The organism is Pantoea nemavictus, from assembly GCF_037479095.1.
Taxonomy (GTDB): domain Bacteria; phylum Pseudomonadota; class Gammaproteobacteria; order Enterobacterales; family Enterobacteriaceae; genus Pantoea; species Pantoea nemavictus.
The window spans coordinates 4,028,258-4,258,943 of the sequence record NZ_JBBGZW010000001.1; the positions used below are offsets into that span (position 1 = coordinate 4,028,258).

Annotated in this window: 208 protein-coding genes and 1 pseudogene (2 of these 209 cut by a window edge); 115 read left to right on the forward strand and 94 right to left on the reverse strand. The window is 56.1% G+C overall.

The window, feature by feature from the left end; translation table 11 throughout:
- Together oqxB and WH298_RS18620 are read right to left on the reverse strand one after the other, a co-directional pair.
- On the reverse strand, positions 1 to 2,923 hold the 5' portion of the coding sequence (oqxB, locus tag WH298_RS18615) for a multidrug efflux RND transporter permease subunit OqxB (protein ID WP_049851782.1). It extends 230 nt beyond the left edge of the window; only the first 2,923 of its 3,153 coding nucleotides appear in the window; the start codon lies at positions 2,921 to 2,923; the stop codon falls past the left edge of the window.
- A gap of 18 nt (positions 2,924 to 2,941) precedes the next feature.
- Positions 2,942 to 4,096, reverse strand: coding sequence for an efflux RND transporter periplasmic adaptor subunit (locus WH298_RS18620; RefSeq protein ID WP_180823529.1), 1,155 nt, complete (start codon positions 4,094 to 4,096; stop codon positions 2,942 to 2,944).
- Between the two features lie 293 nt (positions 4,097 to 4,389).
- Here WH298_RS18620 and WH298_RS18625 point away from each other — a divergent pair, with 293 nt between their 5' ends.
- From WH298_RS18625 to WH298_RS18635, 3 genes are all read left to right on the forward strand, one after another.
- Positions 4,390 to 4,737 carry a helix-turn-helix domain-containing protein gene (locus WH298_RS18625; protein ID WP_007891342.1) on the forward strand — a complete coding sequence of 116 codons (348 nt, stop codon included), beginning with the start codon at positions 4,390 to 4,392 and terminating at the stop codon, positions 4,735 to 4,737.
- A 101-nt stretch (positions 4,738 to 4,838) separates the two neighbouring features.
- Positions 4,839 to 5,273, forward strand: coding sequence for a ribonuclease domain-containing protein (locus WH298_RS18630; protein ID WP_007891340.1), 435 nt, complete (start codon positions 4,839 to 4,841; stop codon positions 5,271 to 5,273).
- 2 nt (positions 5,274 to 5,275) lie between these two features.
- Complete coding sequence (locus WH298_RS18635) at positions 5,276 to 5,548, forward strand: barstar family protein (protein WP_180823530.1); 273 nt, start codon at positions 5,276 to 5,278, stop codon at positions 5,546 to 5,548.
- Between the two features lies 1 nt (position 5,549).
- Here WH298_RS18635 and WH298_RS18640 read toward each other — a convergent pair whose 3' ends face one another.
- The 4 genes from WH298_RS18640 to WH298_RS18655 all read right to left on the reverse strand — a co-directional run bounded on the left by WH298_RS18640 (position 5,550) and on the right by WH298_RS18655 (position 13,575).
- Positions 5,550 to 7,922 (reverse strand): virulence factor SrfC family protein, encoded by a 2,373-nt coding sequence (locus WH298_RS18640; RefSeq protein WP_180823531.1) that lies wholly within the window; start codon positions 7,920 to 7,922, stop codon positions 5,550 to 5,552.
- Positions 7,919 to 10,891 (reverse strand): virulence factor SrfB, encoded by a 2,973-nt coding sequence (locus tag WH298_RS18645; RefSeq protein WP_180823532.1) that lies wholly within the window; start codon positions 10,889 to 10,891, stop codon positions 7,919 to 7,921. Before WH298_RS18645 ends, WH298_RS18640 begins: the two co-directional genes overlap by 4 nt.
- Positions 10,892 to 10,893: 2 nt before the next feature.
- The gene (locus WH298_RS18650) at positions 10,894 to 12,243 is read right to left on the reverse strand and encodes an SrfA family protein (protein WP_180823533.1); all 1,350 of its coding nucleotides are present in this window, start codon (positions 12,241 to 12,243) and stop codon (positions 10,894 to 10,896) included.
- A gap of 153 nt (positions 12,244 to 12,396) precedes the next feature.
- Positions 12,397 to 13,575 carry a benzoate/H(+) symporter BenE family transporter gene (locus WH298_RS18655; protein WP_180823534.1) on the reverse strand — a complete coding sequence of 393 codons (1,179 nt, stop codon included), beginning with the start codon at positions 13,573 to 13,575 and terminating at the stop codon, positions 12,397 to 12,399.
- 98 nt (positions 13,576 to 13,673) lie between these two features.
- Here WH298_RS18655 and WH298_RS18660 point away from each other — a divergent pair, with 98 nt between their 5' ends.
- The 3 genes from WH298_RS18660 to WH298_RS18670 all read left to right on the forward strand — a co-directional run bounded on the left by WH298_RS18660 (position 13,674) and on the right by WH298_RS18670 (position 15,306).
- Entirely contained in the window at positions 13,674 to 14,219 is a 546-nt protein-coding gene (locus WH298_RS18660; protein WP_180823535.1) for a helix-turn-helix domain-containing protein, read from the forward strand.
- An 89-nt stretch (positions 14,220 to 14,308) separates the two neighbouring features.
- Positions 14,309 to 14,734, forward strand: coding sequence for a MarR family winged helix-turn-helix transcriptional regulator (locus WH298_RS18665; protein WP_180823536.1), 426 nt, complete (start codon positions 14,309 to 14,311; stop codon positions 14,732 to 14,734).
- 17 nt (positions 14,735 to 14,751) lie between these two features.
- Positions 14,752 to 15,306 carry an isochorismatase family protein gene (locus tag WH298_RS18670; RefSeq protein WP_007891795.1) on the forward strand — a complete coding sequence of 185 codons (555 nt, stop codon included), beginning with the start codon at positions 14,752 to 14,754 and terminating at the stop codon, positions 15,304 to 15,306.
- A 53-nt stretch (positions 15,307 to 15,359) separates the two neighbouring features.
- Here the strand turns inward: WH298_RS18670 and pqqU are convergent, their stop codons facing one another.
- Positions 15,360 to 17,471 (reverse strand): TonB-dependent receptor PqqU, encoded by a 2,112-nt coding sequence (pqqU, locus tag WH298_RS18675; RefSeq protein WP_180823537.1) that lies wholly within the window; start codon positions 17,469 to 17,471, stop codon positions 15,360 to 15,362.
- Positions 17,472 to 17,665: 194 nt separating this feature from the next.
- Here pqqU and WH298_RS18680 point away from each other — a divergent pair, with 194 nt between their 5' ends.
- Together WH298_RS18680 and WH298_RS18685 are read left to right on the forward strand one after the other, a co-directional pair.
- Entirely contained in the window at positions 17,666 to 18,553 is an 888-nt protein-coding gene (locus WH298_RS18680) for an NAD(P)-dependent oxidoreductase (protein ID WP_255438362.1), read from the forward strand.
- Between the two features lies 1 nt (position 18,554).
- Complete coding sequence (locus WH298_RS18685) at positions 18,555 to 19,337, forward strand: AraC family transcriptional regulator (RefSeq protein ID WP_007891798.1); 783 nt, start codon at positions 18,555 to 18,557, stop codon at positions 19,335 to 19,337.
- Here WH298_RS18685 and leuA read toward each other — a convergent pair.
- The gene (leuA, locus tag WH298_RS18690; RefSeq protein ID WP_180823539.1) at positions 19,288 to 20,973 is read right to left on the reverse strand and encodes a 2-isopropylmalate synthase; all 1,686 of its coding nucleotides are present in this window, start codon (positions 20,971 to 20,973) and stop codon (positions 19,288 to 19,290) included. The two genes, WH298_RS18685 and leuA, sit on opposite strands and share 50 nt — an antisense overlap.
- A gap of 190 nt (positions 20,974 to 21,163) precedes the next feature.
- Between leuA and WH298_RS18695 the strand changes: the two genes are divergently transcribed.
- The 9 genes from WH298_RS18695 (at position 21,164) to WH298_RS18735 (ending at position 29,607) form a co-directional block, all read left to right on the forward strand.
- Complete coding sequence (locus tag WH298_RS18695; protein WP_180823540.1) at positions 21,164 to 22,096, forward strand: ABC transporter substrate-binding protein; 933 nt, start codon at positions 21,164 to 21,166, stop codon at positions 22,094 to 22,096.
- A gap of 78 nt (positions 22,097 to 22,174) precedes the next feature.
- Positions 22,175 to 23,197 (forward strand): dipeptidase, encoded by a 1,023-nt coding sequence (locus WH298_RS18700; protein ID WP_036621913.1) that lies wholly within the window; start codon positions 22,175 to 22,177, stop codon positions 23,195 to 23,197.
- Positions 23,198 to 23,347: 150 nt separating this feature from the next.
- On the forward strand, positions 23,348 to 23,419 hold the full coding sequence (pqqA, locus tag WH298_RS18705; RefSeq protein WP_002905689.1) for a pyrroloquinoline quinone precursor peptide PqqA: 72 nt from the start codon (positions 23,348 to 23,350) through the stop codon (positions 23,417 to 23,419).
- 55 nt (positions 23,420 to 23,474) lie between these two features.
- Complete coding sequence (gene pqqB, locus WH298_RS18710; protein WP_007891804.1) at positions 23,475 to 24,401, forward strand: pyrroloquinoline quinone biosynthesis protein PqqB; 927 nt, start codon at positions 23,475 to 23,477, stop codon at positions 24,399 to 24,401.
- Positions 24,398 to 25,153: a pyrroloquinoline-quinone synthase PqqC gene (gene pqqC / locus WH298_RS18715; protein ID WP_180823541.1), complete on the forward strand. Its 756-nt coding sequence runs from the start codon at positions 24,398 to 24,400 to the stop codon at positions 25,151 to 25,153. The genes pqqB and pqqC overlap by 4 nt, the downstream gene beginning before the upstream one ends.
- Before the next feature lie 4 nt (positions 25,154 to 25,157).
- Positions 25,158 to 25,436, forward strand: a complete 279-nt coding sequence (gene pqqD / locus WH298_RS18720) for a pyrroloquinoline quinone biosynthesis peptide chaperone PqqD (protein ID WP_180823542.1) — start codon at positions 25,158 to 25,160, stop codon at positions 25,434 to 25,436.
- The gene (gene pqqE, locus WH298_RS18725; RefSeq protein WP_180823543.1) at positions 25,423 to 26,562 is read left to right on the forward strand and encodes a pyrroloquinoline quinone biosynthesis protein PqqE; all 1,140 of its coding nucleotides are present in this window, start codon (positions 25,423 to 25,425) and stop codon (positions 26,560 to 26,562) included. Before pqqD ends, pqqE begins: the two co-directional genes overlap by 14 nt.
- Entirely contained in the window at positions 26,562 to 28,886 is a 2,325-nt protein-coding gene (gene pqqF / locus WH298_RS18730) for a pyrroloquinoline quinone biosynthesis protein PqqF (RefSeq protein ID WP_180823544.1), read from the forward strand. The genes pqqE and pqqF overlap by 1 nt, the downstream gene beginning before the upstream one ends.
- A gap of 136 nt (positions 28,887 to 29,022) precedes the next feature.
- On the forward strand, positions 29,023 to 29,607 hold the full coding sequence (locus tag WH298_RS18735; RefSeq protein ID WP_180823545.1) for a YceI family protein: 585 nt from the start codon (positions 29,023 to 29,025) through the stop codon (positions 29,605 to 29,607).
- An 863-nt stretch (positions 29,608 to 30,470) separates the two neighbouring features.
- On the opposite strand, the gene dld is transcribed toward WH298_RS18735, so the two are convergent.
- Entirely contained in the window at positions 30,471 to 32,165 is a 1,695-nt protein-coding gene (gene dld / locus WH298_RS18740; protein WP_180823546.1) for a D-lactate dehydrogenase, read from the reverse strand.
- Between the two features lie 435 nt (positions 32,166 to 32,600).
- On the opposite strand from dld, the gene WH298_RS18745 reads away from it, so the two are divergent.
- From WH298_RS18745 to WH298_RS18775, 7 genes are all read left to right on the forward strand, one after another.
- Positions 32,601 to 33,581 carry a 6-phosphofructokinase gene (locus WH298_RS18745; RefSeq protein ID WP_180823745.1) on the forward strand — a complete coding sequence of 327 codons (981 nt, stop codon included), beginning with the start codon at positions 32,601 to 32,603 and terminating at the stop codon, positions 33,579 to 33,581.
- A gap of 10 nt (positions 33,582 to 33,591) precedes the next feature.
- On the forward strand, positions 33,592 to 33,906 hold the full coding sequence (locus WH298_RS18750; protein ID WP_008110086.1) for a PTS sugar transporter subunit IIB: 315 nt from the start codon (positions 33,592 to 33,594) through the stop codon (positions 33,904 to 33,906).
- The gene (locus tag WH298_RS18755; protein ID WP_008110085.1) at positions 33,899 to 35,272 is read left to right on the forward strand and encodes a PTS sugar transporter subunit IIC; all 1,374 of its coding nucleotides are present in this window, start codon (positions 33,899 to 33,901) and stop codon (positions 35,270 to 35,272) included. The genes WH298_RS18750 and WH298_RS18755 overlap by 8 nt, the downstream gene beginning before the upstream one ends.
- Positions 35,259 to 36,101: a class II fructose-bisphosphate aldolase gene (locus WH298_RS18760; RefSeq protein WP_009128201.1), complete on the forward strand. Its 843-nt coding sequence runs from the start codon at positions 35,259 to 35,261 to the stop codon at positions 36,099 to 36,101. The genes WH298_RS18755 and WH298_RS18760 overlap by 14 nt, the downstream gene beginning before the upstream one ends.
- Before the next feature lie 62 nt (positions 36,102 to 36,163).
- Complete coding sequence (locus tag WH298_RS18765) at positions 36,164 to 36,433, forward strand: hypothetical protein (RefSeq protein WP_009128204.1); 270 nt, start codon at positions 36,164 to 36,166, stop codon at positions 36,431 to 36,433.
- Between the two features lie 8 nt (positions 36,434 to 36,441).
- Entirely contained in the window at positions 36,442 to 36,879 is a 438-nt protein-coding gene (locus tag WH298_RS18770; protein WP_009128206.1) for a PTS sugar transporter subunit IIA, read from the forward strand.
- Positions 36,876 to 37,460, forward strand: a complete 585-nt coding sequence (locus tag WH298_RS18775; RefSeq protein WP_180823547.1) for a P-loop nucleotide/nucleoside kinase family protein — start codon at positions 36,876 to 36,878, stop codon at positions 37,458 to 37,460. The genes WH298_RS18770 and WH298_RS18775 overlap by 4 nt, the downstream gene beginning before the upstream one ends.
- Here the strand turns inward: WH298_RS18775 and WH298_RS18780 are convergent.
- On the reverse strand, positions 37,409 to 38,338 hold the full coding sequence (locus tag WH298_RS18780; RefSeq protein ID WP_180823548.1) for a LysR family transcriptional regulator: 930 nt from the start codon (positions 38,336 to 38,338) through the stop codon (positions 37,409 to 37,411). The two genes, WH298_RS18775 and WH298_RS18780, sit on opposite strands and share 52 nt — an antisense overlap.
- A 181-nt stretch (positions 38,339 to 38,519) precedes the next feature.
- Here WH298_RS18780 and WH298_RS18785 point away from each other — a divergent pair, with 181 nt between their 5' ends.
- From WH298_RS18785 to WH298_RS18810, 6 genes are all read left to right on the forward strand, one after another.
- Positions 38,520 to 39,689: an MFS transporter gene (locus tag WH298_RS18785; protein ID WP_180823549.1), complete on the forward strand. Its 1,170-nt coding sequence runs from the start codon at positions 38,520 to 38,522 to the stop codon at positions 39,687 to 39,689.
- Between the two features lie 79 nt (positions 39,690 to 39,768).
- Positions 39,769 to 40,563 carry an SDR family NAD(P)-dependent oxidoreductase gene (locus tag WH298_RS18790; protein WP_180823550.1) on the forward strand — a complete coding sequence of 265 codons (795 nt, stop codon included), beginning with the start codon at positions 39,769 to 39,771 and terminating at the stop codon, positions 40,561 to 40,563.
- 275 nt (positions 40,564 to 40,838) lie between these two features.
- Positions 40,839 to 41,195, forward strand: a complete 357-nt coding sequence (locus tag WH298_RS18795) for a hypothetical protein (RefSeq protein WP_049851762.1) — start codon at positions 40,839 to 40,841, stop codon at positions 41,193 to 41,195.
- A 49-nt stretch (positions 41,196 to 41,244) separates the two neighbouring features.
- Positions 41,245 to 43,245, forward strand: a complete 2,001-nt coding sequence (locus WH298_RS18800) for a protein-disulfide reductase DsbD family protein (RefSeq protein ID WP_180823551.1) — start codon at positions 41,245 to 41,247, stop codon at positions 43,243 to 43,245.
- Positions 43,245 to 43,967 carry a DsbA family protein gene (locus WH298_RS18805; RefSeq protein ID WP_180823552.1) on the forward strand — a complete coding sequence of 241 codons (723 nt, stop codon included), beginning with the start codon at positions 43,245 to 43,247 and terminating at the stop codon, positions 43,965 to 43,967. The genes WH298_RS18800 and WH298_RS18805 overlap by 1 nt, the downstream gene beginning before the upstream one ends.
- Positions 43,964 to 44,461, forward strand: a complete 498-nt coding sequence (locus WH298_RS18810; RefSeq protein ID WP_180823553.1) for a protein disulfide oxidoreductase — start codon at positions 43,964 to 43,966, stop codon at positions 44,459 to 44,461. The genes WH298_RS18805 and WH298_RS18810 overlap by 4 nt, the downstream gene beginning before the upstream one ends.
- A gap of 16 nt (positions 44,462 to 44,477) precedes the next feature.
- Here the strand turns inward: WH298_RS18810 and WH298_RS18815 are convergent, their stop codons facing one another.
- Positions 44,478 to 44,807, reverse strand: coding sequence for a cupin domain-containing protein (locus WH298_RS18815; protein WP_049851759.1), 330 nt, complete (start codon positions 44,805 to 44,807; stop codon positions 44,478 to 44,480).
- A gap of 128 nt (positions 44,808 to 44,935) precedes the next feature.
- On the opposite strand from WH298_RS18815, the gene WH298_RS18820 reads away from it, so the two are divergent.
- On the forward strand, positions 44,936 to 45,574 hold the full coding sequence (locus tag WH298_RS18820; RefSeq protein ID WP_180823554.1) for an RpiB/LacA/LacB family sugar-phosphate isomerase: 639 nt from the start codon (positions 44,936 to 44,938) through the stop codon (positions 45,572 to 45,574).
- Between the two features lie 331 nt (positions 45,575 to 45,905).
- On the opposite strand, the gene WH298_RS18825 is transcribed toward WH298_RS18820, so the two are convergent.
- Genes WH298_RS18825 through WH298_RS18850 form a run of 6 tightly spaced genes read right to left on the reverse strand, consistent with a single transcriptional unit; the run spans position 45,906 to position 52,306 of the window.
- Positions 45,906 to 46,661, reverse strand: coding sequence for an ABC transporter ATP-binding protein (locus WH298_RS18825; RefSeq protein ID WP_161804877.1), 756 nt, complete (start codon positions 46,659 to 46,661; stop codon positions 45,906 to 45,908).
- Positions 46,662 to 46,679: 18 nt separating this feature from the next.
- A complete protein-coding gene (locus WH298_RS18830; protein WP_049851755.1) occupies positions 46,680 to 47,546 on the reverse strand; it encodes an ABC transporter ATP-binding protein in 867 nt (288 codons plus the stop codon).
- Positions 47,518 to 48,423: an ABC transporter permease gene (locus WH298_RS18835; RefSeq protein ID WP_180823555.1), complete on the reverse strand. Its 906-nt coding sequence runs from the start codon at positions 48,421 to 48,423 to the stop codon at positions 47,518 to 47,520. Before WH298_RS18835 ends, WH298_RS18830 begins: the two co-directional genes overlap by 29 nt.
- Positions 48,420 to 49,445 carry an ABC transporter permease gene (locus WH298_RS18840; protein WP_009128232.1) on the reverse strand — a complete coding sequence of 342 codons (1,026 nt, stop codon included), beginning with the start codon at positions 49,443 to 49,445 and terminating at the stop codon, positions 48,420 to 48,422. The genes WH298_RS18835 and WH298_RS18840 overlap by 4 nt, the downstream gene beginning before the upstream one ends.
- Positions 49,442 to 51,073, reverse strand: coding sequence for an ABC transporter substrate-binding protein (locus tag WH298_RS18845; RefSeq protein ID WP_180823556.1), 1,632 nt, complete (start codon positions 51,071 to 51,073; stop codon positions 49,442 to 49,444). Before WH298_RS18845 ends, WH298_RS18840 begins: the two co-directional genes overlap by 4 nt.
- A gap of 60 nt (positions 51,074 to 51,133) precedes the next feature.
- Positions 51,134 to 52,306, reverse strand: coding sequence for a mandelate racemase family protein (locus tag WH298_RS18850; RefSeq protein ID WP_191322126.1), 1,173 nt, complete (start codon positions 52,304 to 52,306; stop codon positions 51,134 to 51,136).
- Between the two features lie 306 nt (positions 52,307 to 52,612).
- On the opposite strand from WH298_RS18850, the gene WH298_RS18855 reads away from it, so the two are divergent.
- The 4 genes from WH298_RS18855 (at position 52,613) to WH298_RS18870 (ending at position 57,547) form a co-directional block, all read left to right on the forward strand.
- Positions 52,613 to 53,728, forward strand: coding sequence for an ABC transporter substrate-binding protein (locus WH298_RS18855; protein WP_180823558.1), 1,116 nt, complete (start codon positions 52,613 to 52,615; stop codon positions 53,726 to 53,728).
- 131 nt (positions 53,729 to 53,859) lie between these two features.
- Positions 53,860 to 54,282, forward strand: a complete 423-nt coding sequence (locus tag WH298_RS18860; protein ID WP_049851752.1) for a DUF2231 domain-containing protein — start codon at positions 53,860 to 53,862, stop codon at positions 54,280 to 54,282.
- The gene (locus WH298_RS18865; RefSeq protein ID WP_009128247.1) at positions 54,279 to 55,571 is read left to right on the forward strand and encodes a PQQ-dependent sugar dehydrogenase; all 1,293 of its coding nucleotides are present in this window, start codon (positions 54,279 to 54,281) and stop codon (positions 55,569 to 55,571) included. Before WH298_RS18860 ends, WH298_RS18865 begins: the two co-directional genes overlap by 4 nt.
- A 593-nt stretch (positions 55,572 to 56,164) precedes the next feature.
- Complete coding sequence (locus tag WH298_RS18870) at positions 56,165 to 57,547, forward strand: M24 family metallopeptidase (protein ID WP_180823559.1); 1,383 nt, start codon at positions 56,165 to 56,167, stop codon at positions 57,545 to 57,547.
- 19 nt (positions 57,548 to 57,566) lie between these two features.
- On the opposite strand, the gene WH298_RS18875 is transcribed toward WH298_RS18870, so the two are convergent.
- The 4 genes from WH298_RS18875 to uxuA form a co-directional block, all read right to left on the reverse strand.
- Positions 57,567 to 58,460: a LysR family transcriptional regulator gene (locus WH298_RS18875; protein ID WP_180823560.1), complete on the reverse strand. Its 894-nt coding sequence runs from the start codon at positions 58,458 to 58,460 to the stop codon at positions 57,567 to 57,569.
- A gap of 26 nt (positions 58,461 to 58,486) precedes the next feature.
- Positions 58,487 to 59,263, reverse strand: a complete 777-nt coding sequence (gene uxuR / locus WH298_RS18880) for a Uxu operon transcriptional regulator (protein ID WP_180823561.1) — start codon at positions 59,261 to 59,263, stop codon at positions 58,487 to 58,489.
- A gap of 121 nt (positions 59,264 to 59,384) precedes the next feature.
- Positions 59,385 to 60,800 (reverse strand): glucuronate isomerase, encoded by a 1,416-nt coding sequence (gene uxaC, locus WH298_RS18885; protein WP_180823562.1) that lies wholly within the window; start codon positions 60,798 to 60,800, stop codon positions 59,385 to 59,387.
- Complete coding sequence (gene uxuA, locus WH298_RS18890; RefSeq protein WP_180823563.1) at positions 60,800 to 62,002, reverse strand: mannonate dehydratase; 1,203 nt, start codon at positions 62,000 to 62,002, stop codon at positions 60,800 to 60,802. The genes uxaC and uxuA overlap by 1 nt, the downstream gene beginning before the upstream one ends.
- A 229-nt stretch (positions 62,003 to 62,231) precedes the next feature.
- Here uxuA and WH298_RS18895 point away from each other — a divergent pair, with 229 nt between their 5' ends.
- Entirely contained in the window at positions 62,232 to 63,533 is a 1,302-nt protein-coding gene (locus WH298_RS18895) for an MFS transporter (RefSeq protein ID WP_180823564.1), read from the forward strand.
- A 14-nt stretch (positions 63,534 to 63,547) separates the two neighbouring features.
- The gene (locus WH298_RS18900; RefSeq protein ID WP_180823565.1) at positions 63,548 to 65,941 is read left to right on the forward strand and encodes a glycoside hydrolase family 31 protein; all 2,394 of its coding nucleotides are present in this window, start codon (positions 63,548 to 63,550) and stop codon (positions 65,939 to 65,941) included.
- Between the two features lie 144 nt (positions 65,942 to 66,085).
- On the opposite strand, the gene WH298_RS18905 is transcribed toward WH298_RS18900, so the two are convergent.
- Both WH298_RS18905 and WH298_RS18910 read right to left on the reverse strand, forming a co-directional pair.
- On the reverse strand, positions 66,086 to 66,631 hold the full coding sequence (locus WH298_RS18905; RefSeq protein ID WP_082204280.1) for an NUDIX hydrolase: 546 nt from the start codon (positions 66,629 to 66,631) through the stop codon (positions 66,086 to 66,088).
- A 65-nt stretch (positions 66,632 to 66,696) separates the two neighbouring features.
- Positions 66,697 to 67,581, reverse strand: coding sequence for a LysR family transcriptional regulator (locus WH298_RS18910; RefSeq protein WP_180823566.1), 885 nt, complete (start codon positions 67,579 to 67,581; stop codon positions 66,697 to 66,699).
- A 102-nt stretch (positions 67,582 to 67,683) separates the two neighbouring features.
- Between WH298_RS18910 and WH298_RS18915 the strand changes: the two genes are divergently transcribed.
- Entirely contained in the window at positions 67,684 to 68,778 is a 1,095-nt protein-coding gene (locus WH298_RS18915) for an oxidoreductase (RefSeq protein WP_180823567.1), read from the forward strand.
- A 126-nt stretch (positions 68,779 to 68,904) separates the two neighbouring features.
- Entirely contained in the window at positions 68,905 to 70,851 is a 1,947-nt protein-coding gene (locus tag WH298_RS18920; protein WP_180823568.1) for a TonB-dependent receptor domain-containing protein, read from the forward strand.
- On the opposite strand, the gene WH298_RS18925 is transcribed toward WH298_RS18920, so the two are convergent.
- The 3 genes from WH298_RS18925 to WH298_RS18935 form a co-directional block, all read right to left on the reverse strand.
- The gene (locus tag WH298_RS18925; RefSeq protein WP_202883438.1) at positions 70,841 to 72,205 is read right to left on the reverse strand and encodes an ATP-binding protein; all 1,365 of its coding nucleotides are present in this window, start codon (positions 72,203 to 72,205) and stop codon (positions 70,841 to 70,843) included. The two genes, WH298_RS18920 and WH298_RS18925, sit on opposite strands and share 11 nt — an antisense overlap.
- Positions 72,202 to 72,942, reverse strand: coding sequence for a response regulator transcription factor (locus WH298_RS18930; RefSeq protein ID WP_180823569.1), 741 nt, complete (start codon positions 72,940 to 72,942; stop codon positions 72,202 to 72,204). Before WH298_RS18930 ends, WH298_RS18925 begins: the two co-directional genes overlap by 4 nt.
- 121 nt (positions 72,943 to 73,063) lie before the next feature.
- The gene (locus tag WH298_RS18935) at positions 73,064 to 73,969 is read right to left on the reverse strand and encodes a ParB/Srx family N-terminal domain-containing protein (protein WP_180823570.1); all 906 of its coding nucleotides are present in this window, start codon (positions 73,967 to 73,969) and stop codon (positions 73,064 to 73,066) included.
- A 133-nt stretch (positions 73,970 to 74,102) separates the two neighbouring features.
- Between WH298_RS18935 and WH298_RS18940 the strand changes: the two genes are divergently transcribed.
- Complete coding sequence (locus WH298_RS18940) at positions 74,103 to 74,735, forward strand: DapH/DapD/GlmU-related protein (protein WP_180823571.1); 633 nt, start codon at positions 74,103 to 74,105, stop codon at positions 74,733 to 74,735.
- 84 nt (positions 74,736 to 74,819) lie between these two features.
- On the opposite strand, the gene WH298_RS18945 is transcribed toward WH298_RS18940, so the two are convergent.
- The 3 genes from WH298_RS18945 to WH298_RS18955 form a co-directional block, all read right to left on the reverse strand.
- Positions 74,820 to 75,788, reverse strand: a complete 969-nt coding sequence (locus WH298_RS18945) for a GT-D fold domain-containing glycosyltransferase (protein ID WP_180823747.1) — start codon at positions 75,786 to 75,788, stop codon at positions 74,820 to 74,822.
- Positions 75,789 to 76,043: 255 nt separating this feature from the next.
- Complete coding sequence (locus WH298_RS18950) at positions 76,044 to 77,366, reverse strand: NtaA/DmoA family FMN-dependent monooxygenase (protein WP_180823572.1); 1,323 nt, start codon at positions 77,364 to 77,366, stop codon at positions 76,044 to 76,046.
- Positions 77,363 to 78,292, reverse strand: a complete 930-nt coding sequence (locus WH298_RS18955) for an aliphatic sulfonate ABC transporter substrate-binding protein (RefSeq protein ID WP_180823573.1) — start codon at positions 78,290 to 78,292, stop codon at positions 77,363 to 77,365. The genes WH298_RS18950 and WH298_RS18955 overlap by 4 nt, the downstream gene beginning before the upstream one ends.
- Before the next feature lie 368 nt (positions 78,293 to 78,660).
- Here WH298_RS18955 and WH298_RS18960 point away from each other — a divergent pair, with 368 nt between their 5' ends.
- Positions 78,661 to 81,021, forward strand: coding sequence for a membrane-bound PQQ-dependent dehydrogenase, glucose/quinate/shikimate family (locus tag WH298_RS18960; RefSeq protein ID WP_007888279.1), 2,361 nt, complete (start codon positions 78,661 to 78,663; stop codon positions 81,019 to 81,021).
- A 40-nt stretch (positions 81,022 to 81,061) separates the two neighbouring features.
- Here WH298_RS18960 and WH298_RS18965 read toward each other — a convergent pair whose 3' ends face one another.
- Positions 81,062 to 81,613, reverse strand: a complete 552-nt coding sequence (locus tag WH298_RS18965) for a P-loop NTPase family protein (protein WP_007888281.1) — start codon at positions 81,611 to 81,613, stop codon at positions 81,062 to 81,064.
- Positions 81,614 to 81,717: 104 nt separating this feature from the next.
- On the opposite strand from WH298_RS18965, the gene WH298_RS18970 reads away from it, so the two are divergent.
- Complete coding sequence (locus tag WH298_RS18970; RefSeq protein WP_180823574.1) at positions 81,718 to 82,359, forward strand: glutamate racemase; 642 nt, start codon at positions 81,718 to 81,720, stop codon at positions 82,357 to 82,359.
- A 44-nt stretch (positions 82,360 to 82,403) separates the two neighbouring features.
- On the opposite strand, the gene WH298_RS18975 is transcribed toward WH298_RS18970, so the two are convergent.
- The gene (locus tag WH298_RS18975; RefSeq protein ID WP_180823575.1) at positions 82,404 to 82,793 is read right to left on the reverse strand and encodes a VOC family protein; all 390 of its coding nucleotides are present in this window, start codon (positions 82,791 to 82,793) and stop codon (positions 82,404 to 82,406) included.
- Positions 82,790 to 83,953: an MFS transporter gene (locus WH298_RS18980; RefSeq protein WP_180823576.1), complete on the reverse strand. Its 1,164-nt coding sequence runs from the start codon at positions 83,951 to 83,953 to the stop codon at positions 82,790 to 82,792. Before WH298_RS18980 ends, WH298_RS18975 begins: the two co-directional genes overlap by 4 nt.
- Positions 83,954 to 84,094: 141 nt before the next feature.
- Here WH298_RS18980 and WH298_RS18985 point away from each other — a divergent pair, with 141 nt between their 5' ends.
- The 3 genes from WH298_RS18985 to WH298_RS18995 all read left to right on the forward strand — a co-directional run bounded on the left by WH298_RS18985 (position 84,095) and on the right by WH298_RS18995 (position 86,525).
- Entirely contained in the window at positions 84,095 to 84,865 is a 771-nt protein-coding gene (locus WH298_RS18985; protein ID WP_180823577.1) for a DeoR/GlpR family DNA-binding transcription regulator, read from the forward strand.
- A 171-nt stretch (positions 84,866 to 85,036) separates the two neighbouring features.
- A complete protein-coding gene (locus WH298_RS18990) occupies positions 85,037 to 85,741 on the forward strand; it encodes a pirin family protein (RefSeq protein ID WP_180823578.1) in 705 nt (234 codons plus the stop codon).
- Between the two features lie 67 nt (positions 85,742 to 85,808).
- Positions 85,809 to 86,525, forward strand: coding sequence for a GntR family transcriptional regulator (locus tag WH298_RS18995; RefSeq protein ID WP_180823579.1), 717 nt, complete (start codon positions 85,809 to 85,811; stop codon positions 86,523 to 86,525).
- Between the two features lies 1 nt (position 86,526).
- Here the strand turns inward: WH298_RS18995 and WH298_RS19000 are convergent, their stop codons facing one another.
- A complete protein-coding gene (locus WH298_RS19000; protein WP_180823580.1) occupies positions 86,527 to 87,726 on the reverse strand; it encodes an enolase C-terminal domain-like protein in 1,200 nt (399 codons plus the stop codon).
- A gap of 304 nt (positions 87,727 to 88,030) precedes the next feature.
- Here WH298_RS19000 and WH298_RS19005 point away from each other — a divergent pair, with 304 nt between their 5' ends.
- Complete coding sequence (locus tag WH298_RS19005) at positions 88,031 to 89,422, forward strand: PTS transporter subunit EIIC (RefSeq protein ID WP_007888306.1); 1,392 nt, start codon at positions 88,031 to 88,033, stop codon at positions 89,420 to 89,422.
- Positions 89,423 to 89,459: 37 nt separating this feature from the next.
- On the opposite strand, the gene WH298_RS19010 is transcribed toward WH298_RS19005, so the two are convergent.
- Positions 89,460 to 90,476, reverse strand: coding sequence for a lipoate--protein ligase (locus WH298_RS19010; protein WP_180823581.1), 1,017 nt, complete (start codon positions 90,474 to 90,476; stop codon positions 89,460 to 89,462).
- Positions 90,477 to 90,678: 202 nt separating this feature from the next.
- Between WH298_RS19010 and WH298_RS19015 the strand changes: the two genes are divergently transcribed.
- Both WH298_RS19015 and WH298_RS19020 read left to right on the forward strand, forming a co-directional pair.
- The gene (locus WH298_RS19015) at positions 90,679 to 91,359 is read left to right on the forward strand and encodes a type 1 glutamine amidotransferase domain-containing protein (RefSeq protein ID WP_007888309.1); all 681 of its coding nucleotides are present in this window, start codon (positions 90,679 to 90,681) and stop codon (positions 91,357 to 91,359) included.
- 190 nt (positions 91,360 to 91,549) lie between these two features.
- Positions 91,550 to 92,155: a TetR/AcrR family transcriptional regulator gene (locus WH298_RS19020; RefSeq protein WP_007888312.1), complete on the forward strand. Its 606-nt coding sequence runs from the start codon at positions 91,550 to 91,552 to the stop codon at positions 92,153 to 92,155.
- Between the two features lie 36 nt (positions 92,156 to 92,191).
- Here the strand turns inward: WH298_RS19020 and tkt are convergent, their stop codons facing one another.
- Positions 92,192 to 94,183: a transketolase gene (gene tkt / locus WH298_RS19025; protein ID WP_180823582.1), complete on the reverse strand. Its 1,992-nt coding sequence runs from the start codon at positions 94,181 to 94,183 to the stop codon at positions 92,192 to 92,194.
- A 29-nt stretch (positions 94,184 to 94,212) separates the two neighbouring features.
- Positions 94,213 to 94,671, reverse strand: a complete 459-nt coding sequence (locus tag WH298_RS19030; protein ID WP_008104031.1) for an RpiB/LacA/LacB family sugar-phosphate isomerase — start codon at positions 94,669 to 94,671, stop codon at positions 94,213 to 94,215.
- A gap of 447 nt (positions 94,672 to 95,118) precedes the next feature.
- Between WH298_RS19030 and WH298_RS19035 the strand changes: the two genes are divergently transcribed.
- From WH298_RS19035 to WH298_RS19065, 7 genes are all read left to right on the forward strand, one after another.
- Complete coding sequence (locus WH298_RS19035) at positions 95,119 to 96,453, forward strand: MFS transporter (protein ID WP_049853529.1); 1,335 nt, start codon at positions 95,119 to 95,121, stop codon at positions 96,451 to 96,453.
- Position 96,454: 1 nt separating this feature from the next.
- On the forward strand, positions 96,455 to 98,200 hold the full coding sequence (locus tag WH298_RS19040; RefSeq protein ID WP_180823583.1) for a dihydroxyacetone kinase family protein: 1,746 nt from the start codon (positions 96,455 to 96,457) through the stop codon (positions 98,198 to 98,200).
- A gap of 3 nt (positions 98,201 to 98,203) precedes the next feature.
- Complete coding sequence (locus tag WH298_RS19045) at positions 98,204 to 98,977, forward strand: triose-phosphate isomerase family protein (RefSeq protein ID WP_007888323.1); 774 nt, start codon at positions 98,204 to 98,206, stop codon at positions 98,975 to 98,977.
- The gene (locus WH298_RS19050) at positions 98,977 to 99,786 is read left to right on the forward strand and encodes a sugar phosphate isomerase/epimerase family protein (RefSeq protein ID WP_180823584.1); all 810 of its coding nucleotides are present in this window, start codon (positions 98,977 to 98,979) and stop codon (positions 99,784 to 99,786) included. The genes WH298_RS19045 and WH298_RS19050 overlap by 1 nt, the downstream gene beginning before the upstream one ends.
- Before the next feature lie 4 nt (positions 99,787 to 99,790).
- Positions 99,791 to 100,648 (forward strand): phosphogluconate dehydrogenase C-terminal domain-containing protein, encoded by an 858-nt coding sequence (locus WH298_RS19055; RefSeq protein WP_180823585.1) that lies wholly within the window; start codon positions 99,791 to 99,793, stop codon positions 100,646 to 100,648.
- Between the two features lie 205 nt (positions 100,649 to 100,853).
- Entirely contained in the window at positions 100,854 to 101,819 is a 966-nt protein-coding gene (locus WH298_RS19060; protein WP_007888326.1) for a sugar-binding transcriptional regulator, read from the forward strand.
- A gap of 161 nt (positions 101,820 to 101,980) precedes the next feature.
- Positions 101,981 to 103,588: a dipeptide ABC transporter ATP-binding protein gene (locus tag WH298_RS19065; protein ID WP_180823586.1), complete on the forward strand. Its 1,608-nt coding sequence runs from the start codon at positions 101,981 to 101,983 to the stop codon at positions 103,586 to 103,588.
- Here the strand turns inward: WH298_RS19065 and WH298_RS19070 are convergent.
- Genes WH298_RS19070 through WH298_RS19100 form a run of 7 tightly spaced genes read right to left on the reverse strand, consistent with a single transcriptional unit; the run spans position 103,574 to position 111,027 of the window.
- Positions 103,574 to 104,392 carry a rhodanese-like domain-containing protein gene (locus tag WH298_RS19070; RefSeq protein ID WP_180823587.1) on the reverse strand — a complete coding sequence of 273 codons (819 nt, stop codon included), beginning with the start codon at positions 104,390 to 104,392 and terminating at the stop codon, positions 103,574 to 103,576. The genes WH298_RS19065 and WH298_RS19070 overlap by 15 nt on opposite strands.
- Positions 104,382 to 105,365 carry an ornithine cyclodeaminase gene (locus WH298_RS19075; protein ID WP_180823588.1) on the reverse strand — a complete coding sequence of 328 codons (984 nt, stop codon included), beginning with the start codon at positions 105,363 to 105,365 and terminating at the stop codon, positions 104,382 to 104,384. Before WH298_RS19075 ends, WH298_RS19070 begins: the two co-directional genes overlap by 11 nt.
- A complete protein-coding gene (locus tag WH298_RS19080; RefSeq protein ID WP_180823589.1) occupies positions 105,365 to 106,363 on the reverse strand; it encodes a 1-aminocyclopropane-1-carboxylate deaminase/D-cysteine desulfhydrase in 999 nt (332 codons plus the stop codon). The genes WH298_RS19075 and WH298_RS19080 overlap by 1 nt, the downstream gene beginning before the upstream one ends.
- Before the next feature lie 3 nt (positions 106,364 to 106,366).
- Positions 106,367 to 107,767, reverse strand: coding sequence for a M20 family metallopeptidase (locus WH298_RS19085; protein WP_180823590.1), 1,401 nt, complete (start codon positions 107,765 to 107,767; stop codon positions 106,367 to 106,369).
- Positions 107,764 to 108,678 carry an ABC transporter permease gene (locus WH298_RS19090; RefSeq protein WP_180823591.1) on the reverse strand — a complete coding sequence of 305 codons (915 nt, stop codon included), beginning with the start codon at positions 108,676 to 108,678 and terminating at the stop codon, positions 107,764 to 107,766. The genes WH298_RS19085 and WH298_RS19090 overlap by 4 nt, the downstream gene beginning before the upstream one ends.
- A gap of 1 nt (position 108,679) precedes the next feature.
- On the reverse strand, positions 108,680 to 109,540 hold the full coding sequence (locus tag WH298_RS19095; protein WP_007888334.1) for an ABC transporter permease: 861 nt from the start codon (positions 109,538 to 109,540) through the stop codon (positions 108,680 to 108,682).
- Positions 109,537 to 111,027, reverse strand: a complete 1,491-nt coding sequence (locus tag WH298_RS19100; RefSeq protein ID WP_180823592.1) for an ABC transporter substrate-binding protein — start codon at positions 111,025 to 111,027, stop codon at positions 109,537 to 109,539. The genes WH298_RS19095 and WH298_RS19100 overlap by 4 nt, the downstream gene beginning before the upstream one ends.
- A gap of 168 nt (positions 111,028 to 111,195) precedes the next feature.
- On the opposite strand from WH298_RS19100, the gene WH298_RS19105 reads away from it, so the two are divergent.
- From WH298_RS19105 to WH298_RS19130, 6 genes are all read left to right on the forward strand, one after another.
- Complete coding sequence (locus WH298_RS19105) at positions 111,196 to 111,858, forward strand: GntR family transcriptional regulator (RefSeq protein ID WP_007888336.1); 663 nt, start codon at positions 111,196 to 111,198, stop codon at positions 111,856 to 111,858.
- A 165-nt stretch (positions 111,859 to 112,023) separates the two neighbouring features.
- Positions 112,024 to 113,124, forward strand: a complete 1,101-nt coding sequence (locus tag WH298_RS19110; RefSeq protein WP_180823593.1) for an ABC transporter ATP-binding protein — start codon at positions 112,024 to 112,026, stop codon at positions 113,122 to 113,124.
- A gap of 27 nt (positions 113,125 to 113,151) precedes the next feature.
- Entirely contained in the window at positions 113,152 to 114,429 is a 1,278-nt protein-coding gene (locus tag WH298_RS19115) for an ABC transporter substrate-binding protein (RefSeq protein WP_180823594.1), read from the forward strand.
- A gap of 2 nt (positions 114,430 to 114,431) precedes the next feature.
- Entirely contained in the window at positions 114,432 to 115,343 is a 912-nt protein-coding gene (locus tag WH298_RS19120) for a carbohydrate ABC transporter permease (RefSeq protein WP_180823595.1), read from the forward strand.
- Positions 115,340 to 116,158, forward strand: a complete 819-nt coding sequence (locus WH298_RS19125) for a carbohydrate ABC transporter permease (protein ID WP_180823596.1) — start codon at positions 115,340 to 115,342, stop codon at positions 116,156 to 116,158. Before WH298_RS19120 ends, WH298_RS19125 begins: the two co-directional genes overlap by 4 nt.
- 12 nt (positions 116,159 to 116,170) lie before the next feature.
- Positions 116,171 to 117,079: a metallophosphoesterase gene (locus WH298_RS19130; RefSeq protein ID WP_180823597.1), complete on the forward strand. Its 909-nt coding sequence runs from the start codon at positions 116,171 to 116,173 to the stop codon at positions 117,077 to 117,079.
- Positions 117,080 to 117,157: 78 nt separating this feature from the next.
- Here the strand turns inward: WH298_RS19130 and WH298_RS19135 are convergent, their stop codons facing one another.
- Positions 117,158 to 117,883 carry an HPP family protein gene (locus tag WH298_RS19135; RefSeq protein ID WP_049853514.1) on the reverse strand — a complete coding sequence of 242 codons (726 nt, stop codon included), beginning with the start codon at positions 117,881 to 117,883 and terminating at the stop codon, positions 117,158 to 117,160.
- Positions 117,884 to 118,062: 179 nt separating this feature from the next.
- Between WH298_RS19135 and rluF the strand changes: the two genes are divergently transcribed.
- Positions 118,063 to 118,944, forward strand: coding sequence for a 23S rRNA pseudouridine(2604) synthase RluF (gene rluF / locus WH298_RS19140; RefSeq protein WP_007888343.1), 882 nt, complete (start codon positions 118,063 to 118,065; stop codon positions 118,942 to 118,944).
- A gap of 38 nt (positions 118,945 to 118,982) precedes the next feature.
- On the opposite strand, the gene WH298_RS19145 is transcribed toward rluF, so the two are convergent.
- The 5 genes from WH298_RS19145 to WH298_RS19165 all read right to left on the reverse strand — a co-directional run bounded on the left by WH298_RS19145 (position 118,983) and on the right by WH298_RS19165 (position 126,161).
- Entirely contained in the window at positions 118,983 to 119,723 is a 741-nt protein-coding gene (locus WH298_RS19145; RefSeq protein ID WP_007888344.1) for a nitroreductase family protein, read from the reverse strand.
- A gap of 141 nt (positions 119,724 to 119,864) precedes the next feature.
- A complete protein-coding gene (locus WH298_RS19150) occupies positions 119,865 to 120,629 on the reverse strand; it encodes a hypothetical protein (RefSeq protein WP_049853511.1) in 765 nt (254 codons plus the stop codon).
- 175 nt (positions 120,630 to 120,804) lie between these two features.
- Positions 120,805 to 122,391, reverse strand: a complete 1,587-nt coding sequence (locus WH298_RS19155; protein WP_180823598.1) for an ABC transporter substrate-binding protein — start codon at positions 122,389 to 122,391, stop codon at positions 120,805 to 120,807.
- A 4-nt stretch (positions 122,392 to 122,395) separates the two neighbouring features.
- Complete coding sequence (locus WH298_RS19160; protein WP_180823599.1) at positions 122,396 to 124,069, reverse strand: hydantoinase B/oxoprolinase family protein; 1,674 nt, start codon at positions 124,067 to 124,069, stop codon at positions 122,396 to 122,398.
- Positions 124,059 to 126,161: a hydantoinase/oxoprolinase family protein gene (locus tag WH298_RS19165; RefSeq protein ID WP_180823600.1), complete on the reverse strand. Its 2,103-nt coding sequence runs from the start codon at positions 126,159 to 126,161 to the stop codon at positions 124,059 to 124,061. Before WH298_RS19165 ends, WH298_RS19160 begins: the two co-directional genes overlap by 11 nt.
- Positions 126,162 to 126,388: 227 nt before the next feature.
- On the opposite strand from WH298_RS19165, the gene WH298_RS19170 reads away from it, so the two are divergent.
- From WH298_RS19170 to WH298_RS19205, 8 genes are all read left to right on the forward strand, one after another.
- Entirely contained in the window at positions 126,389 to 127,378 is a 990-nt protein-coding gene (locus tag WH298_RS19170; RefSeq protein WP_180823601.1) for an ABC transporter permease, read from the forward strand.
- Positions 127,379 to 128,251 (forward strand): ABC transporter permease, encoded by an 873-nt coding sequence (locus WH298_RS19175; RefSeq protein WP_180823602.1) that lies wholly within the window; start codon positions 127,379 to 127,381, stop codon positions 128,249 to 128,251.
- Positions 128,251 to 129,966 (forward strand): ABC transporter ATP-binding protein, encoded by a 1,716-nt coding sequence (locus WH298_RS19180; RefSeq protein WP_180823748.1) that lies wholly within the window; start codon positions 128,251 to 128,253, stop codon positions 129,964 to 129,966. Before WH298_RS19175 ends, WH298_RS19180 begins: the two co-directional genes overlap by 1 nt.
- Positions 129,967 to 130,124: 158 nt before the next feature.
- Entirely contained in the window at positions 130,125 to 131,102 is a 978-nt protein-coding gene (locus WH298_RS19185) for a sugar ABC transporter substrate-binding protein (RefSeq protein WP_049853505.1), read from the forward strand.
- The gene (locus WH298_RS19190) at positions 131,092 to 132,615 is read left to right on the forward strand and encodes a sugar ABC transporter ATP-binding protein (RefSeq protein ID WP_180823603.1); all 1,524 of its coding nucleotides are present in this window, start codon (positions 131,092 to 131,094) and stop codon (positions 132,613 to 132,615) included. The genes WH298_RS19185 and WH298_RS19190 overlap by 11 nt, the downstream gene beginning before the upstream one ends.
- Positions 132,612 to 133,625, forward strand: coding sequence for an ABC transporter permease (locus WH298_RS19195; RefSeq protein ID WP_180823604.1), 1,014 nt, complete (start codon positions 132,612 to 132,614; stop codon positions 133,623 to 133,625). Before WH298_RS19190 ends, WH298_RS19195 begins: the two co-directional genes overlap by 4 nt.
- Positions 133,618 to 134,604 (forward strand): ABC transporter permease, encoded by a 987-nt coding sequence (locus tag WH298_RS19200; protein ID WP_339541590.1) that lies wholly within the window; start codon positions 133,618 to 133,620, stop codon positions 134,602 to 134,604. The genes WH298_RS19195 and WH298_RS19200 overlap by 8 nt, the downstream gene beginning before the upstream one ends.
- Before the next feature lie 12 nt (positions 134,605 to 134,616).
- Positions 134,617 to 135,984 (forward strand): LLM class flavin-dependent oxidoreductase, encoded by a 1,368-nt coding sequence (locus WH298_RS19205; protein WP_180823605.1) that lies wholly within the window; start codon positions 134,617 to 134,619, stop codon positions 135,982 to 135,984.
- Between the two features lie 235 nt (positions 135,985 to 136,219).
- On the opposite strand, the gene WH298_RS19210 is transcribed toward WH298_RS19205, so the two are convergent.
- On the reverse strand, positions 136,220 to 137,248 hold the full coding sequence (locus tag WH298_RS19210) for an NADP-dependent oxidoreductase (protein WP_049853501.1): 1,029 nt from the start codon (positions 137,246 to 137,248) through the stop codon (positions 136,220 to 136,222).
- 263 nt (positions 137,249 to 137,511) lie between these two features.
- Between WH298_RS19210 and WH298_RS19215 the strand changes: the two genes are divergently transcribed.
- From WH298_RS19215 to WH298_RS19225, 3 genes are read left to right on the forward strand one after another with little or no spacing between them, the layout of a single operon-like run.
- A complete protein-coding gene (locus WH298_RS19215) occupies positions 137,512 to 138,864 on the forward strand; it encodes an MFS transporter (protein ID WP_180823606.1) in 1,353 nt (450 codons plus the stop codon).
- A complete protein-coding gene (locus WH298_RS19220; protein ID WP_180823607.1) occupies positions 138,842 to 140,185 on the forward strand; it encodes an enolase C-terminal domain-like protein in 1,344 nt (447 codons plus the stop codon). Before WH298_RS19215 ends, WH298_RS19220 begins: the two co-directional genes overlap by 23 nt.
- 9 nt (positions 140,186 to 140,194) lie before the next feature.
- Positions 140,195 to 141,313: a lactonase family protein gene (locus WH298_RS19225; protein ID WP_180823608.1), complete on the forward strand. Its 1,119-nt coding sequence runs from the start codon at positions 140,195 to 140,197 to the stop codon at positions 141,311 to 141,313.
- A gap of 56 nt (positions 141,314 to 141,369) precedes the next feature.
- On the opposite strand, the gene WH298_RS19230 is transcribed toward WH298_RS19225, so the two are convergent.
- From WH298_RS19230 to WH298_RS19240, 3 genes are all read right to left on the reverse strand, one after another.
- Positions 141,370 to 141,774, reverse strand: a complete 405-nt coding sequence (locus WH298_RS19230) for a cupin domain-containing protein (protein ID WP_049853497.1) — start codon at positions 141,772 to 141,774, stop codon at positions 141,370 to 141,372.
- A 118-nt stretch (positions 141,775 to 141,892) separates the two neighbouring features.
- The gene (locus WH298_RS19235) at positions 141,893 to 143,323 is read right to left on the reverse strand and encodes a purine-cytosine permease family protein (RefSeq protein ID WP_180823609.1); all 1,431 of its coding nucleotides are present in this window, start codon (positions 143,321 to 143,323) and stop codon (positions 141,893 to 141,895) included.
- 289 nt (positions 143,324 to 143,612) lie between these two features.
- Complete coding sequence (locus WH298_RS19240; protein ID WP_180823610.1) at positions 143,613 to 143,894, reverse strand: VF530 family protein; 282 nt, start codon at positions 143,892 to 143,894, stop codon at positions 143,613 to 143,615.
- Between the two features lie 136 nt (positions 143,895 to 144,030).
- On the opposite strand from WH298_RS19240, the gene WH298_RS19245 reads away from it, so the two are divergent.
- On the forward strand, positions 144,031 to 144,339 hold the full coding sequence (locus WH298_RS19245; RefSeq protein WP_007888365.1) for a hypothetical protein: 309 nt from the start codon (positions 144,031 to 144,033) through the stop codon (positions 144,337 to 144,339).
- A gap of 18 nt (positions 144,340 to 144,357) precedes the next feature.
- Here WH298_RS19245 and WH298_RS19250 read toward each other — a convergent pair whose 3' ends face one another.
- Positions 144,358 to 145,017, reverse strand: coding sequence for a DUF1345 domain-containing protein (locus WH298_RS19250; RefSeq protein ID WP_180823611.1), 660 nt, complete (start codon positions 145,015 to 145,017; stop codon positions 144,358 to 144,360).
- Between the two features lie 244 nt (positions 145,018 to 145,261).
- On the opposite strand from WH298_RS19250, the gene WH298_RS19255 reads away from it, so the two are divergent.
- From WH298_RS19255 to WH298_RS19265, 3 genes are all read left to right on the forward strand, one after another.
- Entirely contained in the window at positions 145,262 to 146,032 is a 771-nt protein-coding gene (locus tag WH298_RS19255; protein WP_180823612.1) for a type IV toxin-antitoxin system AbiEi family antitoxin, read from the forward strand.
- The gene (locus WH298_RS19260) at positions 146,029 to 146,928 is read left to right on the forward strand and encodes a nucleotidyl transferase AbiEii/AbiGii toxin family protein (protein ID WP_180823613.1); all 900 of its coding nucleotides are present in this window, start codon (positions 146,029 to 146,031) and stop codon (positions 146,926 to 146,928) included. The genes WH298_RS19255 and WH298_RS19260 overlap by 4 nt, the downstream gene beginning before the upstream one ends.
- Positions 146,929 to 147,098: 170 nt before the next feature.
- Complete coding sequence (locus WH298_RS19265; protein WP_049853491.1) at positions 147,099 to 147,380, forward strand: hypothetical protein; 282 nt, start codon at positions 147,099 to 147,101, stop codon at positions 147,378 to 147,380.
- Positions 147,381 to 147,505: 125 nt separating this feature from the next.
- Here WH298_RS19265 and WH298_RS19270 read toward each other — a convergent pair whose 3' ends face one another.
- The 10 genes and pseudogenes from WH298_RS19270 to WH298_RS19315 all read right to left on the reverse strand — a co-directional run bounded on the left by WH298_RS19270 (position 147,506) and on the right by WH298_RS19315 (position 156,050).
- Entirely contained in the window at positions 147,506 to 147,706 is a 201-nt protein-coding gene (locus WH298_RS19270; protein WP_180823614.1) for a hypothetical protein, read from the reverse strand.
- A gap of 88 nt (positions 147,707 to 147,794) precedes the next feature.
- On the reverse strand, positions 147,795 to 148,277 hold the full coding sequence (locus WH298_RS19275) for a MarR family winged helix-turn-helix transcriptional regulator (protein ID WP_049853489.1): 483 nt from the start codon (positions 148,275 to 148,277) through the stop codon (positions 147,795 to 147,797).
- Between the two features lie 344 nt (positions 148,278 to 148,621).
- Positions 148,622 to 148,909, reverse strand: a pseudogene (locus WH298_RS19280) (helix-turn-helix domain-containing protein); the annotation flags it as partial.
- Positions 148,910 to 149,426: 517 nt separating this feature from the next.
- A complete protein-coding gene (locus WH298_RS19285) occupies positions 149,427 to 149,636 on the reverse strand; it encodes a glycine zipper 2TM domain-containing protein (protein WP_007888377.1) in 210 nt (69 codons plus the stop codon).
- 201 nt (positions 149,637 to 149,837) lie between these two features.
- Positions 149,838 to 150,569: a YoaK family protein gene (locus WH298_RS19290; RefSeq protein WP_036620629.1), complete on the reverse strand. Its 732-nt coding sequence runs from the start codon at positions 150,567 to 150,569 to the stop codon at positions 149,838 to 149,840.
- A 174-nt stretch (positions 150,570 to 150,743) separates the two neighbouring features.
- Complete coding sequence (locus WH298_RS19295; protein ID WP_007888381.1) at positions 150,744 to 151,604, reverse strand: DeoR/GlpR family DNA-binding transcription regulator; 861 nt, start codon at positions 151,602 to 151,604, stop codon at positions 150,744 to 150,746.
- Between the two features lie 159 nt (positions 151,605 to 151,763).
- Positions 151,764 to 152,711, reverse strand: a complete 948-nt coding sequence (locus tag WH298_RS19300) for a D-ribose ABC transporter substrate-binding protein (protein WP_007888383.1) — start codon at positions 152,709 to 152,711, stop codon at positions 151,764 to 151,766.
- 72 nt (positions 152,712 to 152,783) lie between these two features.
- Positions 152,784 to 153,839, reverse strand: coding sequence for an ABC transporter permease (locus tag WH298_RS19305; RefSeq protein WP_180823615.1), 1,056 nt, complete (start codon positions 153,837 to 153,839; stop codon positions 152,784 to 152,786).
- Positions 153,840 to 153,861: 22 nt separating this feature from the next.
- Positions 153,862 to 155,400 carry a sugar ABC transporter ATP-binding protein gene (locus WH298_RS19310; protein WP_180823616.1) on the reverse strand — a complete coding sequence of 513 codons (1,539 nt, stop codon included), beginning with the start codon at positions 155,398 to 155,400 and terminating at the stop codon, positions 153,862 to 153,864.
- Positions 155,397 to 156,050, reverse strand: coding sequence for a DUF2291 domain-containing protein (locus tag WH298_RS19315; RefSeq protein ID WP_180823617.1), 654 nt, complete (start codon positions 156,048 to 156,050; stop codon positions 155,397 to 155,399). Before WH298_RS19315 ends, WH298_RS19310 begins: the two co-directional genes overlap by 4 nt.
- A gap of 424 nt (positions 156,051 to 156,474) precedes the next feature.
- Between WH298_RS19315 and WH298_RS19320 the strand changes: the two genes are divergently transcribed.
- The 6 genes from WH298_RS19320 to WH298_RS19345 all read left to right on the forward strand — a co-directional run bounded on the left by WH298_RS19320 (position 156,475) and on the right by WH298_RS19345 (position 163,391).
- The gene (locus WH298_RS19320; RefSeq protein WP_180823618.1) at positions 156,475 to 158,022 is read left to right on the forward strand and encodes an FGGY family carbohydrate kinase; all 1,548 of its coding nucleotides are present in this window, start codon (positions 156,475 to 156,477) and stop codon (positions 158,020 to 158,022) included.
- 10 nt (positions 158,023 to 158,032) lie between these two features.
- Positions 158,033 to 159,559: a glycerol-3-phosphate dehydrogenase gene (locus WH298_RS19325; RefSeq protein WP_180823619.1), complete on the forward strand. Its 1,527-nt coding sequence runs from the start codon at positions 158,033 to 158,035 to the stop codon at positions 159,557 to 159,559.
- Positions 159,560 to 159,569: 10 nt separating this feature from the next.
- Positions 159,570 to 160,508 (forward strand): sugar phosphate isomerase/epimerase family protein, encoded by a 939-nt coding sequence (locus WH298_RS19330; RefSeq protein ID WP_180823620.1) that lies wholly within the window; start codon positions 159,570 to 159,572, stop codon positions 160,506 to 160,508.
- A 174-nt stretch (positions 160,509 to 160,682) separates the two neighbouring features.
- Positions 160,683 to 161,636 (forward strand): sugar-binding transcriptional regulator, encoded by a 954-nt coding sequence (locus tag WH298_RS19335; protein ID WP_180823621.1) that lies wholly within the window; start codon positions 160,683 to 160,685, stop codon positions 161,634 to 161,636.
- A gap of 170 nt (positions 161,637 to 161,806) precedes the next feature.
- The gene (locus WH298_RS19340) at positions 161,807 to 162,154 is read left to right on the forward strand and encodes a helix-turn-helix domain-containing protein (protein WP_180823622.1); all 348 of its coding nucleotides are present in this window, start codon (positions 161,807 to 161,809) and stop codon (positions 162,152 to 162,154) included.
- Entirely contained in the window at positions 162,144 to 163,391 is a 1,248-nt protein-coding gene (locus WH298_RS19345; RefSeq protein ID WP_180823623.1) for a type II toxin-antitoxin system HipA family toxin, read from the forward strand. The genes WH298_RS19340 and WH298_RS19345 overlap by 11 nt, the downstream gene beginning before the upstream one ends.
- Positions 163,392 to 163,415: 24 nt before the next feature.
- Here the strand turns inward: WH298_RS19345 and WH298_RS19350 are convergent, their stop codons facing one another.
- Both WH298_RS19350 and WH298_RS19355 read right to left on the reverse strand, forming a co-directional pair.
- Positions 163,416 to 164,156: a DeoR/GlpR family DNA-binding transcription regulator gene (locus WH298_RS19350; protein ID WP_180823624.1), complete on the reverse strand. Its 741-nt coding sequence runs from the start codon at positions 164,154 to 164,156 to the stop codon at positions 163,416 to 163,418.
- Between the two features lie 42 nt (positions 164,157 to 164,198).
- A complete protein-coding gene (locus WH298_RS19355) occupies positions 164,199 to 165,461 on the reverse strand; it encodes a DUF1479 domain-containing protein (RefSeq protein ID WP_180823625.1) in 1,263 nt (420 codons plus the stop codon).
- A 367-nt stretch (positions 165,462 to 165,828) separates the two neighbouring features.
- Between WH298_RS19355 and WH298_RS19360 the strand changes: the two genes are divergently transcribed.
- From WH298_RS19360 to WH298_RS19405, 10 genes are all read left to right on the forward strand, one after another.
- Positions 165,829 to 166,857: a substrate-binding domain-containing protein gene (locus tag WH298_RS19360; RefSeq protein ID WP_180823626.1), complete on the forward strand. Its 1,029-nt coding sequence runs from the start codon at positions 165,829 to 165,831 to the stop codon at positions 166,855 to 166,857.
- Between the two features lie 11 nt (positions 166,858 to 166,868).
- Complete coding sequence (locus WH298_RS19365) at positions 166,869 to 168,377, forward strand: sugar ABC transporter ATP-binding protein (protein ID WP_180823627.1); 1,509 nt, start codon at positions 166,869 to 166,871, stop codon at positions 168,375 to 168,377.
- A complete protein-coding gene (locus WH298_RS19370) occupies positions 168,374 to 169,369 on the forward strand; it encodes an ABC transporter permease (RefSeq protein WP_007888410.1) in 996 nt (331 codons plus the stop codon). The genes WH298_RS19365 and WH298_RS19370 overlap by 4 nt, the downstream gene beginning before the upstream one ends.
- A gap of 13 nt (positions 169,370 to 169,382) precedes the next feature.
- The gene (locus tag WH298_RS19375) at positions 169,383 to 170,372 is read left to right on the forward strand and encodes a sugar-binding transcriptional regulator (protein WP_007888411.1); all 990 of its coding nucleotides are present in this window, start codon (positions 169,383 to 169,385) and stop codon (positions 170,370 to 170,372) included.
- Positions 170,365 to 172,119: a glycerol-3-phosphate dehydrogenase/oxidase gene (locus WH298_RS19380; RefSeq protein ID WP_180823628.1), complete on the forward strand. Its 1,755-nt coding sequence runs from the start codon at positions 170,365 to 170,367 to the stop codon at positions 172,117 to 172,119. Before WH298_RS19375 ends, WH298_RS19380 begins: the two co-directional genes overlap by 8 nt.
- Entirely contained in the window at positions 172,103 to 172,942 is an 840-nt protein-coding gene (locus WH298_RS19385; protein WP_049852260.1) for a class I fructose-bisphosphate aldolase, read from the forward strand. The genes WH298_RS19380 and WH298_RS19385 overlap by 17 nt, the downstream gene beginning before the upstream one ends.
- Positions 172,943 to 173,002: 60 nt before the next feature.
- Positions 173,003 to 174,487, forward strand: coding sequence for an FGGY-family carbohydrate kinase (locus WH298_RS19390; protein ID WP_180823629.1), 1,485 nt, complete (start codon positions 173,003 to 173,005; stop codon positions 174,485 to 174,487).
- Between the two features lie 65 nt (positions 174,488 to 174,552).
- Entirely contained in the window at positions 174,553 to 174,882 is a 330-nt protein-coding gene (locus WH298_RS19395; RefSeq protein WP_049852258.1) for a DHCW motif cupin fold protein, read from the forward strand.
- 103 nt (positions 174,883 to 174,985) lie between these two features.
- On the forward strand, positions 174,986 to 175,468 hold the full coding sequence (gene parS, locus WH298_RS19400; RefSeq protein ID WP_180823630.1) for a type II RES/Xre toxin-antitoxin system antitoxin: 483 nt from the start codon (positions 174,986 to 174,988) through the stop codon (positions 175,466 to 175,468).
- The gene (locus WH298_RS19405; protein ID WP_180823631.1) at positions 175,468 to 175,968 is read left to right on the forward strand and encodes an RES family NAD+ phosphorylase; all 501 of its coding nucleotides are present in this window, start codon (positions 175,468 to 175,470) and stop codon (positions 175,966 to 175,968) included. The genes parS and WH298_RS19405 overlap by 1 nt, the downstream gene beginning before the upstream one ends.
- Before the next feature lie 435 nt (positions 175,969 to 176,403).
- Here the strand turns inward: WH298_RS19405 and WH298_RS19410 are convergent, their stop codons facing one another.
- The gene (locus WH298_RS19410) at positions 176,404 to 176,643 is read right to left on the reverse strand and encodes a hypothetical protein (RefSeq protein WP_049852256.1); all 240 of its coding nucleotides are present in this window, start codon (positions 176,641 to 176,643) and stop codon (positions 176,404 to 176,406) included.
- Between the two features lie 250 nt (positions 176,644 to 176,893).
- Here WH298_RS19410 and hpxO point away from each other — a divergent pair, with 250 nt between their 5' ends.
- A complete protein-coding gene (gene hpxO, locus WH298_RS19415) occupies positions 176,894 to 178,051 on the forward strand; it encodes an FAD-dependent urate hydroxylase HpxO (protein ID WP_180823632.1) in 1,158 nt (385 codons plus the stop codon).
- A 37-nt stretch (positions 178,052 to 178,088) separates the two neighbouring features.
- Here hpxO and dcp read toward each other — a convergent pair whose 3' ends face one another.
- The 5 genes from dcp to guaD all read right to left on the reverse strand — a co-directional run bounded on the left by dcp (position 178,089) and on the right by guaD (position 186,105).
- Entirely contained in the window at positions 178,089 to 180,140 is a 2,052-nt protein-coding gene (gene dcp, locus WH298_RS19420; protein WP_180823633.1) for a peptidyl-dipeptidase Dcp, read from the reverse strand.
- 72 nt (positions 180,141 to 180,212) lie between these two features.
- Entirely contained in the window at positions 180,213 to 180,995 is a 783-nt protein-coding gene (gene xdhC / locus WH298_RS19425) for a xanthine dehydrogenase accessory protein XdhC (protein WP_007887870.1), read from the reverse strand.
- Positions 180,982 to 183,348, reverse strand: coding sequence for a xanthine dehydrogenase molybdopterin binding subunit (gene xdhB / locus WH298_RS19430; protein WP_180823634.1), 2,367 nt, complete (start codon positions 183,346 to 183,348; stop codon positions 180,982 to 180,984). The genes xdhC and xdhB overlap by 14 nt, the downstream gene beginning before the upstream one ends.
- The gene (xdhA, locus tag WH298_RS19435) at positions 183,338 to 184,780 is read right to left on the reverse strand and encodes a xanthine dehydrogenase small subunit (RefSeq protein ID WP_180823635.1); all 1,443 of its coding nucleotides are present in this window, start codon (positions 184,778 to 184,780) and stop codon (positions 183,338 to 183,340) included. Before xdhA ends, xdhB begins: the two co-directional genes overlap by 11 nt.
- A complete protein-coding gene (guaD, locus tag WH298_RS19440; protein WP_180823636.1) occupies positions 184,777 to 186,105 on the reverse strand; it encodes a guanine deaminase in 1,329 nt (442 codons plus the stop codon). Before guaD ends, xdhA begins: the two co-directional genes overlap by 4 nt.
- A 380-nt stretch (positions 186,106 to 186,485) precedes the next feature.
- Between guaD and ydfG the strand changes: the two genes are divergently transcribed.
- Entirely contained in the window at positions 186,486 to 187,232 is a 747-nt protein-coding gene (gene ydfG, locus WH298_RS19445) for a bifunctional NADP-dependent 3-hydroxy acid dehydrogenase/3-hydroxypropionate dehydrogenase YdfG (RefSeq protein WP_049852249.1), read from the forward strand.
- A 126-nt stretch (positions 187,233 to 187,358) separates the two neighbouring features.
- On the opposite strand, the gene WH298_RS19450 is transcribed toward ydfG, so the two are convergent.
- A complete protein-coding gene (locus WH298_RS19450) occupies positions 187,359 to 187,688 on the reverse strand; it encodes a YnfA family protein (protein WP_007887879.1) in 330 nt (109 codons plus the stop codon).
- A 130-nt stretch (positions 187,689 to 187,818) separates the two neighbouring features.
- On the opposite strand from WH298_RS19450, the gene WH298_RS19455 reads away from it, so the two are divergent.
- Complete coding sequence (locus WH298_RS19455; protein WP_007887880.1) at positions 187,819 to 188,154, forward strand: DUF1283 family protein; 336 nt, start codon at positions 187,819 to 187,821, stop codon at positions 188,152 to 188,154.
- Positions 188,155 to 188,206: 52 nt separating this feature from the next.
- Positions 188,207 to 188,503: a DUF1161 domain-containing protein gene (locus tag WH298_RS19460; protein ID WP_007887881.1), complete on the forward strand. Its 297-nt coding sequence runs from the start codon at positions 188,207 to 188,209 to the stop codon at positions 188,501 to 188,503.
- 30 nt (positions 188,504 to 188,533) lie between these two features.
- On the opposite strand, the gene WH298_RS19465 is transcribed toward WH298_RS19460, so the two are convergent.
- Positions 188,534 to 189,994, reverse strand: a complete 1,461-nt coding sequence (locus WH298_RS19465; RefSeq protein ID WP_007887882.1) for an MDR family MFS transporter — start codon at positions 189,992 to 189,994, stop codon at positions 188,534 to 188,536.
- 384 nt (positions 189,995 to 190,378) lie between these two features.
- Between WH298_RS19465 and WH298_RS19470 the strand changes: the two genes are divergently transcribed.
- From WH298_RS19470 to osmV, 4 genes are read left to right on the forward strand one after another with little or no spacing between them, the layout of a single operon-like run.
- Positions 190,379 to 191,095: an ABC transporter permease gene (locus WH298_RS19470; RefSeq protein WP_007887883.1), complete on the forward strand. Its 717-nt coding sequence runs from the start codon at positions 190,379 to 190,381 to the stop codon at positions 191,093 to 191,095.
- A gap of 16 nt (positions 191,096 to 191,111) precedes the next feature.
- A complete protein-coding gene (locus WH298_RS19475) occupies positions 191,112 to 192,038 on the forward strand; it encodes a glycine betaine ABC transporter substrate-binding protein (RefSeq protein WP_007887884.1) in 927 nt (308 codons plus the stop codon).
- A gap of 9 nt (positions 192,039 to 192,047) precedes the next feature.
- A complete protein-coding gene (osmW, locus tag WH298_RS19480; protein ID WP_007887885.1) occupies positions 192,048 to 192,695 on the forward strand; it encodes an osmoprotectant ABC transporter permease OsmW in 648 nt (215 codons plus the stop codon).
- A complete protein-coding gene (osmV, locus tag WH298_RS19485; protein WP_180823637.1) occupies positions 192,695 to 193,831 on the forward strand; it encodes an osmoprotectant ABC transporter ATP-binding protein OsmV in 1,137 nt (378 codons plus the stop codon). The genes osmW and osmV overlap by 1 nt, the downstream gene beginning before the upstream one ends.
- A gap of 144 nt (positions 193,832 to 193,975) precedes the next feature.
- Here osmV and WH298_RS19490 read toward each other — a convergent pair whose 3' ends face one another.
- From WH298_RS19490 to WH298_RS19505, 4 genes are all read right to left on the reverse strand, one after another.
- Complete coding sequence (locus WH298_RS19490) at positions 193,976 to 195,349, reverse strand: nucleobase:cation symporter-2 family protein (protein WP_180823638.1); 1,374 nt, start codon at positions 195,347 to 195,349, stop codon at positions 193,976 to 193,978.
- 180 nt (positions 195,350 to 195,529) lie between these two features.
- Complete coding sequence (bioD, locus tag WH298_RS19495; RefSeq protein ID WP_180823639.1) at positions 195,530 to 196,231, reverse strand: dethiobiotin synthase; 702 nt, start codon at positions 196,229 to 196,231, stop codon at positions 195,530 to 195,532.
- A gap of 105 nt (positions 196,232 to 196,336) precedes the next feature.
- Positions 196,337 to 197,554, reverse strand: a complete 1,218-nt coding sequence (mlc, locus tag WH298_RS19500) for a sugar metabolism global transcriptional regulator Mlc (protein ID WP_180823640.1) — start codon at positions 197,552 to 197,554, stop codon at positions 196,337 to 196,339.
- A gap of 134 nt (positions 197,555 to 197,688) precedes the next feature.
- Positions 197,689 to 198,585, reverse strand: a complete 897-nt coding sequence (locus tag WH298_RS19505) for a LysR family transcriptional regulator (protein ID WP_007887896.1) — start codon at positions 198,583 to 198,585, stop codon at positions 197,689 to 197,691.
- 94 nt (positions 198,586 to 198,679) lie between these two features.
- Between WH298_RS19505 and WH298_RS19510 the strand changes: the two genes are divergently transcribed.
- The 3 genes from WH298_RS19510 (at position 198,680) to WH298_RS19520 (ending at position 201,904) form a co-directional block, all read left to right on the forward strand.
- A complete protein-coding gene (locus tag WH298_RS19510) occupies positions 198,680 to 199,936 on the forward strand; it encodes an MFS transporter (protein WP_180823641.1) in 1,257 nt (418 codons plus the stop codon).
- A 169-nt stretch (positions 199,937 to 200,105) separates the two neighbouring features.
- Complete coding sequence (locus tag WH298_RS19515; protein ID WP_007887902.1) at positions 200,106 to 200,363, forward strand: hypothetical protein; 258 nt, start codon at positions 200,106 to 200,108, stop codon at positions 200,361 to 200,363.
- A 356-nt stretch (positions 200,364 to 200,719) separates the two neighbouring features.
- Positions 200,720 to 201,904 (forward strand): sugar transporter, encoded by a 1,185-nt coding sequence (locus tag WH298_RS19520; RefSeq protein ID WP_049852243.1) that lies wholly within the window; start codon positions 200,720 to 200,722, stop codon positions 201,902 to 201,904.
- Positions 201,905 to 201,989: 85 nt separating this feature from the next.
- On the opposite strand, the gene bhsA is transcribed toward WH298_RS19520, so the two are convergent.
- Complete coding sequence (bhsA, locus tag WH298_RS19525; RefSeq protein ID WP_007887905.1) at positions 201,990 to 202,247, reverse strand: multiple stress resistance protein BhsA; 258 nt, start codon at positions 202,245 to 202,247, stop codon at positions 201,990 to 201,992.
- 294 nt (positions 202,248 to 202,541) lie between these two features.
- Between bhsA and WH298_RS19530 the strand changes: the two genes are divergently transcribed.
- Complete coding sequence (locus WH298_RS19530; RefSeq protein ID WP_007887906.1) at positions 202,542 to 203,192, forward strand: TetR/AcrR family transcriptional regulator; 651 nt, start codon at positions 202,542 to 202,544, stop codon at positions 203,190 to 203,192.
- Positions 203,193 to 203,267: 75 nt separating this feature from the next.
- Here WH298_RS19530 and rhaM read toward each other — a convergent pair whose 3' ends face one another.
- From rhaM to rhaB, 4 genes are read right to left on the reverse strand one after another with little or no spacing between them, the layout of a single operon-like run.
- The gene (gene rhaM, locus WH298_RS19535) at positions 203,268 to 203,582 is read right to left on the reverse strand and encodes an L-rhamnose mutarotase (RefSeq protein WP_180823642.1); all 315 of its coding nucleotides are present in this window, start codon (positions 203,580 to 203,582) and stop codon (positions 203,268 to 203,270) included.
- Entirely contained in the window at positions 203,572 to 204,414 is an 843-nt protein-coding gene (rhaD, locus tag WH298_RS19540; RefSeq protein WP_180823643.1) for a rhamnulose-1-phosphate aldolase, read from the reverse strand. The genes rhaM and rhaD overlap by 11 nt, the downstream gene beginning before the upstream one ends.
- A gap of 10 nt (positions 204,415 to 204,424) precedes the next feature.
- On the reverse strand, positions 204,425 to 205,681 hold the full coding sequence (locus tag WH298_RS19545) for an L-rhamnose isomerase (RefSeq protein WP_007887917.1): 1,257 nt from the start codon (positions 205,679 to 205,681) through the stop codon (positions 204,425 to 204,427).
- Positions 205,674 to 207,146, reverse strand: coding sequence for a rhamnulokinase (rhaB, locus tag WH298_RS19550; RefSeq protein ID WP_180823644.1), 1,473 nt, complete (start codon positions 207,144 to 207,146; stop codon positions 205,674 to 205,676). The genes WH298_RS19545 and rhaB overlap by 8 nt, the downstream gene beginning before the upstream one ends.
- Positions 207,147 to 207,436: 290 nt before the next feature.
- Here rhaB and rhaS point away from each other — a divergent pair, with 290 nt between their 5' ends.
- Together rhaS and rhaR are read left to right on the forward strand one after the other, a co-directional pair.
- Complete coding sequence (rhaS, locus tag WH298_RS19555; protein ID WP_007887937.1) at positions 207,437 to 208,258, forward strand: HTH-type transcriptional activator RhaS; 822 nt, start codon at positions 207,437 to 207,439, stop codon at positions 208,256 to 208,258.
- Between the two features lie 15 nt (positions 208,259 to 208,273).
- A complete protein-coding gene (gene rhaR, locus WH298_RS19560) occupies positions 208,274 to 209,140 on the forward strand; it encodes an HTH-type transcriptional activator RhaR (RefSeq protein WP_180823645.1) in 867 nt (288 codons plus the stop codon).
- 27 nt (positions 209,141 to 209,167) lie between these two features.
- Here the strand turns inward: rhaR and rhaT are convergent, their stop codons facing one another.
- A complete protein-coding gene (gene rhaT / locus WH298_RS19565) occupies positions 209,168 to 210,202 on the reverse strand; it encodes an L-rhamnose/proton symporter RhaT (protein ID WP_049852239.1) in 1,035 nt (344 codons plus the stop codon).
- Positions 210,203 to 210,568: 366 nt separating this feature from the next.
- On the opposite strand from rhaT, the gene WH298_RS19570 reads away from it, so the two are divergent.
- From WH298_RS19570 to aldA, 3 genes are all read left to right on the forward strand, one after another.
- The gene (locus WH298_RS19570) at positions 210,569 to 210,892 is read left to right on the forward strand and encodes a hypothetical protein (protein ID WP_180823646.1); all 324 of its coding nucleotides are present in this window, start codon (positions 210,569 to 210,571) and stop codon (positions 210,890 to 210,892) included.
- A gap of 14 nt (positions 210,893 to 210,906) precedes the next feature.
- On the forward strand, positions 210,907 to 211,005 hold the full coding sequence (locus tag WH298_RS19575; protein WP_007887946.1) for a YoaK family small membrane protein: 99 nt from the start codon (positions 210,907 to 210,909) through the stop codon (positions 211,003 to 211,005).
- 201 nt (positions 211,006 to 211,206) lie between these two features.
- Positions 211,207 to 212,643 carry an aldehyde dehydrogenase gene (gene aldA / locus WH298_RS19580; RefSeq protein WP_007887949.1) on the forward strand — a complete coding sequence of 479 codons (1,437 nt, stop codon included), beginning with the start codon at positions 211,207 to 211,209 and terminating at the stop codon, positions 212,641 to 212,643.
- Positions 212,644 to 212,681: 38 nt separating this feature from the next.
- Here the strand turns inward: aldA and WH298_RS19585 are convergent, their stop codons facing one another.
- Together WH298_RS19585 and WH298_RS19590 are read right to left on the reverse strand one after the other, a co-directional pair.
- Positions 212,682 to 213,956 (reverse strand): MFS transporter, encoded by a 1,275-nt coding sequence (locus tag WH298_RS19585; RefSeq protein WP_180823647.1) that lies wholly within the window; start codon positions 213,954 to 213,956, stop codon positions 212,682 to 212,684.
- On the reverse strand, positions 213,953 to 215,374 hold the full coding sequence (locus tag WH298_RS19590) for a M20 family metallopeptidase (protein WP_049852236.1): 1,422 nt from the start codon (positions 215,372 to 215,374) through the stop codon (positions 213,953 to 213,955). The genes WH298_RS19585 and WH298_RS19590 overlap by 4 nt, the downstream gene beginning before the upstream one ends.
- 148 nt (positions 215,375 to 215,522) lie before the next feature.
- Between WH298_RS19590 and WH298_RS19595 the strand changes: the two genes are divergently transcribed.
- Entirely contained in the window at positions 215,523 to 216,449 is a 927-nt protein-coding gene (locus tag WH298_RS19595) for a LysR family transcriptional regulator (protein ID WP_180823648.1), read from the forward strand.
- A 1-nt stretch (position 216,450) separates the two neighbouring features.
- Here WH298_RS19595 and WH298_RS19600 read toward each other — a convergent pair whose 3' ends face one another.
- Positions 216,451 to 218,046 (reverse strand): ABC transporter substrate-binding protein, encoded by a 1,596-nt coding sequence (locus WH298_RS19600; RefSeq protein ID WP_180823649.1) that lies wholly within the window; start codon positions 218,044 to 218,046, stop codon positions 216,451 to 216,453.
- 126 nt (positions 218,047 to 218,172) lie between these two features.
- On the opposite strand from WH298_RS19600, the gene pepT reads away from it, so the two are divergent.
- On the forward strand, positions 218,173 to 219,399 hold the full coding sequence (gene pepT, locus WH298_RS19605; protein WP_049852234.1) for a peptidase T: 1,227 nt from the start codon (positions 218,173 to 218,175) through the stop codon (positions 219,397 to 219,399).
- A 73-nt stretch (positions 219,400 to 219,472) separates the two neighbouring features.
- On the opposite strand, the gene WH298_RS19610 is transcribed toward pepT, so the two are convergent.
- On the reverse strand, positions 219,473 to 220,252 hold the full coding sequence (locus WH298_RS19610; protein ID WP_180823650.1) for a transporter substrate-binding domain-containing protein: 780 nt from the start codon (positions 220,250 to 220,252) through the stop codon (positions 219,473 to 219,475).
- A 16-nt stretch (positions 220,253 to 220,268) separates the two neighbouring features.
- Positions 220,269 to 221,435, reverse strand: a complete 1,167-nt coding sequence (locus WH298_RS19615) for a methionine aminotransferase (RefSeq protein WP_007887956.1) — start codon at positions 221,433 to 221,435, stop codon at positions 220,269 to 220,271.
- Between the two features lie 126 nt (positions 221,436 to 221,561).
- On the opposite strand from WH298_RS19615, the gene WH298_RS19620 reads away from it, so the two are divergent.
- Positions 221,562 to 222,404: a LysR substrate-binding domain-containing protein gene (locus WH298_RS19620; RefSeq protein ID WP_049852232.1), complete on the forward strand. Its 843-nt coding sequence runs from the start codon at positions 221,562 to 221,564 to the stop codon at positions 222,402 to 222,404.
- Here WH298_RS19620 and WH298_RS19625 read toward each other — a convergent pair.
- Both WH298_RS19625 and WH298_RS19630 read right to left on the reverse strand, forming a co-directional pair.
- A complete protein-coding gene (locus tag WH298_RS19625; RefSeq protein ID WP_180823651.1) occupies positions 222,401 to 224,074 on the reverse strand; it encodes a methyl-accepting chemotaxis protein in 1,674 nt (557 codons plus the stop codon). The two genes, WH298_RS19620 and WH298_RS19625, sit on opposite strands and share 4 nt — an antisense overlap.
- Positions 224,075 to 224,287: 213 nt before the next feature.
- Positions 224,288 to 225,805, reverse strand: coding sequence for a carboxylesterase/lipase family protein (locus tag WH298_RS19630; RefSeq protein ID WP_180823652.1), 1,518 nt, complete (start codon positions 225,803 to 225,805; stop codon positions 224,288 to 224,290).
- A gap of 192 nt (positions 225,806 to 225,997) precedes the next feature.
- On the opposite strand from WH298_RS19630, the gene WH298_RS19635 reads away from it, so the two are divergent.
- Positions 225,998 to 226,432: a DoxX family protein gene (locus WH298_RS19635; protein ID WP_007887968.1), complete on the forward strand. Its 435-nt coding sequence runs from the start codon at positions 225,998 to 226,000 to the stop codon at positions 226,430 to 226,432.
- Positions 226,433 to 226,501: 69 nt separating this feature from the next.
- On the opposite strand, the gene hglS is transcribed toward WH298_RS19635, so the two are convergent.
- Together hglS and WH298_RS19645 are read right to left on the reverse strand one after the other, a co-directional pair.
- Complete coding sequence (hglS, locus tag WH298_RS19640; protein ID WP_180823653.1) at positions 226,502 to 227,839, reverse strand: 2-oxoadipate dioxygenase/decarboxylase HglS; 1,338 nt, start codon at positions 227,837 to 227,839, stop codon at positions 226,502 to 226,504.
- A gap of 88 nt (positions 227,840 to 227,927) precedes the next feature.
- The gene (locus WH298_RS19645) at positions 227,928 to 229,262 is read right to left on the reverse strand and encodes an MFS transporter (RefSeq protein ID WP_007887973.1); all 1,335 of its coding nucleotides are present in this window, start codon (positions 229,260 to 229,262) and stop codon (positions 227,928 to 227,930) included.
- A gap of 321 nt (positions 229,263 to 229,583) precedes the next feature.
- On the opposite strand from WH298_RS19645, the gene WH298_RS19650 reads away from it, so the two are divergent.
- Positions 229,584 to 230,504 carry a LysR substrate-binding domain-containing protein gene (locus WH298_RS19650; RefSeq protein ID WP_007887974.1) on the forward strand — a complete coding sequence of 307 codons (921 nt, stop codon included), beginning with the start codon at positions 229,584 to 229,586 and terminating at the stop codon, positions 230,502 to 230,504.
- Here WH298_RS19650 and smrA read toward each other — a convergent pair.
- Positions 230,501 to 230,686, reverse strand: the final stretch of a protein-coding gene (gene smrA, locus WH298_RS19655; RefSeq protein WP_180823654.1) for a DNA endonuclease SmrA. 381 nt of this gene lie beyond the right edge of the window; only the last 186 of its 567 coding nucleotides appear in the window; the start codon falls outside the window, past its right edge; it ends in the stop codon at positions 230,501 to 230,503. The genes WH298_RS19650 and smrA overlap by 4 nt on opposite strands.

The following is a 230,686-nucleotide window of genomic DNA, read 5'->3' on the forward strand; positions in this document are numbered from 1 at the left end:
GACGACAGGCTTCCAGCGCCGCATCGACAATGCTCTTGCCCTGCATCTCCAGCTCGCGCGCAAACTCAACGATCAGAATCGCGTTCTTACACGCCAGCCCCATCAACACCACCAATCCAACCTGCACAAACACGTTGTTATCGCCGCCGGTTAGCCACACGCCAACCAGGGCAGACAGCATGGTCACCGGTACAATCAGGATCACCGCCAGCGGCAGCGTCCAGCTCTCATACAAGGCCGCCAGCACCAGGAACGCCAGCAGAACGGCTACCGGGAACACAATCAGCGCAGTGTTGCCTTGCGTGGATTGCTGATAGCTCAGATCGGTCCATTCAATGTTCATGCCATTCGGCAGCACCTGAGTGGACATCGCTTCCAGCTTTTGCATTGCCTGCGCTGAAGAGAGCACACGCGGATCGGCATCACCAATCAGATCCGCCGCCGGATAGCCGTTGTAGCGAATCACCGGATCCGGGCCGTACGTGGTGGTGATATTGACCATGCTGCCAATCGGCACCATTTCGCCGCGATCGTTGCGGGTGCGCAAATTGCCGATATCCTGCACGCTATCGCGGAAATCACCGTCTGCCTGCGCCATCACGCGCCAGGTGCGACCAAACTTATTGAAATCGTTAACGTACGACGATCCCAGATAGGTTTGCAGCGTGCTAAACAGCTCGGTCAACGACACGCCTTGCGCTTTGGCCTTGTCGCGGTCGACCTGCACATCCAGCTGTGGCACGTTGGCCTGGTAGGATGAGATCGGGAACATCATGCCCGGCGTCTGCAGCACTGCACCGGTCAGGGTATTGATGGCGTTCTGCAGCGCACCGTAACCCAAACCTGCACGATCCTGCACATACAGCGAATAACCAGAGCCTTGTCCCAGACCCAAAATCGGCGGTGGCATAATCGAGAAGCCAAAGCCTTGCTGGATTTTGGATATCTTGGCGTTGATCTCAGCATTAATTTCCGCCGCGCTGCGCGTCCGTTCGCTGAACGGCTTCAGGCCAAAGAACACCGTGCCGGTATTTGGCGTGTTGGTGAACTGCAACGCATTAAGCCCCGGGAACGCGACCGAATAGGCCACGCCTTCGGTGTTCATCCCGATTTCACTCATCTTGCGAATCACTTCATCGGTGCGCGCCAGCGATGACCCTTCTGGCATTTTCACGCCGCCGATCAGATACAGCTTATCCTGGGTCGGAATAAAGCCGCCTGGCACGGTATGGAACATAAAGCCCGCGCCCGCCAGCAGCAGCACATAGACACCGAACACCGCGCCACGTCGACGCAGCGTTTTCCCTACCAGCGATTCGTAGCCATCCGAGCTGCGCTGGAAGAAGCGGTTGAACGGGCGGAACAGCCAGCCGAGCAGGCGATCGATAATGCGCGTCGGCATATCTTTCGCCGCGTTGTGCGGTTTCAGCAGCAGCGCCGCCAGCGCCGGAGAGAGCGTCAGCGAGTTGATAGCCGAGATCACCGTGGAGATGGCAATCGTCACGGCAAACTGCTTATAGAACTGTCCGGTCACGCCCGATAGGAAGGCCATCGGTACGAACACCGCACACAGCACCAGCGCGATAGCGATAATCGGGCCTGATACTTCGCGCATCGCCTGATGCGCCGCCGCGGTGGGTGACAAACCCTGTTCGATATTACGCTCAACGTTCTCCACCACCACGATGGCGTCATCCACCACGATACCGATCGCCAATACCAGGCCAAACAAACTCAAGGTATTGAGCGAAAAGCCCAGCAGGTAGAGGATGCTGAAGGTACCGACCACCGAAACCGGCACCGCCAGCAGCGGAATGATTGAGGCGCGCCAGGTTTGCAGGAACAGAATCACCACCAGCACCACCAGTACAATCGCTTCAAACAGCGTTTGCACCACGGCACGAATCGAATCACGCACAAACACGGTCGGATCGTAAGGCGCGGCCCACTGCACATCGTCCGGGAAGCGGGTGGCCAGCTCGGCCATTTTATCGCGCACCGCATTGGAGAGATCGATAGCGTTGGCACCTGGCGCCTGGAAGATACCGATACCCACCGCATCTTTGTTGTTCAGCTGCGAACGTAACGCATAGCTGCCGGAACCCATCTCGATACGCGCCACGTCACGCAAGCGCACCAGCGTGCCGTCGTCGGCGGTTTTCAGGATGATATTGCCAAACTGCTCTTCGCTTTCCAGCCGGCCCTGCGTGTTAATCGACAGCAGGAAGTCACTCTGTTTCTTCAGCGGTTCTGCACCAAGCTGCCCGGCAGAAACCTGCACGTTCTGCTCCTGCATGGCGCTAACCACATCGGAAGCGGTCAAGCCACGCGCCGCCACCTTATTGGGGTCGAGCCAGACGCGCATTGCGTACTCACCGGCACCGAAGATCTGAATCTGTCCGACGCCCGGCAGGCGTGCCAGCTCATCTTTCACTTTCAGCGTGGCGTAGTTACGCAAATAGAGTGAATCGTACTTGCCGTGCGGCGAGAACATATGCACTACCAGCGTCAGCGTCGGCGACATCTTCTGCGTGGTGAGGCCCAGTTGTCGCACCTCTTCCGGCAGACGCGCTTCGGCCTGCGCCACGCGGTTCTGCACCTGCACCTGCGCCTGATCCGGATCGGTGCCTGGACGGAAGGTCACGGTTGTCACCAGGACGCCATCGGAACCGGCCACCGACTTCATGTACATCATGTTTTCCACCCCGTTGATGGCTTCTTCCAGCGGCGTCGCCACGGAATCAGCAATCACTTTGGGGTTAGCGCCTGGGTACTCGGCGCGCACCTGCACGCTGGGTGGCACCACGTTGGGATATTCACTGATCGGCAGCAGCGGAATGGCGATCAGTCCGGTGGTAAAGATCAAAATCGACAGCACCGCGGCGAATATCGGTCGGTCGATAAAAAAGCGGGAGAAATCCATAAAAGGCAGTCTCGAAGGTTATTGAGCGGAGCGCATCGCCACCGGTTGGGCGGTCACCGGCATGCCAGGCATAAAGACTTTCTGTAAGCCATTGACGATCACTTTGTCGCCGGGCTTCAGACCCTGCTGCACAATGCGCAGGCCATCGGCTAACTCACCGGCCTGAATATCGCGGCGTTGGGCTTTGCCCTGGGCATCGACCACGTAAACGTACTTGCGATCCTGATCGGTCAGCACCGCTTTATCGTCAATTAACAGCGCGGTGAAATCGGCGCTGCCCGGCAGGCGCACGCGCGCAAACAAGCCCGGCGTGAACTGGCGCTGCTGGTTATCCAGTGAGGCGCGCATGCGGATGGTACCGGTGCTGGCGGTCAGCTGGTTATCGAGAAAATCGACGGTGCCGCGATGCGGGAAACCCTCTTCGCCGGTCAGCGCCACTTCCACCGGCAGCGATCCGCGATTTTCGCCTTTACGCGCCATTGCCTGATAGTGCAGATAGGTGGCTTCATCCACGTCGAAGTAGACGTACATGCGATCCTGCGACACTAAGGTGGTCAGCACGCTGGCGCTGTCGCCGGCGGTCACCAGGTTGCCGGTGGTGATCATCGCGCGGCTGGCGCGACCTTCAATCGGCGCGGTCACGCGGGTGAAATCAAGGTTCAACTGCGCCATATCCACCGCCGCCTGCGCTGACAGCACGCTGGCCTGCGCCTGATTGGCCGCCGAGCGACGCTGTTCCCACTCTTCACGTGACACGACATTGGTGCCGATCAGCTTATCGGTACGCGCCGATTCACTGCGCGCTAGCGTGGCCTGGCTACGTGCGTTGGCGAGCTCCGCCTGCGCCTGCTCAAGCGTGGCGCGATAGGTGCGGTCATCGATGGTGAACAGCACCTGGCCTTTTTTCACCTCATCGCCTTCGCGATAATTCACCTGATCGATATAGCCGGAGACGCGTGGGCGCAGCTGCACGCTCTGCACCGCTTCGAAGCGGCCGTTGAAGCTATCCCATTGGCTGACTTTCTGCTCAACCACCTGCGCGACACTCACTTCGGGCGGCGGCGGCGGGGCGTTTTGCGCCACACCGCGATCGCAACCGGCCAGCAGGCTTCCCAGCAACATCACTCCTGACAGGCTTACTGCCCGACGAACCCCATATGTTTGCAGATGCATTGTTGTTATTCCGCTTAGGTGAAAAAGAAAGGAGACGTACGAAAAATCTGCAACTTTGAAGATTGCATTAAAACGCGATGAGTGTAGGCTTGTGCAAACTGCAACTGCAAGAATATCTGATACACTTTATGTGCGGTTTTGATCATTGCGTTGCAAAGCGATCAAAGCCCCTACGCGCTGTGCGGCATTTAATGCAATAATAAAACTTGCATTAACTGGCATCATCAGTCACCCTTAAAGTGTAATTGCAACTGATACTGATACTGTTCGCAGAGGCGACGGGAGAGAATGGGATGATGAGCGACGCATTTATTCACGATCTGATCGACTGGATTGATAACAACATTGAAGCACGTCTGGATCTGGACACCGTAGCGGGGCGCGCCGGTTATTCGAAGTGGCACCTGCAGCGTATGTTCAAAGAGCACACTGGCTATCCGCTGGGTGAATACATTCGTAACAAAAAATTGAAAAAATCGGCTGATCGACTGACCACCAGCAATGAACCGATTCTCAATGTGGCGATCTCACTCGGTTTCGACTCGCAGCAGTCGTTTAACCGCAGCTTCAAACGTCAATATGGCGTAGCGCCGGGAGCATGGCGTCGTCACGCCGCGCCAACCGCCAGCGCGATGCAGTAACACCCCGCCAGGGCCAGCCTTGCTGGCCCGCGTTACTCTCCGTTATAAATTCTGCGTTTTAAATCTGCTACTATCGTCGTCCTGTCTTTCAGGATGTCACCATGTCAAAAAAACTCTGGATTGCCTTAATTCTGATCCTCGCCGCGCTGTGGCTTGGGTTAAAACCGCATTTGTCCGACAAATGGGCCAACAGCCACCCCGATATTTCGCAGCTCACCGATGCCAACACCGTGGCGCGCTGGGTGCAGCAGCACCAGCGATTGCCCGATCTGTATCTCACCAAAAATGAGGCGCGTCGCCAGGGCTGGAACCCGAGCAAAGGCAATTTGTGTGAGGTGTTACCGGGTCGCGCGATTGGCGGCGATCGCTTCAGCAACCGTGAAAGAAGGCTGCCGATGCAGGCGGGCAGGCAGTGGTATGAAGCCGATGTGAATTACGATTGCGGTCACCGCGATGCCGATCGTCTGCTTTACTCATCCGATGGCCTGATTTTCCTCACTACCGATCACTATCGCAGCTTCAAACAGGTGCCTTAACCATGTTGACGCTCCATTTTGACTTTCAAAGCTTGCCGGATCGCCAGGCGTTTTACTGCGCGCTGGTGCAGCAAAGCGCCTGCCCGATGGATTTCGGCAACAACCTTGATGCGCTGTGGGATTGGCTGACCGGCGGCATGGCGCTGCCGGCGACCCTCTATTTAACGCATGCCGATCACGCCAGCCACAGCGCCGAATTCGCGCCGTTGCTGGCGCTACTGGAAGAGGCGCAGCAGCAGTTAGCGGGCGAGCTGCACCTGATACGTGAGGCGTAGATTACGCATGCAGCGGCAGCAGCAAAATTGCCAGCATCTGTCGCGCATTCGCCGGCAGATCGCCGCCGCCGGTATAACCGTTGTTCTCGACAATCACCGAATTTAACCCCACCAGCCAGTCATAGATGTAGTAAGCCGTATGATTAGCAGGGGCGGCTGACAGCCGCGTTAAACGCTGTCCCGGCGAGAAGCTGACGCTCGGTGCCGGCGGACGGGCGAAAATTGTCTGACCGCGATTGACGCGACTCTCCGGACGCTCACTCTCTGGACGCTGCAAAAAGCCCAGCCAGGCGACAAAATCACCCAGCACCGTCATGGCGCGTGAAACCTGACGATCGGTACGCGCTTCGTGCGCGCTGGCCTGCGCATCGGGTTCATTGAGCGCCGTTTGCAGCTTGCTGAGCATTTTCAGACGGAAGCTGGCGGTGATCAGCTCCTCTATCAGCATCTCCAGCGTGGGTTTATCGACGTTGAGCAGCGCCAGCAGGCTGCGGCTCTCCGGCAGCTGACGCAAATGCTCCAGCCACAAAGCAAATACCTGCTGTGGGAACTGCTGATCGCGCTGGCCACCCGCACTGCGCGGCTCAGCGGCGGCGACCGGTTCATCTTTGAACAGATCAAACTCGAAGCCGATACCAAAATAGCTCTGCTCGGCGGCAGCAGTTTTGCTGCTGTGCTGGCTAACGTTGCTGCTGCTCTGGCTCAGCCAAAGCTGACGCACCGCTTCGCGTGACGGCTGCAAACGCTCCAGCAGTTCGCCGTGTAAACCGGTGCGATGTTGCAAACATTTCAGCAGCGTATCGGCGATCGTCTGCTTGCGTGCCGCCTGTTCCGGCGTAGCGCTGGATTCGGTCCACGGCTGTAAACGCTCCACCAGCTTCTGCTGCAGGGCGCTAAGCTGCTGAGCCAGGCGATCGCGGCGCGCCTCCGGCTGCATCTCATCCTGCAGCCAGCTGCCCATGCGATCGACACCGGCACGATCCAGCGCCAGCATCGAGCCCCAGCTCTGTCCCGGCTGACCAATCTGCCGTTGTACCGCTTCATCCGCGTTAATCTGCTGCTGCTGATAGCGCGCGTCATGCGGCGTGATCGCCCAAATCAGACGCGGTTTTTCGCCGCTGGCCGCGACGGTTTGATGCATGTGCCACTCGCGCAGCGCGCTGGCGGCGACATCGGTGTCCTGACGCTGGCTGGCTGCGGTACAAATCAGCATAAGATCGATGCCCTGACGCGCGGCGTACAGGCCTGGCAGCAGCGCGCGTTTCTGTTCCAGCAGGGCGGCGCGCAGCGGATCGCGCTGGCGCAGCTGCGCCAGCTCTTCCTGCTGGGCGCGGTCGGCTGGCGTGCCCGGCGCGGGCAGCTCCAGCATATCGGCGTCATCGTACAACGCCTGGCGCGGCGTGGAGCTGAGCGGCAGAGTGATTTCCAGCGTCAGCAGCGCGAGTAAACCTAACGGCACCTGCTGCGCTTTACCCACGCGATTGGCGACCATCGGGCACACTTCGATCATCTCTTGCCCATCGGCATCATGACTGATCAGTTTTTCTGCCGGTAGCGTGGCGTCATCGACCAGCAGGCTGAGCGGCGCTAACACGCGCGGCGCGTGACGCAGTTGATGACGCAAATGCATCAGGCTGCGCAGGCTTTCATTCAGGGCGTTTTGGCCTGGCCACAGCAACGCAAACAGCTGCACGCGGTCGTCAACGTTGAGCCACGGCGCCAGCGCCACGGCCTGCGGCCAGAAGTGACGATCGAGTATTTCGGCGTGACGATGGTGGCGACGGCTCCACGCCCACAGCGTGATCAGCGCGTCGCTATCCAGGCCAGGCTGCGCCTCATCCTGACGATGGCGCTGCAAACGCTGCAGCGCGGCGTCGATGTGCGCGCTATCGGGCTGATCTTCCGTTTTGGCGCTGGCCAGCATCAAACGAATCAGCTCCACTTCGCTCAGCAGCGTCATCTCCAGCGGCCAGGCGTTGGATTGCGTTTCACGCTGGTGGCTGAAGCGGGTGGCAATGGCGAAATCGAGATTGCCCGGATTGATGTGCTGGAAATAGTTCAGGACTTTATCGCCGAGGCGCGCAATCAGCTGACCCTGCGCATCGCCAACCATTTCACTCAGCAGCCAGGCTTTGCCCGCCTGCGATTGGCCAAACAGCGCCAGCGTGACCGGGCGCGCCAGTTGACGCGCCAGCGCATGGCTTTCCACACGTGCGCGGCGCAGTTGCAGCGTCAGCGTCTCGGCTTCCATCGCCAGTCGTGGCGCATGCGCCTGATGGGTTTCCACCCAATTCAGCGCACCGTCCAGCGTTTCCTGCATCAGGCTGAGACGTTTGGCGGGCGTAACCGGCGTAGCTTTTTTGGCAGTTCTCATCGTTTACAGACGCTCCCGCTGTCGATCCAATATTGCGCATTTGCGTTACCGGTGGCCGAAAGCGTATTCAGTTTCAGACTCAGCTGTTCCAGCGGCACGCGCGTGCCGTCATCCATCCGCGCATCGCTTAGCACTAAGCGTTCCGGCCCCAAATTATCTGGCCCAGGCTGCACCGCCAGCTTAATGCGCAGCACGCTTTCCCCGGCCACCTGACGCGCCAGCGTCGGGTCGACAATGCTCAGGCTGTAGAGCGGCGAGGCCGGCCAGCGATCGTTCTCCAGCTGGCGGAAGCCGAGGCAGACGTTGCCGCGGATGCGGAAGCTGCTCTTGCGATCCAGCGCAAAACTGCTGCTGTCGAGATCGATTTCGCTGTAGCACAGGTTGTCGTCGCTCAGCGCAGTGGTTTCATCCAGCACGCCGAGATAGCGGATGGTGGAGTAAGGTTCGAAATCACCGGCGCGGAACCAGAAGCTGCTTAGGCGCAGATCGAGCGCCAGCAGGCATAACATTGCACCGACGGCGGCGGTCGATTTCGGGTTATCAATGCGGCCCTGTTTATTAAACGGATACCAATCGCTGGTGTGGTAGCCCTCCAGCGACAAAATACGGCTGCCCGGCAGCGGTTGCAGATGGCGCACCAGCGCCTGAATGCCCGGGAAGCGTGACGGACGACCGGTCAGCAGCAACACATCGCACTGATACAGCGACACCACTTCGCACATTGCGCGCAGCGCCGGAATGATCGCCATACGGTGCTGCAGGAACTCGCCGTGCAGCTGCGTCATGCTTACCACCAGCGGCACCTCCAGCAGATCGAAACGGCTGTCGCCGCCGAGGGTGCGCTGAATTTCTCCGTTCACAAACGCCAGCACGCTGCTGGCCGGTTTTTGCGGCACCAGCTCGCCGAACAACGCATTGATTTCGCTGTGGCTGTCGAGCGGATCCCAGTTCTCGTACTGCTCCAGCACCGCCTGCGCCAGCGGGATAAACAGCTGCAGCGTCACCTGCTGACGCAGCGTGGCCTGACCGTCCATGCGGCTGTCATGGCCGAACAGCTTGTTCATCAGCGGCTCTGCCAGCGTCAAACCGGCTTTCTGCAAACTGTGCTGCAGCGCGGGCAGAATCCACAGCTGAATCACATCCAGCAGGATGTCGTCGCCCGCCACTTTAAAACCTTCACGGAACAGTAAGCGCGGAGTGATTTTGACGTTGTTGCCCTGGCCGTCATCAAGACGATATTGGGTAATGGCGAGATCGGTGGTGCCGCCGCCGATATCAATCGACGCGATACGCAGGCTCTTGCCCGGGACTTCATCGGCTTCACGCGGGCGATCCGGACGCGCCATGCTGCTGAAGAAATCCTCCGCGCGACCGGCAAAGTTGACCTGGGTTTCGTTGAACAGCCAAACCATTTGACCGCAGGTGGCTTCGTCCCACTCCATCTGTACATCCGGCACCGGGCGCAGGCTTTTTGCCTGGCTGGCGGCCGAGAAATCCTCCTCTGCCGGATGCCAGCCTTCGGCCTTCCATACCAGCGCGATGGCTTCCTGCATGCGGCGGCGGAAAATTTCCCGCTCCGGCTTCGGCATGGCGGACGGCAGCGTCAAAATCACGTGACGCAGCTGGCGCGGCGCCTGGCTTTGCGGCATGCGCTGACGCTGCGCCACGCTGTTCATCTGCATCATCGCCTGCGCCAACAACTCGCACAGCATAAAGGTCATCAATGAACTGCGGCTGTAGCTGGCCGAGAATACCGGCAGACGTTCGTCTTCCGCCAGCGCGTGCAGCGGCTGGCCTTCATCATTGATCAACAGGGTAAACGGCAGCGCGGTGGCCTGCGGCTCATCGCTGCTGCCGTTAGCGTTGAAGCGCCAACCGGGCTGATAGCGCGCTTCATCCCATAGATAGCGGCGCGGGCTGGATAAGCCGGTGCTGCCTTCGGTACCGGCACGCAGCAGCGCCAGGCGGCTGGCTTCACGTCCGACGCGCGTCAGTGACGGCCACATAAAGGCGTTTTCACGGCCGCTCTCCAGTGAGAAGTTGGCCTTGCCGAAACGGGTTTCAGCAAACTCCAGGCGGCTGTCGAACAGTTCGTTGTAAACCTGATGCGGTTCGGAGAGATCGCGCAGCTGCAGCTCATAGGTCTGGCGCAGACCGCTGCTCTCTTCGGCATGATCTTCCACCAGAATGCCGCAGGTGTGCGAGTTGCCCACATCAAGAATGATGTCGACGTTAACCGCCGGGGTTTGGTGGGACGCCGCCTGAATGGTGATTTCGGCCAGATCGAGCTGTTCGCCCAGTAGCTCCAGCAGATTGAGATAGTGCGCCTGATATTCGAATTCGCGCAGCGCCTGATTCAGCTCCTGCTCGCGGCGTGACTCCAGCGCATGCACCTGCTGACTAAAGGTCTCACGCAGCCAGCCATCAACCCAGGTATGATCGAGAAATTCACCCAGTTCATAGTTGTGCCAGGCGAGGGCGAAACTAACGCCGTTCTGCGCATCGGCCTTGCTTAAACCGTGCTGCTCGCCGCCATCCTGTTCGGAAACAATGCGGGTATCGAAGGCGAGGGTGATGCGATGGGTGTTGCCGGCCGCATCGGGTTGGTTCAGCGCGGCCAGATGCAGACGCGCCCAGTTGTCTGGGCCGCCAATAAAACGGCGTCCGCTGGTGCAGCGCAGCACCGGCAGCGGCAGCCACTGCTGGGCCAGCAGTTTCAGTGAGTCGGCTAGCGCAATATCCGACTCCGGACGCACCACTTCTGCCGCGCCGCCATCTTCCGGATAAAGCAGGAACTTACCGCTGTTGCCATCGACATTCAGGCGCAGCAGCGGGCCATTAGCCGTCTGACGCACGAACTGACGGCGCGCCTGTAACGCAGGCAAACGCAAACCGAAATCAAGAAACTGTACACCGCTATCTTCAATCAGCGTGATTTTCTGTTTGTCATCGATGAGGGGAGCCAACATGTTTACTTACTCTCACGCTTAATCGTCAACGGGAACACCTGATCTGCGCCATATTGCGCAGTACAGCTGGCAATGCCATCACCGGCTTTACACACCAATTCCGGCATGCGGTAACGCGATTTATCGCTGCAGCTGGCAGTATAGCGGCTGCGTACTTCCATGATGCCGGAGGTGGTCATCGCGGCGGTGACATCGGCTTTGCAGCGGATGTTATCGCCCTGGGTAATGGTGGCGGTGCCTTTGCCATTGCGGATCTGATAGCGCAGGCTCGGCGGCTTGCCGGTTGGCAGATTGGTCTGACGCAAGGTGACGCGCCAGGTGCCATTGATAAACTTCACGGAGCCGACGCGCGCATCTTCGGTGGTCATCACCAGATCGTCGGCTTTTGCCGGTTCGGTATGTTCTGCTACCACTTCAGGCGCTGCGGCAGGGGCCACGACCGGCGCAGCGGCGATCACGCTGGCCGCGGTTTGCGGCAGCGTGGCGGCGAGTTTTTCGGCTTTCACTATCACCGCAGGCGTCTTCATGACCGGCACCGGAGCATCAGCAACGCTGGCCGCTGCCGGTTTGGCTGGCTCAGGCGCGCTGTGCAGCCAGAAGGCGACACCCGCGGCGACCAGCGCCGCAACGGGTAACAGCAGCATCAGCGGACGCACGGCAAAGGCGCGACGTGGTGGCGCGACAGGTTCGGGTGCGGGTTCAGGTGCTGGCTCAGGAATGACTTCAGCCGCAGGTGGTTCGATTTCAGGTTCAGGCGCGATCACCGGTTCGGCAGCGGCAGGCGGTACGTCGATCAGCGGCGCAATCACCGGTGCCACTACCAGCGGTGCGGCAGGCGGTTCCGGCAACAGCGGCGGCAACGCTTCTTCCAGCGTCTCGCGCAGGCAGGCCAGCGCGTCATCACGCGAACGCGCCTGCGGATCGACAAAGCCCCAGAAGGTGATCACCGGTTTGCCATCCACCAGATAAACGTACTGCTGGTCCGGGAACTGCAGGGTTTTGCTCAGCAACGCACCAAACAGCCGCATGGCAGGATTATCCGCATCGCGCGCGCGCAGGCTCAGCGCCTGTAAATCCTGCTGGTTCAAGGTCAGCAGCTCCAGCGCCTGACGGCGTTCGTGGTCGCTGGCGCCGAGCCAGGATTTCACTTTGCCATTAAACGGGGCGTACCAGTCGAGGCGATCACCGCGCTCATTGGCCTGCGGAATCGCCAGGCAGTTGGCCAGCGTAGTTTGGCGGCGCAGACGCAAGGTTTCGCGGATTTGCAAGGCGGAACTCCAGACCGGCTGGCCGTTTTCACCCAGTGCCAGTACCGTGTCCAGATTGCCGCTGCGCAGAAAAGTTTTTGCCACTCGTTGGGCCCTTATCGGTGGTTGTCTGAGGCAGAACAGTGTGTGTTGATGGCGATGGTAGTGATCTTAAGCCAAATGTCGGCAAATCAAACGGCTGATAAAGGGGGAAAAACAGGGCGTTTTTCCCGGCTGCGGGGCTAAGTTGCTGAAATTTTAAGCGCGGCTGCGTGGGGACAGAATCAAAAACGTTAGCATGCCGCCGAGCAAGCCCCAAAACGCGGAGCCAATGCCCAGCAGCGAAATGCCGCTGGCGGTGATCAGAAACGCCACGATGGCGCTATCGCGCTGCGCCGGTTCTGCCAGCGCGCGTTGCAAACTGCCCGCAAGCGTGCCAAGCAGCGCCAGGCCGGCCAGCGTAGCGATAAATACCGGCGGCAGCGCGCTCAGCAGCACGGCAATCAATCCGCCGGTAAAGCCGGTCAGGAGATAGAATACGCCCGCCAGCGCAGAGGCCATCCAGCGTCGCGCCGGATTGGCATCAACCTCCTCACCCATACAGATGGCGGCGGTAATCGCGGCAATGCACACCGAAAAGCCGCCAAACGGCGACAGTATCAGGGCAAGAAATCCGGTCCAGCCGGTCAGCGCGGAAATCGGTGGTTGATAGCCATGCGCCTGAAGAGTCGCGATACCGGGCGCGTTTTGTGAAGCCATCGTCACCAGAAAATAGGGTAAACCGACGCCAATCAACGCGGCCAGATTGAATTGCGGCATGATAAATTCTGGCCGACTGATGGCCAGCGCATGTGGCGGTAAATGAAGGGTTTGCTGGTAGAACGCTACCAGCACGCCTGCGATGAGCGCCAGAATGATGGCGTAGCGCGGCAGCCAGCGGCGGCTAATCAGCCATACCAGACACATGCTGCCGCACAGGGCGAAATGGCTTTGCAAACCGCTAAAGGTGCCGATACCAAACCGCAGCAGAATGCCGGCCAGCATCGCCGCCGCCAGCGACTGGGGAATGTGATTCATCAGCCTGGCAAACAGACCGGTGACGCCGCACAACACAATCAACAGGTTGGTGGCGACAAACACGCCGACCACTTCATTGAGCGTCAATCCCTGCACGCTGGTGGCGAGCAACGCGGCGCCGGGCGTGGACCATGCTGCAAGGATGGGCATACGCGTCCACAGCGAAAGACCCAATGATGCCAGCCCCATACCGATGCCCAGCATGGAAAGCCAGCCGCCAATCTGCTCCGGCGATGCGCCCGCCGCTTGTGCCGCCTGAAAGATCAGTGCCGCTGAGCTGCTGTAGCCGATCAGCACGGCGACAAAGCCCGATATCAGCATGGGAAAAGAGAAAGCGCTGCGCGTGCTGGCGGTCATCATCTGGTCACATCCCGTTGTGCGTTATAGCGCACATTGTTGCATGGGACGCTATAGCGCACAAGTGCTACACTGCTGCGCGCGAGCTTTCGGGAGAACACATGGAAAATCTGCATCAACATTTGAGCCTGGCGCTGAAGCAATTGCGGCAGGCCAACGGCTGGAGTTTGACGCTGGCGGCGGAGCGCACTGGCGTGAGCAAAGCGATGCTTGGCCAGATCGAGCGCGGCGAATCGAGCCCAACAGTGGCGACGCTGTGGAAAATCGCTACCGGCTTTAACGTGCCATTTTCCTTCTTTGTGCAGGGCAGCGATCACCCGCCGGGCAGCGTGGCGACTTTCAGCCAGCCGAACGCGCAGATGCAGGTCAAACCGCTGCTGCCATACGATGCCAGGCTGCGGTTTGATCTGCTGGAGGTGACGTTGGCGGGCGGCGCGCAGAGCGACTCATCCGCACATGAAAACGGGGTGATTGAGCAAGTGGTGGTGCTGGACGGCGAATTACTGTTAGGCGTGGAAGGGACCTGGCGGCGCTTGCTGCAGGGCGAGGCCAGCCAGTTCGCCGCCGATACACCGCACAGTTACCGCAATCCCCTTAGCACGCCGCTGCGCTTTCATAGCTTGATTCATTATCTGCAGCGGGATTAGCGGCCAATTACAAATTGATACGAAGGTAAACTACACAGTTTGCCTTCGTATTTATATACTCGCGGCTCATCAGTAAGGGAGACGGTGCCATGAGCGACCTCAACAGCGCGGCGGCGCTACTGCGCAGTATCAATGGCAAACTGGCGCGTCGCTTGCGCGAATCAGCGCCACCGGGCGATCTCACCTGGTCGCAGGTCTCGGTGCTGGGTTATCTGGTGCGGGATGGCGCGATGACGGTTACTGAACTCGCGGCGCGGGAAGCGGTGCGCACCCAATCGATGGGCGCCACGATTGCCAGCTTACAGGCGTTGGGCATGGTAAAGGGCGAGGCCGATCCGCTGGATGGCCGTAAAACCCGCTATCATCCCACTGATGCCTGCCTGCACCTGATTGCCGCTAACCGCGCGCAGCGTGATGACTGGCTCGTCAACAGCATCGCCACGCAATTGAGTTTGCAGGAACAGCAAACGCTGCTGGCGGCTATTCCCTTACTGCAACGACTTGCCGACCAATAATCCTGAGAGGACACAACATGGCTTTAACTACCCTTGACGACAACACCGCGCTGATTGTGATTGACCTGCAGAACGGCATTGTCGCGCTGCCTGTGGCACCGTTAGAGGCTAACGAGGTGATTGAGCGCTCAGCGCGTTTGGCCGATGCCTTCCGTGGTCAAAAGCGCCCGGTGGTGCTGGTTAATGTGGCTGGTGGCGCACCGGGCCGCAATGAGCAACCTAAGCACGGCGGCGATCTGCCTGCCGATTGGGCGACGTTAGTGCCGGATCTGGCGCAGCAGCGTGGCGACATCGCCATCACTAAGAAAACCTGGGGCGCATTCCACAATACTGACCTGCATGAACAACTGCAGCAGCGCGGCATCACTCAGGTGGTCATCTGTGGCATCGCCACCAGCATTGGCGTGGAATCAACGGCGCGTCAGGCGTATGAATTGGGCTACAACGTGACGCTGGCCACCGATGCCATGACCTGTCTGAATGCCGAAACGCACAAAAACAGCGTTGAACGCATCTTCCCGCGCCTGGGTGAAACCGGCACAACGGAAGACGTGCTGGCGTTGTTGAAGTAAAAAAAAGCCCTGCGCAGATTGCTGAGCAGGGCTTGTTAGAAGCTTAGTTTAAACTACTGAAACGCATAACTCACCGTCAGACCCACGCTGTAGTTGCGGCCCGGCGCCGGTTCGTAATAACGACCGTTGCTTTCGTTGACGATCACCGAGCCGATGTAGTTACGGTCAAACAGGTTATCGACGCGGCCAAACAGGTCCAGCGTCCAGTTCTGCACCAGCCACTTATAACCGCTGTTGACGCCAACCACGGTGTAAGAGGGCGCTTTCACATCGTTCTCATCATCCGCGGCGATATCGCTCAGGTAACGCACATCGGTTCCGGCATACCAGCCCTGATCGGGCGCGTAGGCCAGACCGGCATAAGCCATGTTGCGGGCAATGCCGGGAATACGGTTGCCGTCGCAGCTTTCGGTGCCGCAGGCGTTAGAGCGATAGCGGGCATCCAGCAAGGTCCATGCGGCTTTGAAACGCCAGCTTTCACCAAACTGCTGATCGAGACCCAGCTCTAAACCGCGACGACGCGTTTCACCGGCGTTTTTGTAACTGGAGCGGCCTTCAAAGCTGCTGTCGGAAACGATCTCGTTTTTGGTATCTGTCTGGAACACGGCAGCAGTCAGGAGTCCATTGCCGATACGTTTTTTGCTGCCCAGTTCCACCGTCTCGCTAGTGGCGGGTTGCAGATTCAGGTTAAGACCGGCCTGATCGGCTGAGCGATATGACAACTCATTCAGCGTTGGCGTTTCGAAACCGCGACCGGCAGAAACGTAGGCGTTCCAGCTGTTATCAATGGCGTAGTTTAGTGCCGCCGCCGGCAGCCAGCGATGATAGCGACGGTTGCCGCTATCATCTGGATCGCTGGCGGTCACGTAGTAGTCGTTGGAGTCGAAATTCACCGTGCTAAAACGCACGCCGGCATCCAGCGACAGTTTGTCGGTTAGCTGCCACGCGGTTTGCAGATAGGGATCGAGATTCCACATCAGATTGCGTTCGTTACGACGCATATCGCCCTGCACGCCCAACTCGTTGGCGGTAAAGTTTTGATAACCCTTACGCTTCTCGGTCATGGTTTCATAGTCGAGGCCACCGGTGAAAGTTACCGGAATGGTGAACAGTGCGTCGCGGTGCGTCCAGCGCGTATCAATGCCCTGATAATGACGCGACAGCGAAATCACGCCGCCAGGATAACCGGGATTTAATTGGGTGGCTCTCGGAATCGATTGATACTGGGTGGTTTCACGTTCACCGGCGTACATCATCACGCTCAGATCGTCGTTTTCACTCATCTGGCGCTGATAGTGCAGGCCTGCCTGCGTCTGGTCGACGGTTTTACGCGCATCGTATAGCGTGACGTTGTTGGCCACCTGGCGCGGATTATCTTTCCACTGTGCGGCGGTCAACCCGCCCGGATCCTGTGCTTCAACGTGCACGCTATTAAACAGCAGCGTCAGGGTGCTGACATCATCAATGCGCACGCCGAGTTTGGCATTACCCAGATTCTTCTGCGCCGAGCTGTGATCGCGATAGCCGTGCGTAGTAAAGCGTGAAGCGGAAACCGTGTAGTTGACGTCACCGGCCTGAGTGCCGTCGCCGGTTGCGCCGCTGGCTTTCACGCTGTTGCGCCAACTGCCGTAACTGCCGTACCAGCTGCTGGCTTCCAGCGTGGTTGGCTGCTGGCCGGTTTCGGTTTCAACGTTAATCACGCCGCCGGATGAGTTGCCATACAACGCCGAGAACGGGCCGCGCAGCACGTCGATATGGTCAATCGATCCGATATCAATATTAGAGGTTTGTCCCTGGCCATCAGGCATGGTCGCTGGGATCCCGTCGACATACAGGCGGATGCCGCGCAGGCCGAACGTGGAGCGCGAACCAAAGCCGCGCACCGAAATCTGCAAATCCTGCGCATAGTTCTGCCTATTTTGAATCTGCAAACCGGGCACGCTGGCGAGATTTTCTGACAAATTCACGCGCGGTGCCGCGTGACGCATATCGTCGCCGGAGACCACGCTGACCGCCGCTGGCGTATCCAGTTCGGAAAGGCCGGACGCGGACGGCGCGGCACTCACCACCATGGTATTGCTGGCAGCGCCTGCCGCCAGCGCCGAGACCGGTAACATCGCAGGCAGCATCAACAGCGAAGCCTGGCGCAGTAAAGCTATTTTCATTATGAAAGACCGTAAAAAGGGCGTGGAATGTACCGATTGGAACATTAATGGCGCGTATGTTAATCGTTTTTTCATTTGTTTGAAAAGCGTTAATAGTATGACGGATTATTACTGTTTGCGGTGTTGAAAATGTTTTTTCATCGCATCTCTCGCCTGGCTGCGTGGGGAAAATTCTGTCAGTCTGGCGGTTTTGTCTGAAGGCACAAAAGAGAGGGAATATGAGTCAACAACCTGTGGTAGCGGTACTGGGATTGGGTGCAATGGGCCATGCGTTTGCCGCCAACCTGCTGAAAAAAGGCTTCAAGGTACGCGGCTGGAACCGCACGCGTGCCAAAGGCGAAGATCTGCTGAGTGCAGGCATCCACCTGAGCGACAGCGCGGCGCAAGCGGTTGAGGGCGCGGACGTAGTGATCGCTATGTTGGCGGATGGCGCCACCACGCGTCAGGCGCTGAACGACGCCAGCAGCGCGCTCAAGCAGGGCGCAACCCTTTGCCAGATGGGCACCATCGGTGTGGAAGCCACCGATCAACTGATCGCCGAATTCAAACGCGCGCGTCCGGATGTGGTGTTTATCGACGCGCCGGTTTCCGGTACTAAAGCGCCGGCAGAAAATGCACAAATCCTGGTGATGGCGAGCGGCGACCAAAGTAAAGCCCAGGCCGCCGAGCAGGTGTTTGCCGCGATTGGTAAAGGCACGCAGTGGCTGGGTGCAGCGGGTGCCAGTTCGCGCATGAAGCTGGTGGTGAATAGCTGGTTGATTGGTTTGATGCAGAGCCTGGCGGAAAGTACCCGTTTGGCGGAAGCGTTCGGTTTCAGCACCGACGATCTGTGGAAAGTGCTGGATGGCGGTCCACTGGCTGCACCCTATGCCAAAATGAAGCTCGGCATGATTGCCAGCGGCGATTTCACCCCACAGATGCATCTGGTGTGGGCGCTGAAAGACGCCAAACTGGCGCTGGACGCGGCGGGCGACAGCAAACTGCCCGCGCTGGAAAACATTGTGGATGTCTGGCAGCAAGCGGTGGACGCCGGTTACGGTGAGCAGGATCTGGCGGCGGTTTATCAGTATCTGAAACGCTAACATGAGCGCGCGGCTCAACTTCGATTTTGCCCATCGTCCGCTGGTGCCGTATGCGCACGATTACGCGCATGGTGATGCCGAGCCGTGGCATTACCACGATTGCGCACAGCTGATCCACACGCTGAGTGGCGTGGTGAAAGTCGAAACCCAGCAGGGCAGCTGGATTGTGCCGCCCAGCCGCGGCGTCTGGCTGCCTGCCGGAACGCGCCACGCGTTACATATCGTTGGTGCGGTGGCGGCGCGCACGCTGTTTGTTGATCCGCTGGCGCGCGCCGATCTGCCCGCCAGTTGTCAGGTGGTGCAGATTTCGCCGCTGCTGCGCGAGTTGATCGTCAGCGCGCTGGCGTTGCCAGAGCAGTACGGCTCCGGCAGCCGCGCCGAGCGCATTTATGAGCTGATACTGGATGAAATCCGCGTGATGGATGTGCTGCCGTTTGGCCTGCCGCTGCCGGAAAGCGAGCGGCTGCTGAGTTTATGTCAGCACATTCAGCACGCGCCGGGTGAAAACTGGACGCTGGCCCGTGCCGCCGCTGAGCTTTGCGTGGCCGAGCGCACGCTGGCGCGCCATTTCAGTCGCGAAACCGGTTTGCAGTTTAGCGACTGGGTACGACGCGCGCGGCTCAGCGTGGCGCTCACTCGTTTAGCGCAGGGCGAAAGCGTGTTAACGGTGGCGCTCGATCTCGGTTACGACAGCCCGAGCGCTTTCAGCGCCATGTTCCGCCGCGTGCTCGGCGTTACGCCAGCGAACTACTTTCCTGCGGCAGAAAAGCGTGCGCTGCGTTAAGCAGAGCCTGCAGTGAGGCGCGCGCCACATCGTTATCAATTCCCACACCCCACGCACGTTCACCGCGGGCATTAACGCAGCTGATGTAGGTCACCGAGCGGCTGTCGCTACGTTTTCCCAGCGTATGTTCATGATAATCCTCGATGGTGATGGCTAAATCGTAGCGCTGACGCAGCGCTGCAACCGCGGCAGACAGTAATCCGTTGCCTCTGGCCTCCAGCGTCACCTGCTGCACTCCTTGTTGTAATCGCGCTTTGAAACGCGTTTCGCCTTTGTCATCGCTGTGGCTTTCCGCTTCCAGCAAACGCCGCGCCGGCTGAGTTAAGCCGTAATGCTGACAGAACAACTGCCACAGCGCGTGGTGCGTCATCTCCTGACCATGTTGATCGGTTTGCTGCTGCACGAGGCGGCTGAAATCCTGCTGCAAACCGCGCGGCAGCTGCAGGCCGTGATTTTGCTCTAGCAGCCACGCTGCACCGCCTTTGCCGGATTGGCTATTGACGCGGATCACCGCTTCATAGCTGCAGCCAATATCCATTGGGTCGAGCGACAGATACGGCATTTGCCAAATCGCTTCTTCACGTTCGGCACGCTCGGCAAAGCCTTTGCGAATCGCATCCTGATGTGAACCGGAGAACGCGGTAAACACCAACTCGCCGGCGTAAGGATGGCGGGGATGCACCGGCAGCTGATTGCAGCGCGTCACGACTTCCAGCACCTGCTGGATATCGCTGAAATCGAGCTGTGGCGCCACGCCCTGGGTGTAGAGATTGAGCGCCAGCGTGATGAGATCCACGTTGCCGGTGCGTTCACCGTTACCAAACAAACAGCCTTCCACGCGATCGGCGCCCGCCAGCATCGCCAGCTCGGCACAGGCGATGCCGGTACCGCGATCGTTATGCGGATGCACGCTGATCGCCACGTGCGATCGCTGACTGAAGTGGCGACAGAAATACTCAATCTGATCGGCATACACGTTTGGCGTGTTCACCTCAACGGTAGCCGGCAGGTTGATGATCATCGGTCGCGTCGGGCCCGGCTGCCAAATCGCCGCCACCGCTTCGCAAATTTCCAGCGCAAACTCGGGCTCGGTAAAGCAGAAGGTTTCCGGAGAATATTCGAAGGTCCACGCGGTATCGGTTTGTTCTGCGCAGCGGGTGCGAATCTGGCGCGCACCCGCGCAAGCCAGCTCAATAATTTCAGCTTTGCTCTGGCGGAATACGCGCTCGCGGAACAGCGGCGCGGTGGCGTTGTACATATGGATGATCGCCTTCGGCGCGCCACGCAGCGCCTCAAAGGTACGATCGATCAGATTGCTGCGCGCCTGGGTGAGCACCTGGATCGCCACGTCATCAGGAATGTGGTGTTGCTCGATTAACAGGCGCACAAAATCAAAGTCGGTTTGCGAGGCCGCCGGAAACGCCACCTCAATCTCTTTAAAGCCGCAGCGCAGCAGCAGTTGCCAGAACTCCAGCTTGCGCGCGCTGTCCATCGGCGTGGCCAACGCTTGATTACCGTCGCGCAGGTCGGTGGAGAGCCAGCGCGGCGCCTGTGTCAGCTGACGCGATGGCCACTGGCGGTCGGGTAAATCAATCACCGGAAACGCACGGTATTTTGTCGCGGGTTGAGTGAGCATAACCATCTCCTTGTTGTGTTGGGTGTAGTCTCGCCTGGCAGCGCGTGCTTCGGCTCGCCCATTGCTGACAACCACGCGCGCATAACTGACAACCTAATATGCGCCAGGCGGCATTTCACATGCGAAATCGGCATCGGTCATTTGACGCGCGCGGGTTAGGCTGGGGTTTTGCACGACGAGATAAAACACAATGAAAAGAGCAGCTTTGGCACTATTGATCGTGGCAGCCAGCGGGGCGGCAACGGCTGAAACCGTAACGCTGCGTATTGCCGATCAAAAGGGAAATATGCACGCCGAAATGGAAGCGGCACAGCAGTTAAATCACCTCAATTACAAAATCGAGTGGGCCGAGTTCCCGGCTGCGGCGCCGCTGGCAGAAGCGCTGAATGCCGGTGCGGTAGATGCCGGTATTATCGGCGATGCGCCGCTGCTGTTCTCGCTGGCGGCCGGTTCGCAGGTGAAAGCGGTCGCGGTGAGCAAATCGGTGCCTGAAGGATTGGCGGTGCTGGTCAGCCCGGATTCAGCGATCAAAACGGTTGCCGAACTCAAGGGCAAAAACATCGCCACCGGACGCGGATCGATTGGTCACTTTGAAGCGCTGAAAGCGCTGGAGCAGGCGGGTATCAGCGATAAAGACGTCAAATGGCGCTTCTTAACGCCGGCGGATGCGCGCATCGCGCTGGCCAACGGCTCGGTGGATGCCTGGGCAACCTGGGATCCTTACACTGCGCTGGCGGAAGTGACCAACACCGGCCGAGTGCTGGTGAATGGCGTAGGGCTGTCCAGCGGCAACAGTTTCCTCGCCGCCACCGATGCGGCGCTGCAAGACGATGGCAAACGTGCCGCGCTGCAGGATTACGTTAACCGTTTAGCCGCGGCCGATCGTTGGGCCAACAGCCATGTGGATGAGTACTCCACCACGCTGGCGAAGATCATCGGCTTCCCGCAAGAGGCCGCAGCGAAATCGTTCTCCCGCCGGAAATCACATTGGCAGAGCATTGATGACGCCACCATCGCCCAGCAGCAGGAGACCGCCGATTTCTACCAAAAATACGGTTCAATCCAGCAGCATCTTGATGTGAAACCGACGTTTTATCATGGCTTACAGGTTGCGCAGAACTAACCCTTTGTGCGCCGAAATTTGGCGAAACAGTAGCGCGCGCGTAGCATGGCGGCATGTTGTTTCGTCAAAGATCTCCCCATGCTAAAAACCTTCGACGGTCATAATGACCTACTGCTCAATCTGTGGCTGCATCATCGCGATGATCCCGCACAGGCCTTTTTCCATGGTATTGAAAAGGGCCATCTCGATTTTCCTCGTATGCAGCAGGGCGGTTTTGCCGGTGGTCTGTTCGCCCTGTTTGTGCCGCCGCCGCGCTATGTACAAGAGGTCGCCCCGCAGCGCGCGCAGGAAAATCTGCAACCGCTGGAGATTCTCTGGCAGCAGCTCGATATTCTTAAAGCGCTGGCGGCGCAATCCGCCGGGCGCGCGCGTTTGTGCCTCAGCGCCGCGGATATTGCCGCTTGCCGCGCCGAGGGTGTGCTGGCGCTGGTGGCGCATATCGAAGGGGCGGACGGATTTGATGCCGACGGCGCAGCGCTCGACGCTTTTTATCAGGCCGGCGTGCGCAGCATCGGCCCGTTCTGGAATCTGCCTAATCGCTTTGGCGAGGGCGTCAGCGGTGCGTTTCCCCATTCGCCGGACACCGGGCCAGGCTTAACCGCCGCCGGCGAGCAGCTGATTGCCGCAGCCAATCGCCATCGTATGCTGATTGATCTGTCGCACATGAACGAGAAAGCTTTTTGGGACACCGCGCGTCTGTCAACCGCGCCGCTGGTGGCGACGCACTCCAACGCCCACGCGCTGTGCGCACAGCCGCGCAATCTCACCGACGATCAATTGCGTGCCATTCGCGACAGCGGCGGCGTGGTGGGTGTGAATTTTGGTAACGCGTTTTTACGCAGCGATGGCAAACGCGATAACGACACGCCATTGATCGAAATTGTTAAACATGTTGAGCACTTGATCGCGATAATGGGCAGCGATCATGTGGCGCTGGGTTCCGATTTTGATGGCATCAGCGTGCCCGAAGCATTGAAAGATGTGTCCGGATTGCCGCGCCTGTATGCGTTGTTGCGCTCACTGGGCTACGATCAAACGGCACTCGAGCAGCTCGCCTGGGGCAACTGGCAGCGCGTGTTGCACCAGATTTGGCGGGATTAGCACAATTCCCTTACCTAATCAGGGTTGATCTGCTCGCTACATTGGCGCAACATCTGCGCGCGTCATGATTGCAATGTGATCTACGTCACAGCTGCAATTATCTCCAGCAGAGAGTTCTCTGCATTTTGACTGAAGAAGAGGAAGAAAATTATGTGGAAAAAACCTGCGTTTATTGACCTGCGTCTGGGCCTGGAAGTGACTCTGTACATCTCCAACCGCTAAGACTTCTGCCCGCCGTTCGTGCGGGCATTTTGTTTTCTCTCTCTGGTCAACATTCATGTTTATTAAAGTCCTCGGTTCAGCGGCTGGCGGCGGCTTCCCGCAGTGGAACTGTAACTGCGCCAACTGCAGCGGCCTGCGTAACGGCACTATTCAGGCGCAGGCGCGCACGCAATCCTCCATCATTGTCAGCGACAACGGTGAAGATTGGGTGCTGTGTAATGCCTCGCCGGACATCAGCCAGCAAATTGCCCACACCCCAGAATTGATAAAAAAGGGCGTGCTGCGCGGCACCGCCATTGGCAGCATTATTCTCACCGACAGCCAAATCGATCACACTACCGGCTTGCTCAGCCTGCGTGAAGGTTGCCCGCATCAGGTATGGTGCACGCCAGAAGTGCATGCCGATCTCACCAGCGGCTTCCCGATTTTCACCATGTTGCAGCACTGGAACGGCGGTTTGCAGCATCATGCGTTAACGCCGCTGGAGCCGTTCCGCGTTGATGTGTGCCACAGCCTGCAATTCACCGCCATTCCAATCCTCAGCAACGCGCCGCCCTATTCGCCGTATCGCGATCGTCCGCTGCCGGGACACAACGTGGCGCTGTTTATTGAAAACACCGCCAACGGCCAAACGCTGCTGTACGCCCCGGGACTCGGTGAGCCCGATGCGGTGATCATGCCGTGGCTGCAAAAAGCCGATTGCCTGCTGATTGACGGTACGGTGTGGCAGGACGATGAGCTGCTGACCACCGGCGTCGGCAAAAATACCGGCAAGGCGATGGGGCATTTAGCGCTGGCCGAAGAACAAGGTTTGATGGCGTTGCTGGCTTCGCTGCCGGCCAAACGCAAAATTTTGATTCACATTAACAACACCAATCCGATCCTTAACGAGCAGTCGCCGCAGCGTGAATTTTTGACGCAGCAGGGCATTGAAGTGAGTTGGGATGGCATGGCGATTCATCTGCAGGAGTTTGCATCGTGATCATTACCGAAGCACTCGCGCCCGCCGCCTTTGAGCAGGCGCTGCGCGACAAAGGCGCGTTCTACCACATTCATCATCCGTACCACATTGCAATGCACAATGGTGCCGCGACGCGCGAGCAGATTCAGGGCTGGGTGGCGAACCGCTTCTATTATCAGACCAATATTCCGCTGAAAGACGCGGCGATCATGGCCAACTGCCCGGATGCGGCGACGCGTCGTAAGTGGGTGCAGCGCATTCTCGATCACGACGGCAGCAACGGCCATGAAGGCGGTATTGAAGCCTGGCTGCAGCTGGGGGAAGCGGTGGGTTTGGAGCGCGACGTGTTGCTGTCAGAGAAGCTGGTGCTGCCGGGCGTGCGCTTTGCAGTGGATGCCTACGTTAACTTTGCCCGTCGGGCCAACTGGCAGGAAGCGGCGTGCAGCTCGCTGACCGAGCTGTTCGCGCCGCAGATTCACCAGTCGCGCCTCGATAGCTGGCCGCAGCACTATCCATGGATCAAAGAGGAAGGTTATTTCTACTTCCGCAGCCGCCTGAGCCAGGCGAATCGCGATGTGGAACACGGCCTGGCGCTGGCGCTTGAGGTGTTCACCACCGCCGAGCAGCAGAATCGCATGCTGGAGATTCTGCAGTTTAAGCTCGATATTCTCTGGACCATGCTAGATGCCATGACCATGGCGTATGCACTGCAGCGTCCGCCTTATCATACGGTCACCGATCAGGTGTCCTGGCACAGTACAAGATTGGTATAAACATATGAAAGATAATGTTATTCCTGCTTTCCGTCGCGGTTACCGCATGCAGTGGGAAGCGGCGCAGGAGAGCCACGTCGTGCTCTATCCGGAAGGCATGGCCAAGCTAAACGAAACCGCCACGGCGATCCTCGAACTGGTGGATGGCAAACAGGATGTGGCCGCGATCACCGCTACGCTGGATGCGCGTTTCCCGGAAGCGGGCGGCGTGGGCGATGACGTTAAAGAGTTCCTGCAATCTGCCGTCGAACAAAAATGGATACTCTGTCGTGAACCCGAGTAAAGCCGTTACGCCGCCGCTGTGGCTGCTGGCAGAACTGACCTATCGCTGCCCGCTGCAGTGCCCGTATTGCTCCAATCCGCTGGATTTCTCCCAGCAGGAGAAAGAGCTGACCACCGAACAGTGGATTGAGGTGTTCCGCCAGGCGCGCGCCATGGGCAGCGTGCAGCTCGGTTTTTCCGGCGGCGAACCGCTAACGCGTAAAGATTTGCCTGAGCTGATCCGCGCCGCGCGCGATCTCGGTTTCTACACCAACCTGATCACGTCGGGCATCGGCCTGACGGCGAAAAAACTCGACGCCTTTGCTGATGCCGGGCTCGATCACATCCAGATCAGCTTCCAGGCCAGCGATGAAACGTTAAACGCTGCACTGGCGGGTTCGAAAAAGGCTTTCCAGCAGAAACTGGAGATGGCGAAAGCGGTGAAAGCACACGGCTATCCGATGGTGCTGAACTTTGTGCTGCATCGCCACAATATCGACCAGATCGACAAAATCATCGATCTCTGTATCGAGCTGGAGGCCGATGATGTCGAACTGGCAACCTGTCAGTTCTATGGTTGGGCGCAGCTTAACCGTGAAGGATTACTGCCGACGCGCGAACAGATCGCCAACGCCGAAGCAGTGGTGGCCGATTATCGTCAGCGCATGAGCGCCAGCGGCAATCTGACCAATCTGCTGTTCGTCACGCCGGATTACTATGAAGAGCGGCCAAAACCCTGCATGGGCGGTTGGGGATCGATCTTCCTTAGCGTCACGCCCGACGGCACCGCGTTGCCGTGCCACAGTGCGCGTCAGCTGCCGGTCGAGTTCCCGTCGGTGCTGGAACGCACGCTGGATGACATCTGGTACAACTCGTTTGGCTTTAACCGCTATCGTGGTTTTGACTGGATGCCGGAACCGTGCCGCTCCTGCGATGAGAAAGAGAAGGACTTTGGCGGCTGTCGCTGCCAGGCGTTTATGCTGACCGGCGATGCGGACAATACCGATCCGGTGTGCAGCAAGTCGCCGCATCACGGTAAAATCCTCGAAGCGCGGCGTCAGGCTAATTGCAGTGATATCAAAATCCAGCAGCTGCAGTTCCGCAATCGTAGCAACTCCGAACTGATCTTTAAGCAGCGCGTCACCTGATGAACGCGCGCCAGATCACGCTCGCCAACGGCCTGCGCTGTTATCTGCACCATCAACCCGGCGCACGCGATGCGGCGGCGTTAATGCGCGTGCAGGCGGGCAGCCTGGATGAGCCGGATCGTTGGCCAGGCCTGGCGCATTTGCTTGAGCATCTGCTGTTTTGCGGCAGTGAAAACTTCAGCGACGACAACCGCCTGATGCCGTGGGTGCAGCAGCAGGGTGGCCAGGTGAATGCCACCACGCAGCTGAGCCGCAGCGCCTTTTTCTGCCAGCTGCCGGCAGTAGCATTATCAGCCGGCGTGCAGCGGCTGTGCGATATGCTCGCGGCACCGCTGCTCACCTCGCAGGCTATCCAGCAGGAAGTTGCGGTGATTGATGCTGAGTATCAGCTGCTGCAAAGCCATGCTGAAACGCTGAGTGAAGCGGCGCTGCTTGATGCGCTGCAAGGCCGTTTTCAACGCTTTCGCGTGGGCAGTCGCGCGGCATTTGGTGACAACGTCACTGATTTGCGTGCGGCGTTACAGGCATTTCATCAGCATTGGTATCACGCTGATAACATGCAGCTTTGGCTGCAAGGTCCGCAATCGCTCGATGAACTGGCGCAGCTGGCGTCGCTGTTTGGTAGCGGATTATTAACGGGTGGTGCAACCCCAGCGGCAATCGAACCTCTACTGCTGCCAGGCGATGGTTTGCTGCAGCTGGCGGGGGAAGAGAGCTTCTGGCTGACGCTGCTGATTGACGGCGATGAGCTCACTATTCGTGACAATGTCACCTTGCTGAATACTTTTTGGCAAGATGAAGCACCCGGCAGCTTAATGGCGCTACTGCGCCGTGAAGGGCTATGTCAGTCCTTTAACGCCCAGTGGTTGTGGCAGGATACGCAACACGCGTTGCTGGCGCTGCGTTTTAGCGCTGTGCAGCTTGCTCCTGCGCAGGCGCAACGTATTGAACACTACTTCTGGCAGCATCTCACCGCGTTAAGAGGGGCGCATGCGCGGCAGCATCAGCACTACGCGCAGCTCGCCCAGCAGGATTTCGCCGCCGCGTCCGCGCTGGAGCAGCTACGTGGCAGGGCGCTCGGCTTCGCGCCTGGCTTAACCGTTCCCGCTAATTTGACGGACTTTGCCTCTGCGTTGCCTCATTGCCCACGCAGGCGTTTGCTCACACAGCAACAGCTGAAGGGTATACCGCAGCAGAAACAGGGATTTACGCTGCCACTGGCTGAATGGTTGCCCCAACCGTGGGTCGCCATCGAACCTGCGACGTTTCACTTTTATCCGGCGTCAGCACAGCTAAGCTTGCCTCGCTTACCGCCAGTGGCGCAGCCGCTGCCGGTGATTGCGCCCGTGCAATCGGTTGAGACGCTGCTGCTGCGCCCAGCCTTTTATCAGCTGTTGCGCGATGAGGAAGCGCAGGCGCGGCAACGCTTATTGCGTCCGGTGCTGGCTGAGTTGCGTCACGCCGGTGGCAACGGCAGCTGGCAGCAAAAACAGGGTAGCTGGCAGCTGGTGCTTAATTTGCCTGCTTGCGCCGATCGCGCTTTGTTAAGCGTGCATCAGGCATTACAGGCGCTTAACGCACCGGCGCAGGATCAACTCGTCACGACAACGCACTCTATCGTTATTCGTCAGCTGCTGGCCGCTTTGCCTGGCAAACTGATCCCGCCGCAGGCAACACCACCATGGTTGGTCGCGTGGTGCGGCATAGAAGGTGCGTTAAGCCAGCGCGTGGCTCATCTGCTCAGCGATTTCTCCCCCGAACTGGCGCGCTATGCGCCACCTGCCATGCTGCATCGCGGCGTGATGCCGGTTGCCTGTGACGGGAGCGATCAGGCGCTGTTACTGTTTATGCCGCTGCCGCACGCAGATAACGCCAGCCTCGCGGCGTTACGCACGCTGGCGCTGATGCTGGAAACGCGTTTCTTCCAGCAGCTGCGGGTGGAGAAGCAAATTGGCTATGTGGTGTCGGCGCGCTATCAGCGAGTTGCGGATGTCGATGGTTTACTGTTGGCGCTGCAGTCGCCGAATATCCCGTGGCGCACGCTGCTTGGCCACTGCAAACGCTTTATGCGAGACATGCTCGCTGAAATCGCCGCTATTCCTGCAGCCAATCTCGCGGCCTGGCAGGCCAACTTAGCGATGCAGTGCCTAAACCAGGACAACAGCGAGCGTGCGCAAGAAGCGCTGCGCCAGCAGTTTGGCTTACCCATTCTTAACCGCGCCGCCATCCAGTCGCTGACGCTACAGCAGCTACAGCAACTTCACTATCGCCTGCTGCGTGAAAGGCATCGCTGGTTGATTTTGTTCGCAAATAAAATGGAATGAAACCTTCGCAGTCTGTAATTGTTTCCATTTGATATTTTTGAATATATTTGACAGTCACCAGCAAATCTCTTCACTGGTTAGTTAGCGGGTAAAGGGCGACACTCACTGCATTATCCCGATCTAAAAGGAACTGCGAGTGAAAAACGTTACCCGTCTTGCGCTGCCACTGTTGGCGGCGGCTACGCTTTATGCCCCCTTGTCACAGGCTGCAGCGATGCACTATGCCCTCGATTCGGCGCACACCTCGGTCATCGTGACCTGGACGCACTTTGGTTTCTCTCACCCGACGGCCGATATCCCGAATAGCAAAGGGTCAATCGTATTTGATAAGGATCAGCCGCAGCAGTCGCGCGTTGATGTCACGCTGCCGATTACGCAAATTGATACCCACGTACCTGCATTGACCAAAGAGTTTCTCGGTGCTGAGTATTTCGATACCGCAAAATATCCTTCAGCGGTATTCCACAGCACCAAAGTGGAAGCCAAGGGTGATAACAAATTCGACGTGGAAGGTAACCTGACGTTGAAAGGGATTACCAAGCCGGTCACCTTGCATGCCACGCTGAATCAGCAGGGTATGCATCCGATGGTGAAAAAAGAGGCGATTGGTTTTGATGCCACTGGCGTGATTAAGCGTTCGGATTTCAAGCTGGATAAGTATGTGCCAGCGGTAGGCGATGACGTGACGTTGACCATCTCAACCGAAGCATACGCGAAATAATCGCATCGATGTTTGCTGAGTCAAAATCGCGATGAATCCGCCAGGACGCGCATTCATGGTGACCAGGTGCGCTTGAATGCGCACCCTACGAAATCCCGCTAAATAACCGTAGGGTCGCCATCAATGGCGTAATGCACGTCGGTTAAGCAGCGTACTGGCTCTGCGGGGGTTCCGCCCGCTATGCATATGGCAGTTTCAGAATGTGTGAAGCCGGCGGCCGGGCTAAGGTCCGAAGGCGCGGACCTTAGCAATCCGCGCCTGCGCCGTCCTCGCTGTTCCCTCGCTTATCACTCCGGCCTGACGGACCGCGCGGATTCGCCATCCCTGGCTCATGCCGCGCTTTCGCCGACGTCCTGTCGGCTCATCCTGGCCGTCCCTCTGCGCTCGGCGCTGCGGATAGCGCTCAACACCGTTGCCTGTCATTACCGCATCTGATTTGAAATTTTGCTGGCTGAAGATTTTGGGTTACCGGGTCGCCATGAATGGCAACCCTACAGGCGTTCCAGCGATGATGATTTAGGAATAGGCATTGCTGCTGCAGCGCGGGTATTGAGGCGACATCCCAGCCCGCTGAGCGAGTGAGGGATTCCAGGGCGAGCCGCAGGGATGCGGCGAGAGGCGGCGCTGAGCAGGAGCGAATCGCCGCCGGTCCGTCAGGAATCGTGAGGGAGCGAAGGCACCGCGTAGCGGCGGGATGGGCTGGCGCAGGGCCGGGGAGTGAAGAGGGCGTGGCCCAGACGCCCTCTTCTCGGTCGCCGCACGGCGTAGATGAAACTGCCTCAGCCGATGGCGAACGAAAGTCGCTCAGCGCTTAACTGATCGGCATTACGCCATTTATGGCGACCTGGCTGCCGATGCTACATTTATCGCCAAAACTTCTTCTTACTGGTTTTGCCAATCCCCGGATTGCAGCTGTTGGTAGGATCGAGCTGCTTCCAGTGCTCCACGTGCTCACATGAAGCCTCATACAGATGTCCGACATTGTGCTCGGCGGGGTATTTAGCCCCGCGCTGCTCCAGATACCGCTTCACCTCTTCCTTAAACACTTTGGCGTCGTAGCCCGGTTTCAGCACGTAATCCTGGTGATTCACAAAACAGAAGAAGTGCCCACAGCATGAATCGACCTGCACCTGCATCGCCAGGTGATCCGGTAGCGTCAGGCGCCACGCATCATCATTTCGCCGTAGCGCCACGTCGAAGGCCACCAGCCGCTCGTTGGGGTTGTAACCCAGCGCATCGCAGTAGGAGATGGTGCAGCCGCCCACGCCAAAACGCACCAGAAACGCATCCGCCGCTTCACGTGCATCGCAGTGGAAAAAGCCGCCCGCGTGCTCTGCAAAGAATGACTGCAACAGCGCTTGCAGTTCAGCGGTTTGCTGCGACTCGACTTTAATCATCAAATGGTGTTGATACTCGCTGCGGTAAGCCATGATGCGCGGCGCGATAAAGCCCGGCGTCAGTTGGTTAAAGCATTGCAGCATCCGATCAACAAAATTGCGTGGCAGGAACTTCAGGTGACTGACGCGCACATCCCATTTGGCTTTCTTTGCCATCATCTGTGGAATTGCCTGCGGACCGAGTTTGCGGATTGCCAGATACATATGCTTGGCGTAGCGCACCGTCAAATCAAAGGCGTTGCGATGGATATATTCCGCCTGCAGAGGTAACTCGCTCATGCGGGTTAACAGATAACGCCGCAGTTCAACCAGCACGCTTTCATCATCGGTGCCGATGTAAAAGGTATCGCTGCCGGCACTGGCTTCGAAGGTGGGCAAGCGCACGGCAAACACCACCACTTTTCCTGCACTGCCGGCGCTGTCGTGCAGGTAGCGCAGGTCACCGTTAAAGCGTGCCGGAGAGTCTGCCGCGACGTCACGCAGGCGATCGGCGTAATCATCAGCCCAGATTTTCCCCTGCCAGTCGGGCTGCTCGCCGGTTTGATAGCGCTGCTGCATCAGCGCGTCCAGCATTGCCTCCGGCGTCTCGCCCAATGCAATACCCAGGTGATTGACCAGCTCTAATCGGCCATCGTCATGAATACGCGCGAACAGCGACTTCTCGGTAAAGGCCGGGCCGCGGCGAATCAGCGAACCGCCGGAATTATTACAGATGCCGCCCACCACTGACGCGCCGATGCAGGACGAGCCAATCACCGAATGCGGCTCGCGGCCCAGTGGCTGCAAGGTGTGCTCCAGTTCGGTGAGGGTGGTACCGGGAAACGCAATCACCTGACGCGCCTGATCGATCACCTGCACACCTTGAAGCTGGCGGGTGCTGATGATCACCACATCGCGATCGTAATCGTTGCCGTCGGGCGTGGAGCCACCGGTGACGCCGGTATTCGAGGCCTGCATCAGTACGATGACGTCGTGCGCCACACACACCTGCAACGTTTGCCACAGCTGTAATAAGCTTTGCGGTAACACCACCGCCAGCGCTTCGCCACGTCCGACGCGGAACCCTTTTATATACCAGGCTTTATCATCAGCATGGGTTAATAACTGCTTGTCACCCACCACGTCAGCCAACTCACGCAACATTTCCTTCTGCATGCTCATCTTCTCTCTTATTTATTCTTTATCCGCCACGGTATTGGACAAGCGCAGCCGCATTGAGTCAATCATTGACTGGCACTGGCAGGGAAATAACGCACGCAATCATTATCCCTTTATCTTTTACGGAATAAATGTCAGTGAACGATAAAAATGCGCGGGAAATCACAAAATAGATCGAAAGAAAACGAGCGTTAGCGGCGTTAATTATACCGGTAAGTTTAGCTGGCTGATTTAAATATAACAGTATGATTTTGGTAGATATTGTTATCAAAAGCCTGAAATGTGGATGTGATTTAAATCACAAAATTAAGCCATCAACAAGCGCTGTCAACGATCTCAACAGGGAAATTCATGGCAAAAGTGTGACATCCGTTGCAAATAACAAGTCGGTTAATCGGAAGAATGAATATCAGACGCACAGCATGAAGGGTGATGACAATGAGAATTGGCATGGTGATCAGCGGTGGCGATGTCACCGGGATTAATAACTTTGTGTACCAAATATCGCGCTTAACGCAGGCGGAAATGGTGTTATTCAATGGCGGAATACCGGGTCTGCTGGAAAATAATCACCAGGAAATATCCCAGCGCGATTTAGTGGATTATGCCATTGCCGCTATTCCGGTAATGCAGTCGGGACGCACCAGCAAAAAATTAATTCGGCCCGAATATGAGAGCATTGCTAAACATCTTAAGTCGCTGCGTATTGATGTGTTAATTATGGCCGGCGGCGATGGTTCATTGCAATTCCTGCATACGCTAAGCGAATTTGGTGTCAACTGTTTCGGCGTTGGCATGACCATCGATAATGACGTATTTGGCAGTGATTACAGTATTGGATTCTCCACCGCCTGCGAGCAGATATTAAAAGAGGTGGCGAAATTACGCAATACCGGGCGTGCGTTAACCGGTCGCGTTTTTATGGTGGAGTTGCTCGGCGGCTATTGCGGCGAATTAACCCTGCAGTCGGCGATCAAGTCTAATGCGGATTTCGCGCTGATCCCCGAATGCCAGATTGCGCCGCAGGAGCTGGCTGAGCGTATCACGCAGCGGCTGGCCGCGCAGAACAGCGTGATTATTTTGTGCTCGGAAGGCTATACCCGTGAATATTCACCGGGCTTCCAGGGTGCTATCGACACCTTAATTAAACAAATTGAACCGTTAATCGGTGTCCGTATTCGTAAAACCATTATCGGTTACGGCCTGCGTAATGGCGACCCTACCTGTGAAGAGATTTACCAGGGCACCATTATGGCCAGTGAAGTCGCGCGTTGTATTCAGTCGGGAATGCGCAATAAAGCGGTGATTATTAATGGCAGTAATCGACCGATTCCGATTGATTTAATAAGCATGAAAAAACGCCTGGTCGATACTGAAGGGCATCATTATAAACTCGCTAAACAACTGCAAATTCTGTGAGGAAATAGCCATGCTGAAAATATTATGTGTCTGTGGATGTGGTCTGGGTTCTAGCTTTGCGATTGAGATGAGCGCCAAGTCGGTATTAAAGAAACTCGAAATCGATGCTGATATCGATCACACCACTATTTCTGAAGCCAACGCCTTTAAATCCGATATGATTTTAACCCAGAAAGCCTTCGCTGATGTATTAAATGCCGATGCCAGCCCGGAACAAATTAAGCGGGTGATTATTCTCAATAAGCTCACTGATAAAGCCGAAATTGAAGAAAAAATCGTGGCGTTTATGAAAGAACGTAACTTAAAGGTTGCTAATCATGAATAGTGTGATCGACTTCCTGGTAAAAGATCTATTAGGGCAGGCATCAATATTGATCGCCTTTATTGCCCTGATTGGTCTGCTACTGCAAAAAAAATCGGCGGGAAAGGTGGTGGAAGGCACCTTTAAAACCCTGCTCGGTTTCTTAATTATGATGGCCGGTATCAACATTATTGTTGGTACGCTGACCTTCCTCAACACCATTTTTACCCACGGTTTTGGCATGCAGGGTTATATCACCGACGTTGCCGCCATCGCCGGGTTAGCTAACCGCGAGCTGGGTTCAGAAGTGGCGCTGACGCTGTTGGTGATCTTTATCGTCAATATCATCATTGCGCGTCTGACACCGTTCAAATACATCTTCCTGACCGGTCAGGCGCTGCTGTGGATGGCGACAATCGGTGCGGTGATTGGCTATAAAGCGGGGCTGACAGGTTTACCTCTGATCCTTACCGGCGGCATCTTCGGCGGCATTATGGCGGTGGTGATGCCCGCGCTGGCACAACCGGTGGTGCGCCGCATTACTGACTCCGATGACGTGGCGCTCGGCCACTTCTGCACCATCGGCTACCTGCTGACGGCGGCGGTAGCGAAGGTGGTGGGCAAAGGCTCGCGTTCTACTGAAGATCTCAAACTGCCCGACAACTTTAAATTCCTGCAGGACACCTATCTGTCGATGGCGGTGGTGATGGTACCGATGTACCTGATTCCCGCTGTGGCAGCCGGTCCGGAATTTATCGGCCAGTACAGCAACGGCATGAACTATTTGATGTATGCCTTTATGCAGTCAATTCAGTTCGTGTGCGGCGTGTTCGTGCTGTACAGCGGCGTGCGCCTACTGCTGAACGAATTGGTGCCAGCCTTCCGCGGTATTGCCATGCGTTTGGTGCCTGATGCTAAACCGGCGCTCGACTGCCCGGTGATGTTCCCCTATGCCCCGAACGCGGTGATTGTCGGCTTCCTCGCCACCACCCTGGGTTCGGTAGTCGGCATGCTGGTGTTCCCGATGTTTGGTCTGGCGATGATTCTGCCTGGCCTGCTGACCAACTTCTTTGCCGGTGGCACCGCAGGCGTATTTGGTAATGCGCTCGGCGGACGTCGCGGTGCGATGATCGGTGGTTTCGTTCACGGTCTGTTCATCACCTTCCTGCCGGCGATTCTGGTGCCGATGCTGGAAAGCTACGGTTTTACCGGCGTCACCTTCAGTGATTCGGATGTGATCAGTACCGGTCTGGTGCTCGGCCACGCATTCCAGAATAACTGGCTATTCGTCGCGCTGTTTATTGCCTTTATTACCCTTATCGCCTGGTTTGTTAACGGAAAATCCACCAAGTCTAAATCCCATGAGGAAAAGCTCCATGAAACTTTATAACTTTACCGATCTGTTACAGGTGGCTAAAGAACGTGATTTTAAAGCGCTGGGTTCCTTTAATTTGCACTGCCTGGAGATGTTGCCGGCCTTTTTTAGCGCGGCAGAAAAAACCAATAGTCCATTAATGATTCAGATATCTACCGGCACCGCGAAATATCTGGGACATAAATTATTGGTGGATGCCATTCGTTCATTATCCGAGAGCCGCAATGTCCCAACCTGCTTGCATCTCGATCACTGTTCCGATTTAGCCGCGATTCAAACCGCCCTGGATGCCGGCTTCAGTTCGATTATGTACGACGGCTCACATTTACCGATTGAAGAGAACATTGCCAATACGCGTCGGGTTATTGATATGGCACGTCCGCTGGATGTCTCAGTGGAAGCGGAGCTTGGCGCCATTGGCGGCTCTGAAGATGGCAAAGTGGTGGCGATGAGCGAAACGGCTTTCACCACGGTAGACGATGCCAAACGCTTCGTGGAGGAGACCGGCGTCGACATGTTAGCCATCTCCATCGGCACGGTACACGGCTTGTACACCGGCAAAGCGCACATTCAGCATCAGCGCCTGGCGGATATCACTGACGCCACACATACGCCGCTGGTGTTGCACGGTGGCACCGGCGTCAGCGATGAAGATATGCGTCTTGCGGTGCGCAGCGGCATCGAGAAAGTGAATGTCGGCACTGAGATGAATGTGCAGTGGGTAGCCAACTGTAAGCAGACGTTTGAAAAGGGCAAGGTCAACGATAGCGTGCGCAATTTCCTCGTGCCAGCTAACGACGCGGTGACCAATGTTCTGGTAGAAAAGATTCAGCTGTTCCGCTAATTCCGACTCACTCATGACGTAATAACCTGAGGTGCCCGGCGCCATTCGGGGCAGGAGACGCTATGTTTGGATTCTTGAAAAAGGGCTCGGATAATAAGAGCCAGGATTCACAGGAAATAGATCTTCAGGCTGAAACCATCAGCGGTAAAATAAGCCAGCTAGAGCAACAGCTGGCAAATAATCCGCAGGCGACAGATACGCAAAAACAATTAATGCTAGAGTATAATCGTGCATTAAATATCTTTGCTAAAAGCCGTCGTTTTCGTCAGGAAATTGATCCGCTGTTTGTCAAAATTGATGAACTGCGCAACACCATTCGCAAATCAATTTAGGAGGCAGTATGAGTATTAAACAGCTGCTGCAGGAGGCAAGTGCGATTCAGGTGGGGATCAGCGCCAGGGATTGGCGCGAGGTGATTGCGCTGGCTGCGCTTCCACTGGTCAACGGCGGTTACATCAAAGCCAGCTATCCGGAAGCGGTGATCGCCAATACGCTGGAACATGGCGCGTACTACGTGTTTGAAGAGGGCATTGCCATCCCTCACGCCCGGCCAGAAACCGGCGTGCTGAAAGATTGTTTTAGCATGATTGTGCTGGATGAGCCGATTTCGTTCGACGGCAGCGACAAAGCCGACATCGTGATTATGTTCGGCGCGCGTGATAGCAATGCCCACATTGAAGAGGGCATTCGCGCAATTGTCACGCTGCTGGAAGATGAAGAGACGCTGGTGCGACTGCGCAACGCCAGCAGTGCCGCGGAGGTGATAGACATCCTATGACAACCGACACTGAAGAGAAGGTGGTGGTGCTGGTGAATGGCATTCCGGCGTCGGGCAAAAGCACCCTGACGCGCGCGCTGGCCGAGCAGTTCGGCTTGCCGGTGCTGACGCTGGATAGCCTGAAAGAGCCGTTTATGGCCAGCTTTGCGCCGGTGGATCGCCAGCGCAATCGACAACTGGGCTGTGCTGCTTACCAGGCGATCTGGCAAGTGGTGGCGCAAGCCCCGGCGCGCTGCACCTATGTGATCGATGCCTGGTTTGGCTTTCAGCCGCGCGAAGTATTGCAGCAGGGATTGCAGCACGCCGGCGTGACGCGGGTGCTGGAGCTGTGGCTGGCGATTTCGCCCGATGATGCGGTGGCACGCTATCAGTCGCGATTGACGGATCGTATGCCCGGTCATCCCGGCGCCGATTATTTGCCGGAGCTGCGCAAGCTGGCCGAAAGCGCGCAGCCGATGGCGCTGGGTCCGGTGTTGCAACTGGATGCGCGCAATCCAGACCAGGCGGCCGCCTTTGCCTGGTTGCAGCGTCAGCTGCGACGGCCAATCGCTGCCCGGCCGGCGTTATCCGCTTCTGGCTGAAAAACGCGTGCGCTGAGGAAGTCGATCAGCGCGCGCACTTTCGGCGACGGATGTTTACTGGCGGGCCACAACAGGTGAAACACGTTGCGATGGCAGGCGAAGTCACCTAATACCTCGCGTAGCGTACCTTGTGCCAGTGCTTCGCGAATCGAGAAATCCGGTAGCATGGCGATTTCTAATCCACGCAGCGCAAAGCAGACGCGAGTCTCAATGTTGTTACAGATCATGGTGGTGGGCAGCGTCAGCTCCTGTTCCTCCTCGTAGCCGCGCAGCACCCAGCGCTCCAGCTTACCGGTGGTGTTAAAGCGATAGTGCAGACAAGCGTGCTGCGTCAACGCTTCGGGTGTTTTAGGTTCACCATAACGGGCCAGATAGTCTGGCGAGGCCACCGCGATGGAGTAGGCATAACCCAGCTTGCGCGCCGAGAGGCGTGAATCCGTCGGCGGTTCAGCGCGCATCACCACGTCATATCCTTCGGCAATCACATCGACAACGCGATCGCTGAAGTCGAGATCGAGCTGAATGTCCGGATAGGCCTGCATAAAGTCGCCTAACACCGGCAAGATCAGCGAACCCACAATCGGCAGGCTCAGTTTCAAACGCCCGGCGGGACGGCCTGCTGCCTGCGACAGCTCGCTTTCGGCAGCTTCAATTTCGGCCAGAATACGGCGGCAGCGCTGCAGAAACAGCGCGCCTTCGGCGGTCAGCGTTATGCTGCGCGTGCTGCGGTGAAATAGCCGCACGCCAAGTTTATCCTCCAGCCGGGCAATGCTTTTGCCCACCGCCGAGGCGGAAAGACCTAAATGCCGCCCTGCAGCCACAAAGCTGCGGGTTTCCGCCACCTGCACGAACACCACCATACTGTTCAGACTGTCCATGTTGCCTCGCGATTGCGGACACAAATGTCCGTTAAGTCGAGAAATATACCCCGCTTTTTCCGCAATAAAGAAGTGACTACTGTGAAGCTATTCATTATTGAGGAGAGAAAAGCATGCAGGATTTACTTCAGGCGGTGATGCCGCAGGCGCTGGATGAGCTGCCGCGAATGCGGGAGGCATTATGAGCGAACGTTTACCTTTGATTCCGCTGCTGGCATTAAGTCTGGCTGCGTTTGTCACCATCGTTACCGAGGCGCTTCCCGCCGGATTGCTGACGCCGATGGCGCAGGAGTTATCCATTTCAGTGGCGGCAGCCGGGCAGAGCGTTACGGTGTATGCGGTGGGCTCCTTCCTGGCGGCGATCCCGTTGATGACGCTATTGCAAGGCGTGCGGCGCCGTCGTTTGTTGCTATTCACCCTGGCCGGTTTTACCGCAGCAAATCTGATCACCGCCATGGCTAATGACTACCTTTTACTGCTGATCGCGCGCGGTGTCGCGGGTGCTGCTGCTGGCGTCTTGTGGGCGTTGCTGGCCGGTTATGCCGCGTCGATGGCGCCAGTGGAAAAAAAAGGCAAAGCGATTGCGATAGCGATGGCAGGCACGCCGCTGGCGCTATCGATTGGCGTGCCGCTCGGGACCTTTGTGGGTAACGCCATCGGCTGGCGCCTGAGTTTTATGGCGTTAAGTGGGCTGTCACTGCTGCTGATGCTGGTGCTGCGTCTCACTGCCCCAGAACAGCCCGGGCAAGCGGCACGGCAGCGTTTGTCTCTGGCCACCGTTGCGCGCTTGCCCGGCGTGCGTAGCGTGCTGGCGCTGGTGCTGTGTTTCGTGCTGGCGCATAACATTCTCTACACCTATATCTCACCGTTCCTGCAGCCGGCTGGGTTAATGGCGCGTACCGACGCGATCCTGCTGCTGTTTGGCAGCGGCTCGCTGGTCAGTATCGTCATCACCGGCATAGTAGTGGACCGATATCTCCAGCCGCTAACGCTTAGTTGCATCGGCCTTTTCATCGCTGCAGCGCTTCTGCTGCAACTGAATGTGTCCAGTGCGCTGCTGGTATGGCTGGCGGTGGGATTATGGGGATTAGCCTTTGGTGGTGCGGCAACGCTGTTTCAAACCGCGATGGTGCAGCGGGCGAGTTCCGCGACTGATGTCGCACAATCGATGTTGGTGACAGTATGGAATCTGGCGATTGCGGGTGGCGGCATGCTGGGCGGCATGTTATTGCAGAATTTCGGTATCGTCAGTTTCACGCCGGTGTTGCTGCTGTTGTTGATTATGGCTTTTGCAGTGGCATGGCGGACGGGACAACGTGCCGTTCGGGCCGCCGTTAATCCCTCGTCGTGATAATAACCGCATGATTTGTCAATGCATATTTGGCGGCATCAACCAGGCTTTTGTGATAACGATCGCATAGGAGAGTTCCATGAACATCGATTTACACGGAAAAACAGCACTGGTCACCGCGTCAACCGGCGGCATTGGTTTTGCTATTGCGCAGGGCTTAGCCGCCAGTGGGGCGGAAGTGGTGTTGAATGGGCGCAGCGAAGCCTCGGTCAGTCGCGCGCGTGAAAAGCTAAACGGTTTGGTGGCGGGGGCAAAAATCCACACCTTCATCGCCGACCTTGGCAGTGCGCAGGGCGTCAAACAGCTGCTCAACGGCTTGCCGCCCATCGATATTCTGGTCAATAACGCCGGGATTTACGGCCCGCAGGACTTTTATGAAGTGGACGATGAAACCTGGGAAGCCTATTGGCAAACCAACGTAATGTCTGGCGTGCGCCTGTCGCGGGCACTGTTGCCGGAGATGGTGAAACGTGGCTGGGGGCGAGTGGTATTTATCTCCTCGGAGTCGGCGCTGAACATTCCTGCCGAAATGCTGCACTACGGCGTCAGTAAAACCGCGCAACTGTCGCTGGCGCGCGGACTGGCGAAGGTGGTGGCGGGCAGTGGTGTGACGGTCAACAGCGTGCTGCCGGGCCCTACGCTTTCCGATGGCTTTGCCGCGATGATGGAAGATGAAGTGAAACGCACCGGCAAGCCGCTGGAAGAGTTAGCGAAAGCGTTTGTGATGGCCCAGCGGCCAAGCTCCATCATTCTGCGTGCCGCTACGGTGGAAGAGGTGGCGAATATGGTGGTGTATGTCTGTTCGAAACAGGCATCAGCCACGTCGGGCGCCGCGCTGCGCGTTGATGGCGGCGTCGTGGATGATATTGTTTAGCCGCATGCTGCGAATGACCTTGTCGCCATGCATGTGAGCTCTGAAGCAGCATATGGCTGCGTCTCCTTCCCCCGCTTGCGGGGGAAGGCCGGGATGGGGGACAGCAAGCACCTTTAACTACAGCGAGCAAACTGTTACCCATCAGCCCGGTTGGTACCCTTATGCCACCGGCTCAAAACACGCTCCGCACAACAAAGACAAAAGTTTACACTGCAAAGCTTGGTGTTTCTGCTGTCGATGCTTAAAATGCCCGCACTTTTCTCTGAGGCTGCGGCATGACGATATCGCTATCACGCGCAAAATGGATTCTGGCACTGGTTTGTCTGGTGCTGGCGTTTTGTCTCGTCCAGCGCAGCTTCAATTTGCCTTCTGCGCCGCTGGCGCAAGTCAGCGCGTCCACGCAGGTAAACGGTAATGACGATGCCAGCGGCAGCGAAAAGCCCTGTGCCCTGAGCGCGAAATCGTTGAGTGCCGCCGCGCCGATCCTGGATACCGCACTGCCTTTCCTGCTGTTGCTGCTGGCGTTGATTGCCACCTTTACGCAACGCTCTACCTCCTTCGGCTATCGCCGGACACCGCTGTTTCCGCCACTGCGACGGCGGCATCTGACCCTCTGCGTTTTCCGGGAATAACACTTACGCGTTGCATCGCGTAAACCCTGTTATTTACTGGAGAATCACCATGTCTATATTTATCAGGAGCCTGCTGCTCCTGCTGGCGAGCTGTGCGATCACCGCGCAGGCGGCAGATACTGGCTGGCTGCGCAATGCGCAAAACAGTCACGCGGAAGTGCGTCTACGTAGCGCCAGCCACAATAATGATCAGCAACTGCTGCTGGATATCCGCTTGCAACCTGGCTGGAAAACCTACTGGCGCACGCCGGGTGAAGGCGGCGTAGCACCGGAAATTCGTTGGCAAACGCCAGAGGTTAATGCGCAATGGTTTTGGCCAGCGCCCGCGCGTTTTGACGTCAGCGGTTTGACCACGCAAGGCTACAAAGGCGATATCACGCTGCCTATCACACTGGCAAAACTGTCGAGCCAGCGGCTGGCAGGTACGCTGACGCTCTCGACCTGTAGCGACGTCTGCATTCTTACCGACTTCCCGTTCAGCCTCGACCTGACGCAGCCCGCTGACGCCGATTTTCCGCGCGATTTCGCCGAGGCGATGGGAAAAATTCCGGCGGCAAGCGGCTTAACCGATCAACTCGCCGCCAGCTTCATCAACGGTGAGCTGCAAATTCGTGCCGAGCGTCAGGGTGGCTGGCAAAAGCCGGAGCTGTTCTTCGACTATCCGCCCGGCAGCATGCTGGCGGCACCGCACATCAGTGTTAATGGCGACACGCTCAGCGCGCGCGTGGCGGTAACCGATGAGTGGGGTGAAGCGGCACCGGATCTGCGCGGCAAAACGCTGTCGCTGGTGGTGGCCGATGCGGGCATCGCGCAGCAAAGTTCGTTAACCATCGGCGCGGAAACGCTGGTGTCGGGCGAGGCAGCGCAGACCATCTGGTCCGTGCTGCTGCTGGCGCTGCTGGGCGGTTTAATCCTCAATCTGATGCCCTGCGTGTTGCCGGTGCTGGCGATCAAGCTCAGCAGTTTGGTGCAGCAGCAGGGGCAAACCCAGCGTCAAACGCGCAAGCAGTTCCTTGCTTCCAGCGCCGGCATTATCTTCTCCTTCCTGCTGCTGGCGCTGCTGATGACGGGGCTGCGACTTAGCGGGCAGGCGCTGGGCTGGGGCATCCAGTTCCAGAGTAGCGGTTTCCTGCTGGTGATGGTGCTGGTGATGTTCCTGTTCAGCGCCAGCCTGTTTGATCTGCTGCACTTCCGCTTGCCGTCGGGCCTGAATACTAAACTGGCGACCCAGGGCGGTGAGGGTCTGCTCGGGCACTTCGGACAGGGCGCGTTTGCCACCTTGCTGGCCACGCCGTGCAGCGCACCGTTCCTTGGTACCGCCGTGGCCTTCGCGCTGACGGCGCCGCTGCCGCAGCTGTGGCTGCTGTTTGTCGCGCTGGGTGTGGGCATGAGCCTGCCGTGGCTGCTGGTTGCGGCGTTGCCGGGTATGGCGCGTTGCTTGCCGCGTCCCGGCCGCTGGATGGTGCATCTACGCACTGTGCTCGGTTTGTTGATGCTGCTTGCCACCTTCTGGCTGGTGACGCTGCTGGTACCGCATTGGGGCAGCACGGTTGCGCTAGTGCTGGCGGTGGCGCTGCTGCTGGTGCTGTGTGGCTGGCTGATTAAACGCCGTGCGCTGCAACAGGCGGGCCTGGTGTTTATCACGCTGACGCTGGCCGGTGCGTTATTGCTTATGACGCGCATCGAGCCGGATGAGGATGCGCTGCACTGGCAGCCGCTGACCGAAGCCGCCATCCATCAGGCGCTCGAGCAGGACAAACGGGTGTTTGTTGATGTCACCGCAGACTGGTGCATTACCTGCAAAGTGAATAAATCCCGCGTGCTTAACCAGCCGGATGTGCGTGCTGCGCTGAAGGCTGATGATGTGGTGCTGCTGCGCGGCGACTGGACGCAACCCGATCCCGCTATCGGTGAGTTCCTGCGTCGCCGCGATCGTGTAGCGATTCCTTTTAACCAAATTTATGGCCCGGCACTGCCGCAAGGCCAGATTTTGTCACCGCTGCTGAGTCGTGAAGCGGTGATCTCCACTCTCTCTGAGGCGAAAAAATAATGAAGAAATCCCTGTTACTGCCATTGATGTTCCTTGCCATGCCTGCATTTGCGGCTGCGCCATTTACTCCCGAGCAGGAAGCGCGCATTAAGGAGCTGATTCGTGAAACATTAGTGCAGAACCCAGCGATTCTGGCGGAAGCGGCTGATGCATTCGATAAAGAAGCGGCACAGCAGCAGCAAAATGTGGTCGCGCAGATGGTGAAGAAAAACCACGATGTGCTGTTCAACGATGCCGGTTCACCGCGCATCGGTGCTGAGAAGCCCGCGCTGACGCTGGTTTACTTCACCGATTACAACTGCGTGTTCTGTAAAAAGTTTGAAGCAGACATAGAAAAGCTGATGAAAGCCTATCCACAGGTGGCGGTGGTGATTAAGCCGCTGCCGTATCGCGCGGAAACCTCGCTGACCTCGGCACGTCTGGCGCTTACCGTCTGGGAGCAGCAGCCCAAGAACTTCCTCAAGCTGCATGAGCGTTTAATGGCGAAGAAGGGCAATCACGATGAAGCCAGTATTGACGCGGCGCTAGAGAAAACTGGCATTACGCTGAAACAGCCAAGCAAAGCCAGCCTCGATACCATCAACAGTAATCTGACGCTGGCGCAGCAGTTGGGGGTGCAGGGCACGCCAGCCACGCTGGTGGGCGACCAGATGATCAGCGGTGCGGTGCCGTATGAACAGCTGGAAGCCGCAGTGAAAGGCGCGCTGCAGGCGAAGCAATGAGTCGCGTGAAGCGCGGGTTACGTGAGGCGCTTTTTCTGGTGCTGATTGTCGCTGCGGCGCTGTGGGGCATGGATTGGCTGCGCGCTCCGCAGCTGCCCGCTGATTTGGCGCAACAGCCGCTAACCGCGCTGCAGGGCGAGGTTAATCTTGCCGAACTCAGTCAACATCAGCCGCTGCTGGTCTACGTGTGGGCCACGTGGTGCGGCGTATGCAAGCTCACCACACCCACCGTGGCATCATTAAGCCAGCAAGGCGTAAAAGTGGTGAGCGTGGCGCTGCGTTCCGGCAATGATGCGCGGGTTGCGACCTGGCTGGAGAAGAAAGGGCTGCAAGGTGTGGCGATCAATGATGAAAGCGGGGCGATCGGCCAGCGCTGGGATATCAACGCTACGCCGACCTTTATCGTACTGCACCAGGGTAAAGTCATCAGCACCAGCAGCGGCTGGACCAGCGGGTGGGGCCTCAAGCTGCGCTTGTGGTGGGCCGCCCGCTGATTTAACTGGCGGCGCGTTACGGTGCCGCCAGAAAATCCTCGCGCTGGGGCGTAAAGGTATCCAGCAGCACGCCGGCCTCCAGACAGACGCAGCCGTGGACAATATTGGGCGCTTTATACAGCGTATCCCCCGCGCCGACCTCCTGTGTCTTACCATCAATGGTAAAGGCAAAACGTCCCGACAACACGTAGGTAAGCTGCTCATGCGGATGATGATGCAGCGGACCAACGGCATCCTGCGCAAAGGTCACTTCCACCGCCATCATACTGCCGCCGTGCGCCAGCACCCTGCGGGTGACGCCGTTGCCGAGATCCTCTAACTGCGTGGTGTTTTTATAGATAAACATGTTTTCTCCTTACCGGTTGCATGGTGAATGTGTGACATAACTCACAGTCAAAAAGGCATTTAAAGGCTGCATTTTACCGTTCTTTGATTAAAATGAAACGGTGTTTCAATTTAATCTGAGGATGGATCATGAAAATCGCTTTGATGATGGAAAACAGCCAGGCTGCGAAGAACGCAACGGTGTTGAAAGAGCTTCAGTCCGTGGCGCAACCGCTCGGACATCAGGTGTTTAACGTCGGTATGAGCGACGAGCAAGATCATCATCTGACCTACATTCACCTCGGCATCATGGCCAACGTGCTGCTGAACAGCCAAGCCGTGGATTTCGTGGTGGCCGGCTGCGGCACCGGACAGGGCGCCTTGATGTCGCTTAACCTGCATCCGGGCGTGGTGTGCGGTTACTGCATCGATCCCGCCGATGCCTACCTGTTTGCGCAAATCAATAACGGCAATGCGCTGTCGCTGCCGTTCGCCAAAGGCTTCGGCTGGGGCGCGGAATTGAACCTGCGCTTTATCTTCGAAAAAGCCTTCACCGGCGAGAAAGGGCACGGCTATCCGCCAGAGCGTAAAGAGCCGCAGGTGCGCAATGCCGGACTGCTTAATCAGGTGAAAGCGGCATTGCTGAAAGAGAACTACCTCGATTCACTGCGCGCCATCGACCCTGAACTGGTGAAAACCGCGTTGAGCGGCCCACGTCTGCAGCATGCACTGTTTGAGCATGGTCAGAGTGAGGAAATTGCACGCTTTGTGCGTGAACTGACGCAGTAATCGAGACGCGTTTAACTAAGCCAGGGAAACCTGGCTTGGTTTTTTTACTCTTTATTAAATAGTAATACCCAACGGAATATCTCTATTTGTGGCTAATATGTGACTTGTTGGCTTGAAGTGACACGCTACTTAGACACCGATAGTGTCGGAGAAAATGTCGGAGAAAATGTCGGAGAAAATGTCGGAGAAAGTGTCGGAGAAAACACCGGTTAAACTTTCCGCAACCGCCGGGAAAATATTGTCTGCTCTGCATAAATCACCTGAGATGACGATTCCCCTGTTGTTCGTAGGGTGCGCATTGATGCGCACCTGGTCACCATCAATGGCGAACCTACGCCAAAACCCCATTATCCTGCCGGCTCGCATCGACCAGCATCTGCGTATAGGCCACTTGCGCGCGGTTGTTTACCAGCGCATCGACATCCAGTGTCTCCAGCACTTTGCCATGCTGCATGACCGCCACGCGATGGCACAGATGCGCCACCACGCCGAGATCGTGCGTGACCATCAAATAGGTCAGCTTCTCCTGCTGCTGCAAGTCGCTGAGCAGGTTGAGGATCTCCGCCTGCACCGATACATCCAGCGCCGACGTCGGTTCATCCAGCAGCAATACGCGCGGCTCAAGGATCAGCGCACGAGCAATGGCGACGCGCTGTCGCTGACCGCCGGAGAGCTGATGCGGATAGCGCGTTTGCCACGCGCGATTGAGGCCCACTTTTTCCAGCATCGCGATCACCCGTTGCTGGCGCTGTCCGATACCGTGAATCTGCAGCGGCTCCTCAAGAATATCGCCGATAGTGTGGCGCGGATGGAGCGATCCGTAAGGATCCTGAAACACCATCTGCACGCTGCGGCAACGCTCGCGGGCGATACGATGCTCCAGCGCGACGCCGTCAATCGCCAGCTCGCCCTGCCAGTGGGTAAACAGCCCGGCCAGGCATTTCAGCACCGTGGTTTTGCCCGATCCCGACTCGCCGACCAGGCCAAAAATCTCGCCCTGGCGAATCGATAAATTGACGTCAAACAGTACCTGATTACAGCGCTCCTCCTCGCCAAAACTGAGGTTGAGATTACTGACGCGGATCATCTCGTTCATCGTTGCTCCTTAAGGTTGCAGCCAGCTGGCCTGACGTTGCAGCACCGGCAGCCGTGCGCGACGCTGATCCATATCCGGCAGCGCGGCCAGTAAGCCTTGCGTATAGGGATGCTGTGCGCGATCGAGCTCGCTGGCGGCCAGCGATTCCACCACGCGCCCGGCATACATCACCAGCACGCGATCGCAGAAGCGCCGCACCAGATTGATGTCGTGGCTGATAAAGATCAGCCCCAGCCCGCGCTGTTTCACCAAATCATCCAGCAGCGCCAGCACCTGCAGGCGCACTGAAACGTCCAGCGCCGAGGTGGGTTCATCGGCAATCAGCAATTCGGGATCGGTAATCAGCATCATGGCGATCATCACGCGCTGGCCCTGACCGCCAGAAATTTCGTGCGGATAACACTGATAAATACGCCCGGGATCGCGCACCTGCACCACCTCAAGCATCTCCATCGCTCGCTGACGCGCCACTTCGCGCTGTCCAGGATGATGGCTGCGCCAGGCTTCGGCTATCTGCTCACCAACCCGCACCACCGGATTTAGCGAGTATTTCGGATCCTGCATAATCATTGAAATGCGTTTACCGCGAATGGCGCGCATCTGCGCGGGCGTGGCGCGCAGCAGATCAATCTCGCCAAACTGCATACGCTGTGCGGTGACTTGTGCGCTGCGCGGATGCAGTTGCAGTAGCGCACGACCTACGGTGGATTTGCCGGAGCCGGATTCGCCGACAATCGCCAGTTTCTCTTTGCCTAACTGGAAGGAGATGCCGCGCACCGCGGGTGTGACGAGGCGACCATTGACGAAATTTACCTGTAAATCCTGTACGTCGAGCAACGGTGCAGCGCTATTCGCTGCGGGGATCGAGGATGTCACGTAAGCCATCTCCTAAGAAGTTGAACGCTAAGCTGTTGATCAGAATTGCCAGACCCGGCACTGTCACCACCCACCAACACTCGAGCATATAGGTACGACCGCTGGCGATCATCGCGCCCCATTCAGGATCCGGCGGCTGCGCGCCCAATCCGAGAAAACCCAGTCCGGCGGCAGTGAGAATGATGCCGGCCATATTCATGGTGATGCGGATGATCACCGACGGCAGGCACAGCGGCACGATGTGTTTCCACAAAATGCGCAGTGAAGAGGCACCCTGTAAGCGCACCGCCGAAACAAAATCGGCCTGGCGCAGCGACAGCGCTTCAGCACGCGCCAGACGGGCAATCGGCGGCCAGGCGGTGAGCGTGATGGCAATCACCACATGCTCCAGTCCCGGACCGAGCGCGGCGACAAACGCCAGCGCCAGCACCAGACTCGGGAAGGAGATGAAGATGTCGGTGACGCGCATCAACACGCTATCAACTTTGCCGCCGAAATAACCGGCGGTGACGCCGAGCAGCAGGCCCAGCGGGCCAACGGTGACTGACACCAGCAGCACGATATACAGCGTGATGCGCGCGCCCCAGACGAGGCGACTGAAGATATCGCGACCAAACTCATCGGTACCAAACCAGTGCTGCGCATTCGGCGGCGTCAGCGCATTGTTGAGGTCCTGAATCAGCGGGTGATAGGGCGCAATCCACGGTGCAAACAGCGCCACCACCAGCAGCAGCATGATAATCCCGCCGCCAATCGCGGTTAACGGGTTGCGCGCCATTTGCCAGAGAAAATGGCCAATGCGCGCGCCGGTGCGGCGACAGCGCGCCAGCCGTTCGCGCGTCTGGCTGGCTAACGGCGTATCGAGAGAAATCGTCATACTTTGGTCCTCGGATCGAACACCTGATAAAGCAGGTCAGAGAGCAGGTTAAGCAGCACGAAAATCAGGCCGACTACCAATACGCAGCCCATCACCGCATTCATATCGCCGAGCATCAGGCTGCCGGTGAGATAAGAACCAAAACCGGGCCACGAGAAGACGGTTTCAATTAGCACCGCGCCTTCCAGCAGCGAGCCGTAGGCCAGCGCCACCACCGTCAGCAGCTGCACCAGAATATTGCGGAATGCGTGCTGCCAAATCACTTGCCACTCGCTAAGGCCTTTTACCCGCGCCGTCAGAATGAACTCCTGCGACAGCTGCGCCAGCATGAAGCTGCGCGTCATGCGGCTGATGTAAGCCAGCGAGTGAAAGCCGAGCAGGGAAGCGGGTAGAATCAGGTGGTTAAGCGCATTACTGAACACCGTGAAGTTGCCTACCAGCAACGCATCAATCAGCAGGAAACCGGTGCGGCGCGGCACAATGCCATCAAGGCTGAAGTCAACGCGACCCGCGCCACCCACCCAGCCGAGATGGGCATAAAACAGCAGCAGGCCGACCATGCCGACCCAGAAGATGGGGGTGGAATAGCCCGCCAGACTGATGATGCGCACCAGATAATCAATCAGGCTGTTGCGACGGGCGGCGGCCCACACGCCGAGCGGAACGCCGAGCCCGGTGCCAATCACAATCGCCAGCGTCGCCAGTTCCACCGTGGCCGGGAAGACGCGCAGGATATCGTGAATGACCGGTTGTCCGGTGAGCAGCGCCAGCCCGAGATTGCCGTGCAGCAAGCCCTGCAGATAGATGCCGAACTGCACCCACAGCGGTTTATCAAAGCCCAGCTGATGATAAACCTGCTGGTAGGTATTGTGGTCAGCATCCGGCCCGACAATCGCCAGCACCGGGTCGAGCGGCATCACGCGACCAATAAAGAAGGTCAGCAGCAGCAGGCCAAACAGGGTGATCGCCACCTGCAACGTGCGGCTGCGCAGACGACGCCAGTGACTTTTGCTTAGCTTCATTGCGTACCTCCTGCCAGGCTATCTGGCGTTTTCCACACGTCGCGCAGGAAAGTGGTAGCCGACGGGTGCGGCACGTAATCCTGCACCCGATTGTTCACCACCACCGAATCGGTCATTTGCGAAATCGGCATCAGCGCCGGAATCAGCTGGTCGTAACGTTGCTGGATGGCAAAGTAATCCTGCTGCTGCTGTTTGGCATCGCGCTCCAGCAGCGCTTTGTCGATCATGCTGTTCAGCTGCGCATCATAAAAGCCAGTGCGCCAGCCCTGAAAATTGGTGAGACGCGCGCTGTCGGCATTGTTGGGGTTGTAAACCAGCGCGCGCAGGCTGGAGTGCGGATGGGGCTCTACGCCGCTGCCGCCGCGTCCCACCAGCAAATTGAACTGGCGATCGCGCATCGCACCATAAATCTGGTTGCCGGTGCCGGTAATAATTTTGGCGCGAATGCCGCCCTGCATCAGCGTGGATTGAATGGCGATGGCGACATTGAGGAACGGCTGATCGGCCAGCACGCGCACTGTGGTATCAAAACCGTTGGGATAACCCGCAGCCGCCAGCAGCGCTTTGGCACGCGGCACATCGAGCTTGTAACCCGGATCGGGCAGCGTCGCCGGCATGCCGGATTGAATCGGACGCTGGTGCAGCGTGCCGTAACCGGCCATTAGCGTTTTGTTGATGCCCTGATAATCCACCAGATAGCGTAACGCTTCGCGCACCTGCGGATTGGCGAAGTGATCGTCCTTCATGCTCATCGCCAGGTAATAAATCGTGCCTTTTTGCACGGCATCAACGGAGAGGTCGGGATCGTGACGCAACGCCTTCACATCGGGAATCGCCATGTTGCTGGCGATATCAAGGTCGCCTTTCTCCATCATCAGGCGCAGAGTTTGCGACTCCTGCAGATGACGGAACACTACGCGCTGCAGCTTGGGCGCACCGCGCCAGTAGTGGGGATCGCGGCTGATGCGCAGCACATCTTTGGCTTGCCATACGTCCAGACGAAACGGTCCTGACCCTGCTTCATGGGTGGTGAGCCAGCGATTGCCCCAATCGTTATTTACCGCCTGCGCCTGCACGGTTTTGCTGTCAAGCACCACCATGCTGCCGAGCGCCGCCAGCGAATAGAGCACCAGTTTGGGATCGTTAGGCTTAGGCAAGCGAATCACTACCGTGCGCGCATCCGGCGCGCTGATCATCTGGTCGACGTTCTCTTTGCTGAAGCCGTAAGATTTCCACACCGACGCCTGCGCCAGATTGAGGTGTAGCACGCGGCGCATCGACCAAATCACATCGGCGCTGCTCAACGCATTGCCGGAGTGGAAGGTGACATTGTCACGTAAGTGGAAGGTGAGCTGACGATTGTCGGGGCTGATCTCCCAACGTTCCGCCAGCGCCGGGCGCACGTTGGTGAGCTGTTGCGGATCTAACTCAACCAAACCGTCATAGAGATTGACCACAATGCCGACCACTTCGTTGCCGGTCATGGCTGCGGGATCGAGAGTGAGGAGATTGTTCATGTTCATGCCCACAATCAGCTGGTCGTCTGGCGTGGCGGCCAGCAGCGACGGGCTACAGGTGAGCAGCAGCAGCGCGGCGCACCACGCTCTGCATCGGTTCACTACGTTCATAAGCAAAGTCCAGCAGGTCAGAGGTTTATAGTTTTTTGCCGTACTGCTTGTGTCAGGCGCTTACCAGCGATTTAGCGTGTGTGTCTCAATCCACGAGAAATTGATGTCCTCACCGAGTCCCGGTCGCGTGGGCAGATGCACGAAACCCTCGGCATCCATCGGATCGACCAGCGCGTTGAGATAGGCCGGCGGCTGTTCATAATCGAGGAATGGGTGCAACAGGCCGCGCTCGTACCAGCGACAGTTGCGGATGGCACCGACCACCGCGATGCTGGCCGCGCCATTGCCGTGCACTTCGCAATCCATGCCGAAGGCTTCGGCCAGGCTAGCGACCTTCATGGTGGCCGAAATACCGCCGACGCCATTGGCACCGGCGCGCAGAATGTCGCAGGCGCCGGCGCGCACCCAATCGGCGCGGCTATGGTGTTTGCCGCCGAGGCTTTCCGGGCCCAGTACGTCGATGCTGAGGTTTTCCGCCAGCCAGGCATAAGACGCCATGCTCTCCTCTTCCATCGGTTCTTCGAACCAGGCGAAGTTGAGTTTTTCCAGCGCTTTACCAATGGTGAGCGCATCACTGCGGCTGTACCAGTGATAGCCGTCAAGCATCAGCGCGATGTCCGGGCCGACCGCTTCACGTACCGCGGCGCAGGCTTTAATGTCCATTTGTGGGCTGGGGGCGAACGAGACGGGTGGCATCCATGTGTGCAGTTTGATGGCCTGATAACCGCGCGCTACCAGCTTTTCAGCAAACTGGGCATATTCGTCGGGCGTCGATAAACCGCCATCCAGCTCATCGCCACACATGGTGCTGCCGTAGGCCGGGATCTTCTCGCGATAGCCGCCAAGCAATTTGTGCACCGGCTGTTTGAGCTTGCGACCAATCAAATCCCATAGCGCCTGTTCCACGGCGGATAACGCACGTTCGGTGAGCTGGTGGGCGCTACCGCGCTGCCAGTGCACCAGATCCTGCCACAGCCGTTCACGATCAAAGGCGTTTTGCCCAATCAGCACCTTGCGGAAGAAGGCGTTTACCACGTGTGGACGAATCACCTCAGCCGGTGCGAGGGCATAACCGCAATCCCCATCCTCGCTGGTCAGGGTCAGCAGCGCCATTTGCGCATCGGTCTCGGCGCCGGGATGCGAGTGCCCGGCGCTGTCCGAGACGCGGCGGGTTGGGTAGCTAAACAGGGTCACATCAATGGCACTGATCTTCACGGTTACTCCTCCGTTCATGCTTGGCGCTCCCACGATGGGCATTAACATAAAAAATAAAACGCCGTTTCATTTTGTAATTTAGCGTTCACATTTTGTTTACGCATTAGCCAAAGCGCAGGAAACAACGGCGATAAATTGGGCATTTGCATGGTTCGCTGTGAGCGTTTTCACGAATGACTGGCGTTTTGTGAGCGATTGCACAGTGAAAAGCGCTGGGCGGAATGTAAAAAAATGTGTCGCTGGGGGCTTTTCATTTCCCGTCAGCCAGGTAATAGTGACGCCGCGAAAATTAAATAATAATCATTATCATTCTGGGTCGGTAAAATGAAAATATGGCTGTTTGCACTGGGGTTACTGGCGGTAACGCATCACGCTGCCGCAAAAATCATTACGGATGTCGCTGGACGTCAGGTCGAGGTCAAAGAGGAGTCCAAACGCATCATTTTGGGCGAAGGGCGTCAGATGTATCTGCTGGCCGCTTTTGATACCGCCGCGCCGTTCCAGCGCGTGGTCGGCTGGCGCGATGATTTTCATAAAGCGGATTACGACGGCTACATGGCGTATGAGAAGAAATATCCGCAGATTAAAAAGTTGCCGACCTTTGGCGGCGCGAAGGATGGCACCTTCAACGTTGAGCAGGCGCTGACGCTGAAGCCCGATTTAGTGCTGATGAACCTTGAATCCAAAGCGGCCACCGATGAAGGCAAGCTGATTGAGAAGTTACAGGCAGTGGGCGTGCCGGTGGTGTTTATCGATTTCCGTGAGAAGCCGATGGAACACGCTGAGCAAAGCATCCGCATCATGGGCGAGCTGGTGAATAATCCGCAGCGTGCCGAAGAGATTGTGGCGTTCCGCCGGGCACAAATTGAAAAGGTGACCGATCGCCTGAAGAATTTTAGCGGCACGCGCCCAAAAGTGATGATTGACCGCGCTGGCGGCTACAGCGATGAGTGCTGCATGTCGTTTGGCAACGAGAACTTTGGTCAGATGGTGGAAATTGCGGGCGGCCGCAATATCGCCAAAGATCTGATCCCAGGCACCTTTGGCACGCTCAACCCAGAACAGATCATCGCCAGTCGTCCGGATGTGGTGGTGGTGACCGGTGCCAACTGGAAAAACTACAATACCGTCGGCAAATGGGTGGGTGTCGGCCCCGGTGCGGATGTGAAAGAAGCCACTGCGCGGCTGCAACTGCTGATGATGCGCGATGCCTTCAAAACCCTGCCGGTAGCCCATAACGGCAACGCGCATGCAATCTGGCATCAGTTCTACGATAGCCCGTACCAGTTTGTGGCGATTCAGGCGCTGGCGAAGTGGCTGCATCCCGAATTGTTTGCCGATCTCGATCCGGACGCCACTTTCCGCGAGTTCCACCAGAAGTTTCTGCCATTGCCTTATCAGCCGGGATATTGGGTAACCCTGCCGGCAGATAAGTCATAAGTTTGAGCAAGTTAGATAAGTGTTAAACGTTACTGTTTATCTTTACTAATATTTCACAGGTGGTGGCACGTTGTTGCAAAAAGCGCAACGCGTGCGCCATCTGATGATAATTTGGTAAAAGGGAGAGAGTAATGTTTCATACCTCAGGAAGATCGGTGTTCGGCGTGACGTTGTATACGCTGCTGGAACCGCTGCCGCTGGGCTTTTTTGTCGCCGCCTGGTTTTTCGATATCCTCTATCTGCAAACCTTCGTCATCATGTGGACCAAATCGGCCAGTTGGCTGATTACCCTTGGTCTGGTGCTGGCCATCCTGCCACGTTTAATTAGCCTGGTTTATTTATTTCGCGGTGCCCGGCCGAATGAAAAGACCCATTTCTGGCTGTCGCTGCTGGCAATGGTGCTGGCGGTGGTGAACGCCTTTATTCACAGCCGCGATGCCTACGCGGTGGTGCCCATGGGCGTGACGCTCTCGACGCTGGTAGTGGCGCTGCTGCTGATTGCCAACGTGCAGCTGGTGCTGCGCGAACGCCGCACACAGGGAGGTCGCGTATGAAACACCTACTTAGTGCGGTAGCGATCGCCATGCTGCTCAGTGGCTGTGACGACGGGGCGCTGATCGATCCGCAAAAGCAAATCGGTCCCAATCCTGAGCTGCCGCAGGCGCAGAACTTCTTTATGCCACCGATGCAAGTACCGGAAGGCACGCCGTGGAAAACCGGGGAAATGCCGAAAGTGGCGGAGGGTTTAAAGATCGAAAAGATCGCCGAAAACCTGCAGCATCCACGTCAGGTATTGGTGCTGCCTAATAATGATGTGCTGGTGGCGGAATCCAATGGCATGCCGAAACCGACCACCGCGCCGAAGCAGCTAATTATGGGCATTGTGCAGAAAGCCTCAGGCAAAGGCGGCGAGGGCGGCAATCGCATCACGCTGCTGCGCAACGTTAACGGCAAATGGGAGCAGCATCGCTTTATCGATAACCTGACGGCGCCGTTTGGCATGCAGCTGGTGGGGAATACCTTATATGTGGCGAACGCCGATAGCCTGGTGAAGTTCCCTTACGAAACCGGGCAAACCGAGATTCGTACGCCGCCGGTGGAAGTCACCGAGTTGCCGGGTGGTCCGATTAACCATCACTGGACTAAATCACTGCTCGCCAGCCCGGATGGCAGCAAGCTGTATGTGGGGGTGGGATCCAACAGTAACGTAACGGAAAACGGCATTGGCGAAGAGTATCGCCGCGCGGCGGTGCTGGAAGTGGATGCGGCGAGCGGTGCCAGCCGGATCTATGCCAGCGGCCTGCGCAATCCTACCGGCTTACAGTGGGAGCCACAGAGCGGCAAGCTGTGGGCTATCGTCAATGAGCGTGACGAGATTGGTTCCGATCTGGTTCCGGATTACATGACCTCGGTGCAGGACAAAGGCTTCTACGGCTGGCCGTACAGCTATTATGGTCAGCACGTAGATGAGCGCGCCCAACCGCAAAGGCCGGATTTGGTGGAGAAGGCCATCAAGCCGGATTACGCACTGAGCTCGCATGTCGCACCGCTCGGCCTGTTGTTCTATGGCGCGGATAACATGCCGCAGTATCGTGGCGGGGCGTTTATCAGCGAGCATGGTAGCTGGAACCGTACGCCGCTTAATGGCTATCAGGTGGTGTGGGTGAAATTCGAGAACGGTAAACCGGTGGGGCAGCCGCAGCCGGTGGTGACGGGCTTCCTCACCGACGATCAGAAGCAGGTGCGCGGTTTACCGGTCGGTTTAGCTACCGATCGCCAGGGCGGCGTGTTGATTGCCGATGATGCGGGTAATACTATCTGGCGCATCAGTTCCGCGCGGTAATTAAACGCCGGCAATAAAAAAGGATTTGGCAGTAAAGCCAAATCCTTTTTTTTATGTTCGCTAATCGGCTGGTAACCGCGCCGCGAACGGGGTGCTCAGCACTCCTCACACCCGCGATAATAAAATGTGCGGCGAGATATTTCAAGTTTTGCCATAATACTGTATGGTTATACAGGTGTTGAGTGACGGGCGAAGCCTCATTGTTTTGCTGATGACTCCAGGGGCGCGGATAGTCAAATCCCGGCAGGTTTCAGGTGGTGCTGGCCTGTGGCTTCCACAATGAGAGCCGCTCAGCACTCCTCACAATTGTGCTTAGGCGGCCGGCGGGTGGAGTCAAAGCCTCGGCAGCTGAACGGCGCGCTCCTCTCAGAGGAGAAGGAAAGTGATGGAAATTGTTCGATTGCTGCTGGACATCGTCCGCATCATTCTTCAAATCATCGTTGCCCTTATGCAACTGACCGGTCAGGCGCACTGACCGGAACTTGAAACAAGGCGGAGCTCACCCCTCCGCCTTTTTTCGTGCTGTGTCAAAACGCCCTGCGGTGAAAGACGCTACTATCCTCAACACATTATGCAATGTGAGGAGGTAAACGATGGCGATCGCGCTTGGCTGCGTCACCGAGCCAGTGAAGTTCACAGGGGTAGAAGCAGTCGTTCTCTCTGATGAGACCCTGCTGGAACGAAAACACACCTTGTTGAACGCAATGAAACAGCACGGTTTTGACACGCTGGTCATCTACGCGGACAAGGAACACGGCAGCAATTTCGAATATCTCACCGGATTTATACCGCGTTTCGAAGAGGGGCTACTGCTGCTGGACAAGTCCGGGCACGCCACGTTGGTGCTGGGTAACGAAAACCTGAAAATGGCACGTTTCTCGCGCATTGAGGCCACGCTGGCTCACTCGCCGTACTTCTCGCTGCCTAATCAGCCGATGGATAATGAAGTGCCGCTGGAAACGCTTTTCAAGGACGCGGGGCTGGACAGCAGCAATAAAGTCGGTCTGATTGGCTGGAAAATGTTCACGCCAGCCGCCGGCAATGGCCGCGCGATGTTCGATTTACCCTACTTCATTGTCGACGCGATTAAGCGCACGCTCAAAGATGACGCGGTGTTAGAAAATGCCATCCCTTTGTTAATTGGTGATAACGGCGCACGTACCCGCTGCAATGCCAATGAAATCGCGCATTACGAATATGGTGCCAATCTCGCTTCCAACTGTATGCTGGACGCGCTTAATGCGATTGAAGTTGGCGTGCGTGAAACCGAGTTGGGCGCGTTACTTACCGCTGAAGGGCAGTACAACACCGTGGTGACCATCGCGGCCACCGGCACGCGTTTCGAAAACGCGAATCTTTATCCCAGCGCGAAAACCGTGCGGCGCGGCGATCCGCTCTCCCTGACCACCGCCTACAAAGGTGGCCTTTCCAGCCGCAGCGGTTTCGTGATTGCCAGTGAAAGTGAGTTGCCAGCAACCCAGCAGGATTATCTCGATCGCATCGCCAAACCCTATTTCTCGGCGGTGGTGAGCTGGCTGGAGACGATTCACGTCGGCATGCGCGGCGGCGCGCTTTACCAGCTGATCGAACAGGTTTTGCCTAAAGCGCGTTTTGGCTGGCACCTGAATCCCGGCCATCTGGTGGCGGATGAAGAGTGGATGTCGTCGCCGATTTATCGCGGTTCCACTGAACTCCTGAAAAGCGGCATGATGCTACAAATTGATATCATCCCGTCCGTGCCGGGCTACAACGGTGCCAGCGCCGAAGAGTGCGTGGTGCTGGCCGATGCGGCACTGCAGGCGACGATTCGCCACGCCTATCCGGCGCTGTGGCAGCGTATCGAAACGCGTCGTGAGTATCTGCGCGCGGAGATCGGTATCCAGCTAAGCGATGACGTTTTGCCACTGTCAAATACCGTGGCTTATTTAAGGCCGTTCTTCCTGGCCAGGCAGCTTGCGCTGAAAATGGAACGTTAATCTTCCACGATCGAAGCCATTATCCCCGGTATTTAATGGCTTCGATCAGTTTCTCAAACGCAGCGGTATGTTGTTTGCGGCTGGGATAATAGAGGTAATATCCGCTGAACGGTTCACACCAGTCAGCCAGAATGGCTTGCAGGTCGCCGTTGGCAATATGCTGTTTGACGGTGTCTTCGGGCACATAGGCAATACCCATGCCGGAAAGCACCGCATCAATACGGGATGCCAGATTATTAAATATCAACTGACCTTCAACTTTGACGCGAATATCTTTGCCGTCCTTACTGAACTCCCAGCTGTATAATCCGCCGAGTGTGGGAAGGCGCATGTTAATACAGTTATGATTTTGCAATTCATAAGGCGTCTGCGGGATGCCGTGTTTTTGCAGGTATTCAGGTGCCGCAACCGCAACCATTTTCCAGTCCGGGCCAATCCGCACCGCGACCATATCTTTTTCAATACTTTCGCCCAGTCGTACACCCGCATCGAAACGCCCGCTGACAATATCGGTTAAGGTATTGTCGACAGAGAGTTCGACGTTCACGTCAGGATAGGTTTGCAGAAAGGGCTTCAGCAGCGGCCACAGCGTGGATGACAACGCATGTTCCCCGGCGGTGATACGAATGTTCCCCGACGGTTTGCCCTGATTATCGGCCAGCTGTAGCAGGGCTTTTTCCATATCCGCCATCATTGGCGCGACGCTTTTAATCAGATTTTCACCGGCTTCGGTCGGCGCCACGCTGCGCGTGGTGCGCGTCAATAATCGGGTATTTAAACGCTCTTCCAGACCGCGTATTGCATGACTCAATGCCGATTGTGATACGCCTAATTTGGCGGCGGCGCGCGTGAAGCTACATTCGCGTGCCACCATCACTAAATAGATCAGGTCGTTGAAATTTTCCCGAAGCATGCGGTTGACCCTTTTCTATAACGGCATCAATTATTAGGATTGCTGGCGACATACAGCGGCCAGGATTCGAACAGGTAACCATCAAAATCAATATCATCGACGTCAGAGAATTCCAGCAGGCGTTGTTTCACATTCTCAAGGTGCTGCCACATCGCCTGTTTGGCCGCGCGCGCGTCTTTTTTGATCAGCGTGGCGAGAATTTTCTTGTGATCGTCGAGCCACTGTTTGCGGTAATTGTTGTTGACCAGATGGCGATGCAGCTGGCTCCACATCACGTTGTCTTCACGCCACTGCCAGGATTGCTTAAACAGCTCAACCAGCATGCTGTTGTGCGTGGCTTCGGCAATCGCCAGATGGAAGTTGCGATCGCCATTTTCACTTTGGTTGACCGCGCCAGAGGCGAGCTCTTTCTCTTCCAGCTCCAGCGCCTGACGCATTTTCATGATGTCTTCACGCGTCGCCTGCAGTGCGGCGAATTCAGCGATGTTGCTCTCCAGCAGCTGACGCGCCTGCAGCATCTCAAACGGTCCGGCATCATTGCTGGCTTTGTGCTGCGGAGCCGGTGGCTGCGGCGAGTCGTGAATCACGTAGATTCCCGCGCCACGACGCACCTCGATTAAGCCTTCCAGCTCCAGCATGATCAGCGCTTCACGCACCAGCGTACGCGTCACATCCAGCAGCGCCGCGAGCTCACGCTCCGGTGGCAACCGTTGGCCCACCGCATACTGTTTTTGCGAGATCATCTGACGGAGCATTTCCCCGACTTCCTGATAGGGACGCTGTGCTGAAGTTTGCGTTTTCATCGTGTTAGTTATCTTTGCGTTAAGGGATGCATAACCTCTGCTACTGCCAGGTCAGAGACGCGCACTATAGCATAGCGATTAAGAATCGGCCTGGTCATGGCGTGCAATGACCAGGCTGCCATCACGTCACATTAAGGGCAAAATAGCGCTCGGCATTGTTGAAGCAGATATCGCGCACCATGCTCCCCAGCAGCGGCTCATCAGCAGGCACAATGCCGTCTTTAACCCACTGCGCCAGCAGATTGCACAGAATGCGGCGGAAGTATTCGTGGCGCGTATAGGAGAGGAAGCTGCGCGAATCGGTCAGCATGCCGACAAACTGGCTGAGCAGGCCGATTTGCGACAGCTGTTCCAGCTGACGCAGCATGCCGTCACGCTGATCGTTAAACCACCAGCCTGAACCGAACTGCACTTTGCCGGCAATGCTCGCGCCCTGGAAGTTGCCCGCCATGGTGGCCAGCACTTCGTTATCGCGCGGATTCAGGCAATAGAGGATGGTTTTCGGCAGTTGATCGTTGATGTCCATCGCATCCAGCAGGCGCGCTAGCGGCCAGGCAATATTGTTATCACCAATCGAATCAAAACCACTATCCGGCCCGAGCTGACGGAACATGCGCGTGCTGTTATTGCGGATGGCACCAATGTGCAGCTGCATCACCCAGCCGCGTCGTGCATATTCACTGCCGAGCCACACCAGCACCGCGCTGCTGAATTGGGCGATTTCAGTTTCATCCAGCAGATCGCCACGGCGACGTTTCGCCAAAATAGTATCAAGCACGCTGTCGTCCGGCACCGGCGCAAAGCGCAGGGTTTCGATGCCATGATCTGATGCGCGGCAGCCGTGGGCGGAGAAGTGATCAAGGCGACGCAGCAGCGCCCGGCGCAATGCATCAAAGCTGTCGATAGCCACATCGGCGGCGGCTTCCAGGCGAGCCAGATACGCAACAAAACCCTCCAGCTCGATCTTGAATACTTTGTCCGGACGCCAGCTCGGTGCGACCTCAATATCAACGCTGGCGTCATCGGCGATCTGGCGATGGTAGCGCAGTGAATCGATCGGATCGTCGGTGGTGCCGACCATGCGCACCTTCATCTGGCGCATGATGCCGCGCGCAGAAAATTCAGGCTGCGCCAGCTTTTCGGCACAGCGGTGCCAAATATCCGGCGCGGTGGCCGGGCCAAATAGCGTATCAGTGATACCAAACGGACGACGCAGTTCCAGGTGCGTCCAGTGATAGAGCGGGTTGCCAAGGGTTTTTGGCACCGTTTCGGCCCAGGCGAGATACTTATCGTAATCACTGCGTGCGCTGCCGGTGATCAGAGATTCATCTACGCCCGCGGCACGCATCGCACGCCATTTATAGTGATCGCCTTCGAGCCAAATCTGGCCGAGATTGGCAAACTGGCGATCCTGCGCAATCTCCTGCGGATTCAGATGGCAGTGATAGTCGTAGATAGGCATATCTGCGGCGAAATCATGATACAAACGCCGCGCGGTATCGCTTTGCAGCAGAAAATTTTCGTCCATAAAGCGCATTACTCGGCTCCCTGAGTTGGCTCGCTAAAATAGGCGCGGTGGATCGCCAGCTCAACGCCGCGAATTTCAGCCAGCCCTTTCAGTCGACCAATCGCCGAGTAGCCAGGATTGGTTTTCTTTTTCAGGTCATCCAGCATTTGGTGGCCGTGATCGGGACGCATCGGAATTAAATCATGCTGGCCTGCGGCTTTACGCCGCTGCTCCTCTTCGGCAATCGCCTTAATCACCGCAAACATATCGACATCGCCAGCTAAATGCGCGGCTTCGTGGAAGCTGTTGGGATTCGCTTCACGTTTGGTAGAGCGCAGATGTGCGAAGTAGATACGCGGGCCAAAGCGTTGCACCATGCCGGCCAGATCATTCTCTGCCAGCACCCCGTACGAACCGGTACACAGGGTAAAACCGTTGGCCGGGCTGCTGACGGTATCAATCATCCACTGCAGATCGTCAGCGTTAGAGACGATGCGCGGCAAGCCGAGAATCGGGCGCGGTGGATCGTCCGGATGTACCGCCATGCGCACGCCCACCTCTTCGGCAACCGCAATAATCGCGCGCAGGAAGGTGGCAAAATTCTCCCGTAGCTCAGCCTTACCGATGCCGTCATAACGCGCCAGCTGGGCGCGGAATTGGTCGAGGGTATAACCCTCTTCGGCGCCGGGTAAGCCGGCAATAATGTTGCGCACCAGGCGGTCACGATGTTCTTGACTCATCTGGCTAAAACGCTCGGCAGCCTCAGCAATCTCTTCGGCACTGTAGTCCTGCTCCGCGCCCGCGCGTTGCAGAATGTGCAGTTCAAACACCGCGAACTCAATCTGATCGAAGCGCAGCGCTTTGGCCCCATCGGGCAGCAGATACTCAAGGTCGGTGCGCGTCCAGTCGAGAATCGGCATGAAGTTGTAGCACACGGTGGTGATGCCGCACTGCGCCAGATTACGCAGCGACTGCTGATAATTGCTGATCCAGTGCTGGCAGCGACCACTGCCGGTTTTGATCTCTTCGTGAATCGGCACGCTTTCCACCACCGACCAGACCAATCCAGCGGCTTCCACCAGCGCCTTACGCTGCATGATTTCGTCAACTGTCCACACTTCGCCATTGGGAATGTGATGGAGCGCCGTGACGATGCCGGTGGCGCCCGCCTGGCGCGCATCGGCCAGAGAGACAGGATCGTTCGGGCCATACCAGCGCCAGGTCTGCTTCATGTTGTTACCTCACTCATTATTGGTTGACCAATATTATCTTTAGCGCGTTTCATTATGACTTTATCACGCCACTTCCACGTAAAACTCTGCTCTTTGTCGGGTTAAGTCAACCTGGTCGATGATTTTGGTTAACCAGATCACAGATGCTGCATCAAGCTGGCGACCACTTTTCGCAACTGTGTTTCACTCCTGGCGGATAGTTAGCAATGACTGATAAATGGAGAAGCCGATGAACCGCAGTTTGAATCCAGGGATAACCGCCGCAGGCAGCAAACGCACCTTGCGTAATTTGCGCTGGTGGGTGTTGGTGCTGTTCTTAGCGGGCGTTACGGTTAACTACATCACCCGTAACTCGCTAGGCCTGCTGGCACCGGAACTCAAAACCAGCCTCAATATCACCACCGAACAATATTCATGGATCGTCGGCGCGTTCCAGCTGGCGTATACCTTCTTTCAACCGATTTGCGGCTGGTTGATCGATGTCATCGGCCTGAAGGTTGGCTTCCTGGTCTGCGCCACGATTTGGGCTGTCGCCTGTTTGTTCCACGCCGGCGCGGCAAGTTGGGTGCACCTGGCAATTCTGCGCTTTGTCATGGGCGGCGCCGAAGCCGCTGCCACACCGGCTAACGCCAAGGTGATTGGCGAATGGTTCCCGAAAAAAGAGCGTCCGATTGCTGCCGGATGGGCCGGTGTGGGTTTCTCCCTGGGCGCGATGCTGGCCCCGCCGATTATCTACTTCGCACATGCCTCGTTTGGCTGGCAGGGTGCGTTCCTGTTCACCGGCTGCCTGGCGCTCGGATGGGTGGTGCTGTGGTGGCTGTTGTATCGCGATCCAGAGCAGCATCCCAATCTGCAGGCGTCTGAACTGGAATTTATTCGTCAGGACAACGAACCACCGGCGGTAAAACTGCCGTTCTTTACTGCGCTGAAAACCGTGTCAAAAAACAAGCGTTTCTACGGCATCGCCGTTCCCGCCTTTATGGCCGAGCCTGCGTGGGGGGTGCTGAGCTTCTGGGTACCGCTCTATCTGGCAAAAGAGCTGGGCATGGACCTGAAACAGATCGCCATGTTCGCCTGGCTGCCATTCCTCGCGGCAGATTTAGGCAGCGCCGCCAGCGGTTATCTGACGCGCCTTTACACCAAAATTTTTGGCTTTACCCAGGTTAACTCGGTGGTAGCGAGTTCGGTAACCGGCGCATTCCTGATGCTGTCGCTGGCGATGGTGGCGGTCACCAAAGATCCTTACGTGGCCATTGCGCTGATCTCAATTGGCGGTTTCGGTCACCAAATCATCTCCTGCATGCTGAGCGCGCTGGTGGTAGAGAAGTTTGATAAAGGGCAAATGGCGACGGTCAACGGCATGCGCGGCTCATTCGCCTGGATCTCCAGCTTCCTGTTTTCGCTGCTGATCGGCGTCACCGCCGACACCATTGGTTTTAATCCCTTGTTCGTCGCCATGGGCTTCTTTGACCTGATTGGCGCGGTATTCCTGATTGCTTTTATTGCTGAACGTCGCGCACAGCGCGCCTGAAAAAGTAGGTAACGATGAAAACGTTAAAAAATTGGTCTTTAGCGGCGTCCGATGGCCACCACGTGGCGTTAACCGTCGACGGCAAACACACGCTGTGCCTGTATGTGCTGGAATCGGGTCTGTTCCGCGTGGCGATTAAACGTCAGGGCGCCTATACCCTCGACAGAACCTGGAGCATTGCGCCGCAGAGTGATGTGCCGTGGGAAGGGCGTCAGCGTGACAGTCTGGCGGGCTTCTCGTTGCCGGGCTTTACGCTTGAGGAGGAGGGCAGCACGTTGGTGATCGCCACCGATAAGCTACGGGTAATCGTGCATCAGCCGCTGGCGCTGGAGTGGCAATATTGCGACAGCGCCGGCGCGTGGCAACTGCTGACCTGCGATCGCCCGACCAGCGCCTATCAAATCAATGCGCACGGCGATGGCGTGGCGCACTATCAGCGCCGCATGCACGATGACCGTTATTATGGTCTGGGTGAGAAAAGCGGTGATTTGCAGCGCAACGGCCAGCGCTATGAGATGCGCAACCTTGATGCCATGGGTTACAACGCGGCCTCCACCGACCCGCTGTACAAACACGTGCCGTTCACCATTACGCGCCGCAACAACGTTAGCTTTGGCCTCTATTACGATAACCTCAGCAGCAGCTGGTTTGATCTCGGCAATGAGCTCGACAACTATCATCAGCCGTATCGCCGCTGGCAGGCTGAAAGTGGCGATATCGACTATTACCTGTTTGTCGGCGACAAGGTGCTGGATATCACCAAAGCCTTCGTGCGTCTGACCGGTAAAACCCTGTTCGGCCCGAAATGGAGCCTCGGCTACAGCGGCTCAACCATGCATTACACCGACGCACCAGACGCACAGCATCAGCTAATGAACTTCATTCGCCTGTGCGAAGAGCACGATATTCCGTGTGATTCCTTCCAGCTCTCCTCCGGCTATACCTCGATCAACAACAAGCGCTACGTATTTAACTGGAATTACGACAAAGTGCCGCAGCCTGAAGTGATGAGCCAGGCGTTTCACGACGCCGGCTTGCGCCTCGCCGCCAATATCAAACCGTGTTTGTTGCAGGATCATCCGCGCTACCACGAGGTGGCGGAACAAGGGTTGTTTATTCGCGACTCCGAAGAGGATGCGCCGGAGCGTTCGGTGTTCTGGGATGATGAAGGTTCGCATCTCGATTTCACTCATCCGCAAGCCGTGGCGTGGTGGCAGGAAAACGTCACCAAGCAGCTGCTGGAGAAGGGCATCGATTCCACCTGGAACGACAACAACGAATACGAAGTGTGGGATGGCGAAGCGCGCTGTCACGGTTTTGGCACGCCGATAGCGATTAAACATATCCGCCCGGTCATGCCGCTGCTGATGATGCGCGCCTCGATGGAAGCGCAGCAGCGCTTCGCACCGGACAAGCGTCCATTCCTGATCTCCCGTTCGGGCTGTGCCGGGATGCAGCGATATGTGCAGACCTGGAGCGGCGACAACCGCACCAACTGGAACACGCTGCGCTACAACATCCGCATGGGATTAGGCATGAGCTTGTCCGGGTTGTACAACGTGGGACATGATGTCGGCGGTTTTTCCGGCGATAAGCCGGACGCAGAACTGTTTGTGCGCTGGGTACAAAATGGCGTGATGCATCCGCGCTTTACCATCCACTCCTGGAATGATGATCACACGGTTAACGAACCCTGGATGTATCCGGCGGCTACGCCTGCGATCCGTGCGGCCATGGCGCTGCGCTATCGTCTGCTGCCGTATCTCTACACCCTGCTGTGGCAGGCACATGCGGACGACGAGCCGATGCTGCGTCCAACCTTCCTCGATCACGAGCAGGATGCGCAGACGTTTGCCGAGTGCGATGAGTTTATGCTGGGACGCGATCTGCTGGTGGCCAGCGTGGTCGAACCCGGCCAGCGTCAACGTCGTCTATGGTTGCCCGACAACCAATCTGGCTGGTATGACTTTGCCAGCCAGCAGTGGTACAGCGGCGGTCAGTGGATCACCCTGGATGCGCCGCTGGAAATCCAGCCGATGCTGGTGCGTGCCGGTGCCGCTTTACCGCTGAGTGAACGTCTGCGCCACGTTGATGCCCAGGCGGACGATTGCCGCACGCTGCAGCTGTTCCCGCTGCAAGGCAAAGGGATAACAACCGGCGTGCTGTTTGAGGATGATGGCGAATCCTGGGGCTATCAGCAGGGCGATGCGCTGTGGCTTAACTGGGAAATGCGCAGCGACGCTGAGGCGATTCACCTTAACTTCACCCGCAAAGGCAGTTTCCTGCCGGGATGGAAAACGCTGAAAGTGGCATTGCCGGTGGGTGAAAAGCGCAAGCTGTATATTGATGGCGTGGCAGTTGATGGCACCCAGGCTGAAGCGGTATTGGCGCGTATGACAGCGGCGTAACACAGCTAAGGCACGTGCGAACATTAACTCTCGCACGTGCCGTAGCGGCGCGATTTATCGCGCATTTCTAATGCTGGTAATTTGGTCATCCGGTTATGACTGCGCAATAAATTGCGCCGCATACACAATATGCCGTTTATGACATCAATCGATTAACTTTTTTGCCCGTGCCAGCAGAAACGCAGTCACCGATGTTGCATCGCTGATCTTGCCGGCCAGAATTAATTCAAGAAACGCATCGATTTTGATTTTTCTGGCGGTTAATCCCACTTCTTCGGCATCAAGGTTTTGCCCTTGATACGTCAAATCGCGTGCCAGGTAAATGTGATAACCCTGGGCGGAGTAGCCTTGCGCTAACTTTTGATAACCCACGTAATCAAGCTGTCCGGCAAGTAACCCGGTTTCTTCTAACAGCTCCCCGGCAGCCAGATCTTCGGGAGAGGCATCCGGCGCAAGCTCCCAACTACCCTGAGGCAGCTCAACGGTGCGCTCACCGAGCGGATAGCGATACTGTTCAACCACATAAATGTGGTCATCTTCCACCGGCAACACCACCACAAAATCACTCTTCTCAATCACCGAATAGATGCCTTCGCTGCCATCGGCGCGCTGAATTTTATCCTCTTTCAGCGTTAACCAGCGATTGCGGTAGATTTCAGTTGACGCGAGCGTATGGATTTCAGGTTTCACTGTCGGCCTCCACGATGTTGATGAGTGGATAACTATAACCATGATAAGCCTGCGCATTATCCGAATTATTGCGCGACCGCCTGCATCGCCTGTTTCAGGGCATGCAGAAACACCGTCACCCGTGTCGGTAAATGGCGGGTGGTGGGAAACAGCGCCCAGACGCCCAGAATCTGCGGTTGTGCATCACCCAGGGCAATTTCGACCAGCTCACCGCTCGCTAACTCCTCCTGCACATCCCACGCCGAGAGCTGTGCGATGCCGCTCCCGGCGACACACAAGGTGCGCACGCCCTCGACGTTGCTGCCGCTAAAACGCCCTTCGACGCTCAGTGTGGATATATGGTCATCAACCATAAAGCTCCACTGCAGCACGCCAGATAAGCGCAGACAATTATGCTGATGCAGGTCGGCCAGCGTCTGCGGTGTCCCGCAGCGGGTTAAATAGTCCGGTGAAGCACACAATACGCGCGGATTATCCGCCAGCCGCTGCGCCACTAAGCGGGAATCGCGCAGCGGCGCAATGCGGATCGCCACATCGTAGCCGAGCCCGACAATATCCGTGACGTTATCGCTGAGCTGAAACTCAATCCGCAACTCGGGATTCTCCGCCATCAGCGCGGGCAGCAATGGGATAATGGTGCGGCGGCCAAAGCCAGAAGGGGCAGTAATGCGCAGCTGGCCAGTGGCACCTTGCTTATCCGGCGAGAACAGATTGCGCGCGCTTTGCTCGGTCTCTGCCAGCGTTTTAGCGTAGGGCAGAAACTCTTCACCTTCATCGGTCAGCGCAATGGCGCGCGTGGTGCGGTGCAGCAGGCGTACGCCGAGATCCTCCTCCAGCGAAGCGAGCCGGCGCGATACGGTCATCGGGGTGGTATTCAGTCGCCGCGCCGCCTGCGTCAGACTGCGCGTCTGCGACACCATCAGGAAAACCTCAACATCTTTTGAGTTCATTGTAACGATTTCCGTTATACAGACGTATCATCATCGGCCATTTTTGTCATTATGGCCATCCACTATACTGCGCTCTGTAGATAATTCTCCTGCGAGAGCAATATGAGTGATAAACATCTTTTCCAGAGCGGGACGCTGAATCGACTGGTGCTGAAAAATCGCATCATGGTGGCGCCCATGACGCGCATCTCTGCCAGCGTCGACGGCGTGCCGGGCGAACGTATGCGGCACTATTATCAACGCTTCGTGCGCGGTGGCTTTGGCGCCATCATCACCGAAGGCATGTACATCGATGAAGCCTGGTCGCAGACCTATGCGTTTCAGGCCGGCCTGGTGAATGCCAGACAGAGTGCGGGATGGCGCGCCATCACCGATCAAGTGCATCAGCGCGGCGGCAAAATCATTGCGCAGCTGATGCATGCCGGTGCGATTTCCCAGGGCAATATTTATCGCTCAACCACCCTTGCGCCATCAGCGCTAGCGCCGCGTGGCGAGCAACTGAGCTTTTACCACGGGCATGGCGCGTATCCGTTGCCAGACGCAATCGATGAAGCGCAGATTCAGCAGGTGATCGACAGTTTTGCGCAAGCCGCCGCGCGGGCCATCGGCGAGGCGGGTTTTGATGGTATCGAGATCCACGCGGCCAACGGCTATCTGCTCGACCAGTTCTTTACCGACTACACCAACCAGCGCAGCGATCGCTGGGGCGGCAACATCGCGCAACGTCTGTCGCTGACGCTGGCGGTGATTGCGGCAGTGCGGCAACGCGTTGGCAACGACGCCACCCTTGGCGTGCGTATTTCGCAGGGCAAAGTGAATGATTTCCACCACAAATGGCGGGAGGGCGAAGCGGGTGCGCGCCAGGTGTTTGCCTTGCTGGCGGAGGCGGGCGTGGATTATCTGCATCTCACCGAATATGACGCGCTGCAGCCGGCGTTTGCAGATTCAGCCTACTCGCTGGTGCAGCTGGCGCGTAAGGCCGCGCCTAATCTGACTATCGTTGCCAATGGTTCGTTAGGTGATGCCAGCCGCGCCGCGCAGGCATTGGAGCAGGGGGCAGATTATGTCTCAATGGGTAAAAGTGCGCTGGCCAATCCTGACTGGCCGATGCGGATTCGTGATGGCGTAGAGCTGCGTGAGTTTGACAAAAATCTGCTGGCGCCATCTGCAGATGTGAAAAACTGCGAACTGGTATAAACCTGTTAGTCGGCGCCCGACCCGCGCCTGATCTCTTTCCCTGCGGTGGAAGTTGTCCAACATTGTCCAACTTCCGCCGATGCGCATGAGTATGATTCGCGTTTTCAACTACGACTCTATTCGATCATGCGCACAGCGACTTTTACCCTAAAACCTCTCTCTTTAGCCTGCTTGATGGTGCTGACGCCGGCAACGGCTTTCGCGCTCGACGATGACAGTCGCGCCGACACGCTGGTGGTGACCGCTGCCGGATTTGAACAGCGGCTGGAAGATGCGCCAGCCTCGGTCACGGTGATCAATGGCGACGATCTGCGTAAGCGATCGAACAACAATCTGGCTGATGCGGTACGCGATGTTGAAGGCGTCGCGGTGATTGGCGGCGCCAACGAAAGTGATATCTCTATTCGCGGCATGCCGGGGGATTACACCCTGATTCTGGTGGATGGCATCCGTCAAAGCGGGCGCGATTCGCGCGTAAACGGCAATGGGGGCTACGAACAGAGCTTCATTCCGCCGGCGTCGGCGATCGAGCGCATCGAAGTGATCCGTGGGCCGATGTCATCGCTGTATGGATCGGATGCCATCGGCGGCGTGATCAACATTATTACCCGCAAAGTCACCCAGCAGTGGAATGGCTCACTTTCATGGGATTATGCCGTCCGCCAGCATAAGGATCAGGGCAACGCCAGCAATAACCAGTTTTACCTGAACGGTCCGCTGATTGCCGAACGGCTCGGTTTACAGCTGTGGGGCCGTTATCTCAATCGTCAGGGCGACGACAATGTGCAGACCACCAACGGCTATACCCAGGCCGATCACCGTGATATTACCGCTCGCCTTGCGTTTACGCCGAATGCGCAGCATGACATTACGCTGGAAGGTGGCGTGAGCCGGTTAAAGAACGGGGAAGGTGAGAGCGCTAACTGGGCGACGCGTGAACAGAAGAACAATCGCGATCACTGGTCACTGGCGCATGAAGGGCGCTGGGGTTGGGCGACCTCAACGCTGACCTTTTCCCAGGAAGAAACCAGCCGCGAAGGGCTTGCCAGCCCTGCGCAAGCCGATGTCTATGGCCGTAAACCGACCATCAAAAACAGCGTGTTTGATGCGAAGTTGGTGATGCCAACCGCCTATCACACCACCACAGCCGGTGCCCAGTGGCAGCAAAATGCGCTCACCGATTGGAATCAGGGCGACGGTACCCGCGTGGACCATCGCTACAGCGTATTGCAGCGCGCGCTGTTCCTCGAAGATGAGTGGCGCATGCTGGAATCCTTCTCGCTTACGGGTGGCTTACGTCTCGATAATCATGAGCAATACGGCAACCATTACAGCCCACGTATTTATGGCATCTGGTATGTCAGTGACGAATGGACCTTGAAAGGTGGCGTGGCGCGCGGTTTCAAAGCACCAGAAATTAGAGCGGTGATTGAGGATTATGCGGTGCTACGCCGTAATACCTATGCGATGTTGGGCAATCCTAATCTGAAGCCGGAAACCAGCACCAACTATGAGCTATCGGCGATGTGGTCAAATCGCGACGATCTCTCGGCCAGCGCAACCTTTTTCTACAACGATTTCAAAGACAAACTCTCGACGGTCACCACCGACCAGCGTTGGAATGGCTATATCGTCATGGATCGCGTCAATATCGATAAAGCGGTCATCCGCGGTGTGGAGTTGACCGGCAGCTGGAAAATCACGCCTGAGCTGTCGCTGAAAGGCAACTATACCTGGCTCGACTCCGAGCAGAAAAGTGGCAGCAACCGTGGCGCGCCGCTGGCGTTGACGCCTAAGCACAAAGCGAGTCTGCGCAGTGAATGGCGTGTGAGCGCCGCTACTCAGCTGTGGGCGGCCGGAAATTACTATGGCAAAGAGTATGGCACTAGCGTTACGGCGGAAGCGGCACCGGATTACATCACCGCTGATGTGGGTGTGTCGCATCAGTTAACGCACAACCTGACGTTAAACGGCGCCATTTATAATCTTGGCGACAAGCGTCTGGACGACGAAACCTATGGCACGGTTAACTATGGCCGTACTTTCTGGGGGGGCGTGACGCTCAGCTTCTGACACCGTCTGGCAGCATGACGGTGGCACATAAACCGGCCGGGGGACGATTCGCCAGAATCAGTTCCCCGCCGTGCGCGTGAATGTTTGATTGGGCGATGGCTAATCCCAGGCCCAAACCGCCGCCTGCAGTGTTATCGGCACGCGCGGTTTCGCTGAAACGCACGAAGGGTTCACAGGCCTGTGCCAACTGTTCAGTGGGTAACCCCGCGCCCTGATCCAGCACCTCAATCCGCACCCATCCTGGATGATGAATGAGCGTCACTTCAGCTTCGCCGCCATACAACAGCGCGTTTTCGATCAGGTTGCTCAGCGCGCGCTTAATCGCCAGCGGGCGACACATCAGTTCACTGTGCGGCTCGCCTTGCCAGCGCACGCGTTTCCCCAGCGAGAGATAACGGCGCGTCAACTCATCTAGCATCTGGCTGAGGTTGCAACGCTGCGGTAGCTCCTGCTGCACGTCGCCGCGAATGAAATGCAGGGTTTCACTCACCATGGCGCGCAGCTCGTTCAGGCTCTCCAGCATATCCTCACGCGCGTCGCCGTCGGGCATCAATTCCACTTGCAAACGCAGTTCCGTTATCGGCGTGTTGAGATCGTGACTCATGGCGGCCAGCATGCGCGTGCGGCTATCAAGATGGCGCGCCAGCCGAAGCTGCATCAGGTTGAAAGCCTGGGTTAACTCCCGCGACTCCTGCGGTCCGCTGAGCGGCAGCGTGCTGCTCCCTTCGCCGCGGCTGATTGCCTCTGCGGCAGTTGCCAGGCGACGAATCGGCCTGACAACGCGATAGATAAAATAGAGGCTGAGCAACAGCAGCGGCACGCTGACAATCGGCAGAGAAAATGACAAGAGTTGCGTCCACTCGTAGGCGGGCATCACCGATTGCACGCTATTAAAGAAACGGCCATCGGGCAGGGCAAGAGTCGCGCGCAGGCGCAGCGGCTGGTGGCGCGCGGCGCTGAAGATGTGTCTGCGCGCCAGGCCGCCATCGGCACTTTCGAGTTGCAGGGTTACGCTTGCAGGATGGCTTAATGCCAGCTGGCTCATTAGCGAGTCGCGCAGGCGTTGCTCCTCCTCGCGCATACTAAAGCCCAACACTTCCGGATGCGCTGCCAGCCAAAAGCGCGCCCCATCGGCGCGTGTTAACGAGAAGTTCTCTCCGCCGCTCAGACTTTCGTGATAGGCCAGCACCAGGCGCTCGACGGCAATGTTGCGCATTGCAGGCGAGAGCAAATTGCCCAAAAATTGTGTTGCGGTCACGGCGGCGAGGTTGGCAAACAGCAACGCGAGAATCATCAGGCAGGCGAGCTGGCTCATCATGCGCGTCGGCAGCAGCGTACGCAGTTTCTGCATCATGTTGTCAGCTGCACCTCAGCGGTAAAGCGATAACCCTCGCCCCACACGGTATCCAGCAGCACGCTGCCAGGCAGAACCTGTTCCAGTTTGATGCGCAGACGGCTCACCTGGCGATCGATAGCGCGATCAAAGACTTCATTACCTGGCGCTACGCAGTGATCCATCAGCGCTTCCCGACTTAACACCTGATAAGGATGCGCGAGAAAGGCCGTCAGCAGTTTGGATTCCATCGTGCTGAGGCGCACGGCTTGCTGCTGTGGGTTGCTAACCACCCGTGAGGCGGGATTGAATATCAGATCGGAAAAGTGCACCGCGTGCACCACAGGCTGTGGCTTTGCGCGCGGCGTGCTGGGCTGGCGTTCGGCACGTCGCAGCACCGTATGAATGCGTGCCAGTAACTCGCGCGGTTCAAAAGGTTTCACCACATAATCATCGGCACCGCGTTCAAGCCCGGCGACGCGGTCGTCCAGGGCATCACGCGCGGTTAACAGGATCACCGGCGTTCGGTAGTGACGTTGAATCTGCTGGCAAAGCTGCATGCCGTCGCCGTCGGGTAACATCACGTCCAACACAATCAGATCAAAGCGTGTGGTGCGCAACAAGGTCCAAAGTAAGGCAGCATCTTCGGCGGTGACCACCGCAAAGTGCTGGCGCCGCAGATAGGTGGCAAGGGGCTCGCGGATTTTACGGTGATCGTCAACCACCAGAATTTTCATCGGTGCTGGCGTAGCGTGCATGGCGGGTGTTCCAGAGAAAAGCGTGCCCAGGCGGCAAAGAGCCGTAGCTTAATTGAGAATGCTTTTCATCTGCAACTACAACTGCGCGCTAAGGCGGAGAGAACCTCCGCCAGGCAAGAAATTAGTGGGCAAAGGCCCAGCTCAATTTGCCGTTATCCGCGGTCAGCTTATCCAATTTCTTTTGATTCACTTTGTTGCGCGCACCAAGACGCTCTGCCGTCAGCGGGCCGCTATCGCTCTGCGCAATTACCGTCTCTTTCGGCACGCGGGTGATCTTCTCAGCGATGATTTCCACGGCTTTGGCATAGCCGCTGCGATTGCTAAGGTCAAAGTTCTTCAGCGGTAGCTGAGTTTCCAGCCATTGGCCCCAGAAGAATTCGAGGAACGGCGGCGGATTCTGCTCTTTCTCAAAGCCAATATCGCGCACGAAGTAGACCAGCGAGCGATATTCATCATTCTGCATGTGCTGGCGACCGAGCTCTTTCGGCAGCGCATCCGGGTTAATTTTACCGGATGGCGTATCCAGCCACACCAGATGAGCCGCCGCCATTTTTTGCCAGAACGCCGGCATGGTTTTCAGGCTGCGGAAGTCATCAGTAATGCGCACCTGCACCGGCGTGTTGAGGCCGGCGATATCGGCGAAATTGCTGAAAGTGTGATGACCATCGGTAAGGTACAGCACGTTATCCGGCGCGATTACCGCGGTTTTCATCGGACCGGGATCGCTACCAACCGGCGCTTTACAGCTGAAGCTGCTGGGATGCGAGAGGCGTGATTGCGCATCAAATTTATCCACGCCTTTCTGACCCATGCTTTCGCAATAATCATCAAACAGCTTTTTCGGTTCGGCTTCATAACGATGCTGCTTGTAATCCAGTTGACGATAACCAATCGCCGCCTGCGTGGGATGCAGCTGCGCCAGCTGCACTTGCACAATGTCTCCGGCTTTGATGTCGGTGGGCAGCGCGGCGGATGCCTGTCCGGCTGACCATAACAACGCCAGAATTGACCATGGTGATCTTCTCATTCCCTCTCCTCAAATCGCCTGTCACAGACGCGCACAATAGCATTACTGTCATCTTGTCGCTGTAGTGTTGTGGCTCGCGGTTGCCCCGCTGCAACCTGTTATCCAGACATCTGACCACGACGGAGCATTGATTATGGCACTCGCTGCTGTGCAACCGGCAAAATTGCAACATACCGTTATTGATCCTAGCGTGCGTATGCGCGAAACCCACATTGGCGAGCAGTGTGAAGTGCTGGCAGAGAGTTATCTTGAGTACAGCGAATTGGGGGATTTCTCCTATCTGGGCGAACACTGCTGCATCGCCGATACCCAGATTGGGCGCTTTACCGCTATTGCCAATCACGTGCGACTGGGTGCGCCCAATCACCCGATGGATCGCGCCTCACAGCATCGATTCACCTATTGCCCGGAATATTATGATGCGCAGGCAGAGCGCGATAATGGCTTCTTCGCCGATCGTCGTGCCGATCGCGTGATTGTGGGTAACGATGTATGGATTGGTCATGGCGTGATTGTGCTGCCGGGCGTGACCATCGGCGATGGTGCGGTGCTGGCGGCGGGCGCGGTGGTCACCAAAGATGTGCCGCCGTATACCATTGTCGGTGGCGTACCCGCCAAAGTGATTCGAATGCGTGTTGCTGCGGACATTGCCGCCCAGCTGCAGGCGATTGCCTGGTGGAACTGGCCGCTGGAGAAGCTCATGGCGAATCTGGCAGATTTTCAGTCATCCGACCTTGCCGCGTTCTGCCAGCGGCATGGCAAATAACTATCGCGCAAGCGTCATTTGGCGTTGCCGATAATCTCAAGCAATCTCAAAATACCCCCTTTTTGCGATTGCTTGCGAAGTGAATCACACCAGCGGTGGATGGATTACCATCGAGGTTAGCACGGCTTCCTGCGGCAATCCGACGTGCAGCAAGATCTGCTGACGGTAATGCTCATCATCGTTGCGTGGGGCGTCGCTGAGTAGCACGCCGACTTCATTGACGTTTTTACCCGCTACCTGCACTTTGTCGCGCGCGGCACTGCGCATCCACTCGTACTCGATATCGATATGGCCGGTATCAATACAGCGGATGCCGTGCTGGCTGAGGTCGTAAGCCAGCACCGTGGCGGTAGGGCCAAGGGACATCAGCACCATATCGTAGTCACGCGCGTGCGCCAGTACGCTGGTGTAGAGATCGTTGTAAACCGAGAAGGCGTTACGATTAAGTGTAGTGATGCGTTTAATATCGCGGGCGCCGTTGAGTAAATCATTGCCAATTCCCAGCCGCGTGCCGCTCCCTTCAACGATTAAGATCTTTTTATCGCTGAACAGCTGCTTAAATTTGCTGAAGACGCGAGCGGCCTGCTGCTTATCCGTATAATCATGATAGGGGCGGGTAACAGAGGTGTTGCCGTAGCAATAATTTTTCTTTAATAAGCCTTCATAATGACGAAAATAAAACGCTTTATGAAAAAACCAGAATAGGGCCGAACCAAACCGCATATTGCCGGTGCCGCGGAACGCATCCGGCATACATAATAAGCAGGTATTATTCGGCTGGCTGCCACGGCGCAGAATATCTTTTAGACGAATTGAGAGACGTTCATCAAAAGATTGAAAACCGATATTTTTGAATAGGGTCATTTCCAGTTCTCCATCGCCGTAGCGGCATACGGACAGGGCATCGTTGCTGAGCAGCAGGTCAATGGTTTGCTCGGGCGACATCACCTGATATTGTCTGGCGCGTGCATTGGCAACCGGAAACTTAATAGCAGCATGTGTGAGTTTAAAAGGAAAACGTAATTTTCGAAAAAGGGAATCTGCGCTGATCATCATAACCTTCTTTTATAAGCGGCATTGCCGCAGAGCAGTTACGTGATTTATATCACGCTGAATCAGGCGTGACAGGCTGAGGAAACTCCCAAAATAACGTTATATAGCGCGGGCTAATCAATTTAAATCGGAATTAAGTCGGGGTCTTAAATAAAATATCAATAAATACGCGCTTATTCGCGCCTTTGCGAACAATCCTGCCAGGACTAATCGCAGAGGCGGCGGCGCTATTAATTAAATTATTTCAATTGATGACTAAGTGTGAAAGCGATTTGCCGGTTTTACTAAACCTAAACGATCGCGTAGCGTGCCCGGTTGATATTCGCTCCGGAATACGCCAGCGTGCTGCAGGCGCGGCACCACCTGTTCCAGAAAGCGATCTTCCCTTTCATCAATATAGGTCGGCAGAATGACGAAACCGTCGCAGGCCTGGTGCTGATACCACTCAATCATCTGTTTGGCGATGGTATCGGCGGTGCCGGTCGGTGCCGGGAAAGAGAGGCTTTCGGCATAGCGTTTTGCCATCTCTCCCAACGTCAGATTCTGCTCAATGGCGCTGGCAATCACATACTGGAAGCGGCCTTTGCTGCCGGTGATCTGCTCGCGTAAATCAGGAACCGGACCGTCGATAGGATACTGCGACAGGTCGATATTCATGCTGGCCGAGACAAAGCTCAGCCCGGACTCCACGGTGATCAGCGATTTCAGGTATTCAGCGCGCTCCTCGGCATCACGTTGCGTGTTGCCAACAATCGGTACCATGCCGGGCAGAACGCGCAGCTGGTCCGGCTGACGCTGATACTGCAGCGCGCGCTGTTTCAGGTTGTGGTAGAACTGCTGCGCACGTTCCCGCGTCGGTTGCACCACAAACAGCATCTCCGCCTGCTGTGCCGCCAAATCAATAAAGGCATCGGACACGCCGGCCTGAATCACCACCGGATGGCCTTGCGGCGGGCGCGGCAGGTTCAGCGGCCCCTGCACATCGAAGGATTCGCCCTGATGATCGAGCCGATGGAAGCGCGCGGGATCGGCAAAGCGCGCCTGCGCTTTATCCATAATCAGCGCATCCTCCTCAAAGCTGTCCCACAGCGCCTTCATGACCTCAATAAATTCGGCGGCGCGGCGATAGCGTGCTGCATGGCTGAAGTGCTCACTGCGACCAAAGTTGCGCGCTTCGGCGTGGCTTAGCGAGGTCACCACATTCCATGCCGCGCGTCCGCCGCTGATATGGTCAATGTTCGCCAGCTGGCGCGCGGTGGTGTAAGGCACCGAATAGGACGAAGAAACGGTTCCGCCGAGGCCGATATCATCGGTCACGGCTGCCAGCGCGGCCAGTAACGTTAGCGGTTCAGACCAGCCAACCTGGCGATGCTGCGCGGTTTGCGCCAGATGGCCGCCGTACACATCATCAATCGCCAGCTTGTCGGCAACAAAAATCAGATCCAGCTTGGCCGCTTCGGCGCGCTGCGCAATCCTGCGGTATAGCGGCCAGTTGCTGCCGCCGGTGGCCGCTGCATCAGGATGGCGCCAGCCGCCCTGATGGATGCCAGAGTCGAGGTAGAGCGCCAGATTCATCATGGTTTGGCGGCTCCCTGAGTATTAAAAAACGACGCATCCACCAGTTTGTCTGCTTTTAGGCCGGGTTTGATCAGGCCGCCGCGCGTGAAGGTATCGATCGCCAGCTGCTGGCGTTTTTCTACCAACGCGTAATCTTCCACCGGCGCGTTGTTTTCGCGCTGCACCTTACTCAGCGCCACCGCTTCCGGCAGGCGTAGCAGTTTGGCGATCTCGCTGGCGTACGCTTGTGGATGCGCCACGCCCCAGGCGCGTGCACGAATCAGGCGCTGACGGAAGTCCGCAAGCTGCTCACGCTTGTTGGCAATGGCGCTATCGGTCGCCACCAGATAATTTGAAACCGGCGAGTTTTTGCCATCAATGGCAATACGATCGCCGGATTGCTCTACGGCAAACGACACATAGGGTTCCCAGGTCGCCACCGCATCGACCGCGCCATTGTCCAACGCCAGCGTGGCTTCCGACGGCGTAGTAAAGACAAAACTCACGCTGTTGTCCGGCAGGCCCGCTTCATGCAGCGCGTTTAGCACCATATTTTGTCCGGCTGAACCTTTCACCGTTGCCACTTTCTTTCCTTTTAGATCGGCGATGGTGTGCAGAGCGCTAGCGTTTTTCACCACGATGGCATTCCCCAGATACTGCGAGGCTTGAATGGCACGAATTTGCGCACCCGCAGCCACCGCAAAGGAGAGCGGGCCATCGCCGACTAAACCGGCATCCAGATGCTGGGAATTGAGCGATTCCAGCAGCGGGGCGGCATTGGGGAACTCATACCATTTGATTTCATAAGGCACATTGTTAAGTTCACCGGCGGCGGACATCACCGCGCGGGCATTGCCTTTTTGATCGCCCACCACCAGCGAGTTGCTGGCCGCGTTTGAAGAGAGAGCGAGGAGAATTAATGAGCTGGCTAATAATGTGAATTTCATAACGTTTCCCAGGTAAAAAGAAAACAGCGTAAGTTTTCTCTTACTACGGGCGTAGTAACAAATCCGCACAAGGTTATGTCCGCGACGCAAAAGCCATCCTGTCGCGCCGTTTCGTGGTTTTCCGTTATCAAAAAATGCGAATTTTCTCGCCTAATGATTAATTCTCTCAACGAAAATGAAACGTGATTTCAGTCACACATTGAGCGAGGCGGCAGCTAGCAGCCATTAGCCGAACTACATTCATTAGCGGAGCTAACGACACACCTCGCAACGGGTTTTTACTAAACGGTAACGTAAGTTAAAATTCTGTTGATTTTATGTGGGGTTATTTTTGAGGTTTTTTTGATGAAAATGGTTGAGGGATTAGCATGGTTAACAAACTAACCAGTATCGTGCTCGCGATTCTGGCGATTGCCTTGCTGTACATGGGCGGCAAGCTGTTAATGCTGGGCGGCAGCGCTTTCTATGCGCTGATGGCGGTGGGATTACTGATTACCGCGATTTTACTGTTCCGCAACCAGCGCAGTGCGCTGGCGCTGTATGCGGTGCTGATGTGGATTACGCTGGCCTGGATTATCTGGGAAGTGGGCTTTGATAAGTGGCAGTGGATCCCGCGCGGTGACCTATTCGGCGTGATCGGCCTGTGGCTGGCCATGCCGTGGGTGGTGAAGCCGCTGTATCGCGGTGAGCGCCGTTTCCATGGCTTCCTTGGCGGCACGGTGATTATCATGATTGTGGTGGTGATTGGGCTGTGTTTCTACGATCCGGTTCCGCAACAAGGCACCATCAGCAATGCGCGCGAGCAGAACAGCGAGCAGGGCGCATCTAACGACTGGACCGCGTATGGCGGATCGTCCGATGGCCTGCGTTTCTCCGCGCTGAACCAGATCAGCAAAGAGAACGTCAAAAACCTTGAAGTGGCATGGACCTATCATACTGGCGATCTGCGTCAGGATGCCGATGCGACTGAATACACCTTTGAAGCGACGCCGCTGAAAGCCAATGGCATGCTGTACTTCTGTACGCCGCATAACGAGGTGCACGCGCTCGATCCAGAAACCGGCGCGGTGAAGTGGAAGTTTACGCCGAATAAAGATCGCTCTTACCTGCAGCAGCACCAAACCTGTCGCGGCGTAAGCTATTACGAAGAAGCCCCGGTAGCCGCGCAGGATAGCGCTGCGAATCCGGCCATCTGCCGTAAGCGTATCTTCAATGCGACCACTGATGCTCAGCTGATTGCGCTGGATGCGGATACCGGTAAACCGTGCGCTGATTTCGGTCAGAACGGCGTGGTTGATCTGCATGCCAACATGGGCGAAGTGCGTCCACATGCGCTGATGCAAACCGCAGCACCGCTGGTGGCGGGCAAGCTGGTGATCGTTGGCGGTTCAGTGATGGACAACGGCTTCAACAGCGGCAACCCTTCAGGCGTGATTCGTGCGTATGACGTGCAATCGGGCCGTTTGGTGTGGAACTTTGATCCGGCTAACCCGGAAAACACCGCACCGATCGCCGCGGGTCAGAACTATCCGCAGGACACGCCAGTGGCGTGGGGCACGCTGAGTGCTGACCTGAAAAACGGCGTAGTCTATGTGCCGTTTGGTAACGCTTCTCCGGATGAAGTGGGCATTGAGCGCGATCCGAACAGCAACACCGAGAAGTTCCGCGATGCGCTGGTGGCGCTGGATCTGCAGACCGGTGCGTTCAAATGGCGCTATCAGAGCTCTAACCACGATCTGTGGGACCGCGATAATCCGTCACAGCCTTCGCTGGTGGACATCGATTATCAGGGCCAGAAGCAGCCCGTGGTGATTCTGCCGACCAAAACCGGCAACCTGTTTGTCCTGAATCGTCTTACCGGTCAGCCGGTGTATCCAGTGAATCAGGTGAAAGTGTCTACCGAAGGTGGCGTAGCGGGCGAGAAATTTGCCGCGACTCAGCCGGTTTCGAGCCTGAACTTCATTCCACAGCCGTTGACCGAGAAGTCAATGTGGGGCATCACGCCGTTTGACCAGATGTCATGCCGCATGGATTTCCGCAGCCTGCGCTATGACGGCAATCCGTGGACGCCAGCAACCGAAGGCGGTTCGCTGATCTTCCCGGGCAACATTGGTGTGTTCAACTGGGGTTCTGTCGCTGTCGATCCGCAGCGTCAAATGCTGATTGCCGCGCCAGTGCGTTTGGCCTACAAGTACAACCTGATCAAACGCAGCGAGCAGACCGCCACCGAGCGCCTGTTCACCAAAGATGGTCAGCCGTACTGGAACGAAAACTTCCACGGTGATTACGCCATTCATATCCAGCAGCTGGCCTCTGGCCTCGGCATTCCGTGTGTTGCGCCACCTTGGGGCCGCATGGTGGGCGTGGATCTGAAGACCGGTAAAACCGAATGGCTGCGCCGCGTCGGTGTCACCAAAAACCTGAAGACCAGCTTCCTGCCTGGCCGCTTCCCAATCGGTTTCCCGATGGGCATGGTGGCGCACGGTGGTCCGTTGCTGACGGCGGGTGATCTGGTGTTCCACGGTGCAACAGCGGATAACTTCTTCCGCGCCTACGACAGCACCACCGGTGAACTGCTGTGGCAGACCGAACTGAGTGCCGGTGCGCAAGCCACGCCATCTACCTTTATGGGTAAAGACGGCAAGCAGTACGTGGTGATTGCCGCTGGCGGTCACGGTTCGCTCGGCACCCAGGCGGGTGACAGCGTTGTCGCGTTCCGACTGAAATAATCGTTACAGAGCAGACTAAGGCGCCCAATGGGCGCCTTTTTTATTTGTCGCGTGACAGTCCCCATGCCTGATAGCAGGTGTTGAGCTGGGAGGGCGAGGTGATAAACAGCTTGGGCAGCGTCCACTGCTCGAACATACGACGATTGCGTTGCCGATGGCCCGGCGTGGTCACCAGCAAATAACGCGTCATCTCCCAGGTCAGGTGCTCGCGCTGATGAGCCGGGACAACACCGCCAATGCGTTGGGCATCAAACAGGGTGCGCCGGATATAACGCAGCAGGCTATGAGCAGGATGAATATCCAATAGAATCAGCCCACTGGCACGCGCCAAACGTTCAGGCAGACAGCGCACATAGTTGCCGTCCATCACCCATTGCTCACCTGCAATGGCGTCAAGATGCAGCTGACGGAACGCCGCTTCGCTGCGCGGCTGCCAATGTGTATCCGGCAAGTGAAAAAGCTGATCGAGATGAATCAGGGGCAACGCAGTTTTAGCGGCAATGGCCTGCGCCAGCGTCGATTTCCCACTGTTCGATGGACCAAGAATGCAGATGCGCGGGCCCAGGTCGGTCAGCGAAAGAGAGGATGCCATGCTCAAATTCCTTGCAACGTTGCAATTAGCGTTTGAAATAAATGATTGATAATTTTATAAAATAATTCAATAAAGTGAAGCACAGAAGCTAAACGGGGACAATCATGACCATTGCCTGCCTGCACACCGCTGCCAGTAACATCGCCATTTTCGATAACGCGGCGCATTCACTGGGAATGAAAAATACCGCGCTGAGCCATATCGTCATGCCACATCTGCTGGCTGAAGCCGAGCTAACAGGCGGCATGACGTCTCAGCAGCAGCATAAGCTGGAACAGCTGTTACATAGCCTGACGCCGTGGTTCGATGCCATTCTGATCACCTGCTCCACGCTTGGGCCGGTCGCCGATGGGTTTACTGCCGTGGGGAGCGCGTGTCCGGTCTATCGCACCGATGGTATGTTGGCAGATAAGGTGCATAGCCTGAGCGGTAAGTCGCTGGTGCTGTGCGCGGCAGAATCGACTCTCGCCGCCACGCGTGCGCTGTTTTGCCCAGCAACATTGCCGGCAGAACAGCATCCTGATGTGCAGCTCATCCCCGGCGCCTGGACAGCATTTAAAGCTGGCCAGCAGGAAGCGTATTTACAACTGATCGCCCAGGCAGTGAAAAACGGCAGGCAGCAGGGTGCCGATTATGTGGCGCTGGCGCAGGTGTCCATGGCCGCCGCGACAACGCTGTTTACGCATGATGAGCGGCCATTAACCAGCCCGCATTTGGCGCTACAGGCGGTTTGGTCAGGAGATTGAAGATGAAAACTGCGCAGCCAGCTAAAATTAGCTGTGCAGTTTTGTTATTGATCACTGACAATTTCGATCAGATTACCGTCGGGGTCGCGAATGATCGCCTCATAGAACCCATCACCGGTTTGCCGAGCGGCACTGACTAAAATTCCCTGCTCTGATGCGCGTTTCACCATCAAGTCGACCTCTTCTCTGCCGCCCACGTTGATGGCGATATGCGCCCAACCGGTAAGCTCCTCGCCGTGCGGACCTGGCGCTAACGCTTCAAGCGTCATCAGCTCGATGGTGGGCCCCTCCGATAAACTAATGAAGTGAGAGCGAAAACCAGGCCGGTTTTTGCTGACGTACAACGGGTTAGAGGTTGCGCCAAAAAACTGATGCCAGAAGTGCTGCTGTGCAGCCAGATTTCGCGTCCATAATGCCATGTGGGCAATTTTCATACGCTTTCTCTTTCTGCCTTGTTTTGACCCAGATTCAGTGTGAGAGACAGCGCGCCAACCATCAGCATCAACACCATGATGAGTGAGAAGGCAAAGGCCAGTGAACTGGCGTGCGCGATAAAGCCGATCATCGCTGGGCCGCTTAACACCCCGAGATAGCCCATGGTGGTGATTGCCGGCACCGCAACGGCTTGCGGCATAACCTTCTGCTGGCCGACAGCAGAGAACATGACCGGTACAATATTGGCACAGCCGCCTCCCACCAGGACGTATCCCAGCAACGCCAACGGCCACGCAGGCGTATAGGTGACCAGCGCCAGTCCTACCGCGGCGGTTAAGGCACCTGCCAGCACCACAGGTAACCGACCCAGCGTGGCAATAATACGGTCACCGGTTAGCCGGGCTAACGTCATCGCAATGGCAAAACAGGTATAACCCAGACCACCGAGTGTCTCAGGGATATTTCTGACCTGCGTCAGGTAGACAGCGCTCCAGTCCAGCACCGTCCCTTCCGTCAGAAATACCGCAAAGCAGATAATGCCGAGCAGTAAAACGTTACCGCGCGGCACGGCAAAGGCGGGCCCCTCTTTGGGATTAGCATAGGTCAGCAGGCCGGGATAACTGAGCAGGGTTAACACTATCACCGCGCCAGTGACCAATAGCGTTGCGGTCAAAACGGACATCCCCAGCGACAGCAGCAGAGTCATGAAACCGGCACCAGCAATCCCCCCAAAGCTGTACATGCCGTGAAAGCCAGACATCAAAGGAGCAGATGATTGTTTCTCGACCAGAATCGCCTGAATGTTCATGGCGCAATCGGTCACGCCAACCCCGACGCCAAACACCAGCAGTACCAGCCCGAGCAGTAACGGATCCGCTATTACAGCCAGCAGTGGCGTGCTCAGGATGATTAAGCCGATGGCCACGATGATCACCCGGCGGCAGCCAAAACGGCTGGTTAATAAACCGGTTACGGGCATAGCGATCAACGCACCAAAACCCAGGCACAACAGCAGAGTGCCAAGCATGGCTTCGTTGACGCCGGTATTATTGCGCGCGAAAGGCACAATCACGGCCCAGGTTGCCGTAACGAAGCCCGCCACGAAGAACGTCAGGCGTGTCGCAAGGCCGGAGGAGGTACTAAGGGCTTTTTGTATCATTTCATTCCTCGTTAAAAACGAATCAATGCCCTCTGCGCGAAAGGCAGATTCCCATAGGGTTGCACTTGAAAATTGACAATCACTGCACGTTTGCATGATTATGCTCAGTATAGATCGATTGTGATGGTTTAAGGAATTAATATGCTCGATTATGCGGCTTTCCCCGAACAGCGACAGGCATTGATACGGCAGATTTTGCGTGAGCAGGGCCGCGTAGTGTGTGTGGATCTCGCCAGGCAAATGCAGGTATCTGAACACACTATCCGGCGCGATTTACATGAGCTGAGTAAAGAGGGGCTGTGCAAAAAAGTGTATGGTGGTGCAGTCTTGCAGCTGCCCGAAGCGGATGCATTTCAACAGCGAAAACAGCATAACCACGCAGAAAAGGACAGAATCGCGAAACAGTGCGCAGCTCTGGTTAAAAGCGATAGCTGCATTTTTGTTGATGCGGGCACCACTAATCTGGCGATGGTGCTGGCGCTGCCGGAGGCGCTCTCATTAACGGTGGCCACCAATGCACCGGATATTGCTGCCGTGCTGTTAAAACATCCCAATATCGACGTCATTATGCTGGGCGGACATATTCAGAAAAAAAGCGGCGGTTGCGTAGGTAATACCGCCATTGAGCAGCTTAGAAATATCATCTTTGACCAGGCCTTTATCGGCGGATGCGCCATGAGTCCCGACTCGGGGCTAACCGGTTTTGACTTTGCAGACTGTGAATTTAAAAAAGCGGCGATCAAGCAAAGCAATCAGACGATCGTTGGACTCACCGCCGATAAAATCCCCGCGGTTGCCAGATTTACAGTTGCAGGTTGCGAACAGATAAATGTGCTGGTGGTTGAAGAGAGTCTGAATAAAGAGTTTTACAACGCCTTTCGTGACGAGAATATCACCCTGATCACCGTATAAACGCGTTATCCGACACCCGCTTATGCATCAATATTGTCTCAGGATGGGCAGGTAAACAGCCGGCATCCCTTATTCAAAAGTTTTGATGTAAGTGAGCAGTTTTGCCTGCTGTTCAGGATTTTTTCAGCCTCTATGATGGTTGTCAGAGAGAAATCATTGAGGAAAATAGCCATGAACATCTTGCGTGCCGATCGCGATCAACTGTTTGAATATGGCCCATTTACTATTCGGCGTCAGCGTCCTGGCGCAGCGTTCGGGCCATTAGCGATTATCGACCAGATGACGCTGCAGCTGGGTGCGAAAATCCCGCTGCAAGCTCATCAGGACGACGAGATTTTTAGCTACGTCTGGCGCGGCTCGCTGCTGCACCGTACTGAGAATGGTGCCACTGTTTCACTCAACGCGAAACGTGCGCTGATGGTGAGTGCGGGCAGCGGTGCGCGTGTTGAACAATCTGCACCCTTTATCGAAACCGAGATGCTGCAGGCCAGCATTCGCCCGGCCCGGTCTGGTGGCGAAGCACGTATTAATAGCTTTACCCGTGAAGGCGGTGCAGCAGTTAACGCCTGGACGCTGCTGGCCGGGCCGCACGGCAGCGAAGCACCGTTGACGCTGGGTCAGGCCGTTTATATTTATGATGTGAAACTGGAACGCGGCGAGCGAGTGCAACTTCCGCAGCGCGCAGGCTATTCCAGCTGGATAACCGTGCTGGACGGTATTGTGAAAATAGACGCTGAGCGCCTGCATAAGGGCGACTCCGTCAGTGCGGCGACGGCATTGCCAGTGCTTACGGGTGAGCGTGATGCCACGCTGGTGGCGTTTATGGTGCAGGATGATGCGCCTGCGGTGCTGAGTGGCACCGTCAGCGGCGCCTAACGCAGCCTGTTGCGTTACCCTCCTCGTGTTATGATCGGCAGAACATCGACCGTAGGAGGGTAATTCAATGAAAAAGAAAGAGTTCATTACCCAGGATTTGCTGAGCAAGATCTATCAGGAAGACGCATCGGCACCGCGCAAATTGCCTCCTGAACGCCAACTGGCGGAAGAGTATGGTGTCTCGCGTTTTACCGTTCGCCAGGCGCTGGAGAAGTTGGTGAGTATCGGCGCCGTGCGCATCGTGCAGGGCTCAGGTATCTGGATCAATGAAACGGTACGTAATAACCCGCTGGTTTATAATTCCATCACCGAAAAACGCTTCGACCAGATGCATTACCGCGCGATTAGCCTGCGCAAACGACGCCCGGACAGCGATGAGCAGCAAATATTCGCCATCAATGATGACGCGTTTATTTGGGAGTTTTCCCGCCTGCGCTTTGTCGATAATGTCGCGGTGCAGATCGAAATATCACGCATGCCCGCCAGCTTATTTGCTGACCTTAGCGGTGAAGTGATTGAGCGTTCGATACAGCAATACGTGTTAGCTAAGGGCTACCAGATTTCACATTTGCTCACCAGCTATCGGGCTATTAACGTTAATCGCGAACAGGCGGCTCTGTTGCAGTGTAAAAAAGGCAGCCCGGCGATGCACATTATTAACCGCGGTATTCTGCAGGGCGGGCAGGTGTATGAAATCAGTGACATCATTGATATTAATTACACCTGCACCTACCTGATTCCGCACAATTCCGACAATCTGCGCTTCCGTCAGGAACAGCGCTAAATCACGGCGTGTGAATAGTGCCATCCGGCAGACGGCTCTGCGTCCATTCATGCGGGCGGTACACCACCGGATATTTTTCTGCCAACTCCTGGTCAAACGTTACGCCAATGCCCGAGGCCTGCGGGGGATAAAGATAGCCCTCTTTGATATCCGGCGCGCCTGGGAAAATGGCATCCGTCAACGCCGAGCGCGGAATAAACTCCTGAATCGCGGCATTGTGAAGATGGATATTTAGATGCGTATTCACCGCGACGCCAATCGGTGTCATATCGCCTGGACCATGCCACGCCAGTCTGACGCCAAACGCCTGACACAGCGTCGCCAGTTTTAAAGCGGGCGTAATGCCACCGATTTGCGAGACGTGGCAGCGAATAAAGTCAATGCGGCGATTTACAATTAAGTCATGCCACTCAGCCGGATTGTTAAAGAGTTCACCTAATGCCAGCGGAACCGCACTTTGCTGACGCAACTGTGCCAGCCAGGCTGTTTGCGCCGGCGGCAGCACATCCTCGAGGAAATAGGGCATATAGGGTTCAAGCTGTTTTGCCAGCTGAATGGCCTGTTGTGGAAACAGGCGTTCATGAACGTCGTGCAGGATTTCAAAACGGTGGGCGTATTTCTCTCGCAACGCGCGGAACATCTCAAGGGTATTTGCCATGTACTCTTGCTGAGAATAATAGGCGCCAGCCGTACTGTTCTCTGGCGAATTCAGCTCTTTCGCGGTGCCGCCATAAAAACCGAGCTGACAGCGAATATGGCGATAGCCTTTTGCCAATGCGTTATCAACCGAGCTAAAAAGTTCGGCCAGCGTTTCTCCACTGGCATGGGTATAAGCTGCAATGGCATCGCGCGCTTTACCGCCCCACAGCTGATAGAGAGGCATGTCTGCCAGCTGTGATTTAATATCCCACAACGCCATATCAATCCCTGAAATAGCATTATTGGTTACCGGGCCATTACGCCAATAGGCATTGACGTTCATCATCTGCCATAAATCTTCAATATTGTTGGCATCACGTCCCACTAATAACGGTACCAGATATTCATCAACCATGGTTTTCACCGCCAGCGGACGCTGCTGAAAAGTCGCACAGCCATGACCGGTAATGCCTTTATTGGTGGTGACGCGTACGGTAATCAGATTATGGCGATCCGGACGGGTAATAAAACAGCTAATACTCTCAATAATCGTTGGGGTCACGAGAAATACTCCTGCAGCGCAGTGACTGCGTTCGACATCAAAGCAGTATGATAAGAATTTTTTTGCGTATAATTACTGGCTTTTTATTGAGGCGCAAACCCTTTTTTAAGAAATAAATATTGGTTAGGAAAGCTTTAATTTTTCCTTAAAAAAACGGACCAATTAGGAATTTAATGGTTTATTTGTCCTGCTGTGGCAGGTTTTGTGATCTTCATCATGATTTATTGGTTTGTTTTGCACTCTGGCATTTATTACCATCCACGGCAGCTTTTATCACACCATTTTTCTTCCCTCAGGAGCCACTATGGGAACGCAGGAAGTCATAAAAAATATAATCCACTTAGTGGGTGGGAAGAGTAATATTAATAAAGTCTGGCACTGCATGACGCGCCTGCGCTTTGATCTGATTGATGACAATAAAGTTAACCAGAGTGAAATTAAAACCTTGCCCGGCGTACTGGGTGCGCAAATGCAGAGCGAGCAGTTTCAAATCATTATTGGTCCGCAGGTGAATAGCTGGTATGAGCAGATCGCTCCGGTATTAAATAGCGATAGCGCACAGACTGCGTCGAGTGAAAAAACACGTAAAAGTGTGGTGTCGATGTTTATGGATACCGTGTCCGGCGTATTCGGGCCTATTGTCCCGGCGATTGCTGGGGCAGGGATGATCAAAGGATTGCTGGCCGGATTAGTGGCGTTAAAACTGATTTCGGCAAAGAGTGATACGGTAATGGTGATTGATTTAATCGCCAGCGGAGTATTCTATTTCCTACCGTTCTTTTTGGCAGTCTCTGCAGCCAAAATATTTAAAACCAATGAGTATCTCGCGGCGGCTGTTGCCGCGTGTTTAATGTATCCCACATTAATCGACGCGGCTAAAACGCTGGCGGCACATCAGGAAGGGGCGGTAAGTGCGTTTTGGCTGATGGGCGTGATTCCGGTTTCGGTGTTTAATTATGCCTCCAGCGTTATTCCGGTAATTTTTTCTATTCTGGCGCTCAGCTATATCCATCGCTGGGTGGATCGTATTATGCCCGAGGTGTTGAAGACCGTCTTTACGCCAACCTTAACGCTGTTCCTCGCGGCACTGACGGCGCTGGTGGTGATTGGCCCGATGGGCATCTGGTTGGGCAAAGGGTTAGCGTTATTTATTGAAGGCTTATTCAGTATTTCTTCCAGCTTTGCCGGCTTGATTGTCGGCGCGATCCGGCCTATTGCGGTGCTAACCGGTATGCACCATGCGATGACACCGATCGCGCTACAAAACTTCAGCGATCGCGGTTATGACATGTTAATGCCCATGATGTTTATGGCCAATATGTCGATTGCCGGCGCGACTTTTGCTATCTGGACATTAAGTAAACATCGTCAGGATAAAGTGGTAACACTTTCAGCCGCCATTTCAGCACTATTAGGCATCACGGAACCGGCGCTGTTTGGCGTATTAACCCGCTACAAAAAAGCCTTTATCGCCGCCACGGTTTCCAGCGCGTTGGCATCCGCGTTTATTGGTTTCTTTGGCGTGCGTTTATATGGCTACATTCTTTCCAGTATCTTTAGTCTGCCAGCCTATATTGGACCGTACTTTATCTGGGCGGTTTCTGGTGTGGCGATTGCCTTGATTATGTCCTTTAGCCTGACGCTGATATTGGTGGGCAAGGAACCTGATTTAGTGGTGCAGACAGAGAGCAAATAAGCGAACAGGTGCGCGCAACGGCGCACCTGAATCATAGCTAACTCACGCTACTGACCAGCCAGCTTTCCAGCTGGCTCAGTTCATTCAGCTGTTCTGGACATTCCGCTTTCAACTGCGCAACTTGCGTCGACATGGTTTCTGGTCGATATACCGCGCCCTGCAGGCGTAACGCCAGCGTCTCTAATGGCGCAGGGTTCAAGCTGTCGGTGAAAATCTGGCAGCGGGAAATCACGCCGCGTTCCACATCGAAATGGATCTCCACGCCGCCCCAGACAAAGCGCTCATTCAGCAAATGCGAGAAATCCGGCGCGTTGCCATAATTCCACTCCCAGCTGCTTTGCCGGGCAAACTGCTGCTTGAAGCCAGGTAAGTCAGGCAGCGCCTCAGGGGAGATATGCTCCGGCTCGCACTGCTCATGGTAGTAAGCGAAGTAGGCGGCAATCACCTCGCGGCATATCGCTGCAAAGCTGATGTCCGGCACCAAATCGGCGATGTTAGCCACACGCGATCGTACCGAACTGATGCCTTTCGCCTGTAATTTTTTGATGTCTGGATTGAGGTAATCGGCGAGACGCGACAGATCAGCATTCATTAAAAAGGTGCCATGATGAAAACCCCGATCTGGCGTTTCACGGTAGGCGGAACCGGAAATTTTGCGCACGTCACCGTCAACATTCACCACGATATCGTTGCGCCCTGACGCTTCAGCGGCAATGCCGAGCTGCTCAAGCGCACGCAGAATGATCGCGGTAGAGACGGTTTTATCGTATTCCGGTTTGCCGGCCATAAAGGTGAAGCAGCAGTTGCCCAAATCGTGAAACACCGCGCCACCACCGCTACTGCGGCGCGCCAGCTTAATGCCGTCTTCTGCCATGCGCCGCGTATTGCACTCTTTCCATGGATTTTGTGCGCGCCCGATCACCACGGTTTCAGCATTCTGCCAAAGAAACAGCACACGCTGCGTCGTTGGCATCTGGCGGAAAATACACTCTTCCACCGCCAGATTAAACCAGGGATCGTGTGAGTCAGAGATGAGCAAACGTAAGGTGGACATGATTTCTCCAGTTCCATGAGGGAGAGTAAATGGGGATAGATTACCCGCAAGCGGATAGAAAGTAACAAACGCGGGCGCATTTCATGGCAGTAAAAAATGAATTAACCTCTAGACGACTGGTCTATTTGCTGCTACTTTGAATTCAAGCGCTAGACGACTGGTCTAGTTTAGATGTTTAAATCCAGCAAGCAGGAGATTTACAATGAAGATTCTTATGGTTTTGACCTCACACGATCAATTGGGTAATACCGGCCGCAAAACCGGTTTCTGGCTGGAAGAGTTGGCTGCGCCTTACTACGCCTTCAAAGATGCCGGCGCAGAAATCACCCTGGCGTCACCGAAAGGCGGCAACCCTCCGTTAGATCCGAAAAGCAACGAGCCCGATTTTCAGACCGAACAAACCCATCGCTTTGAAGCAGATGCTGCAGCAACCGCACAGCTCGCCGCCACCGTTCGTCTGGATAGCGTTTCACCTGCGGATTTTGACGCGGTGTTTTACCCGGGCGGCCACGGTCCGCTGTGGGATTTAGCCGAAGATAAGCACTCGATTGCCTTGATCGAAGGTTTCCTCGCAGCCAACAAACACGTGGCGCTGGTATGTCATGCACCGGGCGTGCTGCGCCACGTCAAAACGCCAGCAGGAAAACCGCTGGTAGCAGGGCGCAAAGTCACCGGTTTTACCAATAGCGAAGAGGAAGCTGTCGGCCTGACGAAGGTGGTGCCGTTCCTGGTGGAAGACGAGCTGATCGCTAAGGGCGGTCTGTACTCGAAAGGTGCCGACTGGAGTTCATATGTGGTTAGTGATGGTTTGCTGATTACCGGACAAAACCCAACTTCTTCAGCAGAGACGGCGCAACAGTTAATCAAACAACTGGCGCAATAAACTTATCGGGATGAACCGCTGTCTACTCCCTTGTCGCACGGTGACGGAACTGAAAGGCAATCATGCTTTCTATGCCTCACAGCCAAGGGAAATGGCGGCGGCGATCGAGCAAGCGGCCCTTAGCTTATCGCAGTAATTTGCGTATAATCTGGTCATAGACGACTGGTCTAGTATTTGGTAATCTAACACTATGACTACTACATCCCAATTACACAGTAATGAAATCCGCGATCACATCCTTGCCACCGGCCAACGTATTATGGCGGGCAAGGGGTTTTCGGCGGTCGGATTGAATGAAATCCTCACCGATGCGGGCGTGCCGAAAGGCTCTTTCTACCATTACTTCAGTTCGAAAGAAGCGTTCGGCGTCGCGATGCTGGCGCGCTATTTTGATGATTATCTGGCTGAGCTTGATACCACGCTTGCTCAGCCGGGGCTCACGATGGCGCAGCGGCTAATGAACTACTGGCAGCTGTGGCGCGAATCGCAATCGTTCTCCGATTGTCAGGGCAAGTGCCTGGCGGTGAAGCTGGGCGCTGAAGTTGCCGATCTGTCGGATTACATGCGCGTTACGTTGCAAAATGGCACCTCGGGTATCATCTCGCGACTGGCGGAAGCGTTGGAAGCGGGCGTTGAAGAGGGTTCACTGGCTATTGATGATACACCCGGCCGGGTAGCGGAAAGCCTGTATCAGCTTTGGGTGGGCGCCAGCGTGATGGTAAAAATTGTGCGCAATACCGGCCCGTTTGACTCAGCCATGAGCATGACGCAAAAAATCATTCGTATTACCGCGTAGTTAAGAAGGGCGTCCCGCTGGGACGCCGCTTCACTCTCACAGAATCGATTTCGCCGTTTTAACCACGTTCTCAACGGTGAAGCCAAACTCTTTAAACAGCTGATCCGCTGGCGCTGACTCACCGAAGGTGGTCATGCCGACGATCGCGCCGTTCAGGCCGGTGTATTTGAACCAGTAGTCCGCGATACCCGCTTCGATCGCTACGCGCGCCGCCACCGCTTTCGGCAGCACCGATTCACGGTACGCCGCATCCTGCTTGTCGAACGCGTCGGTGGATGGCATGGAGACCACGCGCACCTTGCGGCCTTCCGCCGTCAGCTGCTCGTAAGCGCTCACCGCCAGCTCCACTTCCGAACCGGTGGCGATCAGGATCAGCTCCGGCGTGCCGTTGCTGTCCTTCAGCACGTAACCGCCGCGCGCCACGTTAGCCAGCTGCTCAGCGCTACGATCCTGCTGCGCCAGGTTCTGACGCGAGAAGATCAGCGCCGACGGGCCGTCAACGCGCTCGATGGCGTACTTCCACGCCACCGCCGACTCAACCTGGTCGCACGGGCGCCACAGGCTCATGTTTGGCGTCACGCGCAGGCTGGCCATCTGCTCAACCGGCTGGTGCGTCGGGCCATCTTCACCCAGGCCAATCGAGTCGTGGGTGTAGACCATGATCTGACGGATTTTCATCAGCGCGGCCATACGGGCGGCGTTGCGCGCGTACTCGACGAACATCAGGAACGTCGCGGTGTACGGCAGGAAGCCGCCGTGCAGCGCCAGGCCGTTGGCGATCGCGGTCATACCGAACTCGCGCACGCCGTAGTGAATGTAGTTGCCCGCTGCGTCTTCGTTGATCGGCTTCGAGCCGGACCACATGGTGAGGTTGCTTGGCGCCAGGTCAGCCGAGCCGCCCAGATATTCCGGCAGGATTTTACCGAAGGCTTCGATAGCGTTCTGCGAGGCTTTACGGCTGGCGATTTTCGCCGGATTGGCCTGCAGCTGCTCGATAAACGTCTGCGACTCGCTGGCCCAGTTAGCCGGCAGTTCGTTGTTCACGCGACGTGTGAACTCGGCAGCCAGCTCCGGGTGCGCGGCGGCGTAGGCGGCAAACTTTTTGTCCCACGCGGATTCCTTCGCCTGGCCGGCTTCTTTGGCGTCCCACTGCGCGTAGATGTCTGAAGGGATTTCAAACGGACCGTGGTTCCAGCCCAGCTGCTTGCGGGTCAGCGCGATTTCGTCGGCGCCCAGCGGCGCGCCGTGCGAGTCGTGCGTGCCGGCTTTGTTCGGCGAGCCGAAGCCAATCACGGTTTTGCACATCAGCAGCGAAGGCTTGTCGGAAACCGCTTTGGCTTCTTCAACGGCTTTCCTGATGGCGTCCGCATCGTGACCGTCCACGCCGCGCACCACGTGCCAGCCGTAGGCTTCGAAACGTTTGGCGGTGTCGTCGGTGAACCAGCCGTCGACGTGACCGTCGATGGAGATGCCGTTGTCGTCATAGAAGGCGACCAGTTTGCCCAGCTTCAGGGTGCCGGCGATGGAGCACACTTCGTGTGAAATACCTTCCATCATGCAGCCGTCGCCCATAAACACGTAGGTGTTATGGTCTACGATGTCATGGCCCGGACGGTTGAACTGCGCCGCCAGCGTGCGCTCGGCAATGGCGAAGCCAACGGCGTTAGCGATGCCCTGGCCCAGCGGGCCGGTGGTGGTTTCCACGCCTGCGGTGTAGCCGTATTCCGGGTGGCCTGGCGTTTTCGAGTGCAGCTGACGGAAATTTTTTAATTCACTGAGCGGCAGATCGTAGCCGGTGAGGTGCAGCAGGCTGTAAATCAGCATTGAGCCGTGACCGTTCGACAGCACAAAGCGGTCGCGGTTGGCCCAGTTTGGATTACGCGGATTGTGTTGCAAAAAGTCGAGCCACAGCACTTCGGCGATATCCGCCATGCCCATCGGGGCACCCGGATGTCCCGAATTGGCTTGTTGTACGCCATCCATACTTAACGCGCGAATGGCGTTGGCTCTTTCCCGGCGTGTAGACATAAGGTTCTCCAGAGGGGCGAGGTCGGCGCTTATTTAGCGTGGGACACTTGCTCGTAATAACCGATTTTCTCAACTTTGGCGGTTGATCCGCCGCCTTCGAATTCCGATGCCAGCCAGGCATTCACAATGTTCTTCGCCAGTTCAGGCCCGATAACGCGCGCGCCCATGGTCATGATCTGCGCGTTGTTGCTCTTGCGGGCACGCTCGGCGGAGAAGGTATCGTGGCACTGCGCGGCACGCACGCCTTCCACCTTGTTAGCGACAATCGCCACGCCAATGCCGGTACCGCACAGCAGGATGCCGCGCTCAAACTCATTTTTCTGTATGGCCGTGGCCAGCGCAAATGCCACGTCCGGGTACATTGGACGGTCGTTTTGTGCGTCATTGGTGTAGTCCGTCACCACATACTCTTTCTCTTCCAGCAGCTTTTTAATCACATTTTTCAATTCGATAGCCGCATCATCGGCGCCAATTGCGATTGTTTTCATCATGGTACTCCAGCAGGGTATGCATTGACGCCTGCTCATTTGTTCCGCAGGCGAGAAGATGTTCAGCTACAGACTGCCATAAATACAATCATATGTTCAATGGCTGTTCATATGAATAACCCTTATTTTCGCCGATAAATCCCGCGTAAAAACCCCGTCCGCGCGCTGCTGCCCGCGCTTATCAGGGTAAAACTCCGATAATGTAGCCAAAATCAAATCTCATGAGCGCGCTCACACTTTCACGTGTTGCAGTTGAGGTGTGCACATTTATCCGTGTACTGTTCATATGTTCGCATGACTATACCAATGTACAAGAAGACCCATCGAGGACTCGAACATGTGTCATTTACACCGTACCTCTCAGTACTCCTGCAGCCAGCGCTCCTTTGGCGTTTGGTCAACACCACCAAAAGAAATGATCACTCACGCACGTCGTGGAGGTGCGTTATGAAACAACCAACAATGACGGCGGTGGAGCAATCCACCATCAGAAAAATCTCCTGGCGTTTAGTGCCGTTCGTGGCGCTGATGTTCTTTATTAACTTCCTCGATCGCACCGCGATTTCGTTTGCCGGCCCCAACGGCATGACGCAAGACCTCGGCCTCACCGCACTGCAGTTCGGCCTGGCGTCGGGCATCTTCTTTATTGGTTATATCCTGCTGGAAGTGCCGAGCAACCTGGCGCTGCATAAGTTCGGCGCGCGCCGCTGGCTGGCGCGCATCATGATCAGCTGGGGCATTGTCTCGCTGCTGTTCACCTGGGTGAGCAGTGTGGAAGGTCTGTATACGCTGCGTTTGCTGTTGGGTATCGCCGAAGCCGGCTTCTTCCCTGGCGCGATTCTCTATCTCAGCATGTGGGTGCCGGGGCGTCATCGCAGCAAAATCCTGTCGCTGTTCTATCTTGCCCAACCGCTGACGGTGGTGTTCGGTGCGCCATTAGCCGCCTCACTGATTCAGCAGCATGGTCTGTTTGGCATGGAAGGCTGGCGCGTGATGTTTATGGGCGTCTCAATTCCGGCGATTCTGATTGGTATCGCCGCGCTGTTCTGGCTGGTGGATTCACCGCGTCAGGCCAAGTGGCTAACCGCTGAAGAGAAAACCTGGCTGACCGCTGAGCTTGAAGCCGAGCATCAGCAGAAGCAGGGCCATCAGAAACACAGCTTACGCTCAGTGATGGGTAATGGCCGCGTCTGGATGCTGTGCCTGATTTACTTCGGCTTTATCTATGGCCTGTATGCACTGGCGTTCTTCTTGCCGACCATCATCGCCGGCTTCCAACAGCAGTTCGGCACCACCTTCAACGTGATGCAAAAAGGGCTGATTACCGGCGTGCCATACCTGATCGCCGCCGTGGTGATGTTCTTCTGGTCGAAAGATGCCACCCGTCGCGGCTGCAAAACCTGGCACATCGCGATTCCGGCACTGGCAGGCGGCATCAGCGTACCGCTGGCGCTGTATATGGATTCGCCGTTCACCACCATCATGGTGATTGCGATCACCGCCAGTTCGATCTTCGCCGCACTGCCGAACTTCTGGACCTTACCGACGCAATTCCTGACCGGCGCCTCTGCTGCCGCAGCCATTGCCTTAATCAATACCTTAGGAAACGTAGCGGGCTTCTCCGCGGGCTACATTACCGGCGCGCTGCATGACGCCACCAACAGCTACGCCTTGCCGATGTTCGTGGTGGGTGGATTCATGCTGCTGTCAGCCTTCCTCATGCTGTTACTTAACCGCCGTCGCTCGCCGTCTCAGCCGACCTCTTTAGCTCAGGAGCATTAATATGACTTACCTGTTTAACCAACCTTCAGCCTTTGCCGCTGAGCTCATCGAAGGTTTTGTCGCCGCCAACGCTGACAAAGTCCGTCAGGTTGCTGGCGGCGTGGTGCGCAGCACGCGCAGCGAGCCGAATACCGTCGCGGTGATTGTGGGCGGCGGCTCCGGCCACTATCCGGCCTTCGCCGGGTTGGTTGGACAAGGTCTGGCACACGGCGCGGCGATGGGCAATTTATTCGCTTCACCGTCGGCGCAGCAGATTTACAACGTGGCACGAGCGGCGCATAACGGCGCGGGCGTGTTGCTGATGTTCGGCAACTACGCCGGTGATGTGCTGCACTTCGGCCAGGCGTGCGAACGCCTGCGGGCGGAAGGTATCCCTTGTGAAGTGCTGGCGGTGACCGACGATATCTCCAGCGCAGGCAAAGATGAGCAGGAAAAACGTCGCGGCGTGGCGGGCGATCTGTGCGTATTTAAAGCCGCCTGCGCCGCCGCCGAAGCGGGCCACGATTTATCACAGGTTCTGCAACTGGCGCAGCACGCCAATCAACGCACCCGCACCTTTGGCGTGGCATTTTCCGGCTGCAGCCTGCCGGGCGCGTCGCATCCGTTGTTCGAAGTGGAAAAAGGGCGCATGGCGCTCGGTCTCGGCATTCACGGCGAGCCGGGGATTAAAGAGACAGACATGCCAAGCGCCGATGAGCTGGCAGAGATCTTTGTTGAGCGTCTGCTGAATGAACTGCCGGACGACATCCAGCAGGCCGAAGGTCAGCGCGTGGCGGTGATCCTCAACGGTTTGGGCTCGGTAAAATATGAAGAGCTGTTTGTCGTCTATCGCCGCGTGGCGCAGCTGCTCGACGCAGCCAAACTGCAGGTGGTTGAGCCGGATGTCGGCGAGTTCGTCACCAGCTTTAATATGGCTGGAGCTTCGCTGACGCTGATGTGGCTGGACGATCAGCTGGAAACCCTGTGGCGCGCGCCAACCAATACGCCAGCCTATCGCAAAGGGAGCGTATTGGTTGCTGAGCCGCTGAGCGCCGCCGAGCTGGAAGAGAGCAGTGAAGAGGCGTTGCCAACCGCAACGGTTGAGTCGCAGGAGAGCGCAAAGCGCGTGCTGCAGTTACTCGAATCCGTGGCGGAAATGTTACAGCGTAACGCTGAGCGTCTCGGCGATATTGATGCGGTGGCCGGTGACGGCGATCACGGTATTGGCATGGAGCGCGGCGTATTGGGTGCGGTAGAGAAAGCGCGTGACGTCGCCGCGCGCGGTGCCGGTGCCGGCAGTTTGCTGTGCCGTGCGGCAGATGCGTGGGCCGATAAAGCCGGCGGCACCTCCGGCGCGTTGTGGGGCGTGGCGCTCACCGCGCTCGGTACCGCGCTCGGCGATCGTCAGACGCCAGACGCACAGCGTGTGGCAACCGGCGTGCGCGAAGCCAAAGAGGGCATTATGCATTTTGGCAAGGCGCGGGTTGGCGATAAAACCATGGTCGATGTGTTGGTGCCGTTCAGCGACAGCCTGAATGAAGCGGTCGCCGCAGGTGCTTCGTTAACCGACGCCTGGCTAGCCGCGGCAAAGGTGGCAGACAAGGCAGCGCAGGATACCGCGCAGCTGGTGCCGAAGATGGGACGCGCGCGTCCGCTGGCAGAGAAAAGCGTGGGTACGCCAGATGCCGGAGCGATTTCGCTGGCGTTAATCGTCAATACCGTTGGCGATCTGCTAAAAGAACACAGTGCCTCGGAACAAGGAGCTTGAAGCATGTCTCAGCCAAAAATCTGGCTCGGCGTCAGTTTAAAAATGTATTTCGGCTATCAGCAAACGTTGCAGTGGTGCCGTGATGTGGCTGCCGTAGCGGAACATCCGGCAGTGAAAAGCGGCGAAGTGGGTCTGTTCGTGTTGCCGGCTTATCCCGCCATTCCCGCCGTAGCGGAGATCTTTGCCAACACGCCGATTCGCTTTGGCGGCCAGGATGTGTGTCAGGCAGAGAACGGCGCCTGGACCGGTGAAGTCAGCGCCAGCATGCTGCAAGAGTTAGGTTGTTCGCTGGCCGAGATTGGTCACGCCGAGCGTCGTCGTCATTTTCATGAAGACAAAGTGCAGATCGCCGCCAAAGTGGCGATGTCGCTGCGCCACGGCATAACGCCGGTGCTGTGTATTGGTGAAGAGCAGCAGGCGGAACCGCAGCAGGCGATCGCGCTGTGTGAACAGCAGCTGGCTGAAGCGCTGGCCGAGGCCGCACAGCAGGGATTAAAAGGTGAGGTGTTCTTTGCCTACGAACCGCAATGGGCGATTGGCGCGCCGCAACCGGCACCAGACAGCTACATCCGCGCGGTATGCGCCGGATTGCAGCAGCTGGCCACGCCGGCGGGCATCACCCTGAAAGTCATTTACGGCGGTAGCGCCGGGCCGGGACTGATTCAGCGCCTTGGCAGCGACGTCAACGGCTTGTTCCTTGGCCGTTTCGCCCACGATCCTAACGCGTTGGCACACATCATTGAGGAAGCCAGCGAACTGGCTCAGGAGCGCCGTTAATGAGCCGTATCGGACTCAGCACTTACGCCTTTTTCTGGCGTATGTCATCAAAAGTGCCCGACCCGCTGACGCTGGAGCAGATGCTGCAGCAGACCGCCGATCTCGATGTGTCGGTGTTTCAAATCTGCGACTATCCGGCGATTGAGAGCTGGTCAGACGCACAGCTGCTGGCATTGCGGCAGCAGGCCGATGCGCTGGGCATCACGCTGGAACTGGGGACGCGCGGCCTCGGCACTGCGCATCTGCAGCGTTATCTGCATATGGCGCACATCCTTGATGCACAGGTCGTGCGCTCGATGTTTTATACCGCCGACCATCGCCCGTCGCTGGATGAAGCCGCTGAACTGATTGCCGCCGTGTTGCCGGATTTCGCCCGCCAGCAGGTGCGTCTCTGTCTGGAGACCTATGAGCAGGTGAACAGCGGCGCGATGATGTCGGTGATCAACCGGTTTCTGTCGCCGTGGCTGGCGGTGTGTCTCGACCCCGCCAACTGTGTCGCCGGACTGGAGTTACCTGAGCAGGTGATCGCCAACACCGCCGCGCGCGTCGGCAATCTGCACATCAAAGACTTTGCCTTTACGCGCCGTGATGGCTGGGTCGGCTTTACGTTTGCCGGCTGCCCGATGGGCGAAGGCTTGCTGGATTATGACCGGATGATCGCCAGCGTGCGCCCGGCGGATAAAGGCATTAACCAAATCGTCGAACACTGGTTGCCATGGCAGGACGATGCCGCGGTGACCTGCGAGCGAGAAGCCGAATGGACTCGCCGCACCGTTGAATTCTTACGTAGTAAACAAGATCAGGAGTAATAACATGAGCGTGCAACTGAAAACCATCACCGTGATTGGCGCGGGCGGCAAAATGGGTATGCGTATTTCTGCCAACTTCCAGAAAAGCAATTACCAGGTATTTTACTGTGAGAACTCGCCGAAGGCACAAGAGCAGGTGAGCGCCCAGGGCCGCGAACTCTCTGATGCCGCCTCCGTGGTGCCGTTGAGTGATGTGGTGATTCTGGCGGTGCCTGATATCGTGTTGGGCAAAGTCTCTGAAGGCGTGGTTCCACAGATGAAACCGGGCGCGATTCTGCTGACGCTGGACCCGGCAGCGGCGTACGCCAATCTGATCGCCCATCGTGATGGCATCGAATACGCGGTAGCGCATCCTTGCCATCCGTCAGTGTTCCTTGAGCGTTACACCAAAGAGGAGCATGCCGATGCGTTCGGCGGCATTGCAGCCGTTCAGCATGTCGCGGCTTCTTATGAAAGCGGTTCTGATGAGCAGAAAGCCGAGCTGAGTAAGGTGATCAGCGTGATGTACGGCCCGGTTGAGCAAGTACATTGGGTAACCGTAACGCAACTGGCGTATCTGGAGCCGACGCTGGTAGAGACCGTCGCCTGCATGGTCGGCGCATTTATGAAAGAAGCGCTGGATGAAACCGTAAAACACAGCGGCGTACCGGAAGAGGCGGCCAAAGCGATGCTGTACGGCCATATTCAGATCGCGCTGGCGGTGGCGTTCCGCGCCACCAACCCGTTCTCAGATGCCTGCATGATCGCCATGGAGTACGGTCGCGAGAAGATTGTGAAACCAGACTGGAAGCAAATCTTCGATCAGAAAGAGCTGGATATCGTGATTGCCCGTATGCTGAAAATCGACGCGATCAAGCGCTAAGCGTGACGCGTCCAACGACTCGCGGCGCTGCTGTCTGGCGAAGCGAGTCGTATCAATGATATAACTCCCTGCCAAAGTCTACTTGCAGCACGCACATTCTGTAGCGGCGCGATTTATCGCGCAATAAATTGCGCCGCTACGGAATGTGCGGTTGCACAATCGAAAATCTGAGCATTCAGATATCACAAAACAAGACAGGTTACGGATGGAAAAAAACACGCTTTCTCAGGACTCCGAGCTGCTGACGGAAATTGCCGTCGCCTATTATCAGGACGAAATCACCCAGGAGGAGATTGCGCGTAAGTTTGGGATTTCTCGTATCAAAGTCGGCCGATTACTGAAGCGCGCCCGTGAAGAGGGCATCGTCGAAATTAACGTGCGTTATCATCCGGTATTCAGTACTCGCCTTGAACAACAGCTACAAAATCGCTTTCCGCAGCTGCAGCGTGCGCTGATTGCGCTCGATCAGCCGGATCAGGATGAGCAGCGACGTCAGGTCGCCGCGCTGGTGTCGTCACATCTGGCGCAGTCGCTAAAAGACGACGCGATTGTCGCCGTGGGCCAAGGACGTAATGTCGCCGCTGTCGCCGATTATCCCGGCCAGGTCCCGACGCGCAACTGCCTGTTCATCAGCGGTATTGGCGGCACCCATCGTCCGGGCGATGCCATCAACGCAGATCACATCAGCCGCCGCATGGCGAAGAAGTTTGGCGGCATCAGCGAAACGCTGTATGCGCCCGCCTATGTTGAGAACCGGGCGCTGCGTGATGCCTTTATGCAAAACGGCACCATCAAAGAGACGCTGGACCGCGCACGCAAAGCGGATGTGGCGCTGGTGGGGATCGGCGACATGAACGAAAACAGCTACATGGTTAAACTCGGCTGGTTTACGCCGCACGAAATCATCGATGCCAGCGTCAATCAGGGCGTCACCGGCGATGTCGCTGGCTATGACTTCTTCAATTCGCAGGGGCAGCACGTCGATACGGTGATGAACGACCGTGTTATTGGCCTCAGTATTGAAGAGTTACGCAAAATTCCCTGCGTGATTGCGATTGCCGCCGAAAATACCAAAGCGATGGCGATCCTCGGCGCGCTGCGTACCGGCGCGATTGATATTATTGCGACAACCGCGCAGAACATCCGCACGATTTTGAGTTTGTCGCAGTAGCGGCAAATTTCTGTTCATTTTGGTTTAGGTGAGGCGCCATCGCGCTTTGCCTGCCAGCAAACAGGCTTATTCCGCAACGCGCAGTGTCATAACCTAACGGTCTTGTTCACCTTATGTGCAGGATATATCCTGTATTTTTCCCTGTTGAGAATCCCTGTCTGATGAATAACGTCCGCTTACTGTCGGTTGAACATCTCTCGCTGCACACTCACGATCAGCGCCTGCTGGTGGACAACGTCTCTTTCCATCTCGATCGGCAGGAGATCCTGGCGTTGGTCGGTGAGTCGGGTTCCGGTAAAACCTTAACCTCGCTGGCCCTGATGAACTTACTGCCTGCCGGCGTGGAGCAGAGTGCCGGTCGCGTGGTGTTCAATGGCGAGCCGCTCGATGCGCGTAAAACCCAGGCACTGCGCGGTTGCCGCATCGCCACGGTGTTTCAGGAGCCGATGACCAGCATGAATCCTACGCTGCGCATCGGTGAGCAGATCGCCGAAGTGCTGGTGCGCCATCGCCAGTTCAGTTGGAAACAGGCGCAGCAGGAGGCGATTGCGCTGCTGGATCGCGTTGGTATCGTCAATCCGGCGCAGCGTGCGCGCCAGTATATTCATCAGCTGTCGGGCGGGATGCGGCAACGCGTAATGATTGCCAGCGCCATCAGCGGTCAGCCGCAGTTGTTGATTGCTGATGAGCCGACCACCGCGCTGGATGTCACGATTCAGGCGCAGATTCTGGCGCTGTTGCAGGAGCTACAGCAGGAGATGGGCATGGGGATCCTGTTGATCACCCACGATCTTTCGGTGGTGGCGCGCTACGCCGATCGCGTGTGCGTGATGCAGCAAGGGCAGCTGGTTGAGCAGGGCGCGGTGCTCAGCACGCTGGGCGCACCGACCCATGCGTACACACGCAAATTGATTGCTGCCTCGGCGGTGCACATTCCGGACGCCATCAAACCGCAGGAACAGCCGCCGCTGCTGGTATTACGCGATATCTGTAAAAGCTATCCGCTACCGCGCCGTCTGCCGTTGTGGCCGGCCAAACGCCAAACCGTGTTACATCCGGCCAATCTGTCGATTGCGCAGGGAGAAATTGTCGGGCTGATTGGTGAATCCGGCTCTGGCAAAACCACGCTGGGCAGCGCGGCGATAGGTCTGATTGCGGCAGACGGCGGCGAGGTGCATTTCGAAGGTCGCCATCTGCAAGGCCGTCAGCTGCACACCTTACGGCGTCACACGCAGATCATTTTTCAGGATCCCTACGCCAGTCTCAATCCTAAGATCACGGTCGGTGAGCAGATCGCCGAACCGCTGCGCGTTTGGCAGCTGCGCAAAGGCGCTGCGGTGGATGAGCGGGTAAAAGAGCTGCTGGCGTTAGTGGGATTGAAAGCGGAACATGCCGGACGTTTACCGGGCGCATTCTCCGGCGGTCAGCGTCAGCGTATTGCGATTGCGCGCGCGCTGGCAATGGAGCCAAAGCTGCTGGTGGCCGATGAAGCGGTGGCCGCGCTGGATTTGTCGGTGCGTGGGCAGATTCTGGCGCTGTTTAATACGTTGCGCCACAAGCTGGGATTATCGGTGCTGTTTATCAGCCACGATCTCAGCGCGGTGCGACAACTGTGCGACCGCGTGGTGGTGATGTATCACGGCAAGATTGTCGAGTCAGGCGCCACGGCCAGCGTGATTAACCATCCGCAGGACAACTATACCCGCCAACTGCTTGCCGCCGCGCCTGACATTCAGCAAGCATTAGCGCAACGTTCAGCTGCCGTGTAATAGCGGCAGTTCGTGGTGTTCGGCCCATTCGTGCCAGGAACCGACGTAGATCGAAACATGCGGATAGCCCGCCAGTTTCAATGCCGCCAACACCGTGGCGGCGCGGGCACCGCGATGGCAATAAACCTGCAGTTTGGCACTTTTACTCAGTCCTGCCGCCGCGGCACGTGCGGCAATGTCCGCAGCGGGTAAGAAATGGCCGTTAGCAATGACATCCTCCCAAAACAACAGGGCAGAGTGAGGAATGCGTCCGGCGCGCTGACAGCAGGCGTGGACAAAACTGCCATCAAATTCGCTGGGGCGACGGGCATCGACGTTGATCACCGTCACGCCATCGGCCGCTAACACCGCTTCCCGGCTACACACCATCTCGGCATTCCACGCCAGCACCTGGGCTGCGGGAGGATGGGCCACCGAACGACTCAAACCCAGGCCTGGACTAAGCTCGAATCCCGCAGCTGTCCACGCATCCACGCCGCCATCCAGAATTAGCGCATCGTCGCGCTGCAGCAGCCACGCAAACCACGCCCCGCGCGGCGATCGCATGCCCACCTGCTGTTCAAAAAATACCGGCGTGGCGCCGGGCCAAGCGGTAAACATCGGTTGCAGCGCGGTGGCGGCTTCGGCTGCCATCACTGCTAACCCTTGCGCGCTGCAATCCTCAATAAAATAGTCGTAGACGTTACAGTGCTGCGCGTCGGGCAAGGTGGCGCGTTGCCAGTCGGCAAACTCGCGCACGTCGATCAGCAGAAACGCTTCGCCGCGCGCCTGGCGCTGCTGGAGGGTGTGCACATCAATGATCATGCAGAACTCCCGAGAACAGTGACTGCAGCGATCCCAGCTCATCGTGTTCGGCGGCCTGTAACACGCGGGCGGCGAGGGCGATATCAAATACGTTCAGGCCAAACGAGGAGAAATAGACGCTGTCATCACTCTCCGGACGCCAGTTATCGAGAAGCAGCGCAGCGAGGTCAGCCGCCACCTCCTGCTCACGGAACTCTCCGGCGCGGAACATTTGAAACAGACTTTTAGCGCTGCGCTGGGCGAAGTCGCCCCAGGCATCGACCACCACTTTGCTGCTGGCTTTGATCGCGGCGAAACTGACTTCGTGGTAGCCCACCTGCACAATAATCCTGCCGGGGCGTACCGCCGCCGCCTCGACAATCGGCTGCGCGGCGCTGGTACAGGTCAGCACCGCATCATAAGGCTGCGCTAAGGCGAGCGGCAGATCGGTTTCGATTTGCACTTCGCGAAATGCGCTGAGTTTATAAGGCGAGCGATTCCACACGCCAATTTGCTCCAGCTGCGGAAACAGCTGTTGCAACATGCGCAGATGGGCCTGCGCATGCAGACCGGCACCGAGCACCAGCACGCGTTTCACCGGACGCGGTGCCGCGAGCTGGAGCGCCAGCGCGCTCACCGCCGCCGTACGCGCGGCGGTTAACGCACCGCTGGCCAGCAGACCACGCGGAATGCCGCTGTGCGCATCGTTGATTAACGTTAAGGCCAGCGCCGCAGGCAGTGCATCCGGTCGCTGTGGACGATGTGCTGTCCACTTTACGCCCGCAGCGTTGTAGCTGCCGCCGACGCGCGCCGGTAAGGCATAGGCTTTACCCAACGGCGTACCGAGGTCGATGTGATTTTCGGCGGGCATCTGCGCCTCGCCAAGGCGCATCAGGCGAACCACCGCTTTGACATCGTCCAGCGCCAGCGCGACATCGTCGCCACCCAGCTGTGCAACGGTGGCTTCATCCAGCACCCGCAACATGGCGTCCATTACTGCTCCAGCAGACGGTCGGCGAACGGATAGAGCGCCGGAGAACCGCCACAGTGCACGAAGGTGACACGCGATCCTTGTGGGATGCGCCCAAGTTCCACCAGCGAGAACAGGCCGTGCATGGCTTTACCGGTATACACCGGGTCCAGCAATACGCCTTCCAGCTGAGCAAGTTTGTAGATAGCGTCGATACCGCCGTCCGATGGCACGCCGTACGCTTGACCCACGTAGCCATCTTCAATCCAGATGTCGTCCGGCTGCCACCGTTGCGGCCACTGCAGCAGATCGGCACAATCCTGCGCCATGCCGGCAATGCGTGGCTGGAACCAGTCGGCTTTGGCGCTGACGCTTACACCAATCACTTGAGTCTCAGGCCAATAGTTGCGCGTACCGACATGCAGTCCCGCCAGCGTGCCGCCGGAACCGGTAGGAGCGACGATGAAGTCGGGCGCAGGCGTCTGGCTCGGTGCCAGCTGCGCCGCCATCTCTTCCACTGCCCGCACATAACCCAACGCGCCAAGTGGCGTGGCGCCACCCAGCGGAATAATCATTGGGGTTTCACCCCGGGCGATCGCCGCATCAGCATGCGCCTGCATCGCACCTTCAATCTGCGTGAAGTAGCCGTCGGGGTCGAGGAACTGCACCTCGGCCCCAAACAACTTGTCCAATAGCAGATTACCTTGCCAGTTGGCGGGCGGATTGCCCCGCAGCACCAGCACCGGACGCATGCCAAACTTGCGCGCCGCGGCGGCCACCATGCGGGCGTGGTTCGACTGATGCCCGCCGGTGGTGATCACCACATTGACGCCTGTTTTGCAGGCCTCCGCCATCAGGTACTCCAGCTTGCGGACTTTATTGCCGCCGCCGCCGAAGCCACTGTAGTCATCGCGTTTGATCGTCAGCGTAATCCCAAGTGCCTCACTGAGCCGCGGCAGCGGCTCGTGAGGCGTGGGGAAGAAGCCGAGCGGAACGCGTTCAAACTCTTCAACTGATTTCATTTTTTATAGCCTTGTATTTTTATGTACTGCGGTGTTTCCCTGGTGTGGCGCGACCCGGCCAATGGCCGAATCATTGAATGCGGTGAGCCATAGGCTCATGGATTGCTGGAAGCGTTCCAGTCCTGCCAGCGTAACAAACTCATTGACGGCATGGGCGTTACCTCCGTGGCCTAATCCGCCGATCAGAAAGGCGGGCGCGACGGCGGCGAAGGCATAGGCGGGCGCGCAGCCCGGTGCCCACGGCCAGATTTGCGGAGCGGCACCCAGCGTTTGATAGCTGGCGATCAGTGCATCGACGCCGCTGGCGTGGCGGCTAAAACGCATGCCGGGGTAGCGGTCGAACAGCTGCAGTTCGCTACCGGCTAAATCCGGCTGCGCCAAACGCTGCTGAGCGGTGGCGATCATCGCGTCCTGATCGAAGCCCGGCGGAATGCGAAAAGCTAATTCGGCGCTGGCGCGAAACGGAATCACACCCCGTCCGCCTGGCGGATCGCTGTGCAGTTCGGCCAGCGTTAATACCGCGCTGCCAAGTAGCGTTTGCAGGCAGCTCAGGGTGTCGCCTTCGATCATCAGGCGCTGGCTGCGACGAAAACGCAGTTCGTCATGGAGGCTGAACCGCTCGGCTAAGCTCGCCAGCAGCGGATTCGCTTCATCATCGGGCGTGCTGCACGCCAGCACGCCGCTGTGTTCGGCCGGTGCGATGGCATGCAATGCCTGCACCAGGCGCCACGCGGGATTGGCGATCCAGCCGGCATTGCTGGCATGAATCGCTGAAGACGGTCCGCCCCAGTCGCCGCCGGTTACGCTCAGACGCCCGGAAGCCAGTCCGGTAAAGCCGAGGTAAACCCGCGGTGCGCCGCCGCCGTATTCGCACAGTGACGGGAACAGCACCGCTTCGGCGGGGGCGATTGGGCAAGGCTGCTGCGCCAGATAACCCCGTAGCGCGCCGCTGCCTATCTCTTCTTCACCCTCAAGCAGGATTTCGATATTGAAATCGAGTTGCTGATTCTGCTGCAGCTCACGCAGCAGGATCAGCAGCGCGGCAACCGGACCTTTATTGTTCTCGGCGCCGCGCCCGACAAACACCGCGCCGAGGTCATCCCAGTGACAAACGCCGCCGACAAACGGTGACACATCCCAACCGGCATCATCCGCAGGCATTACGTCGTACATGTTGTACAGCACCACGGTTTTGTCGCTGCCGTTATCGATGCGCACATGCACCAGCGGTGGAGCGTCGTCATTTTGCGACGCCACCGGATAAACGATCGTGGCGTGCAACTGCTCCACCATCCACTGTTCCAGCCAGGCGGCTAACCCGCGCTGTGCGGCGAGCTGACCGGCCACGCTCGGCCAGCGCGTCAGTTCACTCAGCAGATCTAAGGTGGCAGCCAGGCGACTCATAAACGAATCCTCGGGTTTAGCACCAGATAGAGCAGGTCGATCAGCAGGTTAATCGCCACAAACACCACCGCGGCGAGTAACACGATGGCCTGCACCAGCGGGAAGTCGCGGTTTTGAATCGCCTGAATAGCCAGACGACCAATGCCCGGCCAGGCAAAAATAATTTCTGTCACCAACGCACCGCCGAGCAGCGAGGCGAAATACATGCCTTGAACGGTGATCACCGGAATCAGCGCGTTGCGTAAACCATGTCGCACCACGATGCGCCAGGCGCTGAGCCCTTTAGCGCGCGCGGTGCGGATATAATCCTGTTGCAATACGTCCAGCAGGCTGGCGCGCGTCAGGCGAGCCACGGCGTTCATGTAAAAGGCGCCAAGGCTCAGCGCGGGCATCACCAGCGCGGCGAAGGTGCCGTAACCGCTGGAGGGCAGCCACTGTAATTTCAGGCTAAACAGCAAAATCAGCAGCAATCCCAGCCAAAACACCGGAATCGCCTGGCCGGAAAAAGCCAGCAGGCGGCAGACCAAATCCCACAGGCTGTGCGGGCGCAGGGCGCTGATCATTCCCAGCAGCAAACCCAGCAGTGAACTCCATGCCAGCGCACTCACCGCCAGTAGCGCAGTGGCAGGTAAGCGTTCGGCAATCAAAGCCAGCACCGGCTGGCTGTAACGCAGCGATTCACCAAAGTCGCCGTGCAGCACGCCGCCGATATAGTGGCTGTACTGCCAAATCAGCGGACGATCAAAGCCCATGCTGTGGCGAAAGGTATCAATCTCCTGCTGGCTGGAACCGGGCGGCATCATCAGCGCCGCCGGATCGCCCGTCATATGCAGGCTAAAGAAAATCAGCAGCGAAACGCCGAGCAACACTAACAACGATTGACCAAGGCGATTGAGCAGAATGTTCAGCATCTTAATCCAGCCTTGTGTGCGTACGGCGTAACAGCGCATCGCCGAGCAGATTGCAGCCAATCACCAGCGCAGCAATCACCAGGCCGGGATAGAGCACCAGCCACTGCGACAACAGCATATACGAGCGGCCTTCGCCGATCAGATTGCCCAGCGTCGGCGTCGGCGGCTGAATACCCATGCCAAGAAAGCCCACCGACGCTTCCAGCACAATCAGGCGCGGGATATCCAGCGTCAGCAACACCACCAGCGGCGTCAGCAGATTGGGCAGGATATGGCGCAGCAGCACGCGCAGCGGCGAGAAGCCCATGGCGCGCACCGCCTGGATGTACTCGAGCTCGCGAATTTCTAAGGTTTTGGCGCGCGCCACGCGGGCATAAATTGCCCAGCTGGTGCAGCCCATAATCACAATGATGTTGGTGAGCGATGCGCCCATCAGCGCAATCACCAACAGAATTAACAGAATAAACGGCACCGCCAGCTGGATGTCGATCAAGCGCATGATCAGCGCATCAACCCAACCGCCGGCATAGCCTGCAATCATCCCCAGCGCCACGCCAATCACCGCGCCAATCGCGGCGGCGACTAATACCACCAGCAGCGACAATCGGGTGCCAGAGAGAATACGCGATAACAGGTCACGGCCAAGCTGGTCGGTACCGAGCCAGTGAGTGGCTTGCGCGCCGGAACTGCCCGGCGGCAAGAACATCTCATTCAGGTTATTGCTTAATGCATCGGGCAACGGCAGCCAGGGAGAGATTAGCGCCGCGACAATTACCACCATCAGCAAAAGAGAGCCAATCAGCGCATCGCCGTAGATCAGGCGGCGCGGACGGCGCTGCAGCACGGTGCCCGGCGAGATCATTTCAGCCTCAGGTCAAACAGCGGGATGCGGGCATCGACGCGGCCTTTGAAATTGAGCGAGGTGCTGTGCGCATACAAGGTATCTTCACGATACAGCGGCAGTAGCGGCTGTTGCTCCGCCACGCGTTGCTGAATCTGCTCTAACACTTTTTTGCGTTCAGCGGGATCGACAATCTGACGGCTGCGATCGAGCAACTTGTCGAGTTCGGCATCATGCACGGTGGAATAGGGCTCGCCGCTGCGCAGAATCGGGAACAGCGCGGCATCGGCATCCAGCGTCTGGGTTGAGCCCCACGCCAGCATGTACATCGGTGCCTGTTTCTGCGACGCCACTTGCTGGGTATAAACCGACCACTCCGGCACTTCCAGCTCGGCTTTCACGCCGATGGCACTTAAATCCTGCACGATGGCTTGCGCTACATCAGCGCTGGCAATGTAGCGGCGCGGTGCCTGGAAGCGCAAGGTGAAGCCGTTAGCGTAACCGGCGGCTGCCAGCAGCGATTTGGCTTTCGCCACATCCTGCGTGCTGGCTGGTACTGCCAGGTAACCAAAATCATTGGCGCCGGCCATGGTGCCGGTTGGCGTGCCGAAACCGTGCAGCAGCTGTTGGGTATACGCCTGGCGGTTCAACGCCAGCGACAATGCCTGACGCACGCGCACATCACTCAGCGGTTTCTCATCATCTTTAAGGCCGAGGTAAATGGTTAACCCGCCACCTTTCACCTGCTCCAGCTCGACGTTAGGGCGGTTTTTCAGCGCGGGCACTAAATCGGCCGGTACGCTTTCAATCAGCTGCACTTCACCGGTTAGCAGCGCGGTGAGACGCGCAGTGGCTTCAGGAATCGGGCGCCAGGTGACGCGATCGATGGCCGGTTTGCCGCGCCAGTAGGTTTCATTGGCCACCATCACCACTTTTTCGTCCGGGATGAAGCTATCGAGCTTATACGCGCCGCTACCAATCGGTTTGCGCGCGAACTCGCTGGCACCCACTTTTTTCACATACGCAGGCGGCACGATGTAGGCCGGATAGCGGCTCATACGCGTCGGCAGCAGCGGATCCGGACCGTTGGTGTGGATCTGCAGCTGATAATCGTTGATCACCTCAACCGATTTGATGGTGCGGATATAGGAGATGGTAGGGGCGTGATTGGCAGGGTCTAAAATACGCTCAATGGAGAATTTTACGGCTTCGGCGTTGACCGGCTCGCCATCGGTAAATTTCACGCCCTGGCGCAGGGTAAATTGCCAGGTGGTGTCGTTGATTGCTTTCCACTCAGTGGCTAAGCCCGGCTGTAATGACATGTCATCAGCGCGGCGCACTAAGGTATCGAAAATATTGTCTACCAGCGTGGCAGATTCTTTGAGAAAGCCGGGATCCATCGCCGTGGCGGACGTAGGTTGGCCAATGGTCAGTTCTGCTGCCTGTACGGCTGGCATCAGAGCAAATAGCAACGCGGTGGTGGCAAACTTCACTGCAGGTAGTCTCATAACGTTTCCCAAAATTGCCAACGGCAAGGTAGTGAAAAGAGTGGATACTGCCAGAATCAAGACTGTGCTTATTTGTAATACATGATATATCCTATAATCTGTGATGTTGGCAATAAAACATTAAAAATAACTTACCATTTGCGGATTCCAGTAAAAGGCTCTTAACCTATGATCGAAATGGATAAAGCGCAGCGCATGAGTTTGACCGCGCAGGTGGAATCGTCGCTGCGTAGCGCGCTGATTGTCGGCAAGCTCAAACCTGGCGCACGGCTGGTGACGCGCGATCTGGCGGCCCAACTCGGCACCAGTATCACGCCGGTTCGTGAAGCGTTATTGCGACTGGTTTCTGCCGGTGCGCTGGATGCCACGCCCGCCGCGGCCTTTCTGGTGCCAGAAATGTCGCGCCAGCGTTATGATGAAATTACGCTAATCCGTAAGCAGCTTGAAGGTTTAGCGGTGAAGGCCGCCACACCATTTGTGGGGAAAAAACAGATTACCGAGCTGAAAAAACTCTGTGCGCGCTTTATGCAGGCCAAGCAGAGCGGTGATGCGGAAGCGGCGTTAGAAGCCAATCGTGCGTTTCGGTTTACCTTGTACAGCTACGCGCAAATGCCGACGCTGGAGGCGCTCATCGAACAGCTGTGGGTGCAAATTGGGCCGTGCTTTAACTATCTCTATCCCCAGCCCACCGAAGTCGTGAACGGACATCACAACTATGATCGTTTACTGGACGCGCTACAGGCAGGCGACGCTGTTACCAGCGAAAAGATCCTGCTGAAAGCGATTGATGATGGCGCCGAGATACTCAAGCAGCACTATTTTAACCCGTAAAAAATCCAAAGAGCGCGATGACTCGCGCCGCTACCAAGGCGTGCAGATCGTTGTAGCGGCGCAATTCATTGCGCATCTGTTTAACCGCGCAGTCACCGCAATGACATAAATCCTTCATTTCCTTCCGCTAGCTTACCGCCATTCTGATTTTTGGATTGCGCATGCATGAGCCACCTTTCGCTTCATCACATCACCAAAGCCTGGGGCGAGAAAATCGCCCTGGATGATATTAGTTTTGCGGCGGCAGAAGGCAGCTTTGTGGCGCTGCTGGGTCCATCGGGTTGCGGTAAGTCGACGCTGTTACGCACCATTGCTGGACTGGAAACTGCCGATGAGGGCGCGATCCACTTCAACCATACTGACATCACGCATCTGCCGCCGTCGCAGCGCAAGCTCTCCATGGTCTTCCAATCCTACGCGCTGTTTCCGCACCTCAACGTGCGCGAGAACCTGCTATTTGGCTTGAAAGCGCGGGGGGAAGACAAGCAGACCTATGCTGCGCGTCTGGATGAGGTGAGCAAGCTGATGGAGTTGGATCAACTGCTGGCGCGCTTGCCGTCGCAGCTCTCCGGCGGACAGCAGCAACGCGTGGCGTTGGGCAGAGCGGTCATCGCCAATAACACGCTGTGCTTAATGGATGAGCCGCTATCGAATCTTGATGCCAAGCTGCGGCAAAGCATGCGCCGTGAAATCCGCGCGCTGCAGAAGAAACTCGGTTTAACCTTGCTGTACGTCACGCACGACCAGACCGAAGCGATGAGCATGGCCGATAGCATTATCCTGCTCAACGATGGCCGCATTGAACAGCACGGCACGCCGGACCAACTCTATAACCAACCCGCCACTATTTTCGCCGCGCAGTTTATCGGCGCACCGCCCATGAATATTCTGCCGCTGCAACGCAACGGATCTCATCACTACCTGATGCATCTCAGCGCACCGGTGGTGGAGTACCACGAAGCGACGCTGAGCCTGGGATTACGCGCTGAAGATATTCAGCTGATGGCGCCGGAACAGGCGGCACTGACTGCACGGGTGATCAGCGCTGAATATATGGGTGCCGATACCTTGCTGGTGTGCGTGCTGCCGGGCATTGAGCCGCCGTTGACGGTTAAAGTGCCGGGAATGCAGCGCTTCAGCGACGGCAGCGAAGTGGGATTGCAGTGGTCCGCCGCCCGACAATATCTGTTCCACAGCGAGAGCGGTAAGCGCTGCCTCGCCGCTGAACAACAGTTGTTTGCTGCACAGAAAAAATACGCCGTTTAACCATTGTCATTTGCTGAAGGGAAAATCATGTCTGCGATTCGTTACTCACGCGTTGCCTCTGCTTTAATGCTCGCGGTTGCTGCTTCGGCCTTCGCCGCCGATCCGGTCAAGCTGCAAATGTATTATCCCATCGCGGTTGGCGGCAAAGTCAGCCACACCGTGGATGCGCTGGTGGCTGATTTCCAAAAACAGCACCCGGAGGTGAGTATCCAGCCGGTGTATACCGGTGACTATGCCACCACCGTAACCAAAGCGCTGACCGCATTTCGCGGTGGCAACGCCCCGCAAATGGCGGTGATCGGTGATATCGAAGCCTATTCATTAATAGATGCCGGGGCGATTGTTGCCGCCAGCGATCTGGCGAGCGGCGACGAGGGTAAAAAGTGGATCGATGGTTTCTATCCAGCGTTTCTGCGCCACATTGACGGCAAAGTGTGGGGCGTGCCGTTCCAGCGCTCAACCGTGGTGATGTACTGGAACAAACAGGCGTTTGAGAAAGCCGGTTTGAACGCCGATACGCCGCCGGCTAACTGGCAGCAGGTGGTGGAGTTCAGTAAGAAACTGACGATTAAAGATGCTAACGGCGTCAGCCAATGGGGCATCGAAATTCCGTCTACGCCAAACGGCTACTGGAACTTCCAGGGCTTATCCGCCACCAACGGCGGCCGTCTGGATAACGGCAAAGGCACCGCAGTGAACTTCAACACGCCGGGCAACGTAGAAACCCTGCAGTGGCTGACCGATCTCGGCCAGAAAGAACAGGTATCGCCGAAAGGCGCGATTGCGTGGGGCACCACACCGCAGGACTTTATTAGCGGTAAAACCGCCATGATGGTGACCACCACCGGTAACCTGACCAACGTGCGTGATAATGCCAAATTCCCGTTTGGCGTGGCGATGCTGCCCGAGAAAACCCAACGCGGCAGCCCAACCGGCGGCGGTAACCTGTATGTATTCAAAAACGCTTCAGCGCAACAGCAGAAGGCGGCGATGGAATTTATTCGCTGGGTGACATCGCCTGAGCAAGCCGCGCGCTGGAGTATCGCCACCGGTTATGTGGCCACCTCGCCAGCTGCCTGGGACACCACGGTGATGAAGGATTACGTTAAACAGGTACCGCAGGCGCTGGTGGCGCGTGAGCAGTTGAAATATGCCCAGCCCGAGCTTTCAACCTATAACAGCGTGCAGATTCAGGATGCGTTGAATCACGCGGTGGAAGCGGCGGTCACCCAGGCGAAAACACCGGCTGAAGCGCTGGAAGGCGCGCAGAAGCAGGCCGATCGTCTGCTCAAATCCTACCAATAATCATGAGCACACTCCTCACCGTCGCACCGGTTCGTCGTCCCCGGTTATGGTCGATGCAGCTGTATGGTTATCTGCTGATTTTGCCAGCGCTGAGCTTTTTGCTGCTGTTTACCCACTATCCGGCAGTGGCGACGGTGTGGGAGAGTCTGTTTAGCGCGGCACGTAACGGCCATCCCGCCCATTTTGTCGGGCTGAATAACTATGTTGCGCTGCTGGATGACGACATCTTTATTCAGTCGCTGAGGAACAACCTGCTGTATGCGGCGATCACCATTCCGCTGGCGGTGACGCTGGCGTTGCTGATGGCGCTGGCAGTCAATCGACATATGCGCGCCAATGCGCTGGTGCGCACCGCATTCTTTATTCCATCGCTGCTGCCGATGATCGCCATCGCCAATTTATGGCTGTTTTTCTATACGCCGCAGCTCGGTTTGTTGAATAAGCTGCTGGCGCTCTTTTCCCTGCCAGCGATCAACTGGCTCGGCGAACCGGAAAGTGCGCTCTATTGTCTGATGGCGGTGTCAGTGTGGCGCGAAGCAGGCTTTTTCATGATTTTCTATCTCGCCGCATTACAGCAGATCGATCCACGCCTGAGCGAAGCCGCGCAGATAGAGGGGGCGTCGCGCCGCTATTTCTTCCGCCGCGTGCAGTGGCCGCTGTTGATGCCTACCACGCTGTTTGTACTGATCAACGCGTCGATGAATGCTTTTCGCATTGTCGATCAGGTGATTGCGATGACCAACGGCGGACCGAATAACAGCAGCAGCCTGCTGCTGTTTTATATCTATCGCACCGCCTTTAGCTTCTGGGACATGCCGGCTGCTGCGGCGATGACGGTGGTGCTGCTGATGATCCTCGCCGCCATTGCGCTGATCAAATTTAACCTGTTGGACAAGCGAGCCCATTATCAATGAAGCCAAACCTCTCTGTTGGCCGCCTGTGCCTGAACAGCGCAATTGGGCTGGCGGCGCTACTGTGGTTTTTGCCGATTCTGGTGGCACTATGGGTGGCGATTCATCCGGCATCGGATCAGGCTAGCTTCTCGCTGCTGTCGCCGCTGACGCTGCAAAACTTCGTCAATGCCTGGCACGCCGCGCCGTTTGGCCGCTATTTTCTCAACACTACACTGCTGGTGCTGATGATTGTGGTGGTGCAGCTGATTCTGGCGACCATGGCTGCCTATGCGCTGGTGCGTTTCCGGCTCAAATTCTCCGGCGTGATCTTTGCGCTGATTCTGCTGCAGCTGATGATCAGCCCCGATGTGCTGATTCTGAATAACTACAAAACCATCGGCGCGCTGGGTTTACGCGATACGCTGACCGGCATCGCGCTGCCGTATTTCTCCTCGGCGTTTGCCATCTTTCTGCTGCGGCAAACCTTCAAAAGTATTCCGCTGGTGCTGGAAGAGGCGGCGATTGTCGAAGGCGCCAGCCGATTCTATATTCTGCGCAAAATTTATATTCCGCTGGCGAAGCCGATTTACGTGGCCTTTGCACTGGTGTCGATCAGCTTCCACTGGAATGATTTCCTCTGGCCGCTGGTGATCACCGATTCGGTCAACGTGCGGCCGCTGACTGTCGGCCTGCAGCTGTTCTCCGCGCCGGAGCAGGGCGTGCAGTGGGCGTTGATTGGCGCCGCCACGTTGATGACCACCTTGCCGCTACTGGTGCTGTTCCTGATTTTTCAGCGTCAGTTTATTCAGTCGTTTATGCGTGCCGGTATTCGCTAAGGAGTGCTTTTCGTGTCTTATCCGCATCCGCTGACCGCCTTGCAGCGCGAGTTGCTCGGCGATGTCGCCGAGTTATATGCGCTGCCTCATCTGCGTGCCGCGCCGCTGAATGGCACGCTGCGCTTTGGTTTGATTGCCGATCCGCAATATGCCGACATCGACGCCGATGTTGCGAAAAATCTCTACTATCGGCAGGCGTTGCACAAGCTGCCGCAGGCCATTGAGGCGCTGAATCAGCAGCCGCTGGATTTTGTCGTCACGCTCGGTGACCTTGTCGATCGCCACTGGCACAGCTATGCGGCGATACTGCCGCTTTACGATCGCCTCGAACATCCGCATGCGGTGGTGCTGGGCAATCACGATGCGCAGACCATCACGCAGCATCTCAATGAGGCCGCCGCGCTGCCCAAAAGCTATTACGCCTTTGGTCTGCCGGGCTGGCGCTTTATTGTTTATGACGGCAACGATGTCAGTCTGTATTGCAACACGCTGAACGGTGACGACCGTGTGCAGGCGGAGGCGATGCTGGTGGATCTCACCGCGCGACAACAGCCGCAGGCGAAACCGTGGAATGGCGCGGTAGGATCGCAGCAGCTGGCGTGGATTGAACAGCAGCTGCTGCAAGCCGCGCAGCAGGGAGAAAAAGTGGTGGTATTTGGTCACTATCCGCTGGCGCCACACAACAGCCACAACTTACTCAACGCTAGTGAGCTGGCAGATCTGCTTTCTAGTTACAACATACTTTGTTGTTTTTCCGGACATGAACATCGCGGCGGCTTTGCGCGCATCGGTCAAACAGGCTTTTATACCCAGAAAGGCATGCTGGACGGTGCAGAGGATGTGCCGTTTGCCGTGGTGGAGATTGAGGGTGAATCGGTACGCGTGAAAGGTTATGGCGGGGAAGTTAGCTGGTCGCCATGAATGGCGACCCCACAGGCATGACAGCGATGGCGAACGAAAGTCGCTCAGCGCTTAACTTCTCGGCATTACGCCACATCACTATGATGCGAGCCGCTGCCGACGAATGGCGATCTCTTCGGCACGTTGCAGCAGCTGCTGCAAATCATCTTCATCGATATCCAGCAGCTCGCCACTTTCCAGCGCCTGATGCAGGTCGTCGCGCGTAATCGGCACATCAATCACGACGGGCGGTGCTTTGGCTTCCGTCGCCGCCAGCGGATGCGGGTAGCGGCGTCCGGCCAGATTATTAAACACCAACGCCAGCAGTGCCAGACACACCGAATTCAACAGCACCGGCGTAAGAATAAAGTGGTAACCCAACTGCTGCACGCCGTTGCCGCCAAGAATAGCGGTAAGCGCCACCGCGCCGCTAGGCGGGTGCAGGCAACGTAGCTGAAACATCACGGCAATCGTCAAACAAGCCGCCACGCCGCATGCCAGCGCAGGATGGGGAATATACAGCGCGGTGGTTACACCGATGACGCCCGCTACCAGATTGCCACCAACAATCGACCACGGCTGTGCCAGCGGACTATTGGGTAGGCCGAACAGCAACACCGCAGAAGCGCCCATCGGCGCGACAAACCACAGATTCACTTCGCCCAGCAGCCAATGACTGGTAAGGCTGGTAATCATTAATCCCAATCCTGCGCCAATACTGGCGATGACCCGCTGCTTTTTGCCCACCGGTAAAGGATGTGGCCAAAGGCGGGCCAGAAACGTGCGCACGGATGCAATCCATGTCACCGATGGCTGATGTGTCATGCGGGGGTCACTCTGTCATAAGAAAAAACGATGGGGGCGAATTGTCGCCGATCGATCCTTTAGGAACAACCACATTGTTAGTGTGCTGTTATCTTAAGGTGAGAGAAATGCTGATGATTGTCGCGACGCTTAACCAACGCCTAAGGTTGCTGTATAGTCCGTTTTTTTTCGGAGGAACCATGCTGCCTAACTCATCTACCCGCCTGAATAAATACATCAGCGAGAGCGGTATCTGCTCACGCCGCGATGCCGATCGTTATATCGAACAAGGCAACGTTTTCATTAACGGCAAACGCGCGGCCGTCGGTGCGCAGGTATTTGCTGGGGATGAAGTGAAAGTGAATGGGCAGCTGATTGAACCGCGTGACGAAGAAGATTTGGTGCTGATTGCGTTGAACAAACCGGTTGGCATCATCACCACCATGGAAGAGGGTGAGCGCGATAACATCGGCGATTTCGTCAATCACAGCAAACGCGTGTTCCCGATTGGTCGTCTGGATAAAGATTCGCAGGGGTTGATCTTCCTCACCAATCACGGCGACCTGGTGAATAAGATCCTGCGTGCCGGTAATAACCACGAAAAAGAGTATGTGGTTACCGTTGATAAGCCGATCACCGATGAATTTATTGCCGGAATGGGCGCAGGCGTACCGATGCTCGGCACCGTGACGAAGAAGTGCAAAGTTAAGAAAGAGTCGACCTTTGTGTTTCGCATCATCCTGGTTCAGGGGCTGAATCGTCAGATTCGTCGCATGACCAAGCACTTCGGTTTTGAAGTGACCAAGCTTGAGCGCACGCGCATCATGAACGTCAGCCTGAAAGGCATTCCGCTCGGCGAATGGCGTGATTTGACCGATGACGAACTGATCGATCTGTTCAAACTGATTGAGGACTCATCATCCGAAGATCAAAAAACGCAGAAGACGCAGGCGAAGAAGAAACCGGCCGCAGCGGGGAAAAAACCGGCCGTCAGCGCGGCGAAGTCCGGTGAGAAAGCGGGCGCGAAACCGGCTAATCGCCAGCGGTTCGCCCAGCCAGGACGTAAAAAGAAAGGGCGTTAATTCTTCATTCCCCGCGCACCCGGCGCGGGGAAACACAATTACTTGTCGTTGCCAAATCCCTGCTTTTTCAGCGCGTCCAGCACGTGCGGGAAGTAGATCTTGTGATAATAGCCGCTGACGCTTTCGCTCCAGCTCTCACCATCATCGCGTCCGATGTTCTTCCAGTGCTGCACCATCTGCTGATTGTAAGCGTCGATATGTTGCTCCAGCCCGGCAGGCTGATACTGCTCTTCATGACGGAAAGTGGCTAAGGGCAGACGCGGTTTCTGATGTGCAGGTTGATCCACATGGCCAATCACCACGCCAGCCACCGGGAAGGTGTATTGCGGCAGATCGAGCAGACTAATTAACGCCTGCGGATCGCGACGAATGCCGCCAATCGGCACAATACCCAGACCTTCCGCACGCGCCGCCGCCATAATTGAACCCAGCGCAATACCAATATCGGTCGAGCCCGAGACAATGCTTTCGATACTCTGCTGCGCAATTTGTTCGCGATCGATGGCCTGCATCGCCAGACGAGATTTATGCATATCCAGCACCAGGGTAATAAATACCGGTGCTTTGGCAATCCACGGCTGACCGCCGGCAATTTGTGAGATCTGCGCGCGTTTCGCGGCATCACGTGTGACCACCAATGAGACTTGCTGCGAGTTCACCGAAGTAGGCGCGTGATAAGCGGCCGAAATGATGCGATCCAGCACCGCATCCTCAACGGATTGATCGGTGAAACTGCGGTCGCTTTTGTGGGTGGTGAAAATATCGATTAATGAACTCATTGATCCTCCAGATTGGGAGGCGAGAGCGTAACAGAAGTAGGTGTGAGTGGATTTAACCGTTGTTGCCGTGGCTAACTACTTATTTTGCATAAGCAAAGTGCGGATAGGATTAAAAAATAGAGCCGGTGCATGCAGCACCGGCTAAGCGACTTGCGCAGCCACAACCGCCGAATGAATGCTACGGTCGGGTCCGCTCAGCATCACGGTTTTACCTGAACGTAATCCACGCTGGAACTGGCTCATTCGCTCTTCGCTAATGCCGGCTCCGCACCACAGCAGGTGATGATTATGACGACTTTCCGAACCGTAGCGAATCGGCGGTGATGCCTGGTCCACATCAACACAGAATCCTTGTCCGGTCAGGCGAATCGCTTCCAGCCAAATCTCGGTTTCATCGCCTTTACTCACCACTTCCAACAGCAGAGGCATATTTTGCTGCCGTGATGACGCGCGTTTCACGCAATCGCTGTGATGCAGGATGGCATCATGAAAGCGCGCCAGACGCCGTGATGCGCCGCGACGGGTATCATCGCGCAGCCAGCGGTTCAGCGGTTTCATCAACACCTCGATAAAATCGTCGCTGCTGTAATCACCCGCCAGATTGCGCACGGTGCGCGCCAGTTCGCGGTCGGAGCCGATTTCCAGCTGGCGTAATACATCACCGCGACGCGCCATCCAGGCTGAGGAGGTGTATTCCAATCCGCAATGGCGTCCCTGATAGATCTGCCACAGCGTGGCACCACCGGCGGTTAACGCCATCATGGCCAGAACTTCATCAACCTGATGACGGCTCCAGTCCTGATTGACGTGGTTTTCAGAAATTAATCCACCGCGTAACCAGCGACGCAAATTCGCGCGATTAGCACCGGTAATGGCGCATACGGTTTCAGTTGAATAAAAGTACATAACGAGCCCTCAGATTGAGGGTGAATTGCCGTGGGCGTTAACCCAGGATGAGCAACCATCCTGAACCTTATCTGTATGGATTACCAGTAATCTTTAAGCAGATCTTAACAATATTCGAACAAGCGAAGCGTGAAACAGCGCCGGAAGCCATGCGGTACAAGGCTTCCGGCTGAGCTTATTTTTTATCCAGCCAAACCTGTGACAAATTGCCTTCGATTCCGTCAGCGGTAACGGAGTGATCGTGCACTTTGCGGTTATAAATGGTGATGAATTGTGGCGAGATCAGATTAATGTCCGGCAAATCCTGCTCGACGATTTTCTGGAACTGGCGGAACTCAGCCACGCGTTGCTGCGGATCATTTTCGGTTTGCGCCGCTTCCAGCAGGTGGTCCACTTCTGGATTGTGATAATCCGAGGCATTGGAGAACGGCACGCCTTTGCGGAAGTTTTTCGACCAGTAGATGCGCTGCACGCCAACGGTCGGATCATACAGATTGCTGTGACCGTTCACGGTAAACGAGAAGTCACGATCGGTATAAATGCGGCGTACAAAGCTGGAGAGGTCCTGCGCGCGCAGGGTCACTTTGATGCCAATCTTCGCCAGCGCCGAGCGGGTGTACTCCGCCGTTTTGCGCAAATCCTCCGCTATCGGATTGTAATCCAGCGTTACGCTAAAGCGCGTGCCATCGCTGCCTTTGGGGAAACCGGCGGCGTCGAGCAGCGCATTGGCTTTATTGATATCGAAGGCATACGGCGAAGGCGACGGATCGTTATATTCTTTGATGCCGGGCGCAATCGGTGACGCTGTCACCTGTCCCAGACCGAAATAGGCAACCTGCATAATCACATTGCGATTAAGCGCATGTGCCACCGCCTGGCGTACACGCAGATCTTTAAAATGCGCATCGTCGAGATTGAACTGAATCGAGCTGACGTTATAGGAGTAGCTGTTGCCTTTGGTTTCAAAACCGAGTTGTGGCAAGGCTTTCAAGCGCGCCACATCGTTCATTGCCACCGGCGTGCGATAACCTAAATCCGCTTCACCGGTTTCGAAGGCCACCGAGCGGGCAGCGGGATCGGGAATGAACTTCACCACCAGCTGATCGAGATACGGGCGATTTTTATCCCAATAGTTGGGATTACGCTTGTAGAGGATATAGCTGCCGCGCACCCATTTATCGAAGATATAAGGACCGGTGCCGATCGGCGCGTTGTTATGCGGATTGGTCAGCGCATCGGTGCCGTCATAGATATGTTTCGGAATAATCGGCGATTCCGCGGCGGCAAAGGCCTTAATCAGATAGGGTGCTGGTTTCGACAGCACGATCACCGCCGTCAGCGCATCGGGCGTTTCGATGGCGGTGACGTTGGCAAAGGTGCTGGATGCACGCGGATGAACCTTCTTCAGCAGCTCAATCGAATAGGCGACATCGGCGGAGGTGAAATCCTGGCCGTCGTGCCATTTCACGCCGGGACGCAAGTGGAAGGTGTAGCGCGTGCCGTCAGGGCTGATCTCCCAGCGGGTCGCCAGCTGCGGCTGCGGTTTGAGGTCAAAATCATAGCTCAGCAGGCCTTCGGTGACTTTGGCACTGACGCTGAGCGCCGGGGTGGCCACCGTGGTCAGCGCAATCAGCGCCGGCGGTTCGTAGTTGAGCACCAGATTTAAGGTACCACCCGATTGCGGATCGGCGGCGTGCACCGTTGCGGTTAACGTCATTCCCAGCGTAAGCGCCAGCAGTGAGCGGCGAAAATTTAATAACATGGTGTTACTCCGTTTTAGGGTGATAGCCATACAGTTCCGCTGCGGCAGCCGGCGTGATGAGTTGATTCACCACGTCGTGCTGCAAGCGCTGCGCGTCACGTTGCGAGCTGTGACCTAAACCGCCGCCGCCTGGCGTTTCGACAATCAGATGGCTGCCCGGCGGGATCACCTGACGTCCTTTGCCCGACAGCGTTTCGCCGGTGGAGAGCGTGACGCGACCGGGCGCACCGGCCTGACCGCCTTCGGCACCCTGCGCCGGGAAGTGAATGCGATCCCAGGCCGCGCCGAGCTCCATTGGCAAATCCTGCCCGTGCGACAGCTCGATTATCTGGCCCAGTCCGCCACGCTGCGCGCCCGCGCCGCCGGAATCCTGGCGATACTCTTTGCGCCAAAACACCACCGGACTGATCGATTCAAGGATCTCCAGCGAGACGTTGCGCACGCCGCTGGGGAAAGAGGTGGTTGAGAGGCCATCCAGCGCCGGGCGCGCGCCGGTACCGCCGGTGGAGAAGCTGGTAATGGAAAAACGCGGCTGCTTCAGGCTGCTGTTGGCTTCGTACTGCGGCAAAATATGGCCGCCCGATAGCTGAATGTTCCACAGGCAGGAGGCACCTTCGGCGGGGACTTCACCGGGACGCGCCTGGCGCAGGCAGTTAAACACCACATCCGGCAGCATCTGGCCGATGATATGCCGCGAGGTGACGGCTGCAGGATAGGGCGCATTGAGGATCGAGCCTTCCGGCGCATCAATGGTGATCACCCCGAGCGAGCCGGCATTGTTGGGAATATCCGCGCCAATCAGGCAGCGGATACCAAACGAGGTGTAGGCGTCGGTATAGGCTTTCACCACATTAATGCCGCGCGCAACAAACCCGGCGCTGCCGGCAAAGTCCACGTGGATGCCTTGTTCGCTCAGCGTGAGTTTGGCCTGCAGCTTCAGCGGCTCATCGTAGCCATCAACCCACAATTCACTGTACCAGCTGCCAGCCGGCCAGCTACGCACCGCATCGAGCATCGCCTGGCGTGAACGCTGCAGAATGTATTCGCCGACTTCCAGCAAATCGGGCAGATCAAACTCATCCAGCACGCTCAGCAGGCGACGCGCGCCGACATCATTACAGGCCACCAGCGCGAGGAAATCGCCTTCCACCTGCGCCGGTTCCCGCACGTTGGCTTTGACGATGTTGAGCACCGTTTGGTCGAGCTGCCCAGCGTGAATGAATTTGATGATCGGCAGGAATAATCCCTCATGCCAGATTTGCTGGCCATCCGGGCCGGGGCCAAGACCGCCAATATCAATCACATGCAGCGTAGAGGCGAACAGCGCCACCGGGCGATCGCGGTAAAACACCGGCGTCACCATGGTGATGTCATAAAGATGGCCGGTGCCTTTCCACGGATCGTTGGTCAGCAGCACGTCGCCGGGCTGCAGCGTCGCAATGGGAAACACCTTGAGGAAATGTTTAACCGATTCTGCCATCGAGTTGACGTGGCCCGGCGTTCCCGTTACCGCCTGCGCCACCATACGACCATCGGGCAGAAACACGCCAGCCGAGAGATCGCCCGCTTCACGGGTTGCAGTACCGAAAGCGGTGCGGATGAGCGCCTGCGCTTGCTCCTCCACCACTGAAATCAGGCGATTCCAGATCACCTGATGTTGAATCACGTTATTGCTCATGCTGGGCTCCCACGGAAGAAAGACGTTGCAGCAACAGATGTCCGGCGGCGGTGCGCTGCACGCTGAACTGTTCATCAACCCAGGTGGTGGTTTCTGCATCCACCACTAACAGGGGACCGTCGGTAACGTTGGTCAGCTCGACGCGCTGTTGGACCGGCACCTGAATACGCTGCTGCTGCAGGAAAGAGTAAAGTTCACGCTGCGGCGCGACATCCGGCAGCGTGCTAAGCGCGCTGTGTGGCGTCACCACTGAAACCGGCGTAGAGGCGGTGACGGTCCAGCTGATCGCTTCAACCGCCACGTGATCGAGGCTGCGACCATACAGTTGCTGATAGGTAAGGGTAAAGCGCTGATGCAGGGCGGCGAGCTGTTGCGCATTCAGCGTGTCGCCTTCGAGGTCAATCGGCACCTCATGGCCCTGACCGGCATAGCGCAGGTAGACGCTGCGCTGCACGTTAATCGGCGCCTGGCGATCCGCCTGTTGCACCACCTGACGCGCCTGATCGCTCAGCGCATCCAGCAGCGCATTCACTGCATTGAAATCGAGATTATCCAGCCGTTGATAGAAGCTGCGCACCGCCTGATAGGACACCGGCGCCCACAGGAAACCCAGCGCTGAGCCGACGCCGGCGGCGTGCGGAATGATCACCCGGTCGATACCGAGCTTGGTGGCCAGCCGTGCGGCGTGCAGCGGGGCGGCGCCACCAAAGGCGACGAGCGTATAGTTATCGACAGTTTTACCCGATTCACTGGCGTGGACGCGGGCGGCGTTGGCCATGTTTTCGGCGATGATTTCGGTCACCGCCAGCGCGGCATCATCGGGCTGCAGCTTTAGCGGTTCGCCGACCTGCGCGGCAAGAGCATGCTGCGCCAAATCGACATTGAGATCTACTTTGCCACCGGCAAAACTGGCCGGATCCAGCAGGCCGAGCTGCGCGTTGGCATCGGTAATGGTCACCCACTCGCCGCCGAGGTTATAGCTCACCGGACCGGGCGCAGAGCCGGCGCTATCCGGACCGACCTGTAATCGTCCGAGGTTATCGATGCGCGCAATCGATCCACCACCGGCACCAATCTCCACCAGATCAATCACCGGAATACGAATCGGCAGCCCGGAACCTTTTAGATGACGATGCACGCGGCCAAACTCGAAGCTGCGGGAAATCTGTGGCTGGAAGTTATCGATAAAACAGATTTTGGCGGTGGTACCGCCCATATCAAACGACAGCACTTTTTTCAGATCCAGCTGCTGCGCAATATTGCTGGCGAGGATCGCGCCGCCCGCCGGGCCCGATTCAACCAGGCGCACCGGCTCGCTGATGCCGTTATCCAGCGTAGTGATACCGCCACCCGAGGTCATCAAAAAGGGCGGTACGCGCAAACCGTGTTGGCTGAGCTGTTGCTGCAGGCGGCGCAGGTAACCGGCAACCAGCGGCTGCACGTAGGCATTCGCCGAGACGGTGGAGAGACGCTCATACTCACGAATTTCGGGGCAAATATCGCTGGAGAGTGACAATGTCACCTCGGGCAACAGCTCATGCAGGATCTGCGCGGTGCGCAGCTCATGTTCTGGGTTAACAAAGCTTTGTAAAAAGCCGATGGCGATACTCTCAATGCCCTGCGCGGCAATCTCTTTAGCCAGCGCGTGCACCTGCGCTTCGTTGAGGGGAATGCGCACTTGACCTTGCGCGTCGATGCGCTCTTCCACCGTGAAGCGCCAGTGACGCTCCACCAGCGGACGCGGCTTTTGCAGAAACACATCGTATTGGGCAAAACGGTCTTCCTGACCAATCTCCACCAGATCGCGAAAGCCTGCGGTGGTGATCAGCGCGGTGCGTGCGCCTTTGCGCTCAATCAGCGCGTTGGTGGCTAAGGTGGTACCCAGAATCAACGAGTCGATGTCTGAAAACTGCAGTTGTGCCTGCTGCAGTACATCGCTAATACCGGCAATCACCGCGCGCTCTGGCGCCTCGGCGCTGGTCAGCACTTTGGCCGAATATTGCGTTTCATTTTGCAGCATCACGATGTCTGTGAAGGTGCCGCCCACATCCACCGCCACGCGATTCCCCGGTTGTTTTTGTCTATCCGACATACCGCCGCCTTTATATTTGACAATAAGTTCAGGGCGTTATTTACCGGTATCAAAAAGGCGCTGACTACTGAGTATTTCGGGTTTACACATGCTTAAAACGGAAATAGCGCGATTAATCCTGGATAGCCTTAATTCGGCAAAGCTAAGCCAGATAAATTATTAAGTCGCCAAAACCGCGGCTGTTAGTTTTCCCTTTTCCGCATGACTCCGTTTCAAGGATGTTGGCTATGCCGCGAGAACGCCATTGGCTACTCTCCTTTTTCATCAAAACCACGCTGCAGCTGTTTCCGACGCTCATCGGTATATTGCTGATCATGTTTATTATTCTGAAAGCGATTCCGGGCGATGCGGTGGATGTAATGGCCGGTGAGTCCGGCGGGGCCAGCGCGGCCAGCATGGCGCTGATGCGCGAGCAATATGGTCTCAATCTTCCGGCGTGGCAGCAGTTTATTCACTGGATCAGTCATATTGCGCAGGGCAATCTCGGCTTCTCTCCGCGTTTTAATACGCCAGTGACGACCTTAATTCTCTCGCGTTTACCCGCCACCTTATTATTAATGCTGGCAGCGCAGGCGCTGGCCCTGATATGCGGCATTATTTGCGGTGTGATTATGGCGCTATTTGTTGGCCGCTGGCCCGATCGTTGGTTATCGCTGTTTTCTTTACTGCTCTATTCACTGCCGGGATTCTGGATTGGTCTGATGCTGCTGGTTTTATTTTCGGTGCATCTCGGCTGGTTACCCAGTAGCGGGAATATGACCATTGGCGCAAATTATCACGGCTGGGATAAGTTCAAGGATCTGCTCAGCCATGCGTTATTACCGGTATTTTCACTGGCGAGTTTTTTCCTCGCGATTTATGCGCGTTTAACCCGCGCGGCGATGCTGGAGATCGCCCATCAGGACTTCGTGCGCACCGCGCATGCTAAGGGTATCTCTCCGCTACGCGTAACGGTGGTGCACGTGCTGCGTTGCGCACTGATTCCTGTGGTGACGGTGAGCGGCATGCATATCGCCACCTTGCTGAGCGGCGCGGCGGTAGTGGAAACCGTGTTCTCCTGGCCGGGCCTGGGACGGCTGGCGCTGGATGCGGTGATGGCGCGCGACGTCAATATTCTGCTCGGCATTCTGCTGTTTTCTTCGCTGCTGGTTCTGCTGGCTAACTTTATTGTCGACCTGCTGCACGCCTGGCTCGATCCCCGCATCGTGAGAAATTAAATGACCACGTTTACTACGCTTCCTGTTCCCCCGCGCGGCAAGCATCGCGCGCTGCGTCAGCTGCTGCGCAATCCCGCCGGGCTGGCGGGCATCATTATTCTGCTGTTGGTGCTGGCGATGGCGCTGGCGGCGCCCTGGCTCTATCCCGGCGATCCACTGGATATGATCGCCACGCCGCTATTACTGCCGGGCGCCGATGCCGCCTGGCCTTTGGGTAGCGACGCGATGGGGCGCGATCTGGCCGCCGGCATTTTTCACGGCGCGCGCGTGTCGTTGCTGATTGGAGTGGGCGCAACCTTGCTGGGCCTGCTGGCGGGCACCTTAATCGGCAGCCTGAGCGGCTATTACGGTGGCGTGCTGGATAATCTTTTGATGCGCATCACCACGCTGTTTCAAACCATGCCGGCGTTTCTGTTAGTGATTATTGTGCTGGCCGTCGCCACGCCGACGGTTACGCTTATCACCCTCAGCATTGGCCTGACAACCTGGCCAACGATTGCCCGCCTGGTGCGCGCGGAGTTTCGCAGCCTACGTGAATCGGACTTCGTACTGGCCGCGCGCTGTCAGGGATTTTCGCCGCTCTACATCATCTGGCGCGAAATGTTGCCGAACGCGCTGCCGGCCATCATCGTCACGTCGTCGGTGATGGTGGCGTCCGCGATCTTAATGGAGGCTGCGCTGTCATTTCTCGGCTTAGGCGATCCTAATGTGGTGAGCTGGGGCTTTTTAATAGGCAGCGGTCGCGAAATGCTGCGCACCGCGTGGTATCTCACCGCCGAGCCGGGCGTGGCGCTGGTGATCACCTTGCTGGGGCTGAATCTGTTGGGCGATGCGCTCAATGATGCCTTTAACCCGCGACTGAGTGAGCAATGATGAAACCGATGCTTTCCGTAGAGAATTTGCAGATTCAGTTTGGCGCGCATCCGGCAGTCAACGACATCAGCTTTACGCTGGCGCAGGGCGAAATGCTGGCGCTGGTCGGTGAGTCGGGCAGCGGTAAGTCTGCGACGGCGCTGGCAATTATGGGATTACTGGCGCCGCAGGCGCGCACCGCCGGACGGATTATTTTTGCTGGCGACGATGTGCTCAGCCTGCCGCCGCGTCAGCTGCGCGCGCTGCGTGGCAACCAGATCTCAATGATTTTTCAGGAGCCGATGACTTCGCTCAATCCGGTGTATAGCATCGGGGCGCAGATTGCGGAGTCGATGATGGCTCATCAAAAGCTGTCGCGAAAGCAGGCGCGGGCGAGGGCGATCGAGCTGCTGGAGCTGGTCAATATTCCCGACCCGGCGCGCCGGGTGGATGATTTCCCGCATCAGCTCTCCGGTGGCCAGCGACAGCGCGTGATGATCGCCATGGCGGTGGCGTGTGAGCCGAAGCTGCTGATTGCCGATGAACCGACCACTGCGCTGGATGTCACGGTGCAGGCCAACATCATGGCGCTGATCGATCGCCTGCGCAAAACCTTGTCGCTGAGCGTGTTGATGATCTCCCACGATCTGGGTCTGGTCAGCCAGTGGGCCGATAACGTCGCGGTAATGCACAACGGCAGCATTGTCGAACATAACCAGACGCCAGCCCTGTTTGCGCAGCCGCAGCATGACTACACCAAAGGCTTACTGGCGGCATCGCTGCTGGGTGAACAAGACGTGCATTATCGCCAGCGTATGCTGACCGAGATTCGTCATGATGCCGAAGGCCGTTTCAACCTGCACCAGCCCGCGACGCTGAACTTTGCTGCGCCTGATGGGCGTGAAACCGCCGCGCCGCTGCTGGCGCTGCGTCATCTGCAGGTCAGTTACGGTCACGGCAACCGGCGCGTGCCTGCTATTCGCGACATCAGCTTTGATTTACAGCAGGGAGAAACGTTGGGATTGGTGGGGGAATCGGGCTGCGGCAAATCGACGCTGTCGCGCACTATATTGCGCCTGCTAACCCCCGACAGCGGTGAGATTCGCCTTCAGGGCAAGGATATCGCACAGCTGCCGGAATCCGCTCTGCGCGATTTACGCCGCAGCGTGCAGATGATCTTTCAGGATCCTTACGCCTCACTCAATCCGCGGCACACCATTTTCACCATTCTTGATTCGGTGTTGCGGCTGCACGATCCGGCACCAGCGGCGCAGCGCCTGACGCGTATTCATCAGATGCTGGACCGTGTCGGCTTACCACGACAGGCGCTAGCGCGTTATGCCCATGAATTTTCTGGCGGCCAGCGCCAGCGAATTGGCATCGCTCGGGCGCTTATTGTTAAGCCAAAGTTGGTCATTTGCGATGAAGCGGTATCGGCGCTGGATGTGTCGGTGCAGGCACAAATCCTCAATCTGCTGCTGGAGATGAAGCAGGAGTTTGGTTTGAGCTATCTGTTTATTTCGCACAATCTGGCCGTGGTGCGTTACATGGCGGATCGCGTGCTGGTAATGAATCAGGGCGATATTGTCGAAGCCGGGGAGGTAGAGCAAATCTGGCATCGTCCGGTGCATCCCTATACGCGGCAATTGCTTGCCGCTGTCACGCACGCCAGTACGCAGCAGGAGCATTCAGCCCGCACTCAGCCGCTTAAATTCGATGCCGCGTTAACCCTTTAGCCTGCTAATTAACGCGGCTGGCTGGCTATTATCAATTGCCAGCTAGTCTAAGGTGAAAATAGCATTATGGATAAAAAATGGCTGTGATAATTTTTATTTCACGCGCCAGCTAACAGGCGTCATACAACATTATATTATTATTTCCAGGGATATTAAGCATGAAAAAGCATCGTCTGGCAGGTCTATTGCTGGCTTCTGTATCACTATTATCCGCAATGGCGCACGCCGAAGATCATCCGATTCCGTCTTTGGCGGGTAAACGCATTGGTATTACCGTTGCCGGCACCGATCACTATTGGGATCTCAAGGCTTATCAGGGACAAATCGACGAGGTGAAACGCCTTGGCGGGACGCCGATTGCGCTAGACGGCGGCCGTAAAGAGTCGCAGCAAATTGCCCAAATTCAGACACTTATCGCACAGAAACCCGATGCGATCATTGAAACACTCGGCACCGCGTCGGTGCTGGAGCCGTGGCTGAAAAAAATCCGCGAGGCGGGCATCCCGTTATTTACTGTCGACACCGCTAGCCCATCCAGTATTAACGTCACAACGTCAGATAACTTTTATATTGGCGAGCAGCTCGCGTTAAAGCTAGTCAATGATTTACGTGGCGAAGGCAATATTCTGGTATTTAACGGTTTCTATGGCGTGCCCGTGGTTGCAATGCGCTATGACCAGTTAAAAGCCGTGCTGAAATGGTATCCAAAAATTAAAATAATTCAGCCAGAACTGCGCGATGTTATCCCGAATACCGTGCAAGACGCGTATGCGCAAATCAGTCAGTTACTGAATAAATATCCGAAAGGATCGGTTCAGGCGATTTGGGCCGCGTGGGATGTGCCACAAATTGGCGCTACCCAGGCGGTGGATGCCGCGGGGCGCAACGAGATCAAAACCTATGCAGTCGACGGCAGCCCGGATGTGGTGTCGCTGGTTAAAGATGCCAAATCCAGCGCGGCGGCAGTGGTGGCGCAGCAGCCGTATGTGATTGGGCAAACGGCGGTGCAGAACGTGGCGAAATATCTCGCGGGCGATCGTTCATTGCCGCCAGCGACCTATGTTCCGGCGATTCTGGTAACCAAAGATAATGCCGGCGAGGCGCAGAAAACCCTGGGCCAGACGGATGGTAAATAATACGCCGCTGCTGCAGCTGCACCACATCAGTAAAGCCTTTGATGGCGTACCTGCGCTGCAATCGGTGTCGCTCAGCGTGCATGCCGGTGAAGTGCATGGCCTGATTGGTCACAACGGGGCCGGTAAATCGACGCTGATTAAAGTATTAGGCGGCATTCATGCCGCCGATAGCGGCAGTATTGAGCTGTATGGTCAGCCGCTCACGCTGAGCACGCCAGCACAGGCGCAGCGACAGGGCATCGCCATCGTGCATCAGGAACGCTTGCTGCCCGGCTCGCTGACGGTGGCGGAAGCGTTGTGGCTTGGCAACGAACCGCGCGCCGCCGTGACCCCCTTTATCCTGCGTCGCCGCATGCGCCAGCAGGCTCAGCAGCAGCTGCAGCAGCACTTCGGTTTACAGCTCGATCCCAACGCATTGATCGCCACCTTAAGCGTGGCAGAGCAGCAGTTGGTGCAAATCTGCCGCGTGCTACAAAACGCGCCGCGCGTGGTGGTGCTGGATGAACCCACCGCCGCGCTGGCGCGCCACGAAGTGCATGCGCTGTTTCGGGTGATTGATCGTATGCGCCAGCAGGGTATCGCGCTGATTTATGTCTCGCACTATCTCGATGAGATCCAGCAGCTGTGCCAACGCGTCACGGTGCTGCGGGATGGCAAAGATGTGGCGCAGTTCAGCGCGGAACAGCTGTCGCCGTCAGCCTTGATTAGTGCCATGGTGGGCGATGCGCGCCACGAGCTTATGCCGCGTCAGCCACGTCCTGTGGGTGAGCCGCTATTGCAGGTTGATGCCTTGAGCGCCCCCGGTAGTTTCCACAACCTGTCATTCACGGGTCGTCAGGGCGAGATCATCGGTATTACCGGTTTGCTAGGTTCGGGCGGAAAAACCCTGATACGCGCGTTGTTTGGGCTGGAGAATACCGTGAGCGGTAAAATGACACTGGGCGAGGTAGCGGGCATCCCGGCTTCACCGCATGCGGCGGTGAAACGCGGTATCGCCTTTGTCCCGGAGGATCGGCGCGCCAACGGCATCGCGCTGGACATGAGTCTGCGTGACAACGTCACCTTAACCACCGTACGACGTTTACTGCGCTGGGGCGGCGTGTCACGTCAAGCCGAAAGCGAGTTGGTGGCGAAGAATATTCAGCAATTGGCCATCCGCACACCAGGACAACTGGCCGCGCTGCGCCAGCTCTCTGGCGGTAATCAACAAAAAGCGGTGCTGGCAAAATGGCTAAATACCGGCGCACGTATGTATCTGCTGGATGAGCCGACGGTGGGCGTTGATATTGCGGCCAAGGCGGCGATTTACCACACGTTGCAGCAGTTGGCCGATGAGGGGGCGCTGATCCTGGTGTTCTCAACCGATTTACTCGAACTGCAAACCCTGGCCGATCGCATTATGGTGCTGGCGCGCGGCGAACATGTCGCCACGCTGGCGGCACAGCAGACCAGCCATCAGGAGATTCTCTCCTGGGCTTCCGGCACCGGCGCATTAACGGAGCGTGCATCATGAGTGAGGTCACCCAAGCTGCACCCGGCGAACAGCCACGGCGTACTCACGGCCAGCAGTGGCTGCAACACGTATCGCTGTTGATTATCGTGCTGGTTTTGGCGGTGTTTGCCTGGCTGTCGCCGATTTTTCTCACGGTGATGAATCTCGGCAACGTGCTACAGCAAACCGCGGTGGTGGGGACGCTGGCGCTCGGCTTAACGCTGGTACTAAGCGGTGGCGGTTTGCAAGGCATCACCGGCGGCATTGATTTATCGATTGCGGCTAATCTCGGCCTAAGTGCGGCGGTGTTTGCCAGCCAGCTCAGCGTCGGGCAGCCGCTCGCTATTGCACTGCTGTTGACGCTATTAACCGGCGCGGCGGTGGGATTATTTAATGCGCTGGCGATTGTCTGGCTGGGAATCTTGCCGCTGCTGGCGACGCTTACCAGCATGAATATCGCGATCGGACTGGAGATGGTGCTGACCAGCAATGCATCGGTGTCGGCCAGCAGCGACCTGCAAAATCTGCTGTTAAGTAACGGTCCGTTAGCGGTGTCGTGGCTGGGCTGGTCATTTTTACTGCTGGCGTTTGCGGCGATCGCCTTAAGTCGTCTTACCGCATTTGGCCTGCGGTTGCAGGCGGTAGGCAGCCATCCGCAGGCCGCCAATGCCGCGGGAATTGGCGTCAAACGCTATCAGGGCTTGAGCTACGTATTATGCGGCGTTAGCGCCGCCATCGCGGCGGTGGCTTCAGTGTCGCTGTTAAGCGGCAGTTCGCCCGGCGCGAACGACAATCTGCTGATGGTGATTGCCGCCGCGCTGTTGGGCGTGGTGTTTTCCCGTCGTCTGGTACCGACACTCGCTGGCGCGCTGATCAGTGCGCTGTTCCTGAGTCTGCTTGCCAACGGTTTCCAGCTCATCAACGTCTCAAGTTACTGGATCAACGGCGTCGAAGGCGTGTTGATCCTGTTAGTGGTGGCGTTAACGGCGCTGTTACGTCGTCGTCAGTCAAGGAGGACTCAAGGTGTCTGACTCTCTGTTATCCGCAGGCGCTCATCGTCCGCGTCAGGCCGGCTTATTGCGTGCGGTGGTGGTGCTGACCTTTGTGGCGCTGCTGCTGTTATTTATTGTCGCGGCGCCCGGTTTTGCCACTGTCTCCAATATTCGCAGCGTGTTGCTAAATAACGTTGCGCCGCTGGCGATTGTTGCGCTGGCGATGACGCTGGTTACCCGCATTGGCGCGATTGATCTTTCGGTTGGAACATCGATCGATATCGCCTGTCTGGTTTTGGTGACACTGGTGCTGCATCAGGTCAGTCTGCCCGTCGCGCTGATTGCGGCGCTGTTCGCCGCGCTGCTGGTTGGCGTGTTTAACGCCTTTCTGGTTACCCAACTGGGCGTGGAGCCGTTTCTCGCCACGCTCGGCACGCTGTTTATCGGGCAAAGCGTGCAGCAACTGTCATCAAACGGCGGACAGCCGGTCTATCTGCTGAGCCAAAAACTGCCCGACGGCTTTTCGGCCATCGGTCACGGCGCGCTGCTCGGCATTCCTGTGCCGCTTTGGCTGCTGCTATGGGTGGCGCTCGCGCTCTATCAGCTGCTGCACCGCAGTGCCACCGGCCGGTCGTTACGGGTGATGGGCGAGCAGTACAGTGTGGCGCAGTATTCGGGGGTGCCGGTTAAACGGCTTACCGCCATGGCTTTTATTGCTGCAGCGCTGATTGCCGGTATCGTCGGCTTAATCCTCGCCGCAAACGTCAAAGCCTGGGTGCCGCTGTCGGGCAATGCCTATCTGCTTAACGCCATTGGCGCCAGTTTTATTGGTGCCACCTTCGCGCCATCCCGCCGTCCCAACGTGCTGGGAACGCTACTTGGCGTGGTGCTGCTGAGTTTTATCGCCAACGGATTGCTGCTGATCGGCTGGAACTTCTACTGGCAGCAGGTGGCCACCGGCGGCTTAATTTTCATTGTGTTGGCGGTCGGGGCATTACGCGCTCGGCGTCATGCCTGAGAGGAGAAGGCAATGAGCGACGCGCCGTTTTTGCTGTTTGGTTTTATGATGAACGTGCCGGGCCACCTCTGCGCTGGCCTGTGGCGACATCCGCAGGATCAGGCCCATCGATACACTGAGCTAGGTTACTGGACGAACATTGCCCAGCAGCTGGATCGCGCCGGATTTGATGCACTGTTTATTGCTGATGCCCTCGGCCAACTTGATGTTTGGCAACACAAACCGGATGCGGCGCTGCGTCTGGCGACGCAAATGCCGGTGAACGATCCGCTGTTGCTGGTTTCAGCCATGGCGGCAGTGACGCAGCATCTGGGCTTTGGCATCACCGTCTCTACCACCTATGAACAGCCATACCTGCTGGCGCGTAAGTTCACCACGCTCGATCATCTGAGCAACGGGCGTATCGCCTGGAATGTGGTGACCTCCATGCTCGATTCAGCGGCGCGCAATCTGGGACTGACACAGCAGATTCCGCACGATGAACGCTACGATCGCGCGCAGGAGTTTCTCGATGTCACCGGCAAACTCTGGGAAGGATCATGGGAGGAGGATGCGGTACGGCGCGATAAACAAAACAGTGTTTATAGCGATCCGGCCAAAGTGCATGCCATTCAACATACTGGCCGCTGGTACCAGGTGCCGGATGCGCACCTGAGTGAACCGAGCCCGCAGCGCACGCCGGTGCTGTTTCAGGCCGGAACCTCAAGTCGTGGAGCGCAGTTCGCCGCTCGTAATGCGGAGGTGATCTTTCTCGGTGGCATCACGCCACAGGCGATCGCGCAGGATATCCAACGCATCCGCCAGTTAGCCGCGGCTGAAGGGCGTGAAGCGGCATCGCTGCGCTTTGTTACGGCCATTACGGTCATCACCGCGGAGAGTGATGAGGCCGCGCACGCGAAGTATCGTGATTATCAGCACTACATCAGCGAAGAGGCGGCGTTAGCGCTGTTCTCCGCCTGGACCGGCATCGACTGGTCGTTAGAAGATTTGGACACCCCGTTGGCGTTTCGTGAAACCGATGCCTGCCGTTCCGCCTTAGCCAGTTTGACGCGCATTGACGATCAGAAACTCTGGACGCTGCGTGATGCAGCGCGCTACATCGGCATTGGCGGTTTACATCCGCTGCTGATTGGCGGCCCGGCAAGCATCGCCGATCAGCTGGAGCAGTTTGCCGTGGAGTCGGGTGTGGATGGATTTAATCTTGCCTGGGCGATCAGTCCCGGTAGCTTTGAGGATTTTATCCAGCATGTGATGCCGGTGCTGCGCAGCCGGGGACGGGTGCGTGTTACGCCACCCCAGGCGGTAACGCTGCGCGAGCGCCTGTTTGGCCAGCCGCGACTCACGGCTGACCATCCAGCGGCGCGCTTTCGCCGCCGTTAGCTCCAGGCATGACGCGGCGGTGGGGTGCCATTCAGGTAATAATTGCCGACGTGGTAATACTTCCGGAGCTGGTGCTTCAGCCTGCTGGGAATTGACTTTCAGAAGCGGGGTTTGACTGAGCGACATGAGAACTCCCATTAATGGCGATGTAGGGAAAATATCTTCTCATGCGCTCAGCAACCGCCAAATCTCAATTGCCGCTATGCAAAGTGAAAAATGGCGTTTACACAACGCGTTACTGTGCGACTTTCACCACGGTTTTACCGAAGTTTTTGCCTTGCAACATATCGAAAAACGCCTGCGGCGCGTTTTCTAATCCGTCGATCATATGTTCGCGATAGTGGATTTTTTGCTGCTCCACCAGCGGTGTCATCGCCTTAAGGAATTCCGGATAACGATCGCCGTAATCCTGGAAGATGATAAAGCCCTGCATGCGAATCCGGCGCTTAAGAATGCCGCCCATAATTTGTGGCGTGCGATCCGGGCCTGGCGGCAATTCGCGACTGCTGTAGCCAGAAACCAGGCCGCACACCGGCACGCGCGCGGCGGTATTCAGCAGCGGGAATACCGCATCAAACACTTTGCCGCCGACATTCTCGAAGTAGATATCGATACCGTCCGGGCAGGCCGCCGCCAGCTGTTGTGCAAAATCGTCACGATGATGATCGATGCAGGCGGAAAAACCGAGCTTCTCAATGGCGTAGCGACACTTCTCTTCACCACCCGCGACGCCCACGACATGACAGCCCTTGAGTTTACCCAACTGACCAACGGTTGCTCCCACCGGGCCGGTGGCCGCCGCGACTACCAGGGTTTCGCCTTCTTTCGGCTGGCCGATATCCATCAATCCCATATAGGCGGTGAAGCCCGGCATGCCGAGAATACCCAGCGCCCAGGAAGGATGGGGCAGATCGCCCAGTTTCGCGACGCCAGTGCCGTCTGACACCGCATAGCTTTGCCAGCCGCTTTGCGCGAGAACCCGATCGCCTTGCTTAAAATCGGCATGTTTGGATGCAGCAACTTCGCTTACCGTGCCGCCTACCATGGGCTGATCGAGCTCAGCCGGTGCGGCGTAGGATTTGCTGTCATCCATGCGCCCGCGCATGTACGGATCAAGCGATAAGTACAGCGTGCGCAGCAGGATCTCGCCATCCTTCAGTTCAGGAATCGGCTGCTCAACCAGGCGAAAATTCTCTTTTACCGGTTCGCCTTCAGGGCGTGAGGCTAAAAGCCAGGCCTGGTTACGTTGATTGGATTGCGACATTTTTACCTCTATTAGCGTTTTCACGTGAGGCAAGTGTAGTTGAGGAATAGGGAGGTTTGTGCGCTGGCTCAACATCTGTTTTTAAAGCCGATGTTGAGCCAGCGCACAAAGCGCGACAAAACTTTACGTTGGAAATTAACATAACCATATGAATTTTAACAATCGTAGGGCATTTGCCTAAGCGGTCTCGGGCAATATCCCATACCCGTGCGTTAACTCTGCTGCGTATACCTATACGGTGTTTTAATCCCTACAGGTGACGCATGACACAACAACAATATCCATTATCCCCCGATCATCAGGCGCTTATCGCCTCCGCCATCGGCAAGTTTTTCCGCCGCATCATTCCGATGCTGGCGCTGATGCTGATCGTTAACCAGATCGACCGCGCCAATATCGGTTTTGTGAAAGCTGAACTGCAAACCGATGCGGGCATCAGTGCTGCGGCTTTCGGTTTAGGTGCCGGGCTGTTCTTCATCGGCTATGCGCTGTTTGAAGTGCCGAGCAATATGATGCTGAAGAAGCTCGGCGCACGCGTGTGGCTCACGCGCATCATGATTACATGGGGCATGGTGGTGGTGCTGACCGGTTTCGTTAGTACGCCGCTGCATTTCTATCTGCTGCGTTTTCTGCTGGGCGTGGCGGAAGCTGGCTTCTTTCCCGGCGTGCTGTTCTATTTTCGTCAATGGGTGCCTAACGCCTGGCGAGGCCGCGCCACGGCGATGGTGCTGAGCGCCACGGCCAGCGCCTTTCTGTTTTCCGGTCCGCTTACCGGCGCGATCCTGATGATGCATGATGTCGGCGGGATCGCCGGTTGGAAATGGGTGATGTTTATGGAAGGCGGCGGATCGATAGTGATCGGCTTGCTGGCTGCCTTTGTGCTGGTATCAAAACCGCAAGGGGCAAAATGGCTCAGCGAAGCGGAAAAACAGGCGCTGGCGCAGCAGTTGGCGCTTGAGGATGATGCCCGCGAAGAGCATGCCGTTAGCCACGGTCGCTGGGGATTGATCGCCGACCGCAGTTTGCTCACCTACTGCCTGATCTTCTTCACTATGACCATGACCGGTTACACCCTGGTGTTCTGGTTGCCGCAAATCATTCAACGCATTCAGGGCTTCAACAGTTTCGAAACCGGGCTGCTGACCGCCATTCCCTGGCTGTTCGCCATCGTTGCGCTGTTTCTGCTGGGTAAAGCCACCGATCGCTATCGCGATAAGCTGGATAGAGGACTCGGCATCGCCATGCTGATTGCCGCATGCGGCACCTTTATGGCTACGCTTGGCACGCCGTGGTTTGGCTTTGTGGCGATGATTGTGGCTTGCATTGGTTCCAAGGTGAGCGCGGCCTTCTTCTGGCCGATGCCGCAAAGTGAATTGCCCGCGTCGATTGCCGCACCCGGCATTGCGCTCATCAATTCGATTGGCAACCTCGGCGGCTTCTTTGCGCCCACGGTATTCGGCTACCTGGAAATGCACACCGGCAGCACCACCGGCGGCCTCTACGCCCTGACCAGTGTGTCAGTGATTACCGGCCTGTGGCTGCTGCTGCGTCGCAAACCCGTTCCCCCCGCATTCGGTCACACGGAGAGAAACCATGTCAGACAGTCCAGTCATTAAATCGATGCGCATCGTGCCGGTTGCCGGTTACGACAGCATGCTACTGAACATCGGCGGCGCCCATAATTGCTACTTCACGCGCATTATCGTGATATTGACCGATTCTGCCGGGCATACCGGCGTGGGCGAAACGCCGTGTCATGCGTCGACCTTGCAACTGCTGGAGCAGTTCCGTCCGCTGATTGAGGGCAGTTCGCTGCTGCGCCTCAACGCCACGCTGAGCCAGCTATTCAGCAGTGAAGCGCGTCTGCAACAAACCTCGCATACCAACGACATCCATATCCCGCAGATGAATCCGGAGAAGTTCTATAATGCTGCCGCAGCGATAGAAGCGGCGCTGCTGGATCTGCAAGGCAAACTGTTTAATCTGCCGGTGGCGGATCTGCTCGCCAGCGGCAAACAGCGCGATCGTATTCCGGTGCTGGGGTATTTGTTCTACATCGCCGATCGCAAGCGCACCACGATGAATTATCGCTCGGGAGATGATGAGCAAGAGGGCTGGTTCCGCCTGCGTCATCAAGCGGCGATGGATAGCGCAGCGCTGGTGCGTTTAGCCGAAGCCGCGGTTGAGCAATACGGCTTCCGCGACTTCAAACTAAAAGGCGGCGTGCAGGCCGGTGAAGTGGAAGTTGAAACGGTAGAAGCGCTGCTGGCACGCTTTCCCGATGCGCGCGTGACGGTGGATCCCAATGCCAGCTGGTCATTAGAGGAAGCGATCCGCTTTGGCAAACAGCTGGCGGGTAAAGTGCCGTATCTGGAAGATCCTTGCGGCGCGGAACAGGGCTATTCCGGGCGGGAAACGCTGGCTGAGTTTCGCCGCGCCACAGGCGTGCCGGTCGCCACCAACATGATCGCCAACGACTGGCGCCAGCTGCATCACGCGTTACAGCTTAATGCTATTGATATTCCGCTGGCCGATCCGCACTTCTGGACGATGCGTAACGCCAACGTAGTGGCACAGCTGTGCAACGAATGGGGGCTGACCACCGGCTGTCACTCCAATAATCACTTTGATATTTCGCTGGCGATGGTGGCGCATCTGGGTGCCGCCGCGCCGGGCGATCGTCAGACGGCTTTCGATACGCACTGGATATGGCAGGATGGCCAGCAGCTGACGCGTCAACCGCCGCAAATCCGCGAGGGTTATCTGGAATTACCGCCTGGGCCAGGCTTGGGCATTGAGCTGGATATGGAGCGCCTCGAACAGGCGCATGCGCTTTATCAGGCGCTGCCGGACAAAAATCGTAACGATGCGCTGGGTATGCAGTTTTTGATTGATAACTGGCGCTACGACGCCAAACGTCCGTCATTGGTACGCTAAAGGAGCAGGATGAAGACCTTATTACCTACGGTGACGCTAATAGCGTCAATGATGGCGAGTGCGCCTTTACTGGCACAAACCTTTGTTTATGTTTCGGAAGCGGATGACGGCACCATCGCCCGCTACGCGCTCAATGAGCAAACCGGTGCGCTGCAATTACTGGGTCGTACCCATGCCGGCGGCAAAGTGATGCCGATGGCGTTGAGTGCCGATCATCGACACCTTTATGCGGCGATCCGCAGCAAGCCTTTGCAACTGGTGAGCTGGAACATCGACAGTAAAACCGGCGATCTGAGCCAAACCAGCGCCGTCACCGCCGCAGCCAGTTATCCTTATATCAGCACGGATAAACAGGGCCGCTTTTTGCTCGGCGCCTCTTACGACGGTGACGTGGTGCATGTTTATAAGCTTAACAGCGATGGCAAGATGATTGCGCCGCCGGTTGGCAGCTTCAAAACCGGCCATGCGGCACATTCAGTGATTGTGGATGCGAGCGGCAATTCTGCTTATGTCGGCAATCTCGGCACCGATCGCGTGCTGCAGCTAACGCTAAGCGCGCAGGGTGAATTAACTGCGTTGGGTAACGGTTACGTCAAAACGGCTGCGGAAAATGGCCCGCGCCATTCAGTGCTTTCACCTGACAATCGCTATCTCTACAACATCGGCGAGATGGGCGGCATTATCACGCAATTCCGCCGCGAAGCCAGCGGAGAGCTGGTAAAAGTGGCGGAGACGCCGAATGCCGTCGCCGCGCAATATAAACTCGAACATGGCCGTGAGCGTCCGCCAGGTTATAGCGACACCACGCCACGCATCTGGTCGGCCGATATTGGCCTGACGCCGGACGGACGTTTTCTCTATGTTAGCGAGCGAACCAGCAGCACCATTACCGGCTATCGGGTCAATAGCGCCGATGGCAAACTGACGCTGATTGCTAGCTGGCAAGTGGAGAAGCAGCCGCGCAGCATGGCCATCACCGCTGATGGACGCTGGTTAATTGCCAGCGGCGAGAAGAGTAAGGTCATCGGTAGCTATGAAATTGATGCAGAAAGTGGGGCGCTGAAGCGAGTGAGCGAAGCGCCTGCCGGACGCGATGCGAATTGGGTGACGATAGTCAGTTACAAATAGCCGTTCATGCCAACCTGGTCGGCATTGATGGCGACCAGGTTGGCATCATTAACCCATCAAAGCTGCTGATAATGCTCGTCAGAAACAGGTTCCAGCCACTCGTTTGAGGCGCCTTCGGCCGGCACCGCGATGGCAATGTGGGCGAACCAGCTGTCCGCTGCGGCGCCATGCCAGTGCTTCAATCCCGCAGGAATGTTAACCACGTCGCCAGCCACTAACTGACGCGCCGGTTGGTTCCAGGCCTGATACCAACCGCGTCCGCCGGTCACCAGCAAGATCTGGCCACCCCCATGATGGATATGCCAGTTGTTACGGCAACCCGGTTCAAACACCACATTACCGATCGTGACGCCTTCGGTTGTCAGCATGTTTAGATAGCTGGTACCGGTAAAATATTGTGCCAATGCGTCGTTTTTTGGCCCTTTCGGGAAAATACCATTGCCGTCAAATTGCTCGTTCATCTTTTTCTCCATAAATGCAGCGTGGATAAAGTGTAGCGGCGGGGCGATGGAATGATAATGCGCTCACAGCAGAATACACTTGTGAGCGCCATTCATTAATGCAATTGCGGTGACAACGTCACTGATTGGGGTAAACAGATTGCATCAGTCGGCCGCGACGATCGAACTTGCTGGCGATGAGCCACAGCAGTGCAGTAACAAACCAGCCAATAATCCATGACACATCATTCCCCGCGAAGATCCAGGTTAATGATCCGTGATGCAGCGGGTTATCAATAAACGGCAGCTGTACCAGCACGCCGCAGAAGTAGACAATAATGCCCGCCCAGTTCCAGCGGCCGTAGCGACCGTGCGGCTGAGAAAGCGCCGGGACATCGACCTTTCCTTTGGTGATCAAATAGAAATCCGTCAGGCTAATCGCGCTCCACGGTACGAAAAAGGCCAGCAAAAACAGCAGGAAATGGGTAAAAGATTTAAGAAATGCCGGTTCGCTAATCAACGCAATGACGCAAGAGATCGTCACCATCAGTACCACAAACAGGATACGACCCGCGCGGCTGAGCGAGGTTTTCTGCCGAAATCCTGAGACGATGGTGGTGAGCGACATAAAGCTGCCGTAGGCGTTCAGGGTAGTAAAGGTGATCTTGCCAAAACAGATCGCGAAATAGATCACCATCGCCATGGTCGCGCTGCTGCCTAAACTGACGATATAGCCGACTTCATTCCCTGAAAAAGCCTTACCCGCTATGGCTGCGACGATCACACCCAAGGTCATTGAAGCCTGAGTGCCTAAAACCGTGCCGAAGAACACGCTGCTGAACAGTTGCTTCGCTGAGACATTTTCGGGTAAATAGCGCGAATAGTCAGAGACGTACGGGCAAAATGCAATCTGCCATGAGGAGGAGAGCGATACGGCCAGTAAGAAATTGGCGACACTGAAATGCTGGTTTTGCCATACCGCTGATAAGTCATGACTGGAGAGTAGCGTGATGAACAGATAAATAAAGGCGAGGACGCCAATCACGCTGGCCAGTTTACCGAGCTTATGAATGACGCGATACCCCAGCACCGCAATCACCACAATGATGGCACTGAACAGCATCATGCCAGCCGCATTGCTGGTATTGATCAGTTTAGCCAGCGCCTGGCCGGCCAGCACCGTGCCGCTGGCAGAAAATCCGACGTACATAATACAAACCAGCACTAACGGAATCACCGCACCATAAACGCCAAACTGCATGCGGCTGGTGATCATTTGCGGTAATCCCAGGCGCGGCCCCTGGATGGCGTGCAGTGACATGATCGCTGCACCAACAATCTGCCCAACCAGTAAACCAATAATCGACCACACCACATCGCCGCCCAACACCACGGCCAGCGCGCCCGTCACAATGGCGGTGATTTGCAAGTTACCGCCAAACCACAGGGTGAACTGGCTGAACGGATGGCCGTGACGTTCGCCTGGTGGAATGTAATCAATGGACCGCGTTTCTGACAGGCGCTGTTTATCCGCGCCCGCGTAATCTGCTGCAGGTGATTCGGCTGACATAGTTTCCTCGCTGAAGCGTCTAAGAGTGGCGAATTATTGTTAGTAGGATGTGAGATCTCTTGGTGATACATGTATATACATGTATCGATACTGGCATGCAGAATGGAAACTTACAATATGCTCAGCCATTGGAAAATGTGATGACGCGGGCAAGGTTATGAAGTTTTGCGTGGTATTACGCGCAGGGAAAGTGCGTGAGTTTAATGACGCTGCTACGTGAATTCTGGAAAAAGCGCAGGGGGATTATTACTGAGATTTCACGTAGCGTTGGCGGGATTGTCGCCTGAAATTACTTGTCGCGACCCATCGTCCAGGGATTGGGCTCGGCATCATCGCTTTTATTAGCGGCGAAATCGTTCAGTGAATCCAGGTACAGCGCTTCCACTTCAGCGCGTGCCCACGGCGTGCGGCGCAAAAATTTCAGGCTTGATTTAACGCTGGGATCGCTTTTAAAGCAGTTGATATTAATCAGCTTAGCCAGTGCAGCCCAGCCATAATGGGCGACCAGCGCATTGATTTGCATCTCAAGCGTTACGCCGTGCAACGGGTCTTTAGAACGATGATCGTTCATAGAAATTCCTTAAAAATGGTGACGGGGAAGGTTACAAGAAAGCCAGGCTAGCGGCAATGGGGCGATCTTCATTGCCGGTAATTCCACCTCAATGCTGTACACTTGTGGCTGCGAATTCACTAATGGACGATACGCTATGAACGACAAGAAAATGATTTCCATCGATCAATTCAATCTCAATGAACGCGTGGCGGTAGAAGAGGTGATGCGCGGATTGGTAGAGAAGTATCGCCAGCGCACCGGCAAAGAGCCGGACGCCAAAAAAGAGAAAGAGTTCACGGCAGAAGCCCGGCAACAGGTTATGACCACGAAACTGGCAAAAGAGAAAGCCATCGCGGAAAAAGCCAAAAAAACGCCGACCCGCCGCAAGAAACCGGAATCGTTGAAAGAGAGCGAAGTCAGCGATTTCAACTGGAAAGCGTCAGTGATTAAAGGTCGCCGTTAATCCGCTGCTGTTGCTGGCTCAACTCAGCAATCCGGCACCCACGTTTACCGATAACCCCAATATCGCCAGATTGAAGATAAACGAGATGACCGATTGCAACAGCGTAATTTTGCGCATTTCCGTGGTGCCAGTAGCAACATCCGCTGTTTGCGACGCGACGGCGATGGTGAAGGCGAAGTAGATAAAATCCCAGTAGTCGGGATCGTCAGGCTTTTCCGGGAAGATCATCGGCGTGACGTCTTTGCTGCGATGCAGATAGTGATGATGGGCATAGTGCATTGCAAAGGAACTGGGCAGTAATGCCCATGACACAATCAGCGTCATCGCCGTCAGCAGTAAATGCAGCGCGCGCGGCGTTCCCGTGAGAGTGTGCAGGGATGAAAGCTCACTCAGAATCGCGACGATACTGATCATACAAGCAAAAATCACCATGCCTAACACCAAAGCGGCGCTTTGGTCCTGTATTTTGGCAATGCGCTGAATATCTTTCCCCTCGGTGCGCAACATGCGAAACCAGATAAAAAACAGATATAACCACGCCAAAGCATTCCAGCCAATTAACATGCGCTGCATCATGCCTAACTGCGCCGGAAGTGCAAAATAACAAATGACGCCAGCAATAATTGAAATCAGTAGCCGCAAACGGGCGAACAGGTGAGTGGTTAATGAAGCGCTCATGCAGGTCATCGTTCTGAAATGGTTGATGATGTTAACTGTAGCTGAAGGCGCACCTTAGGGAGTGGCGGGCGAGATTTAAATGAATGACGGCGCTCCAGCGCTATATGCCAACCTAGCCTTACCACAAACCAATTCCCAATGAATAGTTTAAATAAATTTTCTAAAGGGTACCTTTAGTACCTTAATAATTATATTTTCAAACCAAAAATTTGCTATGGTTTGAAAAATAATCTATAAAAGTATTATGACTACCCTAAAACCATCAAAATTAAACCATCTGTTGAGCACCATTCCTGCTGGAGTGGTGCTTACCTCCGCGTGGCTGATAGAGCAGGGATACAGCCTGGAGTTGCAGAAGCAGTACCGTAAAAGCCAGTGGTTTCAGTCAATTGGAACGGGCGCGGTGATACGCAAGGGCGACAGAGTTGACTACCTTGGCGGACTCTATGCTCTACAGTCACAGCTGGGAATGGCAATCCATCCTGCTGCCAAAACGGCACTTGCTCTCCAGGGCAAATCACATTATCTAGGCCTGAATGAAAATCGCGTGATGCTTTTCGGTCCGCCTGGGGAGAAGCTGCCCAAATGGTATGAGAGTTATGACTGGAGTATGCAAATAGACTGCAAGTCGTCGGGTTTTCTACCTCCGAACCTCGGACTGATTGAGATGGAGCATAAGTCATTCAAAGTAAGGGTATCGAGCCCGGCTCGAGCCATTATGGAATGCCTTTATCTGGCACCCGATCACCAGCCGTTGATGGAAGTCTTCGAGCTGATGGAGGGCTTAAATAATTTGCGGCCACTCACCGTGCAAAAGCTGCTTGAAAGCTGCACGTCGATAAAAGTAAAAAGGCTCTTCCTCTATATGGCAGAAAAAGCCGGTCATGACTGGTTCAGCTTTCTGAAAACCGAAAATATTAACCTGGGAAGTGGTAAAAGAGTCATCGTTCCAGGCGGTAGTTTGAGTAATAAATATCAGATAACCATTCCAAAGGAACTGGAGTCAGGCCAATGAAGGATACCTACAGAAAACAAGTCCAGCTGCTGCTGGATGTGCTGCCGGAAGTCGCTAAAGAAGCGTGCTTTGCGATGCATGGCGGCACCGCGATCAATTTGTTCTACCGTGACATGCCAAGGCTTTCGGTTGATATCGACCTTACCTATGTACCTATTGTCGAACGTGCTGAAAGTCTGGCAGGTATAAATCAGGCATTGCAACGCGTACAGAGAAACATTCAGGTACTGAGAGGCAGCATACAAGTTCAGCACCGGGCAGATGTCTGCAAATTGCAGGTGACAGAAAATGATGTGCTGATCAAACTTGAGGTCAACATGGTTGGCAGGGGGCTGATCGCCGAGCCAGTGAAAATGCCATTGTGCGAACTGGCACAGGAGACATTTGACGCTTTCTGTTCGATCCGGGTGGTATCAAAATCCCAGCTTTACGGCGGTAAGCTCTGTGCGGCACTCGATAGACAGCATCCGCGCGATTTATTTGACGTAAAACTGATGCTTGAAAGCGAAGGCTTCAATGATGAGATAAAACGCGGTCTTATTTATGGCTTGGCCAGCAGCACGCGACCAATGCATGAAATGTTGGATCCTCATTTGCAGGATCAACGCAGTGCCTTTGAAAACCAGTTTATAGGCATGAGTAATATTCCATTTAGCTATGTAGATTATGAACATACGAGAGACGAGCTCATCAGGATAATACGCAAGAGTCTGACACCTGAAGACAAATCATTTCTTCTGCGTTTCAATCGTCTGGAACCTGACTGGACGCTTTATAACTTCCAGGATTTCCCATCAGTGAAATGGAAACTGTTTAACCTGGAAAGTTTCCAGAAGAAAAAACCGGCAGAATGGCAGGCTCATATCGATAAACTGGAAGTGGCATTCAGGCTATAAATAGCGTATTTCCTGCACCAGGCGGCAACCGCCGCACGTCGCAGCGGATTCAGTTTTACAAAACAATATTTTTCTCTTAACCTGACCAACGCATGTTGATTTTGCGAGACAGAACAACACCATTGCTAACGCGCTCATGCCTGGGAAACAGTGACAATACAGAGATCTTGATGAATAGAAGTTACGATGAACTGATGAAAGACAGAATGATTGGCGAGGCTCTTCTGGCGCTTTTAGAAGATGGCATTGCGATATCGCCTGTGGCACTCATTGCAAAACTCGAGTTTATGGCGGAAACAGAAGAAGAAAGTTACAAGAAGGCGGCCTGTCAATACGCGTTGACGGAGATAAGAAGCCATAGCGTCAGGACAAACAAGTTGAGTATTGAGCGGGATTTCGGTGATGCTACGTTTAGTCATCAAAACTATGCTCGGGATGATAAAAAGCACTGATTTAAGGCTCTGCTTTAACTCATATGCCAACGCTTTTGTTGATTGTAATACCAATTCAGTGAACAGCAGGAATAGGGCAAAGGGCACACCTCGTGAGGTATCGACGCATTGCTCAACGCCTTTTATTAGCTCATCTTTTCCGCGATTTTGCCCATGGCGTCAACATAACCACTTTTGAGCTGAATCGGCGCTTGTTCTTCATGATGTTTCAAAAGCGCGGTGATCAGGTCAATTTGCAAAGGTTGATCGGATTTAAGCAAGCATGAGACTGCATGACCTATTACCGCATGAATGTCATCCATATTTTCTGATTTATCAAATGACATAAAAACTCCTGAGTTCATTAGCTGATAAAATTACAGCCTGTTCCAAAATAGTTAGGTGAATGAATGACTTCCCTATGCTCAAAGCCCGTCAGGGGAGTGCCCTAATAAGTTTTTTACGCAACTCGGCAACTCTCACGGTCAAATCCGCCAGTTCCTCATAAGGTGTATCCATCACTGACACCATGTCGGCGGGAACGCCGGCAGCCTCAATTTTCAATTGTTGACCCTGCGCGGTAACAGAAATCAGTACTCTGCGCTCATCGCGTCCCACATCTCGCGTTCTGCAGATCACGCCGCTCTGCTCAAGCCGTTTTAACAATTGGCTGAGTGTTCCTGAATCGAGCTGAACGCGTGCGCCTAGATCTGAAACCGTGACATTATCTTTTTCCCACAGCGCGAGCATCACCAGATATTGGGGATATGTCAGGCCAAGGGGCTTTAGTCTTGATTGATAAAGTTTAGTCATCGCAAGGGATGCGGAATAAAGTGCAAAGCACAGAAACTGATCGACGGTAACCGGTGCTTCATTTTCTGGGCCTGTACAGCACACTTCATCGTTTAACTCTTTCATATCACCACTAATTCTCGACCGGGGCAGCTCCCGTAGAAACCACGAAGATCCCCAGCACTCTGATTACGTATCACTCTTTTTACGACAGGCACAAAGGAAAACAGACGATAAAAGCCTTCCCATTGGCGCCAAGTATATTGACATAAATTAGATTGAAGTCAATTTAAATCGGAAGGGGCTTTTGGCGTGGATTAGGGTTATTAATCAGGTATTTACCATGGTTTGCTTTAATTTCATGTTGTCTGACTGAGAGGATGTCCGGCTGAAAAATCCGTATGGCGTTGAGCGTGCCGCGTTCAGAGTTTGGTGGCGGCATAATATCTCAAACGGAACGGTGTAAAACCGTGACGCGGCTGGAGCGTTTTTGCGGCAAGTGTGGGCGCGAAACCGACGTAATTTTCGCGTAGCAGCGTCAGTATCTGGCAGCGCAATGCATCACCAATCCGGTGCGTGCCAGGTTTACCGCGACGCGCATTCGTCAGCCCGGCAGCGCCGGACTCGCGATAGCGATTCATCAGCCGCTGAATCTGACGTTCAGTAAGCTGTAACTGTGAAGCAGCATCACAACGACGCAGGCGTTTTTCGATAACAGCCTGAATCACGGGAAGACGGTGAAGTTCTTTGTTCGACATGGTCACCAGCATCAGCAGAGATCTGCCAGAAAAGGTGGCAAACGCGCCGTATCTGGGTGACATTATGAACTAGCTAAAAAGTGACATTATCAAATAGCACCTACAATCTAAGTGCGCATAATCATGATTATGTTAAATGAGATATGCCAATGCGCACTCAGGCCCAACAAACCTTACCTCCTGCCCTTAACGACGCCTGCCAACTTTCGCCGCGCTGAAAAATAGATTGAATAAATTCGGCTCGATAAGTGTTTACTCTTCATACGCCGAACCATCGCTGGGTAAAGGACAATTCAGAACTTTTAGCGTGTTATTTATGACAAAGAAGTTAACGCTCGTCTAATCTCGGCCAGTAATGCGCGCCCTGCTTCGCCGATCTCGTTGGATTTGGCGTGTTTGTATTTTTAGTCTGGATTTTGGGTAATCAAAATAACCGGGGGATGTTCAAAGGCAGGTAATAATCAGAACTCTGATTCGCTGCCGCTAAATAAGGCAGCGAATCTCAATGGCAAGAAAATTAACGGCTCACTTCATGTCCGATTAAGCCACCAATCGCCGCGCCGCCCAGCGTGCCGAAGGTGCTGCCGCCGGTTAATACCGCACCGCCTACGGCACCGACACCGGCACCAATCGCGGTGTTTCTGCCACGATGAGACATGCCGCAAGCGGTCACCGAAAACATCACCAACATAACCATAGCAATTTTACAGCTGCGTTTTAAAAGCATACAAAGCCTCACTGCCATTATTTTATGGCATGCAAAAGTGTTTATTTGATTGTTGTTAAAATACCCAATCTGTTGTGACTGGCACTGCTCGTCGGCGTGAATTTAAGGGGTTTTCAGACGCTGCGGAAGGTAAAAATTCCTATTTGAAGCTGGCACTAGCAAAGCGGCTTAAGCGGAGCCGCTTTGCTCTTCATCACCAGGTTATGCCGCCGTGCGCTTTACCCGCACCACCGTTCTCACCATCGCCAGCGTGGCGACTATCAACAGAATGGCACCAACCATCGCCATGGCTTTAAAGCCGAGATGTTTGAACATCATCAAACCGACAATCCCACCGATCAGGAAGGAGAAAATGGTGGTCAGATGCGTCCACAGCTGGCGCTTCTGCCCGGATACGTTTTTCGACGGATCGCGACGAAACAGCGCCGCTATGACCGAAGCCAGAGAAATCCCGGCATCGGTTAAGGTGCCGGTAATATGGGTTGAGCGTACGCGGCCATTGGATAATTGCGTTGATGTTGAATTATGTATGCCCATCAGGAAGCCCAGAATGACAATAACTTCGCGATTATTGGCCGATGAATAAAAGAACATTTCAAACAGCGATAATAATATTAATGCCAGCCCTTCCACCCAGAGAATCTGGCAGAAAATAATCCGGTTGCCATTGGCCAATCCGCTAATCACCACCATTCTGGCGGTGACCGCGCCACAAACAAAAGCAAACAGAATGGTAGCTAAAAAGGTGATGTCGCGGAAATTAACGTTCGACACTTCACTGGATAATTGTGAGGTATTGCCTGACATGTGTGAGGGGAAAAAACCAAATGCCCCGAGGGCGATCGCATTGAGCACTCCAGCGGCGGTGGCTAACCACATCGCCAGATTGCGATCCTCATCATGCGTGCGCGTACGTTTAAGTTTAATCAGCATCAGATACCCCATCATTCTGAAATTTGGCCGAATAGTAAACGTAGAGCAAATTGGCAATATAATGACCAGGAAACCCCTGAATAATTAACAAGAGTGTTAAAGAAACTAAAAAAAGCAATTAAGTCTCGATATATTTAAATAAATGTAAAGAGACGCAGCGTGATAATGCATTGCTTACGATGGAACGTGGCTGGCTATTTTCATCGGTGCTACTACGACGTTGACGCCCAAATCCTGCATACGGCGCAGAATCGGAACTGGCGTGCCCTGATTGACAATCACCACGTCGAATTCACTGAGATGCGCAAAGCGGTGCAGCGCCCGACGTTCAAACTTTGTGTCATCCATCATCAAAATGCGTTTCTGCGCCGCATCAAACATCGCACGTTTGGTTTCTACCGTCTCAGCGGACTGATGGAACACCGCGTCGTCGATAATCGCCGACATGCTGACGAAAAACACGTCGGCGCGCAGGCTGGCAATCTCTTCGCGCGTCATGCGGCCCATAAAGGCATTGCACCAGTGATAAAACTGTCCGCCCAGTCCCATTAAGGTGATATCACGGCCGTTGCGCAGCTCGTTCATTAAGGTTAGCGAGTTGGTGATCACCGTCAGCGGCGCACGTGCGGCCAGCAGCCGCGCCATCTGCAATACGGTGGTGGAATCATCAAGAAAAATGGCCTGGCCCGGCTCCAGATAGGTCGCGGCCACATCGGCAATGGCCTGCTTCTCTTCCAGCTGGCGCGTGGCACGATAAATATCACTGGATTCGACGAGGCTGGTTGGCGTGGCTGAAACCACGCCGCGAGATTTATGCAGCAGCCCACGCTCCACCATCTCATCGATATCCCGGTGTGCGGTCATCAAACTGATGCCGAAGCGATCGGTAATATCTTCGATGCGAATCGCCCCTTCAGCCATTACCGCTTCAGCGATCAATTGGCGACGCGCCAGCTGGCGTGCCTGACGGCTATCGCTGGGGAGGGTTTCGGCCATAAAAACGCCAAGGGAAGAGTCCTGCGGGTTGTGCGCCATATTTCATCCGGTGTGAAGCGAAAAGCGGGTTCGGCACTTATTACAGCGTTTAAACAAGGTTTTGGCAAATGACGACAGGTAATGATGATCGCACGTACCGTAGCGGCGCAATTTATTGCGCGATGAATCGCGCCGCTACAGGACTGTGCGCTCTGTAACTTACTGCTTCAACACAAACGGCGAGGCGAAGTTGCCGGCGTTCTCTTTGGTGATCAGGATGCAGTCAAAAAGCTGCTTCTCGGATGCGGCACCGGTTTTACCGGTTTTCAGGAAACTGTCCGCCTGCTCTACCGCTTTCTGCGCGAACTGTGCCACCGGCTGCATCACGGTGTAGGCTAGCGTGCCGGCTTTCACGGCGTCAACCGCATCAGGCGATCCGTCAAAGCCGCCAACTTTAATCTGATTCAGCTTGCCCGCCTCTTTCAGTGCAGCAATGGCGCCCAGCGCCATCTCGTCGTTGCCGCTGATCACGCCTTTAATGTTGGGATTGGCCTGCAGCAGCGACTGCATCTTATTGAAGCCTTGGGTACGATCCCAGTTGGCCACTTCCTGGCCGACTTTTTTCAGGGTCGGGTATTGCGTCAACACGGTATCAAAACCGTTGGCGCGGGTGGCGGCATTGTTATCCGATGGCGGGCCAACCAGCTCAACATAGTTCGCGGTATCGCCCACCTGCTTCACCCACTCCATCGCGCCGACCGCGGCGCCCTGGGCGTTATTCGAGACCAGCTGCGCTTTGGCGAGGCCGCTCTGATTAAGCTCGGCGTTTATGATAAACACGGGAATATTGGCGGCGATGGCTTTTTTCACCGATCCGACCGATCCATCGGCGTTAGCCGGGTCGAGAATAATCGCTTTGGATTTGTTGGTGATCGCCGTATCAATCAATTGGCTTTCGGTGTTGGTGTCACCTTTGTGTGCGCTCACTTTGGCGCTGTAGCCGAGCTTTTCAGCGGCCTTTTGCGCCACCTGACCTTCTGTCAGCCAGTAAGGGTTAGAGGGATCGTTAACGATGATGGTCATTAAGCCGTTGTCGGCCCAGGTGGGTGCCGCAAAGGTGGTAATGGCCATCGCCGCAGCAGCGATGAAGAGACGTTTTGTGAACATAGTAGGTGCTCCGTTATTATTGGGGTACAGGTTTTACGGATATCCGCACGCTGCTGAAGCAGCGCGCGTGAATTAGCGAGCGCGCCGCCCGTATTGCAAGGTATTGAGCAATACCGCCAGCACGATCACGGCACCAGTGAACACCGTCTGCCAGTAAGCAGAGACGCCGATAATCACCAGGCCATCAGAGAGAAAACCAATCACGAACGCGCCAAGCAGCGTGCCGCGCACGTTACCGCGTCCACCGGTTAAGGCCGCGCCACCAATCACCACGGCGGCAATTGCCGTTAGCTCATAGGTGGTACCCGCCGTTGGCCCTGCCGAGGTGAGCTGGGAAGAGAGCACCAGCCCGGCTAATGCGGCGCAAACGCCGGACAACACGTATACGCTGATCTTGATGCGCTTCACCGGCACGCCCGACAGATCGGCAGCACGTTCATTGCCGCCAGAAGCGTAGAGCCAGCGACCAAATGCCGAGCGGCTGAGCAGGAAGCCACAGGCCAGCGCCACCGCGCCGAGTACCAGCACGCCGACCGGGATATTGAAGATGCGGTTGAAGCCAAGCCAGTCGAAACCGGTATTGCCTAACGCTTCGCTGCCAGAGAGTTTATTGTAAGTCAGGCCGTTGGTGATCAGCAGCGCAATACCGCGCGCCACGTACATGGTGCCGAGCGTAGCGACGAACGCCGGGACGCGGAACCAGGCAATCAGTACGCCGTTGACTAAGCCCACCAGCGCGCCCACCACCAGCGTCAAAATCGCTACCGCCCACACTGGCAGATAAAGCACCACGCCGAGCGCCTCCAGATTGATGCCCTGCATCATAAATCCGGCCATCACGCCCGCCAGACCGAGCGTTGATCCCACCGAGAGATCGATGCCGCCGTTCAGGATCACCAACAGCATGCCAATCGCCGGCAAGCCGAAGATCGCCACGTGTGACGCCATGGTAAGAAAGTTGGCGCCGGTAAAGTAGTTAGGCGACAGGAAGGAGAAAGTCGCGATAATCACCAGCAGCGCGATAAAGGCACGCCCTTCCAGTAGCAGGTGCGCCACGTTGAGCTGTTTATCACGCTTTTTTGCTGCGGCCACCGGCGGCGAAGCCAGCGTTTGTGTTCTGTCACTCATCTGTTTTGCTCCGTTTTTCATGTCATGCCACCAGAGACTCGCCTGAAGCGGCCATAATGCGTTCTTTGCTGACTGACGCATCGAAGATGGCGGAGATGCGCCCTTTGCTCATCACCACAATGCGATGCGCAATACTCAGGCACTCGCCCACTTCCGACGTGGTATACACCACCGCCAGCCCTTTTTTGGCGTTCTCCGCCAGCAGGCGAAACACTTCCGCTTTAGCGCCGATATCGATGCCGCGACTCGGTTCATCCAGCAAAATCACCTTAGGACGGGTGGCGAGCATCTTGCCGATCACCACTTTTTGCTGATTACCGCCAGAGAGCGACCCAATCGCCGCTTCGCCGCCGGCGGTTTTCACCGTGACATTGCGAATGCTGTCGTTAACCAGCTGCTTTTCACGACTTCTCGACAGCACCAGGCCGCGCACAAAGTCGCCGATGCTGGCGAGCGACAGGTTCTCGCCCACCGACATGGTTTGCACCAGGCCGTCGCGCTGCCGATCTTCCGGCACCAGCGCCAGCCCGATTTGAATGCGTTGTGAAATGGTCAGTGCGGAAATATCGGTATCCTGCAGCAGAATCTGCCCGCTGTTTTGCGGCAGACGTCCGGCGATGCACTCCAGCAGCTCGGTGCGTCCGGCGCCCATCAGGCCATAAATGCAGACGATCTCACCGGCCCGTACCGCCAGGGACAGGTTGTCCACCAGCCGGATGCCGGTTTTACTCTTCAGCGTGAGATCTTTTACTGTCAACGCCGGTTGGCCGAACTCATAACCCTGCGGCGGCGAGCCAAGATCAAAATGGTCGCCCACCATATTGCGCACGATCCATTCGAGGTCGATCTCATCGCGTTTGGCATACGCCGTCATCGCGCCGTCACGCAGCACCACCGCGCGGTCGGTAATCTCCAGCGCTTCTTCCAGGTGGTGCGAGATATAGACAATCGCCACGCCCTGGCTGGTTAAATCGCGAATCACCTGGAACAGTACCGCTACCTCTACCGCGCTCAGCGCCGACGTCGGTTCATCCATGATTAAAATCTGTGAGTTCACCGATAGCGCGCGGGCAATTTCGACAATCTGCTGCTGACCGAGACGCAGGTTTTCTACCGGCGTAAGCGGATCGATCTCCTCTTCCAGCGCCGCCATCAGGTGCGCCGTCACGCGCGCCTCTTCGGCGTAATCGACGCCGCCTGGCTTCATGATTTCGCGCCCCATAAAGATGTTGTCGCGCACGTTCATATTGGGCGCGAGGTTGAGCTCTTGATGGATAATCGAGATGCCGCAGTCACGCGCTTCAGTGGCGGATCGAAACGTCTTCTCTTCGCCGTGTAGTAGAATTTCCCCGGTTGTTGGCGTAATCACACCAGACAAAATTTTCATCAGCGTCGATTTACCCGCGCCGTTTTCACCAAACAGCGTGGTCACTTCGCCACGACGAATCTCGAAATTGACGCCCTTCAGCGCGTGCGTGGAGCCGTAAATTTTGCTGATGTTGCGCGCCTGCAGGATCACCTCGCCTTTTAGCAAGGCAGGATTAACATTGAACGGTTTCATTTCACCTCCATGCTTACCGGCGTCACCATCCAGTTTTTCGCGTTGAGCAGACGGAACACGCCGACTACCTGCACGGTTTTCCCCGGCAGCGCGTCGCGATCCAGCGGGTCGAGCACGGCGGTTTTCATTGCGCGATTAATGGCTGAACCGGCATTTTGATACTCGATTTGGTTAGTGAAATCGCCGAACTGAATCTTGCCGCTCGCGTCACGCAGATCGGTGCCGGTAATCGCCGGACCGGTTTGCAGTCGCACCTGCATATCCCCCGCTAATCCGTCGATTTTCAGCGGAAAAATGCCCATCTGACCCGCCAGCACTACGCCTTGCAGTTTTACCGAGAACACCGGCAGCGGCGCGCCTACGCCATATTTCTGCACTGCGTCCTGCTGATTAGCCTGTAGCGCATCGGCCAGGGTTTTCGCGTCTACGGCACGTGACTGCACATCCTGCTGAATGGTTGGGAAGGTTTTCTGACCGTAGCTGTCGGGTGAAAAGCCCTGCTCTTGCGCGTCATCAGCGGAGCCAATTTTCACCACTTTGGTGTCGAGCGCCATCGCACTGATAACGGCGATCACCACAATGCCTATCGCCGCGTAGCGCTTAACCCGCTTACGGGCAATCTGTTGAGCCAGTATCGAGACATCGGACATAACGTGACCTCTCAAGCTATCAGCTGCGATAATCGCGCCGATAATGTTATAAATGTGATAACTTGTGTGATGAGGATTGTGCTGATGTGACTAAATTGTCAACAGCTGACGCGCAATTTTTTCAGGAGAGCGATCTGGATCGCTTAATTGATGTCGGTCGCATCAAAAACCGCTATTTCCGCGCTTTGCATGGCTTTTCTACCTGATATTTTATTTTCACTTACTCGCCTATATCGCTCATTTCGTGATCGACTTCGCTTTCTCATGTGAAATTTATTCGTTTTTTAGAAAAATAATACAATCGATATGTTATCTCAGTGGGAACTGGTGTAAGACATTATTTAGCAAAATCATCACAGACCGTTAACACCTTGCGGGGTGATTAACGGCGATGAACTGAACTCTTCTTCTCTCGGAGGTGTACGTGGATAGTGGCGATATCATTCTGGGTCTGGATTCCGGCACCTCGGTAGTGAAAGCGGTGGCGTTTGATCTGGATGGCACGCAGCTGGCATGCGCATCGGTACGAAACAGCTATTACCGCAGTGAAGGCGGCGCAGCGCAGCAGTCGATGACGCAAACCTGGCAGGATGCGGTGACGGCGATACGCAAACTGGGCGATCGGGTGGAAAATCTGGCGGCGCGCGTGGTCGCTGTCGCGGTGACCGCCCAGGGCGACGGCAGCTGGCTGGTGGGTGCGAATAATCAGCCGGTTGGCGATGCGTGGATTTGGCTGGACGCACGCGCGGCACCGACGGTAGAGAGACTGAATCAGCAGCCATTAGCCGCCGCACGCTTTAGCGCCACCGGCACCGGACTCAATACCTGCCAGCAGGGATCGCAGCTGGCGCATATGGATCGCTTCTACCCCGAGCTACTGGCAAACAGCGAAGTGGCGCTGCACTGCAAAGATTGGCTGTATCTCAATCTCACCGGCATTCGCGCCACCGATCCTTCAGAGGCCAGCTTTACCTTTGGCAACTTCCGCCACCAGCGCTATGACGATCAGGTGATAGCCGCACTGGGACTTGAGCATCGTCGCACGCTGCTGCCAGACATTATCGAGGGTACGCAAACCACGCATCCACTCACCGCCGCAGCCGCACAGGCCACCGGTTTACGCGCCGGCACACCGATCTGCCTTGGCTATGTCGATATGGCGATGACAGCACTCGGCGCGGGCGTGCATACCGGTGAAGCCAATACCGCCTGCTCGATTGTCGGTTCCACCGGCGTGCATCTGCGCAGCGTCACCATCGATGAGGTGTGGCTTAATCCGGCGCAAACCGGCTATGTGATTCCGCTGCCGTGGCCGGGTTATGTCACTCAGGTGCAAACCAATATGGCGTCCACGCTTAATCTCGATTGGCTGTTAAACCTCGCCAGCGAGCTGCTGAACAGTTTTGGCTGCGAAATCGATCACGCGCGTTTAGTCGGACATATCGATCGCTGGCTCAACGCCGCGAAGCCCGGCAGCCTGCTCTATCACCCCTATATTTCGATTGCCGGTGAGCGTGGACCCTTTGTGAATGCCGAGGCGCGCGCCAGTTTTACCGGACTGAGTTACACCCACAACTTTGGCGATCTGGTGCGTGCGGTGATCGAAGGTATCGGCATGGCGGCCCGCGATTGCTATCAGGCAATGGGCAGCCTGCCGGGCGAAATTCGCTTAACCGGCGGTGCGGTGCGTTCACAGCCGCTACGGCAGATCCTTTCGGCCTGTATTGGCGCACCGGTGCGTATCAGCCAGCGCGAAGAAGCTGGCGCGGCGGGTGCCGCCATGATGGCGGCGGTGGCGATTGGGGCTTACCCATCGATGGAGAGCTGCGTCAAAACCTGGGTGATGCCGTTACTCGATGCGCCCGAAGCGCCCTCGGCCGATTTGCAGCAGCGTTATAACCAGCTTTTCCCCACTTATCAGCAGATGCGTAACGATCTTCCTGCCGCCTGGCACGCGCTAAAACAGTTTTAAGGAGTAAATCATGAGTGAACACATGCTGGATCTATTTGTGATTGGCGGCGGTATCAACGGGGCAGGTATTGCGCGCGATGCCGCCGGACGCGGTTTAACGGTGATGATGTGCGAGAAAGATGACCTCGCGCAGGGCACCTCATCGCGCTCTGGCAAGCTGGTGCACGGCGGGCTGCGTTATCTTGAATATTATGAGTTTCGGCTGGTGCGCGAGGCGCTGATTGAGCGGGAAGTTTTGCTTAACGCGGCACCGCACATTATCTGGCCGATGCGCTTTGTTTTGCCGCACAGCCCCAGCGATCGCCCGGCGTGGCTGGTGCGCCTTGGGCTGTTTCTCTATGACCACCTTGGCGGGCGCCAGAAATTACCGGGCACGCGTTCGCTGGATTTACACCGCGATCCGGAAGGTGCGCCGCTGCTGGATAGCTATCAAAAAGGTTTCGAATACTCCGATTGCTGGGTGGACGACGCACGTCTGGTGACGCTGAATGCGCTGGATGCCGCCGAGCGCGGTGCCACCATTCTGCCGCGCACGCGCTGTATCGCAGCCACACGGCATCACGGCAAGTGGGAGATCACGCTACAGGATGCCAGCGGCGCGTCACACACCGTGTTTGCCAAAGTGCTGGTTAATGCCGCTGGGCCGTGGGTGCTGGATATCGTCAATCAGGTCACCCACACCAAAAGCAACCGCAATGTGCGCCTGGTGAAAGGCTCGCACATTATCGTGCCGAAATTCTGGGAAGGTCAGCAGGCTTACCTGGTGCAGAACACGGATAAACGGGTGATATTCATTAACCCGTATGAAGGCGACAAAGCGCTGATCGGCACCACCGATATTCCGTGGCAAGGCAAAGCGGAAGCGGTTACCGCTGACGACAGCGAGCAGCAATATCTCATCGATGTGGTCAATCGCTACTTCAAGGTAAAACTGCGCGCCAGCGATGTGATCACGCGCTTCTCCGGCGTACGTCCGCTGTTTGATGATGGCAAAGGCAACCCGTCGGCCGTCACGCGTGATTATGTATTCGACCTCGACGATCAGCAAAACGCCCCGCTGCTGCATGTGTTTGGCGGCAAGATCACCACCTTCCGTAAGCTGGCCGAGCACGCGATACAGAAGCTGGCACCCTTCTTCCCTAACATGGGCGCCGACTGGACGCGCGCCGCCACCTTGCCGGGCGGCGATATGCCCAATGCCGATTTCGATAGTTTCTTAGAGCAGATAAAGGCGCTCTGGCCGTGGCTGCCACAGCCGCTGCGTAAGCATTATGCGCGGTTGTACGGCACGCGTATCGATAAGTTGATCGGTCATGCCAATGCGCTGAGCGATCTGGGGCGTCACTTTGGTGGGCAACTGTTTGAGGCCGAGGTGCGCTATCTGGTGGAAAACGAGTGGGCGCAACAGCCGGAAGATGTGTTGTGGCGCCGCACCAAACATCAGTTGCACCTGGATGACGCACAGCAGCAAGCCTTCACGCAGTGGTTCAACGCGACCTTCATTGCCGCCGCGCCGCTGCGGGCACACGCTGGATAAGAGGTGAACCATGCCGTTAACGCTATCACTGAATACCAACCCGCTGGTGAACCGCTTTGCCGATCCGCAGGATTTGATCGCTACCGTGGCGCAGCAGATTCGCATCCGTGATCTGCAGCTCACGCATGAGTTCATCAATCCCGGCTGGCCTGCCGCCACCATCACCCGCATGACACGGCGTATGCAGCAGGCGCTACGCGCTACTGGCGTGCGCGTGACCTCGGGAATGACCGGGCCGTATGGCCGGCTTAACCATTTTGGCCACCCTGATGTTGAAGTGCGCCGCTATTACGTCAACTGGTTCAAAACCTTCGCCGATATCACCGCCGAACTGGGCGGTGACGCGGTGGGGTCGCAGTTTGCCATCTTTACCCAGCAGGATTTTAACCATGTTGCACGCCGCGAAGCGCTGATTGATATCGCCATTGAGTGCTGGGCTGAGGTGGCTGAGCATGCCAAAGCCGCCGGTTTGAAATATCTGTTCTGGGAGCCAATGAGTATTGGACGCGAGTTTGGTGAAACCATTCCGGCCTGTTTAGCGCTGCAACAGCGCCTGAGCGCGCACGCTTTCGCGCTGCCAATGTGGATGATGGCGGACATCGATCACGGTGATGTGACCTCCGCCGACCCGCGCGACTTCGATCCCTACGCATGGGCGGAAGCGGTGCCGCGTTACTCGCCGATCATTCACATTAAGCAGAGCATGCTGGATAAAGGCGGACACAGACCTTTTACATTGCAGTACAATGCCGGCGGCCGCATTCAACCGCAGCCGCTGTTGGACGCGCTGGCGCGCGGCGGCGCGCAGGATAATGAAATCTGTCTTGAATTGAGCTTCAAAGAGCGCGAGCCGACGGACAGCAAGGTGGTGGCAGAGATTGCCGAGAGCGTCGCCTTCTGGGCGGAGCATATTGATACCGGGGTGCAGGATCTGCATTTAGCGGAGTGATGGGATGTGCGCACTGATGTGCGCGCTGTCCCTCATCCCAACCTTCTCCCGCCAGCGGGAGAAGGAGCCAATCGAGCAGGCCGCAGCAGACAGTTCCCTCTCCCGCGGCGGGAGAGGGTTAGGGTGAGGGGAAAACGCACATCACCCAACCATAACCAACCACAGGCACACATGATGAAAACGGCTTCAACCTCGACTGAACGCGACGAATCTCTGGCCCTGCGTGCCGCCTGGCTGCACTACGTCGGCGGTTTGACGCAGGCTGAGGTGGCGAAACGGCTCGGCCTGCCGTCGGTGAAAACCCATCGCATGATTGCGCGCATGGTGGCAGAAGGCGCGGTAAAAGTATCGATTGATGGCGATATCGTCGCCTGCGTGGCGTTAGAAGATCGACTGCGCGCGCAGTTCGGCTTGAACTTCTGCCGCGTCGCGCCCGACCTCGGCGAGGAGGGCTTGCCGGTGCGCGCATTAGGCATGGCGGGCGCGGATTACCTGCGTAACCTGCTTACGTCATCCCCCTCCACCACCCTGGGTCTCGGACATGGCCGCACCCTTTCCGCTGCCATCCATCAGCTGCCGCGCATCGACGCACCGCATATGCGTTTTGTCTCGCTGCTCGGTTGTTTAACCCGCAACTACGCACTGAATCCGCATGATGTAATGCATCGCATCGCCGAGAAAACCGGTGCGCAGGCCTACATGATGCCGGTCCCTTTTTTCGCCAATACGCAGGAAGATCGTGACGTTTTGCTGGCGCAGCGCGGCGTAAGTGAAGTGTTTGCCATGGCGGCGCAGAGTGAAGTCAAACTGGTTGGCATCGGGACGGTGGAACCTGCCGCTCAGCTGGTGGAAGCCGGTATGATTGATGAAGCCGAGATCAATGACATCTCCTCTTCCGGCGCGGTGGGTGAATTACTGGGGCATTTCTTTGATGCTAAAGGACAGATGATCCACAACAGCCTGACGGCGCGCACCCTATCGGTGGAGCTGGATCTGGCACATCGCGCTGAGATTGTTGCGCTAGCCGGCGGTGCCAGCAAATTCGCAGCGATTCGCGCGGTGCTGGCCAGCGGATTGGTTACCGGTTTGATTACTGATGAAATGACGGCGCAGGCGCTGGTTCCGTAATTTTAACCTCAATGTTTGCTGTACAGTACATATAAGGCCTATACGTACTGTACAGAGAACAACACCTATTAATATGATCTTTCTCAAGATGGATTAGAATCTCTCATCCGATTATAATGTTCTATATGTAGTACATATAATGGCTATTTGTATTATGTATGGAGCAAATCATGACTTTTGTCGGATCCCCCCCCTCTCGATATGCTCAGGAAGCCATTGCGTTATTGGCTTCTCTGATTCGTGCTGAACGTATTGAAAAACAGATCCCTGCCGCAGAATTGGCAGAAAGAGCCGGAATTTCTCGGGGAACGTTATATCGCGTTGAGCAAGGCGATGTTAAATGCCAGATAGGCACCTATTTTGAGATTGCGGCCATTTTGGGTATTCCTCTTTTTGATACAGAGGTGAGTTTGCCATCATTGGTCAGTCATCGTAATCGTGTGGAGGAGAAGCTAAAGCTATTACCAAAACACACCAGTAAAACAAAGAGCACCAGGAAGGTGAAAGATGACTTCTGAACAGCATTTTAGAGAAGCTTACGTATGGATATGGTTGCCGGGTGAGACTCATCCGGTGGTAGCGGGAAGACTAGAAACTGAGGGAGATACTCTACTTTTCAACTATGGTCGCAGTTACCTGCAACGAGAAAATCGTATTCCGCTTAATCCGAACGAACTTCCTTTGCGTACGGGGATTATTCCTCCTTTGAATGGTCTGAAAATTGCGGGTTGTATTCGAGATAGCGCACCTGACGCTTGGGGCCGTCGTGTCATCATCAACCGTCGCATGGGACGAAAAGGTGCCAATGTTGATACCGGAATGCTTGATGAGCTGACCTACCTGATGGAGTCCGGTTCAGATCGCATCGGTGCTTTGGATTTCCAGCATTCCGCAACGGACTATATTCCAAGAGCCGCTGAAAATGTGAGCCTTCCTGAATTACTTGAGTCAGCTGATCGGGTTGAAAAAGGTGTGCCGTTGACACCAGAACTGGATCAAGCGTTGTTTCATGGCACGTCGATTGGCGGCGCACGCCCTAAAGCGTTAATCGAAGCTGATGGAAAAAAATATATCGCTAAATTTTCAGCCAGTGCCGATATATGGAATGTGGTAAAAGGCGAATTTCTTGCAATGCGGCTTGCATATTTCGCAGGCTTAAATGTCGCGCCGGTGAAACTTGTTAAGGCTAGCGGGCGCGATGTGATCATGATTGAGCGCTTTGACCGTGAGTACCTGTCCGATGGATGGACACGCAAAGTTATGCTCTCCGCTCTGACTTTGTTTGAACTCGACGATATGCTCGCGCGTTATGCCAGTTATGAGACGTTAGCTGAAATAATTCGTCAGCGCTTCGCATCACCCAATGAGACATTGTTAGAACTGTATAAGCGGCTCTGCTTCAATATTCTCTGCGGCAACACCGATGATCATGCGCGAAATCACGCTGCGTTTTGGGATGGTAACTCCTTTAGTCTGACGCCAGCTTATGATATTTGCCCGCAGGGCCGAGCAGGTAATGAAGCTTCGCAGGCGATGCTCATCAGCGGCAATAATAATTTAAGCCGCATGACCAGTTGTCTGAGCGCGGCCCATCATTTTGCGTTGAGTCGCACTGATGCGCATGAGCAATTCATGATGATGAAAACGTCGATCGAAAGCCACTGGCGCACCGTATGTGACGAAGCGGAACTGAACCAGGTTGACCGCGCAAGTCTATGGGGCAGGCAATTTATCAATCCGTTTTCACTTGAATGACACACGAAATGATGGGGTCGTCAGTTAAACCAAATTAAGCGCCACACCCTGCGCGCGCAGCGCCTTTTGATAGGCGGCATCCAGTTCGGTATCGGTGATAAGCGTGTTAAACGGCTGCGTCGGGGCCAGCGCAAACGGGTGGATTTGACCAAATTTCGATGAATCAGTCAGCGCGATGGTGTGCGTCGGCTTTTCCATAATGGCATTCACCACGTCACAGCGCAGCATGTCGCGACCGGTAAAGCCGGTGACACTATCCCAGCCATCAATGCCGATAAACGCCTTGTGGAAATTCAGATGTTGAATACATAAACGCGTCAGCGGCCCCACCACCGATTCGCTGCTTTTTTGAAAAAGACCGCCGAGGATAATCACATCGCCGCCCTTTTCACGCAGCAATCCGGCGATGTAGTGGCTCACGGTGATGATGGTGATATCGCTGCGATCGCTCAGTTCGCGTGCCAGCAACGCATTGGTGCTGCCGCCTTCAATGAACACCGTTTCACCGCTGTTCACCAACGACGCAGCGTGCCCTGCCAGACGCTTCTTCACCGCAAAGCGGGTCTGCATGCGCGCGCCCACATCATCGCTTTCTGCCGCCACGGCAGACCCGTGCACGCGGCGCAGAAAGCCGCCTTTCTCCAATAGATTGAGGTCCTGACGCACGGTCACTTCCGAAACGCCGGTGGTTTGCGCCAGCTCATTGACACTGACGCTGCCGCGTTCACTAACCAACTGGATAATTTGCTGATGACGTGCGTTCATAACACCCGCTACTGAAAGATTTTTGCCAAGCTTACCAGAAATTTAGCGCAATCCCAGACTGCGGCGCCCATTGGCATTCAGTGCATTGAGCGTGAAACGATCGCGCCACTGGGTTTCATAATCCTCCTGCGGAAAATCACCTGGCGAAGCCCCGCTGGCCAGCGCCTGTGCCACTTTGCTGGCGTAGGCGGCGTTTTTCTCACACAGCGGCGCAGCGGGAATGTACATCACATTGCCCCAGCCTTGCTGATCGTCAACCGGCGCCACCGAATGGATCACGTCACAATGCCACCACACCGAATCGCCGGCTTGCAGCGCGGGAATCGAGCATAACCCCTCAATCAACTCAGGATGCCACTGCGCGGAAACCGGCAACACTTTACCCGGCGCAACGCCGCACAGCTCATCCTCCGGCACATCCTTCAGCAGCGGACGCAGCAGCAAATAGGCCATCGCTTCTGGCACCGGCACCACATGCAACAGGCCCTGCCCAATCTGCATATCTGACAGCGCGGTCCAGCCCTGGAAGGTGCGGAATGCCGAGCATTTGGTGGTGGTGCCAGATTGGTATTCATTCACTTCGGTGCGGTGTGCGGCATCCCATGGATCGTATTGATCAAACTGGTGGGTGAAGATTTTGCTGAACACCTGCTGATAAGCCGGCAGCAGCCAACGCTCCAGCGCGCCGGAATCGGTATGTGCGCCGAGCCCCTTCGAGGTGGTGCCAGGCAAACGGCGGCGAATGCGATCGGGATAGATAATGCTGACGTCTGGCTCGAACCAGCGTGTACCGCGCGACTCAAACTTCCACAGGCGATTGAGAAAGGATTGTGTCTGCGCCATGGCGTCACTTTGGCGCGCTGACATTTGTGCCTCGCTCCAGTAAATCGGATAGATTTCCGGGCGTGAAGCCTCAAGATTACCGAAGAAGTTATCACCTGGGCCTTTATAGACGTTGTCGAAATCGTTGTCATCGAGGTACTTGAGCATCGATTCATCCCACGCCAATGCCTGATCGCGGCTGAAGGTCTGTTTGACCACTACACAACCGCGCCGACGAATATGATCCTTCACCTCTTCGCTGATACGCCCGGCAGCGATATCTTCCTGGCTAATCTGCGGCCAGGCTGAACCGTATTGCGCTTCTTCTGCACGCGCTGCCGCTATTTCGCTGACGATTTTCGCTCTGACTTGTTCAAACAGCCCTTCTACATCGCCGATCTGCTCTCTGAGCACTTTTTTCATCAGGCGAACGTTTTGTTTGAAATCATCAGGTTGTTGCAATGAAGTGAACGTTGTATTCATTTGCTGCTCCGATTTGTTGGCTTAACTGCTTCATTCGAAACTTAATTAAGCTTCATTCATAACAAATGAGCAGCACTTAACAATCACGCAACCTCAAAATATCGATGACGGTCACATTAAAAAGATTGAATGGGTTTCATATGAAAGTTTTGGTTTAAGCCGGGAGCAATGGGCGATTAGTGAACGCAATCACAACTACGAAACAATTCATTAACCATAAATTGATCTTTCCCGTGCCAGCTTTTATACCTTGTGAAAATTATTTAACGCGTTAGAAATAATTTTCAAGTTCGCCCCGGCTCGTTTTTCCGCGTTTTGTTGTCACGGCTGAGCCATACACATTCAGCGTCAGTTCCGGGGAAAAAACATGAAAAAAATCACCGCACTTCTCGCCAGTTTATGCTTAGCGAGCAGTTTAACCAACACCGTAAGCGCCGCCGATGACGCGCCTCAATTTCGCTGTAAGCCCGGCGAAACCTACTACATGAACGTGATGGTAACCGGTGTTGAATACTGGTTCCCGGTGTATGAAATGTTTAAACAGGCTGCGCATCAGCTCGGTTGTAAAACCGTTTACGGTGGAACGCCGGCTTATGACGTTAACCAACAGCTCTCCAGCTTTGAGCAGATCCTGGCGCAAAAACCCGCCGGCATCTTTCTGCATCCAATGAATCCCGATCCCTTTATTGAGCCGATTAATCGTGCCGCCGAAATGGGTATTCCGGTCGTTACCTTCGCCGCCGATTCGCCTAACAGCAAACGCGTGGCTTATATCACCTCAGACAACTTCCGCGAAGGGAAAGCTGCCGCTGATGAACTCGGCAAGGCGATGGGCAAAGGCGCCGAGTTTGCGGTGCTGGAAAACCCGGGTCAGGATAATCACGATCGCCGCGTTAGCGCCTTTATCAATGAAATGAAAACCGCCTTCCCGGATAGCAAACTGGTCGCGCGCGCCGCCACCAATCAGGATCCTTCTAAGGCCTATAACGCCGTACTCTCGATGCTGCAGGCCAATCCCAACCTGAAGGGTATCTTTATGCCGGAAGCCAGTTCGGCGATTGGTGCCGCTCAGGCGGTCGCGGAAAATGGCGGCAAAGTGAAAGTGATGACCGTTGATGTTAACGCCAAGGTGCTGGATATGATCAAAAGCGGCGAGGTGTTTGGCGCCATCAACCCGAATCAGGGCATTCAGGGTTACATGGGCTTTATGACGCTTTTCCTCGCCGCCCATCCTGAACTGATCGATCCCATGAATGATGCCAAACGCACCGGCACCAATCCCTTCGCCTTCCCGATCCTCGATAACGGCTACGCGGTGGTGACAAAAGACAATGCCGACGATTTCCGCTGGGATGCCTATCTGAAACGCCGTGGTACCAAAGGCATCAACGAGTAAAGGTGACGATCATGACGGCACTACTGGAGTTGCGCGGCATCAGTAAAAGCTTTGGCGCGGTGCGGGCTTTACAGGGCGTGGATCTCACCCTGCGCGCCGGTGAAATTCATGCGCTGGCCGGCGAGAACGGCGCGGGTAAATCGACGCTGATGAATATCATTGATGGCATTTTGCGTCCGGACGGCGGCGAGATATTGCTGGAGGGTAAGGCGGTGACCATCCTTTCGCCGCGCGAAGCGCAACAGCTGGGTATTGGTTTGGTGCATCAGGAAATTGCTTTGTGCCCGGATATCAGCGTGTACGAAAACATCTGGATGGCGCACGCCGCCAGCCAGCGTGGCGTGCTGATGCCGCATAAAGCGCTGCGTGAAAAGGCCCAACAGGTGATGAACCGCCTGGCGCCGATAGCGGTAACCCGCAAGGTCGGCGAGCTCTCCCTGTCGCAGCAGCAACTGGTGGAGATTGCCAAAGCGTTGACGCTCGATTGCCGCCTGCTGATTCTGGATGAACCCACTGCCGCACTGACCGAACCGGAAGCCCAGACGCTGTTTACCATTGTGCGCCAACTGCAGGCGCAAGGGATCGCGGTGGTGTATATCAGCCATCGCATGGCGGAAATTTTTGCGCTGTGCCAGCACATCACCATCCTGCGCGATGGCCGCACCGTACACAGTGCGACGCTGCAGAGTATGACGCCCGATGAGGTGATTACCCGGTTGGTCGGACGTGAACTGTCGCAGCTCTATCCAGATAAACGCCCGGTTAGTGCGGCGTCGCCGTTGCTGGAAGTGCGCGAACTGGGCGATGGCAAACACTTCCACGATATCCAGTTTGATCTGCGTCCCGGTGAAATTCTCGGTATTGGCGGATTGATGGGCGCCGGACGCAGTGAAATCGCCCAAGGAATTTGTGGTTTGTTGCCAACCAAACGCGGCGTAATCCGGATTAAAGGCGAAGCGGTAACGCTGCGCAATTACGCCGCCAGCATCGCACAGCGCATGGTCTATTTATCGGAAGATCGCAAAGATGCCGGGCTGTTTCTGGCGATGCCAATCGAATGGAATATCTCGGCGCTGGATATCAATGCGGTGAGTCATCATCGGCTGCTGCTCAGTCCGCGCCGCGAGCGGCAGCAGGCTGAAGCGCTGGCACAGCAGGTGAAACTAAAGCACGGCAAGTTGAGCGATCCGGTCTCTTCGCTGTCGGGCGGTAATCAGCAAAAAGTGGCGCTGGCGCGCGTGCTCTCGGTGCAACCGGAAATTGTGTTTCTCGACGAGCCAACGCGCGGTGTGGATGTCAGCGCCAAGGCGGAAATCTATAGCATTCTCGCCAAACTGGCGGCGAACGGTGTGGGTCTGGTGGTGATTTCGTCGGAGCTGCCTGAGTTAATTGGCCTGTGCGATCGCATCATCGTGATTCATGAAGGGCGCATCAGCGGCGAAGTGGCCGGTGCAGCCATGACAGAACAGAACCTGATGCGGCTCGCCGCTGGCATCATTCCCGAAGCGGAGGCCGTATGACCATGAATACCACCCTGCCCACCCTGCAAAAATCCCGCTGGTCGCTGTTCGGCGGCATACATAAGCAGCGCGAAGTGGGATTGATTGTCATCATTGCGCTGATCTTCGTGGTGATGAGCTTTACCTCGCCCTACTTTCTCACCTGGGCCAACATGAAGGCGATGCTGCTGTCGTTTTCCATTGAAGGCATCGTCGTCATCGGCATGACCATTCTGCTGATTGTCGGCGGTATCGATCTCTCCGTTGGTGCGGTGGTTTGTCTTTCAATGGTGGTCGCCGGACAGTTGTTCCTGAGCGGCATCGATCCCTGGCTGGCAAGCCTGGGCGGCATTGGCGCGGCGGCGCTGGTCGGTTTGCTGATGGGATTAACCGTGACCAAAATCGGCCTCAGCCACTTTATCGCGTCGCTGGCGGCGATGGTGATTGTGCGTGGCCTGTGCATGATTGTGACTCAGGGCACGCCGCTCTCACTCTTTACTCTGCCCGTGAGTTTCAAATTCATCGGCCAGGGCGCGATCTGGGGCATTCCGTTTGTCATCGTGCTGTTTTTTGTCCTGGTTGCGTTGTTTGACGTCCTGCTGCGCAAAGCCACTCTTTTTCGCAAAGTCTTTTATACCGGCAGCAACGAACGTGCCGCCGCCTACTCCGGCATCAATATTAATCGCATCAAACTGTGGGTCACGGTACTGACCTCAACGCTCGCCGGTGTGGCTGGCATCATCTATATGGCGCGGCTCGGATCTGCCACGCCCACCTTTGGTGTCGGCATGGAGCTGAATGTTATTGCGGCGGCGGTGATTGGCGGCGCCAGCCTGAAAGGCGGCACCGGATCGATTCTCGGCGCGGTACTGGGTGTGGCGCTGCTGTCGATTGTTACCAGCTCGCTGATTTTAATTAACGTTTCCGTTTACTGGCAGGAGCTGATCAAAGGTCTCATCCTGCTAGCGGCGGTGTCCATCGATCACTTACTGAATAAATACCGTGCTGCATAAGGACTTATCGCCCATGGAATTTGCTAGCGAACATCCCGCGTTTCATAGTGCGCGTCAGATTTACCAGGTACTGGTGATGTATTACCTCGACGGTAAGAAGCAGTCAGATATCGCGGTGGAGACCGGCCTGTCGGTGGCCAGCGTCAATCGGCTGATTCGTCAGGGTAAAGAGAGCGGTATGGTGGAGATCACCATCAAATCACCGTGGCTGTCGGCGCACCAGCTGGAGAGCGATCTGGCCGCGCTCGGCCAGCTGCAACAGGTGGTGGTCGCGCCCAACGTGGCGCGCAGCGAGGACCATAGCCTGCAGATGGTTGGCGCGGCGGCGGCAGAGTATCTGCTTTCACGCCTAAAGGATGGTGATGTGATTGCCATCACCGGTGGCAAAGGCGTCAGCGCGTTAGTTGACGCCCTGCAGCCGACGCGAAAGTACGACGTGCAGGTGGTGCCTGCCCTGGGCTGCGTGCAAGGCAAACACTACACCGATGTTAATCATGTGGCATCGGAAATGGCCGCGCGGCTTGGCGGGCACGCCTGGCAGATCCACGCCCCGCTGTTTACCGATTCTGCCGACGAACGCGACATGCTGATGGGCATCAGCGCCGTCGAACAGGTGCTGGATAAAGCGCGCAATGCCACGCTGGCGGTGGTGGGATTAGGATCGATTCATAGCGACAGTTCCAGCTATTACGATCTCAACCTGGCGGCACGCCACGCTTCGGCCAGCATCGAAACCAGCGGTGCGCGCAGTGAACTGTTAGCCTGGCTGCTGGATGCCAACGGCCAGCCCGCCCCGTTTGACGCCAACCGTCGTTTAGTCGGACTGACCTTGCCCGAACTGCAGCGCATTCCCTTTTCCATGGCCGTGGTGGCCGGGCGTGACAAAGTCGACCCGATTCACTGCGCCCTGCACGGTCAGTGGCTGCAAGGGATAGTCACTGATGAATCCACTGCGGCTGGCGTACTGGAACTGGCCATCAGCCGAGGAGCGAACCATGAGTAATAGGCAAACGCGCGAACAGCGTCTGAGCGCCCTGCGCCAGCGGTCTTCCACGCCGGTGTTGATTGTCGGCGGCGGCATTAACGGCATCAGTACCTTCCGTGAACTGGCGCTGCAAGGTATTCCGGCGATTCTGGTGGAGAAAGGCGACTGGTGCCAGGCGGCCAGCGGTGCGCTGTCGCGCATGATCCACGGTGGATTGCGTTATCTGGAAACCGGCGAGTTTACGCTGGTGAAAGAGTCGGTCACCGAGCGCGATCGCCTGTTAAAAAATGCCTCGCACTATGTCTTTCCGCTGCGCACCACGGTGCCGATCGACAATCTCGCGGGGGGGTTAATCAACGCCACGCGCCGCTTTCTGCGACTCAGTGATAAACCAGCGCGGCGCGGTGCATTGCTGATTAAAACCGGGCTCAGCCTGTACGACATCTACACCCGCCAGTATGGTTCGATGCCGAAGCATCAGGTGCGTAATGAAGCCGCCACGCGCGATCGCTGGCCGGGATTCGCGCCCTGGGTGAAATACAGCGCCAGTTACTACGATGCGTGGATCAGCGCGCCGGAACGTCTGGGATTTGAGCTAATTGATGATGCCGAAAAGGCGTGTCCGGATGCGCTGGCGCTCAACTATCTGCAGCTGGTCAGCGCCGAGGGTGAAACCGTGGTGTTGCAGGATGCGCTGAGCGGCGAGCGCTTTCGCCTGCAACCGCATGTGCTGGTGAATGCCGGTGGCGCGTGGATCGATCGGCTCAATCAACGACTCTCTTCTCGCGACGACCTGCCGAAGCTGATTGGCGGCACCAAAGGATCGCATCTGATCCTCGATCATCCTGAGCTGCTGCATATGCTGGATGGCGAAATGGTCTACTTCGAAAATCAGGAAGGCCGGGTCTGCATCATGTTCCCGTGGTTCGGCAAGGTGCTGGTGGGTTCAACCGATATCCGCGTTGATGATCCTGATGCGGTGGTGTGCGAAGAAGATGAAAAGGCCTATATCCTCGACTCGCTGCGCTTCGTTTTTCCGCAGGTTGAAGTGCCTGATTCAGCCATTGTTTACACCTTCTGCGGCGTGCGTCCGCTGCCTGCCAGCGATGCCAAACTCAACGGCCAAATCTCGCGTAATCACTCAATAGTGATGCTGCCGCCCGACGTCAATCGCGCCTGGAGCACGCTGTGTCTGGTGGGCGGCAAATGGACCACTTTCCGCCAGTTCGGTGAAGAAGCGGCGGATCGGGTGTTACGTCTGCTGGGGGAAAAGCGCCAGCTCTCCAGCGGCGAGGTGCCGATTGGCGGTGGCCGTGACTTCCCGCAACCTTCAGAGCAAACGCCGTGGCTGGCTCAACTGGCGCAGCGTTTTACCGTGCCGCTGCCGCGCGTCAGGCAGTTGGCTAAACGCTACGGTAGCCGCGCCCTGCCGCTGCTGGCGCTGATTCAGCAGCACGGCGAGCAACCGCTGCAGCATCATGCGGCGTACAGCGACCTCGAACTGCGCTATCTGATTGAGCACGAGCAGGTGTGCCAGTTGGAAGATCTGCTGGTGCGCCGCACCTCGCTGGCGATTTGCGGTGAACTCAACGCGCCGCTGGTGCAGGAAATTGCCCAGTTAATGGCGACCAGGCTGGGCTGGAGCGACACCGAACGCGCGCAGCAGCTGCAACGCGGCTGTGACAATCTGGCGCGTTTACACGGCCTCACCGGTCTTTACCCCACCGTTTTTCAGGAGGAAACACCCCATGTCAGTCACCAATAAAGTGCGCATGCATCGCCTGTTGCAACACGGCAAATGTCTGGATGTGGCGATCGATCATGGCATCGCCAACGAGCCGGATTTTCTTATCGGGCTGGAGAATATCGAGGCAGTGATGGATAACCTGATCGCCGCACAGCCGGATGCGATTCAGGTGAATTACGGCCAGGCCGATTTGCTGCAGCGCGTCGCCGGGCGCAAACCGGCGCTGGTGATGCGCACCGATGTTGGCAACGCCTACAACGCCGCGCGTCATCGTGAAATGTGGGCGGTGCTGCACAATCCCGATGAGCCGATTCTCGCCGCGCTGCAGATGGACGCCGCTGCGGTGGTGGTGAATCTCTATCTGATCCCCGATGAGCCGGGTATTTTCCGCATGTGCGTCGAGAATATTGGCCGCCTGCGTCAGGCGTGCGATCGCTATGGCATGCCGCTGATGATTGAACCGCTGGTAATGGCGCCCGCCGGGCAAGGCGCGGCGTATGGATCCCTTGGCGATGTGGAGAAGATTGTGCCGCTGGTGCGCCTGGCGCGTGAGCTGGGTGCGGATATCATCAAAGCCGATCCCACCGAACACGTGGAAGATTTCCATCGCGTGGTCGAAGCGGCGCGCTGCCCCACGCTGGTACGCGGCGGTGGCAAAGGCGAGCTGGCGGGCGTGCTGGCAAAAAGCGCCGCGCTGATGGCGCAAGGTGCCAGCGGCATGGTGTATGGCCGCAACGTTTATCAGCACGATAATCCGTCACGCGTGGTGAAAGCGCTGATGGCGATTATTCATCAGGGTGCCAGCGGCCCGGACGCACTGGAAATCTATCAGCAGGGTTAAGCCTTACCTGCACCGGCGCTTAAGCGGTGCGCCGTCTTCGCGAATGGAACGGAGTCGGATATGAAGATAGTCGGTATTGATGCCGGAAACACCATGATCAAAGCGGTGCTGTTTGATCTCAGCGGGCGCGTATTGTCCGTTGCCGAGTGCGCTGGCGAAACGCATCGGCCGCAGGAAGGTTACGCCGAACGGCCGGTCGCGGATATCTGGCATGGCGTTAGCGATGCCGTGAGCCGCTGTTTGCAACAGGCAGGAACGCCAGCGAGTGATGTGATCGCGGTGGGCGCTGCCGGCCACGGCAACGGCTTGTACGCGCTGGATAAACAGCAGCAGCCGCTGTTTGGTATTCAGTCTATCGATCATCGCGCCAGTGAAACGGTGCAGGCGCTGGAAAGCAGCGGCGCAGACCAGCGCATATACCAGATTTCACTGCAAAAACCCTGGCCCGCGGCCACGCCGGTTTTGATTAGCTGGATCAAGCAGCATCAGCCCGAACGCTGGGCGCAGATCGGCCATTTACTCTGCGCCAAAGACGTTATCGCCCATTTCCTCAGTGGTGCCATTAGCGCAGATTTTTCGGATGCCGCCGGCGCCGGTTTGATTGATTATCGCCAACGGGGTTACAGCCGTGAACTGCTGGCGCTGTACGGCATCGAAGATGCCCTCGCTCTGTTACCCGCACTGCGTGAATCTTGTGAGGTGGTCGGCCATGTCACCGCACGGGCAGCTCAGCTCACCGGTTTACCCGCCGGCATTCCGGTGGTGGCCGGTATTTTCGATGTGGTGGCCAGCGCGGTGGGTTCGGGCGTGGTTAACAGCGGCGAAGCATCGATTGTGGCAGGCACCTGGAGCATCAATCAGGTGGTGGTGGATAAACCTGATTATCTGCGTCCGGTGTTTATGAATTCGATTATTGAAACGGATCGCTATATGGCGATTGAAGCCAGCGCCACGTCCGCGGCCAATCTGGACTGGTTCCTGCGTGAATTCGACGACGGTCGCAGCGGTCAGGGCGCCGCGCGCAGCAGCGATATTGTGGCCCACGTACAACCGAATGCGCAGCTGCCGCTCTATCATCCTTACCTCTATTCCGGGCGCAAATCGGAACCGGCAAAAGCCGGATTTTACGGTCTTGGCGGCTGGCATACGCGTGCCGATATGCTGTTCGCGTTATTTGAAGGCGTGACCTTTGCGCATCGGGCGCATATCGATCGCTTGCGTGCGGCCGGCATTCCGTTTACCCATGCGATTTTGTCCGGCGGCGCGGCGCGCAGCTGTATCTGGCCGCAGATGTTTGCCGATGTGTTGGGCATTCCTATCCGCGTGGCAGAGTGCAAAGAGACCGGTGCGCTGGGCGCCGCCTTGTGTGCCGGGGTGGGCGTCGGCGCATGGCGTAATCTCGCCGCAGCCGCGCAGCAGGCGGTGCAGATCAATCCTGGCGAACTGCTGCCGCGTGCGGAACGTTTTGCGTTCCATGACTCGCGCTATCGGGTGTTTAAAAAGCTGGAGCTGGCAATGCGCGAGATGTGGCAGGAAGCCAGTTGATTTTACTGGCTAATATGGCCGCTGGCTGCTAATCATGGATGCCTTAACATCATTAGGGTATCCGCATGCAAATCAATCAGCTTCCTTTTGGCATCACCACCTGGGACGACATCGCACCGGAAACGCATCCCGGCGAACAGGGCTTTGCGCTGTGGCGTACCCAGCGCTTCGGCGATATTCGCGTGCGCATGGTCGAGTATTCAGCGGGGTATCTGGCGGATCACTGGTGCAGTAAAGGACATATTTTGCTGTGCCTGCAGGGTGAAATGGTGACCGAGCTGGATGATGGACGCACCTTCACCTTAACCGCTGGCGTCAGTTACCAGGTTGCGGACAATGCGGAAGCACATCGCTCTTCAACGACTCAGGGCGCAACGTTATTTATTGTGGATTAATCGCCGTTTATTTTTACGCGTGGACAAAAAATGACAACCTCTGTGCAGTGCTGTACACTTGAACTATCAAAATGTTCAAATGAACATTGCATAGGAGGTTGTTATGACAACTGCATCCCCTTTCCATCACGGCAATGCCGCGCGCGTCTTTGACCCGACGCTGATCCAGCACGTCCATCAATCCTTTATGGATCAGATGGGCTTGCCACGCAATCCGCTGAAAGCACACCAGCTGATAACCGAGGGCCTGGATGTCGCTATTGTTGAACGCGCTGCCACGGTGCTCAAAGCGACGCCGCTCGACGTTGCCCAAATGGTTTCAATCGATCGCAATACCTATCGTCGTCGCGAGAAAGCCGGTTCGCAGCTCTCCGTCGAGCAAGGCGCGCGGGTTTATCAGGTGTTCGAAATTCTGGATGCTGTACTGCAATTGTTTGCGGGCGACGTTGACGCCGCGATGCACTGGATGTATCAACCTGCACTGGCACTGGATAATGCCTTGCCCATGGATATGCTCAGCACGCCCGCAGGGTGTGATGCGGTGTTAACGCTGATTGGCCGTCTGGAACACGGAGTGATTGTGTAATGATGCAACGGCAGGAACCGGATGCTCCCTACCGACTGTTTTATCGTTTAGTGAAAGAAGAGTACGCCAGCGAGGCGTTTAGCGGCGCTGGCGCAGAAAAATGGGGCGGCCGCTGGAATCCGCCCGGCATTAAAACGGTTTACCTCAGCAGCTCAAAGGCGCTCGCCACGCTCGAACTGGTGGTGCATACGGGCAAAGCCATGCTGGAGAAGAGTCGCTTTGTGATCTTTACCGTGCCGATTCCGGAGAGCGAAATTATGGCGCTGGACAGCAGCAAACTGCCCAGCGACTGGCACAAATATCAGCAGCAGGAAGAGACACAGGCGATTGGCGCGGCATTTCTCAATCTGGAGAGTAAATTGCCTCTGCTGCTGACGGTGCCGAGCATTTTGACCGGTGAAGACAATGCCATTTTGCATCCCGATCATCCCGCCGCTGCAGCCCTTATCGCCCAAGCCACTTCAGTGCCCTTCACGCTTGACCGGCGAATTAAAGCCTAACTACATGCGCACCCTACCTGCTGGTACGGCTTTCGTAGGGTCGCCATTGATGGCGTAATGCCGATCAGTTAAGCGCTGAGCGACTTTCGTTCGCCCTCGGCTGGGGCAGTTTCAGCTATGCCGTGCGGCGACCGAGAAGAGGGCGTCTGGCCACGCCCTCTTCACTCCGGGCCCTGCGCCAGCCCATCCCGCCGCTTCGCGGTGCCTTCACTCAATCGCGATTCCTGACGGACCGGCGGCGATTCGCTCCTGCTCAGCGCCGCCTCTCGCCGCATCCCTGCGGCTCGCCCTGGAATCCCTCACTCAGCGGGCTGGGATGTCGCCTCAACACCCGCGCTGCAGCATCAATGCATATTCCTGAATTATCATCGCTGGAACGTCTGTAGGGTCGCCATTCATGGCGACCAGTCATCGGTTATGACAGATTTATTTCACTTAGCGACACTGGCTGGAACAGTTTTGTACACAAATTTGTGCCAGCGAGCCGCAGCCGCCGTTGTTATCGTTTTTACACTGTGATTGCTGCACATAGCAGTTTTGCTGACACGCTGAAACATCGCACTTGGCGGCGATCGGCGTGAGTTGCACCACCGGTGCTTTGCGCTCCGGCTGCCATTGCGGTTGTGCCAGCACGCTGGTGCTGAACAGCAACGCGAAAACCATGATCCACTTCATGAGTGATTCCTCGCAGAAAGGGTGTAAAGAGTATGGCTGTTGCGCGACCAATTACCATGCTGAAACATTTGATTCATCATCACGCATAAATTGCCCTTATCCAGTGCATCGTTGCGCGCCATCGTAGTGCAGCATAGCCAGGTTGAGTGCTGCTGCTTCAATATAAAATCAAGTAGATAGCCGCAGTTCGACCAATCCGCCAATTTGGTACAAAAGTTGCAGTCTCTTCTGTATAGCAAAGGAGACGGTTATGAAAGCGATTGTGATTGGCGCAGGCATTGGCGGTATGAGTGCTGCGATTGCGCTAGAAAAGGCGGGATTTACCACGGCGGTGTTTGAAGCGGTGAAAGAGATGAAGCCAGTGGGCGCAGCCATCTCCATCTGGCCAAACGGCGTCAAATGCCTCAATGCGTTAGGCATGAAAGAGCCGCTGCGCGCGTTGGGCGGCAACATGGCATTTATGGCTTATAACGATGCGCACAGCGGTCATACGCTCACCCGTTTCAGCATGAAGCCATTGGTGCAGCAGGTGGGTGAATATCCCTATCCGGTGGCGCGCGCTGAGTTACAGGCAATGCTAATCGATACTTACGGACGTTCGCGCATCAGCTTCGGCAAGCGCGTAACGCAGGTAGAGCAAACCGAACAAGGCGTCACCGCCTGGTTTGATGATGGCAGCCAGGCCGAGGGCGATTTCCTGATTGCCGCCGATGGTGCGCATTCGGTGATTCGTCACTATGTGCTCGGCGAGCGCGTGGAGCGGCGTTATGCCGGCTACGTGAACTGGAACGGTCTGGTGACCATTGATGAAACCATCGCGCCTGCCGATCAGTGGACCACTTTTGTCGGCGAAGGGAAACGCGTGTCGCTGATGCCGGTCAGCGATAATCGCTTCTACTTCTTCTTTGATGTCCCGCTAGCTAAAGGCCTGCCGGAAGATCGCGCGACGCTGAAAAACGATCTTAAAGGCTACTTCAGCGGCTGGGCCGAACCGGTGCAGCGCTTAATTGAAAGCCTCAATCCGCAAACTACTAATCGGGTAGAAATTCACGATATCGAACCCTTCAGCCGTTTCGTCAAAGGGCGTGTGGCCTTGCTGGGCGATGCGGCGCACAGCACCACGCCGGATATAGGGCAAGGTGGCTGTGCGGCAATGGAAGATGCGGTGGTGCTGGCGCAGACGCTGGCGTCGCATTCGCTGGGGATTGAGGATGCGTTGCTGCGCTACGAAGCGCGGCGCGTGGATCGCACCAAAGATCTGGTCATTAAGGCGCGCAAGCGCTGCGATGTGACGCATGCGAAAGATGCAGAGGTGACTGCGGCGTGGTACGCGGATTTGAAAAACGAAACCGGCGAGCGCGTGCTGGCCGGGATGATCGATACCATTGAAGGCGGGCCGTTCGGGTGAACCGGGTCGCCATGAATGGCGACCCTACAAAGAATCGTTACGCTTCCTCTAACCCACGGTTTTTCAGCATCGGACCGATCTCCGGCGCTTTGCCGCGCCATGCCAGCCACAGATGCTGCAGGTCGGTGCTGTTGCCGCGTGACAGGATATGCTCGCGGAACTGCTGGCCGTTTTCACGCGTTAATCCGCCGCGCTCGACAAAGGCTTGATAGCCATCGTCGGCCAGCATCTGCGTCCAGATATAGGCGTAATAACCTGCTGCATAGCCGCCACCCCAGATGTGACGGAAATAGCTGGAACGATAACGTGGCGGCACTGCGGCCAGTGCAATGTTTTCGGCGGCCAGCGCCTGCAGCTCAAAGTGGCTGACGTCCTGCGGATTATCATCTGTGGTCAGAGAATGCCACTGCAAATCAAGCAGCGCCGCGGCCAGCAGCTCGGTCATGTCGTAGCCTTTGTTGAATTTCGCGGCACGCACCATCTTGTCACGCAATTCGCCAGGCATCGCCTCGCCGCTTTGGTAGTGACGCGCATAGTTAGCAAACACCGCTTCGTTGCTGGCCCAATGTTCATTAATCTGCGACGGGAACTCAACAAAATCGCGCGGCGTGGCGGTGCCGGACAAGCTCGGATAACGCTGCGTGGCAAATAAACCGTGCAGCGCATGACCAAATTCATGGAACAGCGTGATCACTTCATCCCAGCTCAGCAGCGCCGGCTGGCCAGCCTGCGGCTTGGTGTAGTTGCAGACGTTGTAGATCACCGGCTTGGTGCCGAGCAGCGTGCTCTGATCGACAAAATTACTCATCCACGCGCCGCCGCTTTTGTTATCACGCTTGAAGAAATCGGTGTAGAACAGCGCTAGCGGCGTGTCATCGGCATCGAAGATCTCGTAAACGTTGACGTCCGGATGATACACCGGCAGATCGTGGCGCTGGCTGAAACGGATGCCAAACAGCTGGCTGGCGGACCAAAACACGCCCTTCTCCAGCACGTTGTTCAGCTCAAAATAAGGGCGGATTTGGCTCTCATCCAGCGCGTATTTATCTTTGCGTACCTGCTCGGCATAGAAATTCCAGTCCCAGACGCGCAGCGGGAAACTGTGATGCGCTTGCTCAATGGCGCGCTGGATATCAGCGGCTTCGCGTTCGGCGCGCGCTCGCGCGGCAGGCACAATGTTACGCATAAAGGCAAACGCGGCATCCGGCGTTTTCGCCATCTGGTCCTGCATGCTCCACGCGGCATAGGTTTTGAAACCGAGCAGACTCGCCTGCTGGGCACGCAGTTGCGCCATGCGTAACACGATGTCGCGCGTGTCGTTTTCATCGCCCTGCTCACTGCGCGTCAACGCCCGCTGGAACAGCGCTTCACGCGTAGCGCGCACGTGCAGCGATTGCAACGCCGGTTGCTGGGTGGTGTTTTGCAACGCGATCAACCATTCTCCCGCGAAACCGCGGGCTTCTGCTGCAGCTTTGGCATGCGCCAGCTCTTCATCGCTTAGTCCGGCTAACGCTGCCACATCACTCACTATATAGGCACCGGCTTTGGTGGCGGCCAGCAGCTTGTTGCCGAAACGGGTGCTGAGGCTTGCAAGCTCCTGATTACAGGCGCGCAGCTGGGTTTTATCGGCTTCGCTCAGGCTGGCACCCGCCAGCTGGAAATGTTGCCAGGTGACTTCCACCAGACGCATCGCTTCGGCATCCGGACACTGCGAACCGCGCTGTTGATAGACGCTATCGAGGCGGGCAAACAGCTGGCTGTTGAGGCAAATTTCATCATTCAGCGCGGTGAGCTGCGGGGTAATCTGCTCGTCGATTTCCTGTAAGCGATCGCTGGTATTGGCGGATGTCATCGCACCAAACACCAGATTGACACGTTTTAACAGCTGACCACTGCGCTCCAGCGCCTCATAGGTGTTGGCAAAGCTTGGCGCATCCGGATTGCTGGCAATCGCCGCCACTTCGCGGCGTTTCTCTGCAATACCCGCTTCCAGCGCAGGCAGAAAATCGTCTTCCTGAATCTGATCAAAGGGTGGCGTTTGATACGGCAAACTGCTGGTGGTGAAAAACGGATTGGCTCGTGAAGTCATTATCGCTCCTGATAATCAGCAACGCCGCACGGCGGCGGCGGGATGTTTCTATCCTGGCAGTTTCCACCTCTCTCAACAACTTATCGCCTGCTGCTGATAAACGCTGATGATTTCGCCCGCCACCGCCACCGCAATTTCCGCTGGCAACTTGCCCTTCACATCCGCTAAACCAATCGGGCAGCGCAGGCGCGCAACGGATTCGGTGGCAATGCCTTTGCCCTCCAGCCGATAACGAAAGCGCTGGGCTTTCGTCGCCGAGCCAATCACTCCGGCATAGCGGAAATCGCCGCGGCGCAGAATCGCCTCGCTGAGCGCCAGATCCAGCGGATGATCGTGGGTCATCACCACAAAGTAACTGTCGGGGGCGGCTTCCCGCACACAGTCGATAGGATCGTCGACCTGGCGCACCGTGACGCCAGCCGGTACCGCGCGAAACTGCGCGGCGCGGCTATCAATCCAGGTGATATGGCACGGTAAGGTTGCCAGTAAATTTACCAACGCCTGGCCAACATGACCGGCGCCAAACAGGTGAATTTCTGGCTGATGCTGCATCAGCGGTTCAAACAGCAACGTGGCGTGACCGCCGCAGCACTGGCCGAGACGTGCGGCCAGCGCGAACTCTTCACTGCGCGGTTGCGTGCACCGCTGCTGCAGCATGGCACGCGCTTGCGCAATGCACTGATATTCAAGATGACCACCGCCAATCGTCAGAAACGTATCGCTGGCGCTCACCACCATCTTGCTGCCGCGATCGCGCGGTACCGAGCCACGCTCGCTGAGCACGGTGATAAGCACGCAGCTCTCGCGCTTTTCGCGCAGGCTGTGTAGCACGCTGATCCAGTCATGATAAATCATGCTCTGCTCCTGATAAGCGCTGAATCCCCCAGAACACCCGCTCTGGCGTGGCGGGTGCATCCAGTTGCGGATGGCGGCGATAGTTGTCGACGCTGGCGACGGCATCCTGTAACGCACACCATACGGCAATGCCTAACATAAAGGGCGGCTCGCCAACGGCTTTCGAATGGAACACCGTGTCCTGCGGATTTTTGCGATTCTCCACCAGCGTGACGCGCAAATCGCTAGGCACATCGCTGATCGCCGGGATTTTATAGCTGGCTGGGCCGTCGGTGAGCAGTTTGCCCTTATCATTCCATACCAGCTCTTCGCAGGTGAGCCAGCCCATGCCCTGCACGAAACCGCCCTCCACTTGCCCGATATCGATAGCGGGATTCAGCGAGGCGCCCACATCATGCAGAATATCGGCGCGTAGCAGGCGGTATTCGCCGGTCAAAGTATCGACCAACACTTCACAGCAGGCGGCGCCGTAAGAGAAGTAATAGAACGGTTTGCCGCGTCCGGCAGCACGATCGTAATGGATGCCCGGCACTTTATAGAAGCCGGTGGCAGAGAGCGGCACCTGGTTAAGCCAGGCAAGCTGCGCCACCTGAGCAAAAGTGAAGTGCTTCTCACCGACGCGCACAATGCCGTTGCTAAAGCTCACCGCGTCAGCAGCACATTGATGCTGCTGACACAGCATCTCGGTCATGCGCTCGCGCAGGATTTGCGCGGCATTCTGCGCCGCTTTGCCGTTGAGATCGGCGCCGCTAGAGGCGGCCGTTGGCGAGGTGTTCGGCACTTTGCCGGTATCGGTGGCGGTGACCTGAATCTGGCTGATATCGATTTGCAGCACTTCCGCCACAATCTGCGCCACTTTGGTGTTTAAACCCTGACCCATTTCGGTGCCGCCATGATTGAGCTGCACCGTGCCATCGGTGTAAATCAAAATCAGCGCGCCCGCCTGATTAAGGAAGCTGGAGGTAAAGGAGATGCCAAATTTCACCGGCGTCAGCGCCAGCCCACGTTTCATAAAACGGTTGCTGGCGTTAAACGCGCTAATTTCACGGCGACGTGCCGCATATTCGCTGCTGGTTTCGAGCTGGGCGGTCATCTCATCCAGCAGATTGTCCTCCACCTGCTGGTGGAAATGGGTGATGTTGCGATCGGTTTTGCCGTAATAGTTGCGTTTGCGCAGCTCAAGCGGGTCCAGTCCCATTTCACGCGCGATGTGATCCATGATCTGCTCAATCGCCACCATGCCCTGCGGGCCGCCAAAGCCGCGATAAGCGGTGTTAGACGCGGTGTGGGTGCGGCAGCGATAGCCAGTGATCAGCGCATCGCCCAGGTAATAGGCGTTATCGGCGTGGAACATCGCGCGATCAACAATCGATCCGCTGAGATCGAGTGAATAGCCGCAGTTGCCGGCCAAATCAATTTTCACGCCACAGAAGCGGCCATCTGCCTCAACGCCGACGTCGTAACGCACAAAAAACGGATGGCGTTTGCCGGTAATCTGCATATCGTCGCGCCGCGCCAGGCGCATCTTCACCGGTTTACGCAGCTGGCGTGCAGCGATAGCACATAAACAGGCCACACCCGCCGCCTGCGTCTCTTTGCCACCAAAGCCACCGCCCATGCGACGCATATCGATGGTGACTTTGTTCATGGTGATGCCCATCACTTCCGCCACCAGTTTTTGCACTTCGGTGGGGTTTTGCGTGGAGGAGAACACCTGCAGGCTGTCATCTTCGCCAGGAATCACCAGCGCCGTCTGGGTTTCCAGATAAAAGTGTTCCTGGCCGCCGATATGAAACTCGCCCTGAATTCGCCGAGGCGCTCGCGCCAGCGCGGCTTCGGCATCACCGCGTTGATGAACATGTGGCTGCTGCACAAAGAAGCGCTGTTCCAGTGCTTCACGCACGTCGAGTACCGCCGGAAGTGCTTCATACTCAATCATCGCTGCTGCGGCGCCGGCACGCGCCGCTTCCGGAGAGTCAGCCGCGACGGCAATCACAATTTGGCCAAAGTATTCGATGGTGTCCTGCGCCAGCAGCGGATCGCCAGGCTCCAGCGGGCCAACATCGTTGAGGCCTGGCACATCGCGCCAGGTCAGTACGCTGACCACCCCCGGCACCGCGTAGCAGGGTTGCACATCGAGTTTGGTGATGCGCGCGTGCGCATGCTCGCTGAGGCGCGGACAGAGATGCAGTAATCCCGGTAGATCGGGCTTATCGTCAATATATAGCGCTTCACCGGAGACGTGCTTGTCGGCACTTTCATGTTTGTTGCTGCGCCCCACGCCAGTTTGCATGCCGGTGGCGAACTGCGTTTTCAGCAGGGTTTCATTCAGTTCCGGGCGGTTATGAGACATAGCGCGACACCTCGGTAATGGTCAGCTCGCCAGACGCTTGCGCGTAGTAGCGGCGCAGCAGATTGCGTGCCACCTGCAGGCGATAATCGGCGCTGGCGCGGAAGTCGCTCAGCGGCTGGAAATCCATGCTCAGCGCGGCACAGGCTTTTTCAATGCTGGTGAGATTCAGCGGTTGGCCAAGCAATGCTGTTTCCGCTGCCAGCGCGCGTTTCGGTGTTGCTGCCATGCCGCCAAAGGCGATACGCGCTTCCACAATCACCTCATCGTTGATGTGCAGATTGATGGCGGCGAACACGGCGGAAATATCGTCATCCAGGCGTTTCGCCACTTTCCATGCGGTAAAGTTGGGTGACACCGTCACTTTAGGGATAGTGATACTGTGAATGAACTCACCCGGCTGCATTACCGTTTGACGATATGCGGTAAAGAATTGATCGAGCGGAACTTTTCTCTGCCGTTCGCCCTGCTGCAATACCAGTTGTGCGTTCAACGCCAGCAGCATTGGCGCACAATCGCCAATCGGGGATGCATTGCCAATGTTGCCGCCTAACGTGCCCTGATTGCGGATTTGCAGCGAGGCAAAACGCTCCAGCATGCGGCTAAATGCCGGGATCTGCTGCGCCAGAAACTGGTAGCACTGGTGCAAGGAGGCGGCGGCACCGAGATAAATATGGTCTTGATCCTGGTGGCAAATCTTCAGTTCGTTAACCTGCTCCAGCGCAATCAACAGCGGCAGGCGTTGATACTGCTGGGTGATCTGCAGTGTCAGATCGGTGCCGCCCGCCACTAAACGCGCCTCGGGATGCTGCTGATAAAGATCGGCGAGCTGCGCCACGGTTTTCGGCAGATAACAGCGACTGCCATCGGCTTCGATGATCTGCACTTCATCGTTGCTGAGCGCCTGTAAACGCTGCACCAGCGAGGTGGCGTTGGCGGTGAACGCATCTGTACATGCGTGTTCACAGGCCTGCTGCGCTGCATCCATGATCGGACGATAACCGGTGCAGCGGCAGAGATTGCCCGCTAATGCCTGTTCTGCCTGATGACGATTCCAGCCATCACTGTTTTTTTGCAGGGTGAACAGTGACATCACAAAGCCCGGTGTGCAGTAACCGCACTGCGATCCGTGGCAATCCACCATCGCTTGCTGCACGCTGTGCAGTTCGCTGCCCTGTTTAAGATCTTCCACAGTGATCAGTTGCTTACCCTGCAGGCTGCTGACCAGCGTCAGGCAGCTGTTGACCGCCTGATAGTGCATCTGGCCATCGACGACCTTACCGAGCGTAACGGTGCAGGCACCGCAATCCCCTGAGGCGCAACCTTCTTTGGTGCCGCGTCGCTGCTGCGCACCTCGCAGGTAGTTGAGCACGGTGAGATTGGGATCCAGCGCGTGTTCTGTGACTAAACGATTGTTGAGTAAAAACTGAATCATGCGATTTGCTCCTCACTTTCGCGCTGCCATACCGGCTTACCGCTCACCCAGGTCTGCGCAATATTGCGGTCATCGCCCAGCGTCATCAGCACAAAAAGCCGCTCCCAGATATCTTTGCTGTTGGCATGGCGCAACTGCTGCAGCGGCGAGACTGCCGGGTCGAGCACCACGAAATCGGCCTCTTTACCGGGATTAAAGTTGCCGATGACGTCATCCAGATCGAGCGCGTGCGCGCCGCCCAGGGTGGCGTGATAGAACGCTTCGCAGGCGCTGAGTTTGTACTGCTGTAACTGACCGACTTTGTAGGCTTCGCCGAGCGTTTGCAGCAAATTAAAAGTGGTTCCCGCGCCAACGTCGGTGCCGATGCCCATGCGCACGCCCTGCTGCCAGCAGCGTTTGATATTGAACAAGCCGCTGCCGAGAAACAGGTTTGAGGTCGGGCAGAAAGCAATCGACGAATCGGTGTCGTGCAGGCATTGCCACTCTTTATCTTCCAGATGCAAACAGTGGGCGAACACGCTGCGTTTGCCGGTGAGTTGGTGATGATGGTAGACGTCGAGATAACCGTCACGCTCCGGGAACAGTGCTTTTACCCAGGCGATCTCCTGCTGGTTTTCACTCAAGTGCGTGTGCATCCAGACATCCGGAAACTCTTCGCGCAGCTGACGCACTTTGTCTAGCAGCGCCGGCGAGGATGTGGGCGCAAAGCGCGGCGTGAGCGCATAGCTCAGGCGACCACGTTGATGCCAGCGTTCAATCAGTTCACGCGAGTGCTGGTAGCTCTGTTCCGGCGTTTCGGTTAGGTATTCCGGCGCGTTGCGATCCATCATCACTTTGCCGGCAATCAGGCGCATATCCAACTGATGCGCCGCGCTAAATAACGCATCCACCGACTGCTTGTGCACAGTACCAAACACCAGCGCGGTGGTGGTGCCGTTTGATAACAGTTGCTGCAGGAAGAACGCCGACATTTTTGCTGAGTGATCGGGACAGTGATATTGGCTTTCCACCGGGAAGGTGTAGTGATTCAGCCATTCGAGTAACTGTTCGCCGAAGGCACCAATCATCTCAGTTTGCGGGTAATGAATATGGGTATCGATAAAGCCCGGCACAATCAGTTTGCCGCGCAGATCGGTAACCTCTGCCGGATTGACGCGCCCTTCCGCGATCTGCCAGCTTTCGAGGCTGACCACTTTGCCGTCGCGCAGTGTTAATAAGCCATCTTCAAGATAGCGCGCGTTAGCGGCGATGTCGTCCGGCTGCGCGGCCAGAGCGGTGATATCAAAGAAGCTGGCGCGCAGCAGCGTTTCGGATGCGTAAGGCATAACGGTTCCTTGGTGCTTTTTATGTGCAGGTAATTGCTTAAAGATAGTTTGCAAAGCGCATGCCAACGCAAAGAACAAAAAATACTGTTTAAATTCAATATAATAGGTTGATTTGACTGGTTTTTGTGTCAAGCTGGCATAGCAATCGTATGCGCAACCGCTTGCTTATAGTGGCAAACGGTTGCTATTTAACATTGCGGTGAGTTTTGCCTCATAACGCCTGTTTTTAACCCAAGGACGTGCGTCTTTGTGGTGCGTGATTGCACTCTCAACGTGCAGGCAAAATCCTGCAACAGCTTGCACTTGGTTTTCATGAGCATGGGTTCAAGGTTAATGCTAAGGTGTGGCTGATAACCTGAAATCGTTTAAGGAACAGTGAGATGATTATTTTTGTTACTGGCGCAACTGCTGGTTTTGGTCAAAGTATCACCCGCCGCTTCATTGCTACAGGTCACAAGGTGATCGCCAGCGGACGTCGCGCTGAGCGCTTAAAAGAGTTGAAAGAAGAGCTGGGCGACAATCTGTATACCGTGCAGCTGGACGTGCGCAATCGCGCCGCCATCGACGAAGTGATTGCCGCCCTGCCCGCCGAATGGCGCGATATTGATGTGCTGGTGAACAATGCCGGCCTGGCGCTGGGCGTTGAACCGGCGCATAAAGCCAATATTGAAGATTGGGAAAATATGATCGACACCAACAATAAAGGCTTGGTGTATATGACGCGCGCAGTGCTGCCTGCGATGGTTGAGCGCAACGTGGGGCATATTGTGAATATCGGTTCGATAGCCGGCAGCTGGCCATATCTAGGCGGTAACGTTTATGGCGCGACCAAAGCGTTCGTGCGTCAGTTCAGCCTGAATCTGCGTACCGACCTGCACGGCACCGCGCTGCGCGTAACCGATATTGAGCCAGGTTTAGTTGGCGGCACCGAATTTTCTAACGTGCGCTTTAAAGGCGATGATGGCAAAGCGGAACAGGTATATGAAGGCACCACCGCACTGACGGCCGAAGATGTTACCGAAGCGGTATATTGGGTGACCACACTGCCAAAACACGTCAACATCAATACGCTCGAGATTATGCCCGTAACGCAAACCACCGCAGGTTTGAAGGTGCATAAAGGCTAACAGCAGCTGCACGCTGCGCCATCGAGATACCCGGGGCGACCATCCCGTGAGGCGCTCCGGCGGCTTTCGCCGCTACGACCTCATCGGGATGTTTCCCCTAATATCGTACTTTCATGTTGTCGGTGATTAAACACGGCTCCAGCCTGCAACGATGATCAGCATACCGCTAAAAGCAACCAGCGCGCCGACCCAATCCCACGTACTCAGCTTCACACCATCCACCACACGCAGCCAGATTAGCGCGGTCAACACATACACGCCGCCATACGCCGCATAGACGCGTCCGCTTGCCGCTGGATGCAGCGTCAATAACCAGACGAACAGCGCCAGGCTCGCCGCCGCCGGCACCAGCAGCCAGGCCGTCATGCCCCTCTTCAGCCACAGCCACGGCAGGAAACAACCCACAATTTCCGCGATCGCAGTGATAAAAAACAGCAAGGTGGTTTTCACCAGCATGGTAAATCTCTCACTAAGCTAAACAGAGTGCTCACCGCTGGTGAGCAAAGAAGCAGCGATGATATACTAGCGACTAAGGTTGTTACAGCCGCGATCCCGGCTGTGCTGGTGTTAACTGAAGGAAATGACAATGAAAAAACTGTTTTCTGCCCTGCTGGCTACCGTGCTGACTTCCAGCGTGTTGCTGGCTGCGCCAATGGCTTCCGCCAAAACCGATCGCCTGATTATTGAAGATGGTAGCAGCGCATCCAGCAACGAAGCCGCTCGCCAAAGTAAAGAGCAATGGAACGATACCAAAAACCTGCGTAACAAAGTGAATACGCGCGTTGAGAAAGAGTTCGACAAAGCCGATAAAGCCTTTGATACCCGCGACTCCTGCGAGAAGAGTTACAACGTTAACGCTTACTGGGAACCCAATACGCTGCGCTGCCTTGATCGTCGTACCGGACGTCCGCTGGCGCCATAATTGGTCATCACTGCTATAGTTTCGATAGGAATTCTGACCAACGGAGTGAATGATGAAAAAACGTAATGCAGTTCTGTTGATGGCGATGCTGGCGCTGCCGGTTCTGGCGCAGGCATCTTGTGAAAGTGTTAAAGCGGACATCAGCAAAAAAATTATTAACAACGGCGTTGCCGAATCGGACTTCACGCTGGATATCGTGGCCAATGATCAAGCCGATCAGGTCGGCGGTCAGGTTGTGGGCCATTGTGAGAACGACACACAGAAAATCGTCTACAAGAAAAATGGTCGTGACGGCGACAGCAGCGTACCAGATAGCGCTGGCAGCTCGCAGGATACGCCAGCGCAGTAAACCTTCGGGCGGCTCTCAGGCCGCCCTGCTTTACTCCACTTCCGGCCTTTGACGCGGCATCATCCACGCAACCCACAGCGTTAACAGCGCAATCAGCAGTGAAACCACAAACACCCAATGTAAAGAGCTGGCAATTTGCCCGGTCCAGTCATGCAGCGTCGCCTCCGGCAGCGCCTGGCGGCTCTGGTGCGACATGATTTTTTGCATCGGATCGTCGGCCTGCGGCAGACGCAGCGAGAGGTTGAGATTGAGCACCGCGCCTAATAATGCCGTTCCAATTGCCGAGCCGATCATGCGACTGAACATGATTGAGGCGGTGCAAATGCCACGAATATCGTAATGGGCATGGTTCTGTACCGACACCAAAAAGGTGGTGCTGGTCATGCCCATGCCGGTGCCAATCACAAAGGCGGTTAAACCGGCCTGCATGATCGAGCTGTCGCTGCGCAGTAGCAGCAGCAATGCGCTACCAGCGATCAGCAGTAACGCCCCCATTTGCGCAGTGAAGCGGTACGATGTCACCAGCATCAATCGTCCGCTCAGGGTGCTCGCCAGCGGCCAGCCAATCGACATCATCGCCAATGCGCTACCCGCCTGCAGCGGCGTGCCGCCGGTAATCCCCTGAATCCACGTCGGCAAAAAAGCGCTGATGCCCATCATGCTGGCACCGATAATCAGATTGCCGACGTTGCCGGCGACAATCAGCCGACTGCGCCAAATCTCTAGCGGGAAGAGCGGTGCATCGGCGCGCTGTTCATGATGTTTCAGGCGCCAGGCAGCAACCAGCGCTAACAGCAGGAACGGCAGCAGCCAATAACCCAGCACCTCGGCTTGCAACAGCGCCACCAACAGCGCCGTAACGCAGATCATCAGCCAGCAACTGCCGGTGAGGTTAAGCGTGGTTTGCTGGTTCTGCTCACGTGTCGGTAGAAAACGCGCCAGCAGCAGCATTGCGATGAGGCCAATCGGCACGTTGACCCAGAAAATCACCGACCAGCTGAAGTGCTGCACCAGCCAGGCGCCGCTGAGCGGGCCAATGATCGCCGCGACGCCCCAGACGCTAGAGAGCCAGCCCTGTACGTTCGCGCGTTCGCGCGGCGAGTAGACGTCCGCCACGATGGTTGAGGTAAGCGGCATAATCGCGCCTGCGCCCAATCCCTGAAAGGCACGGAACAGGATCAGCCACGTCATGCTGTGGGCAAATCCGCATAGAATGGAGCCGACCAAAAATAGCGACACGCCGATAAACAGCAGCCGTTTGCGCCCCCACATATCGGCTAAGCGGCCATACAGCGGCACACTGACCGCCTGCGTCAGCAAATAGATGGAAAATACCCAACCGAACTGCGCAAAGCCGCCAAGATCGGCAATGATGGTTGGCATCGCGGTGGCCACGATGGTGACTTCAATCGCCGCCATAAACATCGCTAGCATGCAGCCGATGAGAATCCAGTGACGATGTTCCGTGTTCAATTCTGCAGTTTCAGTCATACGTCTCCCTAATTTCTAACAAGGCTAGCTCAAAATTCACCGCAGCAGTTTCCTCTGTGTGCGCCACTTTGTGACGCCGTCACCTATTTCGATGAAAATTTTTTATTGTCGGATAATGCCTTATTCCACGCGGGTTAAGCACAATTTTTTATCGTTTCTATCTGTCTGATTTTGCCGCAAAAACTGGCGCTTATCGGCAAGCATTGCTATAGCTTTTTACGGTGCTTTCCAGTTATTCGCTGCAAAAGCATCTGCTAACAGTCATTTTAACTGCAATTTAAAAGGATGAAGGATTTTCGTAGGTGTGTGTTTCTGCACTGCGCCGTCATCCTGAGAATGACATAACCCGATCGAACGATTTTTTAAATCAGGGAGATACTTGCTATGCAAAATGCATCGCTCGCCCGCCGTGCTGGACTGGCATTGCTCGCAATCATTGCGGTGATAGCCCTGCTGGTGTGGGGGCTGGGCCTGAATACGCTGCGCGATCGCCGAGAGGATTTAATTTATCTCGCGCAGCAGCATCTGTTTTTAGTGTTTTGGTCGATGTTCTTCGCGCTACTGGTCGGTATTCCCAGCGGCATTTTACTCAGCCGTCCTTTCGCCCGTCGCTGGGCAGAATACGTGATGCAAATCTTCAACGTGGGTAATACGCTGCCACCGCTGGCGGTATTGGCGCTGGCCATGGTGATCGTGGGTATTGGCGATCGACCTGCGCTGATTGCCCTGTTCCTCGCCTCGCTGCTGCCGATTGTGCGTAATACTTTTGCCGGTTTAAGTGCGGTTCCGCCGTCGCTGATTGAAGCCGCCAACGGTATAGGTATGACTAAGTTTCAGCGTTTGCGTCAGGTAGAGATTCCCAACGCGTTACCGGTGATTTTAGCCGGTGTACGCATCGCCACCGCGATTAACGTGGGTACTGCGCCCTTAGCCTTCCTGATTGGCGCCAGCAGCTTTGGTGAGCTGATCTTCCCTGGCATTTACCTCAACGACTTCCCAACGCTGATTCTGGGCGCAGTCGCAACGGCGTTAGTTGCCCTGATTCTCGACATGCTGCTTGCGGCATTGGGACGTTATCTCAGCCCGCACTCTGCGGCTTAACACAAGGAGTTTTGTGATGGCCACTGCCAATAAGCTGGCGCGCTGGGTAAAACGTACTGCGCTGGCACTGAGCGCGACGCTGCTAATCAGCCAAAGCGCCGCCGCTGCAACCCCCATTACCATGGCGACCAAAAGTTTTACTGAGCAACACATCCTGTCTGCGATGACGGTGCTGTGGCTTCAGAAAAAAGGTTTTCAGGTGATTCCGAAGACCAATATCGCCACCACTATTGGTCGTAACGCGATGATCAATAAACAGATTGATATGACCTGGGAGTACACCGGGACTTCACTGATCATCTTTAATCACATCAATAAGCCGATGTCGACCGAAGACGCCTATAAGACGGTGAAACAGCTGGACGCCAAACTGGGATTGGTGTGGCTCAATCCTGCCCCGATGAACAACACCTATGCGTTTGCTATGCAGCGTGACCGCGCGGACAAAGAAGGCATCAACACCATGTCGCAGCTGGTGGCGAAGCTGGAAGAGGTGCGCAAGAACGATCCGGACCACAACTGGAAACTCGGTTTGGATCTCGAATTCTCAGGACGCTCCGATGGCCTGAAGCCGCTGCAAAAAGCCTACAACATGCCGCTCGACAGACCGCAGATTCGCCAGATGGATCCCGGCCTGGTGTACAACGCGATTCGCGATGGGTTTGTTGATGCCGGCCTGATCTATACCACCGATGGCCGGGTGAAAGGCTTCGAACTCAAGGTATTAGAAGATGATAAGCACTTCTTCCCAAGTTACAACGTCACGCCTGTGGTGCGTCAGGATGTGCTTGAGAGCCATCCAGGGTTAGATAGCGCGCTCAATCAGCTGTCGGCATTGATTAATGACGAAGCCATCACCGAGATGAACAAGCGCGTCGATATCGATCATCAGTCACCGCAACAGGTGGCGCGTGATTTCCTTCAATCTAAAAACATGCTGTAAGGAGGCGCTGTGGATACCTTGCATTACATCATGAATAACTGGCACACCTTGATGACGCTCACCTGGCAACATACGTGGCTGGTTTTGGTGGCGGTCGGTTTCGCGATCATGGTTGGCGTGCCGCTGGGCATTTTGATTGTGCGCTTCAAATGGCTGGCGACGCCGGTATTGGGTATTGCCACCATTGTGTTAACCATTCCGACCATTGCATTGTTTGGCTTGATGATTCCGCTGTTTTCGATGATCGGCCAGGGCATCGGCGCCCTTCCCGCGATTACTGCGGTTTTCCTCTATTCGTTACTGCCGATTGTGCGCAATACCCATACCGCACTGGAGAATTTGTCGCCGGGTCTGCGTGAAGCCGGTCGCGGGATTGGCATGACCTTCTGGCAACGCCTGCGCTGGGTAGAAATTCCGATGGCGCTGCCGGTGATTTTCGGCGGTATTCGTACTGCGGTAGTGATGAACGTAGGTGTCATGGCGATTGCTGCGGTCATTGGTGCCGGCGGCCTGGGCCTGCAGCTACTCGACGGTATCAGCGGCAGCGATGTGCGCATGTTGATTGCTGGTGCTTTAATGATTTGTTTGCTCGCGATTGTGCTTGATTGGCTGCTGCACCGTTTGCAGTCGGCGTTGACTCCTAAGGGGATTCGATAATGATAAAACTGGAAAACCTGACGAAAACCTTTACGCAAAAGAACGGCACGTCATTAAATGCCGTAGATAACGTCAGCCTGGAAGTCCCTGCCGGGGAAATGTGTGTGCTGCTCGGCCCATCGGGCTGTGGCAAAACCACGACGCTGAAGATGATTAACCGTTTAATCCCGTCCTCAAGCGGCAGAATTTTAATCAACGGTGAAGACACCAGCGGACAGGATACCGTGACCCTGCGCCGTAACATTGGCTATGTCATCCAGCAGATTGGTCTGTTTCCGAACATGACTATCGAAGAGAACATCACCGTGGTGCCGCGCATGCTCGGTTGGGATAAAAAGCGCTGCCGCGAACGCGCCACGGAGCTGATGAGCATGGTGGCACTCGATCCGACCAAGTTCTTGCATCGTTACCCGCGTGAAATGTCCGGTGGGCAACAGCAGCGTATCGGCGTGATTCGCGCGCTGGCCGCTGATCCACCGGTATTGCTGATGGATGAACCTTTCGGTGCGGTCGATCCAATTAACCGTGAAGTGATTCAGAACGAATTCCTTGAGATGCAGCGTCAGCTGAAGAAGACCGTGATGCTGGTAAGCCACGATATCGATGAAGCGCTGAAACTCGGCGACCGCATTGCGGTGTTTGGTCAGGGTAAAATTGTGCAGTGCGCCAGCCCGGATGAGCTGCTGGCAAAACCCGCCAACGATTTTGTCGGCTCTTTTGTCGGTCAGGACCGTACGCTGAAACGTTTGTTGCTGGTGCAGGCGGGCGATGTTACCGATCAACTACCTACCATCACCGTGCAGCGTAATACGCCATTGCAGGATGCTTTCGCCACCATGGATGATAACGATATGCGTTCGGTGACGGTGGTGGATGAAGATGGCAAGCCACTGGGTTTTGTGAAGCGTCGCGAAGCGCGTGCCGCAACGGGCCGCTGCGAAGAGATGCTGCATACCTTTAAAGTGACGGGCAAAGCGGAAGAAAACCTGCGCGTAGTGTTATCGAAACTCTATGAGCACAACACAGTGTGGATGCCGATTGTTGATGAGGATGGGCGTTACAGCGGCGAGATATCGCAGGATTATATTGCTGATTATCTGAGCTCTGGACGCACGCGTCGTCGGTTGAATCCGTAAAATTTTGTGCAGTCGCCGAGGGGCATATGGCAGATCGTAAAGTCGCCATAAATCGTCCCTGAGGCTCAGCCCGCGCCTTCCCTGGCGCGGGATGCTTTACTCCTCTGCCATATGCCCCTCGGCTCTTTGACTCGGTGCGTTTAGTTAGGACGATTCCTCAACCGTTTTAACTGCAACCACTTCACCACGTTCAGCTGGCAGAATCACATTAAGCACAATCGCCAGCATCCCACCCGTTGTCACCGCATGACCAAACAGATTGCTTACCAATGCAGGAAACTGTTTCAGCACTTCAGGTACCGCTTCTACGCCTAAGCCGATACCGAACGAAACCGCGACAATCAACATCTCGCGACGTCCGAGCGGCGTTTGCGTCATCACGCGAATACCTGCCGCAACTACGCTACCAAACATCACAATAGTTGCTCCGCCAAGCACCGGCGGCGGAATCTGCTGCAGCAAATAACCAATGGTTGGGAACATCCCGAGCAGCAGCAACATCACACCAATCACCATGCCAACATAGCGACTGGCCACGCCGGTCATCTGGATGACGCCGTTATTTTGCGCGAAAGTGGTATTTGGAAAGGCAGAAAAAACCGCAGCGAGTAAGCAACTAATCCCATCGGCAAAAATGCCGCCCTGCATACGGCGCTCAAACTCCTCGCCCTCAATCGGCTGTTGCGACAGCATGCAGTTGGCCGTGAGATCGCCAACCGCTTCAATCACCGCAATCACAGAGACCAACGCAATGGGCACGAAGATGGTCCAGTCGAAAGCAAAACCAAAACGAAACAGTTCAGGCATCATCAGCCAGGGCGTCTCCGCCATCGGCTTCAGGCTGAGATGTCCGGTTAAGGCTGCCGCGAGACAACCCACGGCAATACCGGCAACCACCGCGACAAGGCGCGTCCAGCGATTTTGCGAACGGTTTAACACAATAATCACCAGTAGCGTCAGCGCCCCCAGCGCCAGGTTGCCGGGTGCACCGAAATTGGTGGCGTTATGTCCGCCGGCCCAATCGGTGATGCTGACCTTAATCAGGCTGATACCAATTAAGGTAATCACGGTGCCGGTCACCACCGGCGTCAGCACTTTACGCAACGGCGCAATACAGCGGCTGATCAGCATCGGAATCATGGCCGCGACCAGGTTGCAACCAAAGATCATCGCCATGATCTCTTCGGGCGATCCACCGCGTGCCTTGACCATTAACCCTCCCGATAAAATTACCCCGAGAAAGGCAAAACTGGTGCCCTGCAGGCAGATCATTCCGGCGCCAATCCCCATAAAGCGACGCGCCTGTAGAAATGTCCCCAGACCAGAAACCACCAGCGACATGCTGATCAGGTAAGGAATCCACGCCTGGAGTCCCAGTACGGAACCGATAATCAGCGGTGGCGTAATAATGCCAACGACGCTGGCCAGTACATGCTGCAGTGCGGCACAAAATGCAGGCAATGGACCGATGCGGTCATTCAGCCCATATAACAAACCTTTTTCATCTGATTGCGACATAACGCGGCTCCGGCAAGATATTCATCAGGGGAGCTGATGCATGAATCACGCCATCGCGAAAGAAACAGCGTGTTTTTTATAATAAGAAATTGAAATCATGAGGATTTAACTGAAGAGGAGGAATGGCCGAGCCATGAAACCATGGGTTCAGCCATTGATCATTTGCTGCATTTTGTTTCATCAGGCGGCGGGCTTTGCACTATCGTCGTGCGACAACACCGTATTCAGTAAAGAAATATCCAGGTAGCCGCTCAGTTCGCGCTGTTCGGCGCGTGGAAGATAAGGCAACTCGCCGAGCAGTGGCGCAGCCAATTTTTCGCGTAAAACCGCAATGATTTCAGCGTAATGCGCTAAACCGGGATTAATACGATTCGCGACCCAACCCACTAATTGCAATCCATCAAGCGCAATGGCATCGGCGGTCAGTAAAGCATGGCTGATGCAACCCTCTTTAATTCCCACCACCAGCACCACCGGCAGATGCTCTTGTTGCACCCATTGTGATAAAGGCTGCCGATTGTTCATTAAACTGCGCCAGCCGCCGGTGCCTTCCACCACCACGCGGGCTGCGCACTCCTGTAACTCCTTCAACCCCTGACTTAGCTGTGCATAATCAACGTGCTGTGACGAGCCGGTGCTAATCGCATCCTCTTCCAGAATGATAGGGTTAACGGCGTGATAAGGCAGAGTGAGACCGGAAGAGTGCTGTAGTAACACTGCATCTTTATTACGTAATCCTTCCGGCGTGAGCTGCGCGTTTCTGGCAACAGGCTTGAAACCTGCGGCGCAGACATTCGCTTGGGCAAAGCACTGCAACAACGCGCGTGAAACCACGGTTTTACCCACCGCGGTGTCGGTACCGGTGACAAAAAGCGTTTTCACCTTTCTCCTCCTTCATTAAAGCGATGTGTAACGTGCGAAGGAGGCAGTTTAAGGAAATGTTTTTGATGGCAGATTGCGTTAGCGCAAACTTAAGGCGGGCTGTCATTATCCCTGCAACAGTTTTACCAATAAATGGCCGCTATATAGCGCGTCTTTTATCAGCGCAGCGCCGCCGAAGGTGCCAGGATCGCTGAAAGCCGTTGGTGTCAGCTGGATTTCGCTACTGTAAGCCGGCAATGCCTGCTGACGAATGGTACTGCTCACCGCAGGAAACAGGACATCAGCCGCCTGATTTAGCGGCGAACCGATAAGTATTTGTTGAGGATTAAAGATGTTGACCATCATTGCCAGCATGCGGCCAACATGATGCCCGACACCGGCGATGACGTCGCGCGCCAAACGATCGCCCTGCTGCGCAGCGGCACAAAGCGTTTCAATGGTGAGTGGCGCCTGATGCAATAGGCTATCTGGCTGCGATGGCAAACGCTGCGCCGTCAGATTCAACAGACTTCCGGTGCTGGCCACGGTTTCGAGACAGCCATTATTGCCGCAATAACACTGCTGGCCATAAGGATCGATTTGCGTATGCCCGATCTCCACCAGGGTGCGGCCACTTTTATGCAGCAGCTGTCCTCCGCTAATCACACCGGCGCCAACGGTTTCATTGATTACAATCTGAATCACATTCTGTGCACCGCTTGATGCACCAAACAGCGCTTCGGCTAACGTCCAGGCAGAAATATCATGCTGCACAAAAACCGGCAAACCGGTGCGCTCTGCCAGCGTTTCGCCTAAGGGCATATCCTGCACGTCATAACCTGGCATACGATGCACCACACCGGATGCGGCGTTGATTAATCCCGGTAAGGTAATGGCGATGGCCGTTAAACGCTCCAGCTTGCTTTGGTGGCGAATAAAGAAGTCATTCACTACATCATGCAGCGTTTGCAGCAGCGGTTTTTCAGCGGTGGCGTGTAACGGCAAACGATCTTCCTGCAACGCGCGCGTGCTGAGATCGCGCAGCGTCAGCGTAATCTGTCCCGGTTGAATGCGAACGGCGAGATAGTGCCAGGCTAACGTATCGAGAATGAGACCAATCGCTGGACGACCGCGGCTGCCCGGCTCCTGAAATTCGGTTTCCTGTACCAGATGGGCATCGAGCATTTCACGCACGATTTTGGTAATACTGGCGGGTGCTAACTGGGCACGTTTAGAAAGCTCAATACGCGAAATCGGGCCGTAAAGGTCAATCAGTCGGTAAACCACACCTGCGTTGGTCTGTTTTATCTGGTCAATATGGCCAGGTTGACTGTACAGATTCACGCCCTGCTCCCATTATTTTCGCGCTTCTAAATAAACAGCAGCTATGGTGATGCAGATTGACCGGCAGCGTCAAATATTTGATTAGAAATGTGATTTATCGCACATAAAGTTTATGCCGCTGCCCGCAAGGTGGTTCAAATCTCTGCGTTTTGTAGCATCAACGACATCATATGAGTCATCTGCGCACTGGGTTCGCGCATTGCTGACCACACCAGCCAAACTTCAGAAATCGCGTCACTCTCCTGTAACGGAATCCATACCACGTCTGCCAGGCGCGCGCGCCGGAATGAAGCCGGTAAAATCGAAACGCCAAGACCGGTCGCCACCAGTCCAAGAATAGTCATCGCTTCGCCCACTTCCTGGGTAATAAAGGGTTTGATTTGATAGCGATGCAGCAGTGCCAGAATTTCACCATACAGCGCAGTTCCACCCTGCGGATCGAAAAACACAAAGGGTTCGTTGGCCAGCGCCTGAATGGAGATCGATTCAGCATCGGCCAGTGGATGCGCCCAGTGCACCACCGCGCAAAGCGGCTCACGCAGCAACACGCGATGCTGCAGATCAGCCGGTAACGGCGTATTACGCATTACCCCCAGATCCAGCCGGTTATCATGCAGAGGCGCCAGCTGCTGACGCGTATTGTTCTCCTGCATCTGAATGTGCACGTCAGGCCAGCGCTGACGAAATTGATAGAGCGCATCCGAGACTAATCCGGTAAAAGGAGCCGAAGAGGTAAAACCAATCCGCAACTCGCCCTCCTGACCACTATGTACACGCGCGGCGCGGCGAGCGGCTTGATCAACCTGCAGTAGTATCGTGCGCGCATCCTGCAAAAACAGTTCGCCGGCCGGCGTAATTTGCACGCTGCGATTGGTGCGCGTGAACAGTTGCGCACCAATCTCCTGCTCCAGCTGTTGAATCTGCTGGCTGAGCGGCGGCTGTGAAATATTCAGACGCTGCGCGGCACGGCCAAAATGCAACTCTTCCGCAACCGCGATGAAATAGCGTAAATGACGTAACTCTATATTCATATGTTAAACGTCTTATTTGAGATTATTAATATATTGTACAACCTATTCGCCCTTTCCTACAGTAACGCTATGCTTCCCAAACCGAGGATGTTCCGTGAGTCGCTCTTCCCAGGCGGTGATACTCGATGAAGACGAGATATCGGTAAAGCCTGCTTCAGCTGCAACCCCTTCAGAATGGATTGAACGCGGATCGCCGCAGTTTATGCGCGTGACGCTTGCCCTGTTCTCCGCCGGCCTTGCCACTTTCGCTCTGCTTTATTGCGTGCAGCCCATTTTGCCGGTGCTGTCACAGCAGTTTGGCGTTTCCCCGGCGCAAAGCAGCATCTCGCTCTCGCTCTCGACCGGCTTAATGGCGTTGGGATTGCTGTTTACCGGTCCATTATCTGATGCGATTGGCCGTAAATCGGTAATGGTCACCGCTTTGTTACTGGCCGCCATTTGTACCCTAATCTCGGCGACCATGAGCAGTTGGCAAGGCATTTTGCTGATGCGCGCATTGATCGGTTTATCGCTGAGTGGCGTCGCGGCAGTTGGCATGACCTATTTGAGTGAAGAGATTCATCCGCGGGTTATCGCCTTTTCAATGGGGCTGTATATCAGCGGTAACTCGATTGGCGGCATGAGTGGACGTCTGCTCACCGGCGTACTCACTGACTTCTTCTCCTGGCGTGTCGCGGTTGGGGTGATTGGCTGCTTCGCGCTGGCGGGTGCGCTGATGTTCTGGAAAATTCTGCCGGCATCACGCCACTTTAGGCCCGCCTCGCTTCGTCCGCGCAGTTTATTGATCAATTTCCGCCTGCACTGGCGTGATAAAGGTCTGCCGCTGCTGTTTGCCGAAGGCTTCCTGTTAATGGGCGCGTTCGTCACGCTATTCAACTACATCGGATATCGTCTGCTCAGCGCGCCGTGGTCTTTGAGCCAGGCGGTGGTGGGTTTACTCTCGGTAGTGTATTTGACGGGGTCATGGAGTTCGCCGAAGGCCGGTGCCATGACCAGCCGCTTCGGGCGCGGCCCGGTCATGATTGCTGCCACCGCGATCATGCTGGTTGGTCTGCTGCTCACGGCGTTCAACTCGCTGTGGCTAATCTTACCTGGCATGATGCTGTTCACCGCCGGCTTCTTTGCGGCACACTCGGTGGCCAGCGGCTGGATTGGCCCGCGCGCGCGCCGCGCTAAAGGCCAGGCATCGTCACTCTATCTGTTCAGTTATTATGTTGGCTCTAGCGTGGCGGGTACGCTGGGCGGGGTTTTCTGGCACAGCTATGGTTGGAACGGCGTCACCGCGTTCATTAGCCTGCTATTGTTAATGGCTTTGCTGGTTGGCTGGCGTTTGCAGTGCCGAAAACTGTAATACCTTTCATCTTTTAAGCGGGGCGTTAGCGCCCCGTTCTCTTCTGCGGTCCACGTCATCCGGCATTCTGCCAGTCCCAGATAAAACAAAACGGCCATTCATCGCTATAATTCATTCCATTCCAACAATAGTTAGACTTTTTATTATTTCACAGCAATGAGGCCGTAAGATGGAACTCTATTATTACGTCGATAAGCATGCCGGCTATAACGACAACCATGTAGTACATGCAACGGGATGCCCGTTCTTACCTTCCGATAATGCACGGCGTTTTCTGGGTACCTTCTACACGCCCAACGCGGCTATTCAGCAGGCGCGTAAATTTTATGCCAGCGCGTTAGGATGTGAGCACTGCTGCCCGATTGGGCTAAAAAAAAACATGACAACCCAGAATAGCGTGGCACTAAAACATATGGTGAGACTCTGATAATAGTGGTCTGAGAATGGCCGGGCAGCGAAGTCATTTTGTTAAGCGGTACTGAGGCGTTTCATAATAACGATAAAATTCAGCTTAATATTCACTGGATCTTCCTGCAGCTTTTCAGCGGTAAGATCCAGCCGTCCATTCTCAGCGCTAAGGTCGATACGTCGCAGCAAGAAACATTAATAACCTCAGGCTATTAACCACGCTTTCGGCGATAAAAAATATTCAGTAATAAAAGCCCGACAAAAGGTTTCCCTCAGCTCATTAATGCTCCACAATAGCGGCAATTTGTGACACCGGTCACTTAAATTGGGTGCCACGCCGGCCCTTTCACTCGCTGTCTGACAGATTTGAACTCCATGCAATCTACTACCGTCTCCCGTAAAACAGCCTGGCTGCGCGTCGTGCTGCTGGCTATTGCCGCTTTTGTTTTTAATACCACCGAATTTGTTCCGGTCGGTTTGCTGTCGGATATTGCCGCCAGTTATGCCATGAAGACTGCCGATGTCGGCATCATGCTGACTATCTATGCGTGGGTCGTGGCACTCTTATCGCTACCGTTAATGTTGCTGACCCGCAACATTGAGCGGCGTTTGCTGCTGTCAATCCTGTTTATCGTCTTCGTCGCCAGCCATGTGCTCTCCTCCGTGGCGTGGGATTTCACCTCGCTGGTAATCTCGCGCATTGGTATTGCCTTAGCACATGCGGTCTTTTGGTCGATTACCGCTTCGCTGGCTATTCGCGTAGCGCCTGCCGGTAAGAAAACCCAGGCATTAAGTATGCTGGCAACCGGTACGGCGCTGGCGATGGTGCTGGGCGTACCGATTGGTCGTATCGTTGGTCAGTATCTTGGCTGGCGCACGACTTTTGGCATGATTGGTCTTTCGGCATTAGTCCTGATGATTTTGCTGATGCGCGTCTTGCCACGTCTGCCAAGCGAACATACCGGTTCGCTGAGCAGCGTGCCGATGCTGTTCCGCAGACCCGCGCTGGTGGCCATGTACATCCTGGTCACAGTCGTGGTAACCGCGCATTATACCGCTTACAGCTACATCGAACCTTTTATGCAAGTGGTCGCGAATGCTGATGCTAATTTTACCACCCTACTTCTGCTGCTGTTTGGATCGGCTGGGATTATCGGCAGCATATTGTTCAGTACCCTGGGCAACAAATTCCCTTCGGCAATGCTGATCGCCGCAATTGCGATGATCACACTCAGCATGGGGCTGCTGGTGTTTGCTGCGGTGCGTCCGGCAGCTATCACCGTGTTGTGCATCATCTGGGGCATGGCGATGATGATGATTGGCCTGGCAATGCAGGTGCGCGTACTGGCGCTGGCGCCAGACGCTACCGACGTCGCCATGTCGCTATTCTCGGGTATTTACAACATCGGAATTGGCGCCGGTGCCTTGCTGGGCAACCAGGTTAGCCTGCATATGAATATGTCAGATGTTGGTAACGTGGGTGGCATTATTGGTCTTGCCGCGTTGTTCTGGTGCATTGCTATCTTCCGCCGCTATCCGCAGTTACGTTCTAACGGATAATAAAAAAGGCTTCAGAAGGATAATCTTCTGAAGCCTTTTACTTGTCTCGCCCGCCGCGCGTTTCCGCGCTTCGCACAATAATCAATTAGTTATAAATTACCGCTGTGCCATTTAACTTGTTGTTGCCAGAGGTCGAAGTGATGCGGAAAGACTTTGCTCCGGCAGCATTGGCCTTTTCCGCTAGCTGATTCTCCAGCGATGTCAGGTTAGTACTGCCTGATGCGCTAATCACGCCAACTTGTTGTTGATTCAGTGGAGCCTCGTTCACCAGATCGGCAGCCATGCTACCAAATGCGATTGAAGACAGGGCTACAGCGGCCAGGGTCAGTTTAATGCTTTTCATAATTTTCTCTCTTTCACAGATGAATTGGGGTCGGTCGCGATTTAGTTAACAACCGTTAATTAAATGCTACTGCCGAAAGGGTGGCCGCGTCAATCATTTTATTAACGGTCATTATTTTAATGGGAAGTGGCGTGATTATGGGCTTCCGCGCCCTTTTTGACTTATCCATTCGGGTGCTTTGCCCAGTTAAAAGCACAAACGGGCAAAGAGGTCCCCGCGCATTTTCGGCTGCGCTTGCATATTTAGTTAGTGATCGGTAATTTAATTGAGTGTTTTTAAAGTTTGAGGTGCCCAATGACAGAAATTATCGATGCGGTGAACCGTAAAACGCGTGGCCGCCCGAAAGTGTTTGATCGCAACGATGCTCTTGATAAGGCATTGATGCTGTTCTGGGCGCATGGTTACGAAGGCACGTCGCTGTCCGATTTGGTCAATGCAACCGGCGCGAAAGCCCCTACGCTTTACGCAGAGTTTGAAAATAAAGAAGGTTTATTCCGCGCGGCGATGCAGCGTTACATCGAGACATTTAGCGCGCAGCGCAATGCCGTGCTGAATGATGATGCTCTGGATGTGAAAACGGCGATTGAAGCCTATTTCCGCGCGACTGCCGCTTGCTTCACTGAATGTGACAAACCCGCTGGCTGCTTCTTTATTTGTACTTCCAGCGCGTTATCTTCAGGCTCAGAAGAAGTGGCGCAAATGCTTGCTCAACAGCACCATGCGCAGGAATCAGCCTTGAAGGCTTTTCTTGATACAAGGCAGCAACGCGGCGAGTTGCCGCAATGTGCCAACAGCACCACGTTAGCCCGCTATCTGGCCTGCTTATTACAAGGAATGTCGGTTCGCGCTCGGGAAGGCGCCGATCGTGCAGATCTTGATCAGATTGTCGATACGCAGATGGCCATATGGCCCGCTCTGGCAGGATATTGTGAATTAAGTGCTTAATATTATTCAGGCCGACGTCATTGCCGGCCTGAATATTGCCTCTGCTCGCTTACTGCATGCAGAGGCAAATCAGAGTTACGGCAGGAAAAACATCGGTTTCAATGCCGCACTCAGCGGACTGTTATCCGCATTCGAAGGCATCAAATCTTTCATCAATGCCCACCAGCGCTGGCACACTTCCGTTTTCGCCACCGCATCCCAGCGCGCTTCAGATTCAATTTCCACGCTAGCGAACAGCAGATTACGCTCCTCATCCAGCCAGATGGCGTAGTTTTGCGCGCCATGTGCTTTCAGCGTTTCTGCCAGCTCCGGCCAAATCGGTGAGTGACGACGCAGATACTCATCATGGCAGTGAGCATGTACCTGCATCACAAAGGCTTTACGCAACATCGCTGCGCTCCGCCTGCAGCGCAGCCTGCCACGGTTTAACGTTGAAACGCTCGCCCAACGCAATCAACTGTTCAGTCGTGATGCTTTGACGAATGCCGCCCATCGAAAGCGCTTTAACCACCACTTCGGATGACTTCTCAGCGGTATCGATCAGTCCAAAGGTCTCATCAAGATTTGGACCTGCACCAAATATGCCGTGGAACGGCCACATCACAATACTGTGATTTGCCATGGCATCGGCGGTAGCCTGACCAATACCATCGGTACCCGGCACCATCCACGGCAGGATCCCTACCCCATCCGGGAACACCACCAGGCATTCGGTGCTGCCTTCCCAAAGCAAACGCGTGAAACGCGCGGAATCCAGATCCACCACATAGCTCAGCGCCATAAAGTTGGTGGCATGGCAGTGCATAATGACGCGATCAACGCCGTTTGAGATCTGCTTACGCACGCTATGTGACTGGAAGTGCGCCGCCAACTCGGAAGTGGGCAAGCCGCCATTACTTAATCCCCAATGGATTTTGTACGACAACCCTTTGTCATCCACCTGCAGCAGCGCGAGGCAATCAGCGGGATCGATCTGCACGTTGCGGAAAAATTTGCCCGAACCGGTTACCAGGAACCAATCATTGGCCAGCGCCGGTGCAGGTTTGGTCAATTCGATACAACGCGGTTCTGCGTAGAAATCAGTGGTGAAATCCTGAACTTCTTCCGGTAATAAACGCAGGCTGACGTTACCGCCGTTACGCTCATCCCAGCCCTTTAACCACATGTCGCTAGTCGCTTTAACCATTTCCTGAACAAAAGCGGAAGAGAGAATTTTTTGCATAGTTTGTCCCTTAACGTTGACGCAGTGTTTGTTGTTCGTAATGACGGACTTCGCTCAGCCAGCTGGCATCAGCCGGGACATCGTGGCGCAGGCACCAGGCTTCCCAAACGGCTTGCCACGGCAAAGATTTTTGCTCTTCCAGCATCGCCAGACGCCCGGTGTAATCCCCTTCGCTCTCGAGCTTGCGTAACTGATCGGTGGGCTCCAGCAGTGCGCGTAGCAGCGCTTTTTTGGCATTGCGCGTGCCGATAACCCAGGCCGCGATGCGATTAATCGAGGCGTCAAAAAAGTCGAGGCCGATATGCACTTTGTCAAACAGCTTGTGGCGGGCAATCTCGGTGGCAATGGCTTGTGTTTCATCGTCGAGAATCACCACGTGATCGCTATCCCAGCGCACCGGACGGCTCACGTGCAGCAGCAGGCGTGGCACATACAGCATTGCCGTAGAGATCTTGTCGGAAATGACTTCAGTTGGATGGAAGTGACCCGCATCAAGCGTTAATGCAGTTTGGCGGCTGCTGGCGTAACCGAGGCAGAATTCATTGGATCCCACGGTGTAACTTTCGGCACCGATACCAAACAGCTTGCTCTCTACCGCATCAATATGATGCGCGGGATTGAGTTTTTCACTGATCACGTCATCCAGTGCGCTGGCCAGACGTTGACGGGGAGCCAGGCGATCAACCGTAAGATCCTTCATGCCATCCGGTACCCAGATATTCATCACGGAAGGGCTACCAAGCTGCTCACCAAAGTGGGCGGAGATGCGGCGGCTGGCTTTACAGTGGTCGATCCAGAACTGCCGAATACCTTTATCCGCGTGCGATAACGTAAAGCCATCCGCACTCAACGGGTGGGAGAAGCAGCTTGGATTAAAATCGAGACCCAATTTATGCGTTTTGGCCCACTCAACCCAGTTGCTGAAATGCTTAGGTTCGATCGCATCACGTTCAACGGGTGTATCGCTCTCCAGATAAATTGCGTGCAGGTTGAGGCGTTTGGCGCCCGGAATTAATGACATCGCTTTTTCAACGTCAGCACGCAGCTCATCCGCATTGCGGGCACGGCCCGGATAGTTGCCGGTGGCCTGAATACCGCCGGTCAACTCACCGTTGGGATTTTCGAAACCGCGTACGTCATCACCCTGCCAGCAGTGCATCGAGACAGGAATGCCGTCCAGTTGTGCCATTACCTGTTCCACATCTACGCCAATTGCTGCGTAGCGTTGTTTGGCCAGTTCGAAGGCCTGTTCAATCAGCTTAGTCATATGCAAGTTCCTTAGCAGGTTGGCTCAGCGCCGCGAAGCGTGCCTGATGGGCAGCGAAGGCGCCGTTGTTCAGCGGTTCAAATTTTTCTAACGGGAAGTTTTGGCTAATGCAGCAGCGCAGATCGCTAACGTCACGCAATTCGCCTAAGGCAATCAGCTGGCAACCGATGTTACCGAGCGTTGAAGCCTCGATGGGGCCGGCCAACACGGGCAGCTGGCAGGCATCGGCACAGAGTTGATTTAGCAATGGATTTTGACTACCTCCGCCCACCACATGCAGCTGACGCAGCGGCGCACCACGCAGTTGGCTGAGTTCGCCAATCACCTGGCGATACAGCAATGCCAGGCTATCGAAAATGGTACGGGCTAGGGCGGCTGGGGTTTGCGGAACCGGCATGTGCTGCTCGGCACAGGCGTTTTGAATCTCCTGCACCATGCTGTCTGGGTTGATAAAACGACTGTGATTGGGATTAACCAGTGCGCGGCAGAGAGGCTCTTTCTCGGCCTGGGCGATGAGCGTGCAGAGATCGGTTATTTGCAGTTCGCTGCAGACACGTTGTAATAACCATAAACCCATGATGTTTTTCAGGACGCGGTAACCCTCTGCGCCACCTTCATTGGTAATGTTGGCGTCAAGCGCGGCAGCGCTGACACAAGGCTGCAAACTCTCAATACCCATCAGCGACCAGGTGCCTGAACTCAGATAGGCGGCATCATCCTGCATTAACGGCGTAGCCAACACGGCACTGGCCGTGTCATGTGTAGCGACGGCCACCACCGGAATCTGATTGCCACTGGCGCTGGTCCAGTAACCCACGGTATTGCCCGGCGCCGTCGGTTTACCCAACCACGTTGCAGGGACGCCAGCCCAGGCGAGCAAATCGCTATCCCATTCGCCGCTGTGAATGTTGAGCAACTGGGTAGTGGTGGCATTGGTATATTCCCAATTCATCTGGCCAGTAAGGCGATAATGCAGATAATCGGGAATCATCAATGCATGCTTAACCTGCGCCTGCCAATCCGGCTGCTGCAAATGCAGCGCACGCAGTTGATAAAGGGTGTTGAAGGGCAAATACTGAATACCGGTACGCTGATAGATTGCGCCTTTACCCAAGTCCTTGATGGCCTGAGCCATATGACCTTCCGTCCGCTTGTCGCGATAGCTCACCGCTTCACCGACACGCTCCCCGTTGGCATCCAGCAGCACCAGATCCACACCCCAGGTGTCGATCCCAATGCTGTCCGGCACAATACCGTCCTCATCTAACTGAGCCAGCCCGAGACGAATTTCCTGCTCAAGACGGTCCAAATCCCAACAATCATAGTCGGCACGGCGCACCCGCTGATTCGCAAAGCGGCGGACTTCACGCAGGCTGATGTGCTGATTCGCTGAATTCCATTGTGCGAGCATCACGCGCCCGCTGGATGCGCCTAAATCAATGGCAACAATGTTACGCATACTCATGGCGTGCTCTTCCTGTAATGAGATGGCTACAGCTTAGAAATCTCTGCTTTTTGCCACCTTCCCCTTACTGCCAGTGCGTAATAGTCGCTGGCAGACTGACAAAGAAGTTCGTGAGAAAGCTCACAGAACCACATAAGGAGAGAGTTGTGAGCCTTGCCGCATTTCCGTCAATCCGGGCTGAGATCTTGAAAAATTAGCCATTTTCCTGCGTCACTCAGATCAAAATTCAAGGTAAGGTGCTGAACGCCTGCGTAGACTCGGCTGCAGTTAAGTGAGTTGAGAGGCAAAACATGACCGTTTTACATAGCGCAGATTTCTTCCCTGAAGGGAATTACGCCATCGCCATTGAGCCGCGCGTGCCGCAGCAGGCATTTCCCGAGCATCATCATGATTTCCATGAAATTGTGTTGGTTGAGCACGGTTCAGGCATCCATGTGTTTAACGGTCAGCCGCAGGCGTTATCTGCTGGCTGCGTTTGCTTTGTGCGCGATCACGATCGCCATCTCTATGAGCAGACGGAGAATTTGTGTCTGACCAATGTGCTCTACCGCAGCCCGGCAGCGTTTCGTTTTCTCTCGGGTTTGCAGGATCTGCTGCCACGCGAAGAAGAGGACAAATATGCTTCGCACTGGCGCATTAATCACAAAGTCATGGCGCAGGCATTGCAGATAGTGACGCAGATGAAGCAGCAGGATGGCTGGTCACTGGAGCGGCACGCGCATCAGGAGCAGCTGTTTCTACAGCTGCTGATCGTGTTGCGCGAAGCGGCTCATAACGATCAATTGCAGGATCAGGAAGCGCGGCTGCATCGGTTACTCGACTGGCTCAATGAGCACTACAGTGAAGATATTGTGTGGGATGCGCTGGCCGACCGCTTTTCGCTGTCACTGCGTACCCTGCACCGCCAGATGAAGCAGCAAACCGGCAATACGCCGCAGCGTTACCTCAATCGGCTTCGCCTGCTACAGGCGCGGCATTTACTGCGGCATAGTGATATGCGCATTACAGACATCGCCTATCAGTGTGGATTTGGTGACAGCAACCACTTCTCCACGCTGTTCAGGCGGGAATTTGGCTGTGCGCCCAGAGCGGAGCGCCAGCAGATGCTATAACGGGAGCGTTTCCTCATGTCGCTGATCCTTACGCGCGAAGACTATTTTCCGGCCACCAATCTGCCGATTGCGGTGGCCGAGCGCATGCCGCAGCCCTCCTTCCCTCCGCATCGCCATGAGTTCAGTGAAATTGTGATTGTCTGGCGTGGCAACGGCCTGCACGTGTTAAACGATCGCCCATGGTTGATCACCTGCGGCGACGTGTTTTACATCCGTGATAATGATTGCCACAGCTATGACAGCGTCAACGATTTGGCGCTGGATAACATTCTTTACTGCCGAGATCGTTTTCGTCTTGAGCTCGACTGGAGCCAGTTGTTGCCACCGCAGGAGGAGAACTCGCCGGCATGTTGGCGTTTAACCACCCGCGGTATGGCATTGGCTCGCGGTGTTATTAGCCAACTGGAGCGAGAAAGCCGTAAAAGCGATTCGCTATCCGTTCAACTCTCTGAAGCGCTATTTTTACAGCTTGCGCTGATTTTGCGTCGTCATGGTTATGCCGCTGACCGCCCATGGGCACTGCCGGAGGGCGAGCAGCTGGATCTGCTGATGTCAGCATTGCAGGGTGCAATCAGCCGTCCATTCGATTTGGCGGTGTTTTGCCAGCAGAATCAGTTGAGCGAGCGGGCGTTAAAACAGCTTTTTCGTCAGCAAACCGGTATGACCGTAGGGCACTATTTGCGACAACTGCAGCTCTGCCAGGCAAAGTATCTGTTGAGAACCCAGGATGGCTTAATCAGTGAAGTGGCCGCGCGCTGCGGCTTTGATGACAGTAACTACTTTTCCGTGGTGTTTACGCGAGAAACAGGTTTAACGCCAAGTGCGTGGCGACAGCGTTTTCTGCCGCAGCGCGAACCTTCATCGGAGAAGGCCAAAGCCTGACGCATCATCTATGCGTCAGGCTTTTCATCAGGCCGCCATTCCCAGGCCAACAATGTTGGCGGCAATAATAATCACCACGCAACCCAGTGACAGCACGCGTACCGGACGTTGCCCCACCGACTTCCACTCTTTCAGCACCAGTCCCACTAACCCACCGCACAGTACATAAAGACTCATATGCAGCATCCAGCTGACAAAGTCATATTGTGCTGGGATTTTGGCGTGGCCCCAGGCATAAAAGAAAAATTGCAGATACCACATGGTGCCGCCTAATACCGCAAAGGCGATATTGGCAAGCAGCATCGGCTTGGCCACGGAGAAATCACGACGCACCGAAAGATCGCTTTTCACCGCCAGCCGAATAAAGCAGTAAGCCAGATTCACCAGCGCACCACCGCCCATGATCACGACATAGCTCGGCAGCGCCACGTAAAGTGGATTGATACCCAGATTCGCGGCGGCTGCATGCATCGGCTTCGCGGCATCCATGGCGAACGACATGCCGGCGGAGAAGATGCCGCATAAGATCGCCAGCACCAGTCCCTTCTTCAGATTGAACTCTTCCGCATTGATGCCCAGCGCGCGCTCTTTTAGCAGACCAGCACGTGAAACAATCGCTACGCCGATTAACGCCACGAACACGCCGAGCAGCGTCATGCGTCCACCTGCCGAGCTGAACAGCTCGACAAAGCGGCCTTGCAACAGCGGCGTCATCAAGGTTCCCACCACCAGGGTGATGCCGATGGCAATCCCAATCCCCATCGACATGCCGAGGTAGCGCATGGTCAGTCCATAGTTGATGTTGCCGATGCCCCACATGGCACCAAACAGAAATACGGGCAGCAGTTGGGAGAAGCTAAAACTGCTGTAATAGGCCCAGAAATTTGGCAGCAACACCGCGCTGACTGCCCACGGCAGGATCAGCCACGACATGATGCCGCCCACCGACCACATTGTTTCCCAAGACCACTTTTTCACCTGCTTAAATGGAGCATAAAAACAGGCGGCACTGGCGGCACCCACCAGATGCCAGAAAATACCTGCAATGATGGCACTGTTCATTGTTATTCCTTCGTAAGGTTGAGGCCAACAGGAAACCGGCGGTTTCCCGATTACCGGCAGTCTACGGTGGGCAGCTTTTCTTCAGCCTTTGGATGGCTGCCGGAAAGCGCAGGTAGCTGGCAAAATTCGGGGGGTCGTCAACATAAGGATCACAAAATCGCATTTGCAGGCAGGTCACGTTCAGATTTTCATAAGTTGCTTATTATTCGAAATTTTTTCTCAATGTGTTGTGTTGATCAGCACAGTTTTTGGTTTACTGCCACCGTGTCTATTAACATGGCAGTCACACAAAGCCGCCAGCCAGACTTTCCCCTATGGCAAATAATCCGTATAACGTTGGGAAAATCATCAAGACGAAGGATTGAGATGAATACCAAAAGATTGAGACTGCTGCTGTCGCAATCAGTGAGTCGCGTGATGCTGGATGACATCCGCGCTATCGTGCCGGCGCAGGCGCTAAACGTCTTTATTAATGGATTGGATGAGGCACACTATGCCACGCTGGATTGCGTGCAGAGCGAAGAGAATTGCGCTTTGCTGGCCTCGGTGATTGTCGTCTGGCGGCAGTTGGGGCAGGTTCACCATATTCATTATCAGAAAGGTGAACATCTGCGTCAGGTGGACGACGCGACGCAATTCCAACTGTTTAGTATGATGAAAACCCATCGCACTATTGTTCAGCTCGCCTAACTCTCGGGATTATTATGAAAATCGGACTGCTATTCCCCATTGCTATCATCATTGCAGGCATCAGTTTTCTGGCCTGGTTTATTGCCAGCGGCGCGGCGATGCCCGGTTCATGACACGCTGTTAACACGCGTATTTTGCTGCTAACCCGCTGAAAGCGCGGCATTTCGCCAGGAATGCTGCGTCTGTCGTGTTGATCTTCCCTTCTTTGCCATCCCTTTCTGCGCCCTGGCAGTGACAAAAAGGTGCGACACCGCGTTCTGTTTCACTCTGCACTTCACAAACTTTTAACGAAGAAGATCGCGGAGCCCCTGCAAATGACAACACATCACCAACATTATATTAATGGCGCGTTTGTGGCCGATCACCACGACAAGTGGATTGAAGTGATTAATCCGGCAACGGAAGCGCTGCTGTCGCGCGTGCCGGAAGGCAGTAAGCAAGACGCCGCACAGGCGATCAACGCCGCCGAAGCGGCACAGCCGGGTTGGGAAGCGCTACCGGCGGTAGAGCGTGGCAACTGGTTACGTAAAATTGCCGCTGGGATACGCCAGCGTGAAGCAGAACTGTCCGCCACTATCGTTGCTGAGGGCGGAAAAACGCAGGGTCTGGCACAAACCGAAGTTCTGTTTACTGCCGACTATCTGGAGTACATGGCCGAATGGGCGCGTCGTTATGATGGAGAGATCATTAACAGTGACCGTCCAAATGAAAACATTTTTGTCTTCAAAAAAGCCATTGGTGTCACCACCGGTATTCTGCCGTGGAACTTCCCCTTCTTCCTGATTGCACGTAAAGCGGCACCTGCACTGGTGACCGGTAACACTATCGTGATCAAACCCAGTGAGCTGACGCCAAATAATGCGGCGATCTTCGCGCAAATCATTGATGACATTGGCCTGCCAAAGGGCGTGATCAACATGGTTTACGGCTATGGCCCGGAAATTGGTCAGGAGCTGGCAGGCAACCCGAAAGTGGGCCTGGTGAGCCTGACCGGCAGCGTTAATGCCGGTATCGCCACCATGGAAGCCGCGGCAAAAAATGTCACCAAAGTGTCGCTGGAACTCGGTGGCAAAGCGCCGGCTATCGTGATGGATGATGCCGACCTGGATTTAGCGGTGAAAGCGATTGTCAGTTCCCGCGTCATCAACACCGGACAGGTGTGTAACTGTGCCGAGCGTGTTTACGTGCAGGAGGGCATTTACGATCGCTTTATCAGCGCACTGACTACGGCTATGCAGCAGGTGAAGTTCGGTAACCCGGCGGAGCACAACGACATTGATATGGGACCGCTCATCACTGCGGCCGCATTAGAACGGGTTGAGCAGAAAGTCGCAAAAGCGGTAGCCGATGGCGGCAAGGTGCTGCTGGGCGGCAAACGTGCCGGTAATAAAGGCTTCTATTTTGAGCCGACCATCATCACCGGCGTGCGTCAGGATATGGAGATTATGCAGGAGGAGATTTTTGGCCCGGTACTGCCGGTAATGCGCTTCAAAACTCTCGACGAAGCGGTGACGCTGGCCAACGATTGCGCATATGGGCTAACGTCTTCGATTTATACCCAGAATCTGAACACCGCAATGGTAGCGCTACGTAAGCTGAAGTTTGGTGAAACCTACATCAATCGTGAGAATTTTGAGGCGATGCAAGGGTTCCACGCCGGCTGGCGTAAGTCGGGGATCGGGGGCGCCGATGGACGTCACGGGTTAGAAGAGTTTTTACAGACGCACGTGGCCTATTTGCAGTTCTCATGAGGAAAACCCGGTGCGCATTGCTGCGCACCGGGAAATCATTACGAGACGCGCTTCTGGCTGCGCAGCAAGGCCAGACCGCTTAATACCGACATCGCCATCAGATAATAACCCGGCGCCAGGCTGGTACCGGTGGCGCTAATCAATAGCGTACAAATCAGCGGTGCAAAGCCACCAAACACCGTTACCGCCACGTTATAGCTGATTGCCATGCCGCTGGCACGCGTGCCAATCGGGAACAGATCCGCCATCACTGACGGCACCGTCGAGAAGTAAATCGATTTCAGCAGCGCCATCCAGCACACCAGCAGAATCAGCGTGGTGGGCGTGGTGTGTTCAACCACCAGCTTAAAGGCGGGATAAATGGTGACGATCAGCAGAAGCAGTGAACCCCACATCAGCGGCACACGTCCTACGCGTTCTGCCCATAGCCCCATAATCGGAGTTACCACGGTCAAAATCACCCCCGCCAGCAGCGTTGCTGTGAACGCGACGCTGCCAGAGAGGTGCAGATTTTTGGTGGCATAGGTCGGCACGTAATTCAGCATGTAGTTAACGGCCGTTGAGATCACCATCAGGCCGATCGCCAACAGCATTAGCTCCTTCTGGCGACCAAACAGGCTTTTCAGCGGCGCGGCTTCTGGTTTGTGCTCAGCAAAACTTGCCGGTTCGTGGACATGACGACGAATGTAAATCCCCAGCGGACCAATCAGCAGGCCGAAGGCAAAGGGAATCCGCCAGCCCCACTCCTGAATCTGGCTTTCCGTCAGGATCTGCGTCAATCCCAGACCAAATGCTGATGCCATCAAGGTACTGGCACCCTGGGTAGCAAACTGCCAGCTGGCGATAAACGCTTTACGTTCCGGGAAGTGCTCCACCAGGAATGCCGTTGAGCTGCCAAACTCGCCACCCGCCGAGAAACCCTGCACCAGACGTGCCAGCAAAATCAGCAGCGGCGCCATCAGGCCAATGCTGCTGTAGCCTGGCATAAAGGTGATGACGGCACCGCCAAGCATCATCAGGTTGATCGACAGCAGCAGCGCTTTTTTCCGACCATGACGATCGGCATAGTTGCCTAGCACAATCGCGCCTAAAGGACGAATCAGAAACGACACGCCAAAACTACCAAATGTCAGCAGCATTGAGACCGAGGGATCGCTGGTAGGGAAAAAGGCATGGGCAATGTAGCTGGCGAAAAAGCCGTAGACGGCGATATCGAACCACTCGAGCGCGTTGCCGATACAAGTGGCAAATAGCGTTTTGTGCAGGCTGGGCTTGGTGGTGTTCAACGGCAGGGTGCTATTCAGCGTACTCATTGCCCACCTCCGACATGCGCACGATGCTGTGCCACCAGTTGCGTACCCTGCTCACCTAAATCCCACAGCAGCCGCGTCATGATCTGCAAACCTTCGCGCGCGATCGATTTCAACATGTGTTCGTTGACGCCATGCTGCCCACAGGCCGGGTACGAATGCGGAACCCACAGCGTGGGCAAACCAAGAATATCGGAGAACACTTCATTTGGCAGCGAACCGCCGAGATTGGGCAGCAGCGCCGGTTTCTTGCCGCTGGTTTCCGCCATGCTCGTCAACACCCAGTCGACGAGGGGATCGGTCGGATCGAGCCGCGTGGCGGGCGATCCGCGCATGAATTCAACCTCAACATAGCCAAAACCGTGCTGTTGCAGATGGGCGCGCACATGCTGTGCGAGGTTTTCCCAATCGGTTCCGACCACAAAGCGCAGCTGGCATACCGCTGTCGCGCTGCCCGGTATCGCATTCATCGGCTGAGCCGGATTGCCCGTCAGGAATGACAGCACTTCCAGCGTGTTCCAGCCATACAGGCGTTCCGTAGGTGACAGGCCCGGCTCGCCCCAGTTGACATCAATAGCGGGATCGTCCGGCATGCCGCCGACCTCGATATCCGCCAGAATGTCACGCACCTGCGGCGTGAGCGAGTTAGGTTTCAACGCAGCAACCTGCAACACGCCCTGTGCGTTAACCAGTGCAGCGATAGCGCTAGCCAGTTGCGTACCCGGATTGGTTAACAGTCCGCCCCAGTTACCGGAGTGATAAGCGTTGTCGCGCGCGTTAATCGTCAAACGGAAGTTAACCGCGCCGCGTGAGCCGAGGAACAGCGTTGGACGAATCGCATTCAGACGCGGGCCGTCGGAAGCAATAAACAGGTCGGCTTGCAGCAGTTCGCCATGTTGCTGGCACAGCTGCGCCAGACCCGGCGAGCTGATCTCTTCACCCATCTCGAACAGCATTTTGCAGTTGAAGCCCAGACTTCCGCCGCGCACCTTAAACACCTGCTCAAGCGCCGCCAGATTCACGCAGTGCTGGCCTTTGTTATCGGCGCTGCCGCGCGCATACCAGCGATCGCCCTCTTCAACCATGTGCCACGGTGATAAGCCCGCGCGCCAGTTTTCATCATCGCCAAATACCACGTCGCCGTGACCATAACTGAGCAGGGTTGGCAGCGCCGGATCTTCAATGCGGATCGCCACGAGGAACGGTCGATTGGCGGCTTCCGGGTTGTCGATAAAGTGCAGCGTGAAGCCAAGCGCAATCAGCTGCGGACCGATTTCGTCCTGCAGATAGCGCTGTAATTCGTTATCACGATCCTGACGCTGGCTTTCCGTGCGTTGCGCCACACGACGCGCCAAAATACGTTGAAATTCTCCGCTGTCGAAATAAGCGCTGGCCTGTTGAACCGCCTGGTGTGCTGTCATGTTTGCCCTGTCTTTTATTGTTTTGTCGTTAAGTCATCTTTGCGGAAACACTGCTTTGCCACAATTATCAATTTATCGAGTAAGATTTGCTTTTATGGCAAAGCTAGCTTGCCCACTTTCGAGGCATGCACCACGATGAGGCACCCGCATGTTAAGTAGTGAGATCCGCTATTTTCTCGCCGTCGCGAATACCGGCTCGCTCAGCGCCGCCAGCGAACAGCTGTTTGTGGCGGTGTCGGCGATTAGTCGACAAATTCAGCGGCTGGAGAATCAGGTCGGCGTGCCGCTGTTTTCCCGTCACGCGCGCGGCATGGTGTTGAATGAGGCGGGCGAGATTTTTGCCCATCATGTGCGAAAGAATCTGCTGGATATGGAGTATGCGCTGGCGGAAATTAAGGGCCTGAAAGCGGTGCGCCGCACGCTGATCCGCGTGGCCTGTACCGATGGACTGGCGTTTACCCTGTTGCCGCGCATGATTGCTGATTTTCGTAATGACAATCCTGGCGTGTTGTTCGAGATAAAAGTGGCGAGTACGCAAGGTGTGGCGGAAGCGCTGCGCAACGGCGAGTGTGATGTGGCGTTGCAGTTTAGCCTGCATGCCGAACGCGGTGTGGAAGTGATGGGATCCTGGCCGGCACCGGTGTTAATTGTGATGCATCAGTCGCATCCTTTAGCTACCACGCCACAGGTCACGCTGGCCGACCTCAGCCACTATCCGCTGGCATTACCGCAGCAGAACACCACGGTACGGCAGCTGTTTGAACTCGCCAGCCACATGAGCGGCTGCCTGGTGGAACCGGTAATGACCTGCGATACCTTCTCGATGCTGTTTCAATTCCTGCTACGCACGCCGCAGGCAGTAACCATTTGCAGCGCCTTTACCGTGCTGCAGGAAGCTGAAACGCACGGTTTGATATTGCGCTCGGTGGGCATTGATCAACTCAGCCAACGCACGTTGCAGCTACAGGCGCAATCAGGGCGGCCCCGTAGCGCCGCCCTGAATGTGTTTCTTTCGTTTCTGTTACAGCAGCTGGATGCGCTGGAGAAGCCGCTGCGCCAGCGCTGGCGTCCGTAGCTTAGTTCTTGATATCCACCGGATAGAAGATGTGTTTACCGAACGGATCGACCTGATAACCGCTCACCGATTTGCGTACCGGCTCGAAAATGGTTGAGTGCGCAATCATCACCGCTGGCATTTGGTCGTGCATCATTTGCTGTGCCTGCTGATAGAGCGCGACGCGTTTATCATGATTCTGCTCGGCGCGGGCTTCGGTGATGATTTTCTCAAACGGCTGATAACACCATTTGGATGAGTTGGAACCGCCATTCGCCGACGTACAGCTATACAGCGGGCCGAAGAAGTTATCCGGATCGCCGGTCGCGGTGGTCCAGCCCATTAATGCTGCCTGGTGTTCGCCGCCCTTCACGCGCTTAAGGTACTCGCCCCACTCATAGCTAACGATATTGGCTTTGATGCCCACCTGGGCCCAATCGGCCTGAATCATCTCCGCCATCCGTCGTGCATTCGGGTTGTACGGTCGCTGCACCGGCATCGCCCACAGCGCAATTTCGGTACCCGGTTTAATTCCCGCTTCCTGCAGCAGCGCTTTGGCTTTGGTGGGATCGTAGTCGTAATCCTTCAGGTCTTTATCCGCGCTCCACACGTCGGGCGGCAGAATGTTTTTTGCCACCGTGCCGGTGCCTTTGAAAATGGCATCAATGATCGCCTGCTTGTTAATCGCCATCGCCAGCGCCTGACGCACTTTGACGTTATCCAGCGGCGCTTTGGTGGTGTTGAATGACAGGAAGCCGGTGTTCAGACCCGATTTCTGTTCAAGGGTCAGATCAGGATTGCTGCGCATCTTCTCCAGATCGGCCGGATTGGGGAACGGCATAATCTGGCACTCATTTTTCTCCAGCTTGGCGTAACGCACCGACGCATCCGGGGTGATGGAGAACACGATGCGATCGAGTTTCGCCTTGCCCTGCCAGTATTCCGGGAAGGCTTTATAGAGAATGCGCGAATCTTTTTGATACTGCACCAGCTCAAACGGGCCGGTGCCAATGGGCTCCATATCGACTTTTTCTGGCGTACCCGCTTTCAACATCTGGTCGGCGTATTCTGCTGAGTGGATCGAGGCAAAATACCAGGCCAGGTCAGCGAGGAATGGCGCTTCGGCATGCGCTAAGGTGATGCGCACGGTGTTGTCATCAACCTTATCAATGCCTTTGATCAGCTTCGCCAGCTCAAGGCTTTCAAAGTTGGCGTAGTTGCCGCCCGAGACGTTGTGGTAGGGATTTTTGGCGTCCATCTGACGCATAAACGAGAAGATCACGTCATCCGCATTGAAGTCGCGCGAAGGCTTAAACAGTTTGTTGCTCTGGAATTTCACCCCTTTGCGCAGATGGAAGGTGTAAACCGTGCCATCCGGGCTGATGTCCCAGCTCTCGGCCAGGCTCGGCACCAGTTCGGTTGTGCCCGGGGTGAAATCAACCAGGCGGTTGAAAATCGGCACGGCGCTGGCATCCACGCTGGTGCCCGACGTGTACAGCTGCGGATTGAAGTTCTCGGGCGATCCCTCTGAACAATAAACCAGCGTTTTCGCCGAAACGCCGCCTGCTACCGCTAATCCGAGTGCCGTCAGCGTCAGTTTTGCCATCACTTTTTTCATTAAGATCCTCGCTTTTTATTGACTTCCATGAGTCAGCTTCGTTATTTAATGTTCATCTGACTAATAAATAACATGATTTAACCAGCACGCGTACTACCGACGCCGCAATGCTAATAAGGAATTGTGATGACAGACCAACTTGCCAGCCAATTGACCCAGCGTTTTTACCGTTATCTGGCGGTTTCCAGCCAGAGCGATGCCAAATCAACCACGCTGCCGAGTACGCCGTCCCAACATGCGATGGCGGAATTACTGGCAAAGGAGCTGGGCGAACTGGGATTGCAGGAGATTGTGATTGACCAGCACGCCACGGTTACCGCCGTCAAACCCGGCAATCGTCCTGCTGCACCGCGCATTGGCTTTATCACCCACATTGATACCGTGGATGTGGGCTTGTCGCCGGACATTCACCCGCAAACCCTGACGTTTAACGGGGAAGATCTGTGCCTGAATCGTACGCAGGACATCTGGCTGCGCGTGGCGGAACACCCGGAAATCCAACCTTATCTGGGGCAAGAGATTATCTTTAGTGATGGCACCAGCGTGCTCGGTGCCGACAACAAAGCAGCGGTGACGGTGGTGATGACGCTGCTGGAAAACCTGCGTGGCGATCACGGTGATATCGTGGTGGCCTTTGTGCCCGATGAGGAGATTGGCCTGCGCGGTGCGAAAGCGCTCGATCTGGAGCAACGCTTTAACGTCGATTTTGCCTGGACCATCGACTGCTGCGAGTTGGGTGAAGTGGTATATGAAAACTTCAACGCCGCCGCCGCTGAATTGGTGTTCACCGGCGTACCGGCGCATCCGATGTCGGGCAAAGGCGTGTTAGTTAATCCACTGCTGATGGCGCATGACTTCATCTCGCGCTTTGATCGCTTGCAAACACCCGAGCATACTGAAGGCCGCGAAGGCTATATCTGGTTCAATGATATGCATGCCAATGCCAGCCGCGCCATCCTGAAAGCCTCGATTCGCGATTTCGATCTGCAGGGTTTTGATAAGCGGAAGCAGCAACTGGTGGAAGTGGCCGATGAGATTGCCGCGCGTTATCCCACCGGACATGTGGCGCTGACCATTAACGATACGTACAGCAATATCAGTAATGCAATTGGTGAGGATCGTCGCGCAATTGACTTGATTTTTGCCGCGCTGGAACAAGTAGGCGTAGAACCAAAAGTGATTCCAATGCGCGGTGGCACCGATGGTGCAGCGCTGTCAGCGAAAGGTTTGTTGACGCCGAATTTCTTTACCGGCGCGCACAATTTCCATTCGCGCTTTGAGTTTTTACCGGTTCCATCGTTTGTGAAGTCGTATCAGGTAGCGGAAGCGCTGTGTTATTTAGCGGCGAAATAACACAAAAAAGGTCGTCATAAAAGACGACCTTACGATTAAATGGAGGTCGCCTTGTTTGGCGACCTTTTTTACATTATTTGCTCGCTGACACGTCAATGCCAGGGAAGAATTTCGCCGCCAGTTTGGTAACGGTACCGTCGGTCTGCACCTTGGTGATAGCCGCATCCAGCGCTTGCTTCAGTGTGGCATCACCTTTACGCAGGCCAAAACCGATACCGGTGCCGAGAATGGTGTCATCCTCAACCGGCTTACCGGCAAAGGCGAAGCCTTTACCCTGCGGCTTTTCCAGGAAGCCCGATTGACCCGCCGCCGACATCACCAACGTACCGTCGAGACGACCTGCCACCATATCGTTATAAACCTGGTTCTGATCCTGGTAAGAGGTCACGGTTACGCCCTGCGCTTCCCAATGTTTCTTCGCGTAGGTTTCCTGAATCGAACCCTGCAGCACACCGATATTTTTGCCTTTCAGCGATTCCGCCGTTGGCTGCAGCTTTTCGCCCTCTTTCACGATCAGCATGGTGGGAATGCGGTAAATCGGCTTGGTGAAGTCGATGCTTTTGGCGCGCGCTTCGGTGATGTTCATCGCTGAGTTGATGGCATCAAACTTTTTCGCCTGCAGCGCCGGGATCAGCGCATCAAAGCTGCTTTCCACCCACTTACAGTCGAAGTTGCCAACCTGACAAATCGCTTTGCCCAGTTCGATATCAAAACCTTCCAGTTCGCCCTGCGCGTTGCGGCTTTCAAACGGCGGATACTGCGATTCCAGACCGTAGCGTAAGGTTTCCTGCGCCAGCGCGTGCGCCGAGGTCAGCATACCGAGAGCGACAAACAGTGCGTTCAATTTTTTCATTATATTTACCCCTAAGTTACCCTTTGACCCGGCAGAGCGCTTCTGCACCGGCCTGAAGTGTTGCGTCGTCTTTTGCGAATGACAGGCGAATTAATTTATTGTCAGTGCCGTCCATATAAAACGCCGACAACGGGATGGTGGCCACACCGTGATCGACGATGAGACGTTTTACCATTTCGCTATCGCTTTCGTCACTGAAATGTCCGTAGCTGGCCAACATAAAGAATGAGCCGGCGCTCGGCAGCAGCTTAAATGGCGAATCCTGCAGCAATGTCAGCAGGCGATCGCGCTTCTCCTGATAGAACGGCGATAGCTGCAGATAGTTTTGCGGCTGTTGCAGATAGTGAGCAAAGCCGACCTGCATCGGCGTATCAGCGGCGTACATCATGAACTGATGCACTTTGACGATCTCCTCCATTAACGCGGCCGGTGCCAGCGCATAACCGACGCGCCAGCCAGTAACGTGGAAGGTTTTGCCAAAGGAGGAAACCACCACACTGCGCTGCGCCAGTTCTGGATGCGTCGCCATACCGCAATGCGTGCGGCCATCAAACAGAATGTGTTCGTAGACTTCATCAGACAGCACCACAATATCGGTGTTGCGCGTCAACGCCGCGAGCTGATCCAAATCCGCCGCTGACAGCACCTGCGCGCTAGGGTTGTGCGGCGTGTTGATGATGATCATGCGGGTGCGCGGAGTAATGGTAGCGCGCAGTTCGTCCCAGTCGATGGCGAAATCAGGAACCTGCAACTTCAGGCCGATTGGCGTGGCGCCCTGCAAACGCACCACCGGCGCATAGCTGTCGAAGGCCGGTTCGAAGAAGATCACTTCATCGCCGGGATGCACCAGCGCCGAGATCGCCATGTAAATGCCCTGGCTGGCGCTGCCGGTGATCAACACTTCGCTGCCAGCATCATATTGCTGGCCATACAGCGTGTGGACTTTCTCGGCCAGCGCTTCACGTAGCGCCGGCAAGCCGGTCATCGAGGCGTATTGGTTGTGCCCTTCACGCATCGCTTTACTTACCAGCTCCACCAACTGCGGATCGCAGGGGAAATTCGGTGCGCCTTGCGAAAGGTTAATAGCCTGATGTTGCGCCGACAGCTGGCCAATGACGCTAAAAATCGTCGTGCCGACATCAGGCTGTTTGGAAGAGATGTTAACACTGCTATTCAGGGTCATCGTTGCCTCAGAAAGTTGCATAACCACGTAATGAAAATAGATTTCTATTCAACGGCGTGTGGCTTGAGTCGACAAGCGAATTGTTGTCATAATAGCCATGATTAAAAATCATAGCTTGAGGTTGTTATGTCCCGCTCTGCTCTGCCGCTTAATGCCATTCATGCGTTTCTGGTTACCGCACGTCATCTTAATTTAACGCGCGCGGCTAGCGAACTGTGCATCACTCAGGGCGCGGTGAGCCGCAAAATTGCTACGCTGGAAAATTGGTTAGGATTCGCTTTGTTTACGCGCCATGCCCGCGGATTGCATCTCACCGAGCAGGGCGCTGCCCTGCTGCCGGAGCTGCAGCAAGGATTCACCTTGCTGGTCAATGCCACCGAAAAAGCCAGCCGCAGCAACGCCTCCATTCGGCTCAAGGCACCGACCTGCGCGATGCGCTGGCTGGTGCCGCGACTGGTGGCGCTGGAGCAGCAGCGTCCTGACATTCACGTCGCTCTCACTACCACGCTCGATCATGGCTCACAGCTGGAGAATTTTGACGCGGCGATTGTGTTTGGACCAACGCCTGCGGGGGCAATTTGTCTGTTCGAGGAGCGTTTAACGCCGGTGATGGCCAGCAGCGTCACGCCGCCTGGACAGATTAGTGAATTGGCGAAGTTTACCTTCCTGCATCCCACACAGGATGTGCGCGACTGGCAGCTGTGGCTGACAAAGCAATCTGCGGCGCTGCCAATGGCGCGCAATCAGCATTTCGCCACCATGGATTTAGCCATCAGCGCAGCGATTCAGGGATTTGGTGTCACGGTGGCGGATGTCACCTTAGTGCAGAATGATCTGGCGCATGGACGCTTGATTGCGCCGTTTGCCGCCAGTGTGGCAACCGGCGCGAGCTACAGCCTGTTACAGCGAGCGGAACAGGATGCGCCACCGTTCCTGCCGGAACTGGTGGCGTGGTTATCGGACGTTTAGAAAGAGACCCATTCGTCAGTGGTGGATTTCGGCTGAGCGCCAGCGGCGCCTGCCAGTACCGGACGACGCAGCGCGGTGGCCGCAGGTGCGACAACAACGCTGCTGACCGGCGTACTGTCCGACAGACGGAATCTGGCTACTGATGCCTGCAGCTCCTGGGTTTGACGCTCCAGCGCGCTGGCAGCGGCAGACACTTCTTCAACCAGCGAGGCGTTCTGTTGCGTCACGCTGTCCATCTCGGTGACGGCGGTGCCGACCTGCGAAATGCCTTTGCTCTGCTCTTCCGAAGCCGCAGCGATGTGCTTCATGATTTCATTGACGTCCTGCACCGACTTAAGAATATCGTGCATGGTGCTGCCCGCGCTGCTCACCAGCTCCGAGCCTCTCTCCACGCGCTGCACGGAGTCTTCAATCAACGTGGCAATCTCTTTTGCGGCACCGGCGCTGCGCTGTGCCAGATTGCGCACTTCGCTGGCCACCACGGCAAAACCACGCCCCTGTTCACCGGCGCGCGCGGCTTCCACCGCAGCGTTCAGTGCCAGAATGTTGGTCTGGAAAGCGATGCTGTTAATCACATTGGTGATCTCAGCAATCTTCTTCGAACTGCCGGAAATGCCTTGCATGGTGGTGACGACTTCACCCACCAGACGTCCGCCCTGTTGCGCGGTACCGGTAGCGGTTTCTGCTAACGAACTGGCCTGACGCGCATTATCGGCGTTAAATTTCACCGTGGCGGTGAGCTGCTCCATGCTGGCTGCCGTCTGCTCCAGCGCTGCCGCCTGCTCTTCGGTGCGTGATGAGAGATCGTTGTTACCGGACGAAATTTCTGCGGCGCCGCGATAGATATTCTCGGTGCCGCTGCGAATGGCGCTTACCGCTTCACGCAGGCTGTCCTGCATTGCACTGAGTAACGGCACCAGTTTGCCGACGCAGTTGCGGCCAAACTCGGCCACCGGCTGACTGAGATCGCCCTGCGCAATGATGGCGAAGTGGTTGCGCACGCGCTCCAGCGGTTTTACCAGCATCGCGACCAGGTAACGATCGGTAAACAGCAGGATGAACAAGCCAATCACCACCGCCACTAAAATAATCACTTTGGTAATGCTGGTGAGATGATCGACGGTGACGCGCGTCTGATCCAGTTTGTTGCCTGCGGCTTGGTTGAAGGCTTCTGCGCTGGCACCAAAAGCGCGGCTCAGCGGCGGCGTAACGTTATTGGCCTGCGCGCGATACGCATCCACCGTGCCCTGTTGCGCCAGAGCAACCTGCGGGGCGATGCCTTCATCCAGCAGCTTTTGCCAGTTAGCAATCACGCTGTTGGCGGTCGCTTCGTCCATTGGACCGGGCGCCATGGTTTTGAACTGCGCCAGCAGATTTTTCATATTGTCGAGCGCTTGCTGCACCGGTGCGAAAGCATCGCCATTGACAGCGGCTCCCGACGCACGGCCTTCCATCACGCGCGACAGACGCGTAACTACACGAAAATACTGGTCATTCCCTTTGCTCAATACCGTCATTTGATTAACCAGCTGGCGGTCAATCTCGTTGCCCTCGCCGAGGGCGTTCAGTGAGTGGACGCTAAACAGCCCAACGGCACACCACAGCAGGCAAAACAGCCCGAGAATGGTGAGCATTACGGCGCGGATGGTGAAGTTTTTTAAGATACCCATACATAATCCCTTGGTGTGAAACGCGAAGGAGGCCCGATAAAATCGGGCATATTGCGTTTATCGGCATCGGATAAGGAAAATGTAACGGTTTTGTAAGCTAATTAATTGCTTACTGACTGAGGTGAGTAAAAAGCACTTCTACGATTTATCAGCAGCATAGGCGCGAATTTGCCTTATAAAATCATTTGCGCAATTACACCATTAGCAGCCTCACTAAAGTTTCACGTGACTGCGCATCATTAAGCGGAATAAGCGCAGCCTGCCACGCATAAATCGCGTCTTTACCACCGCTTGTGCTCTGCCGCGATCGCCAAGCGCCAGCGTCAGATCTTCACCCGAGCGCCAGACCGGCCAATCCACGGCTCCGGGCAAATGCGAGCTAAATTCGCTGGCCTCCCGTGCGAAGGTGACCCAATAGCGGCTCACCTCAGCGGCAAACGCTTTATCCTGCTCGCTGTAAGTGCGTTCAGCCACCGGCGTAAGCGTATCGAGCGTGTTGAAGACATAGGGGATTTCATTGCCATGCCAGGTGCCATGCGGATAAAGGTCACGGGCATTTTCTGAGACGTAATCAAACCAGTAGCGCCAGGCAGGCAAGCCGATTTTGTGCTGTGCCTGCGCAACGATAAACGGCAACACGGTAAAAGCCATATCGCGCGCCACTGCACGTCCTAGCAGCGCGTCATCGTGGAGGTCGTAAAGCCATTTCATCAGGCGATAACTGACGCGGTTTTTGCTGCGCATCTGTTTCAATACGGCGGTGGCATCAACACCAAAATAGTCCAGCACGCTGGCCTCATCGCTGTTGCTGCCAATCATTAAAGGGATGCGATGCTGTTTGCCGCTCATAAAGGTATTCAACATCGGCGTGGGCAGTACGGCATCACCGCTGATCGGCACGGGACCGAGCGCTAACGGACGTTCCAGCGGCCAAAATTGGTCGGCAGCCAGTTCGCGCAGCTGTTCTGCGCTGGCATTTTCTGGCAAACCAAAATGGGCGGCAACCTGCAGTCCCAGCTGTTGTGCCTGCTGTTTAGGCATATCCGGCAAGCTGTAGGCGCTCTGCACAATGCCTTTGTGAAACAGCCCTTCAGCCAGTGGAGAGCAGCACAGTGAGAGCACGCTGCGCGCGCCAGATGATTCACCGAACAAGGTAATGTTGTGACGATCGCCACCAAAGGCGGGAATATTGCGCTGAATCCACTGCAAGGCGGCAATCTGATCGAGCAAGGCAAAGTTGTTGATCACGCCGCCTGCCGGGTATTGCGCATCCAACGCGGGATGAGAAAAGAAACCGAAATGGCCCAGGCGATAGTTTAGCGTCACCACCACCACGCCTTGTGCCGCCAGCGCTTTGCCACGATAGGGATCAAGATTGCCCGCACCAATAGTAAAACCCCCGCCGTGTAACCAAACCATCACAGGCAGCGGTCGCGATGGCTCAACATCGGGGGTCCAGACATTCAGGTACAGGCAATCTTCACTTAAGCGGCCAGGATCGCCACCGCCGGCAGCCACGCAATAGTTATGATTCTGCCAGCTCGCAGCGCCCCATTCGGTGGCATCGCGCACCTCTTGCCAGGGTTGCACCGGCTGCGGCGGTCGCCAGCGTAATGCACCGACCGGTGCTGCGGCGTACGGTATTCCCTTGAAGACAAAAAGATCTTCATCCATTAGGCCTCTGAGTTCACCTTCTGCGGTCATGATCCTCAGACGTCGTTCATTATTCATCTCGGGTTCCCTGATAAAGCATCATTCCATTATTTGCAGGCCTTGAGTGAATGTCCATGTTCTGAAAGCATTTGCAGATTAAGCCGAAACGCGGCGTGAATCTTTGAACAACTCCATCAAATATTTTGGTTAACCTTATCAAGGCCATTTGTTCTAAGGTTACAAGTTAACCTGGCGCGACGGAGAAACAGCATGTTTGGTGGCATTAATCAGATGTTCAACCGGATGTGTGATCACCCGGACTTCGGTAAGCTGCTGTTACGTTTGACGTTTGGCGGACTACTGCTGTTTCATGGTGCATTCAAAGTGGTACATGGCGTTGGCTGGATCGCGCACATGCTTGCCGTCAAAGGGATGCCAGGTTTCATCGCTTACGGTGCTTACATCGGGGAAATAGCGGCGCCAGTAATGGTAATTATCGGATTAATGACCCGCCCGGCGGCGTTCATTATTGCGGTGAATATGATCGTCGCGACACTGCTGGTAAAAATGGGCGCCATCTGGCATCGCACGGATGTCGGTGCCTGGGCCCTGGAAACAGAAGCTCTTTACCTGCTTGGCGCGCTGGCCATTATGTTTTTGGGTGCTGGGAAGTACACGCTGGTGCGTGATTCGCGCTTGCAATAACGACAAGAAAAGCAGCCGGTCTGCTGAAGTGAGACTGCCACTTCACAGACCGGCTCTATTATTTACGCATTACGCCACGCCGCAGCGATCCAGACTGCGCTGCTGCATTTGCTGATACAACGCCATTTCATCCTGCACCGCGCTACCCAACGCCCGTTCAAAATCGGCTCGACTGGCATTGCCTGCGCTGCGTGCCTGCGCCACATCGCCGAGATTAGATTGGAAAATCCCCGCCGCGCTAACCGGTAAGAAATCCTCATAGACAATCGGTTCAGCGGTTAAACGCGCTTCAGCCAGCAATTGCGCGACGCTTTCACCCGCACGCGGTGGCTGATGCTCGCCTTTTTCGGTCAGTCGATAGCGGAACCACGCCAGCTGCTGTTCGCGCAACACGGTTTCATCATCCGGAAAATCACGGAATACGGCGCTGAGATGCTGCTGATGCTGCTGGTTATCACTGCCGGTGCCGGCTTCAGCCAGCAGACGATCGTAAAGCGCGCGCCCTTGCGGCGTCAGTGCCGCACCGCGTTGCTCAATTTCACCGAAGCGCGCGGTGTGCGTGCCTGGCGTGCCATCGTTGAAATGTACCGTCTCTTCTAATGCTTTAAAGCTGGTCTGGCGCAGCAAAATAGGCACCTGACGCGATGGCGGGCCTTCAATCAGGGTCTTGGGATCGATGCCGCGCGAGGGCATCAGCGCTTGCACGCGATCGATATCCAGCGTACGCGGCGTCAAATGGTTGATATGGCAACCGCGGAAACAAACCACATCGGCAATCAGGCGGTGCTGTTGGCTCAACGCGCGATAAGTGGCGCTGTCCACCGTGGTATGCGCATGCCAGCGGAAGGTTTCCAGCGCTTCCTGCACAAAGCGAGCCGCGTCAGCCGCGTTTAAGCCGCCCTGCTGCTGATGTTGGCTAATCAAGGCGCGACAGCCGGGTGTAAAGATGTCGCGCGCGGCGAGAATCGCAGCGGCTTTTTCGCGCAGTGCTTCGTCATCAATCAATTCGAGGCGCAACAATGAGGTGAAGACGCGGAACGGATTATGGCGCAGGGCGCGATCGCTAACCGGACGAAATGCCGTCGAATGCACCGGCACGCCAGCCTGCGACAAATCGTAATAACCGACCGCTTCCATACCCATGACGGCGAACATCTGGCGTAGCGTATTAAGTTCATCAGCCTTGCCGACGCGAATCGCACCGTGGCGCTCGACGCTCAGTCGGCTCAGTTCATCCGCCGCCGAGAGGCGATTTTTTAACGCCGGATTGGCTTCCAGCGTACGGTCATTAACAGCGGTGACCAACTGCGTCAGCGTGCCGTATTGCGGCACTTCCTGCTGATACATGGTCGACATGGAGTGGGAGAACAGCGTGCGGATGGCATCACTGCTGAGAAAGTTAGGCATCATCATCACCTTGGTCTACAGGGTTGTTGCTACTGTAGATCAACCCTTTAACTGCGGGTAACAATTTCGTGGAACTGTGATCGCCTTGTCACTCAACGACGTTTGCCTGGTCACCATAACGACACTTCAGCACCAGCATGATGGTGGTTAACACCGCTGGGATCGCCAGCAGCAGGAAGATTTGGCTGAACGACCAGCCGAGCGTTAACAACTCTGCGCCAACGAATGCGCTGATAATGGCGCCGACACGCCCCACGCCGTGCATCCAGCTGGAACCGGTAGCACGCGCGTGAGTGGGGTAATAGCTGGCGGAGAGCGCATTCATTCCGGTGTTGGCGCCGTTAAAGCAAAAGCCGCTGCAGAAGGCGATGGCGCTCATTAAGCCGACCTGTGCCGGGGAAAAGCCGAGTGCCACAATGGCAATTCCGCCACAAAAGTAGATGAGCGCCAGTGCCAGATTGGCGTTGATGCGGTCCATCAGCCAGCCGGCAAACAGCGAGCCGATGGTGCCACCCGCCTGATACATCGCGGTGACAATCGCCGCTTCAGTAACCGACATACCAAGCGTGCTGATCAGTGATGGCATCCAGCTACCAATCAAATAGACAAGAAACAGCCCCATAAAGTAGCCGCCCCACAACATCAAGCTACCAAACAGATAGCGGCGCGACACCACCGTGGCCACCGAGCCGCGGCGCGCAGTCGGCAATTCAGGACTTTGATAATGACTACCGGGCTTTACGCTGCCCGGCATCATGCGTTCGAGGATGGCGTGAATACGCGCAGCGGGTGCGCGACGGCTAATCAGGAAACGGACTGACTCAGGTAAACCGCGCACTAAAAACGGCAGGACGATCAGCGGCAGCACGCCGCCCATCAGCATCACTGAATGCCAGTCGTAGCGCGGCAGCAGCCAGGAAGCAGCAAAGCCCCCCGTTGCGGCACCAAAGGTAAAGCCGCAGAACACCACGGTGATAATGAAAGAACGACGGCGTTCTGGCGCATATTCAGCGACCAATGTGCCGACATTCGGCATTGCGGCTCCGAGCCCTAAACCGGTGAGAAAGCGAAACAGCATCATCTGTTCGATGTTTTGCGCCATCGCGGTAGCCAGCGTCCACAGGCCAAAAAACAGTACGCTGATAAGAATCATCACGCGGCGCCCGTAACGGTCGGCCAGCGGTCCAGCAACCATGGCACCCAGCGCCAGCCCAATCAGTGCCGCGCTAATCACCATGCCAAGCTGATGATTGGTGACGCCCCAACTGGCTTTCAGCGTGGGTGCGATAAAGCCCATCAGCGCAATATCCATGCCGTCCAGCGCCACCACCACGAAGCACAGCGCAATTAAGCGCTTCTGCCAGCTGCTTAGCGCACTCTTGTTGATAAGCTGGCGAACGTCTACTGCTTCAACGCTGGTCACGTAACGACTCCTGCACTTTTAACCGTTTAGGGCATCAGATTTAGTAAAAAAACGGCGCTAATCATAGCTCATCGTTAACAATAACGGGCGAAGTTTTTGAGTGCAATTGAGAATCATTCAAGATTTTTGGCTGCAAGCCCTTGATTATCCGAGTCATGCGGCAAGGGGAAATAATAGTGCTTACAGTAACAGCAATGAATTCAGGGGGTTAGTTGCTCAAGTCTCTTTGCAGCAATTTTGTTAATATAATTTTGCAGGCAGGTTAACATAATTTCATTTTCCCCATTGCCGCTACTCGGCAGAACTCATTATGTTGGGCGTATGGACAAAAATATCCTTTTCAATCAGCGCATTCGCTTGCGTCATTTACATACCTTTGTGGCGGTGGCGCAGCAAGGCACGCTTGGCCGTGCCGCCGAGACGCTTAATCTTAGCCAGCCTGCCCTGTCAAAAACGCTGAACGAGCTGGAGGAGTTGGCGGGAGCGCGGCTTTTCGAACGTGGTCGACTTGGCGCCCAGTTGACGACTTTGGGCGAACAGTTTCTGATTCACGCGGTAAAAGTGTTGGATGCGCTCAATCATGCGGGGCAGAGTTTTAACGCACCGCAGCCGGGACGCCCGGTGGTCATTCGCCTTGGCGCGCTTACCACTGCCGCCATGGGCATGCTGCCGCAGATTCTGGATCGCTTCCATGAACAGCAGCCGAATACCACCGTGCAGGTGGCGACCTTGCACAACAACGTTTTGCTGGCTGGCTTACGCGCCGGCGAGTTTGATGTCGGCATTGGCCGCATGGCTGACAGTGAAATGATGGCCGGATTGACCTATGAATTGCTGTTCCTGGAATCACTCAAGTTGGTGGTACGCCCGGATCATCCGCTGTTGAGTGACAACGTGATGCTTTCACGCGCGATGCAGTGGCCGGTAGTGATTTCTCCTGAAGGTACGGCGCCACGCCGCATTGCCCAGCATATGCTAAATGAACAAGGCTGTTCGCTGCCGGCCAACTGCGTGGAAACTTCATCTACGTCGCTGGCACGTCAGCTGGCGCTGCGTTACGACTACGTGTGGTTTGTGCCCTCTGGCGCGATTAAGGAAGATTTAAATCACGATGCGCTGTGCGCTTTGCCGATTGCGTCGCCGGGACCGGGCGAGCCGGTCGGTATTATTACCCGCAGCGGCAGCCCTTTAAGCCTGAGCACCGAAGTGTTGATGGCGACCATCCGCAAGTTCCACAGTTAACGACTGCGCTTAGCATGGCGTTCGCGGTTTTCGAGCCGCGCCTGTTCGGTTTTGCGTAACCCGACATACAGTGCACCAGCCCCGCCGTCCTGCGGTTGCGCAGTACAAAATGTCTGAACCTGCTCGAATTCCTGCAGCCAGCGCGCCAGGTAACTGCGCACAATATTGGCGTGCGACTCATC

Excerpts from the sequence above, each read along its gene's own strand:
- WH298_RS18620 (WP_180823529.1), bottom strand. The coding sequence starts at position 4,096 with ATGCATCTGCAAACATATGGGGTTCGTCGGGCAGTAAGCCTGTCAGGA.
- WH298_RS18625 (WP_007891342.1), top strand. The coding sequence starts at position 4,390 with ATGATGAGCGACGCATTTATTCACGATCTGATCGACTGGATTGATAAC.
- WH298_RS18630 (WP_007891340.1), top strand. The coding sequence starts at position 4,839 with ATGTCAAAAAAACTCTGGATTGCCTTAATTCTGATCCTCGCCGCGCTG.
- WH298_RS18635 (WP_180823530.1), top strand. The coding sequence starts at position 5,276 with ATGTTGACGCTCCATTTTGACTTTCAAAGCTTGCCGGATCGCCAGGCG.
- WH298_RS18640 (WP_180823531.1), bottom strand. The coding sequence starts at position 7,922 with ATGAGAACTGCCAAAAAAGCTACGCCGGTTACGCCCGCCAAACGTCTC.
- WH298_RS18645 (WP_180823532.1), bottom strand. The coding sequence starts at position 10,891 with ATGTTGGCTCCCCTCATCGATGACAAACAGAAAATCACGCTGATTGAA.
- WH298_RS18655 (WP_180823534.1), bottom strand. The coding sequence starts at position 13,575 with ATGATGACCGCCAGCACGCGCAGCGCTTTCTCTTTTCCCATGCTGATA.
- WH298_RS18660 (WP_180823535.1), top strand. The coding sequence starts at position 13,674 with ATGGAAAATCTGCATCAACATTTGAGCCTGGCGCTGAAGCAATTGCGG.
- WH298_RS18665 (WP_180823536.1), top strand. The coding sequence starts at position 14,309 with ATGAGCGACCTCAACAGCGCGGCGGCGCTACTGCGCAGTATCAATGGC.
- WH298_RS18670 (WP_007891795.1), top strand. The coding sequence starts at position 14,752 with ATGGCTTTAACTACCCTTGACGACAACACCGCGCTGATTGTGATTGAC.
- pqqU (WP_180823537.1), bottom strand. The coding sequence starts at position 17,471 with ATGAAAATAGCTTTACTGCGCCAGGCTTCGCTGTTGATGCTGCCTGCG.
- WH298_RS18685 (WP_007891798.1), top strand. The coding sequence starts at position 18,555 with ATGAGCGCGCGGCTCAACTTCGATTTTGCCCATCGTCCGCTGGTGCCG.
- leuA (WP_180823539.1), bottom strand. The coding sequence starts at position 20,973 with ATGCTCACTCAACCCGCGACAAAATACCGTGCGTTTCCGGTGATTGAT.
- WH298_RS18695 (WP_180823540.1), top strand. The coding sequence starts at position 21,164 with ATGAAAAGAGCAGCTTTGGCACTATTGATCGTGGCAGCCAGCGGGGCG.
- WH298_RS18700 (WP_036621913.1), top strand. The coding sequence starts at position 22,175 with ATGCTAAAAACCTTCGACGGTCATAATGACCTACTGCTCAATCTGTGG.
- pqqB (WP_007891804.1), top strand. The coding sequence starts at position 23,475 with ATGTTTATTAAAGTCCTCGGTTCAGCGGCTGGCGGCGGCTTCCCGCAG.
- pqqD (WP_180823542.1), top strand. The coding sequence starts at position 25,158 with ATGAAAGATAATGTTATTCCTGCTTTCCGTCGCGGTTACCGCATGCAG.
- pqqF (WP_180823544.1), top strand. The coding sequence starts at position 26,562 with ATGAACGCGCGCCAGATCACGCTCGCCAACGGCCTGCGCTGTTATCTG.
- dld (WP_180823546.1), bottom strand. The coding sequence starts at position 32,165 with ATGAGCATGCAGAAGGAAATGTTGCGTGAGTTGGCTGACGTGGTGGGT.
- WH298_RS18745 (WP_180823745.1), top strand. The coding sequence starts at position 32,601 with ATGAGAATTGGCATGGTGATCAGCGGTGGCGATGTCACCGGGATTAAT.
- WH298_RS18750 (WP_008110086.1), top strand. The coding sequence starts at position 33,592 with ATGCTGAAAATATTATGTGTCTGTGGATGTGGTCTGGGTTCTAGCTTT.
- WH298_RS18755 (WP_008110085.1), top strand. The coding sequence starts at position 33,899 with ATGAATAGTGTGATCGACTTCCTGGTAAAAGATCTATTAGGGCAGGCA.
- WH298_RS18760 (WP_009128201.1), top strand. The coding sequence starts at position 35,259 with ATGAAACTTTATAACTTTACCGATCTGTTACAGGTGGCTAAAGAACGT.
- WH298_RS18765 (WP_009128204.1), top strand. The coding sequence starts at position 36,164 with ATGTTTGGATTCTTGAAAAAGGGCTCGGATAATAAGAGCCAGGATTCA.
- WH298_RS18770 (WP_009128206.1), top strand. The coding sequence starts at position 36,442 with ATGAGTATTAAACAGCTGCTGCAGGAGGCAAGTGCGATTCAGGTGGGG.
- WH298_RS18775 (WP_180823547.1), top strand. The coding sequence starts at position 36,876 with ATGACAACCGACACTGAAGAGAAGGTGGTGGTGCTGGTGAATGGCATT.
- WH298_RS18780 (WP_180823548.1), bottom strand. The coding sequence starts at position 38,338 with ATGGACAGTCTGAACAGTATGGTGGTGTTCGTGCAGGTGGCGGAAACC.
- WH298_RS18785 (WP_180823549.1), top strand. The coding sequence starts at position 38,520 with ATGAGCGAACGTTTACCTTTGATTCCGCTGCTGGCATTAAGTCTGGCT.
- WH298_RS18790 (WP_180823550.1), top strand. The coding sequence starts at position 39,769 with ATGAACATCGATTTACACGGAAAAACAGCACTGGTCACCGCGTCAACC.
- WH298_RS18795 (WP_049851762.1), top strand. The coding sequence starts at position 40,839 with ATGACGATATCGCTATCACGCGCAAAATGGATTCTGGCACTGGTTTGT.
- WH298_RS18800 (WP_180823551.1), top strand. The coding sequence starts at position 41,245 with ATGTCTATATTTATCAGGAGCCTGCTGCTCCTGCTGGCGAGCTGTGCG.
- WH298_RS18805 (WP_180823552.1), top strand. The coding sequence starts at position 43,245 with ATGAAGAAATCCCTGTTACTGCCATTGATGTTCCTTGCCATGCCTGCA.
- WH298_RS18810 (WP_180823553.1), top strand. The coding sequence starts at position 43,964 with ATGAGTCGCGTGAAGCGCGGGTTACGTGAGGCGCTTTTTCTGGTGCTG.
- WH298_RS18815 (WP_049851759.1), bottom strand. The coding sequence starts at position 44,807 with ATGTTTATCTATAAAAACACCACGCAGTTAGAGGATCTCGGCAACGGC.
- WH298_RS18820 (WP_180823554.1), top strand. The coding sequence starts at position 44,936 with ATGAAAATCGCTTTGATGATGGAAAACAGCCAGGCTGCGAAGAACGCA.
- WH298_RS18825 (WP_161804877.1), bottom strand. The coding sequence starts at position 46,661 with ATGATCCGCGTCAGTAATCTCAACCTCAGTTTTGGCGAGGAGGAGCGC.
- WH298_RS18835 (WP_180823555.1), bottom strand. The coding sequence starts at position 48,423 with ATGACGATTTCTCTCGATACGCCGTTAGCCAGCCAGACGCGCGAACGG.
- WH298_RS18840 (WP_009128232.1), bottom strand. The coding sequence starts at position 49,445 with ATGAAGCTAAGCAAAAGTCACTGGCGTCGTCTGCGCAGCCGCACGTTG.
- WH298_RS18845 (WP_180823556.1), bottom strand. The coding sequence starts at position 51,073 with ATGAACGTAGTGAACCGATGCAGAGCGTGGTGCGCCGCGCTGCTGCTG.
- WH298_RS18850 (WP_191322126.1), bottom strand. The coding sequence starts at position 52,306 with ATGAACGGAGGAGTAACCGTGAAGATCAGTGCCATTGATGTGACCCTG.
- WH298_RS18855 (WP_180823558.1), top strand. The coding sequence starts at position 52,613 with ATGAAAATATGGCTGTTTGCACTGGGGTTACTGGCGGTAACGCATCAC.
- WH298_RS18860 (WP_049851752.1), top strand. The coding sequence starts at position 53,860 with ATGTTTCATACCTCAGGAAGATCGGTGTTCGGCGTGACGTTGTATACG.
- WH298_RS18865 (WP_009128247.1), top strand. The coding sequence starts at position 54,279 with ATGAAACACCTACTTAGTGCGGTAGCGATCGCCATGCTGCTCAGTGGC.
- WH298_RS18870 (WP_180823559.1), top strand. The coding sequence starts at position 56,165 with ATGGCGATCGCGCTTGGCTGCGTCACCGAGCCAGTGAAGTTCACAGGG.
- WH298_RS18875 (WP_180823560.1), bottom strand. The coding sequence starts at position 58,460 with ATGCTTCGGGAAAATTTCAACGACCTGATCTATTTAGTGATGGTGGCA.
- uxuR (WP_180823561.1), bottom strand. The coding sequence starts at position 59,263 with ATGAAAACGCAAACTTCAGCACAGCGTCCCTATCAGGAAGTCGGGGAA.
- uxaC (WP_180823562.1), bottom strand. The coding sequence starts at position 60,800 with ATGCGCTTTATGGACGAAAATTTTCTGCTGCAAAGCGATACCGCGCGG.
- uxuA (WP_180823563.1), bottom strand. The coding sequence starts at position 62,002 with ATGAAGCAGACCTGGCGCTGGTATGGCCCGAACGATCCTGTCTCTCTG.
- WH298_RS18895 (WP_180823564.1), top strand. The coding sequence starts at position 62,232 with ATGAACCGCAGTTTGAATCCAGGGATAACCGCCGCAGGCAGCAAACGC.
- WH298_RS18900 (WP_180823565.1), top strand. The coding sequence starts at position 63,548 with ATGAAAACGTTAAAAAATTGGTCTTTAGCGGCGTCCGATGGCCACCAC.
- WH298_RS18910 (WP_180823566.1), bottom strand. The coding sequence starts at position 67,581 with ATGAACTCAAAAGATGTTGAGGTTTTCCTGATGGTGTCGCAGACGCGC.
- WH298_RS18915 (WP_180823567.1), top strand. The coding sequence starts at position 67,684 with ATGAGTGATAAACATCTTTTCCAGAGCGGGACGCTGAATCGACTGGTG.
- WH298_RS18920 (WP_180823568.1), top strand. The coding sequence starts at position 68,905 with ATGCGCACAGCGACTTTTACCCTAAAACCTCTCTCTTTAGCCTGCTTG.
- WH298_RS18925 (WP_202883438.1), bottom strand. The coding sequence starts at position 72,205 with ATGATGCAGAAACTGCGTACGCTGCTGCCGACGCGCATGATGAGCCAG.
- WH298_RS18930 (WP_180823569.1), bottom strand. The coding sequence starts at position 72,942 with ATGCACGCTACGCCAGCACCGATGAAAATTCTGGTGGTTGACGATCAC.
- WH298_RS18935 (WP_180823570.1), bottom strand. The coding sequence starts at position 73,969 with ATGAGAAGATCACCATGGTCAATTCTGGCGTTGTTATGGTCAGCCGGA.
- WH298_RS18940 (WP_180823571.1), top strand. The coding sequence starts at position 74,103 with ATGGCACTCGCTGCTGTGCAACCGGCAAAATTGCAACATACCGTTATT.
- WH298_RS18945 (WP_180823747.1), bottom strand. The coding sequence starts at position 75,788 with ATGATCAGCGCAGATTCCCTTTTTCGAAAATTACGTTTTCCTTTTAAA.
- WH298_RS18950 (WP_180823572.1), bottom strand. The coding sequence starts at position 77,366 with ATGATGAATCTGGCGCTCTACCTCGACTCTGGCATCCATCAGGGCGGC.
- WH298_RS18955 (WP_180823573.1), bottom strand. The coding sequence starts at position 78,292 with ATGAAATTCACATTATTAGCCAGCTCATTAATTCTCCTCGCTCTCTCT.
- WH298_RS18960 (WP_007888279.1), top strand. The coding sequence starts at position 78,661 with ATGGTTAACAAACTAACCAGTATCGTGCTCGCGATTCTGGCGATTGCC.
- WH298_RS18965 (WP_007888281.1), bottom strand. The coding sequence starts at position 81,613 with ATGGCATCCTCTCTTTCGCTGACCGACCTGGGCCCGCGCATCTGCATT.
- WH298_RS18970 (WP_180823574.1), top strand. The coding sequence starts at position 81,718 with ATGACCATTGCCTGCCTGCACACCGCTGCCAGTAACATCGCCATTTTC.
- WH298_RS18975 (WP_180823575.1), bottom strand. The coding sequence starts at position 82,793 with ATGAAAATTGCCCACATGGCATTATGGACGCGAAATCTGGCTGCACAG.
- WH298_RS18980 (WP_180823576.1), bottom strand. The coding sequence starts at position 83,953 with ATGATACAAAAAGCCCTTAGTACCTCCTCCGGCCTTGCGACACGCCTG.
- WH298_RS18985 (WP_180823577.1), top strand. The coding sequence starts at position 84,095 with ATGCTCGATTATGCGGCTTTCCCCGAACAGCGACAGGCATTGATACGG.
- WH298_RS18990 (WP_180823578.1), top strand. The coding sequence starts at position 85,037 with ATGAACATCTTGCGTGCCGATCGCGATCAACTGTTTGAATATGGCCCA.
- WH298_RS18995 (WP_180823579.1), top strand. The coding sequence starts at position 85,809 with ATGAAAAAGAAAGAGTTCATTACCCAGGATTTGCTGAGCAAGATCTAT.
- WH298_RS19005 (WP_007888306.1), top strand. The coding sequence starts at position 88,031 with ATGGGAACGCAGGAAGTCATAAAAAATATAATCCACTTAGTGGGTGGG.
- WH298_RS19010 (WP_180823581.1), bottom strand. The coding sequence starts at position 90,476 with ATGTCCACCTTACGTTTGCTCATCTCTGACTCACACGATCCCTGGTTT.
- WH298_RS19015 (WP_007888309.1), top strand. The coding sequence starts at position 90,679 with ATGAAGATTCTTATGGTTTTGACCTCACACGATCAATTGGGTAATACC.
- WH298_RS19020 (WP_007888312.1), top strand. The coding sequence starts at position 91,550 with ATGACTACTACATCCCAATTACACAGTAATGAAATCCGCGATCACATC.
- tkt (WP_180823582.1), bottom strand. The coding sequence starts at position 94,183 with ATGTCTACACGCCGGGAAAGAGCCAACGCCATTCGCGCGTTAAGTATG.
- WH298_RS19030 (WP_008104031.1), bottom strand. The coding sequence starts at position 94,671 with ATGAAAACAATCGCAATTGGCGCCGATGATGCGGCTATCGAATTGAAA.
- WH298_RS19035 (WP_049853529.1), top strand. The coding sequence starts at position 95,119 with ATGAAACAACCAACAATGACGGCGGTGGAGCAATCCACCATCAGAAAA.
- WH298_RS19040 (WP_180823583.1), top strand. The coding sequence starts at position 96,455 with ATGACTTACCTGTTTAACCAACCTTCAGCCTTTGCCGCTGAGCTCATC.
- WH298_RS19045 (WP_007888323.1), top strand. The coding sequence starts at position 98,204 with ATGTCTCAGCCAAAAATCTGGCTCGGCGTCAGTTTAAAAATGTATTTC.
- WH298_RS19050 (WP_180823584.1), top strand. The coding sequence starts at position 98,977 with ATGAGCCGTATCGGACTCAGCACTTACGCCTTTTTCTGGCGTATGTCA.
- WH298_RS19055 (WP_180823585.1), top strand. The coding sequence starts at position 99,791 with ATGAGCGTGCAACTGAAAACCATCACCGTGATTGGCGCGGGCGGCAAA.
- WH298_RS19060 (WP_007888326.1), top strand. The coding sequence starts at position 100,854 with ATGGAAAAAAACACGCTTTCTCAGGACTCCGAGCTGCTGACGGAAATT.
- WH298_RS19065 (WP_180823586.1), top strand. The coding sequence starts at position 101,981 with ATGAATAACGTCCGCTTACTGTCGGTTGAACATCTCTCGCTGCACACT.
- WH298_RS19070 (WP_180823587.1), bottom strand. The coding sequence starts at position 104,392 with ATGATCATTGATGTGCACACCCTCCAGCAGCGCCAGGCGCGCGGCGAA.
- WH298_RS19075 (WP_180823588.1), bottom strand. The coding sequence starts at position 105,365 with ATGGACGCCATGTTGCGGGTGCTGGATGAAGCCACCGTTGCACAGCTG.
- WH298_RS19080 (WP_180823589.1), bottom strand. The coding sequence starts at position 106,363 with ATGAAATCAGTTGAAGAGTTTGAACGCGTTCCGCTCGGCTTCTTCCCC.
- WH298_RS19085 (WP_180823590.1), bottom strand. The coding sequence starts at position 107,767 with ATGAGTCGCCTGGCTGCCACCTTAGATCTGCTGAGTGAACTGACGCGC.
- WH298_RS19090 (WP_180823591.1), bottom strand. The coding sequence starts at position 108,678 with ATGCTGAACATTCTGCTCAATCGCCTTGGTCAATCGTTGTTAGTGTTG.
- WH298_RS19095 (WP_007888334.1), bottom strand. The coding sequence starts at position 109,540 with ATGATCTCGCCGGGCACCGTGCTGCAGCGCCGTCCGCGCCGCCTGATC.
- WH298_RS19100 (WP_180823592.1), bottom strand. The coding sequence starts at position 111,027 with ATGAGACTACCTGCAGTGAAGTTTGCCACCACCGCGTTGCTATTTGCT.
- WH298_RS19105 (WP_007888336.1), top strand. The coding sequence starts at position 111,196 with ATGATCGAAATGGATAAAGCGCAGCGCATGAGTTTGACCGCGCAGGTG.
- WH298_RS19110 (WP_180823593.1), top strand. The coding sequence starts at position 112,024 with ATGAGCCACCTTTCGCTTCATCACATCACCAAAGCCTGGGGCGAGAAA.
- WH298_RS19115 (WP_180823594.1), top strand. The coding sequence starts at position 113,152 with ATGTCTGCGATTCGTTACTCACGCGTTGCCTCTGCTTTAATGCTCGCG.
- WH298_RS19120 (WP_180823595.1), top strand. The coding sequence starts at position 114,432 with ATGAGCACACTCCTCACCGTCGCACCGGTTCGTCGTCCCCGGTTATGG.
- WH298_RS19125 (WP_180823596.1), top strand. The coding sequence starts at position 115,340 with ATGAAGCCAAACCTCTCTGTTGGCCGCCTGTGCCTGAACAGCGCAATT.
- WH298_RS19135 (WP_049853514.1), bottom strand. The coding sequence starts at position 117,883 with ATGACACATCAGCCATCGGTGACATGGATTGCATCCGTGCGCACGTTT.
- rluF (WP_007888343.1), top strand. The coding sequence starts at position 118,063 with ATGCTGCCTAACTCATCTACCCGCCTGAATAAATACATCAGCGAGAGC.
- WH298_RS19145 (WP_007888344.1), bottom strand. The coding sequence starts at position 119,723 with ATGAGTTCATTAATCGATATTTTCACCACCCACAAAAGCGACCGCAGT.
- WH298_RS19150 (WP_049853511.1), bottom strand. The coding sequence starts at position 120,629 with ATGTACTTTTATTCAACTGAAACCGTATGCGCCATTACCGGTGCTAAT.
- WH298_RS19155 (WP_180823598.1), bottom strand. The coding sequence starts at position 122,391 with ATGTTATTAAATTTTCGCCGCTCACTGCTGGCGCTTACGCTGGGAATG.
- WH298_RS19160 (WP_180823599.1), bottom strand. The coding sequence starts at position 124,069 with ATGAGCAATAACGTGATTCAACATCAGGTGATCTGGAATCGCCTGATT.
- WH298_RS19165 (WP_180823600.1), bottom strand. The coding sequence starts at position 126,161 with ATGTCGGATAGACAAAAACAACCGGGGAATCGCGTGGCGGTGGATGTG.
- WH298_RS19170 (WP_180823601.1), top strand. The coding sequence starts at position 126,389 with ATGCCGCGAGAACGCCATTGGCTACTCTCCTTTTTCATCAAAACCACG.
- WH298_RS19175 (WP_180823602.1), top strand. The coding sequence starts at position 127,379 with ATGACCACGTTTACTACGCTTCCTGTTCCCCCGCGCGGCAAGCATCGC.
- WH298_RS19180 (WP_180823748.1), top strand. The coding sequence starts at position 128,251 with ATGAAACCGATGCTTTCCGTAGAGAATTTGCAGATTCAGTTTGGCGCG.
- WH298_RS19185 (WP_049853505.1), top strand. The coding sequence starts at position 130,125 with ATGAAAAAGCATCGTCTGGCAGGTCTATTGCTGGCTTCTGTATCACTA.
- WH298_RS19190 (WP_180823603.1), top strand. The coding sequence starts at position 131,092 with ATGGTAAATAATACGCCGCTGCTGCAGCTGCACCACATCAGTAAAGCC.
- WH298_RS19195 (WP_180823604.1), top strand. The coding sequence starts at position 132,612 with ATGAGTGAGGTCACCCAAGCTGCACCCGGCGAACAGCCACGGCGTACT.
- WH298_RS19205 (WP_180823605.1), top strand. The coding sequence starts at position 134,617 with ATGAGCGACGCGCCGTTTTTGCTGTTTGGTTTTATGATGAACGTGCCG.
- WH298_RS19210 (WP_049853501.1), bottom strand. The coding sequence starts at position 137,248 with ATGTCGCAATCCAATCAACGTAACCAGGCCTGGCTTTTAGCCTCACGC.
- WH298_RS19215 (WP_180823606.1), top strand. The coding sequence starts at position 137,512 with ATGACACAACAACAATATCCATTATCCCCCGATCATCAGGCGCTTATC.
- WH298_RS19220 (WP_180823607.1), top strand. The coding sequence starts at position 138,842 with ATGTCAGACAGTCCAGTCATTAAATCGATGCGCATCGTGCCGGTTGCC.
- WH298_RS19225 (WP_180823608.1), top strand. The coding sequence starts at position 140,195 with ATGAAGACCTTATTACCTACGGTGACGCTAATAGCGTCAATGATGGCG.
- WH298_RS19230 (WP_049853497.1), bottom strand. The coding sequence starts at position 141,774 with ATGAACGAGCAATTTGACGGCAATGGTATTTTCCCGAAAGGGCCAAAA.
- WH298_RS19235 (WP_180823609.1), bottom strand. The coding sequence starts at position 143,323 with ATGTCAGCCGAATCACCTGCAGCAGATTACGCGGGCGCGGATAAACAG.
- WH298_RS19240 (WP_180823610.1), bottom strand. The coding sequence starts at position 143,894 with ATGAACGATCATCGTTCTAAAGACCCGTTGCACGGCGTAACGCTTGAG.
- WH298_RS19245 (WP_007888365.1), top strand. The coding sequence starts at position 144,031 with ATGAACGACAAGAAAATGATTTCCATCGATCAATTCAATCTCAATGAA.
- WH298_RS19250 (WP_180823611.1), bottom strand. The coding sequence starts at position 145,017 with ATGAGCGCTTCATTAACCACTCACCTGTTCGCCCGTTTGCGGCTACTG.
- WH298_RS19255 (WP_180823612.1), top strand. The coding sequence starts at position 145,262 with ATGACTACCCTAAAACCATCAAAATTAAACCATCTGTTGAGCACCATT.
- WH298_RS19260 (WP_180823613.1), top strand. The coding sequence starts at position 146,029 with ATGAAGGATACCTACAGAAAACAAGTCCAGCTGCTGCTGGATGTGCTG.
- WH298_RS19265 (WP_049853491.1), top strand. The coding sequence starts at position 147,099 with ATGAATAGAAGTTACGATGAACTGATGAAAGACAGAATGATTGGCGAG.
- WH298_RS19270 (WP_180823614.1), bottom strand. The coding sequence starts at position 147,706 with ATGTCATTTGATAAATCAGAAAATATGGATGACATTCATGCGGTAATA.
- WH298_RS19275 (WP_049853489.1), bottom strand. The coding sequence starts at position 148,277 with ATGAAAGAGTTAAACGATGAAGTGTGCTGTACAGGCCCAGAAAATGAA.
- WH298_RS19285 (WP_007888377.1), bottom strand. The coding sequence starts at position 149,636 with ATGCTTTTAAAACGCAGCTGTAAAATTGCTATGGTTATGTTGGTGATG.
- WH298_RS19290 (WP_036620629.1), bottom strand. The coding sequence starts at position 150,569 with ATGCTGATTAAACTTAAACGTACGCGCACGCATGATGAGGATCGCAAT.
- WH298_RS19295 (WP_007888381.1), bottom strand. The coding sequence starts at position 151,604 with ATGGCGCACAACCCGCAGGACTCTTCCCTTGGCGTTTTTATGGCCGAA.
- WH298_RS19300 (WP_007888383.1), bottom strand. The coding sequence starts at position 152,711 with ATGTTCACAAAACGTCTCTTCATCGCTGCTGCGGCGATGGCCATTACC.
- WH298_RS19305 (WP_180823615.1), bottom strand. The coding sequence starts at position 153,839 with ATGAGTGACAGAACACAAACGCTGGCTTCGCCGCCGGTGGCCGCAGCA.
- WH298_RS19310 (WP_180823616.1), bottom strand. The coding sequence starts at position 155,400 with ATGAAACCGTTCAATGTTAATCCTGCCTTGCTAAAAGGCGAGGTGATC.
- WH298_RS19315 (WP_180823617.1), bottom strand. The coding sequence starts at position 156,050 with ATGTCCGATGTCTCGATACTGGCTCAACAGATTGCCCGTAAGCGGGTT.
- WH298_RS19325 (WP_180823619.1), top strand. The coding sequence starts at position 158,033 with ATGAGTGAACACATGCTGGATCTATTTGTGATTGGCGGCGGTATCAAC.
- WH298_RS19330 (WP_180823620.1), top strand. The coding sequence starts at position 159,570 with ATGCCGTTAACGCTATCACTGAATACCAACCCGCTGGTGAACCGCTTT.
- WH298_RS19335 (WP_180823621.1), top strand. The coding sequence starts at position 160,683 with ATGAAAACGGCTTCAACCTCGACTGAACGCGACGAATCTCTGGCCCTG.
- WH298_RS19340 (WP_180823622.1), top strand. The coding sequence starts at position 161,807 with ATGACTTTTGTCGGATCCCCCCCCTCTCGATATGCTCAGGAAGCCATT.
- WH298_RS19345 (WP_180823623.1), top strand. The coding sequence starts at position 162,144 with ATGACTTCTGAACAGCATTTTAGAGAAGCTTACGTATGGATATGGTTG.
- WH298_RS19350 (WP_180823624.1), bottom strand. The coding sequence starts at position 164,156 with ATGAACGCACGTCATCAGCAAATTATCCAGTTGGTTAGTGAACGCGGC.
- WH298_RS19355 (WP_180823625.1), bottom strand. The coding sequence starts at position 165,461 with ATGAATACAACGTTCACTTCATTGCAACAACCTGATGATTTCAAACAA.
- WH298_RS19360 (WP_180823626.1), top strand. The coding sequence starts at position 165,829 with ATGAAAAAAATCACCGCACTTCTCGCCAGTTTATGCTTAGCGAGCAGT.
- WH298_RS19365 (WP_180823627.1), top strand. The coding sequence starts at position 166,869 with ATGACGGCACTACTGGAGTTGCGCGGCATCAGTAAAAGCTTTGGCGCG.
- WH298_RS19370 (WP_007888410.1), top strand. The coding sequence starts at position 168,374 with ATGACCATGAATACCACCCTGCCCACCCTGCAAAAATCCCGCTGGTCG.
- WH298_RS19375 (WP_007888411.1), top strand. The coding sequence starts at position 169,383 with ATGGAATTTGCTAGCGAACATCCCGCGTTTCATAGTGCGCGTCAGATT.
- WH298_RS19380 (WP_180823628.1), top strand. The coding sequence starts at position 170,365 with ATGAGTAATAGGCAAACGCGCGAACAGCGTCTGAGCGCCCTGCGCCAG.
- WH298_RS19385 (WP_049852260.1), top strand. The coding sequence starts at position 172,103 with ATGTCAGTCACCAATAAAGTGCGCATGCATCGCCTGTTGCAACACGGC.
- WH298_RS19390 (WP_180823629.1), top strand. The coding sequence starts at position 173,003 with ATGAAGATAGTCGGTATTGATGCCGGAAACACCATGATCAAAGCGGTG.
- WH298_RS19395 (WP_049852258.1), top strand. The coding sequence starts at position 174,553 with ATGCAAATCAATCAGCTTCCTTTTGGCATCACCACCTGGGACGACATC.
- parS (WP_180823630.1), top strand. The coding sequence starts at position 174,986 with ATGACAACTGCATCCCCTTTCCATCACGGCAATGCCGCGCGCGTCTTT.
- WH298_RS19405 (WP_180823631.1), top strand. The coding sequence starts at position 175,468 with ATGATGCAACGGCAGGAACCGGATGCTCCCTACCGACTGTTTTATCGT.
- WH298_RS19410 (WP_049852256.1), bottom strand. The coding sequence starts at position 176,643 with ATGAAGTGGATCATGGTTTTCGCGTTGCTGTTCAGCACCAGCGTGCTG.
- hpxO (WP_180823632.1), top strand. The coding sequence starts at position 176,894 with ATGAAAGCGATTGTGATTGGCGCAGGCATTGGCGGTATGAGTGCTGCG.
- dcp (WP_180823633.1), bottom strand. The coding sequence starts at position 180,140 with ATGACTTCACGAGCCAATCCGTTTTTCACCACCAGCAGTTTGCCGTAT.
- xdhC (WP_007887870.1), bottom strand. The coding sequence starts at position 180,995 with ATGATTTATCATGACTGGATCAGCGTGCTACACAGCCTGCGCGAAAAG.
- xdhB (WP_180823634.1), bottom strand. The coding sequence starts at position 183,348 with ATGTCTCATAACCGCCCGGAACTGAATGAAACCCTGCTGAAAACGCAG.
- xdhA (WP_180823635.1), bottom strand. The coding sequence starts at position 184,780 with ATGATTCAGTTTTTACTCAACAATCGTTTAGTCACAGAACACGCGCTG.
- guaD (WP_180823636.1), bottom strand. The coding sequence starts at position 186,105 with ATGCCTTACGCATCCGAAACGCTGCTGCGCGCCAGCTTCTTTGATATC.
- ydfG (WP_049852249.1), top strand. The coding sequence starts at position 186,486 with ATGATTATTTTTGTTACTGGCGCAACTGCTGGTTTTGGTCAAAGTATC.
- WH298_RS19450 (WP_007887879.1), bottom strand. The coding sequence starts at position 187,688 with ATGCTGGTGAAAACCACCTTGCTGTTTTTTATCACTGCGATCGCGGAA.
- WH298_RS19455 (WP_007887880.1), top strand. The coding sequence starts at position 187,819 with ATGAAAAAACTGTTTTCTGCCCTGCTGGCTACCGTGCTGACTTCCAGC.
- WH298_RS19460 (WP_007887881.1), top strand. The coding sequence starts at position 188,207 with ATGAAAAAACGTAATGCAGTTCTGTTGATGGCGATGCTGGCGCTGCCG.
- WH298_RS19465 (WP_007887882.1), bottom strand. The coding sequence starts at position 189,994 with ATGACTGAAACTGCAGAATTGAACACGGAACATCGTCACTGGATTCTC.
- WH298_RS19470 (WP_007887883.1), top strand. The coding sequence starts at position 190,379 with ATGCAAAATGCATCGCTCGCCCGCCGTGCTGGACTGGCATTGCTCGCA.
- WH298_RS19475 (WP_007887884.1), top strand. The coding sequence starts at position 191,112 with ATGGCCACTGCCAATAAGCTGGCGCGCTGGGTAAAACGTACTGCGCTG.
- osmV (WP_180823637.1), top strand. The coding sequence starts at position 192,695 with ATGATAAAACTGGAAAACCTGACGAAAACCTTTACGCAAAAGAACGGC.
- WH298_RS19490 (WP_180823638.1), bottom strand. The coding sequence starts at position 195,349 with ATGTCGCAATCAGATGAAAAAGGTTTGTTATATGGGCTGAATGACCGC.
- WH298_RS19505 (WP_007887896.1), bottom strand. The coding sequence starts at position 198,585 with ATGAATATAGAGTTACGTCATTTACGCTATTTCATCGCGGTTGCGGAA.
- WH298_RS19515 (WP_007887902.1), top strand. The coding sequence starts at position 200,106 with ATGGAACTCTATTATTACGTCGATAAGCATGCCGGCTATAACGACAAC.
- WH298_RS19520 (WP_049852243.1), top strand. The coding sequence starts at position 200,720 with ATGCAATCTACTACCGTCTCCCGTAAAACAGCCTGGCTGCGCGTCGTG.
- bhsA (WP_007887905.1), bottom strand. The coding sequence starts at position 202,247 with ATGAAAAGCATTAAACTGACCCTGGCCGCTGTAGCCCTGTCTTCAATC.
- WH298_RS19530 (WP_007887906.1), top strand. The coding sequence starts at position 202,542 with ATGACAGAAATTATCGATGCGGTGAACCGTAAAACGCGTGGCCGCCCG.
- rhaM (WP_180823642.1), bottom strand. The coding sequence starts at position 203,582 with ATGTTGCGTAAAGCCTTTGTGATGCAGGTACATGCTCACTGCCATGAT.
- rhaD (WP_180823643.1), bottom strand. The coding sequence starts at position 204,414 with ATGCAAAAAATTCTCTCTTCCGCTTTTGTTCAGGAAATGGTTAAAGCG.
- WH298_RS19545 (WP_007887917.1), bottom strand. The coding sequence starts at position 205,681 with ATGACTAAGCTGATTGAACAGGCCTTCGAACTGGCCAAACAACGCTAC.
- rhaB (WP_180823644.1), bottom strand. The coding sequence starts at position 207,146 with ATGAGTATGCGTAACATTGTTGCCATTGATTTAGGCGCATCCAGCGGG.
- rhaS (WP_007887937.1), top strand. The coding sequence starts at position 207,437 with ATGACCGTTTTACATAGCGCAGATTTCTTCCCTGAAGGGAATTACGCC.
- rhaR (WP_180823645.1), top strand. The coding sequence starts at position 208,274 with ATGTCGCTGATCCTTACGCGCGAAGACTATTTTCCGGCCACCAATCTG.
- rhaT (WP_049852239.1), bottom strand. The coding sequence starts at position 210,202 with ATGAACAGTGCCATCATTGCAGGTATTTTCTGGCATCTGGTGGGTGCC.
- WH298_RS19570 (WP_180823646.1), top strand. The coding sequence starts at position 210,569 with ATGAATACCAAAAGATTGAGACTGCTGCTGTCGCAATCAGTGAGTCGC.
- WH298_RS19575 (WP_007887946.1), top strand. The coding sequence starts at position 210,907 with ATGAAAATCGGACTGCTATTCCCCATTGCTATCATCATTGCAGGCATC.
- aldA (WP_007887949.1), top strand. The coding sequence starts at position 211,207 with ATGACAACACATCACCAACATTATATTAATGGCGCGTTTGTGGCCGAT.
- WH298_RS19585 (WP_180823647.1), bottom strand. The coding sequence starts at position 213,956 with ATGAGTACGCTGAATAGCACCCTGCCGTTGAACACCACCAAGCCCAGC.
- WH298_RS19590 (WP_049852236.1), bottom strand. The coding sequence starts at position 215,374 with ATGACAGCACACCAGGCGGTTCAACAGGCCAGCGCTTATTTCGACAGC.
- WH298_RS19595 (WP_180823648.1), top strand. The coding sequence starts at position 215,523 with ATGTTAAGTAGTGAGATCCGCTATTTTCTCGCCGTCGCGAATACCGGC.
- WH298_RS19600 (WP_180823649.1), bottom strand. The coding sequence starts at position 218,046 with ATGAAAAAAGTGATGGCAAAACTGACGCTGACGGCACTCGGATTAGCG.
- pepT (WP_049852234.1), top strand. The coding sequence starts at position 218,173 with ATGACAGACCAACTTGCCAGCCAATTGACCCAGCGTTTTTACCGTTAT.
- WH298_RS19610 (WP_180823650.1), bottom strand. The coding sequence starts at position 220,252 with ATGAAAAAATTGAACGCACTGTTTGTCGCTCTCGGTATGCTGACCTCG.
- WH298_RS19615 (WP_007887956.1), bottom strand. The coding sequence starts at position 221,435 with ATGACCCTGAATAGCAGTGTTAACATCTCTTCCAAACAGCCTGATGTC.
- WH298_RS19620 (WP_049852232.1), top strand. The coding sequence starts at position 221,562 with ATGTCCCGCTCTGCTCTGCCGCTTAATGCCATTCATGCGTTTCTGGTT.
- WH298_RS19625 (WP_180823651.1), bottom strand. The coding sequence starts at position 224,074 with ATGGGTATCTTAAAAAACTTCACCATCCGCGCCGTAATGCTCACCATT.
- WH298_RS19630 (WP_180823652.1), bottom strand. The coding sequence starts at position 225,805 with ATGAATAATGAACGACGTCTGAGGATCATGACCGCAGAAGGTGAACTC.
- WH298_RS19635 (WP_007887968.1), top strand. The coding sequence starts at position 225,998 with ATGTTTGGTGGCATTAATCAGATGTTCAACCGGATGTGTGATCACCCG.
- hglS (WP_180823653.1), bottom strand. The coding sequence starts at position 227,839 with ATGCCTAACTTTCTCAGCAGTGATGCCATCCGCACGCTGTTCTCCCAC.
- WH298_RS19650 (WP_007887974.1), top strand. The coding sequence starts at position 229,584 with ATGGACAAAAATATCCTTTTCAATCAGCGCATTCGCTTGCGTCATTTA.